The organism is Promicromonospora sp. AC04 (assembly GCF_003058225.1).
In the GTDB taxonomy this organism is placed as follows: domain Bacteria; phylum Actinomycetota; class Actinomycetes; order Actinomycetales; family Cellulomonadaceae; genus Promicromonospora.
In genome coordinates this window covers 513,453-744,138 of sequence record NZ_QBUG01000002.1, presented here as the reverse complement: position 1 = coordinate 744,138, position 230,686 = coordinate 513,453, and the positions used below count along the sequence as shown (strand labels likewise).

201 protein-coding genes, 4 tRNA genes and 1 pseudogene (2 of these 206 only partly in view) are annotated in these 230,686 nt (G+C 70.7%); 156 read left to right on the top strand and 50 right to left on the bottom strand.

Features of this window, described 5'->3' with window-relative positions; genetic code table 11:
- Positions 1–1,146, bottom strand: the 5' portion of a protein-coding gene (locus C8K30_RS08835; RefSeq protein ID WP_233257059.1) for a DUF1996 domain-containing protein. It extends 309 nt beyond the left edge of the window; only the first 1,146 of its 1,455 coding nucleotides appear in the window; it begins with the start codon at positions 1,144–1,146; the stop codon falls past the left edge of the window.
- Positions 1,147–1,190: 44 nt separating this feature from the next.
- Complete coding sequence (locus C8K30_RS08830) at positions 1,191–3,431, bottom strand: discoidin domain-containing protein (RefSeq protein WP_108492479.1); 2,241 nt, start codon at positions 3,429–3,431, stop codon at positions 1,191–1,193.
- 311 nt (positions 3,432–3,742) lie between these two features.
- On the opposite strand from C8K30_RS08830, the gene C8K30_RS08825 reads away from it, so the two are divergent.
- From C8K30_RS08825 to C8K30_RS08810, 4 genes are all read left to right on the top strand, one after another.
- The gene (locus C8K30_RS08825; RefSeq protein ID WP_108492478.1) at positions 3,743–4,789 is read left to right on the top strand and encodes a LacI family DNA-binding transcriptional regulator; all 1,047 of its coding nucleotides are present in this window, start codon (positions 3,743–3,745) and stop codon (positions 4,787–4,789) included.
- A gap of 251 nt (positions 4,790–5,040) precedes the next feature.
- Positions 5,041–5,958: a glycoside hydrolase family 19 protein gene (locus C8K30_RS08820; protein ID WP_108492477.1), complete on the top strand. Its 918-nt coding sequence runs from the start codon at positions 5,041–5,043 to the stop codon at positions 5,956–5,958.
- A 135-nt stretch (positions 5,959–6,093) separates the two neighbouring features.
- Positions 6,094–7,149 carry an aldo/keto reductase gene (locus tag C8K30_RS08815; RefSeq protein WP_108492476.1) on the top strand — a complete coding sequence of 352 codons (1,056 nt, stop codon included), beginning with the start codon at positions 6,094–6,096 and terminating at the stop codon, positions 7,147–7,149.
- A gap of 210 nt (positions 7,150–7,359) precedes the next feature.
- Positions 7,360–8,595, top strand: coding sequence for an FAD-binding oxidoreductase (locus C8K30_RS08810; protein WP_108492475.1), 1,236 nt, complete (start codon positions 7,360–7,362; stop codon positions 8,593–8,595).
- Between the two features lie 7 nt (positions 8,596–8,602).
- Here C8K30_RS08810 and C8K30_RS08805 read toward each other — a convergent pair whose 3' ends face one another.
- A complete protein-coding gene (locus tag C8K30_RS08805; protein ID WP_108492474.1) occupies positions 8,603–9,355 on the bottom strand; it encodes a TetR/AcrR family transcriptional regulator in 753 nt (250 codons plus the stop codon).
- A gap of 104 nt (positions 9,356–9,459) precedes the next feature.
- Here C8K30_RS08805 and C8K30_RS08800 point away from each other — a divergent pair, with 104 nt between their 5' ends.
- The 7 genes from C8K30_RS08800 (at position 9,460) to C8K30_RS08770 (ending at position 13,830) form a co-directional block, all read left to right on the top strand.
- A complete protein-coding gene (locus C8K30_RS08800; RefSeq protein ID WP_108492473.1) occupies positions 9,460–9,945 on the top strand; it encodes a nitroreductase family deazaflavin-dependent oxidoreductase in 486 nt (161 codons plus the stop codon).
- Positions 9,942–10,913 carry an NAD(P)-dependent alcohol dehydrogenase gene (locus C8K30_RS08795; RefSeq protein ID WP_108492472.1) on the top strand — a complete coding sequence of 324 codons (972 nt, stop codon included), beginning with the start codon at positions 9,942–9,944 and terminating at the stop codon, positions 10,911–10,913. The genes C8K30_RS08800 and C8K30_RS08795 overlap by 4 nt, the downstream gene beginning before the upstream one ends.
- Before the next feature lie 85 nt (positions 10,914–10,998).
- A complete protein-coding gene (locus C8K30_RS08790; RefSeq protein WP_108492471.1) occupies positions 10,999–11,277 on the top strand; it encodes a hypothetical protein in 279 nt (92 codons plus the stop codon).
- Positions 11,278–11,282: 5 nt separating this feature from the next.
- Complete coding sequence (locus C8K30_RS08785; protein ID WP_146197395.1) at positions 11,283–11,618, top strand: CopG family transcriptional regulator; 336 nt, start codon at positions 11,283–11,285, stop codon at positions 11,616–11,618.
- Between the two features lie 22 nt (positions 11,619–11,640).
- A complete protein-coding gene (locus C8K30_RS08780; protein ID WP_369939563.1) occupies positions 11,641–12,318 on the top strand; it encodes a ThuA domain-containing protein in 678 nt (225 codons plus the stop codon).
- A gap of 54 nt (positions 12,319–12,372) precedes the next feature.
- Positions 12,373–13,122 (top strand): hypothetical protein, encoded by a 750-nt coding sequence (locus C8K30_RS08775; protein ID WP_108492469.1) that lies wholly within the window; start codon positions 12,373–12,375, stop codon positions 13,120–13,122.
- A 102-nt stretch (positions 13,123–13,224) separates the two neighbouring features.
- Positions 13,225–13,830: a dihydrofolate reductase family protein gene (locus tag C8K30_RS08770; RefSeq protein ID WP_108492468.1), complete on the top strand. Its 606-nt coding sequence runs from the start codon at positions 13,225–13,227 to the stop codon at positions 13,828–13,830.
- Here C8K30_RS08770 and C8K30_RS08765 read toward each other — a convergent pair whose 3' ends face one another.
- Positions 13,831–14,328, bottom strand: a complete 498-nt coding sequence (locus C8K30_RS08765; RefSeq protein ID WP_108492601.1) for a tRNA (cytidine(34)-2'-O)-methyltransferase — start codon at positions 14,326–14,328, stop codon at positions 13,831–13,833.
- A gap of 91 nt (positions 14,329–14,419) precedes the next feature.
- Between C8K30_RS08765 and C8K30_RS08760 the strand changes: the two genes are divergently transcribed.
- Together C8K30_RS08760 and trpS are read left to right on the top strand one after the other, a co-directional pair.
- The gene (locus tag C8K30_RS08760; protein ID WP_108492467.1) at positions 14,420–14,689 is read left to right on the top strand and encodes a hypothetical protein; all 270 of its coding nucleotides are present in this window, start codon (positions 14,420–14,422) and stop codon (positions 14,687–14,689) included.
- Between the two features lie 222 nt (positions 14,690–14,911).
- On the top strand, positions 14,912–16,045 hold the full coding sequence (trpS, locus tag C8K30_RS08755) for a tryptophan--tRNA ligase (protein ID WP_108492466.1): 1,134 nt from the start codon (positions 14,912–14,914) through the stop codon (positions 16,043–16,045).
- A 149-nt stretch (positions 16,046–16,194) separates the two neighbouring features.
- Here the strand turns inward: trpS and C8K30_RS08750 are convergent, their stop codons facing one another.
- A complete protein-coding gene (locus tag C8K30_RS08750; RefSeq protein ID WP_108492600.1) occupies positions 16,195–18,108 on the bottom strand; it encodes a phosphoenolpyruvate carboxykinase (GTP) in 1,914 nt (637 codons plus the stop codon).
- Between the two features lie 214 nt (positions 18,109–18,322).
- Between C8K30_RS08750 and C8K30_RS08745 the strand changes: the two genes are divergently transcribed.
- The 3 genes from C8K30_RS08745 to C8K30_RS08735 all read left to right on the top strand — a co-directional run bounded on the left by C8K30_RS08745 (position 18,323) and on the right by C8K30_RS08735 (position 22,036).
- A complete protein-coding gene (locus C8K30_RS08745) occupies positions 18,323–19,810 on the top strand; it encodes an XRE family transcriptional regulator (protein ID WP_108492599.1) in 1,488 nt (495 codons plus the stop codon).
- A 116-nt stretch (positions 19,811–19,926) separates the two neighbouring features.
- A complete protein-coding gene (locus C8K30_RS08740; RefSeq protein ID WP_108492465.1) occupies positions 19,927–20,586 on the top strand; it encodes a hypothetical protein in 660 nt (219 codons plus the stop codon).
- Between the two features lie 64 nt (positions 20,587–20,650).
- The gene (locus C8K30_RS08735) at positions 20,651–22,036 is read left to right on the top strand and encodes a phospholipase (protein ID WP_108492464.1); all 1,386 of its coding nucleotides are present in this window, start codon (positions 20,651–20,653) and stop codon (positions 22,034–22,036) included.
- Between the two features lie 15 nt (positions 22,037–22,051).
- On the opposite strand, the gene C8K30_RS08730 is transcribed toward C8K30_RS08735, so the two are convergent.
- Positions 22,052–23,350 carry an alpha/beta fold hydrolase gene (locus C8K30_RS08730; protein ID WP_108492463.1) on the bottom strand — a complete coding sequence of 433 codons (1,299 nt, stop codon included), beginning with the start codon at positions 23,348–23,350 and terminating at the stop codon, positions 22,052–22,054.
- A gap of 116 nt (positions 23,351–23,466) precedes the next feature.
- Here C8K30_RS08730 and C8K30_RS08725 point away from each other — a divergent pair, with 116 nt between their 5' ends.
- Entirely contained in the window at positions 23,467–24,048 is a 582-nt protein-coding gene (locus C8K30_RS08725) for an SUKH-4 family immunity protein (RefSeq protein WP_158280966.1), read from the top strand.
- A 93-nt stretch (positions 24,049–24,141) separates the two neighbouring features.
- Here the strand turns inward: C8K30_RS08725 and glpK are convergent, their stop codons facing one another.
- The 3 genes from glpK to C8K30_RS08710 all read right to left on the bottom strand — a co-directional run bounded on the left by glpK (position 24,142) and on the right by C8K30_RS08710 (position 28,301).
- Entirely contained in the window at positions 24,142–25,656 is a 1,515-nt protein-coding gene (gene glpK / locus C8K30_RS08720) for a glycerol kinase GlpK (protein WP_108492461.1), read from the bottom strand.
- 65 nt (positions 25,657–25,721) lie between these two features.
- Positions 25,722–26,453 carry an MIP/aquaporin family protein gene (locus tag C8K30_RS08715; protein WP_108492460.1) on the bottom strand — a complete coding sequence of 244 codons (732 nt, stop codon included), beginning with the start codon at positions 26,451–26,453 and terminating at the stop codon, positions 25,722–25,724.
- A 102-nt stretch (positions 26,454–26,555) separates the two neighbouring features.
- On the bottom strand, positions 26,556–28,301 hold the full coding sequence (locus C8K30_RS08710; RefSeq protein WP_108492459.1) for a glycerol-3-phosphate dehydrogenase/oxidase: 1,746 nt from the start codon (positions 28,299–28,301) through the stop codon (positions 26,556–26,558).
- A 215-nt stretch (positions 28,302–28,516) separates the two neighbouring features.
- Here C8K30_RS08710 and C8K30_RS08705 point away from each other — a divergent pair, with 215 nt between their 5' ends.
- On the top strand, positions 28,517–29,050 hold the full coding sequence (locus C8K30_RS08705; protein ID WP_233257058.1) for an amino-acid N-acetyltransferase: 534 nt from the start codon (positions 28,517–28,519) through the stop codon (positions 29,048–29,050).
- Here the strand turns inward: C8K30_RS08705 and C8K30_RS08700 are convergent, their stop codons facing one another.
- Positions 29,051–29,947, bottom strand: coding sequence for an A/G-specific adenine glycosylase (locus tag C8K30_RS08700; RefSeq protein ID WP_304590805.1), 897 nt, complete (start codon positions 29,945–29,947; stop codon positions 29,051–29,053).
- Positions 29,948–30,326: 379 nt separating this feature from the next.
- Between C8K30_RS08700 and C8K30_RS08695 the strand changes: the two genes are divergently transcribed.
- Positions 30,327–30,992: a hypothetical protein gene (locus tag C8K30_RS08695; protein ID WP_146197394.1), complete on the top strand. Its 666-nt coding sequence runs from the start codon at positions 30,327–30,329 to the stop codon at positions 30,990–30,992.
- A gap of 133 nt (positions 30,993–31,125) precedes the next feature.
- Here the strand turns inward: C8K30_RS08695 and disA are convergent, their stop codons facing one another.
- Both disA and radA read right to left on the bottom strand, forming a co-directional pair.
- Positions 31,126–32,208 (bottom strand): DNA integrity scanning diadenylate cyclase DisA, encoded by a 1,083-nt coding sequence (gene disA, locus C8K30_RS08690; protein WP_108492457.1) that lies wholly within the window; start codon positions 32,206–32,208, stop codon positions 31,126–31,128.
- A 53-nt stretch (positions 32,209–32,261) separates the two neighbouring features.
- Positions 32,262–33,695 carry a DNA repair protein RadA gene (gene radA / locus C8K30_RS08685; protein WP_108492596.1) on the bottom strand — a complete coding sequence of 478 codons (1,434 nt, stop codon included), beginning with the start codon at positions 33,693–33,695 and terminating at the stop codon, positions 32,262–32,264.
- Positions 33,696–33,813: 118 nt separating this feature from the next.
- Between radA and C8K30_RS08680 the strand changes: the two genes are divergently transcribed.
- The 17 genes from C8K30_RS08680 (at position 33,814) to C8K30_RS08595 (ending at position 56,187) form a co-directional block, all read left to right on the top strand.
- A complete protein-coding gene (locus C8K30_RS08680) occupies positions 33,814–34,764 on the top strand; it encodes a phosphatase PAP2 family protein (RefSeq protein ID WP_158280965.1) in 951 nt (316 codons plus the stop codon).
- A gap of 150 nt (positions 34,765–34,914) precedes the next feature.
- Entirely contained in the window at positions 34,915–35,568 is a 654-nt protein-coding gene (locus C8K30_RS08675; protein ID WP_146197393.1) for a hypothetical protein, read from the top strand.
- 91 nt (positions 35,569–35,659) lie between these two features.
- Positions 35,660–36,427, top strand: a complete 768-nt coding sequence (gene proC, locus C8K30_RS08670) for a pyrroline-5-carboxylate reductase (RefSeq protein WP_233257070.1) — start codon at positions 35,660–35,662, stop codon at positions 36,425–36,427.
- Between the two features lie 46 nt (positions 36,428–36,473).
- Entirely contained in the window at positions 36,474–37,475 is a 1,002-nt protein-coding gene (locus C8K30_RS08665; RefSeq protein ID WP_108492453.1) for a LacI family DNA-binding transcriptional regulator, read from the top strand.
- 249 nt (positions 37,476–37,724) lie between these two features.
- Positions 37,725–38,558 (top strand): carbohydrate ABC transporter permease, encoded by an 834-nt coding sequence (locus tag C8K30_RS08660; protein ID WP_369939550.1) that lies wholly within the window; start codon positions 37,725–37,727, stop codon positions 38,556–38,558.
- The gene (locus tag C8K30_RS08655) at positions 38,558–39,421 is read left to right on the top strand and encodes a carbohydrate ABC transporter permease (protein WP_108492451.1); all 864 of its coding nucleotides are present in this window, start codon (positions 38,558–38,560) and stop codon (positions 39,419–39,421) included. Before C8K30_RS08660 ends, C8K30_RS08655 begins: the two co-directional genes overlap by 1 nt.
- 49 nt (positions 39,422–39,470) lie before the next feature.
- Positions 39,471–40,820, top strand: a complete 1,350-nt coding sequence (locus tag C8K30_RS08650) for an ABC transporter substrate-binding protein (protein ID WP_108492595.1) — start codon at positions 39,471–39,473, stop codon at positions 40,818–40,820.
- Between the two features lie 200 nt (positions 40,821–41,020).
- The gene (locus C8K30_RS08645; protein ID WP_199230400.1) at positions 41,021–42,424 is read left to right on the top strand and encodes an RICIN domain-containing protein; all 1,404 of its coding nucleotides are present in this window, start codon (positions 41,021–41,023) and stop codon (positions 42,422–42,424) included.
- 263 nt (positions 42,425–42,687) lie between these two features.
- Positions 42,688–44,355, top strand: a complete 1,668-nt coding sequence (locus C8K30_RS08640; RefSeq protein ID WP_108492449.1) for a xylulokinase — start codon at positions 42,688–42,690, stop codon at positions 44,353–44,355.
- Positions 44,352–45,113 carry an L-ribulose-5-phosphate 4-epimerase gene (locus C8K30_RS08635; RefSeq protein WP_108492448.1) on the top strand — a complete coding sequence of 254 codons (762 nt, stop codon included), beginning with the start codon at positions 44,352–44,354 and terminating at the stop codon, positions 45,111–45,113. Before C8K30_RS08640 ends, C8K30_RS08635 begins: the two co-directional genes overlap by 4 nt.
- Positions 45,110–46,624, top strand: coding sequence for an L-arabinose isomerase (gene araA / locus C8K30_RS08630; protein ID WP_108492447.1), 1,515 nt, complete (start codon positions 45,110–45,112; stop codon positions 46,622–46,624). Before C8K30_RS08635 ends, araA begins: the two co-directional genes overlap by 4 nt.
- A 252-nt stretch (positions 46,625–46,876) precedes the next feature.
- Positions 46,877–47,881: an ABC transporter substrate-binding protein gene (locus tag C8K30_RS08625; RefSeq protein ID WP_199230399.1), complete on the top strand. Its 1,005-nt coding sequence runs from the start codon at positions 46,877–46,879 to the stop codon at positions 47,879–47,881.
- Between the two features lie 109 nt (positions 47,882–47,990).
- The gene (locus C8K30_RS08620) at positions 47,991–49,517 is read left to right on the top strand and encodes a sugar ABC transporter ATP-binding protein (protein WP_108492446.1); all 1,527 of its coding nucleotides are present in this window, start codon (positions 47,991–47,993) and stop codon (positions 49,515–49,517) included.
- Positions 49,514–50,578: an ABC transporter permease gene (locus C8K30_RS08615; RefSeq protein WP_233257057.1), complete on the top strand. Its 1,065-nt coding sequence runs from the start codon at positions 49,514–49,516 to the stop codon at positions 50,576–50,578. The genes C8K30_RS08620 and C8K30_RS08615 overlap by 4 nt, the downstream gene beginning before the upstream one ends.
- Positions 50,575–51,582: a galactofuranose ABC transporter, permease protein YjfF gene (yjfF, locus tag C8K30_RS08610; protein ID WP_108492445.1), complete on the top strand. Its 1,008-nt coding sequence runs from the start codon at positions 50,575–50,577 to the stop codon at positions 51,580–51,582. The genes C8K30_RS08615 and yjfF overlap by 4 nt, the downstream gene beginning before the upstream one ends.
- 138 nt (positions 51,583–51,720) lie before the next feature.
- Positions 51,721–55,362 carry an alpha-L-arabinofuranosidase C-terminal domain-containing protein gene (locus tag C8K30_RS08600; RefSeq protein ID WP_199230398.1) on the top strand — a complete coding sequence of 1,214 codons (3,642 nt, stop codon included), beginning with the start codon at positions 51,721–51,723 and terminating at the stop codon, positions 55,360–55,362.
- A 45-nt stretch (positions 55,363–55,407) separates the two neighbouring features.
- Positions 55,408–56,187 carry a GTP pyrophosphokinase family protein gene (locus C8K30_RS08595; RefSeq protein WP_108492444.1) on the top strand — a complete coding sequence of 260 codons (780 nt, stop codon included), beginning with the start codon at positions 55,408–55,410 and terminating at the stop codon, positions 56,185–56,187.
- Positions 56,188–56,284: 97 nt separating this feature from the next.
- Here the strand turns inward: C8K30_RS08595 and C8K30_RS08590 are convergent, their stop codons facing one another.
- Entirely contained in the window at positions 56,285–57,823 is a 1,539-nt protein-coding gene (locus C8K30_RS08590; protein WP_108492443.1) for an alpha-N-arabinofuranosidase, read from the bottom strand.
- Between the two features lie 117 nt (positions 57,824–57,940).
- On the opposite strand from C8K30_RS08590, the gene C8K30_RS08585 reads away from it, so the two are divergent.
- The 12 genes from C8K30_RS08585 (at position 57,941) to C8K30_RS08530 (ending at position 70,446) form a co-directional block, all read left to right on the top strand.
- Complete coding sequence (locus C8K30_RS08585) at positions 57,941–59,029, top strand: LacI family DNA-binding transcriptional regulator (RefSeq protein ID WP_108492442.1); 1,089 nt, start codon at positions 57,941–57,943, stop codon at positions 59,027–59,029.
- A gap of 132 nt (positions 59,030–59,161) precedes the next feature.
- Positions 59,162–60,514: an ABC transporter substrate-binding protein gene (locus tag C8K30_RS08580; protein ID WP_108492441.1), complete on the top strand. Its 1,353-nt coding sequence runs from the start codon at positions 59,162–59,164 to the stop codon at positions 60,512–60,514.
- Entirely contained in the window at positions 60,511–61,446 is a 936-nt protein-coding gene (locus tag C8K30_RS08575) for a carbohydrate ABC transporter permease (RefSeq protein ID WP_108492440.1), read from the top strand. The genes C8K30_RS08580 and C8K30_RS08575 overlap by 4 nt, the downstream gene beginning before the upstream one ends.
- The gene (locus tag C8K30_RS08570; RefSeq protein WP_108492439.1) at positions 61,446–62,348 is read left to right on the top strand and encodes a carbohydrate ABC transporter permease; all 903 of its coding nucleotides are present in this window, start codon (positions 61,446–61,448) and stop codon (positions 62,346–62,348) included. Before C8K30_RS08575 ends, C8K30_RS08570 begins: the two co-directional genes overlap by 1 nt.
- A gap of 250 nt (positions 62,349–62,598) precedes the next feature.
- The gene (gene chvE / locus C8K30_RS08565; RefSeq protein WP_233257056.1) at positions 62,599–63,756 is read left to right on the top strand and encodes a multiple monosaccharide ABC transporter substrate-binding protein; all 1,158 of its coding nucleotides are present in this window, start codon (positions 62,599–62,601) and stop codon (positions 63,754–63,756) included.
- Positions 63,757–63,915: 159 nt separating this feature from the next.
- Entirely contained in the window at positions 63,916–65,475 is a 1,560-nt protein-coding gene (gene mmsA, locus C8K30_RS08560; RefSeq protein ID WP_108492438.1) for a multiple monosaccharide ABC transporter ATP-binding protein, read from the top strand.
- On the top strand, positions 65,472–66,653 hold the full coding sequence (gene mmsB, locus C8K30_RS08555; protein WP_108492437.1) for a multiple monosaccharide ABC transporter permease: 1,182 nt from the start codon (positions 65,472–65,474) through the stop codon (positions 66,651–66,653). Before mmsA ends, mmsB begins: the two co-directional genes overlap by 4 nt.
- Before the next feature lie 25 nt (positions 66,654–66,678).
- Positions 66,679–67,401 carry a papain-like cysteine protease family protein gene (locus C8K30_RS31780; RefSeq protein WP_108492436.1) on the top strand — a complete coding sequence of 241 codons (723 nt, stop codon included), beginning with the start codon at positions 66,679–66,681 and terminating at the stop codon, positions 67,399–67,401.
- Positions 67,402–67,508: 107 nt separating this feature from the next.
- On the top strand, positions 67,509–68,165 hold the full coding sequence (locus tag C8K30_RS30255) for a hypothetical protein (RefSeq protein ID WP_146197391.1): 657 nt from the start codon (positions 67,509–67,511) through the stop codon (positions 68,163–68,165).
- 81 nt (positions 68,166–68,246) lie between these two features.
- Complete coding sequence (locus C8K30_RS08540; RefSeq protein WP_108492434.1) at positions 68,247–68,891, top strand: TetR/AcrR family transcriptional regulator; 645 nt, start codon at positions 68,247–68,249, stop codon at positions 68,889–68,891.
- An 8-nt stretch (positions 68,892–68,899) separates the two neighbouring features.
- Positions 68,900–69,724: an ABC transporter ATP-binding protein gene (locus tag C8K30_RS08535; RefSeq protein ID WP_108492433.1), complete on the top strand. Its 825-nt coding sequence runs from the start codon at positions 68,900–68,902 to the stop codon at positions 69,722–69,724.
- Positions 69,721–70,446, top strand: coding sequence for an ABC transporter permease (locus tag C8K30_RS08530; RefSeq protein WP_108492432.1), 726 nt, complete (start codon positions 69,721–69,723; stop codon positions 70,444–70,446). The genes C8K30_RS08535 and C8K30_RS08530 overlap by 4 nt, the downstream gene beginning before the upstream one ends.
- Positions 70,447–70,526: 80 nt before the next feature.
- On the opposite strand, the gene C8K30_RS08525 is transcribed toward C8K30_RS08530, so the two are convergent.
- Together C8K30_RS08525 and C8K30_RS08520 are read right to left on the bottom strand one after the other, a co-directional pair.
- Positions 70,527–71,828 carry a phytase gene (locus tag C8K30_RS08525; RefSeq protein WP_108492431.1) on the bottom strand — a complete coding sequence of 434 codons (1,302 nt, stop codon included), beginning with the start codon at positions 71,826–71,828 and terminating at the stop codon, positions 70,527–70,529.
- A 59-nt stretch (positions 71,829–71,887) separates the two neighbouring features.
- Complete coding sequence (locus tag C8K30_RS08520; protein ID WP_108492430.1) at positions 71,888–73,063, bottom strand: acetoin utilization protein AcuC; 1,176 nt, start codon at positions 73,061–73,063, stop codon at positions 71,888–71,890.
- 113 nt (positions 73,064–73,176) lie between these two features.
- Here C8K30_RS08520 and C8K30_RS08515 point away from each other — a divergent pair, with 113 nt between their 5' ends.
- The 3 genes from C8K30_RS08515 to C8K30_RS08505 all read left to right on the top strand — a co-directional run bounded on the left by C8K30_RS08515 (position 73,177) and on the right by C8K30_RS08505 (position 75,585).
- Complete coding sequence (locus C8K30_RS08515) at positions 73,177–74,577, top strand: TrkH family potassium uptake protein (RefSeq protein ID WP_108492429.1); 1,401 nt, start codon at positions 73,177–73,179, stop codon at positions 74,575–74,577.
- A gap of 10 nt (positions 74,578–74,587) precedes the next feature.
- Positions 74,588–75,256: a TrkA family potassium uptake protein gene (locus C8K30_RS08510; protein WP_108492428.1), complete on the top strand. Its 669-nt coding sequence runs from the start codon at positions 74,588–74,590 to the stop codon at positions 75,254–75,256.
- A 230-nt stretch (positions 75,257–75,486) separates the two neighbouring features.
- On the top strand, positions 75,487–75,585 hold the full coding sequence (locus C8K30_RS08505; protein ID WP_003792170.1) for a 30S ribosomal protein bS22: 99 nt from the start codon (positions 75,487–75,489) through the stop codon (positions 75,583–75,585).
- 138 nt (positions 75,586–75,723) lie between these two features.
- Here C8K30_RS08505 and C8K30_RS08500 read toward each other — a convergent pair whose 3' ends face one another.
- Positions 75,724–76,518 (bottom strand): HAD family phosphatase, encoded by a 795-nt coding sequence (locus C8K30_RS08500; RefSeq protein ID WP_108492427.1) that lies wholly within the window; start codon positions 76,516–76,518, stop codon positions 75,724–75,726.
- A gap of 78 nt (positions 76,519–76,596) precedes the next feature.
- On the opposite strand from C8K30_RS08500, the gene C8K30_RS08495 reads away from it, so the two are divergent.
- From C8K30_RS08495 to C8K30_RS08485, 3 genes are read left to right on the top strand one after another with little or no spacing between them, the layout of a single operon-like run.
- A complete protein-coding gene (locus C8K30_RS08495; RefSeq protein ID WP_108492426.1) occupies positions 76,597–77,268 on the top strand; it encodes a Pr6Pr family membrane protein in 672 nt (223 codons plus the stop codon).
- A 14-nt stretch (positions 77,269–77,282) separates the two neighbouring features.
- Entirely contained in the window at positions 77,283–77,531 is a 249-nt protein-coding gene (locus tag C8K30_RS08490; protein ID WP_108492425.1) for a glutaredoxin family protein, read from the top strand.
- Between the two features lie 60 nt (positions 77,532–77,591).
- On the top strand, positions 77,592–78,239 hold the full coding sequence (locus tag C8K30_RS08485; RefSeq protein ID WP_108492424.1) for a redox-sensing transcriptional repressor Rex: 648 nt from the start codon (positions 77,592–77,594) through the stop codon (positions 78,237–78,239).
- Between the two features lie 146 nt (positions 78,240–78,385).
- On the opposite strand, the gene C8K30_RS08480 is transcribed toward C8K30_RS08485, so the two are convergent.
- Complete coding sequence (locus tag C8K30_RS08480; protein WP_108492423.1) at positions 78,386–79,174, bottom strand: aspartate/glutamate racemase family protein; 789 nt, start codon at positions 79,172–79,174, stop codon at positions 78,386–78,388.
- Between the two features lie 3 nt (positions 79,175–79,177).
- The gene (locus C8K30_RS08475; protein ID WP_108492422.1) at positions 79,178–80,797 is read right to left on the bottom strand and encodes an NCS1 family nucleobase:cation symporter-1; all 1,620 of its coding nucleotides are present in this window, start codon (positions 80,795–80,797) and stop codon (positions 79,178–79,180) included.
- A gap of 196 nt (positions 80,798–80,993) precedes the next feature.
- On the opposite strand from C8K30_RS08475, the gene C8K30_RS08470 reads away from it, so the two are divergent.
- Positions 80,994–81,587 (top strand): helix-turn-helix domain-containing protein, encoded by a 594-nt coding sequence (locus C8K30_RS08470; RefSeq protein WP_233257055.1) that lies wholly within the window; start codon positions 80,994–80,996, stop codon positions 81,585–81,587.
- A 214-nt stretch (positions 81,588–81,801) separates the two neighbouring features.
- On the opposite strand, the gene C8K30_RS08465 is transcribed toward C8K30_RS08470, so the two are convergent.
- Complete coding sequence (locus C8K30_RS08465) at positions 81,802–82,353, bottom strand: YceI family protein (protein WP_108492420.1); 552 nt, start codon at positions 82,351–82,353, stop codon at positions 81,802–81,804.
- A 168-nt stretch (positions 82,354–82,521) separates the two neighbouring features.
- Between C8K30_RS08465 and C8K30_RS08460 the strand changes: the two genes are divergently transcribed.
- Positions 82,522–83,034, top strand: a complete 513-nt coding sequence (locus C8K30_RS08460; RefSeq protein WP_108492590.1) for a MarR family winged helix-turn-helix transcriptional regulator — start codon at positions 82,522–82,524, stop codon at positions 83,032–83,034.
- 92 nt (positions 83,035–83,126) lie between these two features.
- On the opposite strand, the gene aqpZ is transcribed toward C8K30_RS08460, so the two are convergent.
- The gene (gene aqpZ, locus C8K30_RS08455) at positions 83,127–83,876 is read right to left on the bottom strand and encodes an aquaporin Z (protein ID WP_233257054.1); all 750 of its coding nucleotides are present in this window, start codon (positions 83,874–83,876) and stop codon (positions 83,127–83,129) included.
- 147 nt (positions 83,877–84,023) lie between these two features.
- On the opposite strand from aqpZ, the gene C8K30_RS08450 reads away from it, so the two are divergent.
- From C8K30_RS08450 to ccsB, 5 genes are read left to right on the top strand one after another with little or no spacing between them, the layout of a single operon-like run.
- The gene (locus C8K30_RS08450; RefSeq protein ID WP_108492418.1) at positions 84,024–84,671 is read left to right on the top strand and encodes a histidine phosphatase family protein; all 648 of its coding nucleotides are present in this window, start codon (positions 84,024–84,026) and stop codon (positions 84,669–84,671) included.
- Complete coding sequence (locus C8K30_RS08445) at positions 84,671–85,267, top strand: TlpA disulfide reductase family protein (protein WP_108492417.1); 597 nt, start codon at positions 84,671–84,673, stop codon at positions 85,265–85,267. Before C8K30_RS08450 ends, C8K30_RS08445 begins: the two co-directional genes overlap by 1 nt.
- Positions 85,267–86,070 carry a cytochrome c biogenesis CcdA family protein gene (locus C8K30_RS08440; protein WP_108492416.1) on the top strand — a complete coding sequence of 268 codons (804 nt, stop codon included), beginning with the start codon at positions 85,267–85,269 and terminating at the stop codon, positions 86,068–86,070. The genes C8K30_RS08445 and C8K30_RS08440 overlap by 1 nt, the downstream gene beginning before the upstream one ends.
- On the top strand, positions 86,070–87,899 hold the full coding sequence (locus C8K30_RS08435) for a cytochrome c biogenesis protein ResB (RefSeq protein ID WP_233257053.1): 1,830 nt from the start codon (positions 86,070–86,072) through the stop codon (positions 87,897–87,899). The genes C8K30_RS08440 and C8K30_RS08435 overlap by 1 nt, the downstream gene beginning before the upstream one ends.
- A gap of 2 nt (positions 87,900–87,901) precedes the next feature.
- Complete coding sequence (gene ccsB / locus C8K30_RS08430; RefSeq protein WP_108492415.1) at positions 87,902–88,897, top strand: c-type cytochrome biogenesis protein CcsB; 996 nt, start codon at positions 87,902–87,904, stop codon at positions 88,895–88,897.
- Positions 88,898–88,990: 93 nt separating this feature from the next.
- Here ccsB and C8K30_RS08425 read toward each other — a convergent pair whose 3' ends face one another.
- Positions 88,991–89,386 (bottom strand): PLDc N-terminal domain-containing protein, encoded by a 396-nt coding sequence (locus C8K30_RS08425; RefSeq protein WP_233257052.1) that lies wholly within the window; start codon positions 89,384–89,386, stop codon positions 88,991–88,993.
- Positions 89,387–89,491: 105 nt separating this feature from the next.
- Here C8K30_RS08425 and C8K30_RS08420 point away from each other — a divergent pair, with 105 nt between their 5' ends.
- On the top strand, positions 89,492–89,797 hold the full coding sequence (locus C8K30_RS08420) for a DUF4229 domain-containing protein (RefSeq protein WP_108492414.1): 306 nt from the start codon (positions 89,492–89,494) through the stop codon (positions 89,795–89,797).
- On the opposite strand, the gene C8K30_RS08415 is transcribed toward C8K30_RS08420, so the two are convergent.
- Positions 89,761–90,630 carry a 1,4-dihydroxy-2-naphthoate polyprenyltransferase gene (locus C8K30_RS08415; RefSeq protein WP_108492413.1) on the bottom strand — a complete coding sequence of 290 codons (870 nt, stop codon included), beginning with the start codon at positions 90,628–90,630 and terminating at the stop codon, positions 89,761–89,763. The genes C8K30_RS08420 and C8K30_RS08415 overlap by 37 nt on opposite strands.
- An 86-nt stretch (positions 90,631–90,716) precedes the next feature.
- Positions 90,717–92,099 carry an AMP-binding protein gene (locus C8K30_RS08410; RefSeq protein ID WP_108492412.1) on the bottom strand — a complete coding sequence of 461 codons (1,383 nt, stop codon included), beginning with the start codon at positions 92,097–92,099 and terminating at the stop codon, positions 90,717–90,719.
- Positions 92,100–92,213: 114 nt separating this feature from the next.
- Here C8K30_RS08410 and C8K30_RS08405 point away from each other — a divergent pair, with 114 nt between their 5' ends.
- Positions 92,214–93,305 carry a DUF3048 domain-containing protein gene (locus tag C8K30_RS08405; protein ID WP_233257051.1) on the top strand — a complete coding sequence of 364 codons (1,092 nt, stop codon included), beginning with the start codon at positions 92,214–92,216 and terminating at the stop codon, positions 93,303–93,305.
- A 268-nt stretch (positions 93,306–93,573) separates the two neighbouring features.
- Here the strand turns inward: C8K30_RS08405 and C8K30_RS08400 are convergent, their stop codons facing one another.
- Together C8K30_RS08400 and C8K30_RS08395 are read right to left on the bottom strand one after the other, a co-directional pair.
- Positions 93,574–94,527 carry a 1,4-dihydroxy-2-naphthoyl-CoA synthase gene (locus C8K30_RS08400; RefSeq protein WP_108492411.1) on the bottom strand — a complete coding sequence of 318 codons (954 nt, stop codon included), beginning with the start codon at positions 94,525–94,527 and terminating at the stop codon, positions 93,574–93,576.
- 84 nt (positions 94,528–94,611) lie between these two features.
- Positions 94,612–95,325, bottom strand: a complete 714-nt coding sequence (locus tag C8K30_RS08395) for a hypothetical protein (RefSeq protein WP_199230397.1) — start codon at positions 95,323–95,325, stop codon at positions 94,612–94,614.
- On the opposite strand from C8K30_RS08395, the gene C8K30_RS08390 reads away from it, so the two are divergent.
- The 5 genes from C8K30_RS08390 to C8K30_RS08370 all read left to right on the top strand — a co-directional run bounded on the left by C8K30_RS08390 (position 95,311) and on the right by C8K30_RS08370 (position 101,191).
- Positions 95,311–95,913 carry a gamma carbonic anhydrase family protein gene (locus C8K30_RS08390; RefSeq protein WP_108492409.1) on the top strand — a complete coding sequence of 201 codons (603 nt, stop codon included), beginning with the start codon at positions 95,311–95,313 and terminating at the stop codon, positions 95,911–95,913. The genes C8K30_RS08395 and C8K30_RS08390 overlap by 15 nt on opposite strands.
- A gap of 25 nt (positions 95,914–95,938) precedes the next feature.
- Positions 95,939–96,919 carry an o-succinylbenzoate synthase gene (locus C8K30_RS08385; protein ID WP_108492408.1) on the top strand — a complete coding sequence of 327 codons (981 nt, stop codon included), beginning with the start codon at positions 95,939–95,941 and terminating at the stop codon, positions 96,917–96,919.
- Positions 96,916–98,763, top strand: coding sequence for a 2-succinyl-5-enolpyruvyl-6-hydroxy-3-cyclohexene-1-carboxylate synthase (menD, locus tag C8K30_RS08380; RefSeq protein ID WP_108492407.1), 1,848 nt, complete (start codon positions 96,916–96,918; stop codon positions 98,761–98,763). The genes C8K30_RS08385 and menD overlap by 4 nt, the downstream gene beginning before the upstream one ends.
- 150 nt (positions 98,764–98,913) lie before the next feature.
- Positions 98,914–100,539: a S1C family serine protease gene (locus C8K30_RS08375; RefSeq protein WP_108492406.1), complete on the top strand. Its 1,626-nt coding sequence runs from the start codon at positions 98,914–98,916 to the stop codon at positions 100,537–100,539.
- Between the two features lie 112 nt (positions 100,540–100,651).
- Positions 100,652–101,191 (top strand): N-acetyltransferase, encoded by a 540-nt coding sequence (locus tag C8K30_RS08370; protein WP_158280964.1) that lies wholly within the window; start codon positions 100,652–100,654, stop codon positions 101,189–101,191.
- Positions 101,192–101,199: 8 nt separating this feature from the next.
- On the opposite strand, the gene C8K30_RS08365 is transcribed toward C8K30_RS08370, so the two are convergent.
- Entirely contained in the window at positions 101,200–101,829 is a 630-nt protein-coding gene (locus tag C8K30_RS08365; RefSeq protein ID WP_108492404.1) for a TetR/AcrR family transcriptional regulator, read from the bottom strand.
- A gap of 129 nt (positions 101,830–101,958) precedes the next feature.
- On the opposite strand from C8K30_RS08365, the gene C8K30_RS08360 reads away from it, so the two are divergent.
- Positions 101,959–102,555 (top strand): DUF6230 family protein, encoded by a 597-nt coding sequence (locus C8K30_RS08360; RefSeq protein ID WP_108492403.1) that lies wholly within the window; start codon positions 101,959–101,961, stop codon positions 102,553–102,555.
- Positions 102,546–104,267, top strand: a complete 1,722-nt coding sequence (locus C8K30_RS08355; protein WP_146197389.1) for a DUF6114 domain-containing protein — start codon at positions 102,546–102,548, stop codon at positions 104,265–104,267. The genes C8K30_RS08360 and C8K30_RS08355 overlap by 10 nt, the downstream gene beginning before the upstream one ends.
- A 76-nt stretch (positions 104,268–104,343) precedes the next feature.
- Here C8K30_RS08355 and C8K30_RS08350 read toward each other — a convergent pair whose 3' ends face one another.
- Complete coding sequence (locus C8K30_RS08350; protein WP_108492401.1) at positions 104,344–105,801, bottom strand: isochorismate synthase MenF; 1,458 nt, start codon at positions 105,799–105,801, stop codon at positions 104,344–104,346.
- Between the two features lie 84 nt (positions 105,802–105,885).
- Positions 105,886–107,091: an ATP-binding protein gene (locus C8K30_RS08345; RefSeq protein ID WP_255415709.1), complete on the bottom strand. Its 1,206-nt coding sequence runs from the start codon at positions 107,089–107,091 to the stop codon at positions 105,886–105,888.
- A gap of 104 nt (positions 107,092–107,195) precedes the next feature.
- Between C8K30_RS08345 and C8K30_RS08340 the strand changes: the two genes are divergently transcribed.
- The 50 genes from C8K30_RS08340 to C8K30_RS08100 all read left to right on the top strand — a co-directional run bounded on the left by C8K30_RS08340 (position 107,196) and on the right by C8K30_RS08100 (position 171,829).
- A complete protein-coding gene (locus C8K30_RS08340; RefSeq protein WP_108492399.1) occupies positions 107,196–107,891 on the top strand; it encodes a demethylmenaquinone methyltransferase in 696 nt (231 codons plus the stop codon).
- 302 nt (positions 107,892–108,193) lie between these two features.
- On the top strand, positions 108,194–109,498 hold the full coding sequence (locus tag C8K30_RS08335) for a geranylgeranyl reductase family protein (RefSeq protein WP_108492587.1): 1,305 nt from the start codon (positions 108,194–108,196) through the stop codon (positions 109,496–109,498).
- Between the two features lie 43 nt (positions 109,499–109,541).
- Positions 109,542–109,901 carry an NADH-quinone oxidoreductase subunit A gene (locus C8K30_RS08330; protein WP_108492398.1) on the top strand — a complete coding sequence of 120 codons (360 nt, stop codon included), beginning with the start codon at positions 109,542–109,544 and terminating at the stop codon, positions 109,899–109,901.
- A gap of 72 nt (positions 109,902–109,973) precedes the next feature.
- Positions 109,974–110,525, top strand: a complete 552-nt coding sequence (locus C8K30_RS08325; RefSeq protein ID WP_108492397.1) for an NADH-quinone oxidoreductase subunit B family protein — start codon at positions 109,974–109,976, stop codon at positions 110,523–110,525.
- A complete protein-coding gene (locus C8K30_RS08320) occupies positions 110,522–111,289 on the top strand; it encodes an NADH-quinone oxidoreductase subunit C (RefSeq protein WP_108492396.1) in 768 nt (255 codons plus the stop codon). The genes C8K30_RS08325 and C8K30_RS08320 overlap by 4 nt, the downstream gene beginning before the upstream one ends.
- Positions 111,286–112,656, top strand: a complete 1,371-nt coding sequence (locus C8K30_RS08315) for an NADH-quinone oxidoreductase subunit D (protein ID WP_369939524.1) — start codon at positions 111,286–111,288, stop codon at positions 112,654–112,656. Before C8K30_RS08320 ends, C8K30_RS08315 begins: the two co-directional genes overlap by 4 nt.
- Positions 112,653–113,474: an NADH-quinone oxidoreductase subunit NuoE gene (gene nuoE / locus C8K30_RS08310; RefSeq protein WP_108492394.1), complete on the top strand. Its 822-nt coding sequence runs from the start codon at positions 112,653–112,655 to the stop codon at positions 113,472–113,474. Before C8K30_RS08315 ends, nuoE begins: the two co-directional genes overlap by 4 nt.
- On the top strand, positions 113,471–114,817 hold the full coding sequence (gene nuoF, locus C8K30_RS08305) for an NADH-quinone oxidoreductase subunit NuoF (RefSeq protein WP_108492393.1): 1,347 nt from the start codon (positions 113,471–113,473) through the stop codon (positions 114,815–114,817). Before nuoE ends, nuoF begins: the two co-directional genes overlap by 4 nt.
- Complete coding sequence (locus C8K30_RS08300; protein WP_108492392.1) at positions 114,817–117,411, top strand: NADH-quinone oxidoreductase subunit G; 2,595 nt, start codon at positions 114,817–114,819, stop codon at positions 117,409–117,411. Before nuoF ends, C8K30_RS08300 begins: the two co-directional genes overlap by 1 nt.
- A complete protein-coding gene (gene nuoH / locus C8K30_RS08295) occupies positions 117,408–118,706 on the top strand; it encodes an NADH-quinone oxidoreductase subunit NuoH (RefSeq protein ID WP_108492391.1) in 1,299 nt (432 codons plus the stop codon). The genes C8K30_RS08300 and nuoH overlap by 4 nt, the downstream gene beginning before the upstream one ends.
- Positions 118,699–119,529: an NADH-quinone oxidoreductase subunit NuoI gene (nuoI, locus tag C8K30_RS08290; RefSeq protein WP_108492390.1), complete on the top strand. Its 831-nt coding sequence runs from the start codon at positions 118,699–118,701 to the stop codon at positions 119,527–119,529. The genes nuoH and nuoI overlap by 8 nt, the downstream gene beginning before the upstream one ends.
- The gene (locus C8K30_RS08285; protein WP_108492389.1) at positions 119,526–120,320 is read left to right on the top strand and encodes an NADH-quinone oxidoreductase subunit J; all 795 of its coding nucleotides are present in this window, start codon (positions 119,526–119,528) and stop codon (positions 120,318–120,320) included. Before nuoI ends, C8K30_RS08285 begins: the two co-directional genes overlap by 4 nt.
- On the top strand, positions 120,320–120,619 hold the full coding sequence (nuoK, locus tag C8K30_RS08280; protein ID WP_108492388.1) for an NADH-quinone oxidoreductase subunit NuoK: 300 nt from the start codon (positions 120,320–120,322) through the stop codon (positions 120,617–120,619). Before C8K30_RS08285 ends, nuoK begins: the two co-directional genes overlap by 1 nt.
- Positions 120,620–120,640: 21 nt before the next feature.
- On the top strand, positions 120,641–122,587 hold the full coding sequence (nuoL, locus tag C8K30_RS08275) for an NADH-quinone oxidoreductase subunit L (RefSeq protein WP_108492586.1): 1,947 nt from the start codon (positions 120,641–120,643) through the stop codon (positions 122,585–122,587).
- Between the two features lie 11 nt (positions 122,588–122,598).
- Complete coding sequence (locus C8K30_RS08270) at positions 122,599–124,182, top strand: NADH-quinone oxidoreductase subunit M (RefSeq protein ID WP_108492387.1); 1,584 nt, start codon at positions 122,599–122,601, stop codon at positions 124,180–124,182.
- Entirely contained in the window at positions 124,179–125,942 is a 1,764-nt protein-coding gene (gene nuoN / locus C8K30_RS08265) for an NADH-quinone oxidoreductase subunit NuoN (protein ID WP_108492386.1), read from the top strand. Before C8K30_RS08270 ends, nuoN begins: the two co-directional genes overlap by 4 nt.
- Positions 125,939–127,027 carry a polyprenyl synthetase family protein gene (locus tag C8K30_RS08260; RefSeq protein ID WP_108492385.1) on the top strand — a complete coding sequence of 363 codons (1,089 nt, stop codon included), beginning with the start codon at positions 125,939–125,941 and terminating at the stop codon, positions 127,025–127,027. The genes nuoN and C8K30_RS08260 overlap by 4 nt, the downstream gene beginning before the upstream one ends.
- A 236-nt stretch (positions 127,028–127,263) precedes the next feature.
- A complete protein-coding gene (locus C8K30_RS08255) occupies positions 127,264–129,894 on the top strand; it encodes a hypothetical protein (RefSeq protein WP_199230396.1) in 2,631 nt (876 codons plus the stop codon).
- A 224-nt stretch (positions 129,895–130,118) separates the two neighbouring features.
- Positions 130,119–130,925, top strand: coding sequence for a hypothetical protein (locus tag C8K30_RS30660; RefSeq protein ID WP_158280963.1), 807 nt, complete (start codon positions 130,119–130,121; stop codon positions 130,923–130,925).
- Complete coding sequence (gene cpaB / locus C8K30_RS08250) at positions 130,922–131,635, top strand: Flp pilus assembly protein CpaB (protein ID WP_158280962.1); 714 nt, start codon at positions 130,922–130,924, stop codon at positions 131,633–131,635. The genes C8K30_RS30660 and cpaB overlap by 4 nt, the downstream gene beginning before the upstream one ends.
- Positions 131,636–131,637: 2 nt before the next feature.
- Positions 131,638–133,281, top strand: coding sequence for a MinD/ParA family protein (locus C8K30_RS08245; RefSeq protein ID WP_108492383.1), 1,644 nt, complete (start codon positions 131,638–131,640; stop codon positions 133,279–133,281).
- A gap of 1 nt (position 133,282) precedes the next feature.
- Positions 133,283–133,660: a TadE family protein gene (locus tag C8K30_RS08240; RefSeq protein ID WP_108492382.1), complete on the top strand. Its 378-nt coding sequence runs from the start codon at positions 133,283–133,285 to the stop codon at positions 133,658–133,660.
- Between the two features lies 1 nt (position 133,661).
- Entirely contained in the window at positions 133,662–134,993 is a 1,332-nt protein-coding gene (locus C8K30_RS08235; RefSeq protein ID WP_108492381.1) for a CpaF family protein, read from the top strand.
- Positions 134,990–135,913, top strand: coding sequence for a type II secretion system F family protein (locus tag C8K30_RS08230; RefSeq protein ID WP_108492380.1), 924 nt, complete (start codon positions 134,990–134,992; stop codon positions 135,911–135,913). The genes C8K30_RS08235 and C8K30_RS08230 overlap by 4 nt, the downstream gene beginning before the upstream one ends.
- Before the next feature lies 1 nt (position 135,914).
- On the top strand, positions 135,915–136,796 hold the full coding sequence (locus C8K30_RS08225; RefSeq protein WP_108492379.1) for a type II secretion system F family protein: 882 nt from the start codon (positions 135,915–135,917) through the stop codon (positions 136,794–136,796).
- On the top strand, positions 136,783–138,096 hold the full coding sequence (locus C8K30_RS08220) for a sensor histidine kinase (protein ID WP_146197388.1): 1,314 nt from the start codon (positions 136,783–136,785) through the stop codon (positions 138,094–138,096). The genes C8K30_RS08225 and C8K30_RS08220 overlap by 14 nt, the downstream gene beginning before the upstream one ends.
- Entirely contained in the window at positions 138,096–138,791 is a 696-nt protein-coding gene (locus tag C8K30_RS08215; protein WP_108492377.1) for a response regulator, read from the top strand. Before C8K30_RS08220 ends, C8K30_RS08215 begins: the two co-directional genes overlap by 1 nt.
- Positions 138,792–138,854: 63 nt before the next feature.
- Positions 138,855–139,091 carry a hypothetical protein gene (locus C8K30_RS08210; protein ID WP_199230395.1) on the top strand — a complete coding sequence of 79 codons (237 nt, stop codon included), beginning with the start codon at positions 138,855–138,857 and terminating at the stop codon, positions 139,089–139,091.
- Between the two features lie 39 nt (positions 139,092–139,130).
- Entirely contained in the window at positions 139,131–140,675 is a 1,545-nt protein-coding gene (locus C8K30_RS08205; protein ID WP_108492376.1) for an OmpA family protein, read from the top strand.
- 53 nt (positions 140,676–140,728) lie between these two features.
- Positions 140,729–141,343, top strand: a complete 615-nt coding sequence (locus C8K30_RS08200) for a pilus assembly protein TadG-related protein (protein ID WP_158280961.1) — start codon at positions 140,729–140,731, stop codon at positions 141,341–141,343.
- A 40-nt stretch (positions 141,344–141,383) separates the two neighbouring features.
- Positions 141,384–141,746 (top strand): DUF192 domain-containing protein, encoded by a 363-nt coding sequence (locus C8K30_RS08195; protein ID WP_108492374.1) that lies wholly within the window; start codon positions 141,384–141,386, stop codon positions 141,744–141,746.
- A gap of 37 nt (positions 141,747–141,783) precedes the next feature.
- A complete protein-coding gene (locus tag C8K30_RS08190; RefSeq protein ID WP_199230394.1) occupies positions 141,784–142,413 on the top strand; it encodes a hypothetical protein in 630 nt (209 codons plus the stop codon).
- Positions 142,414–142,775: 362 nt separating this feature from the next.
- Complete coding sequence (locus C8K30_RS08185; protein ID WP_233257050.1) at positions 142,776–148,832, top strand: Ig-like domain-containing protein; 6,057 nt, start codon at positions 142,776–142,778, stop codon at positions 148,830–148,832.
- A 104-nt stretch (positions 148,833–148,936) separates the two neighbouring features.
- A complete protein-coding gene (locus C8K30_RS08180; RefSeq protein ID WP_108492371.1) occupies positions 148,937–149,911 on the top strand; it encodes a MoxR family ATPase in 975 nt (324 codons plus the stop codon).
- A complete protein-coding gene (locus tag C8K30_RS08175) occupies positions 149,908–151,239 on the top strand; it encodes a DUF58 domain-containing protein (RefSeq protein ID WP_108492370.1) in 1,332 nt (443 codons plus the stop codon). The genes C8K30_RS08180 and C8K30_RS08175 overlap by 4 nt, the downstream gene beginning before the upstream one ends.
- Positions 151,236–153,701 (top strand): transglutaminase family protein, encoded by a 2,466-nt coding sequence (locus C8K30_RS08170; protein WP_108492369.1) that lies wholly within the window; start codon positions 151,236–151,238, stop codon positions 153,699–153,701. The genes C8K30_RS08175 and C8K30_RS08170 overlap by 4 nt, the downstream gene beginning before the upstream one ends.
- Positions 153,698–155,350, top strand: a complete 1,653-nt coding sequence (locus tag C8K30_RS30655) for an RDD family protein (RefSeq protein WP_108492368.1) — start codon at positions 153,698–153,700, stop codon at positions 155,348–155,350. Before C8K30_RS08170 ends, C8K30_RS30655 begins: the two co-directional genes overlap by 4 nt.
- Positions 155,347–156,186 (top strand): PP2C family serine/threonine-protein phosphatase, encoded by an 840-nt coding sequence (locus C8K30_RS08160; protein WP_108492367.1) that lies wholly within the window; start codon positions 155,347–155,349, stop codon positions 156,184–156,186. Before C8K30_RS30655 ends, C8K30_RS08160 begins: the two co-directional genes overlap by 4 nt.
- Before the next feature lies 1 nt (position 156,187).
- On the top strand, positions 156,188–157,849 hold the full coding sequence (locus C8K30_RS08155) for an FHA domain-containing protein (protein WP_108492366.1): 1,662 nt from the start codon (positions 156,188–156,190) through the stop codon (positions 157,847–157,849).
- Between the two features lie 55 nt (positions 157,850–157,904).
- Positions 157,905–159,536 carry a serine/threonine-protein kinase gene (locus C8K30_RS08150; RefSeq protein WP_108492365.1) on the top strand — a complete coding sequence of 544 codons (1,632 nt, stop codon included), beginning with the start codon at positions 157,905–157,907 and terminating at the stop codon, positions 159,534–159,536.
- 46 nt (positions 159,537–159,582) lie between these two features.
- Positions 159,583–160,281: a hypothetical protein gene (locus C8K30_RS08145; protein ID WP_108492364.1), complete on the top strand. Its 699-nt coding sequence runs from the start codon at positions 159,583–159,585 to the stop codon at positions 160,279–160,281.
- A 1-nt stretch (position 160,282) separates the two neighbouring features.
- On the top strand, positions 160,283–164,758 hold the full coding sequence (locus tag C8K30_RS08140) for an FtsK/SpoIIIE domain-containing protein (protein ID WP_108492363.1): 4,476 nt from the start codon (positions 160,283–160,285) through the stop codon (positions 164,756–164,758).
- Positions 164,759–164,874: 116 nt separating this feature from the next.
- On the top strand, positions 164,875–165,159 hold the full coding sequence (locus tag C8K30_RS08135) for a WXG100 family type VII secretion target (protein WP_108492362.1): 285 nt from the start codon (positions 164,875–164,877) through the stop codon (positions 165,157–165,159).
- Positions 165,160–165,319: 160 nt separating this feature from the next.
- Positions 165,320–166,522: a WXG100 family type VII secretion target gene (locus C8K30_RS08130; RefSeq protein ID WP_146197385.1), complete on the top strand. Its 1,203-nt coding sequence runs from the start codon at positions 165,320–165,322 to the stop codon at positions 166,520–166,522.
- 32 nt (positions 166,523–166,554) lie between these two features.
- Positions 166,555–167,031 carry a DcrB-related protein gene (locus C8K30_RS08125; RefSeq protein ID WP_108492360.1) on the top strand — a complete coding sequence of 159 codons (477 nt, stop codon included), beginning with the start codon at positions 166,555–166,557 and terminating at the stop codon, positions 167,029–167,031.
- Entirely contained in the window at positions 167,028–167,804 is a 777-nt protein-coding gene (locus C8K30_RS08120) for a hypothetical protein (RefSeq protein WP_108492359.1), read from the top strand. Before C8K30_RS08125 ends, C8K30_RS08120 begins: the two co-directional genes overlap by 4 nt.
- Positions 167,805–167,882: 78 nt before the next feature.
- A complete protein-coding gene (locus C8K30_RS08115) occupies positions 167,883–168,515 on the top strand; it encodes a hypothetical protein (protein WP_132237403.1) in 633 nt (210 codons plus the stop codon).
- A 240-nt stretch (positions 168,516–168,755) separates the two neighbouring features.
- Positions 168,756–170,156, top strand: a complete 1,401-nt coding sequence (locus C8K30_RS08110; protein WP_108492357.1) for an FAD-dependent oxidoreductase — start codon at positions 168,756–168,758, stop codon at positions 170,154–170,156.
- A 136-nt stretch (positions 170,157–170,292) separates the two neighbouring features.
- On the top strand, positions 170,293–171,216 hold the full coding sequence (htpX, locus tag C8K30_RS08105; RefSeq protein ID WP_108492356.1) for a zinc metalloprotease HtpX: 924 nt from the start codon (positions 170,293–170,295) through the stop codon (positions 171,214–171,216).
- A gap of 118 nt (positions 171,217–171,334) precedes the next feature.
- Positions 171,335–171,829, top strand: a complete 495-nt coding sequence (locus C8K30_RS08100; RefSeq protein ID WP_108492355.1) for a YajQ family cyclic di-GMP-binding protein — start codon at positions 171,335–171,337, stop codon at positions 171,827–171,829.
- 117 nt (positions 171,830–171,946) lie between these two features.
- Here the strand turns inward: C8K30_RS08100 and C8K30_RS08095 are convergent, their stop codons facing one another.
- Positions 171,947–173,080, bottom strand: a complete 1,134-nt coding sequence (locus tag C8K30_RS08095) for a site-specific integrase (protein ID WP_108492354.1) — start codon at positions 173,078–173,080, stop codon at positions 171,947–171,949.
- A 42-nt stretch (positions 173,081–173,122) separates the two neighbouring features.
- Positions 173,123–173,563 (bottom strand): helix-turn-helix domain-containing protein, encoded by a 441-nt coding sequence (locus tag C8K30_RS08090; RefSeq protein WP_108492353.1) that lies wholly within the window; start codon positions 173,561–173,563, stop codon positions 173,123–173,125.
- 142 nt (positions 173,564–173,705) lie between these two features.
- On the opposite strand from C8K30_RS08090, the gene C8K30_RS08085 reads away from it, so the two are divergent.
- The 3 genes from C8K30_RS08085 (at position 173,706) to C8K30_RS08075 (ending at position 179,160) form a co-directional block, all read left to right on the top strand.
- Positions 173,706–173,948: an AlpA family transcriptional regulator gene (locus C8K30_RS08085; protein ID WP_233257049.1), complete on the top strand. Its 243-nt coding sequence runs from the start codon at positions 173,706–173,708 to the stop codon at positions 173,946–173,948.
- Between the two features lie 474 nt (positions 173,949–174,422).
- The gene (gene mobF, locus C8K30_RS08080; RefSeq protein ID WP_146197384.1) at positions 174,423–178,031 is read left to right on the top strand and encodes a MobF family relaxase; all 3,609 of its coding nucleotides are present in this window, start codon (positions 174,423–174,425) and stop codon (positions 178,029–178,031) included.
- A gap of 580 nt (positions 178,032–178,611) precedes the next feature.
- Complete coding sequence (locus C8K30_RS08075) at positions 178,612–179,160, top strand: hypothetical protein (protein ID WP_108492351.1); 549 nt, start codon at positions 178,612–178,614, stop codon at positions 179,158–179,160.
- 105 nt (positions 179,161–179,265) lie between these two features.
- Here the strand turns inward: C8K30_RS08075 and C8K30_RS08070 are convergent, their stop codons facing one another.
- The 3 genes and pseudogenes from C8K30_RS08070 to C8K30_RS08065 all read right to left on the bottom strand — a co-directional run bounded on the left by C8K30_RS08070 (position 179,266) and on the right by C8K30_RS08065 (position 180,695).
- Positions 179,266–180,066, bottom strand: coding sequence for an HAD family hydrolase (locus C8K30_RS08070; protein ID WP_233257069.1), 801 nt, complete (start codon positions 180,064–180,066; stop codon positions 179,266–179,268).
- A 36-nt stretch (positions 180,067–180,102) separates the two neighbouring features.
- Positions 180,103–180,387, bottom strand: a pseudogene (locus C8K30_RS31205) (HAD family hydrolase); the annotation flags it as partial.
- Positions 180,384–180,695 (bottom strand): hypothetical protein, encoded by a 312-nt coding sequence (locus C8K30_RS08065; protein WP_146197383.1) that lies wholly within the window; start codon positions 180,693–180,695, stop codon positions 180,384–180,386. The pseudogene C8K30_RS31205 and the gene C8K30_RS08065, both read right to left, overlap by 4 nt.
- Before the next feature lie 203 nt (positions 180,696–180,898).
- Between C8K30_RS08065 and C8K30_RS08060 the strand changes: the two genes are divergently transcribed.
- The 4 genes from C8K30_RS08060 (at position 180,899) to C8K30_RS08045 (ending at position 184,416) form a co-directional block, all read left to right on the top strand.
- The gene (locus C8K30_RS08060; protein WP_108492348.1) at positions 180,899–181,705 is read left to right on the top strand and encodes an NAD(P)-dependent oxidoreductase; all 807 of its coding nucleotides are present in this window, start codon (positions 180,899–180,901) and stop codon (positions 181,703–181,705) included.
- Between the two features lie 89 nt (positions 181,706–181,794).
- Positions 181,795–183,000, top strand: a complete 1,206-nt coding sequence (locus C8K30_RS08055; protein ID WP_158280960.1) for a helix-turn-helix domain-containing protein — start codon at positions 181,795–181,797, stop codon at positions 182,998–183,000.
- A gap of 319 nt (positions 183,001–183,319) precedes the next feature.
- Complete coding sequence (locus C8K30_RS08050; RefSeq protein ID WP_108492346.1) at positions 183,320–183,649, top strand: nucleoside triphosphate pyrophosphohydrolase family protein; 330 nt, start codon at positions 183,320–183,322, stop codon at positions 183,647–183,649.
- A 23-nt stretch (positions 183,650–183,672) separates the two neighbouring features.
- On the top strand, positions 183,673–184,416 hold the full coding sequence (locus C8K30_RS08045; RefSeq protein WP_108492345.1) for a sulfite exporter TauE/SafE family protein: 744 nt from the start codon (positions 183,673–183,675) through the stop codon (positions 184,414–184,416).
- 25 nt (positions 184,417–184,441) lie between these two features.
- On the opposite strand, the gene C8K30_RS08040 is transcribed toward C8K30_RS08045, so the two are convergent.
- Positions 184,442–185,167 carry a Crp/Fnr family transcriptional regulator gene (locus tag C8K30_RS08040; protein WP_108492344.1) on the bottom strand — a complete coding sequence of 242 codons (726 nt, stop codon included), beginning with the start codon at positions 185,165–185,167 and terminating at the stop codon, positions 184,442–184,444.
- Between the two features lie 23 nt (positions 185,168–185,190).
- Between C8K30_RS08040 and C8K30_RS08035 the strand changes: the two genes are divergently transcribed.
- The gene (locus tag C8K30_RS08035) at positions 185,191–185,523 is read left to right on the top strand and encodes a YciI family protein (RefSeq protein ID WP_108492343.1); all 333 of its coding nucleotides are present in this window, start codon (positions 185,191–185,193) and stop codon (positions 185,521–185,523) included.
- On the opposite strand, the gene C8K30_RS08030 is transcribed toward C8K30_RS08035, so the two are convergent.
- Positions 185,475–186,974 (bottom strand): MFS transporter, encoded by a 1,500-nt coding sequence (locus C8K30_RS08030; protein ID WP_233257048.1) that lies wholly within the window; start codon positions 186,972–186,974, stop codon positions 185,475–185,477. The genes C8K30_RS08035 and C8K30_RS08030 overlap by 49 nt on opposite strands.
- A gap of 99 nt (positions 186,975–187,073) precedes the next feature.
- Between C8K30_RS08030 and C8K30_RS08025 the strand changes: the two genes are divergently transcribed.
- The 3 genes from C8K30_RS08025 to C8K30_RS08015 all read left to right on the top strand — a co-directional run bounded on the left by C8K30_RS08025 (position 187,074) and on the right by C8K30_RS08015 (position 189,811).
- On the top strand, positions 187,074–187,694 hold the full coding sequence (locus C8K30_RS08025) for a TetR/AcrR family transcriptional regulator (RefSeq protein WP_108492341.1): 621 nt from the start codon (positions 187,074–187,076) through the stop codon (positions 187,692–187,694).
- 147 nt (positions 187,695–187,841) lie between these two features.
- Complete coding sequence (locus C8K30_RS08020) at positions 187,842–188,801, top strand: NADP-dependent oxidoreductase (protein ID WP_233257047.1); 960 nt, start codon at positions 187,842–187,844, stop codon at positions 188,799–188,801.
- A 134-nt stretch (positions 188,802–188,935) separates the two neighbouring features.
- Positions 188,936–189,811: an HAD family hydrolase gene (locus C8K30_RS08015; RefSeq protein ID WP_233257046.1), complete on the top strand. Its 876-nt coding sequence runs from the start codon at positions 188,936–188,938 to the stop codon at positions 189,809–189,811.
- Here the strand turns inward: C8K30_RS08015 and C8K30_RS08010 are convergent.
- Positions 189,808–190,665, bottom strand: coding sequence for a carbohydrate kinase family protein (locus C8K30_RS08010; RefSeq protein ID WP_108492338.1), 858 nt, complete (start codon positions 190,663–190,665; stop codon positions 189,808–189,810). The genes C8K30_RS08015 and C8K30_RS08010 overlap by 4 nt on opposite strands.
- 87 nt (positions 190,666–190,752) lie before the next feature.
- On the bottom strand, positions 190,753–191,700 hold the full coding sequence (locus tag C8K30_RS08005) for a sigma-70 family RNA polymerase sigma factor (protein ID WP_108492337.1): 948 nt from the start codon (positions 191,698–191,700) through the stop codon (positions 190,753–190,755).
- A 96-nt stretch (positions 191,701–191,796) separates the two neighbouring features.
- On the opposite strand from C8K30_RS08005, the gene C8K30_RS08000 reads away from it, so the two are divergent.
- Positions 191,797–192,324 carry a carboxymuconolactone decarboxylase family protein gene (locus C8K30_RS08000; protein ID WP_199230393.1) on the top strand — a complete coding sequence of 176 codons (528 nt, stop codon included), beginning with the start codon at positions 191,797–191,799 and terminating at the stop codon, positions 192,322–192,324.
- A gap of 18 nt (positions 192,325–192,342) precedes the next feature.
- On the opposite strand, the gene C8K30_RS07995 is transcribed toward C8K30_RS08000, so the two are convergent.
- Genes C8K30_RS07995 through C8K30_RS07985 form a run of 3 tightly spaced genes read right to left on the bottom strand, consistent with a single transcriptional unit; the run spans position 192,343 to position 195,006 of the window.
- Positions 192,343–192,837, bottom strand: a complete 495-nt coding sequence (locus C8K30_RS07995; RefSeq protein ID WP_108492336.1) for a hypothetical protein — start codon at positions 192,835–192,837, stop codon at positions 192,343–192,345.
- Positions 192,834–194,312, bottom strand: a complete 1,479-nt coding sequence (locus tag C8K30_RS07990; RefSeq protein ID WP_108492335.1) for a HAMP domain-containing sensor histidine kinase — start codon at positions 194,310–194,312, stop codon at positions 192,834–192,836. Before C8K30_RS07990 ends, C8K30_RS07995 begins: the two co-directional genes overlap by 4 nt.
- 13 nt (positions 194,313–194,325) lie before the next feature.
- Entirely contained in the window at positions 194,326–195,006 is a 681-nt protein-coding gene (locus C8K30_RS07985) for a response regulator transcription factor (protein WP_108492334.1), read from the bottom strand.
- Positions 195,007–195,160: 154 nt separating this feature from the next.
- On the opposite strand from C8K30_RS07985, the gene C8K30_RS07980 reads away from it, so the two are divergent.
- The gene (locus C8K30_RS07980; RefSeq protein ID WP_108492582.1) at positions 195,161–197,128 is read left to right on the top strand and encodes an acyltransferase family protein; all 1,968 of its coding nucleotides are present in this window, start codon (positions 195,161–195,163) and stop codon (positions 197,126–197,128) included.
- A gap of 84 nt (positions 197,129–197,212) precedes the next feature.
- Here C8K30_RS07980 and rarD read toward each other — a convergent pair whose 3' ends face one another.
- The gene (rarD, locus tag C8K30_RS07975) at positions 197,213–198,115 is read right to left on the bottom strand and encodes an EamA family transporter RarD (protein ID WP_108492333.1); all 903 of its coding nucleotides are present in this window, start codon (positions 198,113–198,115) and stop codon (positions 197,213–197,215) included.
- A 126-nt stretch (positions 198,116–198,241) separates the two neighbouring features.
- On the opposite strand from rarD, the gene C8K30_RS07970 reads away from it, so the two are divergent.
- The 7 genes from C8K30_RS07970 (at position 198,242) to C8K30_RS07940 (ending at position 202,330) form a co-directional block, all read left to right on the top strand.
- A tRNA-Tyr gene (locus tag C8K30_RS07970) sits at positions 198,242–198,323 on the top strand.
- Positions 198,324–198,501: 178 nt separating this feature from the next.
- Positions 198,502–198,574 (top strand) — tRNA-Thr (locus tag C8K30_RS07965).
- An 86-nt stretch (positions 198,575–198,660) separates the two neighbouring features.
- Positions 198,661–198,737, top strand: a tRNA-Met gene (locus tag C8K30_RS07960).
- An 83-nt stretch (positions 198,738–198,820) separates the two neighbouring features.
- Positions 198,821–198,991 (top strand): 50S ribosomal protein L33, encoded by a 171-nt coding sequence (gene rpmG, locus C8K30_RS07955; protein WP_013837798.1) that lies wholly within the window; start codon positions 198,821–198,823, stop codon positions 198,989–198,991.
- A gap of 22 nt (positions 198,992–199,013) precedes the next feature.
- On the top strand, positions 199,014–199,499 hold the full coding sequence (locus C8K30_RS07950; RefSeq protein ID WP_108492332.1) for a MaoC family dehydratase N-terminal domain-containing protein: 486 nt from the start codon (positions 199,014–199,016) through the stop codon (positions 199,497–199,499).
- Complete coding sequence (locus C8K30_RS07945; RefSeq protein ID WP_108492331.1) at positions 199,496–199,918, top strand: MaoC family dehydratase; 423 nt, start codon at positions 199,496–199,498, stop codon at positions 199,916–199,918. Before C8K30_RS07950 ends, C8K30_RS07945 begins: the two co-directional genes overlap by 4 nt.
- 165 nt (positions 199,919–200,083) lie before the next feature.
- A complete protein-coding gene (locus C8K30_RS07940) occupies positions 200,084–202,330 on the top strand; it encodes an N-acetylmuramoyl-L-alanine amidase (protein WP_158280958.1) in 2,247 nt (748 codons plus the stop codon).
- A gap of 136 nt (positions 202,331–202,466) precedes the next feature.
- Here C8K30_RS07940 and C8K30_RS07935 read toward each other — a convergent pair whose 3' ends face one another.
- A complete protein-coding gene (locus tag C8K30_RS07935) occupies positions 202,467–203,813 on the bottom strand; it encodes a C39 family peptidase (protein WP_233257045.1) in 1,347 nt (448 codons plus the stop codon).
- Between the two features lie 86 nt (positions 203,814–203,899).
- Positions 203,900–205,033 carry a LacI family DNA-binding transcriptional regulator gene (locus C8K30_RS07930; protein WP_108492328.1) on the bottom strand — a complete coding sequence of 378 codons (1,134 nt, stop codon included), beginning with the start codon at positions 205,031–205,033 and terminating at the stop codon, positions 203,900–203,902.
- A gap of 112 nt (positions 205,034–205,145) precedes the next feature.
- Between C8K30_RS07930 and C8K30_RS07925 the strand changes: the two genes are divergently transcribed.
- Complete coding sequence (locus tag C8K30_RS07925; protein ID WP_108492327.1) at positions 205,146–206,390, top strand: MFS transporter; 1,245 nt, start codon at positions 205,146–205,148, stop codon at positions 206,388–206,390.
- A 155-nt stretch (positions 206,391–206,545) separates the two neighbouring features.
- Entirely contained in the window at positions 206,546–207,739 is a 1,194-nt protein-coding gene (locus C8K30_RS07920) for a UDP-N-acetylmuramate dehydrogenase (protein ID WP_108492326.1), read from the top strand.
- On the opposite strand, the gene C8K30_RS07915 is transcribed toward C8K30_RS07920, so the two are convergent.
- Together C8K30_RS07915 and C8K30_RS07910 are read right to left on the bottom strand one after the other, a co-directional pair.
- A complete protein-coding gene (locus tag C8K30_RS07915) occupies positions 207,736–208,686 on the bottom strand; it encodes a L,D-transpeptidase family protein (protein WP_233257044.1) in 951 nt (316 codons plus the stop codon). The two genes, C8K30_RS07920 and C8K30_RS07915, sit on opposite strands and share 4 nt — an antisense overlap.
- Positions 208,687–208,877: 191 nt before the next feature.
- The gene (locus C8K30_RS07910) at positions 208,878–209,951 is read right to left on the bottom strand and encodes an adenosine deaminase (protein ID WP_108492324.1); all 1,074 of its coding nucleotides are present in this window, start codon (positions 209,949–209,951) and stop codon (positions 208,878–208,880) included.
- Positions 209,952–210,134: 183 nt separating this feature from the next.
- Between C8K30_RS07910 and C8K30_RS07905 the strand changes: the two genes are divergently transcribed.
- Complete coding sequence (locus C8K30_RS07905; RefSeq protein ID WP_108492323.1) at positions 210,135–212,042, top strand: serine/threonine-protein kinase; 1,908 nt, start codon at positions 210,135–210,137, stop codon at positions 212,040–212,042.
- 99 nt (positions 212,043–212,141) lie between these two features.
- On the opposite strand, the gene C8K30_RS07900 is transcribed toward C8K30_RS07905, so the two are convergent.
- From C8K30_RS07900 to C8K30_RS07880, 5 genes are all read right to left on the bottom strand, one after another.
- Positions 212,142–212,438, bottom strand: a complete 297-nt coding sequence (locus C8K30_RS07900) for a hypothetical protein (RefSeq protein ID WP_108492322.1) — start codon at positions 212,436–212,438, stop codon at positions 212,142–212,144.
- 44 nt (positions 212,439–212,482) lie between these two features.
- On the bottom strand, positions 212,483–213,109 hold the full coding sequence (locus tag C8K30_RS07895) for a response regulator transcription factor (RefSeq protein ID WP_108492321.1): 627 nt from the start codon (positions 213,107–213,109) through the stop codon (positions 212,483–212,485).
- Entirely contained in the window at positions 213,106–214,428 is a 1,323-nt protein-coding gene (locus tag C8K30_RS07890; protein ID WP_233257043.1) for a sensor histidine kinase, read from the bottom strand. The genes C8K30_RS07895 and C8K30_RS07890 overlap by 4 nt, the downstream gene beginning before the upstream one ends.
- A gap of 82 nt (positions 214,429–214,510) precedes the next feature.
- Positions 214,511–215,374 (bottom strand): ABC transporter permease, encoded by an 864-nt coding sequence (locus C8K30_RS07885; RefSeq protein WP_108492319.1) that lies wholly within the window; start codon positions 215,372–215,374, stop codon positions 214,511–214,513.
- The gene (locus C8K30_RS07880) at positions 215,374–216,291 is read right to left on the bottom strand and encodes an ABC transporter ATP-binding protein (RefSeq protein WP_108492318.1); all 918 of its coding nucleotides are present in this window, start codon (positions 216,289–216,291) and stop codon (positions 215,374–215,376) included. The genes C8K30_RS07885 and C8K30_RS07880 overlap by 1 nt, the downstream gene beginning before the upstream one ends.
- A gap of 239 nt (positions 216,292–216,530) precedes the next feature.
- On the opposite strand from C8K30_RS07880, the gene C8K30_RS07875 reads away from it, so the two are divergent.
- The 13 genes from C8K30_RS07875 to rpoB all read left to right on the top strand — a co-directional run.
- A tRNA-Trp gene (locus tag C8K30_RS07875) sits at positions 216,531–216,606 on the top strand.
- Positions 216,607–216,707: 101 nt separating this feature from the next.
- Positions 216,708–216,953, top strand: a complete 246-nt coding sequence (gene secE / locus C8K30_RS07870; protein WP_108492317.1) for a preprotein translocase subunit SecE — start codon at positions 216,708–216,710, stop codon at positions 216,951–216,953.
- Positions 216,954–217,201: 248 nt separating this feature from the next.
- Complete coding sequence (gene nusG, locus C8K30_RS07865) at positions 217,202–218,032, top strand: transcription termination/antitermination protein NusG (RefSeq protein WP_108492316.1); 831 nt, start codon at positions 217,202–217,204, stop codon at positions 218,030–218,032.
- A 75-nt stretch (positions 218,033–218,107) separates the two neighbouring features.
- Positions 218,108–218,539 (top strand): 50S ribosomal protein L11, encoded by a 432-nt coding sequence (rplK, locus tag C8K30_RS07860; RefSeq protein ID WP_108492315.1) that lies wholly within the window; start codon positions 218,108–218,110, stop codon positions 218,537–218,539.
- Positions 218,540–218,646: 107 nt separating this feature from the next.
- Positions 218,647–219,363 (top strand): 50S ribosomal protein L1, encoded by a 717-nt coding sequence (rplA, locus tag C8K30_RS07855; protein ID WP_108492314.1) that lies wholly within the window; start codon positions 218,647–218,649, stop codon positions 219,361–219,363.
- A gap of 277 nt (positions 219,364–219,640) precedes the next feature.
- Complete coding sequence (locus tag C8K30_RS07850) at positions 219,641–220,273, top strand: RNA polymerase sigma factor (RefSeq protein WP_108492313.1); 633 nt, start codon at positions 219,641–219,643, stop codon at positions 220,271–220,273.
- On the top strand, positions 220,264–220,824 hold the full coding sequence (locus C8K30_RS07845; RefSeq protein ID WP_108492312.1) for a carboxypeptidase regulatory-like domain-containing protein: 561 nt from the start codon (positions 220,264–220,266) through the stop codon (positions 220,822–220,824). Before C8K30_RS07850 ends, C8K30_RS07845 begins: the two co-directional genes overlap by 10 nt.
- A 100-nt stretch (positions 220,825–220,924) precedes the next feature.
- Entirely contained in the window at positions 220,925–222,391 is a 1,467-nt protein-coding gene (locus C8K30_RS07840) for a S8/S53 family peptidase (RefSeq protein ID WP_146197381.1), read from the top strand.
- A gap of 10 nt (positions 222,392–222,401) precedes the next feature.
- Complete coding sequence (locus C8K30_RS07835; RefSeq protein ID WP_233257042.1) at positions 222,402–225,020, top strand: CHAT domain-containing protein; 2,619 nt, start codon at positions 222,402–222,404, stop codon at positions 225,018–225,020.
- Positions 225,021–225,186: 166 nt separating this feature from the next.
- Positions 225,187–227,781, top strand: coding sequence for a CHAT domain-containing protein (locus tag C8K30_RS07830; RefSeq protein ID WP_108492310.1), 2,595 nt, complete (start codon positions 225,187–225,189; stop codon positions 227,779–227,781).
- 284 nt (positions 227,782–228,065) lie between these two features.
- The gene (rplJ, locus tag C8K30_RS07825) at positions 228,066–228,596 is read left to right on the top strand and encodes a 50S ribosomal protein L10 (RefSeq protein WP_108492309.1); all 531 of its coding nucleotides are present in this window, start codon (positions 228,066–228,068) and stop codon (positions 228,594–228,596) included.
- 85 nt (positions 228,597–228,681) lie between these two features.
- Positions 228,682–229,065 (top strand): 50S ribosomal protein L7/L12, encoded by a 384-nt coding sequence (gene rplL, locus C8K30_RS07820; protein ID WP_108492308.1) that lies wholly within the window; start codon positions 228,682–228,684, stop codon positions 229,063–229,065.
- 394 nt (positions 229,066–229,459) lie between these two features.
- On the top strand, positions 229,460–230,686 hold the 5' end (the start) of the coding sequence (rpoB, locus tag C8K30_RS07815) for a DNA-directed RNA polymerase subunit beta (protein WP_108492307.1). The gene runs 2,286 nt beyond the window's last position; only the first 1,227 of its 3,513 coding nucleotides appear in the window; its start codon is at positions 229,460–229,462; its stop codon lies off the right edge, out of view.

Sequence of the window (230,686 nt, the reverse complement as noted above, 5' to 3'; positions counted from 1 at the left end):
CTCGGGGTACGCCATGTGCGAGCCGTGGCCCATGTGGGCGGACTCCTCCGGGGTCAGGTGCATCCCGTCCCAGCAGCTCGGAGCCTGGTACCGGATGTTGAGCTGGGTGCCCTCGGGGCAGTACGCCGGGATCTCCCAGCTCTTGGAGATGTCGCCGCACTCCCAGCCCTCGACGGCACCCGGCGCGGTGCGGAACTCCTCGACCGTGGCCATCATGTCGCCGGTCACGAACTGGAGTCCCTCCGGGAACGGCACCACGTCCTGGTAGTCGTCGATGCCCGACTTGTAGTAGACGGTCATCGGGATGTTCGGCTCGACCGGCACGCCGCCCTTGGTGATGGCGGGGAACCAGTAGGCCGAGTGGTCCTGCGGCACCGTGCAGGTGCTCTCCGGCATCGCGTTCAGGCTCGTCGGCGTGGTGAACGCGTCCGTCGACCGGTTGCCGATGAACGTGTGCAGGTGCGACCGGCCCGGCTGGTTCGGGTACACGATCGAGTCGTCGGGCAGGAAGTGCGAGAACTCGCAGTTCGCCTGGAACTCGTGGTGCGTCACCTCGTCACCGGGGAACGGCGGCGGGTCCTCCGGCCCGCCGGCCTCGCCGTCGCCGAACACCTGGAACTCCAGGAGCGAGTAGCCGTAGCCGGTGCCGCGGGCCGTGCCGACGAGCTGCACGTAGCGGCCGGTCGCGGTGATGTCGTAGACCTCGGTGCCGCCGGTCCCGGCGCCCTCGGTCACGACCGTGGTCCAGGTCTGGGCATCGGCGGAGACCTGGAGCGTGAACGCCGCGCCGTAGGCGGCCTCCCACTCCAGGGCGACGTGGTCCAGCGCGTACGACCGGCCCAGGTCGATCCGGATCCACTCATCGTCCGTCGGGGCGCTGGCCCAGCGGGTGGTGCGGTCGCCGTCGACCGCGAACCGCGGCCCGAGGCCACCGGACTCCGAGCTGGACGCCGCCGTGAGCGCACCCTGCGAGAGGAGCGTGTTCGGCTCGGCGACGGCGGTGGTGGCGCCGATGGCGCCCGCCGCGCTCAGGGTCGAGGCGAGCAGTGCGGTGGCGGCCAGGCCGCCCAGTAGGCGAGGTCTGAGGCCGCCGGGTGTGCGGCCGCGGGACGTGGAGCGGTGTGGCGTGCTGAGTGCTGTGCGCATGGTTCCTCCTTTGGTGGTGGTGTGCCTTGCTGACCCGTCACTGCTCACTGCTGGTAGACGCCGACCTCGTACAGGGAGTAGCCCCACTCCGTGCCGCGCTCGGTGAGGTTGAGCCGCACGTACCGGCCCGTCCCGGCCACGTCCAGGCTGTCGACGCCGCCGTTGCCGCCCGTCACCGTGCGGACCGTGGTCCAGGTGTTGCCGTCGTTCGACGTCTGCACCTGGTAGGACTTGCCGTAGGCCGTCTCCCAGACGAGCTGCACGTGGTCGAACGACTGCACCGAGCCGAGGTCCACCTGGTACCAGGCGGTCGGGCCCCACTCGCTGGCCCAGCGTGTGGTGGCGTCGCCGTCGACGGCGCGGCCGGGCGTCCAGTCGCCGTTCCACGGGTCGAAGCTCGACGCCGTGGCGGTCTTGCCCCGCGCGATGTTCGTCCCGTCCACCGGGGGCGCGACGACGCGGAACGACCGGGTCTCCACGCCCACGTTGCCGTGGCCGTCCTCGGCGAACACGTAGACCTTCCAGACGCCGAGCATCTCGGGTGCCGTGACCCGGAACGTGCCGGGCGCCGTCTGTGTGAACTGCGCCTGCGCGATGCCGCCCGCGTTGTTGACGTACTTGCTGTTCAGCATCACGTTGGCGTCGATCGGATCGCCGTCCGGGTCGGTGACGTCAACGTTGACCGTGAACTGCTCGCCCGCGGCGACCGCTGTCGCCCCGGGGACGGACATGGCGGTGATGCGCGGCGGGGTGTTCATCCCCGAGGTGTCGACGCCCCAGGCCCGCGCGATCGAGTAGTAGCCGAGGCGCTTGTTGTCGCCCGGCAGCACGTTGAACCACACGCCGCCGAAGTCGCCCTCGATGCCGTAGTGGAAGAACGTGGCGCCCAGCGCGACGCCGTCGTGCTCCCGCAGGCAGCGCCAGGAGTCGACGTACGCCTGCTCCTTCTCCAGGTCGGTGGGCTCGTCGGGTACGCCGTTCGCGTCGTCCGGCACCTCCCACTCACCGGCCGCGCCGCCCTCGGTGATGATGTACGGCCGGTCGTAGCCGCCGGCCTCCCAGGCCGCGGGCACGTTGCACAGGTCGCCGTACGCGTTGACCGAGAGCAGGTCCAGGTCCGGGGCGTTGCGCTCGAGGTACGGCCAGGCGCCGACCCACGCGTCGGTGCTGGTGGTCGGGTGGCTCGGGTCGGCCTGGTGCACGGCGACGCTCACCTCGTTGACGAAGGCCGCGTACGCGTTGCGGATCGCCTCCAGCTCGGCACCCGAGTAGCAGTTCTGCAGGCCGAGGAGCGACTCGTTGCCGATGTTCCACATGAGCACGCCGGGGTGGTTCTTGTAGGCCGCGACCTGGTTGAGGATGTCGGCCTTCGTGGTCGCCTTGTAGGTGGCGTCGCTGCGGTAGTCGATGCACCCGCCGGAACCGGGACCGCCGCCGGGCAGGAGCCAGAAGCCCATCACCACCCGGACGTCGTGCGCGGCCGCCGAGTCGAGGAGCTGGCGCGTGTCGGCGCCCGTGCCCCAGGTGCGGATCGTGTTCGCGCCCATGGCGGTAAGGGTCGGCATGTAGTGGTCGGCCGTGCTGAACGCCGGGCCCCACGTGAAGCCGCGGACGGTGTACGGCTGGCCGTCTACCCGCAGGTCCCAGGCACCGTTGCCGCCCACGACCTCGACGTTGCTCGGCCCCGAGTCCCGCACGGGGACGTTCGGGTGGCCCGGATCGACGTAGTTCGGGTCGGGGTCGCCGGGATCAGTGGTGCCGGCCTCGCCGAAGACACGCAGCTCCCACAGCGAGTTGCCGTACCCGCCCGAGCGCGCGGTGGACAGCAGCCGCACGTGGCGGGCGGTCCCGTCGACGTCGAACGTGTCGGTGCCGCCGTCGCCCGAGCTGGTCGAGTACACCGTGGACCAGGAGGATCCGTCGGCGGAGACCTGGAACTGATACGTGGTCGAGTACGCCGACTCCCAGACCAGCTCCACGCGGTCGAGGTCGGCGGACCGGCCCAGGTCGACCCGGATCCACTGCGGGTCGCTGAACTCGCTGGCCCAGCGCGTGCCGAGATCGCCGTCAACTGCGGCGCTCGCGGGCGTGTAGTCGGGGTTCTCCACGGAGGAGGCGGTGGCGGTCCGGCCCTGTGACAGCAGGACCGGTTCGGCCTGCGCCGAGGTGGCGGGCACGACGAGTGCCGTCGCGGCCAGCAGGCCGGTCGCCAGGGCGGCGGCTCCGGCGCGTAGGCGATGCCTTAGCCAGGCTGCGTGCGTGCCGGGTGATCCGGTGGTGGTCATGAGGTCTTCCTCTCCGTCCGCTCGTCGGCCAGGTGCGGCGGCCGGTGGCGCGGTTCGTCGTTGAGCCTGCCTTCGCGTCGCTCCGATGCGCCGCGAGTTGGGAGAGCGCTCTTACGACGCCAATCTTTGACCCGCATTTGGCAGACCGTCAAGGGTTGGAGCCCGGCGCTTCTTCTGCCGATTAACGTCAATGGGTTCTGTTTCGCACTTGAAGACGTCGTTTCACAACGACGCCGAGGCGGCGTGGATCTACGGCATGTCACCCGCACGGGGTCCATGGGAGAGCGCTCTTACTCTGTTACCGTCGGCCTGTGAGCAAGGATCTGCGGCGTGCGGCGCCGACCCTGGAGGACGTGGCGAAGGTCGCCGGCGTCTCCCGCGCGACCGTGTCCCGCGTGATCAACGGCAAGCGCAAGGTGGCTCCCGCTGTGCAGGAGGTCGTTCTCGAGGCGGTGGCCGAGACGGGCTACGTCCCCAACCGGGCCGCGCGGTCCCTGGTCACCCGCCGGACGGGCACGGTGGCCGTCGTCATCTCGGGTGCCGACGCCGACCCCGACAGCGAGCTCGACCTGTCGGGCGTCTTCTCCGACCCGTTCTTCGGCCGGGTGGTCGGATCCCTCGTGCGCACTCTCCGGCCGCACGACGTGCACCCGGTGCTGATGTTCGCCGACAACGACCAGACCAGGAGCCAGGTGGTCTCCTACCTGCGGTTCGGGAACGCGGACGGGGCCTTGCTCGTGTCCACGTATGCCGACGACCCGCTCCCGGAGGAGCTGCTGGGAACCGGCCGTCCGATAGTGCTCTTCGCCAGGCCCGGCCACGCGATCCCGGCCAGCTACGTCGACCTCGCCAACGCCGACGGCGCCCGCCTGGCCGCCAATCACCTGCTCGACCGGGGCTGCGGCAAGCTCGGGGTGATCTCCGGGCCGGTCGACGTCCCGTCCGCACGGGACCGGCTCGACGGCTTCCGCGACGCCGCGGCTCGGCGTGGGCACGCGTTCGTCCCGAGCGTCGAGGGGTCCTTCACCTTCGAGAGCGGGGAGGCCGCGATGACGGAGCTCCTCGCCGCTGCCCCGGACCTCGACGGGGTCTTCGTCTCGAACGACCTCATGGCACAGGGCGCGATCCACGTGCTGCAGACGCAGGGGCGGCGGGTGCCCGAGGACGTCGCGATAGTCGGGTTTGACGACAGCCCCGTGGCCGTGCAGACCCGCCCCCGGCTCACGACGGTACGGCAGCCCGTGGAGAAGATGGCGGAGGAGATGGCGCGGATGCTGCTGGAGCAGATCGACGCCGACGAGCCGGCCGTGCGGTCGGCGATCTTCGAGCCGGCCCTGGTGGTCCGCGACTCGGCGTGAGCGACCCGGCCCCACATGTTCGATGACTTAACACGTCGCGAGAACGTGTTAAAAATCGGGCCGAAACTTAACACGTCGCGAGAACGTGTTAAAAAACGGGCCGAAACTTAACACGTCCCGCTGTGCTCACCCGTACGGGTCGTTCGTGTGGGAATCCCTCACGACCGCGCTACCGGCATCTTGCTAGGTTCCTGAACAAATCGGTCGTCGACGTCCGCGACGGCCTAGGACCCGAAGCGAGGTGGTTCCCCGTGAGATCTCGTCGCGCACCATTCCTGATCGCAGCTCTTGTCGCTGCGCTCCTGACGACAGGAGCTGCCGCCGTCGTCGGCCCGGCAGCCCAAGCCGTGGTGGCGGACTGCAGCGCGCCCGCCTGGAGCAGCAGCTCGGTCTACGTCGGCGGCAACCTGGTCACCCACGGCGGCGCCGCCTGGCGCGCCAAGTGGTGGACCCAGGGTGAGACGCCCGGCACCACGGGCGAGTGGGGTGTCTGGGAGCGGATCGGGACCTGCGACGGCGGGGATCCGCCGACCGATCCCCCTGGCACTGACGCGTTCCCCGTCAGCGAGGCCCAGTTCAACCAGTTCTTCCCCAACCGGAACTCGTTCTACACCTACTCCGGGCTCGTCGCAGCGCTCAGCGCATACCCGGGGTTCGCCAACTCCGGCAGCGAGACCATCCAGCGGCGGGAGGCCGCCGCGTTCCTCGCCAACGTCTCGCACGAGACCGGCGGCCTGGTCTACGTGGTGGAGCAGAACACCGCGAACTACCCGCACTACTGCGACACCTCCCAGCCGTACGGCTGCCCGGCGGGCAACGACCAGTACTACGGTCGCGGTCCCATCCAGCTCAGCTGGAACTTCAACTACAAGGCAGCGGGTGACGCGCTCGGCATCGACCTGCTGAACAACCCGCGCCTCGTGCAGACCGACTCGGCAGTGGCCTGGAAGACCGGGCTCTGGTACTGGAACACCCAGAGCGGGCCGGGCACGATGACGCCGCACGCGGCGATCGTGAACGACCGCGGGTTCGGCGAGACCATCCGCAGCATCAACGGCAGCATCGAGTGCAACGGCGGCAACCCGGCTCAGGTGCAGAGCCGGGTCGACAACTATCTCCGCTTCACCAGCGCGCTGGGCGTGGACCCGGGCGGCAACCTCTACTGCTGACCCGGCCGCCGTCGTCGGGCTGACCCTCGTTGAGCACAGCGCTTGCTGCCAGGAGCACGGCCAAACCGGCAGCAAGTGCTGTGCTCAACGTGAGGAAGGCCCGGGGGCGGGATCGTGGCGTGCCACGATTGTCGTATGCCCCTCGCATCCCGGTACCTCGCAGCCGAGGACCGTTACGAAACCATGCAGTACCGCCGCACCGGCCGCTCCGGGCTCGACCTTCCCGCGCTGTCCCTGGGGCTCTGGCACAACTTCGGCGACACCAGCCCGTTCGACACCCAGCGGGCCATCCTGCGCCGGGCGCTCGACCTCGGCGTGACGCACTTCGACCTCGCGAACAACTACGGCCCGCCGCACGGGTCGGCGGAGGAGAACTTCGGGCGGCACCTCGCGGCCGACCTGAAGCCGTACCGCGACGAGCTGATCCTCTCCACGAAGGCCGGCTACGACATGTGGCCCGGCCCCTACGGGGACCACGGATCGCGCAAGTACCTGCTGGCCAGCCTCGACCAGTCCCTCACCCGGATGGGCGTCGACTACGTCGACGTCTTCTACCACCACCGGCCGGACCCCTCGACGCCGCTCGAGGAGACCATGGGCGCGCTCGCCTCGGCCGTCCAGCAGGGCAAGGCGCTGTACGTGGGCGTCTCCAACTACTCCCCGGAGCGCACGCGCGACGCCGCACGCATCCTCGACGACCTCGGCGTCCGGCTGCTCATCCACCAGCCGTCCTACTCGATGTTCAACCGCCACATCGAGAACCCGGCGCACGAGGACGGCTACGACGGCCCGCAGACCGAGTCGCTGCTCGACGTCGTCGGGGAGCTCGGCGTCGGGACCATCGTCTTCTCCCCGCTGCAGCAGGGCCTGCTGACCAGCAAGTACCTCGCGGGCACGGCACCGGCCGGGTCCCGAGCCGCTCGCACGGACTCGCCGTTCCTCTCCTCCAGCGCGCTCACCGGTCACTACCTCGGCCGCGCCAAGGCCCTCAACGAGATCGCCGCCGGCCGCGGCCAGACTCTCGCGCAGCTCGCGCTCGCCTGGGTGCTGCGGGACGCGCGCGTGACCTCGGCGCTGATCGGCGCGTCGTCGGTGGCGCAGCTCGAGGACAACGTGACGGCGCTCGCGGCAGGCCCCCTGACCGACGACGAGATCGCGGCGATCGAGCCGCTGGCGCAGCCGCTCGGCTGAGCCGGCACAGCCGGGCCGAACCCGACCGCCCGGCGGGGCCTCACCGGCCCGGCCGGGCGGAACCGGAGCACACCAGGAAACCCACACCACCCGTTCCACCGCACTTCACCGGTCCGTTGCGCCGAATCGACCCAGCGGGCGGAAAATGGGGAGGTCAGCCGCTCGACGGGGAGGGGTACTGGGAAGTACCGCACTCGAAGGAGCACGACCGTGGCCGAGACCAAGTCCGCGATCGTCGTAGGGGCCGGCATGGTCGGCCTCGCGACGGCATGGCACCTGCAAGAACGTGGCGTCGAGGTGACGGTCCTCGACCGGCACGGCGTCGCCTCCGGATCCTCCTGGGGCAACGCCGGCTGGCTCACCCCGGGCATGGCGATGCCGCTGGCCGACCCGTCGCTCTGGACCTACGGCCCGAAGGCGATGCTCGACCCCGACGCCGCCCTCAGCGTCCCCTTCCGGTTCGACAGCGCCCTCTGGGGATTCGTCGCCCGCTTCATGGCGCACGCGACACCCGGCGCGTGGCGGCGCGCGATGGCGGCCCTCACCCCGATCGACCGGCTCGCGCTCGAGGCGTACGACGAGCTCGAGGCCGGCGGCGTGCACGCGACGTCGTACGCCAGCCCCTGGGTGATCGGGTTCGAGCGGGAGCGGGAGTCCCGCCCGTTCGTCCACGAGCTGCGCGGTGTGGCCCGGGCGGGCCAGGAGGTCCCGCTGTCCCGGCTGCCCGACGGCGTCCGCGTGCCGCACCTCTCCCCGGCCGTACGGTCGATCTGGACGCTGGAGGGCCAGCGGTTCATCGAGCCGGGCCCGTACGCGGAGGCCCTCGCGACGTCGGTCAGCGCGCGGGGCGCGAAGGTGCTGACGGACGCCCAGGTCACGGGCGTCCGGCGGGTGGCGGGCGGGACCGAGGTCGCCGTAAGTGGCCACGACACGATGACGTCCGACGTCGTGGTGATCGCCACCGGTGCCTGGCTCCCGGACCTGGCGCGGCAGTTCGGCGTGCGGACCCGGGTGCAGGCCGGGCGGGGCTACTCGTTCAGCGCGCCCGTGGCAGGCTCGCCGATCGACCACCCCGTCTACTTCCCGGCGCGGCGCGTGGCCTGCACCCCGTACCAGGGGCGGCTGCGGATCGCCGGGACCATGGAGTTCCGCGGGCCCGACGAGCCCTTCCAGCCCAGGCGGGTCGAGGCCATCGTGAACTCGGTCCGTGGGCTGTTCGAGGGGGTCGACCTGGACTCCCGCGAGGACGAGTGGGTGGGCTCCCGGCCCGTGACGCCGGACGGGCTGCCGCTCGTGGGCCGGACCGCCGCGCCCGGCGTCTACGTGGCCGGTGGTCACGGCATGTGGGGAATGGTGCTGGGCCCGGCGACCGGCCGGGCGCTGGCGACGCTGATCACGACGGGGCAGACGCCGGAGGAGATCCGGCCGTTCGACCCGCTGCGCTGACGTCGGGTCAGCGCGCCTCGCGCTCGGCCAGCCGGTCGAGCCCGTCGAGCAGGAGATCGAGGCCGAACTCGAACTCGGTCTGGTCGTCGCACCAGCCGAGCGTGGAGTCGGGATCCTCGTGAGCCACCTCGGCCAGCATCTCGATCATGTGGGGCACCTGATCGGCCATCTGCGCGAGCATCGCGGTGGCGGCGGCGTCGGCGCCCTCTTCGGCGCCACCGCCCGCCGCCGAGCCGGCCGTGGCGCCGTCGGGCTCGAAGAGCTCCTGCGAGAAGCCGAGCGCACGACTGCCCAGGGTGTGCATCGCGTGGTGGACAAGGTCGTAGGAGAAGCCGCCGCGGCGCATCAGCCCGAGGAGCGAGTCGAAGTACCGGACGATGTGCACGCTGAAGCTGGTCCGGGACTCCAGCACCGTCGTCGCCCAAGGGTGGCGGAGCAGCACTGCGCGTGCCGTGAGGATCTGTCGGCGCATCGCCGGCTTCCATTCGGACTGGGGTGCGTCTTCGGCAATGGGTTCCAGCCGGCCGACGGCGTCCTGGATCTCCGCGGCGATCACGTCGACCACGCCGTCCAGCAGGTCTTCCTTGTTGGCGACGTGGTGATAGAGGGACATCGCCTCGATCCCGAGCTCGCGGGCCAGGCTGCGCATGGTGAGCGCCCCGAGGCCGTCCCGGTCCGCCAGCGCGACCGCCGACCTCAGGACGCGGGCGCGGGTCAGCGCGCTGCGGGGCGCCGTGCGTGTCGTCTCGGGTGAAGTCATGATCTCGCGATCCTACGTCGGCCGATCTCTTGACGGGATCGGCTCACGGTCCTACCTTACAACGTAAGGCTTACGCCGTAAGTCTCTACGGAAGGCGGGATGTCATGTGGGACTGGATCCTCTGGACGGTCGTCGGGCTGGTGGCACTGGGCGTCGTCGCGCTTCTGGCGCTCGTGCTGGCCATGCGCACGAAGAACCAGCGAGGGCTCACCGTCATCCGCAGGTTCTCTCGGTGGGCCAGTCGGCGGGCGGGAGAGCCGGGCGAGGGCGCGACGTATGTCCGGCACGTCGGGCGCAGGTCGGGCAAGCCGTACACGACGCGGATCGACGTGTACCCGATGGACGACGGCTACGTCGCCTTCCTCCCGTACGGCACCGGCGCGGACTGGGTGCGCAACGTCCGCGCGGCCGGTTCCGCGGAGCTGGTGGTCAAGGGGCGCTCGTACGATGTGGTCGCTCCGCAGGTCGTCGAGCCGGCCGCGGCGTGGCCCTATCTGTCCACCGGCGATCGCTGGGTCGCCCGCATCTTCGGTGTCACCGAATTTCTCGTGCTGCAGCGTGCCCCGGTCGCCGCGGGCGGTGGCGCGTGAGGGCCGTCCGCCGGGACGAGTACGGTCCGGTCGACGTCCTGCGGGTCGCCACGGTAGAGCCGCCGGTCCCGGGTCCGGGCGAGGTGGTGGTCCGGGTCCGGGCGGCCTCGCTGAACATGGCCGACCTCGACCACCTGCTGGGCCGGCCGAGAGCCTCCCGGATCGCGACGGGCCTGGCGCACCCGAAGAACCGCGGTGTCGGGGTCGACGTCGCGGGGACCGTCGAGCAGGTCGGGCCGGACGTCGACCGGCCCCGGCCGGGTGACCGGGTCTGGGCCGACCTGTTCGACCTGGGGCACGGTTCGCTCGCGGACCGGGTGTGCGTACCGGCGTCGGCCCTGTCGCCCCTGCCCGACGCCGTGTCGTTCGACGACGCCGCGACCGTGCCGCACTCCGGGTCGCTCGCCCTGCAGAGTCTGCGAGCCCTCGAGCCGATCCGGCCGGGGACGAACGTGCTGATCAACGGTGCGGGCGGCTGTGTGGGGCCATTCGCGGTGCAGATGGCGAAGGCCCGGGGAGCTCAGGTCGCGGCCGTCGACCACGGCGACAAGCTCGACTTCCTCCGCGAGCTCGGGGCGGACGAGGTGATCGACTACACGCGGGAGGACGTCGCGCGCGGCGACCGGCGGTTCGACGTCGTCCTGGACATCGCCGACACCCGGTCCCTGCTGGCGCTCCGCCGCTGCCTCGCCCCGGGCGGCCGGTACGTGCTGATCGCAGCGGGGGTCGGCTCGTTCGCGGGGACGGCGCTGCTGGGCCCGATGGTCGGCAGGGCGACCGGGACCAGGCTGGGCACCTTCTTCTGGCGCCCGAACCAGCGAGCCGACCTGGACGAGCTGGGTGGCCTTCTCGCCTCGGGAGACGTCCGGCCGCGGATCGACAGTCGCTACGGGCTCGACGACGCGGTCGAGGCGTTCCGCCGGCTGGAGTCGGGCGCGGCCCGAGGCAAGGTCCTGGTGGTGCCGTAGGCCGTCCCCTCTGCGGGTGCCGCGACGCCGTGGCGCGACGTGGGTTCCCCGTGCGGCCATCTAGGTTTAGTATGACAATACCTAGGTGGCAGTGACCTGGGCGCCGAGCGCCGACAAGCATGGGATCCCCCACGACGAAGCGCTCTACGCGATGCTTCATGCTGAGGCGGTCTACGAAGACTTCGAACCTCCAAGGGAGGGCTTTCAAACCAGTCCGACGCTCTATATCGGTCCAAGCAGATTTGGGATCTTGAAAGTGATGGTGACGGTGACGCCGCCGAGCGATGTCAGCGTCTTTCATGTGATGCGGCTGCGTGAGAGCACGCGCCTGAGTGTCGGGTTCGACGGGGAGACGGGGAAGTGACGACGATGACTGACAAGCACCAGCAGACCGAAGACTCGCTCGTCGAGTGGGCAGAGAACGCTGAGCTCAAGCCGCGTCGGGCGCGGCAGGGCAAGGACGCGGCTGCTGCCGGTCGTGCGCTGCTCGAGGCCGCTGGCGTTGACGTCGAACAGGTAGAGCGCAACGTCGGTGGCCGCCCGCGGCTCGGTGAGGGGCAAAAGGGGACACGGTCGCCTCGGCTCAACGTCGCGATCAGCGAGAACCTCGACCTGCTTCTGGATGCGCTCGAGAAGGAGCGTGGCGTCAGCCGGAGCTCCCTTGTCCGCGAGGCGCTCGATCACTATCTTCGCGACGCCGGCTGAGGCGGCCGGGCGCCGTGGCAGGATGCGCATCGTGACGACGACGCGCATCCTCATCCTTTCCGGCCGCGGACGCTACGAGGACCCCTGGCACGATCACGCGGCGACGTCGCACGCGGTGGCTGGCATCGTCAGTGACCTGGGCACCATCGAGGTGCGCGGGCTCTTCCGCGACGCGCTGGACGACCTGGACTCCGTGGACCTCCTGGTCGTCAACGGCGGCTCGGGCCGCCGGGACACCGACTTCGACGGGTCTGACGACGACTGGCTCGCCTTCCACGCCCGGCTGGCCGGCTGGGCGCGGGCCGGGGGCGCGGTGCTCGGCCTGCACCAGGCCGCGAACACCTTCTACGACGCACCCGGCTGGGCCGACGTCCTCGGCGGGCGATGGGTTCCCGGCGAGTCGATGCACCCGCCGATCGACACGGCGCGCTTCGAGCTGGCAGAGGGCCACCCGGTCACGGACGGTCTGGGCGCTGTCGAAGCGTTCGACGAGCGGTACTGCCACCTCCGAGTCTCCCCAGGCGCCCGTGTACTGGGCACAACCTTGGACGACGACGGCGCCGCGCACCCGGTCCTGTGGGTCAACGAGGCGCACGGCGGCCGCAGCGTGTACTCGGCACTGGGCCACGACGTCCGCTCGTTCGCCTCGGAGGGCCACCGGGAGCTCCTGCGCCGATCGGCGTCCTGGCTGCTGTCCTGACCCCGCTGACGCGGGCTTGACCTCAACCATGATTGAGGTTGTTGGCTGGGTCACATGGAGATCATCAGCGTCGACACGGTGACCCGCTCGACGGCGGAGACCGCTGCCTACTACGAGACGGTCCTCGGCCTCCCGGTCCAGAAGGAGATCGGGGCGGTGGAGGTCGCCGTCGGACGGTCAGTCATCCGCTTCCGCGAGGACCCGGCCGCCGAAGGGGACCAGCACTACGCGTTCCTCGTCGACGACACGCGGTTCGACGCGGCCCGCGCCTTCCTCGAGGCGGGCCCCGGGCTGCTGAGCGACGGCGACCGTACGGAGTTCGAGGCGCAGGAAGCCTGGAACGCGCGGTCGCTCTACTTCCCCGGACCGGACCGATCGGTCCTGGAAGTCATCGCGCGCCGTGATCTCCCCTCGAACCTGGGTGCCGGGCACGTGCCGGGTGCGAAGGCCTCAAGCCCGCACGTGCCCGGCACCCAGTCAGCCCCGTTCGGGCCGGGCGACCTGCTGTCCGTGAGCGAGGTGGGCATCGCGGTGCCCGACGTCGTCGGCGCCGCCGACCGCCTCACCGACGTCGGCATCGGCCGCTATCCGGACGGCTCGGCGACATTCAGCCCGGCGGGGCACATCGACGGAATGCTCATCCTGGTCAGCCGGGGCCGCACGTGGTTCCCGACGTCGGACCGCGTGGTGGGCGAGCCGCCAGTCACGGTCATGGCCACCGCCCCACGCAAGGGGACGGGCGCCGTCGTGCCGGGAACCTATGAGCTGGCCCCCGGCCGGAAGCTGATCGTCGTGGCCGCCTGAGCTGCCGCGCTCGCGGTCGGGGGCGGCCAGGCCGTCAGGTCCGATGAGTTGCGTCGGCGGCGGTCGTCAGACCCATGACGACCAGCGACGAGGAGACAGCTCATGGGACGCACGGTGATGTCGGCGGTGGTGTCGCTCGACGGGTACATCGCGGACGACGACGACGGCGTCGGCCCGCTGTTCGACTGGTTCGGCAACGGCGACGTCGAGTGGACGCTCGGCGACACTGCCCGGCCGTTCCGCTCGGCGCAGGCCTCGGTCGACTTCATGCGCGAGCTGTCCGGCCGCAGCGCGTGCGAGGTGATCGGGCGCCGCCTGTTCGACCTCACCAATGGTTGGAACGGCGTGCCGGCCGACAGCGAGCACGTCTTCGTCGTCACGCACCAGGCGCCCACCGACTGGGAGTACGCGGACGCGGCGCCGTTCACGTTCGTGACCGACGGCGTCGCGTCGGCGATCGCACAGGCGCGGGAGCTCGCCGGCCCGGACCGGGACGTCTCCGTGATGCCCGGCGAGATCGGCGGGCAGGCGCTGCGGCTCGGCCTGGTGGACCAGGTGGTGATGAACGTGGTGCCCGTCGTGTTCGGGTCCGGCCGTCCGTTCTTCGGCGCCATGGGCCCGGGCGAGAAGGTGCTCCTCGGGGACCCGTCGCGGACCGTCCAGGGCAAGCGGGTCACGCACGTGGTGTACGACGTGCACAAGCCTTGATCACGCCCCCTCGGCGAAACCCGTCTGCCTCCACACCTCGTACACCGCTATCGACGCCGCGTTCGTCAGGTTGAGCGACCGGCGCCCCGGCAGCATCGGGATCCGGAGCTCGTCGGTGACGCGCGGGTGGGACAGGGCCTCTGGCGGCAGACCGGTGGGCTCCGGCCCGAACAGCAGGACGTCGCCCGGCCGGTACGCGACGTCGGTGTAGCGGGTCGTCGCGCGGGTGGTGAACGCGAAGACCCGCGCGTCCGGCAGGGCGTCGAGCGCCACGTCGAGCGACGGGTGCACGTCCATGACGGCGAGGTCGTGGTAGTCGAGGCCCGCGCGCTTCAGCTTGGCCTCCGACAGGTCGAAGCCGAGCGGCTCCACCAGGTGCAGCCGAGCGCCGGTGACGGCCGCGAGCCGGATCGCGGAGCCGGTATTGCCGGGGATCCGTGGCTCGAAGTACACGACGTGGGCGAGCGGTGACTCGGGCAGCGCGGAGGCGTCAGACAGATGCGGCACGGGTCCATTCTCGCTGCCCGACGGCGGGGCGTCGTCCCGCTGTGACAGAGTACGGAGGTCCTGGTGACACGGAGGAGCGCTGATGGTAGGTACGGATTCGACCGAGCCCGCTGGGATCTACCTGTTCCTGGGGCCCCAGTACGACGTTGCCTGGCTCGGCGTCGTGGTCGTGGTGCTCGCGCTGATGGTCACGGCGCTAGCTGTCTGGTTCAGAACCAGGTGGGACAGGTTGTGGGAGGGACTCCTGGTGCTTGTTGTCATCGTCGGAGTCCCTGTCCTCGGGCCGGTGCTCTTTCTGGCGGCGTGGGGCCAGCGCCGAGCGCGGCACCAGGCTCGGGCCGAGCCGAGATAGCGCCAGGCCGAGGTAGAACCAGGGCCGACTGAGTTCTTGCCCGGCGTCGGGCGCCCGCCTACCCTGGGCCCATGACGCACGGGCTGAACTGGTGGCGGCTGCACCCGCAGCCGTGACCTGACGCGCCCACCCGCACAGAAGTCCCGAGCTGCTCGCCGCAGCCCGGGACTTTTCTGTGCCCGACGTCGTGCGCGGGCGGCTCCCTGAACAAGGAGACCCAACATGTCCGTCACCACACCGCCCGAGGCGACCACGCCGCCGTCGGCCACACCGCGTGAGCCGGGCGGCATCACCCGCTCCGCCGCCGCGGCGCGCGAGCGCACCGCCGTCCTGGAGGGCCAGATCGCCCGCAACCCGGGGGAGTACCGCGTCCTGACCGGGGACCGCCCCACGGGCGCCCTGCACCTGGGTCACCTGCTCGGGACCGTCGCGAACCGCGTGCGCCTGCAGGACCTGGGCGTCGAGATGTTCCTCATCGTCGCCGACTACCAGGTCATCACCGACCGGGACGACGCCGGCGACCTGCCCGCGACCGTCCGCGAGGTGCTGCTCGACTATCTCGCGGCGGGGCTCGACCCCGAGCGCAGCACCGTCTTCACGCACTCGGCGGTGCCCGCCCTGAACCAGCTGCTGCTGCCGTTCCTGTCGCTGGTCACGGTCGCCGAGCTGGAGCGCAACCCCACGGTGAAGGCCGAGGCGGAAGCAGCCCTGCTGCGCCAGAAGCGCGGCATCTCCGGCCTGCTCCTCACCTACCCGGTGCACCAGGCCGCCGACATCCTGTTCTGCCACGGCAACCTCGTGCCCGTCGGAGTGGACCAGCTGCCGCACCTCGAGATCACCCGTACCGTGGCCCGCCGGTTCAACCAGCGGTACGCGGCTGCCCGGCCGTACTTCCCGGAGCCCGACGCTCTCATCGCGCCGTCGACCACCGTCCTCGGCGACGACGGCCGCAGGATGTCCAAGTCCCGGGGGAACGCGCTGGAGCTCCGCGCCTCCGACGACGACACCGTCGCGTTCTTCAGACGGGCGAAGACCGACGCCGAGCGCGTGATCACCTTCGAGCCGGAGCGGCGGCCCGAGATCGCGAACCTGCTCCAGATCGGCGCATACTTCACCAAGATGTCGCCGGAGGCGCTGGCCGAGGAGATTGGCTCGGCGGGCGCCGGGCGGCTCAAGGCGGTGGTCACCGAGGCAGTGGTGGAGGGCCTACGACCCCTCCGTACCCGACGCCGGGAGCTCGCCTCCGCCGGACCGCGTCACCTCGACGAGGTGCTCGCCCGGGGCAACGCGCGAGCGAACGAGATAGCGGACCGCACCCTGGACGACGTCCGCGGGCTGATGGGGATGCGGTACTGAAACCTGGGCGAGGCCCTGTCCACAGGGCCCTGTGGACAAGGGAGATCCCCGGCCGGGATGCCTCAATAACCCGGCCGGGGACGCTTGTCCGGACGGCCGACGGCGCGACGGGTAGCCACCCGAGAAGTCGCGCCGTCAGCCGCCCGAGATCATCGGGCCAGACGCTCGCGAAGGGCGTCCAGCTGGGCGTGCAGCGCGGCCGGCGTGTGGTCGCCGAACCGGGCGAAGAACTCCTCGGTCAGGTCGGCCTCGGCCTGCCACGGCTTGGTGGGCACGTCGAAGAGGGCGGCCATGTCGGCGTCGGGCACCTTGATGCCGTCCAGGTTCAGCGTGCCCGGCGCGGGCACGCTGCCCACCGGGGTGGCCACGGAAACGTCCTCGCGCAGGCCGCGGCCTGCCTCGACCTGGCCGACGATCCACTCGATCACGCGCGAGTTCTCGCCGAAGCCCGGCCACAGGAAGCGGCCGTCCTCGCCCTTGCGGAACCAGTTGACCTGGAAGATCTGCGGGCGCTTCGACTCGTCGATGCCCGCGCCGACCTCCAGCCAGTGCGCCCAGTGGTCGGCCATGTTGTAGCCGCAGAACGGGAGCATCGCGAAGGGGTCGCGGCGCAGCTCGCCGAGCGCACCTTCGGCGGCGGCCGTGCGCTCCGAGGAGATGGTGGCGCCCATGAACACGCCGTGCTCCCAGCCGAACGACTGGGCGACCAGCGGCACGTTCGTGGCGCGGCGGCCACCGAACACTATCGCGTCGACCGGCACGCCGGCCGGGTCCTCCCAGGTGTCCGCGATGGTGGGGCACTGGGCGGCGGCCACGGTGAAGCGGGAGTTCGGGTGGGCCGCGGGCTTGTCGGAGGCGGGCGTCCAGTCGTTGCCCTGCCAGTCGATCAGGTGCTCCGGCGCCTCGGGCGTGAGGCCCTCCCACCAGACGTCGCCGTCGTCGGTCAGGGCGACGTTGGTGAAGATGGTGTCGCGGTCGAACGTCGCGACGGCGGTCGGGTTGGTGTCGATGCCGGTACCCGGCGCGACGCCGAAGAAGCCGGCCTCCGGGTTGATGGCGCGCAGCGTGCCGTCGGGACCGGGGCGCATCCAGACGATGTCGTCGCCGAGGGTCTCGACCTTCCAGCCCGGGATGGTGGGCTGCAGCATCGCGAGGTTCGTCTTGCCGCACGCGCTCGGGAAGGCGGCGGCCAGGTGGTACTGGCGCTGCTCGGGCGAGGTGATGCGGATGAGCAGCATGTGCTCGGCGAGCCAGCCATCGGAGCGCGCCATCGCCGAGGCGATCCGCAGCGCGAAGCACTTCTTGCCGAGCAGGGCGTTGCCGCCGTAGCCGGAGCCGTACGACCAGATCTCGCGGGTCTCCGGGAACTGCACGATGTACTTGGTGTCGCTGCACGGCCAGGCCACGTCGGCCGCGCCGTCGGCGAGGGGCGCGCCCACCGAGTGGACGGCGGGCACCCACTGCTGCCCGGCGTCGATGAGGTCCAGGATCGCGGCGGACACGCGCGTCATGACATGCATCGAGACGACGACGTACGGCGAGTCGGTGATCTCGATCCCGACCTGGGAGATGGGACCGCCGACGGGACCCATCGAGAACGGCACCACGTACATGGTGCGGCCCTTCATCGAGCCCTCGAAGACCCCCTTCAGCTCGGTGCGCATCTCGGCCGGGGCCACCCAGTTGTTGGTGGGGCCGGCGTCCTCCTCGGTCTCCGAGCAGATGAACGTGCGCGACTCGACACGGGCGACGTCGGCCGGGTTGGAGCGGGCCAGGTACGAGCCGGGCCGCTTCTCCTGGTTCAGCTCGACGAGCGTGCCCGCGGCCAGCATCTGGTCGATCAGGCGCTGCTTCTCGTCGGCGGAGCCGTCGCACCAGACGATCTCGGCGGGCTGGGTGAGCTCGGCGATGCTTGCCACCCAGTCCCGTACGTCCTGCGTTCCGACGCGCGGCACGGCGTGCGCGGTCGCCTCGGCCGATGTGGTGGAGCCCTGGTCGGTGGTCACGTCGGAGACGAGCTCGGCGACGAGCCGGGTTCGGCGGGGGTTCGCGAGGACGGACATGTGCTCTCCGATCGTCATGCGGCGGGCCACGGTGGCGGGCTTGTTTCCACTCTCACGTGCGGATCGCCCGGAATTCCAGTCCCCAGCCTGTCAAGAATCGCCGATCTTCACGTAGTGTGAAGGAGCGGGTTCCTGTTGGCCTGTCCCGGGTGCATCTCGGGTGACGGGCGTCACACGACTGGACGCGACCGGACACGACTGGACGGAGGGCGACGTGCCGAACCCAAGCGAGGCGACGTCGGGCACGGAGACAGACCTCATCACGCTGGGGCGCCGGATCCGGCACCTGCGCACCGCGCAGGGGCTCACGCTGGACGCGCTCGGCGAGAAGGTGGGCTCGGCCCCGAGCCTGCTGTCGCTCGTGGAGAACGGGCGGCGCGAACCTCGGCTGGGACTCCTCCGGTCGATCGCGGAGGCGCTCGGCGTGCCGATGAGCGAGCTGCTCAGCGCGGAGCCGCCGTCGCGCCGCGCGGCCCTGGAGATCGCGCTCGACCGGGCGCAGCGCGGGCCGCTGTTCACCACGCTCGGCGTGCCCGCCGTCAAGCCCAGCCAGAAGCTGCCGATGCCCGTGCTGGAGCAGCTCGTGGGTCTGCACGACGAGCTGGCCCGGCGCGAGCAGATGGCGATCGCCACACCCGAGGAGGCGCGGCGGGCCAATACCGACCTGCGCCTGGAGCGGGAGGCCCGCAACAACCACTACCCGCAGTTCGAGGCCGTCGCGGAACAGCTGGTCAAGGCCGCCGGATACACCGGCGGTGCGCTGACGCACCGCACGGTGGCGCGGATGGCGGAGCAGATGGGCTTCACGCTGCTGCACGTCGACGACCTGCCGCGGTCCGCGCGGTCCGTGACCGACCTGCGCAACGGACGCATCTACCTGCCTCCGGCGTCGACCCCGGGCGGCCACGGCCTCCGGTCGCTCGCGCTGCAGGCGCTCGCGCACCGGGTGCTGGAGCACGACCGGCCCCGCTCCTACGGCGAGTTCCTGCGCCAGCGCGTGGAGATCACCTACTTCGCCTCTGCGTGCCTCGCGCCGCAGTTCGTGGCCGTGCCGTTCCTGGAGGCGCGCAAGCGGGAGCGCGACCTCGCGGTCGAGGACTTCCGCGACGCCTTCGGCGTCACGCACGAGGCCGCCGCGATGCGGCTCACCAACCTCGCGACGCACCACCTCGGCATCCCGCTGCACTTCCTGCGGGTGGGGCCCGACGGCGCCCTGTTCCGCGGCTACGCGAACGACGGCCTGCCGTTCCCGCAGGACGTCACGGGCGCCATCGAGGGGCAGCTGATCTGCCGGCGGTGGGCGGCACGGGAGGCGTTCGAGCGGCGCGACCGGGCCACCGAGTTCTACCAGTACACCGACACCCCTGCCGGGACGTTCTGGTGCTCCACCCAGACGGGATCGATGTCGCCCGCCGGCGGGCCCGACGGCGGGTCGGGCGCCTTCTCCATCACGGTTGGCGTGCCGTACGCGCACGCCAAGTGGTTCCGTGGGCGGGACACGCAGGTGCGGCGCGTCTCCACCTGCCCGGACCCGGCCTGCTGCCAGCGGCCGGCGCCGGAGCTCACCGAGCGGTGGTCCGGCGAGGCCTGGCCGTCAGGGCGTATGCACCAGCAGATCCTGGCGGCCCTGCCGCGCGGCGCGTTCCCTGGTGTCGACGACGCCGAGGTGTACTCGTTCCTGGACAAGCACTCGCCCGAATGACGGGCATGTAGTTTCTGGCGGGTCCTCCGCGCGCTGCCGGGTTAGCGTAGGCAACCGTGGCATCGAACCTGGCTTGCATCGGACTGGACGTCTGGCGACGTAGCGACTTTCGCGACATGGTGGCCTCTGCTCGCTCCGAGGCAGAGACGATCGCCAAGGACGGCGAGGTCGGTGTGCACATCTGGACCGACGCGTCCGGCGCCCGCCTGATCATCACCACCGAGGGCGACCTCGTGCGGGTGGTCACGCCCACCTTCTACGCGGCGCCCGGCGCCATCATGTCCGAGCCGCAGGCGGTCGACGGCGGGCTCGTGCTCGCCGAGCTCGTGAACCAGCACGACGAGGTCATCACCGAGATCGCCTGCCAGCTCGAGGAGCTAGCCCTGCTCGGTGCCGCGGAGCACCCGATCACGGGCCCGGTATCGATAGTCGTGCTCGGCAACTCCGTCCAGGTGATCGGGCGGGCCGACGGCGCCGTGTCCGGCCTGGTCTTCGAGCCGACCGGCGCGTACGCCGCGTCGACCGACGCCGTCGCGCACCTGACCGGCGTCGTGCTGGCGGTCGAGCAGCGCGCCGTCTCCCGCACCGGCCAGGCCTTCATCGCCGCGCGCGTGCAGACCGACGGCTTCCAGGTAACCCTCTGCTTCCCGGCCGAAGAACCGCCGCTCGCCGCCGGCGACGTCGTCGAGGTGGACGGATACCTGGTCGCGTCGCTCCCGACGCTGCGCGGCGTTGGGGGAATCACTGATGACAGCGGGCGTTCCCGCCTGGTGTGATTCACCCGGTCGGCGTCTGCCCGGCCGGTCTTCGGATCGCAGTCCCGAGGAAGGGTCCCACCCGATGAGAACCTCCCGAGCTCTGCTCGCCGTCGTCGCGGCCCTGGCAGTCACCGCCGTCGTCGCGCCGCCGGCGCAGGTGCTCGTGGCCCCGGCGCAGGCCGCCGAGGCGGCCCCGCCCGGCGGGGTCTACTACCTGCAGAGCGCGACCACCGGGCTCAACGCGTCCGACGCCGCGGGCGCCGTCGAGCAGCACCGGCCGAAGGGCAACGAGGACCGCCAGCAGTGGACCCTCCGGGCCGTCGGGTCCGCCTACGTCCTGGAGAGCGTCGACGCGGCGGGCAGCTGCCTGGGCCGCTCCGGCGGCCAGGCCCGGACCGTCGGTTGCGCGGGGTCGGACGCCGCCTGGGAGGTCGTCGACGTCGGTGGCGACCGGTACGGCCTCAAGGCGCCAGGCGCCGAGAGCTACCTCACCGTCGGTGCCAAGCCGGGCGGCGCGAACTACCCGGCGCAGCTCGTGGTCGGCGGCAGAGGGGCGCTCGCCGAGTGGTACCTCACCCCGGTCGGTCCGGTGACCGACCCGATGCCGCCCGCCGACGAGCGCACCCTCGACCAGATGTCGTTCCTCACCGCGCACAACGCCTACGCGAACGGGGTGGACGGCGGCTTCGCACCGCCGTTCGTCAACCTCGTGCCCAACCAGGTCCGCGGCATCGAGCAGCAGCTCGCCGACGGCGTGCGCGGCTTCCAGCTGGACATCCACCAGACCGGCGACGGCGCGATCCTCTGCCACAACAGCTGCACGCTGGTGAGCAGCCCGGTCGCCCTGTGGGTCGACCTCCAGCGGATGGTCGACTTCCTGGACGCCCACCCCGACCAGTTCGTCACCGTGTTCCTCGAGGACTACGTGGAACCGGGCGTGCTGCGGAGCGAGCTCGACCGCGTCGCGGGGCTGTCGGACGTGCTCTACCGCCCCGACCGGACCGGCGTCCGCGAGAACGGGTGGCCCACGATGGCCCGGCTGATCGCGGACAACGACCGCCTGCTGATCTTCAGCGACCACAGCCGGTCCGACGACGAGGCCGCCGGCCTGACCCGGGAGAGCTTCGGCGTGCTGTACCAGCGTGAGTGGACCGTGGAGAACTACTGGTCCATGGGCTCCGGCGTCGGCGAGTCGGACTGGTCCTGCTACAGCCGTTGGTACGACGCCGGCACGAACATCCCGCTGACGCAGACCGGGAGCGGTTTCCGGCCGCTGTTCGTGATGAACCACTTCCGGGACACCCCGATCGAGGCGACGGCCCGGACCGACAACGAGCGGCTGCTCAACCGCGCCCAGCGGTTCTGCCAGCCGGCCGCCCGCAAGAAGCCGACTTTCGTGGCGGTCGACCGCTACGACATCGGCAACCCTGCCGCGGCGTTGACGACGCTGAACACGTACACGTACTGACCCGCCGTTCACGAGTCAGTCGCGGAGGGGGCCGCCTCGGGCGTCCAGGCGGTCCAGGAGCCTGGGCAGGACGTCGCCGAGGCGCAGGCCGTCGTGCTCGAACTCGTTGGTCACCCACGGCGCGACGTTGCCCACGTGCGCGGCCGTCTCCAAGGAGAGGGACGAGTCGACGAACATGTCGTCGAAGTAGACGGCTGCCTCCACCGGAACCTCGTTGTCCGCGAGACGGTGCAGGTCGTACAGGTCGCCCCAGTCCTGCCGCTCCGCGAGCGTGTTCGCCGCGGCCTCGAACGGCCGCAGCGCGCTGATCTCGGAGAACATCCAGGGGTAGATCATCTCGCCGGTCATCAGCAGGGGTCGGGCCTTCTCGCTGAACGCCGGGTCGGCGTCGCGCACCGACTGGGCCGCCCACGCCGTCGGGCCGGTGTGGGACTGGGCGTAGATCGACTCGTGCAGGAGCGCGTACAGCGGGTTGGTCGCGAACGACGTCTCGGCCGCGACAGTGGCGCGGAACGTGTCGCTGAGGGGACCGCCGTGCGGGGAGTCGAACGCCTCGTCGATGATCCAGTGCACGCGCTCGAAGCCGGGCTTCATGCCGAAGTCGTTGCCGAGCATCTGGAACCGTCGGGTGGTCAGCGTGTCGCCGCCGGGCTCCGTCACGTCGCCCGTCGTGAGGCGGTCGGCGATGCGCCCGAGGGCTTTCGTAACGTGCGGGTAGCGCGCTCGGAACTGCTCGTTCCTGGCCACCACGCGCGGCTGGGTGCGCTCGTAGACCTCCCGGGCCGACGCCGTGAGACCCGGCAGGCCGCCGGTCACGATGCTCGCGTTCAGGCCCTCTGAGGCGAACGACAGGTAGGTCATCGTGATGAAGCCGCCGTAGGACTGCCCCAGCGACGTCCAGCGCCGGCCGTCGAAGAGCGTCTTCCGGACGTGCTCGGCGTCGTGCACGATGTTGTCGGCGCGGAAGTGCGTGAGGTACTCGGCCTGCTGCTCCGGGGTGCCGAGGGCGGTGAGCGTGGCCGCCCGGACGGCGCTGGACCGCCCGGTGCCGCGCTGGTCCAGCAGCACCACGCGGAACCGGCTCAGGGCCGAGCCGACCCAGCCGTCCGGGCCGGTGGGCCGCGGGCCCTTGCCGCCGGGGCCGCCCTGCAGGAACACGAGGAGCGGCAGGTCCTCGGTGCGGCGCGTGGGGTCCACGAGCTCGCGGGCGAACACCGAGATCGTGGGCGAGCCGTCGGGCTGGGACCAGTCGAGCGGGACGTCGATGGAGTGGTCGGTGACGTGGACGCCGGGAAGGGTGTAGCTGATGGGCACGGGGCCACGCTATCGGTCAGGCCCCGCGGCTCGCGCGGGCATTGATCGCTGGTACAAATTGTGGTGGTATGCGCGTCCGGCCCTCCAGGAAACTCCTCGTAAAGGAACCGACCCGCATGCTTACACGCGACGACCTCTCCGACATCTTCGGCGAGGAGAACATCATTGCTCTCGACTTCGACGACGCCGTGGGTCTCGGGTGCTCGGAGCTCGACGCGCTGCTGCTGTCCCACGTCGGGCTGCCCAGTGATGCCGGAGTGGCGTTCACCACGGAGCTCGACGGCGAGCCCGGCCTGTTCAGAGTTCAGATGCTCGACTCCCCGGACGGCAGCACCAGCGCGGCACTATTCCTGGGGGCGCCAGGACAGGATCAGACGATGCGCTACTTCCTCGACGTGAAGAACAGCGTGGTCGTGGTGTGCTCGTTGGACGACGCCGGTCCCGCCATCGAGGTCGTCAACGGCACGTTCAGCGACTTTGTCGACTTCGTTCATCGCATCGGGGCCTTCTGTCACACCGACGGCAGGAGCGCCGACGAACAGGCGCTGGCCGCGGAGGAGCTCTCCCGTCTTCTCCAGGAGCGTGACACGTTCGCGTTTCGCAAGCCCGACACCTGGTGGTCGCGGTTGCTGTCGACCCTCACGGAGCAGTCGGGCGCGGAGCGGGCACGTGCGGAGCAAGAGCAGCAGCTGGCCTGAGCTCGCCCGGTATGCCTGGTTGGAGAAGGCTCGCGCCATGACTCGCCCTGCCAACCTCGTCAGGGTTGGCAGGGCGAGCCACGGAGGTAAGACCTAGGAGACGTCCGAGTCGACCCAGTCGAACGTCTTCGTCACGGCCTTCTTCCAGCTCCGGTACAGCCGGTCCCGCTCGCTCTCCTCCACATCGGGCGTCCACCGCCGGTCCTCGGCCCAGTTGGCGGTGACGTCGGACTCGCCCTTCCAGAAGCCGACGGCGATACCCGCGGCGTACGCCGCGCCGAGCGCCGTGGTCTCCGCGACCACGGGCCGGACGACGGGAACCCCGAGCTGGTCGGCCTGGAACTGCATGAGCAGCTCGTTGGCGACCATGCCGCCGTCGACCTTGAGCTCGGTGAGCTCCACGCCGGAGTCGGCCCGCATGGCGTCCATGACCTCGCGGGTCTGGAACGCCGTAGCCTCCAGCGCGGCCCGCGCTATGTGGTTCCGGTTGACGAACCGGGTCAGGCCCACGAGCGCACCCCGCGCGTCGGGCCGCCAGTACGGCGCGAACAGGCCGGAGAAGGCCGGCACGAAGTACGCGCCGCCGTTGTCCTCGACCTTGCGGGCGAGCCATTCGACGTCGGGCGAGTCGGTGAACATGCCCAGGTTGTCGCGGAGCCATTGGACCAGTGACCCCGTGACGGCGATGGAGCCCTCGAGCGCGTAGATGGCGTCGGCGTCGCCGATCTTGTAGCAGACCGTGGTGAGCAGGCCGTTCTCGGACGGCACCTTCTCCGTGCCGGTGTTGAGCAGCATGAAGTTGCCGGTGCCGTACGTGTTCTTCGCGGTACCCACCTCGAAGCACGCCTGCCCGAACGTCGCCGCCTGCTGGTCGCCGAGGATGCCCGCGATAGGCACGCCGGGCACCATGCCCTTGGTGCGCCCTTCCCCGTACACCTCCGAGGAGGAGCGGATCTCGGGGAGCATCGACAGCGGGATGGTCATGTCCGCGGCGATGTCCTCGCGCCAGGACAGCGTGTCGAGGTCCATGAGCATGGTGCGGGACGCGTTGGTGACGTCGGTGACGTGCACGCCGCCGTCGACCCCGCCGGTCATGTTCCACAGGACCCACGCGTCGGTGTTGCCGAACAGCAGGTCGCCGCGGTCGGCGGCCGCGCGCGCGCCCTCGACGTTGTCGAGGATCCACTTGACCTTGGGGCCGGAGAAGTAGGTGGCGAGCGGCAGACCCACTATCGCCTTGTACTTGTCCGCGCCCTCGGACCCGCCGAGCTCGTCGACTATCGCCTGCGTGCGGGTGTCCTGCCAGACGATCGCGTTGTAGACCGGCTTGCCGGTCGTCTTGTCCCACACCACCGTGGTCTCACGCTGGTTGGTGATGCCGACGGCGGCGAGATCGCTGTAGTTGATGTTCGCCCTGGTCAGCGCGAGGCCCACGACCTCGCGGGTGTTGTCCCAGATCTGTTCCGGCCGGTGCTCGACCCATCCCGCCCTCGGGAAGACCTGGTCGTGCTCGATCTGGCCGGAGGACACGATGGTCCCGGCGTGGTTGAAGACGATCGCCCTGGTGCTCGTAGTGCCCTGGTCGATCGCGAGTACGTAGTCAGCCATCGGTATTGACTCCCTTGTCTGTCACACTGCTTGTTTGTCGCCTGAGCCTGCGGCTCCGCTTCGGGTCAGGCGACGCCCGCGGCGAGCAGGCCGCCGAGCGCGCCACCCACCAGCGGTCCCACCACCGGGACCCACGAGTAAGCCCAGTCGCTGGAGCCCTTGCCCGGGATGGGCAGGACGAAGTGCGCGATGCGCGGGCCGAAGTCACGAGCCGGGTTGATGGCGTATCCCGTAGGACCACCGAGGCTCGCGCCGATACCGGTCACGAGGAGCGCGGCGGCCAGCGGCCCCATGTCGCCCGGCCAGTTCCCGAACGACAGGATGACGAAGACCAGCATGAACGTGCCGATGACCTCGGTGACGAAGTTCCACCAGTACGAGCGGATCGCCGGGCCGGTGGAGAAGACGGCGAGCTTGATCCCCGGTTCGGCTTCCTCGTCGAAGTGCTGCTTGTACGTCAGGTACGCGAGGATGGCGCCCACGAAGGCGCCGATCAGCTGGGCCACCCAGTACACGAGCATGTTGCCGAAGTTGGCGGCGACGCCCGGAGCGAACTCCTCGGCCCCGCTGGCGAGGATGCCGAGCGTCACGGCCGGGTTGATGTGCGCGCCGGACTTCAAGGACACGAACACACCGGCGAAGACCGCCAGACCCCACCCGAAGTTGATCATCAGCCAGCCGCCGTTGAACCCCTTGTTCTTGGGGAGGATAGCGTTGGCCACAACGCCGGCACCGGCCAGGATCAGGATCATCGTGCCGAGGAACTCCGGCACCATGATGTCCGTGAATGCGTTCATCGCTGACTCGCTTTCTGCCGACCACTCTGTCGGCGTACGGAGGTAAACCCGGCGGCTCCTCTGGGGTAGCCCGTCGGCTGTCTAGTAGTTGGTGTCCTTCGTCTAGTTTCGGAGCGGCTGCATAGCCGCTACGTCCTGTGTGGTCAGGCGAGCCCGCTCGGCGGCCTCGTCGTCGGGCGCTTCCTCGGCGTGGCGTTCCGCGTCGATCCGCGACAGCCATGCCCGGACCTCGCGTTCCGCGTCCGACGCGTCCCAGCCGAGCAGCGGGCCGACGACGGCCGCGACCTCCTCGGCAGCTTTCGTGCCGCGGTCGGCGACCTCGTAGACCAGCCGCGTGCGGTGCGCGAGCACGTCCTCCAGGTGGAGGGCGCCCTCATGGCTCACCGCGTAGTGCACCTCGGCGCGCAGATAGGCGGGAGCGTGCTCGAGCGGCTTGGCGAGCGACGGGTCGGCGTCGCACAGCTCGACGATCTCGGCGAGGTTCGCGCCGTACCGGTGCAGCAGGTGGTCCAGCAGCGGGGGCGACCACCCGAACCGCTTGCCCCACGTGCGCGCCTGCCGCTGGACGGCCCGCAGCCCGACGGCGCCCGTGAGCGGGATCTGGTGCGTGATCGACTGGAGAGCCGTGGCGCGCTGGCCGATCGCGAAGTCGACGGCGTCCTTGGCCATGATCCGGTACGTCGTGAACTTGCCGCCCGCGATCACGGTGAGGCCTGGCGTCGGCGAGGCGACGGTGTGCTCGCGGCTGACCTTCGCGCTGCTCGTGCCGGCCTTGGTGCCCGGCTGGAGCAGCGGGCGCAGGCCCGCGTAGGTGCCGATGATGTCTTCCCTGGTCAGCGGGTGCGCCAGGACGGCGTTGGCATGGTCCAGCACGTAGTCGATGTCGGCGCTCGTGGCGACCGGGTGCGTCGGGTCCAGGTTCCACGGCGTGTCCGTGGTGCCGATGATCCAGTACCGGCTCCACGGGATGACGAACAGCACGGACTTCTCCGTCTGCAGGATCAGCCCGGCGTGGCCGCGGATGCGCTCACGCGGCACGACGAGGTGCACGCCCTTGCTGGCGAGGACCCGCAGCCCGCCCTCGGAGCCCGCCAGCGACTCGGTATCCTCGGTCCAGACGCCGGTCGCGTTGATGACCGACCGGGCGCGGACGGTGATCTCCTTGCCGGTCTCCAGGTCCACGACGACGGCGCCGTTCACGGCGCCGGTCGCCCCCTGCGTCAGGTCGACCACCTGGGTGCGGCTCGCGGCGTGCGCGCCGTAGCTCGCGGCGGTGCGGACCAGGGTCGCGACCAGGCGGGCGTCGTCGACCGACGCGTCCCAGTACTGGACGGCGCCGACGGCGGCGTCGTGCGCCAGGTCCGGGAACTTGGCCTCCATCTGGTTCCTGCTCAGGTGGCGGTGGAACGGCATGGGGCGTCGGCCGGGCGTGAGCGTCGCGAGGACGTCGTACATCAGGATGCCCGCACCCACGTAGGCGCGCTCCCAGACGCGGTGCTCCAGCGGATACAGGAACGGGACCGGCCGCACCAGGTGGGGGGCCAGGTCCCGTAGGAGGAGGTCGCGCTCGGTGAGGGCCTCGTGCACCAGCTCGAAGTCGAGCATCTGTAGATAGCGCAGGCCGCCGTGGACCAGCTTGCTGCTCCGGCTGGAGGTGCCCTGCGCCCAGTCCTGTGCCTCGACTACGGCTGTCGACAACCCGCGCGTGACCGCGTCCAGGGCGATACCGGCGCCGGTGACGCCGCCTCCGATCACCAGTACGTCGAGCTCTGCGGAGGGGCTGACACTGGCTTCGAGCGCAGCCAGCGCCTGGGTCCTCGCTTCTGCGGTCAGGCGTGTTGAGGCCATGCGCCAAACTCACCACGCATTCCGTGACTTGGCAAGACCTTTGCCCTCTTCGTGAGGGTGTGTTGGGATGTTCTCTCGCTCACTTTCCGGTTTGCCATTCGATTCGTCTGGTCTGCGGCTCGATTCGCGCGTCGGGTCGGCCCCTGGCCGGCCCAGCCGTTCGCCTGGCGGGCGCGGCGGGCGCGGCGTCGGCGCCCGGCCGTAGGGTGATCGCCGTGACGACACCCGACGCGCCGGCCGCGCCCGTGATCCGACCCGCCCTCCCCGCCGACGTGCGCACGATCCGCGACCTCGTCGAGCCGCTCAGCCAGGAGCGCATCCTCCGGCCGTACGAGATGGTCGGGTACTACGAGGCGGTCCAGGAGTTCCTGGTCGCGACTGATCCCGCCGGAGCGGCCGGGGACCCCGCCATCGGCTGCGGGGCGCTCCATGTGATGTGGGACGACCTCGCCGAGGTACGCACGCTGGCCGTGCACCGCGACTGGCGCGGCCGCAAGGTGGGGCACGCGCTGCTTGCTGCGCTGGTCGAGCGGGCGCGTGCGCTGGGGCTGCGCCGCGTGTTCTGCCTGACCTTCGAGGTCGGCTTCTTCGCGGCGCACGGGTTCCGCGAGATCGACGGCACGCCCGTGACGCCCGAGGTGTACACCGAGCTCCTGCGCTCCTACGACGAGGGCGTGGCCGAGTTTCTCGACCTGGCCCGCGTGAAGCCCAACACCCTGGGCAACTCGCGGATGCTCCTGGAGCTCTGACTACTTCGGCAGGTGGAGGCGGCTTGCTTCGTCCTGCTCGGCCAGGCCGTCCTCGACCAGGCCGGCGATGGCGCGGTCGAGCTGCTGCGGGTCGTGCCACAGGCTCGCGAGCAGGGCCCGGTCCACCGGCTCGGCGGCCTGCCGCAGCTCCGCCATGACGCGCCCGCGCGCCTGCCGGTCGGTACCGGCCCAGGCTTGCGTGCGGCGTCGGGCGGCGTGGGCGTCCGGGGGCGAGCCCGCCCTGCGCCACGCGCACAGCCCGGCGACCGGGCAGGCGCCGCACTTCGGCGCCTTCGCCGTGCAGACCAGCGCGCCCAGCTCCATCGAGGCCGCGGCCCAGCGGGCGGCCTCGGCGTCGCCGTCCGGGGCGAGCGCCGTCGCCAGCGCGCGTTCCGCGGCCGTGTACGACGGCGCGGGCAGCGCGGAACCGCCCACCGCCCGCGCCAGCACCCGGCGCACGTTGGTGTCGACCACGACGGACCGCTTCCCGTAGGCGAACGCCAGCACCGCGGCGGCCGTGTACTCACCGATGCCGGGCAGGTCGCGCAGCTCGGGCTCGGTGCTCGGCACGACGCCGTCGTGCCGTTCGACGACTGCCCGGGCGCATTCCTGCAGCCGCAGCGCGCGGCGCGGGTAGCCGAGGCGGCCCCAGGCGCGCAACACGTCGGCGGTCGGGGCCACCGCCAGGTCGGCGGGGGTGGGCCACTGCTCCAGCCACGCGCGCCAGGCGGGCTCGACCCGCACCACGGGGGTCTGCTGCAGCATGACCTCGCTGACGAGCACGCCCCACGCGGTGCGGTCCGGTGCGCGCCAGGGCAGGTCGCGCGCTGCGCCGTCGAACCACTGCACGACGCCGGAGCGCACCTCGGTGCGTCGCGTCGCCTCCCGTACTGTCACGGGGACTCATCCTGCCGCACCGGCCTGGTTCGGGCTGACCATCTGGCTGCTGGCGGGCCGGGGTTGGTTCCGGCGGCAGATAGATGCAGATGCATGGTCAAGGGATCGCTTGGTGGCCGAGCGGTGGGGTCGTTCGGCGGCTGAGCGGCGGTGAAGTAGGACACGTGACCGACTGGGCGGCGCGGCTGCGGCCGGGCTCGTGCGTTGCGTCGTACTTTGGTGTCGCGGGGTGTCACCGCACGTCAGGCCGTAGGAATTGCGGCAGGTCCAGGCCGCGGATTTCAGTGGAGGGGTCGAGCAGGTGGTCAGTGCGCCGGAGCAGGTCGGGCGGCCTTCGGGTAGGGAAGCGGGGCGGCCGCCCGTCGGCCGGCGTCGTCGGGTGGGACGCGCGATAGCGGTGCTGGTCGTGCTGGCACTGGGCGGCATCGGGGTCGCGGTGACGTGGCCGGAGGCAGACACGCCGATCGTGTCGGACAAGATCGACCCACCCGAGCCGGTGGACCCGAACGCCGCCGCGGCGCCGTGCGCATCCGAGGATCTCGACGTCGGGCTCGCGGCGGACCGCCTGACGATCACACCCGGCGTGCCGGTCCGGTTCACGGTGTCGGTGCGGAACACGAGCCAGGTGCAGTGCCTGGTCGACGGCCCCAGGCACAGCCTCGCCGTGACCGTGTACCAGGGCGAGGTCGGCGAGCCGACGGCGGAGCGGGCCTGGTCGTCCGCGGACTGTGCCGACCCGGACGAGGAGCGGCTGCTGCTCCTCGGGCCCGGCGACGTCGACGTCACGAACGTCAGGTGGTCCGACTCCCGGTCCGCGCCCGGCTGCGAACCGGGCCAGCCCAAGCCTGCCGCCGGCGAGTACACGGCGCACGTCACGCTCGCGGGCGTCGACGGGGTGTCCAGCGACGTCGTGCGGATGACGTACACGGTGCCGGAGCCGACCGGGTCGCCGTCGCCGTCGTCCTCGGGGAGCGCGGCTGCCAGCCCGTCCGGGAGCGCGTCGGCCGACCCGAGCGCGTCGGACGGCGCGAGCGACGAGTCCTGACGCGGGTTCAGCGGCTCAGGTCATCCGAGCTCCGATGTCCTGAGGCTCAACACCCAGGTCACCCGAGTGATCCGAGCGTGTGACCCGGCCGACGGGAGGGTCGGGCTCCGCCGATCGACGTCCGAGCCTGCGGTCAGACGTACCGCTCGAGGATGCTCGACTCCGCCAGCCGGGAGAGACCCTCACGGATCGTCCGGGCCCGCTGTTCACCGACGCCCTCGACCGACATGAGGTCGTCGACGCTCGCGGCGAGAAGCTTCTGCAGGCTGCTGAAGTGCCCCACGAGCAGCTCGATCGTCGTGTTCGGCAGGCGCGGCACCTTGGACAGGAGCCGGTAGCCGTGCGGCGCGACGGCGGCGTCGAGCGCGTCCCCGCCGCCGGGCAGGTCGAGGATCCGGCCGATCTGGCTCATGTCGAGCAGCTGCTGTGACGTGAGCGCGGACAGCTCGGCCTGCACCTCGGGGAGCGTACGTTCCTTGCGGCCCAGCACGTAGTCGCGGATCACGAACTCGCGGTCGGAGCCGACGTCGCCGATCAGCTCGTCGAGCTGGAGCGCCAGCAGGCGGCCGTCGACGCCGAGCTCGATCACGTAGCCCGCGATCTCGTCGGAGATGCGGCCCACCATCTCGAGCCGCTGCACCACCGAGCACACGTCGCGCACCGTGACCAGGTCCTCGATCTCCAGCGCCGACAGCGTGCCGGACACCTCGTCGAGGCGGGCGCGGTAGCGCTCGAGCGTCGCGAGCGCCTGGTTGGCGCGGCCGAGGATCGTGTCCGAGTCCTCCAGCACGTGCCGCTGCCCGCCGACGTAGAGGGCGACGATCCGCATGGACTGGCTCACCGAGATGACGGGGAACCCGGTCTGCTTGGCGACGCGCTCGGCCGTGCGGTGGCGCGTGCCGGACTCGGTGGTCTCTATGGTCGGGTCGGGCAGCAGCTGCACGGCGGCCTTGCGGATGCGGGTGGCGTGCCGGTCGAGCACCACGGCGCCGTCCATCTTTGACAGCTCGCGCAGGCGGGTGGCCGAGAAGTCGACGTCGAGGGAGAAACCGCCGGAGCAGATCTGCTCGACCGTCGGATCGAGGCCGAGCACGATGAGCGCGCCGGTGCGTCCGCGCAGGATGCGTTCGAGTCCGTCGCGGAGTTCGGTCCCAGGCGCGACGGCGGCCAGGGTCTCACGGAGCAGCTCGTCAGTGTGCGAGGAGGTCGTGGCCACGAAGAAATCCTACGCTGTGCGCCGGGTCACAAGCAGTTCGTTTCACGAACCGGTCACCGGCCGTCCATCTCGATGTCAGATCCACGGCCCTGGGACTGTGCCCACTCCACGGCATCGCGGATGTGGGCCGCCTCGACAAGCTGGAGCCCGTCGGGCGCTTTGACCCCGGTCCCGTGCGGCACGACGGCGTGCGCGAACCCCAGGCGGGCGGCCTCGCCCAGGCGGCGATCCAGTCCGGCGACCGGGCGCAGGTCCCCGGCCAGGCCCACCTCGCCGACGGCGACGGTGGCGCCGGGCAGCGGCCTGCCCGTGCGGGCGGACACGAGGGCGAGTGCGGCCGCGAGGTCCGACGCCGGTTCGGTGATCCGGGCGCCGCCCACCGTCGAGGCGTAGACGTCCTGGTCGGCGAGCCGCAGCCCGCCGTGCCGCTGCAGCACGGCGAGGATCATCGCAAGTCGGCTGGAGTCGACGCCGCTCGTCGCGCGGCGCGGGTTGTTCAGCGGGCTCGGCGCCACGAGGCCCTGCACCTCGACGGCAAGCGGGCGCCGTCCCTCCAGAGTGACGGTGATGCACGACCCGGCCACTCCCGATCCGGCGTGCGACAGGAACAGGCCGGACGGGTCGGGCAGCCCGACGATCCCGCTCTCCGACAGGTCGAAGCAGCCCACCTCGTCCGTCGGGCCGTACCGGTTCTTCACCGCGCGGATCATGCGCAGGCGGGAATGCCGGTCGCCCTCGAACTGGCAGACCACGTCCACCAGGTGCTCGAGCGTGCGGGGACCGGCGACCGAGCCGTCCTTGGTCACGTGCCCCACGAGGATCGTGGGGATCTGCCGCTCCTTGGCCACGGCGATCAGCGCCGCGGCGACCTCCCGGACCTGCGAGACACCGCCCGGGGCGCCGTCGACCTGAGCGGACGAGACGGTCTGCACCGAGTCCACGACGAGCATGTCCGGCTGGTTCGCCTCCAGGTGGCCGAGGACCGTCCCCAGGTCGGTCTCCGCGGCGAGCAGCAGCGTCGGAGAGAGCGCCCCGATCCGCTCGGCCCGCAGCCGGACCTGGGCGGCGGACTCCTCGCCGGTCACGTACAGCACGGTGCGGGGCGACTCGAACCCGTCGGGCCCCAGGGCGCCGTCGGCCACGTTGCTCGCCACCGCGAGCAGCAGGGTCGACTTACCCACACCCGGCTCGCCCGCGAGCAGGATCACCGCTCCGGGCACCAGCCCGCCGCCGAGCACCCGGTCGAACTCGCTGACGCCGGTCGGGTTCGCGCGCGCGGACTCCACGTCGATGTCCGCGATGGGCCGGGCGGGCTCGCGCGCGGGGGACACGGTGGCCGTGCGCGGGCCGGACTGGGCAGGCCCGTCCTCGGACACGGTGCCCCAAGCCTGGCACTCCCCGCAGCGGCCGACCCACTTGACGGTGGTCCAGCCGCACTCGGCGCAGCGGTACGCGGGCCGGGCCCGCTTGGAGGTCGATGAGGTCACGAGCGCCACCGTACGTGCCACCACTGACACCGGCCCGGGTGGAGCGCGCTCGATGATCATCCGTGCCGCGCAGCAGAGGTGGCCGCGACAGGCGTCCCAGGGCAGGTACTTTGCCTACATGCTGGCCTCAGACGGGCGCCTGGCGCACCACGAGGGATCGCGCACCGGCCCGGATCCCAAGACACCCGCACGCGCCACGAGCCGTTCCGTGGCGCGTACGGCCGCGCTCGTGGTCGCACTGGCAGCGGCGACCGGGACCTGGCTCGTCTGGTGGGCGATGGTGACCACCTGGCCCGGGCAGCGCGTCGAGGAGCGCGTCTTCGAGACGGCCGACCGGTTCCAGGACGTCGTCAACCGCGTGGTCGAGCCGGTGCTGCTGCTCGGCTCGCCGCCGTGGCTCGTGGTGGGGCTGCTCGTGGTGTGCGGGCTCGGGCTGGTGCGCCGGAGGTGGGGCGCCACCGGCATGGCCGCCGTCGTGATCATCGGCTCGAACCTGACCACGCAGGTGATCAAGGACGGGGTGTTCTTCCGTACGGGCCTCGTCGGGGACTGGAACCGCGACATCAACACGCTGCCGAGCGGCCACGTCACGGTGCTGGCCGCGGCCTGGGCGGCGCTCCTGTTCGTCGCCCCGCGCAGGTGGCGGCCCCCGACCGCGCTCGCGGGAGCTGTCGCGACGTGCGCCATGGGCCTCGCGACGGTGGCCGACCGCTGGCATCGCCCGTCCGACGTCGTCGCGGCCGTCCTCGTCGTCGTGGCCTGGGCGGCGGTGGTGTGCGCCCTGACACCGGCGAGGTGGGCAGACCGGCCCGACGACGACTCGCCCGCCCGCTCCGGCGCCGCGACCGGCATGGTCGCCGCGCTCCTCGGCGTCATCGCGGTGCCGGCGGCCGCGCTGTCCGTACTGGCCGCCGCCGCGACGGAGGGCCGCGCCTGGGCGGGCCTGCCGTGGGACGGCGGCCTCACCGCCTATGCCGGGGGCCTGCTTGCCGCCTGCGCGATCTCGGCGGCGGCGTTCGCGGTGCTGCTGCCCCTGCGCCAGGCGACGGCGCGGCCGGGGGTGGCATAGCGCCCTCGTTCGGGCACGCGCTCCGTTGTGCCCGCCGCGCAACGCGACCCCCGCCGGGCGTGCCTACGCGCCATTGTCAGTGGCGCGACATAGGGTTTCGGCTGAGCCACCGTGATGTATCCGGTGGACGGAGCACGGGGGAGCCAGGACATGACCGACCAGCGCGTGAACTCACCGCGCACCGGCGCAACAGCATCGGTCGCCGCGAGGAAGGCTTCGCCAGCCGTGTACCGCCGTCGTCGGCTCGTGGTGGCGGTGGGGGCGCTCGTCATCGTGCTCGCCCTGATCCTCGTGGGCGGCTTCGTGTGGCCGGGTTTCTGGCGCGCCGAGGCGACGCCGCAGCCCGTCCCCACGGTGACCGTCACGGCCCCGGTGCCGACGCCCACGGTCAAGGCGATGGATCGCAGCGGCGACGAGACCGCCTTCCAGAAGGCGCTGCCGTCGACGGTGCTGCAGTTCGCGCTGGGCTCGCTCGCCGAGGCCAAGGAGCCGAAGGGTCAGGGCGCGCTGGAGGCGTGGAACGCGGAGTACGCCGACGGCGACACCGGTGAGGTGGCGCTCGTGGCCGGCCAGTGGGCGACGTCGGACGAGGCGGCCGAGGCTGCCGCGGCCTGGACCGCGGCCGCGGGCGAAGTGGACCGCGAAGGCGACGTGAAGGTAGGCAAGAAGGTCGTCGGGCAGTACGCGGTAGTGCCGGCCGACGGCGGGAAGGCCGTCGTGGTCTGGCAGAACGGGACCGCCGTGATGCAGGCGACCGGTCCGGCCGACGTCATGGAGGACTTCTACGCGGCGTTCCCCCTGTGACGGGTCCTCGACGGGCTCGATCGGCGGGTGCGGCGACCCGGGGGACAATGGCGCCGTGAACCAGCGACTTGCAGTGCTCGGGGCCGGAAACATGGGCGAGGCGGTGCTCGCCGGCGCGCTCTCCGCGGGGTGGGCGGCGTCGGACGTCGTGGCCACCGTGCGGACCGAGGCCAAGGCCCAGCATCTGCGTGAGACCTACCAGGTGGCCACGACCAGCGACAACGTGGCAGCGGTCCAGGGCGCGGGCCTCGTCCTCGTGGGGGTGAAGCCGAAGGATGTCGGCGCGCTGCTCGACGAGATCGCGCCCGCGGTCGACCCCGCCGCCGTGGTGGTCACCGTCGCGGCCGGCCACCCCACCGCGTACTACGAGGAGCGGCTGCCCGCCGGCACCGCCGTCGTGCGGACCGTGCCCAACACACCCGCCGCGATCGGGGCGGGCATCACGGCGATCGCGCCAGGCGCGGCCGCCACGGAGGCGCACCTCGAGGCGGTCGAGCACCTGCTCGCCGGCACGGGCGCGGTGGTGCGCGCCGCGGAGAAGGACCTCGATGCGGTGAGTGCGATCTCCGGCTCCGGCCCCGCCTACATCTTCTACGTCGCCGACGCACTCGCCGAGGCGGGCGTCCTGCTCGGCCTGACGCGCGACGTCGCGCGCCGCCTCGCGACCCAGACCCTGCTCGGCGCGTCCCGCCTCATGGACGAGTCGGGGGAGCATCCAGTCATCCTGCGCGAGAAGGTCACCTCGCCCGGCGGTACCACGGCGGCCGCCCTGCGGGCGCTGGACGACGGCGGTGTCCGCGCCTCGTTCCTTACCGCCGCGACCGCCGCGCGTGACCGCGCCCGCGCGCTGGGTGGATGATTCCTTCGTGACCATCTCTCGACCCGCAACGGCGCGGCCGCCGGCCATGGCTGACGTCGCCGCTCTCGCCGGCGTGTCCCACCAGACCGTCTCGCGCGTGCTGAACGGTCACCCGAGCGTGCGCCCGGCGACGCGGGAGAAGGTGCTGGAGGCGATCGCCGAGCTCGGCTACCGCCGCAACAGCGCTGCGCGTGCCCTGGTCACGGCCCGGTCGACCACCGTCGGCGTGGTGACCACCGGGTCGCCGCTGTTCGGTCCGTCGAGCACGCTGATCGCCGTCGAGGAGGCGGCGCGCGAGCAGGGCTGGTACGTCAGCGTCGCGACGCTGCGGCAGTACGACGCCGCCACCATGCACAAGGCCCTGGAGCACTTCTTGGACCAGGCCGTCGAGGGCATCGTGGTCATCGCGCCGCACACCGACGTGGCCGACGCCGTGGAGTCGTTCCGGGCCCCCGTTCCCGTGGTCCTCATCGCGGCGCGCGAGCTCCAGCCCGACGTGCCGACCATCCCGCTCGCCGTGGACCAGCGGGCGGGGGCGCGGCTCGCCGTCGAGCACCTGATCGAGCTGGGGCACAGGCGGATCCTGCACGTCGCGGGGCCGCCGGACTGGCTGGACGCCGTCGAGCGCGAGGAGGCCTGGCGCGCGGTGCTCACCGAGCACGGCCTTCCCGTCGCCGAGCCGGTGGTCGCGGGCTGGACCGCCGACGGAGGCTACATGGTGGGTCTCGACCTCGCCCAGCGGGTCAAGGCCGGCGGCGGCCCGACGGCGGTCTTCGCCGCCAACGACCAGCTCGCCCTCGGCCTGCTGCGCGCCTTCTGGGAGTGCGGCGTGTCGGTGCCCGACGACGTGTCAGTGGTCGGCTTCGACGACGTCGACGGTTCCGGCCACTTCATCCCCCCGCTGACCACTGTTCGTCAGCCCTTCGTCGATCTGGGCAGGCGGAGCGTGGCCCTGCTGCTCGCGGCGGTCGACGGCGGCAAACCGGCCGCCGAGCTGATCGCGCCGGAGCTCGTGGTACGCAGGAGTGCGGCGGCGCCGCGTCACTGACCGTCACAGTCGCGTCACCGACCGTCACAGTACGGTCAAGGAGCGTTGACACGTCCGCAATGCAGTGGCAGAGTCACCGCGCAACGAGGATGTTCACGTTCACATTCTGTCGCCGGGCAACGTTGTCCGGCATGTTCCAGGACCTTGACGTCCAGGTGAGTCCGGACGTCGTCGTCCGGGGAAAGGGGTGCGCCAGTGGCTGGTCGCCGCCCACCGAGCCTCCGCGTATCCGCGGCGGGCTGGAGTTTCGTGACGCCCTTCCTGGTGGTGTTCGCGCTGTTCATCGTGACCCCGCTGGTCTATTCCATGTATCTGAGCCTGTTTCGCAACCAGCTCATGGGTGGGACCACGTTCGCCGGGTTCGACAACTACGTGACCGCATTCACCGACCCCAAGCTGTGGGACGGCGCCGGCCGCGTCGGGCTGTTCTTTCTGGTGCAGGTCCCGATCATGCTGGGGCTGTCGCTGATCGCCGCGCTCGCGATCGACAGCGGTCGGCTGCACGGCAAGAGCTTCTTCCGTGTGGCGCTGTTCCTGCCGTACGCCGTCCCCGGCGTCGTGGCGGTGCTCATGTGGGGCTTCATGTACGACGACCGCCTGGGCCTCACCGGGAGCCTCAACGACCTGGTGGGCTTCCCGCTCGTCGATCCGTACACGAAGCAGTGGATCCTCACGGCGATCGGCAATATCGTGACCTGGGAGTTCGTGGGCTACAACATGCTGATCCTGTACTCGGCGCTCAAGACGGTGCCGGTCGAGATCTACGAGGCTGCGTCCATCGACGGCGCCAACCAGTTCCGCATCGTCCGGTCCATCAAGCTGCCCGCCGTCCGAGGGGCCCTGCTGATCGCGACGATCTTCTCGATCCTGGGCAGCTTCCAGCTCTTCAACGAGCCGAACATCCTCAAGCAGATCCAGCCGGCCCTGATCTCGACGTACTACACGCCGAACATCTACGCCTACAACCTGAGCTTCACCGGCAACCAGGTGAGCTACGCCGCCACGGTCGCGATCGTGATGGGTCTCGTGACCGCCGTCATCGCGTACGTGGTGCAGCTTCGTGGGACCCGGAGGGATGTGTGATGGCCGGCTACTCCTACCTCCGGCCGCGCAAGTCGGTCACGCTCACCGTCCTGCTGGGCGCCCTGATCGTCTACTCGGTCCTGCCGCTGGCCTGGATGCTGTTCAGCATCACCAAGACGCAGCCCGAGCTGCTCAGCTCGTTCGGCCTCTGGTTCTCCGGTCCGTTCGCGCTGTTCGACAACCTCCAGCAGGTCGTCACCCACGACGACGGCATCTTCGTGCGCTGGTTCGCCAACACGCTGGTCTATGTGGTGGTGGGCGCCGGCGGTGCAACGCTGCTCGCGACCGCCGCCGGGTACGGGCTGGCCAAGTACCGGTTCCGCGGCCGCAACGCGGTGTTCGCGACGATCCTCGGGGCGATCGCGGTGCCCGGCACCGCGCTGGCCGTTCCCACCTTCCTGCTGTTCAGCCAGGTGGGCCTGACCAACACCATGTGGGCGATCATCCTGCCGTCGCTGGTGTCGCCGTTCGGGCTCTACCTCATGTGGGTGTTCGCGGCGGAGGCGGTGCCCAGCGAGATCTTGGAGGCGGCGCGGGTCGACGGCGCGGGCGAGTGGCGCACGTTCTTCACGATCTCGCTCCGCCTGCTGGCGCCGGGCATCGTGACCGTGGCGCTCTTCGCGATCGTCGCCACGTGGAACAACTACTTCCTCCCCCTGATCATGCTCAACGACCCGAACCTCTACCCCCTGACGCTGGGCCTGTACCAGTGGCTGGCGGACGCGTCCGGCATCGGGGCCCAGCCAGTGTTCAACTTGGTTATCACGGGTTCGTTCCTGACGGTCGTGCCGATCGTCATCGCATTCCTGCTGCTTCAGCGGTATTGGCAGTCCGGCCTGAGCGCCGGTGGCGTGAAGGCATAACGAAGTGCTGCAAGACCTGAACTACGACGACGTGGAAGAAGGAAAGATCATGACCATCACCCGTAACCGACGAGTCGCTGTCGGGGCCGTGGCCACGCTGCTGGCCGTCTCTCTCACCGCCTGCTCTGGCGGCGGGGACGACGACGGCGGTGGTGGCGGAGCCGAGGGCGCGAGCGCCGACGAGATCGAGGCCGCGCTCCAGGAGGGCGGCAGCATCACCTACTGGACGTGGACCCCGCAGGCCCAGACCCAGGTCGACGCGTTCGAGAAGGCGTACCCGAACGTCGACGTCACGCTCGTGGACACCACGGGCGCCGGCGACGCCAACACCAAGCTGCAGAACACGCTCGCCGCCGGCACCGGCGTGCCCGACGTCGTGCAGATCGAGTACCAGTCCGTTCCGCAGTTCCAGCTCCCGGGCCAGCTGGCCGACCTCACCGAGTACGGGTTCGACGAGCTGGAGAGCCTCTACACGCCGTCCACCTGGGGTGCGGTCTCGCAGAACGGTGGCATCTGGGGCCTGCCCCAGGACTCGGGCCCGATGGCGTTCTTCTACAACCAGGAGGCGTTCGACGCCGCGGGCGTCGAGGTGCCGACGACCTGGGACGAGTACGTCGAGGCCGCGCGCACGATCAAGAAGAACGACCCTGACACGTGCCTCGCCAACGACTCGGGCGACCCCGGCTTCACCACCAGCATGATCTGGCAGGCCGGTGGCACCCCGTTCCAGACCGACGGCGACGCGGTCACCATCGACCTGGCCGACGAGGGCGCGACGAAGTGGGCCGAGATGTACCAGCCCCTCATCGACGACGAGCTGCTCTGCCAGCTCCCGGGCTGGAGCGACGAGTGGTACCAGGCCCTCGGTGACGGCACCATCGCGTCCGTCGCGCTCGGCGCGTGGATGCCGGGCGTCCTCGAGGACGGCGTGCCCGACGGCAAGGGCAAGTGGCGCGTCGCCCCGATGCCGACGTACGACGGCACGCCGACGAACGCGGAGAACGGCGGCAGCACGGAGTCCATCCCGGAGGCGTCGGAGAACAAGCTGCTCGCGGCCGGGTTCCTGAAGTGGCTCAACTCGAGCGACGAGTCCATCAAGGCGTTCATGGACACCGGCGGCTTCCCGGCCACCGTCAAGGACCTGGAGTCGGCGGACTTCCTGGGCTACGAGTCCGAGTACTTCGGCGGGCAGAAGATCAACGAGGTGCTCGCAGCGGGCGCCAGCGACGTCAACGAGGGCTGGCAGTACCTGCCGTGGCAGTCGTACGCGAACAGCATCTACGCGGACACGGTGGGCCAGGCGTACCTCGACAAGTCGTCCCTGCTGGACGGCCTCGCCGCCTGGCAGGACGAGAACGTCTCCTACGGCACGGAACAGGGGTTCAACGTGAACGGCTGACGCCGCTCGCCAACCCTTACCGAGCGGGGATCCCGAGCCACGGGGTCCCCGCTCGCCCTGCATCACCTGCACTGCCCCGCATCACCTGCACTGCCCCGCATCACCTGCACCGCCCCGCATCACCTGCACCGCCCCGCATCACCCGTACCTGCACCAAGTCCTGCACTGAGTCCTGCACTGCGATGAAGGAGTGTGGTCCCGTGAGGCGTCTTCATGCTGCCCTCGCTGTCCTTGCCTGCGTCCTGGCGACAGCCGCCGGCGCGGTCTCCGCCCAGGCATCTCCCGAGACGGTGGTGAACGCAACCCAGTTCACCGACACGTCGGGCAACCCGCTGCACGCGCACGGCGGCGGGGTGGTCAAGGTGGGTTCGTACTACTACTGGTTCGGCGAGAACCGGAACGCGGACAACACGTTCCGGTACGTGTCGGCCTACCGGTCCACCGACCTGGTGCACTGGGAGTTCCGCAACCACGTGCTCACCGAGGCGAGCGACCCCGAGCTGGCGACGGCCAACATCGAGCGGCCCAAGGTGATGTACAACGCGTCCACCGGGCAGTTCGTCATGTGGATGCACAAGGAGAACAGCACCGACTACAGCGAGGCGCGCGCCGCGGTAGCCGTGAGCAGCACGGTGGACGGCGACTACGACTATCGCGGGAGCTTCCGGCCGCTCGGGCACATGTCCCGCGACATCGGCGTCTTCGTCGACACCGACGGCGCGGGCTACATGTACTCGGCCGCGAACGAGAACTACGACCTGCACATCTACCGGCTCACCGCCGACTACACGGGCATCCAGTCGCTCGTCGCCAACCCGTGGCCCGGCGGCCACCGCGAGGCGCCCGCGCTGTTCAAGCGGGGCAGCACGTACTTCATGCTGACCTCCGGCGCCACGGGCTGGAGCCCGAACCAGCAGAAGTACGCGACCACCAGCAACCTGGCGTCCGGCTGGTCGGCAATGCAGAACGCCGGCGACGCCACTGCGTACGGCTCGCAGACGACGTTCGTGCTGCCCGTGCAGGGCACCTCGGGCACGTCCTACCTGTACCTGGGCGACCGCTGGGGCAACTCCATCGGGACCAACGTGAACGGCTCGAGGTACGTGTGGGCGCCGATCACGTTCCCCACCTCGACGTCGATGTCGTTCAGCTACTACCCGGAGCTCGTGATCGACGCGGCGGCCGGCACGATCACCGGGCAGGGCGGGCCGTTCGAGACCCTCACCGCGCGGCACTCCGGCAAGTGCGCCGACGTGACCAGCCAGTCCTACGCCGCGGGGGCACAGCTCAAGCAGTACGACTGCAACGGCGGCGGGAACCAGCGGTTCTGGTTCCGGAATGCGGGCAGCGGCTACTACAACCTCATGGCCCGGCACAGCTCGCTCTGCGTGCAGGAGAACTCGACGACCGTGACCCAGGAGAGCTGCGGGACGGGCACGAACCAGCAGTGGTCCGTGGTCGTGGCGTCCGGCAGCTATGTGACCATCCGGTCGCGGGCGACCGGCGAGTGCTTGGACGTCAACGGCGGTTCGACGGCGAACGGTGCCGCCCTGATCACCTACGCCTGCAACGGTGGCACCAACCAGCAGTGGACCCGGGGCTGAGCGGCGGCACCCAGCCCTGACCGCATCCGGCATCCACTGGCTCCCGCCGAGGTAGAACTGTGGCTACTTCGCCACAGTTCTACCTCGGCGCAGGCATCGGTAGACGGCGGATGGCAGGCGCCGGCTCGTTGAGCACGCAAGTTGTCGTAACGTATCGTGTGAGCGCTAACATCGCCGTTGACGGCAAGTCGACGGCCGACGGTCGGACGACGGTTACACGAGCTACGCCTCGCGACGGTGCGGGCAGGACGGAGCGGTCCACGATGGTGGAGCGGCAGGACGAAGGAGTGGGGCGGCTCGCCGGTCTCCGGGAGGCGATCGAGCAGGGTCGGACCGCTCTCGGTATCGAGCTCGGCTCCACCCGGATCAAGGCGTGCCTCGTCGGCCCGGACAACGCGCCGCTGGCGAGCGGCAGCCACGACTGGGAGAACCAGCTCGTCGACGGCATCTGGACCTACTCGCTGGACGCCGTCTGGTCCGGCCTGCAGGACTCGGTGGCCGCTCTGCTGGCCGACGTCGAGGCGCAGTACGGCGTGCGGCCCGCCACCGTCGGCGCGATCGGCGTCTCGGCGATGATGCACGGCTACCTGGCGTTCGACGGGGCGGACGAGCTGCTCGTGCCGTTCCGCACCTGGCGCAACACCACCACCGAGCGGGCCTCCGCCGAGCTGACCGGCCTGTTCGGGCACAACATCCCGCTGCGCTGGTCGGTCGCCCACCTCCACCAGGCGATCCTCGACGACGAGCCGCACGTGGCACGGGTGCGGCACTTCACCACGCTGGCCGGGTACGTGCACTGGCGGCTGACCGGGCAGCAGGTGCTCGGCGTCGGCGACGCCTCCGGCATGTTCCCGATCGACGCGGCGACGAAGGACTACGACCGGCGGATGCTGGCCCAGTTCGACGAGCTCGTGGGCGACCGGGGCCCCGGCCAGGGCATCGCGGACCTGCTGCCGCGCGTCCTGCCGGCCGGCGCGGACGCGGGCGCGCTCACCGAGGAGGGCGCCGCCCTGCTGGACCCGACCGGCACGCTCCGGCCCGGCATCCCGCTGTGCCCGCCCGAGGGCGACGCCGGTACCGGCATGGTCGCGACCAACTCCGTCGCGCCGCGCACCGGCAACGTCAGCGCCGGGACCAGCATCTTCGCGATGGTCGTCCTGGAGCAGCCGCTGGAGCGGGTGCACGAGGAGCTGGACCTCGTCACCACCCCGGCCGGTGATCTCGTGGCGATGGTGCACTGCAACAACGGGGCCAGCGAGCTGGGCGCCTGGGCCGAGGTGTTCGGCCAGTTCGCGGCGGCCCTGGGGCAGCCGGCCGAGCCGGGCGCGGTCTTCGAGGCGTTCCTGCGGTCCGCCCTGGACGGCGACGCCGACGGCGGCGGCCTGCTCGCCTACAACTACCTGTCCGGCGAGCCCATCACCGGCCTGGAGGCCGGGCGCCCGCTGTTCACCCGCACCCCGGACAGCCGGCTCACGCTGGCCAACTTCGCGCGCACCCAGGTCTACAGCGCGTTCGGCACCCTGAGCCTCGGCATGCGCGTGCTGGCCGAGGAGCGGGTCGAGCTGGACGCGATGTTCGCGCACGGCGGTCTGTTCAAGACCGAGGGCGTGGCCCAGCGCCTGCTGGCCGCCGCGCTCGGCGCGCCGGTGGCCGTGGGCCGGACGGCGGGCGAGGGCGGTGCCTGGGGCATTGCGGTGCTCGCCGCCTACCGGGCTTCCGCGCACGGCGCGGCCGCCCCCGAGCAGGACCTGGGCGCCTACCTGGGCGCCGAGGTGTTCGCGGACGCCGCGCTCGACGTCGTCGAGCCCGACGCCGACGACGTGGCGGGCTTCTCCGCCTTTCTGGAGCGCTACAGCGCGGGCCTGGCGATCGAGCGCGCCGCCGTCGCCGCGCTCCGGACCAGAAACACGACGCAGGAGGCAGACGGATGACCGCGAAAGCCCTGACCGACTACTCGCGGGCGGTCCAGGACGAGGTGGCGCGCGTGCGCGCCGTCGTCTCGGACCTGCACGCCGAGCTGCCGCGCTGGGACCTGGTGGTCTGGACCGCGGGCAACGTTTCGCAGCGCGTGCCGAACACCGAGGTGCCGGGCGGCAGTGCCGACCTGTTCGTCATCAAGCCGTCGGGCGTCTCCTACGACGACCTCACCCCGGCCGGCATGGTGGTGTGCGACCTGGACGGCAACCTCGTGGACGGGACCCGCTCGCCGTCGTCGGACACCGCCGCGCACGCCTACGTGTACCGGCACATGCCCGAGGTGGGCGGCGTGGTGCACACGCACTCCACCTACGCGACGGCCTGGGCCGCGCGCGGCGAGGAGGTGCCGTGCGTGCTGACGATGATGGCCGACGAGTTCGGCGGCCCTGTCCCCGTGGGACCGTTCGCGATCATCGGCGACGACTCGATCGGCCGGGGCATCGTCGAGACCCTCAGCGGCCACCGCAGCCCCGCCGTGCTGATGCGCAACCACGGCCCGTTCACCATCGGCAAGGACGCGCGCGCCGCCGTGAAGGCGGCCGTGATGGTCGAGGAGGTCGCGCGCACGGTGCACGTCTCCCGCCAGCTCGGCGAGCCCGTGCCGATCGAGCAGCAGCATATCGACTCGCTCTACGACCGCTATCAGAACGTCTACGGCCAGCCCGCGACGACGTCGGGCACCGCCGCAGAGAACACGGAAGGAAAGGCATGAGCACCAAGCCCTACGCGGACCGCGAGGTCTGGTTCTTCACCGGGAGCCAGGACCTCTACGGCGAGGAGACCCTGGCCCAGGTCGCGGAGCAGTCCCAGGAGGTCGCCCGCGCGCTGGACGCGTCGTCGGACGTGCCCGTCAAGGTCGTGTGGAAGCCCGTCCTCAAGGACTCGGTGGCCATCCGCCGCGCCATGCTCGACGCGAACAGCGACGACAAGGTGCTGGGCGTCGTGACCTGGATGCACACGTTCAGCCCCGCGAAGATGTGGATCGCGGGCCTGGACGTGCTGCGCAAGCCGCTGCTGCACCTGCACACGCAGGCGAATGTCGAGCTCCCGTGGGACGACATCGACATGGACTTCATGAACCTCAACCAGGCCGCGCACGGCGACCGCGAGTACGCGTACATCGCCACGCGGCTCGGCGTCGCGCGGACGACGGTGGTGGGGCACGTCTCCAACCCGGCCGTCACCCGCCGGGTGGGGACCTGGGTGCGCGGCGCGGCCGGCTGGGCCGCGACGCACGAGCTCAAGCTGGTCCGGTTCGGTGACAACATGCGCAACGTCGCGGTCACCGAGGGCGACAAGACCGAGGCCGAGCTGCGGTTCGGCGTCTCGGTGAACACGCACGGCGTGAACGACCTGGTCGCGGCTGTGGACGCCGTCGAGGAGACCGCCATCGACAAGGTGGTCGCGGAGTACGAGGAGAAGTACGACGTCGCCCCGGAGCTCCGGGCGGACGGCGAGCGGCACGACTCCCTGCGCTACGCGGCGCGCCAGGAGCTCGCCCTGCTCGGGTTCCTCGAGGCGGCCGGCGCCAAGGCGTTCACCACCAACTTCGAGGACCTGGGCGCCCTGCGCCAGCTCCCCGGCCTGGCGGTACAGCGCCTCATGGAGAAGGGCTACGGCTTCGGCGCCGAGGGCGACTGGAAGACGGCGGTGCTCGTGCGGGCAGCCAAGGTGATGGGCGAGGGGCTGCCCGGTGGCGCCTCCCTGATGGAGGACTACACCTACGACCTCACCCCGGGCTCCGAGCTCATCCTCGGCGCGCACATGCTGGAGGTCTGCCCGTCGCTGACCACCGCCAAGCCGCGCATCGAGATCCACCCGCTCGGCATCGGCGGCAAGGAGGACCCGGTCCGCATGGTGTTCTCCGCGGACGCCGTCGAGGGCGCCGTCGTGGTGTCGCTCGCCGACATGCGGGACCGGTTCCGGCTGACGGCCAACGTGGTCGACGTCGTCACCCCGCCGCGCGACCTGCCCAAGCTGCCGGTCGCCCGCGCGATGTGGGCGCCGCGGCCGTCGTTCGAGGTCTCGGCCGAGTCCTGGCTGACGGCGGGCGGTGCCCACCACACCGTCATGTCGACCGCCGCGGGCATCGAGGCGTTCGAGGTGTTCGCGAACATCGCGCGCACGGAGCTGCTGGTCATCGACGAGGACACGACGCGTCGCGGCTTCGCCGACCAGGTCCGCTGGAACCAGGTCTACTACCGAGTGGCCCAGGGCCTCTGACCGACCCCGTCCGTCGAGTGCGGGCTGTCCGTTGCCTCAGGCCGTCCGAGGCAACAGACAGCCCGCACTACTGACGCCGGGAACATCAGGATCTATTAGATATATTCCTATTCCATAGGAAACGCGGCAGACTCGTTACTGGAATGTGACGCCACCCACTACCTGCCAGTCCGATGTGAGCGCTAACATTCAACTCGGGCAAATACGCCGCTAACCCCCGCACGCAGTCGTGCGGGATCTCAAGGAGGAGACATGGCACGCACTACCCTGACCCGTACCGTTCTGGCCGCAGTGTCGGCAGCCGCACTGTTCGCGCTCGGCGCGTGCAGCTCGGACGCAGGCACTGAGACCGGGGGCGGAGGCGAGACCGGTGGCGCCGACGACGGCGTCATCACCCTCGGTTTCTCGCAGGTGGGCGCCGAGTCCGGGTGGCGCGCCGCGAACACCAAGTCCATCCAGGACACGCTCACCGCGGAGAACGGCTTCGACCTCAAGTTCTCCGACGCGCAGCAGAAGCAGGAGAACCAGATCCAGGCCATCCGCTCCTACATCACGCAGGGTGTGGACGTCATCGCGTTCTCCCCGGTGGTCGAGACCGGCTGGGACGCCGTCCTCCAGGAGGCCAAGGCGGCAGGCATCCCCGTGATCCTCACGGACCGCGCCGTCGACTCGGACGACGAGTCCCTCTACGAGTCGTTCATCGGCTCGGACTTCGTCAAGGAGGGCGTCACGGCCGGCGAGTGGGCCGTGGAGCAGTACGACGGCGAGGGCTACAAGGCCGTCGAGCTGCAGGGCACCACGGGCGCGGCCCCGGCGATCGACCGCAAGGAGGGCTTCGAGTCCGCCATCGAGGGCTCCGACATCGAGATCATCGACAGCCAGACCGGCAACTTCACGCGCGCCGAGGGCAAGACGGTCATGGAGGGCTTCCTCAACAAGCACGACGACATCGACCTCGTCTTCGCGCACAACGACGACATGGGGCTCGGCGCCATCGAGGCCATCGAGGCCGCGGGCATGACGCCGGGCGAGGACATCAAGATCATCACGATCGACGCCGTCAAGGACGGCATGCAGGCCCTCGCCGACGGCAAGATCAACTACATCGTCGAGTGCAACCCGCTGCTCGGGCCGGACCTGGCGGACATCGCCAAGGCGGTCATCGCCGGCGAAGAGGTCGAGAAGCGCATCGTCGTCAAGGACGAGGCGTTCGACCAGGAAGCGGCCAAGGAAGCGCTGCCCACGCGCGAGTACTGATCCCTACCGCCGTGCCTCTCTTGGCCGTGGGCGTGATCGTTGCGACTACGTGCCCGTCATGGGCGCAACGATCACGCCCACGGCCAAGGACCGAGTAAGAAGGTCGAGGATGACCCACCAGACAGCACCACCCGTCGTCGAGATGACCGGGATCAGCGTCGAGTTCCCGCCGGTTAAGGCCCTCGACGGGGTCGACTTCAGCCTGCGCCCCGGCGAGATCCACGCCCTCATGGGCGAGAACGGCGCGGGCAAGTCCACCCTGATCAAGGCCCTCACCGGGATCCACACGCCGACGGCGGGAACGATCCGGGTCGACGGCGTCGAGCGCCGGTTCACCGGTCCCGCCGACGCCCGGGCGCACGGCGTCAGCACCGTGTACCAGGAGGTCAATCTCTGCGAGAACCTCACGGTCGCGGAGAACATCATGCTCGGCGCGGAGCCGCGGCTGCTGGGCGGCCTGAACTGGCGGGCGATGCGCCGGCAGGCGGCGGTCCACCTCGAGCGGATGGGCCTGCGCATCGACCCGGGGTCGTCCCTGGGGTCGCACTCGCTGGCCGTGCAGCAGCTCGTCGCGATCTGCCGCGCCACGGTGGGCGACTGCAAGGTGCTCATCCTCGACGAGCCCACCTCCAGCCTGGACACCGACGAGGTGGCGCACCTGTTCACCGTCATGCGCGCGCTGCGCGACGACGGCGTCGCGATCCTGTTCGTGAGCCACTTCCTGGACCAGGTGTACGAGGTGTCCGACCGCATGACCGTGCTGCGCAACGGCGCTCTCGTGGGTGAGTTCGTCACCGCGGACCTGCCGGCCGCAAAGCTGGTGCAGCACATGATCGGCCGCTCCATGGAGGTGCTGGAGGCCGCCGAGGAGGTGGCCGAGCAGGCCGAGCGGCCCGCGGGCGCCACCCCGTTGCTGCAGGTGGTGGGCCTGGGCCGCAAGGGCTCGGTGCAGCCGTTCGACCTCGACCTCTACGAGGGCGAGGTGGTGGGCCTGGCCGGCCTGCTCGGCTCGGGCCGCACGGAGCTGGCGCGCCTGCTCACCGGCGCCGACCGGGCCGACGTCGGACAGGCCCGCGTGGCCGGGAAGGCGACCCGCCTGCGGACCCCGCGCGCGGCCATGGGCCACGGCATCGCCTACACGTCCGAGGACCGCAAGGGCGAGGGCGTCGTGGACGGCCTCACCGTGCGGGAGAACATCGTGCTCGCGCTTCAGGCGGAGCGCGGCTGGATGCGGCCGCTGCCCCGTAAGCAGGTGGACGAGCTGGTCGCGAAGTACATCGAGCAGCTCGGCATCCGGCCCGCGAACCCGGAGGCGCTGCTGCGCAACCTGTCCGGCGGCAACCAGCAGAAGGTGGTGCTCGCGCGGTGGCTCGCCACCGCCCCGAAGCTCCTCGTGCTGGACGAGCCCACCCGCGGCATCGACGTCGGCGCCAAGGCGGAGATCCAGAAGCTCGTGGCCGAGCTGGCCGCCGACGGCATGTCCGTCGTCTTCATCTCCGCGGAGCTCGAGGAAGTGCTGCGCATATCGCACCGCATCGCCGTGATGCGGGACCGCCGCAAGGTGGCGGAGATCGACGGAGGAGGAGCCACGATGGACCAGGTGGTCGACCTCATCGCCGGGGGTGGGGCAGCGTGAGGGACGTGCTTCGCCACCACCTGTTCTGGCCGGTGGCCGCCCTGGTCGCCCTGCTGGTCGCCAATACCGTCGCCCGGCCCAGCTTCCTCGCGATCACCGTCCGGGACGGCCACCTGTTCGGCGCCCCGATCGACATCCTGCGGATCACCGGGCCCCTGCTGCTGGTCGCCCTCGGCATGACGCTGGTCATCGCGACGCGCGGCATCGACCTGTCGGTCGGCGCGGTGGTAGCGGTCTCGGGGGCAGTGGCGCTGTCGCACATCGCGTCGTCGCCGGATCCCGAGTCGCCCGTCACCGTGCTCACCGCCATCGGCCTGGCCCTGGCGCTGTGCGTGGTGCTGGGGGTGTGGAACGGGTTCCTGGTGTCCGTGCTGGGCATCCAGCCGATCATCGCCACGCTGATCCTCATGACGGCGGGCCGCGGTGTGGCCATGCTCATCACGGGCGGCATGATCACCACCGTCAACAGCGCGCCGTTCAAGGTGCTGGGCTCCGGGTTCTGGCTCGGCCTGCCCGTGGCGGCGGTCATCGCGTTCGGCGTGTTCGCCGTGGTCGCGTTCGTCGTGCGGCGTACCGCGCTCGGCATGCTGCTGGAGGCGACGGGCATCAACCCCGCCGCGAGCCGGCTCTCCGGCGTGCGGTCCAAGACCCTTACCTGGACCGTGTACACGGCGTCGGGCCTGTTCGCCGGGTTGGCCGGCCTGCTGATCAGCGCCGACACCATGGCCGCCGACGCCAACAACGCCGGCCTGTTCATCGAGCTCGACGCGATCCTCGCGGTGGTAATCGGCGGGACGGCGCTCTCGGGCGGCAAGTTCAACTTGTCCGGCACCCTGGTCGGCGCGCTGGTCATCGCCACCCTGGAGCGGACCGTCACCGTGCTCGGCATCTCGCCGCTGGTCACGCCGCTGTTCATGGCCCTCGTCGTCATCGCCGTGACCCTGCTGCAGTCGCCCAGGATGCGGGAGCGGCTCACGGCCGCGCGCCGCCGCCAGATCGCCGTACCGCCCGAGCCGCAGCCCGCTGCGAGCCCTGACTCGACGGAGGTGAAGGCCCGATGACGACGTCGGCCCCCGCCAGCGCGCCGCGCAAGCGCCGCGCGCTGCAGATCCCCACCCGGCTGGACCGGCGCTACCTGCCGGTGCTGGGTACGTTCGTGGTGCTCGCGCTCATGCTGATCGTGGGCGGCACCCGGTACGAGAACTTCCTGACGCCCGCCGTGATCTCCAACCTGTTCATCAACAACGCGCACCTCATCGTGCTCGCGGTGGGCATGACGTTCGTGATCCTCACCGGCGGCATCGACCTGTCGGTCGGGTCGGTCCTGGCGCTGTCCACGGTGGTCACCGCGGCCCTGCTCCAGGCCGGCTGGCCGGTGGCCGTGGTGATCCCGCTCGCCGTGCTCGCCGGGACGGTGATCGGCCTGGCGCACGGCGTGATGATCCACTACTTCCAGGTGCAGCCATTCGTGGCGACGCTGGCCGGCATGTTCTTCGCGCGCGGGCTGTGCTTCCTCATCGCGCCGGAGTCGATAGCCATCGACAACGCGTCGTTCGTCTCGCTCGCGAGCTGGGTGCAGATCTTCGGCGAGTGGCGCATGACCTCCAGCGTGCTCATCGCGCTGATAGTGGTGGGCCTCGGCTTCCTCGTGCTGCACTTCACGCGGTTCGGCCGCACGGTCTACGCGATCGGCGGCGGCGAGCAGTCCGCCCTGCTCATGGGCCTGCCCGTGGCCCGCACCAAGGTGCTCGCCTACGTGGTGAGCGGCACGTGCGCCGGGCTCGGCGGCCTTTTGTTCGCGATGTTCTCCCGGTCCGGCTACTCGCTGACCGGCGTCGCGATGGAGCTCGACGCCATCGCGGCGGTCGTCATCGGTGGCACGCTGCTGACGGGCGGCACCGGTTTTGTGCTCGGCTCCGTGCTGGGCGTGCTGGTGCTCGGCCTGATCCAGACCATCATCACGTTCGAGGGCACTCTCAGCTCGTGGTGGACCAAGATCGTGATCGGCGTGCTGCTGCTGATCTTCGTGGCCCTCCAGCGGATCCTGACCCTCAGGCGTACCTGACCCCAAGGTCCGCTTCGATCAAGCAGTTCGGCATGGTTCTGGCCCCACATCCATGCCGAACTGCTTGATCGAAGCGGACCTCCACCGAACACCTGGCACAACGACGTGACGAAGGGAATTACAACGATGAAGAGATCGATGACGACCTCGACCAGACGCACGACCGCCCTCGTGGCGGCAGCGCTCACGCTCGGCCTGGCGGTACCGGCGGCCGCGACGCCCAGCGCGGCCGACCGTACCCAGCCAGGGCCGCCCCTGGCGTCAGGCGCAGCCTCGGCGCAGCCCGCCTCGCCGTCGGCCACCGCGGACGGCGAGTACGCCGCCTACTTCTTCCCCTACTTCACCGGCGAGTCCACCGCCGACGGCGAGACCATCTCGTTCGCCGTCTCGAACGGGCCCGACCCGCTGGAGTGGACCACGCTGAACGGCGGCGAGCCCGTGCTCACCTCCGACCTCGGGACCAAGGGCCTGCGCGACCCGTTCCTGATCCGCGGCGGCGACGGCACCTACTACCTGCTCGCCACCGACCTGCAGATCTACGGCGGCGGCAACTTCGGCGACGCCCAGGAGACCGGCAGTCGGTCGATCATGGTCTGGGAGTCCACCGACCTGGTGAGCTGGGGCGCGCAGCGCGAGATCGAGCTGGCACCCGAGAACGCCGGCAACCTGTGGGCGCCCGAGGCCTACTGGGACGAGGCGGCGGGGGAGTTCGTCGTCTACTGGGCCTCCGCCCTGTACCCGGCCGACGTCCCGCCCGCCGAGCGTGACATCCGGGACTCCTACCAGCGCATGCTGTACGCGACGACCACCGACTTCGAGACGTTCTCGGAGCCGCAGCCCTGGATCGACGAGCCGCAGGGCGACGGCCTCGGCATGATCGACTCCACGGTCGCGCAGGAGGACGGCGTCTACTACCGCCTCACCAAGGACGAGTCGTACATGGGGATGCGGCAGGAGTCGTCCACCGACCTGCGCCGTACCCAGGGCGTGACCGAGGGCGACGGCTGGGACCTGATCAAGGAGCGCGTCGGGTTCGGGCAGCCCAACCCGTGGGGCGGCACGTTCACCGGCGGCGAGGGGCCCACGCTGTTCCCGTCGCTCACCGACGACCGCTGGTTCCTGCTCCAGGACCAGCCCAGCTACCACGGCGGCCAGGGCTACATGCTCTTCGAGACCGACGACCTGAGCAGCGGCGAGTGGACGGCCAACCTCGACGCGATCCTGCCGGCCAGCCCCCGGCACGGTACCGTGCTGCCGATCACCGCCGAGGAGCGGGACCGCCTGCTCGCCGCGTACCCGCCCGCGCAGACCCCGGTCCAGGAGCACACGCTGGACGTCGACGCCGATGCGGCGGGCACCGAGATGAGCGACGACCTCTACGGCGTCTTCTACGAGGACATCAACTACGCGGCCGACGGCGGCCTGTACGCCGAGCTGGTCCGCAACCGGTCCTTCGAGTTCGCGGCGACCGACAACCGGAACTTCACCGGCATGACGGGGTGGGACGTGGTGCAGCGCCGCGGGTCCACCGGCACCGCCCAGGTCGAGTCCGAACGGGGGGAGTGGCTCAACGACGCGAACCGGGCCTACCTGACCGTCGAGGCCGACGGCCCGGGTGTGGGCGTGCGCAACGCGAGCTACAACGAGGGCTTCGCGATCGAGCAGGGCGAGAAGTACGACTTCTCCGTGTTCGCGCGCGCCGAGCGCAAGCAGCGCCTCACGGTCAGCCTGGAGTCGCCCGACGGCGCGACGACGTACGCGTCCACCACCGTGGACGTCGACGGCACCGACCGGTGGAAGAAGCACACGGCCAGGCTCACCCCGCGCGGCACCGCCAACGACGCCCGGCTCGTGGTGACCGGCGGCGCGGCCGGCACGCTGCGCCTGGACATGGTCTCGCTCTTCCCGCACGACACGTGGGTCGGCCCGGTCAACGGGCGCTCGGTGCTGCGCGCGGACCTCGCGGAGAAGGTCGCCGAGCTGGAGCCGTCGTTCCTGCGCTTCCCCGGGGGCTGCGTCACCAACGTGGGCACCTTCGACACGTACCTGGAGTCGGACGGCGCCGACCGCCGTCGGACGTACCAGTGGAAGGAGACCATCGGGCCGGTCGAGAAGCGGCCCACGAACTGGAACTTCTGGGGCTACAACCAGACCTACGGCCTGGGCTACCTGGAGTACTTCGAGTTCGCCGAGGACCTCGGGGCCACGCCGCTGCCCGTGCTGTCGGTGGGCGCCAACGGCTGCGGCAGCAACATCCCCGAGATGACTGACGACGTCCGCATCGACCGCTGGGTGCAGGACACCGTTGACCTCATCGAGTTCGCCAACGGGTCCGTGCGCAGCAAGTGGGGCAAGGTGCGCGCCGCGCTGGGGCACCCGAAGCCGTTCAACCTGAAGTACATCGGGCTGGGCAACGAGGAGAACACCGACACCTTCCAGGCCAACTTCCCCCGGTTCCGCGACGCCGTCGAGGCGGCCCACCCGGAGGTCACGGTGATCTCCAACTCCGGCCCGGACGACACCGGCGCCCGGTTCGACGAGCTCTGGGACTTCAACCGCGAGCAGGGCGTCGCGATGGTCGACGAGCACTACTACAACGACCCGTCGTGGTTCCTGTCGAACACCGAGCGGTACGACTCCTACGACCGCGAGGGGCCGCACGTCTTTCTCGGTGAGTACGCCTCGCGGGGCAACGCGTGGTCGAACGCGCTGTCCGAGGCCGCGTACATGACCGGGATCGAGCGCAACTCCGACCTGGTGGAGCTCGCCTCCTACGCACCGATGTTCGCCAACGAGGACTACGTCCAGTGGTCCCCGGACATGATGTGGTTCGACAACGACGAGTCGTGGGGCTCGACGTCGTACTACACGCAGCAGATGTTCATGACGAACACGGGCGACCAGGTAGTCCCGTCCACGCACGACGGCCCCGAGGAGACGCCCGCGGACATCTCGGGCGGCGTCTTCCTGTCGACCTGGAACACGCAGGCCGCGTACGACGACGTGGTGGTCACCGACAACGAGTCCGGCGAGGTGCTCTTCTCCGACTCGTTCGGCGACGGGTCGCAGTGGGACCCCCAGTCCGGTTCGTGGGCCGTGGCCGACGGCGAGTACGTGCAGTCGGCCGGGAACGTCACCGATGCCCGCTCGATCATCACCGACGCCTACAGCAAGGACTGGGACAACTACACCCTGGAGCTCGACGCCCGGAAGCTGGGCGGCAGCGAGGCGTTCCTCGTCGGGTTCGCGGCCGGCGGCCGGGACGACTTCTACTGGTGGAACCTCGGCGGGTGGAACAACACCCGGCAGGCCCTGCAGCGGGCCGACGGCGGTTCGGCGGGCGAGGTCGCGGCGGTGGAGGGCCACTCCATGGAGACCGGCCGGGACTACCACGTGAAGGTGGTGGTCTCCGGGCGGAGCATCAAGCTGTACCTCGACGGCGAGCTGCAGATGACCTACACCGAGCCGACCACCGAGTCGCTGTACCAGGTGGTCACGCGGGACGAGCGGACGGGTGACCTGATGCTCAAGGTCGTCAACCCGTACGAGGCCGTGGCGCGCACGGCGGTCTCGGTCGACGGCTACTCGGTCGCTCGGTATGCCGACGTCATCGAGATGAGCGGGGCGCCGTCGGCCAGGAACACCAAGACCCAGCCCGAACGGGTAGTGCCAGTGGAGGGGGCGACGACGCTCGACGTGTCGTCCTCGGGTGATGGCTCTCAGTTCACGTACGACTTCCCGGCCCACTCGATCACGTTCCTCCGCCTCGAGGAGCGTTAGCCGATTCATGCCCACGGGACCACCGTCAACCCGTACGGTGGTCCCGTGAGCAAGTTGCCCGAGGACGTCCGGGAACACCCCGTACCTGACCCTGCTGAGCTCCGCAAGCTGGTGGTCGAGCTGCGCCGGCTCGTGCTGACCTACAAGTTCGGGATCGACGAGGTCATGACCAAGGTCTCGATCCTGCGGGACGAGTTCCGGCACATGCAGAACTACAACCCCGTGGAGCACGTGGGGTCGCGGCTCAAGTCGTTCGAGTCGATAGTCGCCAAGTGCCGGCGCAAGGGCATCCCACTGACGCCGGAGGGCGTCAGGGGGCAGATGTTCGACATCGCCGGGGTGCGGATCACCTGCAGCTTCGTCAACGACATCTACCTGGTGCGCGACATGATCCTGAAGCAGTCGGACATGACGCTGCTGGAGGAGCGGGACTACATCAAGCACCCGAAGGCGACCGGGTACAAGTCGCTGCACCTCATCGTGCAGATCCCGGTGTTCCTGTCCGACCGGGTCGAGCAGGTGATCGTCGAGATCCAGCTGCGCACCATCGCCATGGACTTCTGGGCGAGCCTCGAGCACAAGATCTACTACAAGTACGACGGCGACGTGCCCCGGCACCTCACCGACTCGCTGAAGCTCGCCTCGGACGTCGCCTGGTCCCTCGACACCTCGATGGAACGCATCCACGACGAGGTCAAGGCGATCTCGGGCGACGAGGAGCCCGTGGCGAGCCGACACAACCTGCACACGCCGGAGGAGATGCTGCGCGACTTCTGGCGCTCGGCGGAGGCGGACGGCGGCTTCGGCTTCGACACGGACAACTGACTGCGCCGAGACAGAACTGCAGCGAGATAGAACGCTGGCGAGATAGAACCCCAGCAAGGCTGGCGTTCTACTTCGCCAGCGTTCTACTGAACCCGCCCTACTTCGGCTGCGTGAGCGTCCCCGATAGCGCTGTCCACGACTCCGGGGCGAGGGTCACCCTCGTCGTCGTGCCGTCGCCTGCAGCAGCGACCCGGCCGGCGACGTCGAACGCGCCCCAGTGCTCCTGCGCCACCTTCTCGGCATGCTCGGGGCCGGCGACGGCGGGCTCGTGGTCGGCGCTCATGGACCAGCCCTCGGTGACGTCGAGCGCCGCGCCCAGGTGCGCCAGCTCGACCTCGACCGGCTCGGCGGAGCGGTTGGTCAGGAACAGTGCGACGGCGTCGTGCGAGAGGGTGGCCGCCGCCGTCACCGACGGCACCTCGCCGTGGGCCTTGGTCGTGATGGTCGGCGTGGACACGCGCAGGTCGAGCGCGTCGCCCTGGGCGAGTCGCGCCGTCGTCGCGAAGGGGTGGAACGTGGGCTGCCGCCACGCCTCGCCGCCCGGCTCGGTCATGATCGGGGCGATCACGTTGACGAGCTGGGCGAGGCACGCGACCGGCACCCGGTCGGCGTGGTTCAGCAGCGTGACCAGGAGGTCGCCCACCACGACGGCGTCGAGCCCGGAGTAGACGTCCTCGATGATGCGCGGCGCGTCCTTCTGGATCGGCAGGTTCTGCTCGCCGTGGAAGCGGGTCGTCAGGTACCAGACGTTCCACTCGTCGAACGAGATGGTGATGCGCTTGTCCGAGCGGCGCTGCGCGCCCACGGCGTCGGCCGATGCCACTACCCGCTCGATGAACCGGTCCATCGCGGTGCCGGACCCGAGGAACGACGCGCGGTCGCCGTCGATCTCCTCGTAGTAGGCGTGCATCGAGATGTGGTCCACGAGGTCGTACGTGTACTCCAGGACCGTGCGCTCCCACTCGCCGAACGTCGCCATCCCCATGCCTGACGAGCCGCACACCACCAGCTCGATCGACGGGTCCACGAGCTTCATGGCGGCGCCGGCGTTGCGCGCCAGCTTGCCGTACTCGTGCGCGTCCTTGTGCCCGATCTGCCACGGGCCGTCCATCTCGTTGCCCAGGCACCAGAGCTTGACCCCGTAGGGCTTCTCGCGGCCGTTGGCGATGCGCAGGTCGGCCCAGCGGGTGCCGGCCTCACCATTGCAGTACTCGAGCAGGGCCACTGCCTCCTCGACTCCGCGGGTGCCGAGGTTGACGGCCATCATCGGCTGGATGCCCTCGCGCTCGGCCCACTGGAGGAACTCGTCGGTCCCCACGAGGTTGGGCTCCACGGTGCGCCACGCCAGGTCGAGGAACGGCTTGCGCTGCTCCACGGGCCCGACGGCGTCCTCCCACCGGTAGTTCGACACGAAGTTGCCGCCCGGGTAGCGGACGGTCGTCACGCCGAGCTCGCGGGTCAGGTCGGCGACGTCGCGGCGGAAGCCGTGGCTGTCCGAGGCCGGGTGGCCGGGTTCGTGGATGCCCGTGTAGACCGCGCGGCCCAGGTGCTCCACGAAGGAGCCGAACAGGCGGCGGTCGACGGTGCCGACGGTGAAGTCTGGGTGCAGCAGCACGCGCGTGCGGGAGGTCGTCATTGTTCCTCGCTGGATCGATCGACGGTTCTACAACGTTGAACAGTAGCGGATCGGCGACGCGAGAGCGACGTCGGTCCTCTACCCTGTGGGAAAACTCGGCGGGGAAAGGCTGGCAGCGTGGCCGTGACCATGCACGACGTGGCGCAGCGCGCCGGCGTGTCCATCAAGACCGTGTCGAACGTGGTGAACGGCTACCCGTACATCCGCGCCGCCACCAAGGAACGCGTCGAGGCCGCGATCGAGGAGCTGGGCTACCGCGTCAACATGTCCGCGCGGAACCTGCGCACGCGGCGCACCGGGCTGATCACGCTCGCGGTCCCGGAGCTGTCGCTCCCGTACTTCGCGGAGCTGGCCGACGCCGTCATCTCGGCCGCCGACGCCGCCGGCTGGACCGTGCTCATCGAGCAGACCAGCGCCAGCCGCGAGCGGGAGACCGAGGTGCTCTCGGGCCGGCGCCGGCACCTTACGGACGGGCTGATCTTCTCCCCGCTGGCGCTCGGGCCGGACGACATCGACCTGTTCACGGTGGACTTCCCGATAGTGATCCTCGGCGAGCGCGTCTTCGACGCCCCGGCCGACCACGTGACGATGAACAACGTAGCGGCGGCCAAGGCGGCGACCCTCCACCTGGCGTCGCTCGGCCGCCGTCGGATCGCGCTGATCGGGGCGCACGAGGGGGAGCGGGTCGGGTCAGCGGCGCTACGGACCGAGGGCTACCGCGCGGGGCTCGCCGAGGCCGGGCTGCCGTTCGACCCGGAGCTGGTCGGCGAGGCGGGCCTGTGGCACCGCTCCACCGGCGCCGAGACGATGAGCCGCATGCTCGACGACGGGGTCGAGCTCGACGCGGTCTTCGCGCTCAACGACGCGCTGGCGCTCGGTGCGCTGCACGCCCTGCACGCGCACCAGATCGACGTCCCGGGGAAGGTGGCCCTCATCGGGTTCGACGACGTCGACGACGCGAAGTACTCCGTTCCCACGCTGTCGTCCGTCGACCCGGGCCGGGACCAGATCGCGCACACCGCGGTGGAGCTGCTGCTGGCGCGCATCGGCGCGACCGGCGACCCGGCGCCGTTCCGCAAGGTGGTGCCGGACTCGCGGATCGTGGGCCGGGAGTCGACGGGCGACGTCGCGCCGGGCGAGCAGGGCCGGGTGGTGGACGTCCAGCAGGGCGGGACGGAAGAGGTCGCGCCGATCATCGTCGGCTGAGCCTCTTGCCATGAAGGCGGGTAGCCGGTAGAACGGTGCCCGGCATTCCTACAACGTTGAAAAGAAACCCGGTGACGATGCCGGGCGCACCTCGGCCCTCCGGCCGTGGGCACCGAATCAAGGAGGACTCGGATGCGTACTTCAGCCCGACGCCGAGGCGTGGCTGCCGCGGCCGCAATGGCCGTATCCGCCGTCGGCCTCGCGGCCTGCTCCGGTGGTGGCGGTGGCGCCGCGGAGGCGACCTGCACCAACGAGATCAAGCAGCCCGACGCAGCCCAGGTGACCGTGTGGGCGTGGTACCCGGCGTTCGACAAGATCGTGGACAACTTCAACGAGACCCACACCGACCTGCAGGTCTGCTGGACCAACGCGGGTCAGGGCGCGGACGAGTACAACAAGTTCCAGACCGCCATCGAGGCGGGCACCGGCGCGCCCGACGTGATCATGCTCGAGGCCGAGGTGCTCCCCACCTTCACGATCCTCGAGTCGCTCGTGGACCTCTCCGAGTACGGCGCCGCCGAGCTGGAGGGCGACTACACCGCGGGCTCCTGGTCCGACGTCTCCAACGGTGACGCGGTCTACGCGATCCCGGTCGACGGCGGCCCCATGGGCCTGCTCTACCGCGCCGACATCTTCGAGGAGTACGGCGTCGACGTGCCGACCACCTGGGACGAGTTCGCGACGGCCGCCCAGGACCTGCGCGACGCCGGCTTCGAGGGGAGCATCACCGACTTCCCGACCAACGGCGCCGCCCTCAACTACGCGCTGTTCGCGCAGAACGGCTGGGAGCCGTTCCAGTACGACGCCGCGAAGCCGACCGAGGTGGGCATCAACGTCGACAGCCCGGAGGCCGAGGAGGTCCTCACCTACTGGAAGGGCCTGATCGACGACGACCTGGTGGCCACCGAGGACGCGTTCACCACCGACTACAACGCGGCGCTCGTGGACGGCACCTACGCCGTCTACCTCGCAGCCGCATGGGGCCCCGGCTACCTGCAGGGCCTCTCGGAGGCGGACGCCGACGCCGAGTGGCGCGCCGCTCCGCTGCCGCAGTGGGACCCGGAGAACCCGGTCCAGGTGAACTGGGGCGGCTCCACCTTCGCCGTGACCACGCAGTCCGAGCAGCCGGAGGCCGCCGCGACCGTCGCCAAGGAGCTGTTCAACACCGACGAGGCGTGGAAGCTCGGCGTCGAGGACGCGGCGCTGTGGCCGCAGTGGAAGCCGATGCTCGAGTCGGACTGGTTCACGGGCCTCGAGGCGCCGTTCTTCGGCGGGCAGAAGATCAACGAGGACGTGTTCCTCGACGCTGCGAAGGGGTACGAGGGCTTCTCGTTCAGCCCGTTCCAGGTCTACGCGTACGACCAGCAGACGCAGGCGCTGTTCGACATGGTCGAGAACGACACCGACGCAGGCACCGCGCTGAGCACCGTCCAGGACGGCCTGGTGCAGTACGCCACCGAGCAGGGCTTCACGGTCACGGAATGAGCGAGAGCAAGAGCGTCGTCGCGCCGAGCAAGAGCCGGCCCACCAGCAAGATCGCCAGCCGGCGGCAGCGCTGGGGATACGTGTACGTGGCGCCGTTCGCCGCGGTGTTCGCCGTGTTCCTGGTGCTTCCGCTCGGCTACGCGCTGTGGATGAGCCTGCACAACAAGGGCATCGCCACGGCCGGGCGCAGCGTGTTCGTGGGCGCCGACAACTACGTCAAGGCGTTCACGGACCCGGTGTTCCTGGAGGGGCTGTGGCGGGTGCTCCGGTTCGTGCTGGTCATGGTGCCGGTGCAGATCGTGGTCGCGCTCGTGGCGGCGCTCCTGCTCGACACGCTCGCGACGCGGCTCAGCAAGGCCACGCGCCTGCTGATCTTCGTGCCGTACGCGATCCCGGCCGTGATCGGCGCCCTGATGTGGGGCTTCCTGTACAGCCCCCGGTTCGGTCCGGCCGGGGACCTGTTCGGCTTGGTGGGCCTGACGGCGCCGAACTTCCTCAGCTCCGCCAACGTCTTCGGGTCGCTGGTCAACATCGTGACCTGGCAGTGGGTGGGCTACTACATGATCATCATCTACGCCGCGCTCCGCTCGATCGACCCCTCGATCTACGAGGCCGCCGTGCTCGACGGCGCCGACGGCCGGCAGATCGCGCTGCGGATCAAGGTGCCGATGATCTCGTCGTCGATGGTGATGATCGTGGTCTTCGCGCTCATCGGCACCCTGCAGTTCTTCACGGAGCCGCAGGTGCTGCGGTCCTCCGCGATGGGCGCCATCCCGACCGACTACACCCCGAACATGTACGCGTTCGCGACGGCGTTCAACTACAGCCAGTTCAACTACGCCTCGACGCTGGCGTTCGCGCTCGGCTTCCTCGTGTTCGTGGGCTCGTACGTGTTCCTGTTCCTGACGCGCAAGCAGAGCGGGCTGAAGTGATGGCGACCTCGACCCTTCTTTCCGGAACCCGCGCGGACCGGGACACCAGTGCCCCGGTGGGCCAGGGCCGCCGCATCGGTTCGCACGTGGTGCTCGTGCTCCTCGCGCTCTACTTCGTCGTGCCGCTGTGGTGGCTCGTGGTGGCGTCCACCAAGACGAACGCGGGCCTGTTCGCCGGGGCAGCGCTCTGGTTCGGCTCCGACTTCTCCCTGTTCGACAACATCGCGGGGCTGTTCAGCCACCAGGGCGGCATCTACTGGGTCTGGTTCCGCAACTCGTTCGTGTACGCGATAGCGGGCGGCGTGGGCGCGACGGTGCTGTCGGTGCTGGCCGGCTACGGCCTTGCCAAGTACCGGTTCCGGGGCCGGAGCGCGTTCTTCGCGCTCCTCCTCGGCTCGGTGATGGTGCCGATGACGGCGCTCGTGATCCCCACCTTCGTGCTGCTGAGCGGGATGGGTCTGCTCAACACGATGTGGGCGGTGATCCTGCCGTCGCTGCTCAGCCCGGTCGGCGTCTACCTGGTGCGGGTCTACGCGCAGGACGCCGTGCCGGAGGAGATCCTCGACGCCGGGCGGGTCGACGGCGCGGGTGAGATCCGGCTCTTCGTCCAGGTGGTGCTGCCGCTCCTGCGCCCGGCCATCGTCACTGTGCTGCTGCTCACAACGGTCGCCACCTGGAACAACTTCTTCCTGCCTCTTGCGGTCCTCCGGGACTCGGACCTGCTGCCGGTGACGGTCGGGCTCTCCAACTGGGAGGCCCTCTCGAACGCCGGCGCAGGGGGTGAGCAGGTCTGGAACCTCATCGTCACCGGGTCGTTCATCTCGGTGGTTCCGCTGGTCGCAGCATTCCTCTCCCTGCAGAAGTACTGGCAGGGCGGGCTGTCGCTCGGGAGCGTCCGGTGAGGCGAGCTCCCCGGACCACGTTCGCTGGATTCAAGAGTTGACTGTATCGATGCCGTAACCATCCAGGAAGATCTCCTTACTACCCCTCGACCACCGCTACGGTGTCTCCGTCACCGATCGGCTGTGGCGAAGTTCAGCCGACCCGGTTTTGACCAACAGACGTGTGAGCGTTCACAATCTGTTGCGTTCACATTTTGAAGTCGGCCGGGTTGCAGAGACGTTGCCCGGGCAAACTCGAAGAGGAGAAGTCATGGCAAGGATGCTGTGGGCCAAGCGCGGTCTGGCTGCGCTGGCGACGGGTGCGATGGCCGTTTCGCTCGCCGCGTGCGGCGGAAGCGGTGCCGGCGGTGGCGGGGGCGACGAGGAGGGCGAGACCCCGATGGTGGGCGTCGCGATGCCCACGCAGACCTCGGAGCGATGGATCGCCGACGGCGACGCCGTCGAGAAGGGTCTCCAGGAGGCCGGGTACGACGTCGACCTGCAGTTCGCGGGCGACGACATCCCGACCCAGCAGCAGCAGATCGACAACATGATCACCGGCGGCGCGGACGCCCTGATCATCGCGGCCATCGACGGCACGGCGCTGGGCACCCAGCTCGACGCCGCCCAGGCGGCCGACATCCCGGTGATCTCGTACGACCGCCTGATCCGGGACTCGGACACGATCGACTTCTACGTGTCGTTCGACAACTTCAAGGTCGGGCAGCAGCAGGCCACCTCGGTCCTCTCGGGCCTTGGGCTGGTCGACGAGGCCGGCGAGGCCGTCGCGGACGCGCCGGAGGGCCCGTTCAACGTCGAGCTGTTCGCCGGCTCGCTGGACGACAACAACGCGCACTTCTTCTGGGACGGCGCGATGGAGGTGCTCCAGCCGTACATCGACGACAAGACGATCGTGGTCCCGTCCGGACAGACGGACATCGAGCAGGCCGCGACACTGCGCTGGCAGCAGGAGACGGCTCAGAAGCGCATGGAGGACCTGCTCACCGAGACGTACAACGAGGGTGAGGTCCTGGACGGCGTGCTGTCCCCGTACGACGGCCTGTCGCGCGGCATCATCACCGCGCTCCAGAACGCCGGCTACGGCGAGGGCGACAAGCCGCTGCCGGTCGTCAGCGGCCAGGACGCCGAGATCGCGTCGGTCAAGATGATCGCCGATGGCGTGCAGTACGCCACGATCTTCAAGGACACGCGCCTGCTGGCCGACCAGGCCGTCATCGCCACCCAGGCGTACCTGGACGGCGAGGAGCCTGAGGCGAACGACACCAAGTCGTACGACAACGGCGAGATCGTCGTCCCGTCGTACCTCCTCGACTCCGTGATCGTCTACAAGGACAACATCAACGCGGAGCTCGTGGAGAGCGGCTACTGGACCGAGGAAGAGGTCGCTTCCGGCCAGGACGAGGGCTGATCCTCCCCGGAACGTCCGGTCCGACGCCAAGCCCGTTCGGGCGCCTCACCAGGCCGCTGGCCGCGGTGGGGCGCCCGCCCGGGACCTACGTTCAGGCGTCGGGCATCATTCAAGCAAGCGCGAACCTCCGTCCGCGACCGATACGCGACAAGGACTGGCATGGCCGAAACGGCGCCGACGAACATCCTCGAGATGCGCGGCATCACCAAGACCTTCCCTGGGGTCAAGGCGCTCCAGGACGTCAACCTCTCCGTCACCCGCGGCGAGATCCATGCGATCTGCGGCGAGAACGGGGCAGGTAAGTCAACTCTCATGAAGGTGCTCTCGGGTGTGTACCCGCACGGCACCTACGAGGGCGACATCGTGCTCGACGGCGAGAACGCCGAGTTCGGTTCCATCAACGACTCCGAAGCGCGGGGCGTGGTGATCATCCACCAGGAGCTCGCTCTGGTCCCGTACCTGTCGATCGCCGAGAACATCTTTCTCGGCAACGAGCGTCGCCGCGCCGGCGGGGCGATCGACTGGAACCGCACCAACCAGGAGGCGGCTCAGCTTCTGGAGCGGGTCGGCCTGAAGGAAGACCCGACCGTACCGGTCTCCGTGCTCGGCGTCGGCAAGCAGCAGCTCATCGAGATCGCCAAGGCGATCTCGAAGGACGTGCGCCTGCTCATCCTCGACGAGCCGACCGCGGCCCTCAACGACAACGACTCCGAGCACCTGCTCGACCTGCTCCGGCAGTTCCAGGGGCAGGGGATCACCTCGATCATGATCTCCCACAAGCTGGCCGAGATCGCCGAGATCGCCGACCGCACCACGATCATCCGTGACGGCCGGTCCATCGAGACGATCGAGATGAACGGACCCGGGGCCCCGGAAGGGAACCTGCAGGACCGGATCATCCGCGGCATGGTCGGCCGCGACCTGGAGCACCGTTACCCCGAGCGGGAGTCGCACCCGGGCGAAGAGGTGCTCCGCGTCGAGGACTGGACGGTGTACCACCCGACCCAACAGGGGCGGGTCATCGTCGACAGGGCGAACCTGAACGTGCGCGCGGGCGAGGTGGTCGGCATCGCCGGCCTCATGGGCGCCGGGCGCACTGAGCTCGCGATGTCCCTGTTCGGGCGCTCCTACGGCCGCGACATCTCCGGCAAGGCGTACGTGCACGGCAAGGAGATCGACCCGAAGACGGTGCCGGACGCGATCCGGTCCGGCATCGCGTACGTCTCCGAGGACCGCAAGCAGTACGGCCTCAACCTCATCGAGGACATCCGCCGCAACATCTCCGCGGCCAGCCTCGACCGGCTGGCCAAGAACGGCTGGGTCAACGAGCACGAGGAGCTCAAGGTCGCGGGCGAGTACCGCGAGTCGATGAACATCCGCACTCCCAGCGTGCTGGTGGAGGTCAACAAGCTGTCCGGCGGCAACCAGCAGAAGGTCGTGCTGTCGAAGTGGCTGAACACCAAGCCCGAGGTGCTCATCCTCGACGAGCCGACCCGCGGCATCGACGTCGGAGCGAAGTACGAGATCTACACCATCATCAACAAGCTAGTGGCCGACGGGAAGGCCGTGCTGGTCATCTCCTCGGAGCTCCCCGAGCTCCTCGGCATCTGTGACCGCATCTACACGCTGGCCTTCGGCCGCATCACTGGCGAGGTCGACGTAGCCTCCGCCACCCAGGAAGGACTCATGGCACTCATGACGCAGGAGAACCAGTCGTGACCGGTATCGCTAACCTCAAGGAACTCCTCACGAGGAACTTGCGCCAGAGCGGCATCTACATTGCCTTCGTCGCAATCGTCGTGCTGTTCACCGCGCTGACAGGCGGGACCCTGCTCGGCCCCACCAACGTCACCAACCTGGTGCTGCAGTACTCGTACATCCTGATCCTCGCCATCGGCATGGTGATCATCATCATCGGCGGGCACATCGACTTGTCGGTGGGGTCAGTGGTCGCCCTGACGGGCGCGGTCGCGGCGGTAGTCGTCATCAGAGAAGGCCTGCCCTGGTGGGTGGGTGTGCTCGCCGCCGTCGGCACGGGCCTGCTGGTCGGCGCCTGGCAGGGCTTCTGGGTGGCCTACGTCGGCATCCCGGCGTTCATCGTGACGCTGGCCGGCATGCTCCTGTTCCGCGGCCTGACGTTGCAGGTGCTGAACAACATCTCGCTGTCACCGTTCCCGTCGGAGTACTCGCAGATCGCGTCGGGCTTCCTCAACGGCCTGCTCGGCGGGTACGGCTATGACACGTTCACGCTGGTCATCTTCGCGATCGGCATCCTCGGCTTCGCCTACAACTCTTGGCGGAACCGTCGCGCGCGCATCGCGTACAACCAGCCTGTCGAGGCCGGTCCGCTGTTCGTGCTCAAGCTCGTGGTGATCGCCGCGGTCGTGATGTGGTTCGCGTGGCAGCTTGCCACCTCGCGCGGCCTGCCGCTGGTGCTCATCATCCTCGGCGTGCTCGTGATGGCGTACACCCTGGTCACCAAGCACAGCGTGTTCGGCAGGCATGTCTACGCCATCGGCGGCAACCTTGCCGCGGCGCAGCTCTCCGGTGTCCGCGTGAAGCGCGTGAACTTCTGGATGTTCGTGAACATGGGCTTCCTCTCCGCGATCGCGGGCATCGTGTTCTCGGCCCGGTCCAGTGCTGCCCAGCCGGCCGCTGGCAACGCTCTCGAGCTCGACGCCATCGCGGCCTGCTTCATCGGCGGCGCGGCAGTGACGGGCGGTATCGGCACCGTGACCGGTGCGATGGTCGGTGGCCTGATCATGGCCGTCATGTCGAACGGCATGTCGCTCATGGGCATCGACCAGTCGGTGCAGCAGATCGTCAAGGGCATCGTGCTGCTGCTGGCCGTCGCGTTCGACGTCTGGAACAAGAAGCGCGCGGCTGCCGCGCGCTGATCCTGGCAGCGTGAACTTGGCTCGTATGGCGGCCGACCCGACCAGGGTCGGCCGCCATCTTGCTGCGGGAGCCGATCCGCTCCTGCGAACTTTCGTTGACGTGACCCGAGTGCGATGGAACAGTTTTGCTATTCGCCGCATCGTGGACGAAAGGCTGCAGATGGTCCAAGCAAATGCAAACCTCGCAGATCGATGGCTCCGAACGACAACTCTGATGGTCGCGCTGGCTCTGATTTTCTCAGGTTTCGGGATCACGGCCGCTTCGGCGGCCTCGCGAATGAATGGCGCCAATATCTACATCCAGGAACATTCGAACTGGTGCTGGGCGGCGGCTTCTAGGACTATTGTTCGGGCCGAGACCGGCGATACATCCCCGCCTTCACAATGCCAGTTGGTGAGGTGGGGAAAGAATAGTTCCACGTGTTCGAACGTCACGGGCACCTTCGGGGCGAACGTCTCACGTGCACTTCTTGAGGCAGACGTTCTGAGCGTTGGGACGGTTACTTCTGGCCCGAGAACCTTCAATGCTGTCCGAAGCGAGATCGACGCCGGACGCCTCGTGATGATCCGATGGGGCTGGACGAGCGGCGGCGGGCACATGCTGGTTCTCCGTGGCTACAACACGAGCGGGAATTTGATCAACTACGTCAACCCGCTCGAGAGTACTTACCAGGTCAAGAGTATTGCGTCGCTGCAGTCAGGGTCTAACTACACTTGGACCCATTCACGGACGGGGATTCACGGATGACGAGAGTCTTGTCAGGCTGGTCGACCCGGTTGGTGGCGTCAGTCGTAGCTGCTGGCACTCTCGCGCTCGCCTGTGCGAATGTGGCATCCGCGGCCTCTGAAGACGGGGTGATTTCCGAGAAGGTTCCGGACGACGTTCTTCAAGCCTTCAGCGAAGAGATTCCTGCTCAGGTTCAAGACAGTGCTTCCGGATTCGCGGAGGGTGACTCAAGTGCCCCGGACTTTACCGGACGGCTCGAAGCCATCATGCCGCGAGCGGTGGATGTCTTCGACCCTACGGCTGAGGATGCCGAACTGGTTGCGAGCGGCGAATGGATCGCTGCGCTCGTGCGTGACGGCGACGTTGTGGGCACGGTCACCGTTTGGCGCCAAAACAGCCAGGTTGTACTGAACGGATACAACGACGATGCCGTGCTCGGGGAGGCATTGGTCAAAAACTCTGCCGCCGCGGTGATCAACGATGCTCCAATCGCCGCTTACTACCTCTATGACGGCGCGGCCGTCACGCCCGCGAATGAGCCGGCTCTGGCGCAGGTGGCAGGTCCGGCTCCGCTCAGCGATGTGCAGCATGTCGTGGCCGAACGAAATGAAGCTGCGGGCGCGGCAAGCGGCGCGGACAGTGTTGGCGGAATGGCGCCGAACCGGGTTATCGGTGAATCGCGTTCGGGGCTAGTCCCCGGTATCCTGGGTGGCATTGCCTGCTCGATCGCCGGATTGGGACTGCTTACTTTCTGGTCCTTGAGGTGGCGTCGTCGTATTCTGTAGGACGTTCTCCTATAACGATCAGAAGCTCCTGAGCATCTATGCTCGGGAGCTTCTGTCGTGAAGGTGGGCGAGAATGGCGGGATGGCTCAACCCGCTCCCACGCCGCGCCGCGGCCGGCGTCCCGCCGGGCAGGACACCCGCGCCGACATCCTTGCCGCAGCTCGCGAGGAGTTCGTCGACCGCGGGTACGAGGCGTCGTCGCTGCGGTCGGTCGCCCGCCGCGCCGGAGTGGACCCCGGCACCGTGCGGCACTGGTTCCCGGACAAGGCGCGGCTGCTGACGGCAACGCTCGGAGTCGCGGGGGTGGAGCCGGACAAGGTGGTGGAGCAGGTGGCCGGTGGTCCGATCGAGACGCTGGGGGAACGCCTCATCGAGGCGGTGATCGGCGTCTGGGACTTCGACGGCGGCGAGACCGTCCGGGTGGTCATACCGGCCGTCATGTCCGACGCCGAGCTGCGCGGCCTGCTCCCGCAGTTCATCGGAGCGGCGATCCTGAACCCGGTGATGCGGGCCCTCGACGTGCCCGACGCCCCGCTCCGCACCGCGCTCGTCGCCTCGCAGATGGCGGGCGTGCTGCTGACCCGGTACCTGATCCCGGTCGAACCGCTGGCCTCGCTGGCCCCGGCCCAAGTGGCTCGGCTGGTGGGCCCCACCCTGCAGCGTTATCTCACCGGCACCCTCCTGGACGCGGAAACTCTTGCGCCGGGCCCCGGCACGAGCGCATAATTCCTCACATGAGGAAAAGCGCGGTCGTCATCCGAGACCTGCGCGTCGTGCGCGGCGGCAGGCCGATCATCGACGGGCTCGATCTCGACGTGCCCGCCGGCTCGGTCGTGGGCCTGCTGGGGCCGTCCGGCTCCGGCAAGACGACGCTCATGCGCGCGATCGTGGGCGTGCAGGACAGGGTGACCGGTTCCGTGGAGGTGCTCGACGGCGCGGCCGGCAGCCCCGAATTGCGCCGCAGGGTCGGCTACATGACGCAGGACGCCAGCGTCTACACGGACCTCACGGTGGTGCAGAACCTCAGGTACTTCGCGGCCCTCGCCGGGGTCCCGTCGCCCGCCAAGGCGGTGGCGACGGCCGTGACCACCGTCGACCTCGGCGGTCACGAGAAGCAGCGCGTCGGCACGCTCTCGGGCGGCGAGCGGTCCCGCGTCTCCCTCGCTGCGGCCCTGGTCGGCGGCCCCGAGCTGCTCGTCCTGGACGAGCCGACCGTCGGCCTCGACCCCGTGCTGCGCCGCGACCTGTGGGCGATGTTCCGGAGGCTGGCGGCCGACGGGCGCACGCTCCTGGTCTCCAGCCACGTCATGGACGAGGCCACGCAGTGCGACCGGCTGCTCCTCATGCGGGCCGGCGGGCTCGTCGCGGACACCACGCCCGACGAGCTGATGGCCACCACGGGGGCGCCCGACGCCGAGCGCGCGTTCCTCGCCCTGATCGACGCCGCCGAGGCCGACGCCGCGCGGGCCGACGTCGCGCAGGCCGATGCGGCTCGGGCGGGTGCCGCTGACGCGGGAGCCGCCGCCGGAACCCAGCCCACCGAGGAGACAGCGCGATGAACCTGACCTTCGCCACCGCGGGCCGTGTGCTGTCCCAGCTGCGCGGCGACCACCGCACGGTCGCCCTCATCATCGGGCTGCCGTGTCTGCTGATCGGCCTCATCGCCTGGATGTTCCACGACCGGCCCGAGGTGCTCGACCAATTCGGCCCCATGCTCGTGGGCCTGTTTCCGCTCACCGTGATGTTCCTGGTCACGAGCGTGGCGACACTGCGCGAGCGGCAGTCGGGCACGCTGGAGCGGCTCATGACCACGCCGATCCGCAGGGGCGACTTCGTGGCGGGCTACGGTCTGGCCTTCGCGACGCTCGCGCTCGTCCAGGCGTTCGTGGTCGTCGGGTTCGCGCTCCTTGTCGGGATGGACGTGGCCGGCCCGCTCTGGCTCGTCATCGTGGTGGCCCTGCTTGACGCGATCCTCGGTTGCACCCTCGGCCTGGCCGCGTCGGCGCTCGCGCGCAGCGAGTTCCAGGCGGTCCAGATGATGCCCGCGATCATCTTTCCGCAGCTCATCACCTGCGGTCTCCTCATGCCGCGCGACCAGATGCCGCAGGTGCTGGAGTGGCTGTCCCGCGCCTTCCCGCTCACCTACGCCATCGAGGCGATGACGTCGCTCGCGGCGGGCGACGAGTGGGTGGACATCCGCGGCGCCGTCGGCGTGATCGGCCTGTTCATAGTGGGCGCGGTGGTCCTGGGCGTCGCCACGCTCCGCCGCCGCACGGCCTGACCGACGGTTGGTTGTGGGCGCGACCGTTGCGACTACGTGCCCGTTCCAGGCGCAACGATCGCGCCCACGACAAAAGGGGGTCAGCGCAGGCGTAGCGCCTCGGCGACGTCGCCCCAGTGCACGTACGAGAAGCCCGTGGCGTCGCGGTCCGGGTCGACGTCGGGGCCGGTCTCGGGCTCGTCGTGCGTGACCAGCAGCCCGGACTCGTACGGGCCGACGGGCGCGTTGGAGACCGCGAGGCCGTCCGAGCCGTTGACGTCGTCCACGCCGTCGCCCGCCACCCTGAAGATGCCGAGCGAGCGGTTGCGACCGGTCAGGGCGTAGACGCCGTAGGTGTCGTCACCCTGGCTGGACACGATCACGTAGCCCTTGCGGCCGGGGCCGTACCAGATGTCGACACCCTCGGCGTCGGCGGTCAGGTTCGTGCCCCCGTACGATGGAGCCTCCGGGTCCACCGGGGCGCACTCCTCGGTCTCGGGGTCGTAGGCGTCGTGCACGCCGAAGTCCTTGACCCGGTCGACCAGGCGCGGCCTGCCGGAGCCCAGCGGCAGCGGCACCCGCCACAGGCCGACGTCCTCCTGCGTCGCGTACAGCGTGCCGGTGCGGCGGTCGACGGCCACGCCCTCCAGCTGCGGGCCCACGCCGGGCTCCTCGCAGGGCACCCAGGTGGTGCCGTCGGGCAGGCGGAACTCGCCCGGCATCTCCAGGCGCTCGACGTCGGTGTAGCCGACGCCGTCCGGGCCGGTGGTGATGCGCGCCGTTGCGATGGTGGTGCTGCCCTCCTGCGTCACCACGGCGTACGTCTCGCCGTCGCGGGGCTGGTAGACGGCGAGGCCGTACGCCGTCTGCTCCGAGTCGACGGTCTCGCGGTCCGGGCTGAACAGGAACCCCAGCTCGGGCGCGGTGATCTCGGTGAGGGGTGCGGCGGCGTCGGCCCCGGCGGGGTCGATCGCGAAGAAGCGGATCTGGTCGTTGTACCGGTCCGAGACGACGGCGACGTCGGTGGCCCGGCCGTCCACGTCCAGGCCGTACGCGATGTCCACGTTGTTGTACCGGCCCGGGACGCCGTCCGCGCGCGGGGCCGGCGTTGCCGCGACCAACTGCAGCTCGGTCGCGGCAACGTCGTAGACCCGCAGGCCCCCTTCCTTGGCCGTCGCGACGACGATCGAGCGCTCCGAGTCGTCGGGGTGCACCCAGATCGCGGGGTCGTCGCCGGACGCGTTGCCGCCGGCCTCGTCGTCGTACAGCGGGGCCGTCTCCACCGAGGTGGTGACGGTGGCCGTGGGGCGCGGCCCGCCGCCGTCCCCGGCGACGGCCGAAGTCGGCGCGAGCATGGACAGGAGCAGCAGGGCGGCCGGCAGGGCGGCGAGGCGACGTCGCATGAGCCCGAGGCTCCCGCAGCGGGGTGAAGCCCGGATGACGCGGGTCAGAACAAACGGAGTCAGTCGTGGAGGGGGTCCAGGCCCCACAGGGGGAAGACGGCGCGGCGGGTCGCCTGGACCGCGCGGTCCAGGCTGTCGGCGGGGTCGTAGCCGTCGCGCCAGCTGCGGTAAGGCACCTCGGCTGAGCCCAGCGTGCGCGCGGCCGCCAGGTCCAGGGCCTCGACCGCGGTACGCCACGTGGCGGGCAGCTCGGCCCCGCGTTCCAGGGGCACGTGCGCGGCCTCCGCGACGAGCGCCGCCCAGGCGAGCGGGACGACGTCGGACACGGCGTAGCCGCCACCGCCCAGGGCGAGCCAGCGGCCGTCGGCGTGCTCGTGCGCGAGCGCGTGCGTCCACTGCTGCGCGGTGCACTGCGCGTCCACCGAGACGTTCAGGTTCGAGAGCGGGTCGCGCCCGTGGGCGTCGCAGCCGTGCTGGGAGACGATCGCCTGCGGGCGGTGCTCCCGGACCAGCGCGGGCACGACGGCGTCGATCGCCCGCAGCCAGGCCGCGCCCGAGGTGCGCGCCGGGACCGGGATGTTGACGGCGGTGCCCTCGGCGGGACCGGGGCTGCCGACGTCGGCCGAGGACCCCGTGCCCGGAAACAGGGTGCGGCCGTCCTCGTGGATCGAGATCGTGAGGACGCGCGGGTCGTCCCAGAAGATGGCCTCGACGCCGTCGCCGTGGTGGGCGTCGAAGTCCAGGTAGGCGACCCGCTCCGCGCCCAGGTCCAGCAGGCGCCGGATGGCGGCTGCCGCGTCGTTGTAGACGCAGAAGCCCGACGCCGCGCCCGGCATCGCGTGGTGCATGCCGCCCGCGACGTTCACGCCGTGCGCGATCTCGCCTGCCCACACGGCCTCGGCCAGCTCCACGGACCCGCCGAGCTGGCGGGCCGCGGCCTCGTGCATCCCCAGGAAGAGGGGGTCGTCGTCGGTGCCCAGGCCGCGCGCCAGGTCCGGCTCCAGCGTGGTCCCGGCATGCCGGACGGCGGCCACGTACTCGGCGTCGTGCACGGTCTCGATGACGGCGTCGGTGGCCGGCTCGGCGTCGGCCACCTCGAGCGTCGGCTGGTCGAGCAGGCCGAGCGCCTCGATGAGCCGCATCGTGAGATCGAGGCGGGCGGGCGACATGGGGTGCCCGGGTCCGAAGTCGTACTCGAGCAGGCGCGGACTCCAGACCAGCCGGGCGAGGTGCACCCGCCCACGGTAACGGACAGGCGCCACCGCAAGAGTTTCTGTCCGGTACCCGCCCGGCGGCGTGGCAGAGTAGGGCGTCGATCGTCGGGATGCAGGGGGAGGGAGCGGGTCGGATGGCGCCGAGCTTGCGGCACCGGCTGTTCGGGATCCGGGAGCTGGTCGACGAGCTCGCCTTCCGGGCCCCGGCGCGACTGGCGGTCACGGTCTTCGCCTGCGTGGTGGGGCTGTTCGCGGCGCTCCTGGCGGTGCCGTTCGCGACCGCCGACGGCGAGGGCGCGACGTTCGTCGACGCACTGTTCACCGCGGTCTCCGCCGTGTGCGTCACGGGGCTCGTGGTGCAGGACACGGCGACCTACTGGTCCCTGTACGGGCAGATCGTCATCCTCACGGGCATCAAGGTGGGCGGCTTCGGGATCATGACCGTCGCCTCGCTCCTGGGCATGATCGTGTCGCGCAAGATCGGGCTGACGCAGAGGCTGCTCACCGCGTCGGAGACCAAGACGAGCCGGCTGGGCGACGTCGGGTCGCTGGTCCGGGTCATCATCGTCACCGCGACCACGCTCGAGCTGTCGATCGCCCTGCTGCTCTTTCCGCGGTTCCTCGTGCTCGAGGGCAACGTGGGCACGGCGGCCTGGCACTCGCTGTTCTACGGGATCTCCGCGTTCAACAACGCGGGTTTCGTGCCCACCACCGAGGGCCTCATGCCGCACGTCGGGGACTGGACGCTCCTGCTGCCCATCGCGCTCGGCGTGTTCGTCGGCGCCCTCGGGTTCCCCGTCATCCTCAACATCCAGCGGGCGCTGCCCCGGCCGGGACAGCGCTGGAGCCGCTGGACCAAGAAGCTCTCGCTGCACAGCAAGCTCACGCTCGTGACCAGTGGCGCGCTGTTCGTGGTGGGTGCGCTGCTGATCCTGATCCTGGAATGGACCAACTCCGAGACGTTCGGACCCATGAGCTTCGGGGAAAAGCTGCTGGCGGCCGCCTTCGCCGGGATCATGCCGCGCTCCGGCGGGTTCAGCACCGTCGACGTCGGGGCCATGACCGAGTCGAGCTGGCTCATCCAGGACGCCCTGATGTTCGTGGGTGGTGGCTCGGCGTCGACCGCCGGCGGCATCAAGGTGACGACGCTCGCCGTCATGCTGCTCGCGATCTTCGCCGAGGCGCGTGGTGACCGGGACATCGAGGCGTTCGGCCGTCGCATCCCGCGGGACGTGCTGCGGCTGTCCATCGCCGTGGTGTTCACGGGGGCGAGCATCGTGCTGGTCTCGTGCGTGGCGCTGCTGGAGGTCACCGGCCTCCCCCTGTCCCAGGTGCTGTTCGAGGTCCTGTCGGCGTTCGCGACCGTCGGACTGTCCACGGGGATCACTCCCGGCCTGCCGGACGCCGGGAAGTACGTGCTCGCCGTCCTGATGTTCGTGGGGCGCACCGGTGCGGTGACCGTCGTGGCGGTGCTGGCGCTGCGCGACCGGCGACGCATCGTACGCTTCCCCGAGGAACGCCCAATCATTGGCTGAGAGGAATGCCGTGCCGGAGAAGAAGCCCGAGCGGGACGCGGGTGTGCTGGTGATCGGCCTGGGCCGGTTCGGGTCGTCGATCGGCGCGACCCTGGACCGGCTGGGCCAGGACGTGCTCGCCGTCGAGCAGGACCCCGTCCTGGTGGCCCAGTGGTCCGGGCGGCTGCCGCTGGTGGAGGCCGACGCGTCCAACCCGGACGCGCTGGAGCAGCTCGGCGCGAAGGACTTCGGCGTCGCGGTCGTCGGCGTCGGCTCGTCGCTCGAAGCGTCCGTGCTGATCACGGGCAACCTGGTGGACCTCAGTACGCCGCAGATCTGGGCCAAGGCGATCTCCGCGGAGCACGGTCGCATCCTGACCCGCATCGGCGCCCACCACGTCGTCTTCCCGGAGGCCGACGCCGGTTCGCGCGTGGCTCACCTCGTGAGCGGCAAGCTGCTCGACTACATCGAGGTCGAGGACGGCTTCACCATCGTGAAGATGCGCCCGCCCAAGGAGGCGCAGGGTTTCACGCTGGCGCAGTCGAACATCCGCAAGCGGTACGGCATCACCGTGATCGGGGTGAAGTCGCCCGGCGTGGACTTCGTCTACGCGACGCCGGAGACGCGGGTCTCCGCCAACGACCTGCTCGTCTGCTCGGGCCACGCCGAGCTGCTCGAACGGTTCGCGGCGCGGCCGTGATCAGCGCGTCCGCGGCGGCGTGACCAGTCCGCCCGGGACCGGTCGGTGCAACCTCACACCCCCGTCGATTACGGGGCGCGCGGCAGAGCAGGTAGCCTAGGGTGCGGACTCCCTTTCGTGTTGGTCGGCCATCGTCACTCTGGCGTCACTGTCCCGGACCAACCGTGGACCATTTCGCTGAGCGGCCCGTCGTCGGGCTGCCGCCGACCGATCGAACATTGCGAGGACCTATGGGCTCCGTCATCAAGAAGCGCCGCAAGCGTATGGCGAAGAAGAAGCACCGCAAGCTGCTTCGTAAGACGCGCCACCAGCGCCGCAACAAGAAGTGACGCGCGCGCCGTCGGGCGCGTGACGAGCAGGCCCGGCCCCGTTGGGGCCGGGCCTTCTTCGTGCGTGGACGGTCGCCTCGGTCGGCTACCGAGGGTTGCTGTCGAGCCTCCGGCAGACGGCGGGAGCGCCGTCCGGAACTATTGCCCGCGCAGCCGACGGCGCGCAGCCCGCAGCACCAGACCGAGCACCCACGCGGCGCCCGCCCATGACGCGGTGCGCACCCCGCGCCCCGCCACGCGCTGCGACCGCCCGCGGAACTCGCGGATGGGCCAGCCCACCTCCTGCGCGTGCCGGCGCAGCCGCAGGTCGGGGTTGATCGGGCAGGGGTGGCCCACCACCCGCATCATCGGCAGGTCGTTCAGCGAGTCGCCGTACGCGTAGCTCTCCTCGAGGTCGATCTCGTTGACGTTCGCGAGCTCGACGATGGCGTCCGCCTTGGCCTGGCCGTGCATGAGGTCGCCCTTGAGCCGGCCGGTGTAGAACCCGTCCTTGTGCTCCGCGATGGTGCCGAGCGCACCCGTTGCGCCCAGCCGCCTTGCGATGAGCTGCGCTATCTCCACCGGCGTGGCGGTGATGAGCCAGACCTGGTGCCCGGCGGCGATGTGCTCGTCGAGCAGCCGGCGCGTGCCGGGGTAGATCCGCAGGGACAGGACGGCGTCCCACACCTCCTCGCCGAGGGTGGCGATCTCGGCCACGCTGCGGCCCGCGATGAGCGACAGGGCACGGTTGCGCACCAGGTCGATCTGCTCCTTGTTCTCGCCCCAGAGCAGGTAGCGCGCCTGGACCATGGCGAACCTGAGGATGTCCCGCGTACCGAAGAACTTGCGCTGGTACGCGGACTTGGCCAGGTGAAAGGCGCTCGCACCGCGGATGATCGTGTTGTCGACGTCGAAGAACGCCGCGGTGGCGGACGAGGGGTGCGTCGACGGCATGGAGGTCACTCTATCCGCGTGCCGCACCGCGCAAGTCCTCGCCGGGCACCCGCGCGGAACGGCTGGTAGAACCGGGGAGTGACGCACGAGATCAGGACACCGGAGCGAGCCCGCCTCGCACGATTTCTCCATCTGCTGGTCGCCGTGCTCGCGCTCGGCGGCTTCGCTATCGAGCTCGTCGTCGCGATCACCGGCGGCCCCGGGCTCGCCCCGACGCACGCCGAACGCATGGTGCGGCTCTTCAGCTTCTTCACCATCCAGTCGAACCTGCTGATCGGCGGGGTGTCGCTGGCGCTCGCGATGGATCCGCGCCGGGACGGGCCGGTCTTCCGCGTGCTGCGCCTGGACGCCCTGCTGTGCATCGCTGTCACCGGGATCGTCTACAACACCATGCTGCGCGGCCTCGTTGAGCTGACCGGGGCCGGGGTGGTGTCGAACTCGATGCTGCACGTCCTGGCGCCGCTGTTCGCCGTCGTGGTCTGGCTGTGGGTGGGGCCGCGGCCGCGCGTGACCGCGCAGACCGTGTGGTGGTCGGTCGTCTACCCGATCGTGTGGCTCGTCTACACGTTCGTCCGCGGCGCCGCCACTGGCTGGTACCCGTACCCGTTCCTCGACGTGAACGCGCTCGGCTACGCCGGTGCGATCACCAACTCGGCGATCGTCGCGGTCGTCTTCCTGGTGCTCGCCTGGGGGGTGCAGTGGGCGGACGGACGGCTTCCGGACACGGGCCGTCCGGCGCCCCGCGTGTGACGTAACCTCGGGGCGTGACAGCTCCTGCCGAAGCCCGCGTCGTCCTGTACACCCGCGAGGCGTGCCACCTGTGCGAGGACGCGCGTGCCGTCGTCGTGCAGGTGTGCGAGAGTGCGGGGGCTCAGTGGCGCGAGGTCGACATCGACAGCGCGCCCGCGCTGCGGGAGAAGTACGGGGAATACGTCCCCGTGCTCGAGGTGGACGGGGTCCAGCAAGGTTTCTGGCGCGTGGACGGTGCGCGCCTGGCCCGCCTGCTGGCATGATCGTCCCGGCAGTGTGTGCGTACGCCCGCAACACAGTGGTTGCGGGGAGGGGAGCAGCACGTGGTCGAACTCAGTGACGGGACAGTCCCGGCGGCAACCGTGGGGAGGCTGCCCTACTATTTGCGCGCCCTGCGCGACCTCGCGGCCGAGGGGGTGGACCTCACCTCCTCGACGGAGCTCGCCGAGCGGTCGGGCGTGAGCTCGGCGCAGCTGCGCAAGGACCTCTCGTACCTGGGTTCGTTCGGCACGCGCGGCGTCGGGTACGACGTCGAGTCGCTCGCCTCGTACATCACGGTCGCCCTCGGGCTCGAGACGGAGCACCGGCTGGCGATTGTCGGCATCGGCAACCTCGGGCACGCCCTCGCGAACTACTCCGGGTACGCGACGCGCGGCTTTCAGGTGGTTGCGCTGCTCGACGCGTCCGCCGACGTCGTGGGGACGCGCGTGGCCGGTGTGACCGTCGAGCACGTCCGCGCGGTGGCCGACGTCATCAGTCGCGACCGCGTGACGATGGTGATCCTCGCGCTGCCGGGCCACGTGGCCCAGGACGTGGCCGACGCCGTGGTCGGCGCGGGCGTCCGCGAGATCCTCAACTTCGCGCCGATCGCGCTCCAGGTGCCCGACGACGTGGTGGTGCGGTCGGTCGACGTCGGCGGCGAGCTGCAGATCCTGGCCTTCCACGCGGCGACGCGGGCTGCGGCGCTCTGACTCTGCGCGACACCTCTCGAAGTCGGCAGTTGGCATCGAGATCGGTCCAGCGCTGAACCGATCTCGATGCGAAGTGCCGACCTCGGCGCGGGAGCCCAGCAAAGTGCCGACGTCGTGGTGTAACGCTCCGGCGTCCGCCTCACGCGTCAGCCGCTCCCCGGGGGGCGGGGCGGTGGGGCGTACTCGTCGTGCTTGCTCGTTCCCGCGCCCATCCGCGCCATGCCCGACACCAGGCCGACGGCGGCCGCGACGCCGTCGATCACCGGTACCCCCGTGCGCTTGGTGAGGTCCGCGCAGAGGTCGGTCATGCCGGCGCAGCCGAGGACCACGGTATCGGCGCCGTCGTCGCGGACCGCGCGCTCGCAGAGCTCGGCGATCCGTTCCCTGGCGGCTGAGCCGGCGTCCTCCAGGTCGAGGACCGGGACGTCCGCGGCGTACATGGCGACGCAGGCGTCCTCGAAGCCGTAGCGCCGTACCAGGTCGTGCGCGCGGCCCAGGGTGCGCGACAGCGTGGTGACCACGGCGAACGTGCGGCCGGACAGGGTGGCGACGTGCATGGCGGCCTCGGCGATCCCGACGACCGGGGCCGTGGTCAGCTCCCGCGCCGCGTCGAGGCCGGGGTCGCCGAAGCACGCGACGACGTAGCCGTCCGCGGGGCTGACGTCGTTCGCTGGGCCGACGTCGGGCGCTGGGCCGACGCCGGGCGCACCGCCGTCGTACGGCGAGGCCGCTGCCTCTGCGGCCGCGACCTGCTGCGCCACCACGAGTGCGGCCCACGCCTCGTCGGTGTGGCTCTCGACGGCGGCGGGCCCCGCTCCCGGCGCCGGGCAGGTGGCGGCGATCGAGACGTCGGGACCCGCCACCTCCCGGGCGGTGACCGCTATCTTGTCGGTCATCGCCCGGGAGGTGTTGGGGTTGATGAGGTGGATCCGCACCGATCAGGCCGTGGTGCCCGCGGCGCCGTCGGCCACACCCGCGGTGACGCCGTCGAAGGACGGGATCTGCGGGCTGAGCCGCTCCAGCCACCAGAAGGCGACGAAGCCGAGGCCGCACCCGATGAACCAGGTGTAGTTGCCGATCCAGGAGATGTCGAAGTACCCGAGGTCGGCGATCAGCTTGGGCGCCACGCCCAGGAGCACCGTGGGCACACCCGCCAGGAAGACCGCGAGCACGCCGTTGCGGTTGTAGCCGTTCGTGTACCAGTAGGCGCCCTCGGGCGACATGGTGAACATGTCGTCGACGAGCACCCGCTGCTTGGCAGCGACGTAGTAGCCGGCGATGAGGATGCCGAACAGCGGCCCGATCAGGGCGCCCAGCACGCCGAGCGTGTAGTGGATCGCGTCGGCGTCGTCGTACCAGTTCCAGGGCAGCAGGAGCACGGAGCCGACGGCGGCGATCATGCCGCCCATGCGCCAGCTGATCTTCTGCGGGGCCACGTTGGAGAAGTCGAACGCGGGGGAGATGAAGTTCGCGACGATGTTGATGCCCACCGTCGCCGTGACGAACGTGAGGCCGCCGAGCAGGATCGCGAACGGGGTGTCGATGCGCTCCACGGTGTGGATGGGGTCGGTGATCAGCTCGCCGAACACCGGCACCGTGGCCGACGCCGTGATCACCGTCAGGAGCGAGAAGAACAGGAAGTTGACCGGCAGTCCCAGCAGGTTGCCGCGCTTGACCGCCTTGAACGAGCGCCCGTACCGAGCGAAGTCGCCGAAGTTGAGCATCGGGCCCGAGAAGTAGGACACGACGATCGCGACCGCCGTGCAGAACACGCCCACCGAGGCCCAGCCGGTCAGCGGCTCACCCTCCGCGAGGCTCAGGCTGATGTTGGACAAGCCGGCCTGCGAGACGAGGTAGACCGCCAGCGCGATCATCACCACGTAGACGGCGGGGCCGGCCCAGTCGATGAACCTGCGGATCGTCTCCATGCCGTTCCAGAACAGCGCGGCCTGCGCGCACCAGAGCACGGCATACGAGATCCAGCCCAGGGCGCTCAGCCCGAGGAAGGTCGGCTCGACGAGCGCCGCGCTGGCGGGGATGAACTTGAGGAACACGATGTTCAGCGACTCGGCGGCGAGAAACGTCTGCACGCCGTACCAGGCCACCGCGATGAGGCCGCGGATGATCGCCGGGATGTTCGCGCCCTTGACGCCGAAGACCGCGCGGTTGATCACCGGGAAGGGCACGCCGGTGCTCTGGCTGGGCTTGGCGACCAGGTTGGTGAACACCTGCACGATGACGATGCCGACCAGCAGGGCCAGGAGCACCTGCCAGCTCGCGATGCCGAGCGCGAAGAGGCTGCCGGCGGTGACGTAGCCGCCGACGCTGTGCACGTCGGACATCCAGAAGGCGAAGATGTTGTACGCCGACCACTTCTGCTCCCGCAGCGGGGCGAGGTCCTCGTTGGCGAGCCGGGGGTCGTAGGACGGCTTGACGTTGCCGGAGCCCACCGGGTGCCCGGCGGCCTCCACCAGGTCCTGCTCGCCGGCGGGGAGCGTGCTGGGCGGGTTGTCGGGCGCGGCGGCCGCGGAGGCCGACACCTCCGTGTTCTCGGTCATGAGCCGTGCCTTCCGGGTGGGGGTCCGTGGTCCCCATGAAGTTATGGGTTAACGGCCGACGCCCGGTTTCCCGCGCGTAACCAGGTGGTAAGGCTCATGTTCAGTAATGACTTCACGCATGTTACGGCGCATGTCGCCGGTGTGTCGCGACGGCCCGGGGGCGCGCGCAGGCCCGGCGCACTCGTACGATGCGGCGGTGTCTTCCGAACCGCCGCTGGGCGCCCGACTGCGCGCTCTCCGTGAAGCGCGAGGTGTCTCCGCGCGCAGCCTCGCCGCGACGCTCGGCATCTCGGCGAGCGCCGTGTCGCAGATCGAGCGCGACGTGATGCGCCCGTCGGTGGTGCGCCTGCTCGCCATCACCGACGCGCTCGGGGTGTCGCTGTCCGACGTCTTCGAGCCGCCGGACGCCACTGCCGGGCCGCGCGGCGGCGCCGCGGAGCTGGAGCACGCGGGCATCGCGGTCACCCGGGCGTGGGAGGCGTCACCCGTGACGCTCGACGGCGGGGTCACCTTCCGGCGGCTCTCGCCGAACCCCACGCTGGGCCTCGACTTCTTCGAGTCCATCTACCCGCCGGGCGCCACGGCCACGCTGGGCGATGCCGCCCTGTTCAAGCACGAGGGCTACGAGATCGGCAACGTCGTCTCGGGCGAGCTCACCGTCGAGCTGGCCGACGACGAGGTCGTGCTGGCGGCCGGCGACTCGATCAGCTACCCGTGCTCGGTGCCGCACCGTATCCGGAACGCGGGTGTGCGGCCGGCTGTAGCTACTTGGTTGATCGTGCACCCGTGAGCTGCTGGGCGGCGCTCGCCGGGTCGGGGCGCAGCAGAGCGCCTGTGTATCTGTGCGCCGCCTCGCTCACGGGCCCCAGGGGCCCTCCGCTACGGTTTTACGGCGGCGCACAGATACACAGGCGCTCTGCTGCTTCGCTCGGTCCTCGCCTCGCGTCGTCGGCCGGGTGGGGCTGAACGACCAGGTGGAGAGGGCTGAGCTGGGTGTGGGCGGATCAGCCCTTGGCGATGGCGCTGACGTCCAGCGTGATCTTGACCTTGTCGCCCACCAGGAAGCCGCCGGTCTCCAGCGTGGCGTTCCACGTGAGGCCGAAGTCCTTGCGGTTGACCTCGAGGTTGGCCTCGAAGCCGGCGCGGTCGTTGCCGAACGGGTCCTTGGCGGTGCCGGTGAACTCGGTCTCGAGCTCGACGCCCTTGGTGATGCCGTTGATCGTGAGGTCGCCCGAGATGACGTAGTCGTCGCCGTCGGTCCGGATGCCGGTGGACGCGAAGGACCAGGTCGGCTTCTCGTCGGCGTGCCAGAAGTCGGCGCTCTTCAGGTGGCCGTCACGACCGGCGTCGCCCGTGCTGACCGAGGCCGCGTCCAGCTCGGCCGTGACGCTCGACGACTCCAGGTCCTCGCCGACCGTGATGGTGCCCGAGGTGACGGAGATGCTGCCGCGCACCTTCGCGATCCCGGCGTGGCGGACGGAGAAGGAAGCTGCGGTGTGGGAGGGGTCGATGTCGTAGGCGCCGGTGGTGAGGCCGGCGGGGAGCGGGGTGGCCATGAGGGGGACTCCTTGTGGGGTGCGGCGATTTGGGCGGATAGTTGAGGGATCAACTAGATCCATTGACGTCCAACATAACGGGTCCCGTAACGTATTCCCAAGGGGTGCCCGAGGCGTTGCGGCGGACGCCCCTGTGGCGGCTCGGCGAGCACGAAGGCGGTGGGCGAAGTGGCAGCGGAGACTATCGAGGAGAACGACCTCTGGCTGACCGAGGAGCAACAGGGCTCCTGGCGGCACTATCTCGAGGGCACGGCGCGGTTCGTGGAGGCGCTCGGCGCCGTGCACGACCGGACGCTCGACCTGTCCCTCGGCGAGTACAGCCTGCTGGTACAGCTCTCGGAGGCGCCCGAGCTCACGATGCGGATGTCGACGCTCGCGGACGGCCTGGTGCTGTCGCGCAGCCGGCTCACGCACACGGTCGCGCGCATGGAAGCGCGCGGGCTGGTGGAGCGGCGCGCGGCGGAGGGCGACCGGCGCGGGGTGAACTGCACAATGACCGAAGCCGGCCGCGCCGTTCTCGTGGCGGCGGCCCCCGGGCACGTCGCGGCAGTGCGCCGGATCATGGTGGACGCGTTGGACCCGGAGGAGTTCGAGCTGCTCGGCCGCATCATGGCCAAGGTCGCCGAGTCCTCGAAGATCTCGGGCGGCACGGAGGAAGGCCTGACGGCCCACTGCGACTAGCGCCCGGCGCACCCACGCAGTCGTGCCGGACGTGCAGGTCACCCGGGTGACCTGCACGTCCGGCACGTCGCGCGGCATGGCTGGAGCGGGTCCTACTCGGTCAGCACGCGGCCGAACATCGGGCGGTACGCGAGCCCGGCGATCAGGGCGCCGAGGATCGGGAACACGATGAACACCCACAGCTGCCCCATCGCCCAGCCGCCGCCGTAGACAGCGGTCGCGAGCGAGCGAGCGGGGTTCACCGAGGTGTTGGTGACGGGGATCGAGATCAGGTGGATCAGCGTGAGCGTCAGGCCGATCGCCAGGGGCGCGAACCCGGGGGAGGCGACCCGCGCCGTCGTGCCGAGGATGACGAAGAGGAACACCGCGGTCAGGACGGTCTCGACGACGATCGCCGAGCCCAGCCCGAACCCGCCCGGCGAGTGCTCGCCGAACCCGTTGGAGGCGAAGCCCGACTCGCGCGCGGCGTCGAAGAAGCCGTCGGGCCCGCCGGACACGACCAGCGCCAGCACGCTCGACGCGACCACACCACCCACGAGCTGCGCCACGATGTAGCCGCCGACGTCGCCCCACGAGAACCGGCCGGCCGCGGCCAGGCCGAGGGTCACGGCCGGGTTGAAGTGGCCGCCCGAGATCGGGCCCAGGGCGAACGCGCCGACCACGACGGTGAGGCCGAAGGCCAGGGCCACGCCGAGGAAGCCCACGCCGAGGGTGTTGACCTCGGCATCGGGGAAGTTGGCGGCCAGGAGGGCGGTGCCACAGCCGCCCAGCACCAGCACGAACGTACCCAGTGCCTCAGCGACAAGGCGTGCATACATGGCAGGTGATGCTGTCTCCGTCATCTTGAGACTCCCTTGCTTCTGTAGGACGGTTTCATGGCGAAACTTCTTGCCGACAGTAGGTCGGCGGCCGGGGATCGGCGCGAGATGACGTAATCCACACCGGCTGGAGGTCACTGGCACCCAGGGTCGGGTGCGAGACTGGGCGCCATGGTTTCCACGACGGTCCACCTGCTGCGTCATGGCGAGGTGCACAACCCCGACGGCGTCCTGTACGGGCGGCTGCCCGGCTACCGGCTGTCCGACCGTGGCCAGGCGATGGCGAAGATCGTCGCCGACCACCTCACCAGCACGGGCCGGGACGTGACCCGCGTGGTGGCCTCCCCGCTGCAGCGCGCGCAGGAGACGGCCGGCCCGGTGGCGCAGGGCTTCGGCCTGGAGCTCGCCACTGACGACCGCATCATCGAGGCAGGCAACCGGTTCGAGGGCCTGGTCGTCGCCGGCGGTGGCGGAGGGGCGCTCAGGAACCCGAGGAACTGGCCGCACATGTGGAACCCGTTCCGCCCGTCGTGGGGCGAGCCGTACACGGAACAGGTCGAGCGCATGCGCGGCGCCGTCGAGGACGCGCGCCGGGCCGCGGAGGGCCACGAGATCGTGCTGGTCAGCCACCAGCTCCCGATCTGGCTCACCCGCAGGTCGTTCGAGGGCGGGACGCTCTGGCACGACCCGCGCAACCGGCAGTGCAACCTCGCGTCCCTCACGTCCCTGCACTTCGAGGACGACCGGTTCGTGGGCCTCCACTACACGGAGCCGGCCGCGGAGCTCTACGACGGCGCCAGCAAGGTTGCCGGCGCGTGATGCGAGGCAAGACCGTCAAGGTCGTCCAGTGGGTGGTCGTCGTCGGTATCGTGCTCGGCCTGGTCTTCTCTCTCGCGGCGTGCGCCCCGGCGGAGTCGGGGGCGGCGGACGTCGTCGGGCAGGGTTACGTCTCCGGTGACGGGTCCGTGCAGACGTACGACGCCGGAGAGCGCAAGGGCCCGGTGTCCATCGCGGGCACCGACTTCGAGGGCAAGGACATCGACACCGCCGACTGGGCGGGCGACGTCGTGGTCGTGAACACCTGGTATGCCTCGTGCGCCCCGTGCCGCGCCGAGGCGCCCGACCTGGTGGCGCTCGCGAACGACAAGGACGGCGTGCGGTTCCTCGGTATCAACACCGAGGACGACGCCGGTGCCGCCCAGGCGTTCCAGCGCACCTTCGAGATCCCGTACCCGAGCATCGAGGACCGCACCGGCGTCGTGATCGCCGGCCTGTCCGGCGTCGTGCCGCTGCAGGCCGTGCCGTCCACAGTGGTCCTGGACCAGGAGGGTTACGTGGCCGCGCGCGTCATCGGCCAGGTGGAGGGGTCCACCCTGGAAGCCCTGGTCGACGAGGTCCTGGCGGAGGCCGCCTGATGCTTCCCGGTACGGTCGCGACCGTCGTCGGCGACGGCCTCGCGAGCACCGCGTTCAGTGGATCCCTGCTGCTGGCGGTGCCCGTGGCGGTGCTGGCAGGCCTCGTGTCGTTCGCCTCGCCGTGCGTGCTGCCGCTCGTGCCCGGGTACGTCGGGTACGTGAGCAGCATGGCCGCGGCGTCCGCGGGGACCACCCCCGGGATCGTGAGCACCCGGACCAAGCCGGCCCGCGGCCGCGTGGTCGGCGGCGTCGCGCTGTTCGTGCTCGGCTTCACCGTCGTGTTCGTCTCCTTCGGCGCCGCGTTCGGCGGCCTGGGCGCCTACCTGGTGCGCTGGGAGGACGTGATCATCCGCGTGCTCGGCGCCGTGGTGATCCTGCTCGGCCTCGGGTTCCTCGGGGCCGTCCCGTTCCTGCAGCGCGAGGCGCGGTTCCACCTGACGCCGCGCGCGGGCCTGTGGGGCGCCCCGCTGCTCGGCGTCGTGTTCGGGCTGGGCTGGACGCCGTGCATCGGCCCGACCCTCGGCGCCGTGCAGGCGCTCGCGATCGACGAGGCCTCCGCGGGCCGCGGCGCGCTGCTCGGTGTGGCGTACTGCATCGGCCTGGGCGTGCCGTTCCTGCTCGTGGCCCTCGGGCTGCAGAGCTCGGAGCGCATGCTGGACTTCCTGCGCAAGCACCGCCTCGCGGCGCTGCGCATCGGCGGCGGGCTGCTGGTCCTGGTCGGGCTGCTGCTGGTCACCGGGCTGTGGACGCAGATCACCGGGGCCATGCAGCTCTGGATCGGCGGATTCGAGACGGTGATCTGATGGCCGGTCGTACCAGCAGCCGGGACAGCAGGGAAGGCACCTACGTCCCCGAGGGCATCGCGGACGAGTTCACGCAGGGCGAGCCGGGCGAGCAGGCGAACGGCGCGCCGTCGTCGTCCGAAGGCAAGCAGAAGCCGGACCGGCCCAACGCGCCTGCGCTGGGCCTCGTGGGGACGCTGCGCTGGATGTGGCGCCAGCTCACCTCGATGCGCGTGGCCCTCATGCTGCTGATGCTGCTCGCCGTCGCGGCCGTGCCCGGGTCGGTGCTGCCGCAGCGCAACCAGGACGCGGCCGGGGTCATCGAGTACCTCGCCGACCACCCGACCGCTGGGGAATGGCTCGACAAGGCCGGGTTCTTCGACGTCTACTCGTCGGTCTGGTTCTCCGCGATCTACATCCTGCTGTTCGTTTCGCTGGTGGGCTGCATCCTGCCGCGGTCGATGGCCCACTACCGGGCGCTGCGCGGCCGCCCGCCGCGCGTCCCGTCCCGGTTCAACCGGTTCCCGGCCAAGGCGTCCGCGACCACCGACGCCTCGCCGGAGGAGGCCGCCGACGCCGTCGCCGCCGGCCTGCGCGGGAAGATCTCCTGGCTGCCGATGTTCCGCGTGGACCGGGGTGAGGAGGCCGCCCGGGGCGCGCGGCCGGCGTCGGCCACCGTGAGCGCCGAGCGCGGCTACCTGCGCGAGACCGGGAACCTCGTGTTCCACCTGGCCCTGGTGGGCCTGCTCGTGTCCGTCGCGACGGGCCAGCTGCTGCACTACCGCGGCCAGGCGATAGTCACCGAGGGCCGCGGCTTCGCGAACGCGGTGGTGGACTACGACACCTTCGAGAAGGGCTCGTGGTTCCGGCCCGAGTCGCTGGTGCCGTTCTCGATGACGCTCGACAACTTCGAGTCGGAGTTCGCGAGTGACACCGTCGCCTTCGCGCAGGCGCGGGACTTCACGGCGCACGTGACGGTGACGGAGCCCTCCGGCGCGCAGCGGCCCGAGACGATCAAGGTGAACCACCCGCTCGTCGTGGACGGCGCCAAGATCTACCTGCAGGGCAACGGCTTCGCGCCCGAGATCACCGTGCACGACGCCGACGGCGAGGTCGCCTTCTCCGGACGCGTGACCTTCATCCCCGAGGACACGATGTACACGTCCCGCGGCGTCGTGAAGGTGCCGGACGTGTCCCCGGGGCTCGACCAGATCGGGCTCGTGGGCTACTTCCTGCCGACCGCGGAGGTCAACGCCGACGGGTCCGCCCGCTCGGCGTTCCCGCAGCCCGTCGACCCGCTGCTCGTGCTCGAGGTGTACACGGGCGACCTGGGGCTCGACGACGGCTCCCCGCAGAACGTGTACGAGCTCGACACGGCGTCGCTCACCCCCGCCGTCGACGAGTCCGGCGAGCGGATCAAGGTGCTGGCGCGGCCCGGCGAGACCGTCGAGCTCCCGGACGGGCTCGGCACCCTGACCCTCGGCGAGGACCTGCCGCGCTACGTGGCCCTCGACCTGCGGCACGACCCGTCCCTCGCCTTCGTCCTCGTCTTCGCGCTGCTCGCGCTCGCGGGGCTCACCGTCTCGCTCTTCACGCCGCGGCGCCGCGTCTGGGCGCGCGCGTACGTCGGCCAGGACGGGGCTACGGTGGTCGAGGTCGCGGGGCTCGCCCGCGGGGACGACGCCGGCCTGCAGGCCGAGGTCGACCGCGCGCTCGCGGCGGTGCCCGGGGGAGTTGTCGCATCCGGCGGGGAGACCCGGCCCGCCGCGGTGGTCGAGGCCGCGGCGGAGGACGAGCCTGTGCAGACATCGGTGGTCGAGCCTGTCGAGACCCGATCGGAAAAGGACTGAACATGGAGCTGGCAAACCTGAGCGTGCTGCTCGTCTGGGGCGCCGCGACGGCTCTCGCCGTCGCACTCATCGCGTTCGCGGTGGACCTGTCGCGCCTGTCGGGTGCGAAAGTCGATGCGCGGGACGCGGCCAGGAGCCGGGAGCGGGTCGCCGTCGGCGCCGACGCTCCGGTGGACGCTCCGGTCTCGCCCTACGGCCCGGACGACGACGCCGGGCCGGGCCCGGTCGCCGGGCCGGTGAGCCGCAAGCTCGCCGGGATCGGGATGTCCGTGACGTGGCTGGCCGCCGCGCTGCTGCTCGTCGCGATCGTGCTGCGCGGTATCGCCGCGGGGCGCACCCCGTGGGCCAACATGTACGAGTTCACGCTGGTCGGCACGTTCGTCGCCGTCGCCGTCTTCGTCGGGGTCAACACCCGGCGCGACGTGCGGTTCCTCGGCGCCTTCGTGACCGGGCTCGGCGTGCTGTTCCTCGTTCTGGCGCAGGAGAAGTTCTTCATCGAGGCCATGGGCGTGCAGCCCGCGCTGCAGAAGTACTGGCTCGTGATCCACGTGGGCGTCGCCATCTGCGCGACGGGCATCTTCACCGTCGCGTTCGTGACGTCGGCTCTGCAGCTCCTGCGGGACGGCCGGGACAACGGCTCGCCGCTGCTGGGCAGCAGGCACTGGGGCTGGCTCGACCACACGCCGGCGCCGGCCGCCCTGGAGTCGCTCTCGTTCCGGCTGAACTCGGTGGCGTTCGTGCTGTGGACCTTCACGCTCATCGGCGGCGCCATCTGGGCCGAGGACGCCTGGGGTCGCTACTGGGGCTGGGACCCCAAGGAGGTCTGGAGCTTCATCGTGTGGGTGGTCTACGCCGCCTACCTGCACGCGCGCACCACGCGTGGCTGGTCCGGCACGCGCGCCGCGTGGTTCGTCGTGGCCGGGTACGCGTGCGTGCTGTTCAACTTCACGGGCGTGAACCTGATCTTCAACGGGAAGCACTCGTACTCGGGTCTGTAGGCCCGTAAGAGGTCCGCTTCGAGAACAACATCGGGCACCGAATCCGGCTCGGATCGGTGCCCGATGTTGTTCTCGAAGCGGACCTCGCGGAAGTCAGTTGTTCTCGGCGTCGTCGTCCTTGGCGTCCTGGCGGCCGCGGGCCTCGCGCTCGCGCTTGCGGCGGTCCTGCTCCAGCAGCCAGAGGAACTCGGGGTCGTCGTCCGGTGCGGCCGGGCCGGAGGGACGACGCGGGCCGGGCCGCGGGGGCACCGTCGGGCGGCTGCCGCCGGTGCCGGGACCCGAGGACGGGCCGGGGCCCGTGCCGGACCGGCGGGCGGTGACCCGGACGACGATCCACGAGATCGGGCCGAGCAGGGGCAGGAGCACGATCAGGAGCACCCACAGCCACCGGGGCAGGCCGCCACGCTCGTCCTCCTCCGAACCCCAGACGTCGACCAGGGCGTACACCATGAGTCCGACGACGACCAAGATGAAGAGTATGCGGGGCATGCGCCCAGCCTACGGCCGGTCGGCGGGGATGCGTCAGGCTTCGGAGTGACGTTCGCCCCCTTGCCGCCGTCCGACTGTGACCCAGGCCCGGCCTACGATGGGTAGGTGCCCCTCGTGATCTACACCCTGCTCCGCCTCGCGCTGTTCGGCGCGGCATTCGGCCTGCTGTACCTGGTCGGCCTGCGGGGCTGGCTGCTCCCGATCGTCGCGGTGGTGGTCGCGCTGGCGGTGTCGTACCTGACCCTGAGCAGGCCGCGCGACGCCGCGACGCGGTGGATGGCCGACCGGGCCGAGCGCCGCGCCGCCGAGCGCGCCGCAGCCCCGAGGGTCGACGCCGACGCGGCCCACGAGGACGCCCAGCTCGACCAGGAGCTTCAGACCGACAGGCCGAACCAGAGCAGCACGCCGTAGCCCAGCTCGTAGAGCCCCGTGCCGGCCAGGACCGGGATCAGCAGCTTGCCCCGCGCCCCGGCGAGTATCGGCAGCGACAGCAGCGTCGCGGGGCCGAGCAGCAGCAGCACCACGAGCGACCACGGCGCCCAGAACGCGCACACCGCGCCGAGCAGCACAGGGACCCAGATCATCGCGATGTACGCCCGCCGCGCCCGGTAGTCACCGAGCCGTACCGCGAGCGTGCGCTTGCCGGCCAGGACGTCGGTGGGGATGTCGCGCAGGTTGTTCACCATGAGCAGCGCGCACGCGATGAGGCCGATGCCGACGGCGCCGAGCACCGCGGGCCACGTGATGCGGTCGGCCTGCGTGTAGGTGGTTCCGAGCACTGCGACCAGGCCGAAGAACACGAACACGGCGATCTCGCCCAGCCCCCGGTAGCCGTACGGCTTCTTGCCGCCGGTGTAGTACCAGGCGGCGGCCACGCACACCGCGCCGACCGCGAGCAGCCACCAGTGACCCGACACGACGCTCAGCAAGAGGCCGAGCACCCCGGCGACGCCGAACGCCGCGAACGCCGCGCGCTTCACCGCGCCGGGGGCGGCGGCGCCGGACGCGGTCAGCCGCATCGGGCCGACCCGGTCCAGGTCCGTACCGCGCACGCCGTCCGAGTAGTCGTTGGCGTAGTTGACGCCGACCTGCAGCGCGAGGGCGACGCCCAGCGCGAGCAGCGCGGGCAGCCACGCGGCGGAGTCCACCTGAGCGGCCGCGCCCGTGCCCACCATGACGGGTGCCGCCGCCGCCGGCAGCGTGCGGGGCCGCGCCCCGGAGATCCACTCGGCGGCAGTCGCCATCAGCGCGTCCTTCGTTCGGGGGTTGTGCCTGAGTTCTCAACAGATCCAGCGCCGGGCTCGCACCCGGTCCTGGCGGAGGAACGAAGTCATGGTCGCACGGGTTCCCGGCCCGCCTCCCGCTCGGCCCGCACGACGGCGTCCCGCACCGCCCGGCGGTCCACCTTGCCCGGGCCCCGGGCCGGCAGGGCGGCGGTGACGTACACCCGGCGCGGCGCGGCCGGCGTCCCCAGCCGCTGCCCGACGGCGGAGCGCAGCCCGGCGAGCAGCTCACCGCCGCCGTCGGCCAGGTTGGTGCCGCGCACGGGCGCGGGGCTGGGCGCCGCGCGCCGGCCGGCGAGAGCTATGACGGCGACGACGGCATGGCCCCACTCGTCGTCGGGCACGCCGACGACGCAGGCCTCGCCCGGGGTGCCCAGCCCGGCGAGGTGCTCGGCGATGGCGTCCTCGACGGCCGCCGGGGCGACGTTGACCCCGCCGGTGAGGATGACGTCGTCGGCCCGGCCGAGGATCGTGAGGCGGCCGTCGTCCAGGCGGCCCAGGTCGGACGTGCGGAACCAGCGGGTGCCGTCGGGGCCGGTGCGGAACGCGGCGGCCGTGGCGTCGGGATCGCCCACGTAGCCCTCGGCGAGCACGGGGCCGGACAGCTCGACGATGCCTGTAACGACGGTGTCGTTATCACCGGCGTCCGTACCGACGGTGTCCGTACTGACGATGCCGGTGCCGACGGCGCCCCTATCGACGGCGTCCTTACCGGCGGCGCCCGAGGTGAGGCCCGGGCCCGCCTCGGCGTCGGCCAGTCGGACGCGCACGCCCGCGAGCGGGACGCCGTCGTACACGCAGCCGCCGCTCGTCTCGGACATGCCGTACGTGGTGACGACCCGGACGCCCGCGGCCCGGGCGCGGGCCAGCAGCGCGGAGGGCGTCGCGGCACCGCCGACGAGCGCCGCGTCGAACCGGGCGAGGGCGTCGAGGCCGGCGGTGTCGCCGTCGTCGGCCGCGGTGACCAGCCGGTGCAGCTGGGTGGGGACCAGCGAGACGTATGCTCGGTCGCCGAGCCCGCTCCGGGCCGACGACGAAGCAGGGGCCGGGGGTCGAAGGAAGCCCGTGGCGAGGGCCGCGAACCCCTCTGGAGTGAAGCGGTCGAGCGCGCCGACGCGCACCTCCGTGCCCGCCACCACCGATCGGTTGATGACCTGGACCCCCGCGACGTGCGTGGGCGGCAGCACGAGCAGCCAGCGGCCGGGGCCACCGAGCCGCTCGTGGGTGGCCTCGGCGGACGCGCGCAGGGCGGCCGCGCTCAGCGCGACCTCGCGCGGGTTTCCCGTGGAACCGGAGGTCCGGAGCACGAGCGCGGTGCCGGGCGGGGCCGCGGCGTCGGACAGGCGGGGCTGCGGGGCGTAGGCGGGACCGCCGTCGAGGGCGCCCCGGACGGCGCGGACCACGTCGATCGGCGGGTCGGTCAAGGTCACCTCACGAGGGTAAGCGTGCCAGGAGCACACCCGGAGTCGGCCGGTCTGTAAGGTGTGCGCCACGCGAACCGTCCCGGGGAACGCTCGGGATCGAACACTCGCGGAGGAGAACGGATGACCACGCGCAGGACGACCGCGGTCCGTGCCACGGGTGCGGCCCTGGTGATCATGCTCGGGCTGGCCGCCTGTGGACTCGTTGGTCCCGAGGTGCCCTCGCCCACGCCCACCGCTACGGTCGACGCCCCCGTCGAGAGCGACCGGACCGGGCCACCGAAGCCCCCGAAGCCGCCGGCGGCGCCCGTCGTGTGGCCGCTCACCGGGGTGCGGACCGACAAGATCGCGAACCGCCCCGCTGTGTCGGTGAAGATCGAGAACTCGTCGGACGCGCGCCCGCAGCGCGGCCTCGTGGAGGCCGACATCGTGTGGGAGGAGGTCGTCGAGGGCGGCATCAGCCGGTTCGTCGCGACCTACCACTCGAACATCCCGGACATCGTGGAGCCGGTGCGCTCCGTGCGGCCGATGGACCCCGCGATCGTGGGGCCGCTGGACGGCATCCTGGTGTTCTCCGGCGGGCAGGGGCCGTTCATCGCCGCGACGGAGCGGGTGGGCACCCAGACGATCATCATGGACAAGGGCGACGCCGGCTTCACGCGCGACTCCAGCCGGTACGCGCCGCACAACGTGATCGGCAGCATGCCGACGTTCCTCGCGCAGGCGGACGGGAGGCGGACGAACCCGCCGCGCGCGCAGTTCAAGTACGCGCCGAAGGTCGGCCAGGGGACCGCACGGAAGGGCGGCACGCCCGCCCACGTCGTCGATGTCAGGCTGTCGCCCGCGCAGCGCACGGTGTGGACCTGGGACCAGGAGAACAAGAGGTACCTGCGCAGCGAGGGCTCGGCCGCGTCCGTCGCGGCCGACGGCCGGCGGCACTCCGCCCGGAACGTGCTCGTGCTGTCCACCCACGTGTTCAACACGAAGTGGGTGGACCCGAGCGGCGCGCCCGTGCCGGAGCACAAGCTCGCCGAGAGCAGCGGGGTCGGCACGCTGGTCTCCACCGGGCGCAGCATCCCGGTGCGCTGGTCCAAGAAGGACCTGCTGTCGCCGATCGTGCTCAAGACTCGCGACGGCCAGGACGTGCGGCTCGACCCGGGCAACACGTGGATCGAGCTGGTCCCGGCCGGCTCGGGGAGCTGGTCGGTGCGCTGAGCGCGTCGCTGAGCCACAAGTTGCGCGTCGACCGGATCCGCTGGTGACGCCGAACCGCAACCTACGTGTCACCGCTGTCGCCGAACCGCAACCTACGTGTCACCGCTGTCGCCGAACCGAAGAGTGCATGTCGATCTGAGGCCCGATCGACGTGCACTCTTCGGTTCGGCGCTGGCGGCGACGGGAGACTTGCGGTTCGGCGTCAACCTGGCGACGCGTCGGTTGCGGTTGGGCGGGAGTGTGCCGTCCGTCGTGGCGGCCGACGCCGTCAGTAGTAGTACGGGAAGGCCGACCAGTCCGGGTCGCGGCGCTCCAGGAACGCCTCCTTGCCCTCGACCGCCTCGTCGGTCATGTACGCCAGCCGGGTCGCCTCGCCGGCGAACACCTGCTGGCCGGCGATGCCGTCGTCGGCGGCGTTGAATGCGAACTTCAGCATCCGGATGGCCTGCGGCGACTTGGTCGCGATGATGCGCGCGTACTCGAGCGCCAGGCCCTCCAGGTCCTCGTGGGCGGCGACCTCGTTGACGGAGCCCCAGCGCTCGGCGTCGTCGGCCGAGTACTCGCGGGCGAGGAAGAACACCTCGCGGGCGCGCTTCTGCCCGAGCTGGCGGGCGAAGTAGGCGGAGCCGTAGCCGGCGTCGAACGAGCCGACGTCGGCGTCGGTCTGCTTGAACTTGCCGTGCTCGCGGCAGGCGACCGTGAGGTCGGCGACGACGTGCAGGGAGTGTCCGCCACCCGCCGCCCAGCCGTCCACGACCGCGACCACCACCTTGGGCATGGTCCGCATGAGGCGCTGCACCTCCAGGATGTGCAGGCGACCGGCCTTGGCCGGGTCGATCGAGTCCGCGTTCTCGCCCTCGGCGTAGCGGTAGCCGTCGCGGCCGCGGATGCGCTGGTCGCCGCCGCTGCAGAAGGCCCAGCCGCCGTCCTTGGGGGAGGGGCCGTTGCCGGTCAGCAGCACCGTGCCGACGTCGGACGACATGCGCGCGTGGTCCATGACCCGGTACAGCTCGTCCACCGTGTGCGGGCGGAAGGCGTTGCGGACCTCCGGCCGGTCGAACGCGATGCGGACCACGGGCAGGTCGCGCGGCTCGTCGCCGCTCCGGTCAACGCCGCGGTGGTACGTGAGGTCGGTCAGGCCCTCGAAGCCGGCGACCGTGCGCCAGCGCTGCGGGTCGAACGTCTCGGAGACTTGCTTGGGCAGTTCGGTGCTCGTGCTCACGCGGCAAGCCTAGTTGGGGCGGTGCGGGGTGAATGGCAGCCCGTGGTCGTCAGTGCCAGGGACCGACGTTCGGAACGAATTTCGTCATGGCGGAGACGATGTCCCGCGAGTCTTCGAGGGCGAGTGTTCGTTCTCGGTGAGCTCGACGATCGGCGAGCTCGTGATTGTCCGCTTGAACGGACCGTCGTCGTCCGCCCATGCGGAGGCGGAGACACGGCGCACGTTGACCTCCCTGTGCAGCGCCTTCTCGGCCTCCTCCACTATGTCGGCGAGCCGATCGCGGTCGGGGTTGCCGATCACCAGCACGTCGATGTCGCCAGGTACCGAACCCGGACGCTCGTGGTACCGGGCCGCCCATGATCCGTAGATGAAGGCATGCTCGATGCCATCGACGTCTGCGAGGAGGCCGCGGAGCACTGCAAGGGGACCAAAGGTCACGGCCAGAAGTTCTGCTAGAGGAGCGTAGACCGGGTTGTCCGTCCGCGCGCGGGCAAGGCGGGTGTTGCCGAAGCGGCGGGTGGAGACGAGGCCAGCATCCTCGAGGCGGTCGATCTCGCGTAGGACAGTCAGGCGAGACGTCCCGACAAGCCGCGCCAGGTCGGTAAGGCTCTGCTCCTTGTCCGGCTCCAGGAGCACGGCGGCAAGGATGTCTCCCTGCGAGCGGGTGCGCAGCAGGGGGAGAAGCAGAGGGGCACCTTGTTTCATAAAATGAACGCTACCGTTCGTTTTATGAACACACCAGATGCAGGCATCTATGGTGGCGGCGAGGAAGGGAGCACCCACATGCTGGTTCGCCATCGCGGTCTCGAACCGTCGATCGATCCGTCGGCGTACGTCGCCCCGTCAGCGGCAGTTGTCGGTGACGTCCGCATCGCCGCTGGAGCGAGGATCCTGCACGGCGCGGTCCTCACCGCGGAGGACGGCGTCGTCGTCATCGGCGAGGACACTGTGGTCATGGAGAACGCGCTCGTCCGCGGGCGCCGCGGGCATCCCGCAGAGATCGGGTCCGCGGTGATGATCGGCCCGCACGCTCACGTGAACGGCAGCACGATCGAGGACGAGGCGTTCATCGCGACCGGTGCGTCGCTGTTCCCGGGCAGCACTATCGGCGCGGGCGCGGAGGTGCGAATCAACGGTGTCGTCCAGGTCAACACCGTCTTGGCCCCGGGAACGGTCGTGCCGATCGGCTGGGTCGCCGTGGGGGATCCGGCGACGATCCTGTCGCCGGACCGGCACGAGGAGATCTGGGCGATCCAGCGAGAGCTCAACTTCGGCGCCACCGTCTACGGGGTGGGCCGAGACGTGCCGATGCGTGAGCTGATGCGCCGTCAGTCGGACTTCTACGGCGCGCACCGCGACGACGAGCCCGTGAACGAGACCAGGTAGCCCCTCGGGTAGTTAGCCTGGCCCTGTGCTGCTGATCGGTGAACCCGTCGTCTGGTCCACGCCGCTACGGACCCGCTTTCGCGGGATCGACGTGCGCGACGGCGTCCTCCTGCGCGGCCCCGCCGGCTGGGGTGAGCTGTCGCCCTTCTGGGACTACGACGACGAGGAGTCCTCGACCTGGCTGCGCGCGGCGCACGAGGCAGCCTTCATCGGCTGGCCCGAGCCGGTCCGGCAGAGCGTGCCGGTCAACGTGACGGTCCCCGCCGTCGGGCCGGAGCGGGCGCGCGAGATCGTCCTGGCGTCCGGCGGGTGCCGGACCGCCAAGGTCAAGGTCGCGCAGCGCGGCCCCGACGGGACGCTCGAACCCGTGGCCGCGGAGGCGGACCGGGTCGCCGCCGTCCGCGACGCCCTGGGGTCCGACGGCGCGATTCGGGTCGACGCCAACGCAGCCTGGACCCCCGACGAAGCCCTGGCGCACCTCGCCGAGATCGACCGAGCCGCCGGTGGGCTCGAGTACGTGGAGCAGCCCTGCGCAAGCGTCGACGAGCTGGCCCTGGTGCGCCGCAAGCAGGACGTCCCCGTCGCCGCCGACGAGTCGATCCGCCGCGCCGCCGACCCGATGCGCGTGGTGCGCGAGGAAGCCGCCGACATCGTGGTCCTCAAGGTGCAGCCGCTGGGCGGCGTCCGCGCGTGCCTCGAACTCGCGGAGCAGGTCGGGCTGCCGGTTGTCGTCTCGTCCGCCCTCGAGAGCTCGGTCGGGCTCGCCGCCGGCGTCGCCCTCGCCGCCGCCCTGCCCGAGCTCCCCTACGCCTGCGGGCTCGCGACGTCCCAGCTCCTGGTGCACGACGTCGTCGCCGAGCCGCTGCTGCCCGTCGACGGCGCGCTCCCCGTCCGCCGCCCCGAGCCCTCGCCCGAGGCGCTCGCCGCCACGTCCCCTGACGGCCCGACGATCGAACGCTGGCTCGCCCGGTACCACCGACTGACCCGGATCCTGGAGGACGCATGACGATCCCGCCCGCCGTCACCACCGCCCGCGCACTGGTCGCCGACCTGGTCACCCGGGGTGTGCAGGACGTGGTGCTCGCCCCCGGCTCGCGCAGCGCCCCCCTCGCGTACGCCTTCGCGGAGGCCGCCGACGCCGGCCGCCTCACGCTGCACGTACGGATCGACGAGCGGGCGGCGGGATTCCTCGCGCTGGGCCTGTCGAAGGGCGCGGAGGGTGCGCCGGTTGCCGTCGTCACGACGTCGGGGACGGCGGTCGCGAACCTGCACCCTGCCGTGCTGGAGGCGAACCACACCGGGCTGCCGCTGATCCTCCTCACCGCCGACCGGCCGCACGAGCTGCGCGGCACGGGTGCGTCGCAGACGACCGACCAGGTCGGGATCTTCGGTTCGGCGGTGCGGTTCGCGGCGGACATCCCGGCTTCGGCGGGGTTCCCGACGCCGTCGAACGCCGCTGCGCCGTCGAACGCCCCTGCGGGATCGGGCGCCTCGCCGTCGGGCGAACCGGGTGGCGAGCCGGGCGCCGAAGCCGCGCCGGAGCTCCGCGACCTGAGGCACATCGCCGGGCGCGCGGTCAGCGCCGCCCTGGGCCTGCGTTCGGGGCACCCCGGGCCGGTGCACCTCAACCTGGCGTTCCGGGACCCGCTGGCGCCGTCGGCCCCGTTGCCGGGCCTGCCCGCGGACACCGCGCAGGAGGACTACCCGCGGCCCGACCCGCCGCTCGTCGTCCCCGCCGCGCTGCAGCACTTCGCCTCTCCGGCGCTGCCGGGCGACCCGGAACGCACGGTCGTCGTCGCAGGCGACGGCGCCGGGCCTGAGGCGCGGCGGCTTGCCGAGGCGCAGGGCTGGCCCCTGTTCGCGGAGCCGTCCTCGGGCGCGACGGGCGGGCCCAACGCGATTGCGGCCTACCGGGTGCTGCTCGGCTCAGACGATCTCGCGGGGAGCGTCGAGCAGGTGGTGGTCTTCGGCCGGCCCACCCTGTCGCGCCCGGTGCAGCGGCTGCTCGGCCGCCCTTCCGTAACGGTCACCGTGGTCGCGCCGGGCGCGGGTCCGTGGCCCGACGCCGCCCGCAACGCCGCCGTCGTGGTGCCGGGCCTGGCCCCCGTCTGCTTCGAGGCGGCCGCGGCCGAGCGGTCGCCGTTCCTGGAGCGCTGGCAGGCCGCGGGGGCGCAGGCCGCCCGCGTCCTGGACGAGGTGACCTGCGACGAAGCGGTCCTCGGCGGACCGACGGCGCTCTCCGTGGCGCGAGCCGTTGCCGCGGTGCTCGGCCCCGAGGACCTGCTGGTGGTCGGCTCGTCCAACCCCGTGCGGGACCTCGAGCTGGTGCTCGGCCTCGACGGTCCCGGACCCGCGGTCCTCGCCAACCGAGGCCTCGCGGGCATCGACGGCACCGTGTCGACGGCGGTCGGCATCGCGCTCTCCGCCGCCCGCCGCGGCCTGCGCACCCGTGCCCTCCTGGGCGACCTCACGTTCCTGCACGACGTCGGCGGCCTGCTCCGCGGCCCCGACGAGCCCCCGGTCGACCTGGAGATAGTGGTGGTGAACGACGAGGGCGGCTCGATCTTCGCGACCCTCGAGCACGGCGCGCTCGCCGCGACCGGTGACGCCGCGAGCGCCACGTTCGAGCGGGTCTTCGGGACGCCGCACGGGTCCAACCTGGCGCAGCTGTGCGCGGGGTACGGCGTGGACCATCAGCTCGTCAAGGACGTGCCGACCCTGCGGCACGCGCTGCAGGCGCCGAGCCACGGCGTTCAGGTCATCGAGGTGCGCGTGCCGCGCGCCGACCGTCTGGCGGAGTCGCGCGACCTGGCGCGTCGCGTCATCGAGGCGGCCACCGCTTCTCGTTGAGTGCGGGCTGTCTGCCGGGTCGGCAGGCTCCGGCCCGACAGATGGCCCGCGCTCAACGAACTGCCAGGACGCGCAGGGAACTCACAGACTTATCCAAGGGTCGGACAAGGAACGGGGTGTCAACTGGTTCTGACTTCAAGGAGGGTCACGATGACCGACCAGAACAGCACCACTCCGCAGCCGGACGAGCAGCCGCCCGTCGCGCAGCCCACCCAGCAGCTGCCGGTCGCCGGCCCGGCACCCGCCCAGAACGCGGACGCTGAGTCTCCGAGCCCTGCGCAGTCCCCGGCGCCCGTACCTGCGCCGCAGCAGCATTCGGCACCCGCCGAGGGCACCCCCGCGCAGGGCGCGCCGGTCCAGAACGTCCAGAGCGCGGCTCCCGCTCAGCACCCGGCCCCCGCGCCGAGCGTGGCTCCCGCTCAGCACTTGGCCCCCGCCCAGAACGCGGCCCCCGCCATCAGCCCCGCGTCCGCCTACGTCAACCCGTACTCCGCCCCCGCCACGGTGGCGGTGGCGGAAGCGCCGAGCGCGAAGAACCGCACCTGGGTTCCGGTGGTCAGCGCCGCCGCGGCCGCCGCGCTGCTGGCCAGCCTCGGTACCGCCGGTGCGATCGCCCTCACGGACAACCCGAACAACGCGGCCTCCCTGGCCGACGTCGGACAGTCGACCAGCCAGAACGTGCCCGTGGCGAGCTCGACCGTGGAGAACCCGAACTGGACAGCGGTCACCTCCGCGGTGCAGGAGTCCGTGGTCGCGATCCAGGTGGAGAGCCAGGCGGGCGGCGCCGAGGGCTCCGGCGTCGTGCTGGACTCCGACGGCCGCGTCCTGACCAACAACCACGTGGTGGCCGACGCGACGACGGTGCAGGTCACGCTGAGCGACGGCCGGGTGTACGACGCCGACATCGTCGGCACGGACCCGACCACCGACCTCGCCGTCGTGCAGATCTCCGACCCGCCGTCGGACCTGAAGCCCGCGACCTTCGCGGACTCGTCCGACGTCGTGGTGGGCGAGCCCGTGATGGCGCTCGGCAACCCGCTGGGCCTGGCGAACACCGCGACGACGGGCATCGTGTCCGCCCTGGACCGGCCGGTCACGGCCAGCGCAGAGGACGGGTCCGAGCAGGTGGTCACGAACGCCATCCAGATCGACGCCGCGGTGAACCCGGGCAACTCGGGTGGGCCGCTGTTCAACGCGTCGGGCGAGGTCATCGGCATCACCTCCTCGATCGCTACCCTGTCGAGCGGCGGGACGGCGTCGAGCAGCTCCGGCTCGATCGGCCTCGGCTTCGCCATCCCGTCCAACCTGGCCACGCAGATCGGTGACCAGCTCAAGAAGGACGGCACCGCCGAGCACGCCTTCCTCGGCGTGTCGCTCTCCGACGCCACCGCGACGGCCGACGGCGTGACCCGCCGCGGCGCCGGTGTCTCGGAGGTCGTCGCCGACTCGCCGGCCGGGGACGCCGGCGTCCAGGAGGGTGACGTGGTCGTCGCGATCGACGGCGACCCGGTCAACGGCGCGGCGTCGCTCACGGCGTTCGTGCGGGAGAAGGAAGCCGGTGACAAGTCGGTGCTGACCGTGGTGCGCGACGGCAAGACGCAGGAGATCACCGTCACGCTCGCGGTCAAGGACGAGACGGCGACCCAGGACTCGGGCTCGCAGGGCCAGCAGCTGCCCGGCCAGGAGGACGGCTCGGACTCGGGCTCCGGCTCGGACCAGAGCCAGCCGAACAACATCCCGGACTGGCTGCAGGACTTCTTCAACAACCAGGGCTGACCCGCCCCGGCCGGACATGTCAGACCCCCAGGTCACCCCGAATGACCTGGGGGTCTGCCGCGTATTCGCGTTCAACGGGTGAAGTTGGTCCAGCGGGATTAGTTTGGTCCGCGTGTCTGGGACGTTCACCGTGGTCAGGACCCTCGGCCGATCGGATGCCGCGCACGACATCCTCGAGGAGCTGCCGGAGTGGTTCGGCATAGACCGGTTCACGTACGAGTACGTCGAGGCGGCGGCCAAGTTCCCCAACTATGTGGCGGTCGCCGCGCCCGAAGCCTCGCCGGGGAGCGCCCCGCCGGGCAGCTCGGGCCCCGGCGTCGGAGCCGACGGCGGCGCGATCTCCACCGAGGACGTGCTCGGTGTGCTGCTCCTCGACCAGCGCTACCCGACGTCCGCGGAGGTGCACCTGCTCGCCGTCCGGCGCAAGCACCACCGCGCGGGCATCGGGCGCACGCTCCTGGAGCGCGTCGAGGACGACCTGCGCGCTCAGGGCGTGCGCCTGCTGAGCGTGAAGACGTTCGGCCCTTCGGCGCCGGACCCGGGATTCGATCAGACCCGTGCCTTCTACAGCGCCGTCGGCTTCCACCCGGTGGAGGAGTTTCCCGACCTCTGGGTCGACAGTCCCTGTCTCCTGATGGTCAAGGCTCTCTGACCGACCGGTCAGATCTTGGCCGGTGCCCCGAACAGCGCCTCGGCGGCGCCCGGCACGACGGCGGCGACGACGCCACCGAGGCTGCGCTCGAGGTAGCCGACCAGCTCCTCGTCGGAGAGGTCGGAGTTGATGCCGCCGTCGACCAGGGCCTGCTCGGCCAGGGCCACCCACGAGCGGACCGCTATGCGCAGGAGCTCGGTCTCGGGCACGCCCAGCTCGAGGAGCACCGCCAGGGCGCGCTCCGTCTGCTGGCGCCGTGCGTCCTCGATCACGGCGCGCACCTCCTCGTCGCCGCTGGCGGCGCCGCGGACGAGCGAGTAGAAGGTCGGCCCGTGCTCCCGGACGTACGTCACGAGCCGGGTCAGCGTGCTCACCAGGCGATCGGACGGCGGGAGCTCGGGCTGGGGCTCTGAGGCGTGCAGCATCGAGTCGCGCGCGCGGCGCACGATCTCGTGGTGCAGGCCGTTCTTGGAGCCGAAGTAGTAATAGACGAGACCCGTCGAGACACCGGCTTCAGCGGCGATCTCCTCGACGGTCACCTCGGCCAGCGGGCGGTCCGCGAGCGTCGCGACTCCCAGTGCCACGAGCTGGTTGCGGCGTTCCTCCGGGCGGAGTCGCGTGCGTCGGGCTGTTGCCATGTACCGAGCATATCCGGCATGCTTTGCGGCGCCGTCGGGGGCTCAATTGACGGTAACTCAGTAATCGCGCTAACGTCGCGACGGGACGACGGTGCAGTCGTCCTCACATTGGCATCGAGGGGAACACCAATGAAGCTCAGCAAGATCACGGGGTCGCGCAAGGGTCGCGTGGCCCTCGCCGTCATTCCGGTCACCATCGCCGCCAGCGTTCTGCTCGGCGGGGTTGCACAGGGCGCAGTGCCCGTCTCGTTCGCCATCTCCGGCAGCCAGTTCAAGATCGGCGCGGACAAGCTCGAGGGTGTCGGCTTCTCGCAGTACGCGGGCGTGGCCACCGCCTCGGACGGTACGCAGCACCCGGCCGCCATCGCGAACATCAAGGACGCGAAGCTCTACAACCTGTGCCAGTCGGTCGTGCAGGACACGCCGCTGGGCAAGGTCGGCCTGCTGATCTCGGCCGGCACCGGCGAGGGGAAGCCCGCGCTGGCCACCGACCTGCAGATCGGCATGAACGACCTGTCGGGTACCGCGGTCTTCAAGAACATCCGCATCGGCGTCGACGCCTCGACCGTGAACACGGCCAAGAAGGGTGACGCCGGCGACTTCGCCATGGACTCCGACACCGTCGACATCAACGGTCTCCAGCAGGTCTCGTGGAGCACGCAGGCCGCCGTCTTCCAGCTGACGGACCTCAGCCTCAAGATCACGGACGGCACCGAGTGCTTCTGAGTCCGGGTGACGGCCAGGCGAACGCCGCCGGCCGCCCCGGACTTCGCGCGAAGCTTGCTGACTGGCGCAGGGACTTCCGCCCCTGGCGCAAGCAGCGGCCGTTCGTCGGGGGTGTGCTGGTAGTCCTCGCGGGCCTGGAGATGCTCCTGTCCGGCCCTATCAAGCTGGACCAGCTCGGCATGAACGTCGTGCTGCAGTTCGGGGTCGAGGGCGCTCAGGCGACGATCCTGCCGATCGCGCTGGTGCTGCTCGGGATCCTGTCGATCGCCCAGCCCGTGCACCGGATCTTCTACGGCGTGATCGCCCTCGCGATCTCCGTCTACTCGATCGCGGGAGTGAACCTCGGCGGCTGGGTCGTCGGGTTCCTGCTGGGCGTGATCGGCGGCATCGTCGTCGTGTCCTGGGCACCCCAGGTGGAGGACGCCGAGGCGGCCGGGCAGCCCGAGGAGAACGACGTCGCACCTGGTTCCCGCAGCGCAGCGGCAGCCGGCGACAACGGCGACCCTGCTGAGGACGACGCTCCGGCGTCGGACACCGGCGCAGAAGGCTCGCCCGCAGGCGAGGCGGGTGACGACCCCGCTCCCGAGGCGGGCGACGACGCACCGGGAGCTGATCGCGAGCCGGCCCCGGACACGGAGGCGATCCCCAAGGTGGAAACGCTCAGCACCGCGCTGCGCGCCCTGTCCCAGAAGTCCGCCGCGGTAGTAGTGGCGAGCGCGATGGCGCTCGGCGGCATGAGCATGCCGGCGTCGACGTCGGGCGCCGAGACCCAGCAGGACGACTCGTTCTGGTGCGTGGTCTTCGGCGCCTGCGACGACGACGGCACGGCGGACCCCTCCGCCTCGCCCTCCCCGTCGCCGAGCACTTCCGAGTCCGCCGGCGACGAGGGCGAGGACCCGGTCGGGGACGCGGTCGACGACGTCACCGACGGGGCGACCGACCCGGCCGACGGCAGCGACGCCGGGGACCCGGCGGGCGACTCCGCCGGCGGCGACGCCGGCACGGGCCCGGACAGCGACAAGTCCGAGTGCCAGGAGCCGACGCAGGACGGCGAGGTGCCCCCGGAGGCCGAGGCAGAGGCGCCGAACGACCCGTGCGGCGAGGTCGACCCGCAGCAGACGATCGAGGACGCGCTCAAGACCGAGCTCGGCACCTGCGTCAAGGTGACCTTCGGCGGCAAGTACGACCTCAACATCGACCTGCCGGGCCAGTGCGGCGCCAAGGAGGACGGCAACGTCTTCTCCCTCCCCGCCGACCTGGAGAGCACGGACCTGACGATCCCGCTCACCGGCATCAACGGCATCGGCCTGGCGAACGTGCCGGTCAAGGGCGGCGGCGAGCGCCGGGACGCCATCAAGATCTCGGCCGACAAGGTGGTCGTCGACGGCTTCTGGCTCAAGTCGTACGCGTACCACGAGGGTACGGTCGCGGGCACGGACACCCGGGCGAACTTCGTGTCGCTCGAGGGCAACGCGCACATGTACGTGTCGTCGATCCACGCGAACCTGCCCGACGGCCAGGACCTCCTGGAGGTGGCCAACCAGGTGCTCGGGGGCGCTTCGCTCATCGAGATCGTGCTGTCCGCCACGGACGCGCGGATGGGCTTCATGGGTGCCACGTCCGACATCCAGGTCTGGGACAACTTCCGCGAGCAGGTCTGGGGAGACAAGACCGACCCGATCGGCAAGGGCCCGAAGGCCGGCGACGCCTGACGCGCCGCGCTGAGTGCGGGGGACTTGTCGGGTCAGCCACGGCGGGCCGACAAGTCCCCCGCACTCGACGCGTTGGTCAGGAGGTGGCGCCCAGGGCGTAGCGCATCGGTTCCAGCTTGGCTTCCGACTCCGCCAGCTCTGCCTGCGGGTCCGACGCCGCGACGATGCCGCAGCCCGCGAACAGCCGGATGTGGCGCGGGTTCCTCGGCGAGATCTCGGCCGACCGCAGGGCGATGCCCCACTCGCCGTCGCCGTCGGCCCCGACCCAGCCCACCGGGCCCGCGTACCTGGCGCGGTCCAGCCCTTCGATCTCGCGGATCAGGCTGCGCGCGGCGGTGGTCGGCGTCCCGCAGACGGCGGCGCTCGGGTGCAGCGCTGCGGCCAGGGAGAGGGACGACGTCGCCCGCCCGCCCGAGACCGGGTTCTGGTCCGTCAGGACGCCGGTCACGTCAGTGGCCAGGTGCATGACGTTCGGCAGGTGCAGCACGAACGGCGCCTCGGGCACGTTCATCGAGGTGCAGAACGGCTCCAGGGCGGCGGCCACGGAGCGCACCGCGAACTCGTGCTCCTCGAGGTCCTTCGAGGACCGGGCGAGCTGCGCCGCGTGCAGCAGATCGGCGTCGGCGGGGGCGTCGGGCGAGCCCGGCCCGTGCTCGCGGCGGATCGTGCCGGCCAGCACGCGCGAGGCGACCAGGCCCTTCTCGCTGCGGACCAGCAGCTCCGGCGTCGCGCCGACCATGCCGTCCACGCTGAACGCCCAGCAGGCGTCGTACGCGGACGCGAGGCGGCCGAGCAGGTGCCGCGTGTCGAGCGGGTGCTCGGCTGTGGCGACGACGTCGCGCGCGAGCACCACCTTCTCCAGCTCGCCGGTCTGGATCCGGGTGATCCCCTCCGCGACCACCGCCGGCCAGTCCGCGGCGCCGACGGCGCCGTCGGCCAGCACCACCCGGCCCGGCTCGGTGACCGGCTGGTGCGGGTAGGCGGACAGGAGGTCCTCGCCCGCGGGTGCCGACCGGTCGCCCACCAGGGAGATGGTGGTCATCCAGGCCCGGTCGCCCCGCCGTCCGACGACGACGCGCGGCACGATCAGCACGCCGCTCGCGCGCGCCGGGTCCTCGGCCTCGTCGCCGGGGGAGACGTCGTCGAAGGCGAAGCTGCCGAACGCGACGAGGCCGCTGCCGGGCAGGCCGACGTCGTCGTGCACGACCGCGCGGTCGAGCACCTGGCGCCAGGCGCCGTCGGCGTCGGCGAAGCGGCCGGGGCCGAACGTCTCGAACCGCAGCGCCTCGCCCCAGCCCACGAGCCCGTCGCCGTGCCGTACCCAGGCGAGGGCGTTGGTGTCGGGGAGCCGGTCGACGAGCGCGGTCGGGGTGTCCGGCAGGTCGTCGATCGCAACGGTGCGGACGATGAGCTGCGGGCCCAGAGGCGCTCCCCGCGGCCGGTCGGGCGTGGCCGGCGCGACGGTGGCCCAGGAGCCGGACACTGTGGTGCCGGTTGATGCACCCGGGGTGCGTCCGGCAGGTGAAGCGATCATCCGCTTCAGGATAGGACGGTGGTCCGGTCGGTCCTGCATCGGGTGGGCCACGTCACACGGGGAAGGGCAGTTTCCGGTAGGGAGTCAGGCCAAGCGTTCCGCGCGTCGCCGAAGGTAGGCGTCGAATCCGGGTGCCGTGTAGTAGTACCGACCCTTGCCCTGCCGGTACAGCACGTTGGCTCGCACGAGCCGACCGAGGAGGACGTTTACGTTGCTCGCCTTCTTGGGCGAGAGATCGGCCAGTTGTCCTGCTAGAAGTGGCGGGTAGACCGCGCCGGCGGCCGTGCTCAGCAGGTCCTGTTCCGCGGGACGGAGCGCATCGACCCGAGGTGAGTAGAAGTCCAGGTCGAGCCGCCGGTAGATCTCGCTGTTCGTCGCGTCGAGGAGAGTGACGGAGAATGTCTCGACGCCGGCGAACGTCGAGGCGTCCCAAAGCTCGGCACCCCAGAGCTGGATGAAGTAGGGGTAACCCTCGACGTCCGTGAGCACACGCTCGACCAGTTCGTCGTCAGCGGCTCGACCGGTCCCATCCAACGGGACGAGGAATGCTTGCCGAGCCTCGGACGTGCCGAGCGATGCCACCTCATCCCCCCGGAACATGCGCTCCGAGTAGGTCCGGGCTTCGAGAAGGTTCACGGTCAGGTTGGGCAGCCCGCACAGGACCAGACACACAGCGATCCCTTGTCGCTGTAGTGCCGATACCGCCGCGAGAAGCATCGACAGAGGGTGGGACCCGTCTCGGGTCTTGTCGTCGACGAGCACCTGGGCCTCGTCGAAGAGCAGGACGACTCCCTCCTTGCCGGATCGCTGCACGATCTCGACGGCGTGTGCCATGGCCTCGGCGACGGCGCGCGTCCGGGTCGCGATCTCGCCGCCCAGGGACCACTCGAAGTCGTCGAAGGTGACCTTGGCGGTCTGCCGCGCCGCCTCGATGGCACCGCCGAGCACCTGGCGGATGCGTCCGCTCGCAGAGTGGCGAGCCACCACTTCGTGGAGCACGCCGTCGAGCAGACGGGTCAGCCTGTCCTCGTCGTTGTGCCTTGGCTCGAGCTCGACGAAGACGGTGGCCCACTCCGCCTCGTTCGCGATGTCGTCGAACCGGCGGAGGAGGACGGTCTTGCCGACACCGCGCAACCCGGTGAGTCTCAGGTTCGCGGGGATCTCAGGGGCGCCGGAGAGCATGGCCTGAAAGCGTCGCATCTGTGGATCGCGACCCGCCAGGTGGGCGGGCGGCAGGCCGACGCCGGGGCGGTACGGATTCTTGGCTACGGTCCTCTTGGCGTGCGGCACATAACAAACATAACAAGAAGCGTGTTAGGTCTGCTAGGCCGGGACGTGGTGGGCGAGGGACGACGGCGGCGCGCGACGTCGTCGGGCCGTGAAACTATTGCCGCATGTCCCGCGCAAGCCTGGAGAAGAAGCCGGCCGAGGTCGCGTCGATGTTCGACGGGATCGCCGCCCGCTACGACCTGACGAACGACCTGATCTCCCTGGGCCAGGACCGGCGCTGGCGCCGCCTCACGGTCGAGGCGGTGGCCGCGATGCCGGGCGAGCGCGTGCTCGACCTCGCCGCGGGCACCGGCACCAGCAGCGAGCCCTTCGCCGCCGACGGCGCCTTCGTGGTCCCGTCCGACTTCTCGATCGGCATGCTGCAGGTCGGCAAGGAACGCCGTCCGGACCTGCCGTTCGTCGCGGGCGACGCGACGCGGCTGCCCTTCGCCGACGAGTCCTTCGACGCCGTGACCATCAGCTTCGGCCTGCGCAACGTCGTGGACACGAGCGCGGCGCTGCGCGAGATGCTGCGTGTGGTCCGGCCGGGCGGGCGCGTGGTGATCTGCGAGTTCTCGACCCCCACCTGGGGCCCGTTCCGGAAGGTCTACCAGGAGTACCTGATGCGCGCGCTGCCCGTGGTGGCCGGCGCCGTGACCCGCGACAAGGGCTCGTACGACTACCTCGCCGAGTCCATCCGGACCTGGCACACCCAGGTCGACCTCGCCCACCTCATGATCGACGCCGGCTGGGAGCACGCGGCCTACCGCAACGTGACCGGCGGGATAGTGGCCCTCCACAGAGCCACCCGCCCGTCCTGAGTCCCCTCTTTGGTGGGCCCAGTGAGGTCGTGATTTCGCATCGAGATCGGCACAGTGCTGTGCCGATCTCGATGCGAAATCACGACCTCGCTGCGTAGTGCCGACCCCGCGCACGGGGCATCCCCCGCAGAGGCCCCTGAAGCCGACCTCCAAGTAAGGGGAACCTTCCTACACAATCCCCCCTAAGTGTGGCTAGGGTGTCGGTGTTGTGACAGGGTTCACAAGGGCTTGTCATCAAGCCCCGACGAACCCCGCCCAACAGGTCAGCAACGACCAGCAGCGGGTTCCCAACGGGGGTGAACGTGCGAAGAGCTACGCGCGACGACGCGGATGTCATCGTGGTGGGCGCCGGGCCGGCCGGCTCGTCCACCGCGCACTGGTGCGCGGCCGCGGGACTCGACGTGCTGCTCCTGGAAAAGGGCGAGTTTCCCCGGGACAAGATCTGCGGCGACGGCCTGACGCCGCGCGCCGTGGCCGAGCTGGTCCGCATGGGTGTGCCGACCCGCGAGGAGGACGGCTGGATCCGCAACCGCGGCCTGCGCGTCCACGGCGGCGGCCGCTCCTACGAGCTGGACTGGCCCAGCCTCACGACCTACCCCGGCTACGGCATGGCCAAGTCCCGCATGACGCTGGACCAGACCCTGGCCCAGCACGCCCAGGCGAGCGGCGCCAAGCTGCTGCAGCGCACCAAGGTCACCGGCCCCCTCCGCGACGACGACGGGCGGGTGGTGGGCGTGACCGCCCAGCCGCTCGACACCCGCGGCCGCGCCGAGGGCCCCGTCAAGGAGTTCCGCGCCCCCGTCGTGGTGGCGGCCGACGGCGTCAGCTCGCGCTTCGCGCTCGCCGTCGGGCGCGAGCGGCGCGACGACCGGCCCATGGGGACCGCCGTGCGCGCCTACTACCGCACCGCGCGCCACGACGACCCGTTCATGGAGTCCCACCTCGAGCTGTGGGACGGCGAGCCGGGCAAGAGCGACCTGCTTCCGGGCTACGGCTGGATCTTCCCGCTCGGCGACGGCACAGTGAACGTCGGCCTCGGGAGCGTGAGCTCCACGCCCGCGCGCCAGTCCAAGGCGGGCATCGACTACCGGCGGCTCATGGAGACCTGGCTGGAGAAGAGCGCCCCCGACGGCTGGGACCTGGTGCACGAGCCGGAGCGCGGCCCGATCCGCGGCGCGGCCCTGCCCATGGGCTACAACCGCGGCCCCCTGTACGCGGACGGTGTGCTCCTGGCCGGCGACTCCGCAGGCATGGTGAGCCCGTTCAACGGCGAGGGCATCGCCTACGGCCTGCAGGCCGGCCGGGTCGCCGCCGACGCGATCAGCCAGGCCCGCCACAAGAGCAGCGACGCGGCCCGCGAGGCCACGCTCGCGACCTACGCGGACCGCATGCGCGACGACCTGGGTGGGTACTACACCCTGGGCCGCTGGTTCGTGCGGCTCATCGAGCACCCCGAGATCATGCGGGTGTGCGTCCGGTACGGGCTGCCGCGCAAGGTCGTCATGCAGTTCACGCTCAAGCTCCTGTCCGACTGCTACGAGCCGCACGGCGGCGACTGGATCGACCGCGTCATCGCCGGCCTCACCCGGGTGGTCCCGAGCTCATGAGCATCACGTCCATGAAGGGCAAGTCGTCCATGAAGGGCACAGCATGAATCCCTACGTACCAATCCTGATCCTCATGGCGATCGGGGCGGTCCTGGCGCTCGGCGGGGTCGGCGCGAGCGCGATCATCGGCCCCAAGCGGTACAACCGCGCCAAGCTCGACTCGTACGAGTGCGGGATCGAGCCGACGCCGCACGCGGTGGGCGGCGGACGGCTGCCGATCAAGTACTACCTGGTGGCGATGACGTTCATCGTCTTCGACATCGAGGTCGTCTTTCTCTACCCGTGGGCCGTGGACTTCACGACGCTCGCGACGTTCGGCCTGGTGGCGATGCTGACGTTCCTGGCGTTGATCACCGTGCCGTTCGTCTACGAGTGGCGCCGCGGCGGCTTCGACTGGGTCTGAGCAACTACTTCATGCGCGGCGCCTGACGGCGCCGGGCAGCGACGCCGGGCGGGGCCCGGCAGAGGAGGGGACATGGGTGTCGAGGAAGCGCCGTCAGGGTTCCTGCTGACGACCATCGAGGACCTCGCGGGGTACCTGCGCAAGGCCTCGGTGTGGCCGGTGACGTTCGGCCTGGCCTGCTGCGCCATCGAGATGATGGCGGCGGGTGCGTCGCGGTTCGACCTGTCGCGGTTCGGCATGGAGGTGTTCCGTGCGTCGCCGCGACAGGCCGACCTGATGATCGTGGCGGGCCGGGTGAGCCAGAAGATGGCCCCGGTGGTGCGCCAGGTGTACGACCAGATGAGCGAGCCCAAGTGGGTGCTCTCGATGGGCGTGTGCGCGTCGTCGGGCGGGATGTTCAACAACTACGCGATCGTGCAGGGCGTGGACCACGTGGTCCCGGTCGACATCTACCTGCCCGGCTGCCCGCCGCGTCCGGAGATGCTGATCAACGCGATCCTCGGGCTGCACGACCACATCCAGAAGGAGCCGCTCGGCGTGAACCGCATCGAGGCGGCGCGGGCCGCCGAGGCGGCCGCGATGGAGGCAACGCCCACCTTCGAGATGAAGGGTCTGCTGCGATGAGCGAGGTCTCGCCGAGCGGCGACCAGGGTTCGGCCGTACAGCCGCCCGAGGGGGCCGCCACGCTCGAGGTCGTCGAGGTGAAGCGCGGCATGTTCGGCGCCGGCGGTTCGGGCGACACGTCCGGCTACGGCGGCCTCGTCACGCCGATCACGATGCCCGCGGCGTCGCTCCGTCCGTACGGGAGCTGGTTCGACCAGGTGGTCGACGTCCTGAGCGAGGTGCTGAACGAGGGCACGGCTACCGGCGGCCCCGGCTTCGACGAGGCGGTCGAGAAGGTGGTCGTGGACCTGCACAGCGCCGACAGCGCGGACGCGCGGCAGGCAGAGCTGACGATCCACGTCGCCCGCGAGCACGTCGCCGCCGTCTGCCAGGCGCTGCGCGACGACCAGGACCTGCGGTTCGAGCTGTCGCTCGGCGTCAGCGGCGTGCACTACCCGCACGACGCCGGCCGGGAGCTGCACGCCGTCTACCACCTGGCCTCGATCACGCACTCGCGCCGGCTGCGGCTCGAGGTCGCAGCGCCCGACGAGTACCCGCACATCCCGTCGACCACTTCCGTGTACCCGTCCAACGACTGGCACGAGCGCGAGACCTACGACTTCTTCGGGATCGTCTTCGACGGCCACCCCGCCCTGACCCGCATCGAGATGCCGGACGACTGGGTGGGCCACCCGCAGCGCAAGGACTACCCGCTCGGCGGCATCCCCGTCGAGTACAAGGGCGCCACGGTGCCCCCGCCGGACACGAGGAGGAGCTACTCATGAGCGCTCCCACTGACCACAGGCCGCCGCCCGCCCCGCACGCGACGCGCCCCGCCGGGAACGAGGACATGTCGTCCACCGTGCGCGCCTTCGAGGCCTACGGCGACGGCGACTGGGACGACATCGCGCGCGAGGCGATCGGCGAGGAGCGGATCGTCGTCAACATGGGTCCCCAGCACCCGTCCACGCACGGCGTGCTGCGCCTCATGCTGGAGATCGACGGCGAGACCGTCACCGAGGCCCGGGCAGGTATCGGCTACCTCCACACGGGCATCGAGAAGAACATGGAGTTCCGCACCTGGACGCAGGGCACCACGTTCTGCACCCGCATGGACTACGTGGCGCCCCTGTTCCAGGAGGCCGCGTACTGCCTCGCGGTCGAGAAGCTCCTCGGCATCACGGACGACATCCCCGAGCGCGCCTCGGTGATCCGGGTGCTGATGATGGAGCTCAACCGGATCGCCTCCCACCTGGTCTGCCTCGGCACCGGTGGCAACGAGATGGGCGCCACCACTGTGATGACCATCGGGTTCACCGCCCGCGAGGAGATCCTGCGCCTCTTCGAGGCCGTGACCGGCCTGCGCATGAACCACGCCTACATCCGCCCCGGCGGGGTCGCGGTGGACACGCCCGAAGGCTTCACCACCCAGGCCCGCGCGGCGCTGAAGAACGTGCGCGGCTACCTCAAGCAGCTCGGCGACCTCATGCTCGCCAACCCGATCTTCAAGGCGCGGCTGACGAACGTCGGCGTGCTGAACCTCTCCGGCTGCATGGCCCTGGCCGTGACCGGGCCGGTGCTGCGCTCCACGGGCCTGCCGTACGACGTCCGCAAGGACAACCCGTACTGCGGCTACGAGACCTACGACTTCGACATCCCCACCTCGAAGGGCGCCGACTGCTACGACCGCGTGGTGCTCCGCATCGAGGAGTGCTACCAGTCCCTCAAGATCATCGAGCAGGCCATGGAGCGGCTCGACCGCACCGAGGGCGAGCCGGTGATGGTCGCCGACAAGAAGATCGCGTGGCCCGCCCAGCTCGCCGTCGGCGGCGACGGCCAGGGCAACTCGCTGGAGCACATCAAGAAGATCATGGGCACCTCCATGGAGGCTCTGATCCACCACTTCAAGCTGGTCACCGAGGGCTTCCGCGTCCCCGTGGGCCAGGCATGGCAGACCGTGGAGCACCCGCGCGGCGAGCTCGGCGTGCACGTCGTGTCCGACGGCGGCACCCGCCCCTACCGCGCGCACTTCCGCGACCCCTCGTTCAACAACCTCCAGGCCACGTCGGTGATGTGCGAGGGCGGCCAGGTGGCCGACGTCGTCGTCGCCGTCGCGTCCCTGGACCCCGTGCTGGGAGGTGTGGACCGATGACCGCAGATCCGCAGGCGGCCACGAAGACCGGCTACGACGCCGAGACCGTCGCGTCCCTGACCGCCGACGCCACGGCGATCATGGCCCGCTACCCGGACCCGAGGTCCGGCCTGCTGCCGATGCTGCACCTCGTGCAGTCGGTCGACGGGTACGTGAGCCGCGACGGCATCCTGTTCTGCGCCGAGACGCTCGGCATCACTGCCGCTGAGGTCTCCGCCGTCGCCACCTTCTACACCCAGTACAAGCGGCACCCCAACGGCACCTACACCGTCGGCGTGTGCACCAACACGCTGTGCGCGGTGATGGGCGGCGACGCGATCTTCGACGAGCTCAGCGACCACCTCGGCGTGGGCCACGACGAGACCACCGACGACGGCGCCATCACCCTGGAACGCATCGAGTGCAACGCCGCCTGCGACTACGCACCCGTCGTGATGGTCAACTGGGAGTTCTTCGACAACCAGACGCCCGAGACGGCGACGGCGCTCGCGGACAAGCTGCGCCTCGGGGACGACGTCGTCCCGACCCGGGGCGCCGCGTCGGTGTGCTCGTTCAAGCAGATGAGCCGCATCCTGGCCGGGTTCCCCGACGGCCGCGCCGACGAGGGCGTCGGCGCGGGCGAGCCGACGCTCGCGGGGCTCAAGATCGCGCGCGAGCGCGGCTGGACGGCGCCGTCGTCCGGGCAGGCCGGAGAGCCGGTCGAGCCGGTCGAGACCGGGCCCGTCGGCAAGCCCGGCTCCTCCGCCGAGCGCCCCGCGGCGACGCCGTCGGACACCGCGGTCGGCAAGGACAAGAAGCCCGGAGAGGACGCGAAGTGACCACGCTGACCCCCGTCCTGACCGACACCTGGGACAAGGACCGTTCCTGGCGCCTGGCCACCTACGAGCGTGCCGGCGGGTACGCCGGCCTCAAGAAGGCCCTGACGATGGACCCGGCCGCCCTGGTGCAGACGGTGAAGGACTCCGGCCTGCGCGGCCGCGGCGGCGCAGGCTTCCCCACGGGCATGAAGTGGGGCTTCCTGCCCCCGCCCGACGGCGGCCCGCGGTACCTGGTCGTCAACGCGGACGAGTCCGAGCCGGGCACCTGCAAGGACATCCCGCTCATGCTCGCCAGCCCCCAGCACCTGATCGAGGGCGTGGCGATCACGAGCTTCGCGATCGGCTGCGACCACGCGTTCATCTACGTGCGCGGCGAGGTGCTGCACGTCTACCGGCGGCTGCTGAACGCCGTCGAGGAGGCGTACAAGGCGGGCTACCTGGGCAAGAACATCCAGGGCTCGGGCTTCGACCTCGACGTCACGGTGCACGCCGGCGCCGGCGCCTACATCTGCGGCGAGGAGACGGCGCTGCTCGACTCGCTGGAGGGCCTGCGCGGCCAGCCCCGGCTCAAGCCGCCGTTCCCCGCCGTCGCCGGCCTGTACGCGCGGCCCACGGTGGTGAACAACGTGGAGTCGATCGCGTCGGTCCCCGCGATCGTCGCCAACGGCGCCGACTGGTTCTCCTCGATGGGCACGGAGAAGTCGCAGGGCCACGGCCTGTTCTCCCTGTCGGGGCACGTCACCAGGCCCGGCCAGTACGAGGCACCGCTCGGCATCACGCTGCGCGAGCTGCTCGACCTGGCGGGCGGCGTCCGCGCGGGGCACGAGCTGAAGTTCTGGACCCCGGGCGGCTCGTCCACGCCGATCTTCACGCAGGAGCACCTGGACGTCCCGCTCGACTACGAGTCTGTCGGCGCCGCCGGGTCGATGCTCGGCACGCGCGCGCTGCAGATCTTCGACGAGACGGTGTGCGTGGTCCGGGCGGCGACCCGGTGGACCGACTTCTACGCGCACGAGTCGTGCGGCAAGTGCACACCCTGCCGCGAGGGCACCTACTGGCTCAAGCAGGTGCTGCACCGCATCGAGGACGGCGCGGGGCAGGACGGCGACCTCGAGCTGCTGGTCGACCTGTGCGACAACATCCTGGGCCGGGCGTTCTGCGCGCTGGGCGACGGCGCCGTCTCGCCGATCACCTCCAGCGTCGAGCTGTTCCGCGACGAGTACCAGGCGCACATCGACAGTCACGGCTGCCCGTTCGACCCGAGCGCGTCGGCGCTCTTCCCGTACACCCCCAAGACACGGACACCGGGCACCCTCGCGGGTGCCGGCGCCGGAGGTCACTGATGACCGTCACCACCAACAACCCCAAGACCGAGGCCGCACCGGTCGAGCTGGTCACCTTCACCATCGACGGCACCGAGGTGAGCGTGCCCAAGGGCACGCTGATCATCCGCGCCGCCGAGCAGGCGGGCATCCAGATCCCGCGGTTCTGCGACCACCCGCTCCTGGCGCCCGCGGGCGCCTGCCGGCAGTGCCTCGTCGAGGTCTCGATGCCGGACCGCGAGGGCAACGTGCGGCCGATGCCGAAGCCGCAGGCGTCCTGCACCATGACCGTCGCGCCCGGCATGATCGTCAAGACGCAGCACACCTCGGCCGTCGCCGACAAGGCGCAGCAGGGGGTCATGGAGCTGCTGCTCATGAACCACCCGCTGGACTGCCCGGTGTGCGACAAGGGCGGCGAGTGCCCCCTGCAGAACCAGGCGATGTCGAACGGCCGGCCCGAGACGCGGTTCGTCGACGTCAAGCGCACCTTCCCCAAGCCCATCGCGCTGTCCACGCAGATCCTGCTGGACCGCGAGCGCTGCGTGCTGTGCCAGCGCTGCACCCGGTTCAGCGAGGAGATCGCGGGCGACGCGTTCATCGCGCTGCAGGACCGCGGCGCGCACCAGCAGATCGGCCGGTTCGACGAGGACGTGCTCGGGTTCGCCGGGGCCGCGTCCAGCACGGGGCCCGTCGACCGCCCGGTCGGAGAGGCCACCACCGACACCTCCGGGCGGCCGTTCTCCTCCTACTACTCCGGCAACACCGTGCAGATCTGCCCGGTGGGCGCGCTCACGGGCGCGGGCTACCGGTTCCGGTCGCGCCCGTTCGACCTGGTCAGCACCGAGAGCATCGCCGAGCACGACTCGTGCGGCTCCGCGATCCGCATCGACCACCGCCGCGGCCAGGTGCTGCGCCGGCTCTCCGGCGAGGACCCGGTGGTGAACGAGGAGTGGATCACCGACAAGGACCGCTTCGCGTTCACGTGGCAGTCCGCGCCGGACCGCATCACGACCCCGCTCGTCCGCGAGGGCGGCGAGCTGCGCCCCGCGTCCTGGGTCGAGGCGCTCGAGATCGCCGCGGCCGGGCTGGCCAAGGCGAAGGAGAACGGCGGCGTCGGCGTGCTGCCGGGCGGCCGCCTCACCGTCGAGGACGCCTTCGCGTGGTCGCGCTTCGCCCGCACGGCGCTCGGCACCAACGACGTCGACCAGCGGGTGCGGGTGCACTCCGCCGAGGAGGCCGCGTTCCTGGGCCACGCCGTGGCCGGTTCGGGCGTCGGCGTGACGTTCGGCGACCTGGAGCAGGCGCCCGCGGTGCTGCTCGTCGGCCTGGAGGCCGAGGAGGAGGCGGGCATCACGTTCCTCAGGCTGCGCAAGGGGGCGCAGGGGAAGGCGAGGACCAAGGTCTTCTCTGTCGCTCCCTACGCCACCCGCGGCCTGCTCCGCATGGACGGCACGCTGCTGCCGGCCGCGCCCGGCACCGAGGCCGAGTGGCTGACCAGCCTGACCACCAGCCTGGCCGGCGGTCTGCTCCCGGCGGACGCGCCGACGTCGGACATCGACGCCAGCGCCCTGGCCCAGCCGGGCGCCGTGATCCTCGTGGGCGAGCGCCTCGCGGGCTCGCCCGGCGCGTACGCCGCGGCCCTCGGGCTCGCGCGCGCGACCGGTGCACGGCTCGCGTGGATCCCGCGCCGTGCGGGCGAGCGCGGCGGCGTCGAGGCGGGCCTGCTGCCCGACCTCCTGCCGGGCGGACGCCCGGTCGCCGACCCCGCCGCACGCGCCCAGGTCGCGCAGGCCTGGGGCGCGGCGATCCCGGGCACTCCGGGCCGCGACACCGCAGGCATCCTCGGCGCGCTCGCGTCGGGTGCGCTGGGCGGGGCGATCGTCGGCGGCGTCGAGCTCGCCGACCTGCCCGACCCCGCCGCCGCACGTGCGGCCCTCGACGCGGCCGGGTTCGTGGTGAGCCTGGAGGTGCGGACCTCGGAGGTGACCGACCGGGCCGACGTCGTGCTGCCCGTCGCGCCGCCCGTCGAGCGTGCCGGCTCGTACTGGAACTGGGAGGGCCGCGTGCGGTCCTTCGGCGCCGCGCTCGAGTCGAGCGCGCTGCCCGACCACCGCGTGCTGCACGTGCTGGCCCAGCAGCTCGGGGTGGACCTGCAGGCGGCCTCGCCGGCCGAGGCCCACCTCTCCATCGCGATGACCCAGCGCAGCGCGTGGGACGGGGAGCGGGTGGCGGTCCAGGAGAGCGCCCCGGCCGGCCCGCCCGCCGTCCTGCCCGGGCAGGCGGTGCTCGCCACCTGGCGCCTCCAGCTCGACGCCGGCCGTGGCCAGGACGGCGAGCAGTTCCTCGCCGGCACGGCCAAGCAGGCAGTGGCCCGCATGTCCGCCGCCACGGCGGCCGGCTTCGGGGTGTCCGACGGCGGCACGGTCACCGTCAGCACGCCGCGCGGCGCCGTCCAGGTGCCCGCGGCGGTGACCGACCAGATGGTCGACGGCGTCGTGTGGCTGCCGCTCGCCTCCGCCGGCTCGCGCGTGCACGACTCGCTCGGCGCGGCCGCGGGTGACCTCGTGACGGTCACCGCTCCCGTCGCCGGACGCCTGGAAAGGGAAGCTCGATGAACCCGCTGATCCTGGCCGAGGCCGCACCCGGCGTCGCCGCCGACTTCTCGCAGGAGACCATCTGGGCCTCCATCGTGAAGGCCGTGCTGATCGTCGTGTTCCTGCTGACCAGCGTGCTCTTCGCGATCTGGTTCGAGCGCAAGGTCGTGGCGCGCATGCAGGTGCGCCCCGGCCCCAACTGGCACGGGCCGTTCGGCCTGCTCCAGTCGCTCGCGGACGCCATGAAGCTCCTGCTCAAGGAGGACCTGACGGTCACGCGGGCCGACCGGTTCGTGTACCTGCTGGCGCCGATGATCTCGGTGTTCTGCTCGCTGCTCGTGTTCGCCGTCATCCCGTTCGGGCCGAGCCTGCCGTTCCCCTGGACGGACTGGACCACCCCGGCGCAGCTCACCGACTTCCCGGTGGCGGTGCTGTACGTGCTGGCCGCCGCCTCGCTCGGGGTGTACGGCATCGTGCTGGGCGGCTGGGCCTCCGGCTCCACCTACCCGCTGCTCGGCTCGGTCCGCTCGACGGCGCAGGTGATCAGCTACGAGCTCGCGATGGGCCTGTCGCTGGTGAGCGTGTTCATCATGGCCGGGTCGATGTCGACGTCGCAGATCGTGTCCAGCCAGACGCAGATCTGGTGGTTCATCCCGCTCGCGCCGGCCTTCGTGATCTACGTGATCTCGATGATCGGCGAGACCAACCGCCTGCCGTTCGACCTCCCCGAGGCCGAGGGCGAGCTGGTCTCCGGCTACATGACCGAGTACTCGTCGATGAAGTTCGCCTGGTTCTTCCTGGCGGAGTACATCAACATGCTCAACGTCTCGGCGGTCTGCGTCACGCTCTTCCTGGGCGGCTGGCGGGCACCGGTGCCCGACGGCTTCCTGGGCGGCGCCCTCAACGAGGGCTGGCTGCCCGTCATCTGGTTCCTCGTGAAGCTCTGGGCCGTCATGTTCGTCTTCGTGTGGGTGCGCGGCACGCTGCTGCGCCTGCGCTACGACCAGTTCATGGTCTTCGGCTGGAAGGTCCTCATCCCCGTCGCACTGGCCTGGGTCGTCGTGCTCGCCGTCGTGCAGTGGCTGCAGCGCGTGCAGGAGGTCTCCTACCAGCAGTTCATCCCGGTGATCATCGGGACCGCCGTCGTCTTCATCGCGGTCATGTGGTTCTGGCCGGAGAAGAAGGAGGCGCCACCGGGCGCCGGCAAGGAGAAGGAGCCCGTCGACGCCTTCGCCGGCGGGTTCCCGGTGCCGCCGCTGCCCGGCGAGAAGCTGCCCCCGTCCAAGCGGTTCGGAAAGGAGGTCCACGGTGAGTGAGCGAAAGTCGGGCGAGTACCAGCCCCTGCGGCCCAAGCCGGGACCCATCGGGGAGCTCTTCGCCCCCGTCGCGGGCTTCGGCGTGACGCTGTCGTCGATGTTCAGGCCCACGGTCACTGAGCAGTACCCGCGCGAGAAGGTGCCGCCCCAGCGCCGGTTCCACGGCCGTCACCAGCTCAACCGGTACGCCGACGGGCTGGAGAAGTGCATCGGCTGCGAGCTGTGCGCCTGGGCGTGCCCGGCGGACGCGATCTACGTGGAGGGCGCGTCCAACGCGGCCCTGCCGGAGAACGCGGGCCTCCAGGTGAACGCGGACGACTCCCAGGGGGCCCACATGAGCCCCGGCGAGCGCTACGGCGTCGTCTACCAGATCAACTATCTGCGCTGCATCTTCTGCGGGCTGTGCATCGAGGCCTGCCCCACGCGGGCGCTGACCATGACGAACGACTTCGAGCTGGCCGGCAAGACCCGCGCGGGCATGATCTACGAGAAGCAGGACCTGCTGGCCCCGCTCTCCGAGGGCATGCTCGCCGCACCCCACCCCATGGTGGAGGGCACGACGGACACCAACTACTACAGCGGTGACGTCCTGGGCCCGACGGCGGCGCAGGTCGACTGGGTCCGCGAGCACCGGCCGGACGACGAGACGCTGGACGCCGCCTCCGCGGTGGCCTCGGGCAGCGCGCCCGCGCCCACCCTGCGGCAGCACCAGCTGCGCCCGGACGAGGGCCCCGGCCCCGCCGAGAAGTCCGCGGGCGCAGCCGCCGTCGGGTCGGTGCGGGTCCCGGCCGGCTCGGGCACCGGGTCGGAGGTGACCGCATGAACCCCGCCGGCCTGGTGATCTCGACCGGCGAGACCGTCCTGTTCTGGGTGATCGCGCCGCTCATGGTCCTCGCCGCGCTGGGCCTGCTGTTCGTGAAGCGGGCGGTGCACGCGGCGATGTGCCTCGTGTTCGTCATGGTCAGCATGGCCGTCCTGTACATCGCGCAGGAGGCGCCGTTCCTCGGCGTCGTCCAGGTGGTGGTGTACACGGGCGCCGTGATGATGCTGTTCCTGTTCGTGCTGATGCTCGTCGGCGTCGACGCGTCCGACTCGCTCACCGAGACCATCCGGGGGCAGCGCTGGATCGGCCTGCTCATCGGGCTCGGCCTCGCCGTGGTCCTCGGCAGCGTCGTGGCGCGTGCGGCGTTCCCGCCCGCCGTCGGCCTGAACGGGGGAGACCCGGGTGGCGTCGCCAACCCGCAGGCCCTGGCCCGCGTGCTGTTCGGCGACTACGTGGTGGCCATGGAGGCCGTTGGTGTACTGCTCGTGACGGCTGCGGTCGGCGCGCTGGTGCTCACGCACCGGCGTCGGCTCACGCCGAAGCAGAACCAGCGGTCGGTGGCCGACGCGCGCATCAAGGCGCTGCCCGACGGCGTCGTGCTCACCCCGCTGCCGTCGCCCGGCGTCTACGCCCGGTCCAACGCGATGGACACGCCCGCGCTGGGGCCGGACGGCGAGCAGGTGCCGCAGTCGGTGTCGCGCGTGCTGCGCATCCGCGGTCAGGAGCGGCCCGCGCCGCACGTCCCGGCGGACGAGCTCGTCCACACCCCCGAGTCGGAGAGGGACGCCTGATGGACATCACCAACTACGTGGTCCTGGCCGCCGCGCTCTTCGCGATCGGGGCCACGACCGTGCTCCTGCGCCGCAACGCGATAGTCGTGTTCATGGGCGTGGAGCTCATGCTGAACGCGACCAATCTCGCCTTCGTCACCTTCGCCAGGCTGCACGGCGACCTGACGGGCCAGGTGCTCGCCTTTTTTGTCATGGTCGTCGCCGCCGCCGAGGTCGTCGTCGGCCTGGCCATCATCGTGACGATCTTCCGTACTCGCCGCTCGGCCTCAGTCGACGACGTCAACCTGCTCAAGGGCTGAAGGGGGAGAGAAGTGAACGACGTGATCGGGCTTGCCCCCTGGCTGATCGGCTTCCCGCTGATCGGCGCAGCGATCCTGCTGCTGGGTGGCAAGGCCACCGACCGCTGGGGCCACTGGCTCGGGGTGCTGGCCTCGGCCGCCTCCGGGGTCGTCGGCTTCATCCTGATGTTCCGCATGATCGGCACGCCGGCCGAGGAGCGCTCCATCGACCACCACCTGTGGACGTGGCTGTCCGCGGGAGGTCTCGACGTGGACCTCGGTATCCGGCTCGACCCGCTGTCCCTGACCTTCGTGATGCTCGTGACCTTCGTGGGCACGCTCATCCACGTGTACTCGGTGGCCTACATGGACCACGACCCGCACCGGCGCCGGTTCTTCGCCTACCTGAACCTGTTCGTCGCGGCCATGCTGACGCTGGTCCTCGCCGACTCCTACCTCCTGCTCTTCGTGGGCTGGGAGGGCGTGGGTCTCGCGTCCTACCTGCTCATCGGGTTCTGGGACACGGGGCGGCCCTCCGCCCGGGAGAACGCGGTGGCGGCCAAGAAGGCGTTCGTCATGAACCGCATCGGCGACATGGGCCTCATCGCGGCGATGGCGCTCATGTTCTCGGCGGTGGGCAGCGTCCGCTTCGCGGACGTGCTGCCCGCCGTAGCCGGGGACGGGACCGGGCCCGCGAGCGCGCTCATCTCCACGGGCACCGCCACCGCCATCGGGTTGTGCCTCCTGCTCGCCGCGTGCGGCAAGTCGGCGCAGTTCCCGCTGCAGGCCTGGCTGGGTGACGCGATGGCCGGCCCGACGCCGGTGTCCGCGCTCATCCACGCCGCAACGATGGTCACCGCGGGCGTCTACCTCATGGTGCGGTCGGGCCCGATCCTCGAGGCGGCGCCGACGGCGCAGCTCGTCGTGGTCATCGTCGGCGCCGTCACCCTGCTGTTCGGTGCCGTGGTGGGTACCGCGAAGGACGACATCAAGAAGGCGCTGGCCGCCTCCACGATGTCGCAGATCGGGTACATGATGCTCGCCGCGGGTCTCGGCCCGGCCGGGTATGCGTTCGCGATCTTCCACCTGCTCACGCACGGCTTCTTCAAGGCGGGGCTGTTCCTCGGCGCCGGCTCGGTGATGCACGCGATGAGCGACCAGACCGACATGCGCCGCTTCGGCGGGCTGTCGCGGTTCCTGCCCATCACGTGGATCACCATGGGCCTGGGCTGGCTGGCGATCCTCGGGATCCCGCCGTTCTCCGGCTTCTGGTCGAAGGACGGGATCATCGAGGCCGCGTTCATCCCGGTCGAGGGGCAGCCGTGGCGGGCCTGGGTGTTCGGCACGGTCGCGGTGCTCGGTGCGGCGATCACCGCGTTCTACATGACCCGCCTGTTCTTCATGACGTTCGGCGGACGCCGTCCGCGCTGGACCGAGGGCCAGCACCCGCACGAGGGCTCGCCGCTGATGTGGTGGCCGCTGGTGTTCCTCGGCGTCGGCTCCGCCGCCCTGGGCGCGGTGCTCGGCATCGGCGGGACGTTCACCACGTGGCTGGAGCCGGTGGTGGGGCAAGCGGAGCACCACGAGCCGGTGCTCCCCGTCCCCGTGATCATCACCGTCACCCTCGTGGTCGTGGTCCTCGGGGCGCTGCTCGCGTTCCGGATGTACGCGGTCCAGCTCGTTCCCGAGGAGGCGCCGCGCGGCTCCGTCCTGACCCGGGCGGCCCGCAGGGACCTGTACCAGGACGCAGCCAACGAGACCCTCGTGGTGCTGCCCGCGCACGGCGTGGCCCGCCTGGTCCAGGTGGGCGACCGGGACGTCGTCGACCGCGGCTGGGGCGTGCTGCCGCAGGCCGTGTCGTGGTTCGGCGCGGTGTTCCGGAAGGCGCAGAGCGGGTACGTCCGCTCGTACGCGGCGGGCATGGCGGGCGGCGTCCTCGTGATCGCCGCCGTCGCTTGGCTCGTGGTCGGCCTCGGTGGTGCCCAGTGATCGGAGGAGAGATGTTTCCCTGGCTGACCGCGCTCATCGCGTGGCCGCTGGTCGGCGCGGCAGTGGTGGGGCTGGGCTCGCTCGGTCGTTCCCGTACCGGCTCCGCGAGCGCCGGGGTGGGCCTCGCCCGCCCGCTGGCGCTCCTGTTCTCGCTGGTCGAGGTGGTGCTGCTCGTCGGCGCGTTCGCCGCCTTCGACACCGGCGCCGCCGCCGAGCACCAGCTCGCGGCGACCTACCCGTGGATCCCGCAGATCGGCGCGTCGTACGCGGTGGGCGTCGACGGCGTCGGCCTGCTGCTCGTGGCGCTGGCCGTGGTGCTGGTGCCGCTGGTGCTGCTGGCCGCGTGGCAGGAGCAGGGCCGGGACGAGGTGCGCCTGCGCCGGTTCGTCGGCCTCGTGCTGCTGCTCGAGGCGTTCATGGTGGCGGTGTTCTGCGCCCGCGACGTCTTCCTGTTCTACGTGCTGTTCGAGGCCATGCTGATCCCGGCCTACTTCCTCATCGGCGGGTTCGGGCAGGGCGCCGGACGGCGTCAGGCCGCCGTGAAGTTCCTGATGTTCAGCCTGGGTGGCGGGCTGATCATGCTCGCCGCGGTGATCGCGCTGTACTTCCTCGCGGTCGGCGCCGGCGTGGACCCGAGCCGGGCATTCCTCGTGGACGAGCTCGTCGGGGTCGACCTGGGCGCCACTGCCGAGCGCCTCATGTTCGTCGGGTTCTTCATCGCCTTCGCGATCAAGGCCCCGATGGTCCCGGTGCACAGCTGGCTGCCCGACGTCGCGGGCAACGCCAGCCCCGGCACGTCCACCCTGCTGATCTGCGTGCTGGACAAGGTAGGCACCTTCGGGATGCTGACCCTGTGCCTGCCGCTGTTCCCGGAGGCGTCCCGCTGGGCGGCGCCGTTCGTGATCGCGCTCGCCGTGATCTCGGTGCTGTACGGGGCGATCATGGCGATCATGCAGACCGACCTGCTGCGGCTGGTCGGCTGGACGTCGGTGAGCCACTTCGGGTTCATCATCCTGGGCATCTTCACGTTCACGCCGCTGGGTACCGCCGGGTCGAGCTTCATGATGCTCAACCACGGCCTCGCCACCGGCGCGCTGTTCCTGGTGGCCGGGTTCCTCGTGTCCCGGCACCCGGAGAAGTCGCAGCGGATCACGGACTACCGCGGCCTGCGGTCGGTCACGCCGGTGCTCGCCGGGACGTTCCTGGTGGCGGGTCTGGCGACGCTGTCGCTGCCGGGCCTGGCCACGTTCGTCAGCGAGATCATGGTGCTGATCGGCGCGTTCGGCGGGGCCCCCGCCGGCTCGGCCGCCTGGACCGTCGCGGCGATCCCGGGCGTGGTGCTCGCCGCGGTCTACGTGCTGCTGACCTACCAGAAGATCTTCACCGGTGCGCCGGCCGAAGGGCTCGAAGACCTGCCCGACCTCAAGGCGCGCGAGCGTTTCGTCGCGGCCCCGCTGGTGGCCGGACTCCTGGTGCTCGGCCTCGTGCCGGGCCTCGCCCTGACCTACGTGGACGCGCCGGCCGAGCAGTCGGCGGCGCTCACGGCGGTCGATGAGCCGGCGGATGCCGCCGCGCAGATGGGGAGCGACAAGTGACCGAGTTCGTGGCACCCGAGATCGACTGGCTCGCCCTCGCACCGCTGATCGTGGTGCTGGGCGCGGGCGTGGTCGGTGTGCTCGTCGAGGCGTTCGTGCCGGCGAAGGCCCGGCGCGTGACCCAGATAGTGCTGACCCTGGCCGCCCTGGCGGGCGGGTTCGCGTTCATCGCGGTGCTGTGGCCGCAGATCGTGGCGCAGCCCGTCCAGGTGGTCGGCGGCAGCGTGACCCTCACGCCGTTCGCGCTCGGCACGCAGGGCATCATCGCGGTGCTCGCCTTCCTGGGCGTGCTCGTGGTGGCCGACCGCACCGCGACCGGGCAGGACGCGTTCGCGCCCGCGGCGTCGGCCGTGCCCGGCACCTCGTACGAGGACCTGGCCCGGCGGTCCGGCCTGGAGCAGACCGAGATCTACCCGCTGCTGCTGTTCGCGGCGGGCGGCATGATGCTCTTCGCCTCCACCGACGACCTCATCGTCATGTTCATCGCCCTGGAGGTGCTGTCGCTCCCGCTGTACGTGCTGTGCGCGACGGCGCGTCGGCGTCGGCTCCTGTCGCAGGAGGCCGCGGCCAAGTACTTCCTGCTGGGCGCGTTCGCCTCGGCGCTGTTCATCTTCGGCGTCGCGCTGATCTACGGGTTCGCCGGCACGGTGCGGCTGCTGGAGATCGCCACGGCGATGCAGCAGGGCGGTCTGCCGCTCGACGGCATGAGCGGGCTGCTCGTGGCCGGTGTGCTGCTGGTGACGGTCGGCCTGCTGTTCAAGGTGGGCGCCGTGCCGTTCCACGCCTGGACGCCGGACGTCTACACCGGCGCGCCCACCCCGATCACCGGGTTCATGGCCGCGTGCACCAAGGCGGCGGCCGTCGCGGCCCTCGTGGAGGTGCTGTACCGCGTCTCGATCGGCGTGCAGGCGGTCGACCCGGAAATCATGCGGCAGCTGCAGGTGGTGATCGTCGTGGTCGCCGTCCTGACGATGGCAGTCGGCACCGTGGTGGGCTCCGTCCAGAGCGACGTGAAGCGCCTGCTGGCGTACTCGTCGATCGCGCACGCCGGGTTCCTGCTGGTAGGCATCGCGGGCTTCAGCTCGCAGGTGCAGTCGTCAACGCTCTTCTACCTGCTCTCCTACGGCATCGCGACGATCGGCGCGTTCGCAGTGGTCACCCTGGTGCGCGAGCGCCGGGTCACCCCGGGGTCGGGCGAGCACAACGGTCCGGTGGAGGACGACGGCGTAGTGCTCGGCGAGGCGACCGAGATCGCGCAGTGGGCCGGCCTGGGGCGCAAGGCCCCGTGGCTCACCGCCGCGTTCGCGCTGTTCCTGCTGTCGATGGCGGGCATCCCGCTCACCGCCGGGTTCATCGCGAAGTTCGGCGCGTTCACCGGGGCGACGTCGGGCGGCCTGTGGTGGCTCGCGGTGCTCGGCGTGCTCGCCTCGGTGGTCGCCGTCGCGTTCTACCTGCGGCTTCTCGTGGTCATGGTGTTCCAGCCCGCGCCGATCACGCCGGGTGTCGAGCCGGCACGGGACGACTCGCCGCGGGTCGAGACGGGTGCGGTCTCGACAGGCTCGACCAGCGCGGGCTCGGCCACCGCCACCATGACCAAGGTGCAGGTCACAGCCGCGCAACGGGTAGAGGTGACGGTGGTGCGGTCCCGCGGTCCGGCCGCGCTCGCCATCGCCGTCTGTGCGATCGCCACAGTGATTCTCGGCGTTTTCCCATCTCTGGTTCTCGATCTGGCGCAAGAGGCAAGTAAGTTCGTGCCGTGACCTCCGTACCGCTGCCGCCCCAGACGACGACGGGTACGTCGGCGTCCGCCTCGCCGGCCGCTCCGACCGACCTGCCCGACCCGACCGCGTTCGGCCTGCCGATCACGGACCCGGAGCTGGCGTCCCGTCTCGCGGAACGGCTGACGGGGGTCGACGAGGCGCTCTCGGAGGCCGTCACCAGCACCGACAAGCTGGCCGACGGCGCCTCCCGGCACCTCGTCGACGCGGGCGGCAAGCGGTTCCGGCCGCTGCTCACCCTGCTGACGGGTGAGCTCGGCGACGGCGCGGCCCCCGGCGTCGTCGACGCCGCGGTGGTGGTCGAGCTGACGCAGGTCGCCTCGCTGTACCACGACGACGTCATGGACTCGGCGCCGATGCGGCGCGGGGCGCCGTCGGCCCACATGGTGTGGGGCAACTCGGTGGCGATCCTCGTGGGCGACATGCTGTTCGCGCGCGCGTCCGCGCGCGTGGCGGAGCTGGGGCCCGAGGCCGTGATCCTGCAGTCCAAGACGTTCGAGCGGATGTGCCTGGGGCAGCTCCACGAGACCATGGGCCCCGACGACGGCGAGGACCGGGTGGCCCACTACCTGCAGGTGCTGTCGGACAAGACGGCGTCCCTGCTGTCGGCGTCGGCCCGCCTGGGCGCGATGCTCGCGGGGGCGCCGAAGGACCAGATCGAGGCCGTCGGCGCGTACGGCGAGAAGGTCGGCGTCGCGTTCCAGCTGGCCGACGACGTGCTCGACGTCGCCTCGTCCGGCGAGGCCTCGGGCAAGACGCCGGGCACGGACCTGCGCGAGCACGTCCCGACCATGCCGGTGCTGCTGCTGCGGCAGCACGTCGCATCGGGCGCCGCTACCGCCGATGACCGCGACCTGCTGGCGACGCTCGACGGCGACCTGTCCTCCGACGAGGCGCTGACGGCCGCGCTGGAGCGGCTGCGCGCCCACTCCGTGCTGGCCGAGACGCGGGACCTGGCCGTGCAGTGGGCGCGCGCGGCCTCGGCCGAGCTGGCGCCGCTGCCGGCGGGCCCGGTCAAGGACTCCCTGGCGCAGTTCGCGCAGGTGTTGGCGGACCGCGCGGTCTGAGCGGGCTGGCCTGGCGACCATGTAGCAGACAGTCGTGTTCATCTTCTGGTCGTGTTCACTTTTTCTGAACACATGGCAGATATGAACGAAGCGAACGAGCTTCCTGCCGCCCAGTCCTCAGCCAGATGGCTTCCGAACCGGTCGACCGGGCCTGGGCCCGGAGACCCAGACGTTTGGGTGCGAGCTTGGGTCGCAGGGCCGTCGTGACCTGCGTCTTCGGTCCTTAGTTTGGCGGGGTGACCCGACGCGACCGCGAGACCTCCTCCCGTGGCTCCCTGGTGTGGTGGCGCGGTCGGCGCGGGGACGACGGCGAGTCCGGGCAGGCGCTGGCGGAGTATGTGGCGGTCGTCGGTCTGCTCCTGCTGGTGATCGCCATCGTGTTCGTCGCGGCGGCGCCGGTCGGAGCTTCCGAGGGCGAGCAGCTGGTCTGCGCGGTCCAGCAGCTCGGCAAGGAGAACGCCCCCGAGGACTGCGTGGACGAGCCCGGCGAGGAGGACGACGGCGACGACGAGCCCGGCGACGACGAGTCCCCCGACGACGAGTACAGCCCGCCGACGGGCGACTGCGAGGACGACGTCACGTTCGACCAGGCCAACCTCGACGAGGAGTACCTGACCCCCGTGGTCCGGATCGACTGCGTCTGGTACACGGTAAGGGCGATCTGCGCCTCCTCCGAGATCCCTGACGGCTGGTTCGATCGTGACGAGGACGATCGGGTCTACCTGGAGGACGAGATCGTCGAGTTCGTCGACTGCGTGACCGATGGCTACGGTGCGCCGAAGGACGATCCGGACGACGAGAGCTGCGTCAACACGCTGCCGACGAGCGGTGAGATCGACGAGGACGCACCGCCGAAGGTGCAGGTGGGGTGCAAGGAGCTCCCGGTGCCCAGGGGGTGCGAGGCGGAGTGGGCGGCCTACAAGGACGCGCCGGCGGGCAAGGAACGCGCCGGGAAGTCCAGGGACCTGGCCAACTGCATGTCGGAGACGTACAGCGAGATCGAGCCGGAGTGCGTCGTGTCGTCCACCTCGCACGTCGACAGCGAGAACGTCTCGTTCCTGTTCGTCCGCTGGGGTGCCAGCAACGGGATGCTGATCGAGAAGCTCGGTGACGGCCGGATCCGGGTCCACATCCTCAAGGGCGTCGAGCAGGGCGGCGGGATCTCTGTCGACTCGACGATCAGCTTCGACGTCGCGGGCATCACCGGATACTCGATGGACAAGACCTACGAGTTCACCGACATGGGCAAGGCCCAGGAGTGGATCGACTGGTACAAGGACTACAACAAGGTGAACGGCCAGCAGGAGGGCTGCACACCGTCCAGCGAGCACTGGGGCGACACCTGCACCGAGACCGACGAGGCCGACGAGCTCGCCGACGAGGAGCCCGAGCACCACGAGCTCGCCGAGGGGGAGGGCGAGTCCAGGAAGGTCTCGTTCACCGGCGGGCTGAGCGGGGCCGGCGGAGTCGGTCCGGCCGAGATCGAGGGCAGCGTCGAGGGCGGCTACGAGGGCGAGGTGTCGGCCGAGGAGACGCTGTACTCGGACGGCTCGACCACGGTGTCCTATACGTCGACGGACATCGGCGGCTTTCTGATCGGGGCGTCGATCGGTGGCAGCAAGCCCTTCACCAACAACAAGAAGTGCAAGAACGAGGACGGCAGCTCGAAGTGCGACGGCAGCGGGTCCGGCTCCGGCCAGGTCGGGATGGAGTGGACGGGCACCACGCAGATCGAGGTGAACCGGCATCCGGACGGGTCGCTGTACAACGTCATCCTCCGCATGGACGACCAGGTCCTGAAGACGCTCGCCAAGGCGGGGGTCGACATCGAGGCGACCCTGCCCAGGGGCTTCTCCGTGGGCGGGGGCTGGGAGAAGTCGAGCCAGTCGGGCTCTGCGTCCGTGCGGGAGATGATCCTCGACTTCAGCCAGTTCCCCGAGCTGGAGGACGAGCTCGGGCCGAAGATCGACGAGCTCTTTCCCCTCGACGAGGACGGCCGGCTCGAGACGGGCGACGTCGACATCAACGCGAGCGAGTACGCCGAGGGCGGTTCCCTCTACGACGCCATCGATGACCACGCCAACGTGCGCGAGCTCGAGTACGACGTGGACCGGACCACCGAGAGCGGGCACCTCGGCGTGGACCTGCAGGACGTGAACCTGTTCGAGGTCGAGTGGACAGAGGTCGACGAGGAGCGTGACCTGAAGGACTCCTCGTACGAAGTGATCGACGTGAACGGTGACAAGCAGGAGGTGTCACCCGCACCGGCGTGCAAGGCCAAGGAGTTCGAGGAGGACGAGGGCTACTACGCCGACGACTTCTCGGACCCGCCGACGGAGCTGCAGAACCCCGAGCACGACCTCGGCGCGGAGTACTTCGACAACGAGTCGCCGAAGTACACCGAGGACGGCCCCTATCCGGGCACCGACTACGACGGTGACGTGCCGGGCGACGACGCCGACCTGACCAAGTCGCTGATGGACGAGTACGCCGAGGCGTTCCCCGACACGAACATCCTCGTGGTGAAGGACTTCGAGAACTTCTCGTTCAGCCACGCCGAGGGCTTCGAGCACCTGGCGACCGTGGACGGGATGGACGTCATCGCCATCGACAAGGGGACGGTCGAGAACAAGGGCGACGGCGAATACAACAACTGGCGCTTCAAAGGAAACTTCGACTACGACGAGGAGGAGAAGACGGTGGAGTTCAGTCCGCGGGAGAGCGGCGGTGAGTGTCTCGTCGACGATCCGGCGGTGAACCTGTTCAACGGTGAGAGTTCGGACGACCCGCCGCTGGTCAACCTGGCGGCCTCGGGTTCGGGTTCGGGCAAGGGTGGGCCGAAGAGCGGGCATTGCGGGGGCCAGTGATCAGGTGACACCGACTCACCAGATCGCTCATCTGAGCGGGCAAAGTAAGGGGAAACCACCCAAAGGATAATAGATTCTAACGACCTTATGTGCCTTTCGTACCGGAATCTATACAGTCTGCGAAACGAGCGTGCCGGTAGCGCGGAGGCGCCCGCGAGGGTAGGGGCCGTGGTGGAGATGCGTCGGGCGGTCGATCTTGTCAGCGTGTTCAACAAGGAGGCGCCTTGCTGGTCGTAGCGATCGGGGCGCCGGAGGGCGTGCATCCCGCGGTTCGCCGGGCGGAACGCACGCTGGAGGCAGTCGTTGCCGCCGTGGCCGACCTGCCCACCGACGACGTCGTCCTCGCCACCCGCGACGAGCGGGCGCGCAAGGTCGCCCGGTCCGCGCGGCTGGTCCTCGGGTCGGAGCGGCTCGGCCTGCTCCACGTCGACACGCCGGTCACGGCGTGGGCGGTGGTGCTCGCGGGCCTCGCGGCCGGTGGTCTGACGGCCTCGGCGGCTCGCGCGGTAACCGACGTGGTCCTCGCCCGCATCACCACGAGAGCGCTCGTGTCCAGCGTCGCTTCCCTGGAGAGCCCCGCCCCCACGTTCCGCCAGCACGCAGGCAGCCTCCTGCCGGGCACGGCGTTCGTCGTCGACCCCGGTCGCGGCACCGTCGGCCGGTTCCACGAGCGGCTGGGCGTCCCGAGCGGCGGCGACATGCTCGTCGTCGCCCGCTCGCCCCGACCCGTGGTGCCCGACGACACCGACCTGCTTCCTCGCCCCGCCGACGCCGAGCTCATCGGCGCGGAACCCGAATGGCACGCGGCGCGCTGGCTCGAGGCGTCGACCATCGACGGGCCGCTCAGCTGGGCCGTCGCGAGCGCGGCCTCCGGATCGCACCGGTGGGCCGCCTGCGAGGTCTGCGGACGAGCCGCCTCCGGAGCATGCATCTTCTGCGGACTGACGGTGTCTTCGGCCCGCGCCGGGCTGCCCGGTCCCGCGGAGCTTCCCGACCAGCACCGTCCCGAACACCAGGGAGTCATCAGTTGAACCCGCGTCAACGCCGAGGGGCGTTCCTCCTCGTCGTCACCTCGGTCCTCGCCGTCGCCGTCTTCGTCGGCGTCCTCTACTACGTGCGCACCGTGAGCTCTCAGGTGGGCCCCATGACCACCGTGCTCCAGCTCAATCGCTCGGTCGAGGCCCTCGAGCCCATCGAGCCGGCCATGCTGGAGGAGGTCGAGATCCCCGAGCGCTGGGCCCCCACGACCGCCGTGCACAGCGTGCGGGAGGTGAACAACCTGGTCGCGGCCACCGACTACGAAGAGGGGTCGGTGGTGCAGTCGGGCATGCTGATCAACCGGCCGGGGGTCCAGCCCGGGTTCCGCGAGGTCGCCATCCTCGTGGACGCCGAGACGGGCGTGGCCGGCAAGGTGGAGCCCGGCGACCACGTGGACATCATCGCGACCATGGAAGGGACCGAGACCGCGAAGCCGGTCTCGCGGGTCTGGGTGTCGAACGCGCTGGTCCTGGAGGTCGGCCTCCCCCGGACGCTCGAGGACCCCGACGACCTCTCCGACTCCACCTCCGGGCTCCCGGTGACGTTCGCGCTGACCACCGACGACGCCCTGACGCTCGCGTACGTCGAGTCCTTCTCCGTGAAGATGCGCCTCGCCCTGCGCGGCGCGGGCGACGAGGAGCAGCTTCCGACGAACGAGCGCGTCTACGACGGCACGGACCCGGCTCCCGCGGCGAAGGGCTGACCATGGTCACCAAGGTGCTGCTGGCGACGGCGTCACGCGAGGTCCGGGACCACCTGGGGCACGTGTTCGCCGAGTCCGACCAGTTCGAGCTGGCCGCGGCGGTGCCCGACGGCGCGGGTGCGCTGACGGCGCTCGACCGGCACCCCGACGTCGGGATCGTGGTGGTCGACGAGGCCGCCGATGACGGCCACGGTCACGCCCTGGCCCGCACCGTCGGTCTTGCCGCGCCGCTCATCGGCATCGTGATGGTCGTGGACGCCCACGGTCCGGCCGAGATGAACGAGGCAATGGCCTCGGCGATGGAGGTCGGTGCCCGTTCGGTGATCGCTCGGAACGCCGGGCTGGAAGAGGTACTGACGCGGTTCGAGGCGGTGGCGTCGTGGTCGACGGTGGCGCGGGCCGCCATCGCCGCGGAACGGAACGGCGGCCGCAGCGGCCAGGTAGTGGTGGTGGCCGGCGCGAAGGGCGGCGTCGGCACGTCCGTGCTGGCCCTGCTGCTCGCGCGGGCAGGCCGTACGGGTGACACCACGCTCGTGGACTTCGACCTGGGTGCGGGCGACCTCGCCGCGTACGCGGGTGTGCGCACGCGGCGTTCGGTGGTCGACCTCGCCGGCGTCGAGGGCGAGGTCACGGCGCGCATGCTCCGCGAGACCACGTACGAGGTCGGCGGTGGCCTGCGGCTGCTGACCGCGCCGAACGACGGCGAGCGCGGCGAGGAGATGACGCCCGCCGCGGCCCGGTCCATCGTGAGCGCCCTCCGGTTCGAGTCGAACCTGGCGGTGCTCGACGTCGGCGCCCACCTGGACGAGCCGCGCGCGACCGCCATCGAGTTCGCGGACCGGGTGCTGCTGGTCACGACGCCGGACCTGCCGGCCCTGCGGGCCGCCCGGCGGGTCATCGCGCAGTGGGACCGGCTGGCGATCCGGCGCCCGACGGCGGTGGAGCTGGTGCTCAACCGGCGCACCTCGCGCGACGAGGTGACGCCCCAGCTCGCGGAGCGCATAGTGGAGCGCCCGGTCGCGTTCACGGTGCCCGACGGCGGCAGCGCGTTCACCGGCGCGGTCAACACCGCGACGCTGCTGGAGACGCCCACGCCCGTGCACGCCGCCGTCGCCGAGGTCGGCATCGCGGCGATCAGTCCCGAGGCCGGCCCCGTGCGGCCCGACGATCCGGCGGAGGTGGCTGCCCTGGTCGCGGGGACGGCGCGCCGGAACGGGCGATCGGGCTCCGACCAGAAGCGCTCGGCCCGCCTGATGTCACGCGAGAAGCGTGCCGATCCGGAGGCCGGCCAGTCCACTGTGGAGCTGCCGGTGGTGATCCTGATGGCGCTGACGGCGCTCCTGCTGTGCGCACAAGCGATCGGGTGGGCCACGGGCCTGCTGACGGCCCGCGCCGTCGCGCAGGAGGGGGCCCGGACCGTTGGCATCGTCGGGTACTACGACAGGTACGGCAACCCTCGCGACGAGGTCATCGAGCGCGTCCGGGACGACGCGCGCGAACAGCTTCCGAGCTGGATGAGCTCGATCGACGACTCGGACATCGACGTACTGGCCGACAGGGTGAGCATCCGGGTCACCGTGTCGACGGTCATTCCCGGCGTCGACCTTTCCGCGTCCTCGTCGGCTCCCGTCTATCGGGGAGGCTGACATGACCCGGCATCGAGAACCGGACGAGCGCGGCCAGGCGGCCGTCGAGCTCGTCGGCGTCGTGTTCCTCACCGTCCTGGTGGCGCTCCTGGCGATCCAGGGCATCACTGTGGCGCAGGCGGCATCGATCACCCAGGAGGCCGCGCGGAACGGAGCCCGTGCCCTGAGCCAGGGCCAGGACTGGCGGGCAGTGGTGCAGCGACAGGTCCCCGACGGGCTCGACCTGAAGGTCGCGCGGGCCGACCTCGACCGGCATACCGCCCACGTGCGGGTGACGGTCTCGGCGCCGCTGGGGCTCGCCGGCCTGGACATCACCGACGTCACCATCACCCGGACCGCCGACTTCCCCGTGGAACAACGACGAAGGGCTGAGGACTGACATGGGCCTGCGCGACCGGCTCGCCGTCGACGAGCAACGGCACGACGACGACAACGACCTCGCCAAGACGTACCGCGAGCGGCTGCTCGAAGAGGTGGACGTCGACGAGCTCGCGCGTCTCTCGCCGTCCCAGCGGCGGGTACGCCTGGAACGGGTGCTGTCCCGCATCCTGTCCGTCGACGGCCCGGTGCTGTCCGCCCGCGAGCGCGGCGCGCTGGTGCAGCGGATCACCGACGACGCGCTCGGGCTGGGCGTGCTGGAGCCGCTGCTGGCGGACGAGTCCGTCACCGAGATCATGGTGAACGGGTCGCAGGACGTGTTCGTGGAGCGCTACGGCAAGGTGGAGCGGGTGCCGACCCGGTTCGCCTCGGTGGAGCAGCTCTACCAGACGATCGACCGCATCGTGTCGCAGGTGAACCGCCGGGTCGACGAGTCGTCGCCGATGGTGGACGCGCGGCTGCCCAGCGGCGAGCGGGTGAACGTGATCATCCCGCCGCTGGCGCTCGACGGCCCGACGCTGACCATCCGCCGGTTCCCCACGCCGTTCCGGATGGGCGAGCTGGTGGACAAGGGGACCCTGGACACGGGCACGGCGAGCCTTCTCGGTGCGTGCGTGCGAGCCCGGCTGAACATCGTGGTGTCCGGCGGCACCGGCTCGGGCAAGACGACGTTCCTGAACGCACTGTCCGGCATGATCCCGGACCACGAGCGCATCGTCACCATCGAGGACGCCGCGGAGCTGTCCCTCCAGCAGAGCCACGTGGTGCGGCTCGAGTCCCGCCCGGCGAACGTGGAGGGCCGCGGTGCGGTGACGGTCCGGGAGCTGGTGCGCAACACGCTGCGCATGCGGCCCGACCGGATCATCGTGGGCGAGGTCCGCGGCGGCGAGACCATGGACATGCTCCAGGCGATGAACACAGGGCACGACGGGTCCGTGGCCACCGTGCACGCGAACACGGCGCGGGATGCGCTGGGCCGGCTGGAGACCCTGGCCTCGATGAGTGAGATCGAGCTCCCGGCCGCGACCCTGCGGGACCAGATCAACTCGGCGATCGACCTGATAGTGCACCTGGAGCGGGCGGAGGACGGCTCCCGCCGGGTAGTCGAGGTGCAGGCCGTGACCTCGCAACGACGTGAGGAGTTCGCGCTGACGCCGCTCGTGCGGTTCGCTCGGGACCCGATCGGGCCGGACCGTACGGTGACGGGCACGTTCGTCCCTTCACCGGCGCCGAAGCAGCTGCTGGAGCGCCTGCATCGCGCCGGCGAGACGGTGCCGGTGGCCGAGCCTCCGGTGGCCGAGCCCGTCGAGACCGCGGGCGGTGGGACCCGATGATCCTTCTGCTCATCGCCGCGGGCCTGTTCGTGACCCTGCTGCTGGCGGCGGCCACGGTGGCGACGCTGGTGGACAACGCGGAGGCCGAGCGGCGGATGGTGGAGTCCGCGGACCTGACCCGGACGGCCAGGGCCGGCCTGTTCGTCCGCCTCGACGAACGGCTGCAGACCGTCCGGTGGGGCCAGCGCCTGGCGGCCCTGCTCGCCGGCTCCGGCCTGCAGACCTGGTCCCCCTCGCTGTTCCTCACCGCGGTGTCCGCCGCGGCGGTGGCCGCGGGCCTGATCGTCCTGCCGCTGTTCGGGTGGGCGACCGCGGGGCTCACGGTGCTCCTCCTGGCGGTGGGCGTGCGCAGCTGGCTGGACCGACGCCGCAAGCAGCGGGTGGACCGGTTCGTGGCGCAGCTGCCGGAGCTCGCACGGCTGCTGGCCAACGGTGCGGCCGCCGGGCTGGGCGTACGCCGGTCGCTGGAGATGGCGGCCAGCGAGATGGCCGAACCCGCGGCGTCCGAGATCTCGCAGGTCAGCGCCGAGATGGCGCTGGGCCGGTCCATGGGCGACGCGCTCGCGGGACTGAACGAGCGGCTGCCGTCCCGGGAGCTGGCCGTGCTGGTCCAGACGCTGACCATCCAGGGCCGGACCGGCGGCGCACTGGTCACCGCTCTCTCCGGTATCGGAGCCACGCTGGAGGAGCGGCGCCGGCTGCGGCGCGAGGTGGTGACCGCCACCACGGGAGCCCAGTTCTCGGGATACACGGTGATCTTCCTCGGGTTCGGTGCGGTGGCGCTGATGAACGTGCTCAGCCCGGGTGTGGTGGACGAGATGCTCACCAACCTGGTGGGTCAGGTGGTCCTCGTCGTCGCGACGGGGCTGTTCGTGTTCGGGTACCTGCTGGTGCGTCGTCTCGCGAAGGTGGAGGTGTGACGTGCTGGAGCTGCTGATCGCTACGGCCGCCGCCGGGCTCGTGGTGCTGGGGATGGCCGGGTACCGGCTGGTGACCAGCACCGGCCTGGAGCGCATCGAGGCCGAGTACACGCCGGACGAGGGGCCCGGACCACGCGGTTTTGTCGCCGTGCTGGACCGGATCGGGGCGCTGGTCCTCCCCGCGGCGGTGCGCCTGCACGGACGAGCACGGTTGCACCGGCTGGACATCGCGATCCGCCGGGCGGGTCGTCCGGAGGGCGTGACGCTCACGGCGTTCGTGCGTCGCGAGGCGGCCCTGGTAGCGCTCGGGCTCCTGGTGGGTCTCGTGTTCACGCTCCAGGACCAGTGGCTGCTGGGCGTGGCGCTGCTGGTGCTGCTGAGCACCTGGATGCGCCTGTGGCTCTACCTGGAGGCGACCAAGCGCCAGCAGCAGGTCGACACCGAGCTGCCCGACTTTCTCGATGTGCTGAGCGTGACGGTGACCGCCGGCCTGGGCTTTCGGCAGGCACTGGACCGGGTGTGCGAGTTCCACGGCGGCGCGCTGGCCGCGGAGATGCGCACGGCGCTGCAGGAGATGGAGCTGGGCACGTCCCGGCGTCAGACGCTCGTGGCGCTGCGCGAGCGCAACCGGTCCGCCGCCGTCGGCACCTTCGTGACGGCGCTGCTGCAGGCCGAGGAGCTGGGGGTGCCGCTGGCGGACGCGCTCACCGCCATCGCGTCGGACGTGCGTCGCGGGCACGCCGAGAACGTCCGGCAGAAGGCGGCGCGAGCCGCGCCCCTGGTATCGCTGGCGGTGACCATGACGATCCTGCCCGGAGCCCTGCTCCTGATCGTGTCGGCGGTCCTGATCGCGAACGCGGGGGTGCTCGGTGAATTTCTCTGAACGGCTGAGCCCCGGACCGGGGACTGACCCGCTGACGGAGCAGGCGATCGGGGGCACCGTGCGGCTGCTCTGCCAGGTGCGGATCGCGATCCTGGCATTCGCCCTGATGCTGGCGCTGCTCGACGGCATGGGCTGGCTCGGCGTGTTTCTCGTGGTCCTCGCGGCGCCGTTCTCCTTCGTTCCCGCTCTGAGCTGGGAGACCCGCGGCCGCTACTACGCCCGCAACGGGATCATGCTGGCCGGGGACATCGTGGTGGCCGTCTCGGTGATGCTGCCGCTGACCGGGTCCCCGCTCATGCCTGTGTACGCCGCGGCGACCGCGGCGCTGTGGGGCCTCTTCGCCGGCCTGCGACTCGCGCTGCTCATGGCAGCGCCCCTGTGCCTGTACCAGCTCACGGCATACGACGACGGCTGGCGGGGACTGGTCACCGGTATCGCCGGCGCGGGCCTCACCGTTGTGATGACCTGGACCGGGACCCACCTGGGCCGGAGCCTGCGGCGGCAGGCCCGCACCTCGGCGGACCTGGCCTCGGCGCGCGCGGACCAGGCTGCCCTGGCGGAACGGCTGCGCCTGGCCCGCGACCTCCACGACACGGTGGCGGGCGACCTCGCCGGGCTCGCGCTGACGACGCGCGGGCTCGCCGACCGGCTGGGCCGGGAAGGGGTGGCGCGGAGCACCGTCGCGCTGGCACACCAGCTCGGCGACGCCGTCCGCAGCGCGCACCAGCACACGCGCGCCGCCCTGGGCGAGCTGCGCGACGAACCCGACGGCGTGGCCGGCCCCGTGACCGACCTCGCCCGCAGGTGGACGGAGCGAACGAGGACCCCTGCGCAGGTGAGCATCGCGCCGGGCGTGGACGACGTCGTCGGTGCGGGCCGCGCACGGCACGTCCGGGCCATCGTGACCGAGCTGCTGGAGAACGTGCGGAAGCACGCGCATGCGTCCGGCGTCGAGATCTCCGTGACCGCGGCGGACGGCAGGATCGAGCTGCTGGTGTCGGACGACGGGAGCGGGCTGCCCGCTGCCGCCCCCGAGGCCCAGGGTTCCCGCGGGGCTCAGCCGCGCGGCGAGAGCCCCAGGGCCCCCGGGGCCGGTTACGGACTGCGCGGCCTTCGCGAGCGAGCGGCCCTGTGCGGCGGTCACGCCACCTGGACACGAGGACCGGACGGCGGGACTGTCGTGCGAGTGCTGCTGCCCGTCGAACCGGCGGCAGAACCGAGAGGCTCCACCGAGCTCGCTCCGAACCCCGCGGCGCAGCCGCCCGCCCTGCGCCGTGCGTGGACCGCGGAGGTGGCGTGATGCGAATCCTTGCCGTGGACGACAACCCGATCATCCGGATGGGGCTGCGGGCGCTGCTGGAGGGGACCGACGGCGTGACGTCGGTGACCGAGACCGGCGACCCCGACGAGGCGATGGCCCACGTGGACTCCGGCACCGTCGACGTGGTGCTGCTGGACGTGCGGATGCCACGGATGAGCGGGCTGGAGCTGCTGCCACGGCTCTCCGGCGGCGCGACGGTGGTCATGCTGACGCACGACGACGACCCGACGACACTGTCCGAGGCCATCAGCGCCGGGGCGTCGGGCTACCTGGTGCACGGCGCGCTGGAGCCCCGGGCCATGGTGGACGCGATCCGGTTGTGCCGGAACGGGAGCCAGGTGGTCTCCGGCGTCGTTGCCGGCGCGCGGGAGACCAAGGACGGCGAGCCGGCCGCGGCCGTACGGGGCCTGTTGTCCCCGCGGGAGGCCGAGGTGATGGACCTGGTCGCCGACGGCCTGTCGAACCGCGAGGTGGCCGCACGCCTCTTCCTCTCGGAGAAGACCGTGAAGAACCACGTCAACAGCCTGTTCGCCAAGCTCGCCGTCACCACACGAAGCCAGGCCATCGTGCGCTGGATCCAGCGGGACCCCAGCCCGGATAGGGCCCTGGACCCAGGAAGAAGGGGCCCCCACGTGGGACCGGGAGCCCTGGGTGCGGGCTCCGTCCGTCCGTAGTTTTGCGGTCATGGCCACGGCGGACCCGTAGCCGAGACCGGACAACGAGGCATGGAGGACGTCATGAACAAGCTGGCCGAGAAGGCACTCATCGCGCAGATCGCGGTGCAGGCCTACGTCGTGCGTCAGGTGGAGCGCGCCCGATCCGACGAGCGCGGGCAGGGCACGGTGGAGTACGTCGGCGCCATCCTGCTGGTCGTGGCGATCGTCGTCGTCGTGATCGCCGCGGGGGACGACGTCGGAAAGGCGATCGTGGAGAAGCTCAAGGCGGCCGTCAAGAAGATCGGCAGCGGCGACTAGGGCTGGTCCAGCCCTGGCCGAACTACAACGGAGGTACTGATGCGTCAGACCAGGCTCGCGACGCTCGCCGTCGGCCTTGTCGCCCTGTCGGCCGGTTGCGGGTTCATCGGCCCCGACTCGGCCGGCCCGGTGACCGAGCCCCCGCCCGACGCATCGGCACCCCCCACCTCGCCCGGAGGCGCACCGCCTCCGGGCGAGGTCGTCGGTGTCGACCGGGAGTGGCACGAGGCGAAGGTGCACTTCGATGTGTCACCCGTCGAGGTCGACGGCGACCTGGCGGTCCTGCGGTACGACTTCACCGCGACACCGGCCGACCCGTCCCAGGATCCGTGGTTCTCGACGCTCGCGCTGAGCCTCGGTGAGCTCGGCCACCCGGGCACGGAGGGCAGGGGCGTGCGTCTCTTCGACACCGACGCCGGCCTGGTGCATGCCGTGGCGCACACGTCGGACGGTGCGCCCGCGGCATTGATCGACCAGGTGGAGAGCGAGTCCGGCGACGAGCCCCTGCACGGTGCCGCCATCGCCGTCTTCGCGGCCCCCGAGAGCGATTCGGTGGACGTGCTGCTCCCCGGGTACGGCGCCGTGACGGTGCCCGTCGTCGCGGCCGGCGACGACTTCCAGGACGCCGTCGATCAGGTCGGCGGTGTCGGCGAGGCCGAGACCACGAAGCTGCGCGCCTTCACCCGGAGCTACGAGGCCGGGTCCGCGACGTCCGCCGAGGACGACGACGTGACGGTCACGCTGGCGTCCGACGTCCTCTTCGCCTCCGACGAGCACACGCTGTCGAAGAAGGCACGCGGCGTGGTGGACCGCGCCGCGGCGTCGATCAAGAGGCAGGCGGACGCCGGAGACGTGCAGGTGGTGGGGCACACCGACGACGTCGACACCGACTCGTACAACCAGATGCTGTCCGAGCGCCGCGCCAAGGCCGTCGCCGACCGCCTGCGCGCCGGCCTCGGCAACGACTTCACGGTGACCGAGGAAGGACGAGGCGAGTCGGAGCCGATCGTCCAGGACACGACGGAGGAGGCGCGTGCCGCGAACCGCCGCGTCGAAATCCAGTTCCGGGGCCACCTGGTCGTCGAGGCGGACCCGGAGAGCGACGTCCCCGAGACCGACGCCCCGACGGCCGAGAACGACGCCGTCACCATCACCACGGACGACAGCAGGTACACGGTCGAGGTGGAGTCGATGGTGCGCCGGCCGGGCGCGATAGTGGGCACCCTCGTCGCGGAACGGACGAAGGGCACCTCGACCGACCCTGCCTGGTTCCTCCCGGCGTACCTGGACCAGATCGGCGGCCGTGAGTTCGGCGCCCTGGCCGACGTGGCCGGCGCCCACAACCTCTCGCTGCTCGGCGCGGAGGAGCGGGTGCTGCCGTTCGACTACGTGGCGGAGAAGTCCGACGGCTTCGTCCTGCGCCGGCTGCTCGGCGACGAGGAGGTCAAGCCACTGGACCGGGGCATGTCCACGCTGATCACCGTCGTCTGGCCTGACACCGGCCAGGACACGGTGACCGTCGACGCGCCGGACCGGTTCCGGATCACCGATGTGCCGGTGACCGACGCGCCGACGGGAGACTGAGCGTGGGACGCAGACCGGCTCCCGACGACAGCGAGCGCGGGTCGATGCACGTCATGACGATCCCTATCGTCGTCGGCCTGCTTTCTGCCGCCGTGCTGGTGATCACGATGGTGGGCTCGGCGACGAACGACCGACGCGAGGCAGGCACGGCGGCCGACGCCGCGGCGCTCGCCGCCGCCCAGGAATGGGACGAGCACCTGGGTGTGCTGCACGGGCTGCACCTCGTGCCCGGCGGCAGCTCGGACTTCTGGGGGATCGTCGAGGAAGTCCTGCTCACCGCCTACGTCCGGGACGAGATGTACGAGGCGGCCGAGGCGTACGCGGAGCGCAACGGTGCCGAGCTGGTCGACCTCGACCTCGATACCGACAGCCTTCGGGTGACCGTCGAGGTGCGGCACGAGGACGAGATACCGGTCGCGGAGATCCACTCGGGGGCAGAGGCCACCGCGCAGATCAGGCTCGACGGCGGTCTGTGCCAGGACGGCGGCGGCCTCGGCTGGCTGATCGACGGCGAGTGCGTCACCAGACCCGAACCGCCGAACGACCCGGGCGAGGACCAGGTCGACGAGGAAGCGCCGGCTGACGACGAGGACGAGCAGGACGAGGAGGAGCCGTGGACCCCGCCAGAAGTCGGGAGCTACAGCAGTCGCATCGTGCTGGTGGGCTGACCGGGAAGCACGTCGTCGAGAGCGCCAGGGGAACAGCATCGTGACGCAGGTCCAGCTCGTGGTGGACGACCGGCCCGTCGCCGAGGTCGTCGTCGCCAACAACGTCCTGACCAGAACGCGGGGAATGCTGTTCCGCCGCGTGCCGCCGGAGGCGCTCCTGCTGCGGCCGTGCTCGTCGGTGCACGGCGCGTGGATGCGGCTGCCGCTCGACGTCGCCCTGCTCTCCCGGGACCTGCGGGTGCTGCACGTGCAGGTGCTGCGGCCCTGGGGGATGACGTTGCCGCGTCGCGGTGTCACGCAGGTGCTGGAGGCGCCGACCGGAAGCTTCGAGCGCTGGGGTCTCGAGGTGAACAGCAGGTTGGAGCTGGTTGCAGAGCTTGTGGGCCGCGCGCGCGATGCGTGACGAACGCGGCCAGGCCACGGCCGAGTACCTCGGTGTCATGGTCGTGGTCGTCCTGATCGTGGCCGCGGTGGTCTCGATGGCAACCCCCGTGGGCAGCGCAGTCAGGGACAGCCTGATGTGTGCGTATCAGACCATCGTGTCCACCCAACATGGTGACGCGTCCTGCGAGTCCGGGGAGGTCGATGCGTCAGACGACGACACGGGTGACGACGAGGTCGACGAGGACGACGACGCTGGTGACGACGAGGGTGACGACAAGGACGACCTTCCCCCCTACGACCCCGACGACTGCACCTCTGACGACAGCTGCGAAGACGTGTGGGAAGGCAGCCTGGAGCCCCATGAGCCCGAGGGGGACATCGAGGAGGTCGGGTTCTTGGAGTGCAATGTCAACGTCCTCGGCTGGTACCCGAACGGATACGTCAGGTTCTCCTGGGAGGTTCGCTCCCTCGGCGGTTCGGGCGGGGCCTCGCCCAGCGTGTGTGTCGACGGGTCCGGCACGGTGAACATCGACCAGGAGGGGGTCGAGCGGTTCGACGCCGGGGAGAACAGTGGATGGTTCGTCTACAAGGGCGCGGACGGATATGAGTACAAGCACTACTTCGAGAAGGGCGAGACCTCGTACTTCGACCCGTCGAGCACCATCTACGAGGTCCACATCGACTGAGAGCGACGTTCGACGTTCGACGCTCGGGGGATGTGAGGCTGGCTCGCGACCACCCCGGGCGCATGAATCTACTCTAACAATTTTGGAGTAGATTCCTGTTAGATAATCTCGTTTGCTCTCGGAAGATGAGCGTCCGACGTCGATGTCGGACCATGCCGTATTGCCGAGGTTGCTTGCACGTAGCCGCAATAGTCCTGACACGTAGCAGACAGACTCGTACAATCTGGACCGACAGCATGGGTAGTCCTGCCCACCGTAATTCCACGACTATTCACCCACCCTCCCGGTAGGGTGCTGCCGTTGCGCCTGTGTGTGCTGCCCGGGCGACGAAACTTCGGTGGAGTGATGAAAGAGGAGGACGCATGAGCTTTGTCTCACGCGTGTACGAGAACCGCAGATCAGCGGCATCGGTCGGTGTGGTCACCCTCTTCGGTGCGGGGCTCCTGGGCTTCGCGCTTCTGTATGACGGCGAGGCGACAGCGGACGTCGAGGTGAACGACTCGGGCGTCTGGGTCACCTCGACCGCGTCGGGCGAGCTCGGGCGGTTCAACTACGAGGCCAAGGCCCTGGACGGCGTCCTGCTGGCGAACTCGTCGAGCTTCGACGTGGAGCAGGACCAGCAGCGTGTCCTCCTGAACAGCACGGGCGACTCGTCGGCGAGCCCCGTGAACCCGGCGCAGCTTGCGCTGGACGGCACCATGAAGTTCCCCGCCGGCGCGCACGTCGCCTCGGGTGGCGCGACGATCGCGATCTACGACGACGAGACGGGCAAGGCCTGGGTCCTCCCGTTCGACTCTGCCTCGTTCGACGAGAAGGAGCTCGAGCCGACGGTCGAGGCCGGCAAGGGCGGCGAGCTCGTGGTCAGCAAGAACGGCACGGTGTTCCTCGCCGTCCCGGCCGACGGCAAGCTGTACACGATCCCGACCAGCTCGCAGGGCGTCGCCGAGGACGCCGAGGAGTCGTCCCTCCCGCTGTCGACCGACGCCGAGGTGCAGGTCTCCGCCGTCGGCGACAAGCCGGTGGTGCTGGACCAGACGACCGGGAACCTGGTGCTCCCCGGCGGCGAGACCGTCGAGGTGGAGGACGGCGCGCAGGGCATGCTGCAGCAGCCGTCCGCCGAGGCCGACAACGTGGTGCTGGCCACCACGAAGGGCCTGGTCTCCCAGCCGCTCGGCGGGGGTGACGCGACGACCCGCGCCGCCGCGGGGACGCCGTCGGCGCCGGTGCAGCTGGGTGGGTGCACGTTCGGCGCCTGGTCCGAGTCCGGGCAGGTCGTCCGCGACTGCGAGGGCCAGGACAACGACGTCGACCAGGTGCTGGAGGGCGTGGACGCGTCCACGGGCCTGGAGTACCGGGTCAACCGCGACGTCATCGTGCTGAACGATGTGGCGAACGGTCAGCTGTGGATGGCAGCGGACAAGTTCGAGATGGTCGACGACTGGGACCTCAAGATGCCCGAGGACGCCGAGGGCGAGAAGACCGAGTCGGAACAGACCACGCCGCAGCAGGTCGACCAGTTCGTGGCCGAGCGGAACAAGGCCAACCGCGCGCCCGAGGCCAAGGACGACTCGTTCGGCGTGCGGCCCGGCCGCACCACGATCCTGAACATCCTGGGCAACGACGTGGACCCGGACGGCGATGTCATGGTCGTCGACGTGAAGGAAGCCCCGACGACCGGCGTCGGCGCGGACCGCGTGCTCGACGGCGGTGCCCTGCAGGCTGACGTTCCGGCCGACGCCAGCGGGACGACCACCTTCACCTACGAGGTGAACGACGGGCGGGGTGGCGTGGACCAGGCCTCCGTGAACGTCAAGGTGGTGCCGCTCGAGGAGAACAACGCGCCCACGCAGACGGGTGAGCCCGTGCTGCGGGTGGGTCAGGACGGGCTGGCGACCATCAAGGTGCTGCCTTACTTCAAGGACCCGGACGGCGACGACATGTTCCTGTCCAACGCGAGCACCGCGGACCCGCTGGACGAGGTGCGGTTCCGCCCGGACGGCACTGTCGAGTTCCGTGACGGCGGCGCGACGACGGGCCGCAAGGTCGTGGACATCACGGTGTCCGACGCGATGGGTATGCCCGTGGAGGGCAAGCTGCTCGTGGACGTCGTGGCCAGCAACGTGCCGCCCGTGGCGGTGCAGGACCACGTGACCGTGCTCGCCGGTGAGCCCCTCACGGTGAACGCGCTGAAGAACGACTACGACCCCAACGACGACGAGCTGCGCCTGACGTCGGTCGCGGAGAAGGACGGGGCGGAGATCGTCCCGAACAACCACGCGGGAAACTTCCGGTTCCAGAGCGACCGGGCCGGCTCGTACGACGTGACCTACCAGATCAGTGACGGCCCCAACGCGACGATCGGGCTGGTGCGGGTCGACGTCCTGACGCCGCCGGACGAAGCGGGCTCGCCCGTCGCCGTCTCGGACCAGGTGCTGCTGCCGACCGGTGGTTCCGCCCTGGTGGACGTGCTCGCCAACGACACCGACCCCGCGGGCGGCGTGCTCGTGGTGCAGGGCGTGAACGTGCCCTCCGACGCGCCGGTGAAGGTCGCGGTGCTGAACCACCAGATCCTCAAGGTCTCGGAGGTCAAGCGCCTCGACGAGCCCGTGACCGTCGACTACAAGGTCGCGAACGGGACCGGGACGGTCACCGGCCAGGTGCGCGTGGTGCCGATCCCGGCTCCCTCGCAGCTGCGGCCGCCGGAGGCGGGGCCGGACGAGGCGACCGTGCACACGGGCGACGTGGTGACCATCCCGGTGCTGAAGAACGACACGCACCCCGACGGCCTGGAGCTCACCCTGACGGACGAGCTGCAGGAGTCGCCGCCGGCGTCGGCGGGCGAGGCGTTCGTCTCCGAGGACAAGGTCCGCTTCCGCGCGGGCAACGAGGCCGGGACGTTCCACGCGGTGTACGAGGTCGTGGACTCGAACGGGCAGAAGGACTCCGCGCAGGTCACGATCGTCGTGGATGACGAGAAGTCGAACACCGCCCCGCAGCTGCCCGACATCGAGGCGCGGGTGCTTGCCGACGGCACCGTTCGTATCCCGCTGCCGCTGGACGGGACCGACCCCGACGGCGACTTCGTGACGCTGAGCTCCATCTCGGCAGCGCCGACGCAGGGCACCGCCACCATCGTGGACGGGTTCATCGACTACAAGGCCGCGGTGGACGCCACCGGCCTGGACTCCTTCACCTACCAGGTGACCGATACCCGTGGTGCGGTGGGCGAGGGTCTGGTCCGCGTGGGCATCGCGGCTGCCCCGGCCACCAACCAGCCGCCGCAGGCCACCGACGACGAGACGACGGTCCGGCCGGGCCGCACCGTGGCGGTCTCGGCGCTGGACAACGACACCGACCCGGACGGCGACCAGATCGGCCTGTACGAGAAGGGCTTCGAAGGCACCGAGGACCTGGAGCCCAAGGCCGTGGAGGACGACGTGGTCGTCACCGCGCCCGGCGACGAGGGTGCGTACTCCTTCTACTACGGCATCCAGGACAGCTACAAGGCGCGGGCCAGTGGTGCCATCACGGTGAACGTGGACAAGAACGCGCCGCTGCTGCGCCCCATCGCCAGGGACGACGTGGTGACCGTCGACGACATCGAGGGCTCGGCCAGCGTCACGGTTGACGTGCTGGCCAACGACACCGACCCGGACGGCGTGGCCGCCGACCTCGAGATCTCGGTGGACCAGTCCCTGGAGAACGTCCAGATCACCGAAGAGGGCGAGGTCCAGGTGCAGCTCTCCGAGAGCGCCCAGGTCGTCACCTACACCGTGACCGACATGGACGGCCTGGAGGCCAAGGCGTTCGTCCGGGTGCCGGGCGACCAGTCGCGCCCGCACATCAAGCCCGGTCTGGATCCGCTGAAGGCGACGAGCGGTGAGCCGCTCACGATCGACCTCGCGGACTACGTGGTGGTGCGGGAGGACCGCAAGCCGCGCATCACCGTGGAGGACACTGTCAAGGCGGTGGAGGGCAAGGCCTCGGCCGAGGACGAAGACACCATCGTCTACACCTCCGCGGAGGACTACGCAGGCGCGGCGTCGGTCAGCTTCGAGGTGACCGACGGCTCCGGACCCGACGACGAGGAGGGCCTGACCTCGGTGCTGACCCTGCCGATCGACGTGACCCCCTCCACGAACCAGCCGCCGAAGATCACGGGCACGCCCGTGCTGGAGGTCGCGGCCGGCGAGGAGGCGCCCGTCGACCTGTCGCGGTACGTCAAGGACCCGGACAAGGACCCCCTGACCTTCGAGGTCGAGGGCAAGGAGGGCATCACGACGACGGTCTCCGGCGCCACGGTGACCGGCCAGGTCGACCCGTCGGTCTCCAAGGGCACGTTCGTGCAGCTGCCCATGACCGTGTCCGACCGCAAGAACGACCCCGTGAAGGCCGAGCTGACCGTCGAGGTGGTGGCCTCCACCCGGCCGCTCGTGCAGACCGCGCCCGACCAGGTGCTCGACGCGCACCAGGGTGAGGCGACCACGGTCCCGGTGCTGGACAACGACACCAACCCGTTCCCCGAGGACGAGCTGACGCTGTCGGGTGTGCCGACGGTCGAGACCGGCGTGGGCACCGCGGAATACAGCGGCAACCAGCTCGTGGTGACGCCTGCGGACGACTTCACCGGCACGATGCAGGTGCGTTACACGGTGCAGGACGCGACTGGGGACCCGGACCGCGAGGTCGACGGCATCGCGAAGCTGACCGTGCTGGGCAGGCCGGAACCGCCCCGCGCGCCGCGGGTCGAGGAGGTGCGTTCCGAGACGGTGGTGCTGAGCTGGGAGCAGCCCAACAACAACGGGGCTGACATCACCGGCTACACGCTGCGCACCAACACCGGTCAGGAGCACGCGTGCGCCACGACCACCTGCACGTTCGACGGCCTCAAGAACAACGTGACGTACACGTTCACCGTCACCGCCACCAACGAGGTGGGTGACTCGGAGCCGTCGCCGGAGTCCCGCGATGCGCGCCCGGACGAGAAGCCGGACCAGCCGGAGCCGCCGAGCCTGGAGTTCGGCGACCAGAAGCTGACCGTGTCCTGGACCAACCGGTCCTACACCGACCGCTCGCCGATCGAGTGCGTCAACCTGGAGATCAGCCCGGCCCCGGCCGACGGCGTGATCCAGAAGACGTGCCAGAGCAACAGCCCGATCACCTGGGAAGGGCTGGACAACGGCACCGCCTACACGGTGCGGGTCCAGGCCAAGAACCAGGCTCCGGACCCGTCGGAGTGGAGCGAGCCGTCCGCGCCGGAGACCCCGGCCGCGCCGCCTGCCCAGCCGGCAGCGCCGACGGCGAGCCGTGTGGACACCGCCGTCGGCGGTCAGATCAACGTGAGCTGGACGGCCCCGGCCAACAACGGTGACGCGATCAAGCGGTACTACCTGGTCGTGTACCAGGACGGGAACCAGACCGACACGCTGACGGTGACCGGCACGTCGCAGACCGTCCAGAACCTGAACCCGGAGTCGTCCTACACGTTCACGGTCCAGGCCGAGAACAAGGCGGGCAAGTCCGAGGTCAGTCCGCAGTCCGCCGCGGAGCCCGCCTATGGCACGCCGGACACGCCGGGTGGCGTGAGCGCGAGCAACCCCGGCGACGGGCGCGCGACCGTGAGCTGGAACGCGATCTCGAGCTCGGGCTTCCGCGGCCCGGCCCACCGGTACGAGGTCTCGGCCAACGGCGGGGGTGCCCAGAACGCGGGGACCGCGACGTCGTACAACTTCACCGGCCTGAGCAACGGGACGTCCTACACGTTCCAGGTCCGGGCCTGCAACCAGTACGTGTGCGGTGCCTGGTCCGGGGCATCCAACGCCGTCGTCCCCTATGGCAAGCCGCCGACACCGTCGATCAGCGCCGCAGGCGGGGACCAGAAGGTCACCTTCACGTGGGACGGCCGGGCCACCAACGGCCGGCCCATCCAGTCGGTCCAGGTCACGGGCGCGATCAACAGCTCAGCCACGAGCGGCAGCCAGTCCGCGAGTACGGGTTACAGCCAGACGCTGCAGGCGTGCGTCGAGGTGACCGACACCGAGGGGCAGACCGCGAGCGACTGTGCCTCAGGCACGTCCAACGCGCGGCCCAATCCGACAGCGACCGTCTCGCGTGGCAGTGGCACCGGCTCCGTCAGCGGTTGCAGCTCCGGCACCTGCAACTACTACAAGGTGACCACCACCGACTTCGAGGCGGGCAACCACCAGGTCGCCTGCTGGGCCGGTGACACGTCGGCCTCCGGCGGCCCCAGCGAGTGGCACGACATCATCAACCACGCCACGACCTGGGCGGGCAGCTCGAAGAAGACGTACAACATCCCGGCGAACGGCTCGATCCAGCTCACCTGCTTCTTCGGCCACTCCGGGGTACCCGTGCGCGTCTGGATCGACGGCGTGGCCTACGGAATCTCCACCTGGTAAAACCAGCCCTGACCGGCCGCCGCGCCGTCGGCGGCCGGTCACGCCATGATCGACATAAATTTCACCCGACGAACGAGCAGTAACGAGCAGTAGGGAACTACGAGATGACCACGATGACCCCCGAGCAGGCGGCCTGGTTCGCCCAGACCTTCGACCGGCTCGTCGGCAACGTCGGCCTGTCCGTCCTGGGCAAGGCGCCGGTGATACGTCTGGCACTGACGTGCATGCTCGCCGAGGGCCACCTGTTGCTGGAGGACGCCCCGGGCACGGGCAAGACCATGCTCGCCCGCTCCATCGCGGCGTCGGTGCAGGGTTCGCACAACCGCATCCAGTTCACGCCGGACCTGCTGCCGTCGGACGTCACCGGTGTGACGATCTACGACCAGAACACCCACAAGTTCGACTTCCACCCGGGCCCGATCTTCGCGTCGATCGTGCTGGCGGACGAGATCAACCGCGCCTCGCCGAAGACGCAGTCCGCGCTGCTCGAGGTCATGGAGGAGGGCCGCGTCACCGTCGACGGCGTCGCGCACGAGACGGGCCGCCCGTTCATGGTCCTCGCCACCCAGAACCCGATCGAGCAGGCCGGTACCTACCGCCTGCCCGAGGCCCAGCTCGACCGGTTCCTGATGAAGACGTCGGTGGGCTACCCGGACCACGCCTCCACGGTGGAGATCCTCTCGGGCTCCGCGGTCAAGGACCGCAGCCTGGCGCTGCAGCCGATCATCACCACCAAGGCCGTCACGGACATGGCCGACCTCGCCACGACCGTGCACACCGACACCGCGGTGCTCGAGTACGTGTCCCGCCTCTCCGAGGAGACGCGTAACGCGCACGAGGTGCGCGTCGGCGTCTCGGTCCGTGGTGCGCTGGCCCTGGTGCGCTGCGCCAAGGTGTGGGCCGCCGCCCACGGCCGGAACTACGTGCTGCCCGACGACATCAAGGAGCTGGCCCAGCCGGTCTGGGGCCACCGCTTCGTGCTGGACCCGGAGGCCGAGTTCGCGGGCTCCCGCCCCGACGTCATCCTGTCCCGGATCCTGGCAGACGTCGCGGCGCCGCAGGAGCGGGCCTCGGCATGACGACCACGGGCATGGCGACCGGTCCCGCGTACGGGAAGCGCCAGGAGAAGCCGACCGGCCTCGGCGGGGTCGTCGCGTCCGGGCGCACGCAGGTGCAGCGCGGCCGCCGTGGCTGGGTGACCTTCGCCGCTGCCGTCCGTTCGCAGGCGGCGGCGGTCGGCCGCGTGCTCGCGCCGATCCGCCGGACGTTCAGCACGTTCGGCATCGCGGTGACGCTCACGGCCGCCGCCGCGTGGGTGGCCGGGCTCATGCTCGGCTGGCTCGAGGTGCTGGTGGCCGCGATCGTCCTCACCGTGACGCTCGTGTGTGCGATCGTGTTCGTGCTCGGCCGGTTCAAGTACGAGGTGGTGCTCGACCTCGCGCAGGCCCGCGTGACGGTCGGTGACCGCGCCGTCGGGCGCCTCGACGTGCGCAACGGGTCGGGCCGCGCGCTCCTGCCCTCGGTGATGGAGCTCCCGGTCGGCACCGGCACGGCGGCGTTCCCGGTGCCGCGCCTGCGGGCCGGCGCCTCGCACGAGGAGATCTTCACGATCCCGACCCGGCGCCGCAGCGTGATCACGGTCGGACCGGTCAAGTCGGTCCGCGCCGACCCGCTGGGCCTGCTGCGTCGCGAGATGACGTGGACAGGAGAGCAGGAGGTCTTCGTGCACCCGCGCGTGAAGAACCTCACGGGCTCCTCGACCGGCTTCCTCAAGGACCTCGAGGGCCGCGTCACGAACGACATCACGAGCTCGGACGTGAACTTCCACGCCCTGCGTGACTACGTGGCCGGCGACGACCGGCGGCACATCCACTGGAAGACGACGGCGCGCACCGGCCAGCTCATGGTGCGCGTGTTCGAGGAGACCCGGCGTTCGCACCTCGCGGTGCTGCTCTCCACGCGCGCCGAGGACTACGCGAACGAGGAAGAGTTCGAGCTCGCCGTCAGCGTGTGCGGCTCCCTGGGCCTGCAGGCCATCAAGGAGGACCGCGGCGTGACGGTGCTCGTCAACGAGGCCACGCTGCACGGTGACCACCGCACCCGCCTGATGGACGACCTGTCCCGCATCGAGATGGAGTCCCGCAAGACGAAGCTGGTGGACCTGGCCCGCGCTGCAGGCATGGCCGCCACCGACTTCTCCGTGATCGCGTTCATCGTCGGCAGCATGGTGACGCCGACCGAGCTGCGCGCGGCGTCGGCGCGTGTCCCCGCGGGGGTGCAGGTCATGGCCATCCAGTGCGTGCCGGGCGCTTCGCTCGGCCGGCACGCCATCGCCGAGCTGGGGGTGCTCACCCTGGGCCGCCTCGCTGACCTGCCCCTTGCCCTGAAGAAGATGAGCGACGCATGAGTGACGAGAACACCCGCGGGAATCTCCCGGTGGGCGGGTCCGGCCAGGGCAGCCAGCCGCCGTACGGCACCGGCCCCGGATACCGGACCGGGACGGGGCGGGGCACCACGCGCCGCAAGGAAGCGGAGCGTCAGCGTGCCCTGACCACGTTCGCCCTGGTCGACGTCGCGGCGCTGGTCGTGATGCTCGGCGCCGTGGCCGTCGGCTTCGGGCCGGTCTGGGGCTCGCTCGGCTACCTGCTGCCGACGGTCGGCGGCGCCGTCGTCGGGCTGGGGGTGGCCTGGGTGGGCGCCTGGCGGCGTTTCCCCGCCGTCGTGGTGACCGCGCTCGCCGTGCTCGCCTACATCCTGTTCGGCGGTGCGCTGGCACTGCCGCACACCACCATCGCCGGGGTCGTGCCGACCCTGGACACGCTGCGCGAGCTGCTGCTCGGCGCCGTGCAGGGCTGGAAGCAGTTCATCACCACCGAGGCGCCGATGCGGTCGTTCCCCGACCTCGGCGTGGTCCCGTTCCTGCTCATGTTCGTCGTGGCGCTGATCGCGGGCACCATCTCCTGGCGCGCGAAGCACGCGGTCTGGGCGTTGGTACCGGTCATCGTCGGCCTGGTCGGCGTGATCCTGCTGGGCACGCTCGACGCCGCGCTGCCGATCGTGCAGGGCCTCGTGATCTCCATCGTGGCTCTCCTCTGGGGCGCGGTCCGCGTCATGGAGGCCCGCGTCGGCACGCACTCGATCAGCACGGAGGCCAGCCGCGAGGCCACGCGCCGGCTGCGCTGGTACCGCGTCCGCACGGGCGCCACGATCCTGACCGCCGCAGCGCTTGCCGCCGGTTTCACCGCGCCGATCCTCATGCCGGACCAGGACCGCATGGTGCTCCGCGAGACGGTCGTCCCGCCGTTCGACGTCCACCAGTTCAAGAGCCCGCTCGTGGCCTTCCGGCACTACGTGAAGGACGCCCGCGAGGAGGAGCTCTTCACCGTCAGCGACCTGCCCGAGGGCGGCCGCGTCCGGCTCGCGACGCTCGACCGGTACGACGGCGTGGTCTTCGACGCGGACGGCAACGGTGGTGACACCGGCGTCTACACGCGCGTCGGCGAGGAGATCGCGACGTCCTCCGATGACACTCCGACGGCGATCGACGTCACGATCGAGGGGTACAGCGGCGTCTGGGTCCCCGAGATCGGCAACCTCACCGGCGTGCGGTGGAGCGGCGCGAACGCCCAGGCCCAGACGGACGGCACGTACTACAACTCGACCACCAGCACCGCGATCACCACCGCGGGGCTCAACCGGGGCGACACGTACACGTTCAACACCCTGGTGCCGGAGGCGCCGGACGAGGACACCCTGAAGAAGACCAGGATCCTCCCCGCCGACCTGCCGGAGACCGACGCGGCCGCCATGCCGCCTGGCCTGCCCGCCAAGGCGATGCAGTTCACGGGCGACGAGACCGACCCCGCCACCAAGCTGTTCCAGATCCGTGACTCCCTGCAGGCGAACGGGGTCCTGTCGAGCGGGCTCGAGAACCAGGCGCCGTCCCGTCCGGGCCACTCCGCGGAGCGCATCGACACGCTCGTCCAGCAGGAGGACCCGATCGGCGACGACGAGCAGTTCGCCGTCGCGCTCGCCCTCATGGCACGTCAGGCCGGCATCCCTGCCCGCGTGGTCATGGGCTTCTACCCCGACAAGGACAACACCACCTACAAGGAGGGTGAGCCCTGGACGGTGCTCGGCAGCGACGTGCACGCCTGGATCGAGGTGCCGTTCCAGGGCTACGGCTGGGTCGCGGTCGACGCCATCCCGGAGAAGAAGCCGCAGGTGCAGCCGGAGCCCAAGACCGAAGAGGTGCCGAAGCCCCCGGTGCTGCAGGACCCGGAGCCGCCGGAGGAGCCGGACAAGGCGAAGGCCGGCAGCGTCGAGGACGACGAGAAGGACGAGACCGAGAACGACCCCTTCGACTGGGGCCTGCTCGGCCTGATCCTGCTCGCGGTCGGTATCCCGCTCCTGGTCATCGCCGGCCCGATCATCGCGATCCTCGCCTACAAGGCGCGACGGCGGGCGGCGCGACGCAGCGCTGAGCAGCTGGCCGACCGGGTCAGCGGCGGCTGGCACGAGGTCGTCGACGTCGTGACCGACCTCGGCACGTCAGTGCCGTCCGGCGCGACCCGGCGCGAGAGCGCCGGCGTGATCGCCGGAGCGCACGGAGTGCCGTCGACCCTCACGCTCGCGCACCGCGCCGACGCCACGGTCTTCGGGCGGGGTGAGCCCACACCGGCCGACGTCGAGTCGTTCTGGACAGAGGTCGACGAGCTCGTGGGCGGGCTACGCTCCAACCTGAGCACGCGACAGAAGGTCGGTGCGGCGTTGTCGCTACGATCCGTCTGGGCACGATTGGGTGGCCGCCGCGGAGTGCTCGCGGCACTCGGGGAACTCGGGTCCCGCCGGACGAAGGAGAGTCGATGACGGACGTGGTCTGCGCTGGATGCGGGTCGACCCAGCGGGCGGGCGCGCCCTTCTGCGCTGCGTGCGGGCGGGAGTTCCCCCGCACCGGCCGACCCGTCGTGGAGCCGGCCCTGCCCCCGCGGGGGCAGGTACAGCAAACCGCGGCCGCTGCCGCGCGGGGCGGCTCCGGTTCCGTACCCATGGTGGAGAGCCGTCCGCCCATCACCACCGAGGTCGAGGTGTACACGGCCACGCAGATCCCTTCGGCCGGCATGATGCCGAAGCAGATGGGTGAGCCTTACGCGGGCGTCGGCAAGCGGTTCCTGGCGTACCTGGTCGACGGCGTGATCGCCGGCGCGCTCGCCGGCGTCGTCGTGGCGATCGGCCTCGCGTTCGTCGACATTCCGTCAGGCCTGGTGGTCCTGTCCGCGGAGCAGCAGGCCGAGCTCGCGGCGTCGATGCTCCGCGTGTACCTGATCGCGGGCGCGGTGTCCTTCGCGTTCATGCTGTCCATGTGGATCTGGGAGTCGCGGACCGGCCGCACGGTCGGCAACTCCATGCTGGGCCTGCGGACGGTCTCCGCCGACGACCGCGGGCCGCTCGGGTTCGGCCGTGAGCTGGTACGGGTGCTCATGTTCGCCGCCGTCTCACTGATCCCGGCGGCCGGCTCGATCATCGTGCACTTGACCCCCAAGTGGGACAAGGGCGACAAGGTCCAGGGCTGGCACGACAAGGCCGCACGGTCAGTGGTGCTCGACATCCGTGCCCCGCAGATCGTGGTGTCGAGCGGGTTGGCCCCGGTGGCCCCCGGTCCCCGGGCGCCGGGCAAGCCCGCGCTGCGCACGGCTGCGCCGTCTGCTCCCACGCCGTCTGCTCCCGCGCCGGGTCAGTACGCTCCGGCGCAGCTGCCGCCGCTCTCACCCGCGGCGCCGCAGGCGCCTGCCCAGCCGCCCATGGCGGCCCAGGACCCGTGGTCGTTCCCGCAGGGTCCGGCGGCGGGCGCCCCGGCCCCGGCCGGCAACGGCCTGATCACGGGGATACCGGGGAGCGCGCCCGCCGCTCAGCCGCCCGCCCAGCCTGCTCAGCCGCCGATGCCGGCGCAGCAGCAGCCCGAGGCCTGGCCGGCCAAGACCTGGCCGGTTCAGGAGCCCGCGGCCCCGCCCATGCAGCGGCCGGAGCTCCCGCCCCAGCAGCACCCGGAGTCGCGGCCTACTCGGCGCACCACCCTCCCGCAGGACGGTGCCGCGCGCCCTGCGGCGGGCCTGCCGCCGCACGGCGACGACCTCTCGGACCGCACGCGGATGCAGCCGGTGCTCGAGCCCGCGGGAGTGGTGACCGTAACCATCGAGCTCGAGTCCGGTGCGCGCCACGTCATCGACGGGCCCGCGCTGGTGGGCCGCAACCCCCAGGCCGGGGCGGGCTCGGCAGCCATCCTCGTGCGGGTGGAGGACCCGACCCGGTCGGTGTCGAAGAACCACGCCGAGCTGGGCGTCGACTCCGCCGGGCTGTGGCTCACCGACCGTGGCTCGACCAACGGGACCGTGGTCTCCGCGCCAGGCCGCTCGCCGCAGGTCGCGGAGCCGGGCGCGCGGGTGCGTGTGCCCGTCGGTTCGACGATCCACGTCGGTGACCGACGCATCCTCGTGCACCCCAACGAGCCACGGGCATGAGCGAACAGGAACAGGGGCTGACGACGATCTGGGGTGCGGCTTCGCACCAGGGTCGACGTCGGTCGCTGAACGAGGACGGATACCTGGCCACCGGCCGGGTGTTCTTCGTTGCCGATGGCATGGGCGGCCACGAGGCCGGTGAGGTGGCGAGCGCCGAGGCGTTGTCGGCGCTCAGCGGGCTCGCCGACGTCGACCGGGTGGAGCCGGCGCTGGTCGAGGCCTTTCTCGAGATCGCGCAGCAGCGGATCCGCGCGATCGAGACGGACTCGGGCAACGCGCCCGGGACCACCCTCACCGGTGTCCTGGTCGACGAGCGCGAGGACGTGCCGTACTGGTTGTTCGTGAACGTCGGGGACTCCCGTACGTACATGATGACCAATGGCGTGCTCGCGCAGGTGAGCGTGGACCACTCCGAGGTCCAGGAGCTCGTGGACGCGGGCACGATCACCATGGACGAGGCCCGCAGGCATCCGCGGCGGAACGTGATCACACGCGCGCTCGGAGCGCAGGACGGCGTCCGCGCGGACTTCCGGTACATCCCGGTCGCGCTGCACGACCGCGTCCTGATCTGCTCCGACGGGCTGACCGGCGAGCTGACCGACGAGCAGATCACGACGATCCTGCTGGAGCAGCCTGATCCGGAGCGGGCCGCGGGGATCCTGGTGGACGCCGCGATCCAGGCGGGTGGCAGGGACAACATCACCGTGATCATCGTCGACGTGACGGGCGTGGACCACGAGACCCTGGGCTCGGCGACGGCACCGCGGCCGGGTGAAGAGCCGGACGAGGACACCCGGCCGCGGGAAGAGCACGACGCAAGGAGCCAGGGGGTCTGAGATGACGGTGCACTACAGCGAGGGTTCTGCGCGGGCGGTGGTCCGGAACGGCACGGTGGTCGTGCTGCCCGGCCAGGCGCCCGCGGGCGTCGTCGACGCGCTCTGGACCGCGCTCGACCGGCTCGACGGCGGGGTCGCCGCGACCCTCGGCGTGCTGGCAGCCGGCGGCCTGGCGGAGACGCCGCCCTTCGCCGTCGTCTCGCTCTCGGGCGGTGAGCCTGCGACAGCCGCGCACGTCGCCGTGCGCGGGACCGGGGTCAAGGTGGTGGTCAGCGCCGAGGGGGCGGGCGGCCCCGTCGAGGTGACCGGAGCCGGCGTCGTCACGTGGTCGGAGCGGGTGGTGGACGGCCCCACGTCGTTCGCGATCACCACGGAGGAGGTCCCCGCCGACGAGGAGTTCCCGGTGCAGGCCGCGGTGGTGCGGGCAAGCTCCCTGCGCCGCACGCTGGTGGACGTCCCGGAGACCCCCGACGTGCCGTCCCTCATCGACGTACCGGCACTCCTCGACGGCGTCCCGGCCATGCCTGCCGCTGGGGCCGACGAGTTTCCGGACTTTCCTACCCTCGCCGGCATCTCGACGGTCCTGCCCGGCGGGCGGGCGCCCAGCGAGACGATCGTGCCGGGCGCGCCGGACGTGCCGGAGGCCGGCGGAGAGTCCCCTGCCGAGCCCCCGTCCGCGCCGGAACCCGCGCCGCTGCTCGGGCTCGGCACCGTACCGGGCCCGGGGTCCGGCACGGAGGTCGACGAGTCCACGCAGTTCGGCACCGACGACGATGACTACGGCCACCTCTTCGGGGACACGGTGATGCGCCGGGTCGAGGACGCCGCGGTGCGGCAGGGCGAGGACGACGAGGAGGTTGAGGAGGAGGCCGCGGAACCCGCGCCGGCCTCGGCGCCCCCGATGCCGCCCCCGCCCGTGCCGGACCCGCCACAGTCCTCGGAGCCCGCGGATGCGCTGATCTCCGGTGTGCCGGGCGGCTGGACTCCACCGTCAACGGCGCCGGAGCCGCTCCCGGGCGGCGCGCAGCGAGCCGCCTCGGTGGGGGACTCCCCGGCCGAGGCCGCACCCGTGGACGGCATGGACCACGATGGCGAGACCATGATGTCCTCCGACCTCGCCGCGCTGCGCAAGGCCGCTGGGGCGAGCGGGCCCAAGTTCTCCGTGGGCATCCTGCCGGGCGCCCCGCAGATCCTCGGCCTGCCGTGCCCGCAGGGACACCCCAACCCGCCGACGAGCGATCGGTGCCGCACCTGCGGCGAGAACCTCGAGGGCGACGCGGAGCTGGTCTCCCGTCCTTCGCTCGGGCAGATGCTCGTCACGGGTGGTGTGCAGCCGGGCATCGGCGGGCCGCAGGTGGTGGAGCTGGACCGGCCGGTGGTCGTCGGACGGCGCCCGCGCACCAACAACGCGTCCGCCGACCGCACGCCGCGGCTGGTGACGGTGGCGAGCCCCGACCAGGACATCTCGCGCTCGCACGTCGAGATCACCCTCGAGGAGTGGCACGTGCTGGTCGCGGACCTCGCGACGACCAACGGGACGACGCTCCTGCGGCCGGGGCAGCCGCCTCGGCGCCTGCATCCGAACGAGAAGGTGATCGTGGTCGAGGGTGACGTGGTCGACCTCGGTGACGGGGCGACCCTGACCTTCGAGGGCATCTGGTGAGAGCCCTGACAGGCTCGACCATCGACTACCGCTCGACCATCAACAGAGGAGAAGTGTGAGTAGCAAGCGCGCGCCGTCGGCGCCGCCCCAGATCGCCGGGTTCGAGTACAAGAAGGTGATCGGCTCGGGCGGCTTCTCTGACGTGTTCCTGTACGAGCAGCAGCGACCGAAGCGGTTGGTCGCCGTCAAGGTGCTGCTCAAGGAGCACGCGAGCGACGCCCAGCGGGTGGCGTTCGACTCCGAGGCCGACCTGATGGCGATCCTGGGCAACCACCCCTCGATCGTGACGATGTACGAGGCGAGCGTCGCTGCCGACGGCCGCCCGTACCTGGCCATGGAGTACTGCTCGCGCCCGAACCTGGGCGCGCGGTACCGGTCGGAACGCTTCTCGCTGGCCGAGGCGCTGCGCACCACCATCCAGATCGCGGGTGCCGTGGAGACGGCGCACCGGCTGGGGATCCTGCACCGCGACCTGAAGCCGGCCAACATCCTGGTGACGCAGTTCGGGCACCCGGTGCTGACGGACTTCGGCATCTCCTCGACGGTCGACGACGCCTCGGCCGCCGAGGGCATGTCTATCCCGTGGTCGCCGCCGGAGTCGTTCGGCGACCCGCCGATCGCGGCCAAGACGACGGACGTGTGGGCGCTGGCCGCCACCTGCTACACGCTGCTGGCCGGCCGCACGCCGTTCGAGGTGCCGGGCGGGTCCAACACGTCGGCTGACCTGGTGGCGCGCGTCGAGCAGTCGCCGCTGCCGCCGATCGGGCGCAACGACGTGCCGCCGTCGCTGGAGCAGGTGCTGCGCATCGCGATGGCGAAGCATCCCTCCTCGCGGTACCCGTCGGTGCTGGCGTTCGCCCGGGCGCTGCAGCAGGTCCAGGTGGGCCTGGCGCGCGACATGACGCCGATTGACCTCCTGGACGAGACCGGTGCGGTCGCCGAGGAGGAAGAGGACGACGACGGCACGCGGCTGAAGAGCGTCACGGCGATCGACCCGGGGCAGCAGCCCGCTCCTGGGACGTCGTCCGGCGGTGGCGTGTCGATGTCGTCGGGCACCTTCGCGCCGGCGGCCCCCCGGGACACGTCCGGCTGGGGTCCGCAGGCGAGCACCGGTACCGGTGCGCGGACGACCGTCCCGGCCCTCGACCTGCCGGTGGCAGCGGTCGGCTGGGAAGCCCCGCCCGTGGAAGAGACGGTGCACCGCACGCGGGCACCCGAGACGCAGGAGCCCCTGCCCCAGGAGATCGAGCCGGAGAAGTCGTCGCCGTGGGGGACGGTGGTGCTCGTGGGTGGCGCGGTGATCCTGGTCGCGGTGCTCGTCGTGGGCTGGTTCGCTCTGCGCAACGGCGGGGAGGAGCCGGATCCGGACGACACCTCGACGGTCTCGGCAGAGTCGCCGCCCGCACCGGGATTCGGCTACGTGCCGCCGGTCCGGGACCTGACGGGCAAGGCTAACGGCGACGAGGTGGTCTTCACCTGGAAGCCGCCGAGAACCACTGAAGAGGGCGACGGGTACGGGTGGCGGCGGCTGTCGCTCACCGAGGGGCAGGGCCAGTACACGCCCACCACGGCCACCACCGTGACCGTGCCACGGTCCGACGGCGAGCCGACGTGCATCGAGGTCGTCGTGACCCGGTCCGGGAAGGCATCCGAAGAGCCGCAGGACTTTTGCGTCAAAGCAGACTGACCGACCCCGGCCGATCGGCCGGCTGACCCAGGGGGGAGAGGATGACGTGGGCGATCTCGCGCTCGAGTTCTGCGGCGAGTGGTTCGACCCTGCGCAGGCAGCGGACGGGTTCGACGTCGGCCGTGAGGGCGACCTCGCGATCGACGACAACCCCTACCTGCACCGGCGCTTCCTGCGGGTGACGCAGGAGGACGGGATCTGGTGGCTCTCCAACGTGGGGTCGCTGATCTCGGCCACCGTGTGCGACGCGGGCGGCGGCGTGCAGTCGTGGCTCCCGCCGGGACACCGACTGCCCCTGGTCTTCCCCACCACGTCGATCGTCTTCACCGCGGGCCCCACCACCTACGAGGTGACGGCCCAGCTCACGGACGCTCCGTACCACGAGGTCCGCTCGGAGGACCCCGACTCCGGCGCCACCACCATCGGCGCCATCAGCTTCACCACCAGCCAGAAGCAGCTCATCGTGGTGCTCGCGGAGCCCATGCTGCGGCGCGAGGGCACCGGCCTGAGCGAGATCCCGTCCAGCACGGACGCGGCTCGCCGCCTGGGCTGGGCCACCACCCGCTTCAACCGCAAGCTCGACAACGTCTGCGAGAAGCTCGACCGGATCGGCGTGAAGGGGCTGCGCGGCGGCCCCGGAGCGCTTGCCACCAACCGCCGTGCGCGGCTCGTCGAGTACGCGGTCGCCTCGCGGCTGGTGACCCCCGCAGACCTACCACTCCTCGATCTGAAGGACGACGCCTGAAGTGCGCATCAAGCTAACGCTGAACCGGCCCGACGAGTCCGGCGTGAACGTCGCGGTCACCGCCGACGCCACCGCCACGGTGCGCGACGTCGCCGAGGCCCTCTTCTCGGGCGACCCGACCCGCAACGGCGCCGCCGCGCCCGAGAACCTGACGCTGCAGATCGTCGGCGACGGCTCGACGAGCTTCGCGGGCGGCCGGGTCCTGACCCCCACCAGCGACCTGGTCCAGGCGGGCCTGCGCTCCGGGTCCGTGGTCTCGATAGTGCGGGTCTCCGAGCAGTTCGTGAACCCTGGGCAGGACCGCGGCACCGCCGTCGCGCAGCTGCGCGTCATCGAGGGACCCGACGCCGGGCGCGAGTTCCCGCTGCCGGTCGGCACCTCCTACATCGGTCGCGACCGGGGCATGGACATTCGCCTCCAGGACGGGCAGGTCTCCAAGCGGCACGCCCGTGTGGTCGTCGGCGAGTCCATCGAGATGCACGACCTCGCCTCCGCGAACGGCCTCGTCATGGGTGGCAAACGGATGACGCGGGCCACGCTGACGTCGTCGGACAGCGTGACCCTCGGCGAGACGACGCTGTCCGTGGTGGCCCTGCACCGCTCCACGAGCCTTGCCCCGACCAGCCCGGTCGTCGAGTTCAACCGATCCCCGCGCGTGGTCACCCGCTTCGGCGAGATCAAGATCAAGGCCCCCAAGCCGCCCCGGCCGCCGCAGCCCCAGCGACTGCCGTGGATGATGATGCTCGCGCCGATGGCGATGGGTGCGGCGATGTACTCGGTCACCCGCAACCCGCTCTCCCTCATGTTCATGTTCATGAGCCCGGTCATGATGATCGGGATGTACTTCGACCGGAAGCTCTACGGGAAGAGGCAGTTCAAGGAGGCGTCCGAGCAGTTCGAGAAGGCCGCCGAGTTCACGGCCGAGCGCATCGACCGCACGCACGCCGTCGAGCGGGCCGTCCGGCTCGCGGAGGCGCCGTCGCTTGCGGAGTCGCTCGACGCCGTCCGCCGCCTCGGCGGGCTCATGTGGACGCACCGCCCCGAGCACCGCGGCTTCCTGTCCGTGCGGTTCGGGCTCGGGTCGGCACCCGCCCGCACCGAGTTCGACGAGCCGCGCGAGAACGACGCGGTGCCGGAGCACTGGCAGCGGATCCTGGAGCTGCAGGCGCGGTGCGTCACCATCCACGATGTCCCCATGGGCGCCGGGCTCCGCTACGGCGGCAACATCGGCATCGCCGGACCCAGCGGTGTGGTCGAGCCTGTCGGTCGGTCGGTCCTCCTGCAGCTCGCCGCTCTCCACTCGCCCGCCGACGTGGTCATCACCGCGCTGACGTCCGCCCGTTCGCGCGCGGACTGGGAGTGGCTGGAGTGGCTGCCCCACACCGGCTCGCCGCACAGCCCCCTCGGAGCGTCGGACCACCTTGCCGACGACCCCGGTTCCGGTGTCTCCCTGCTGACCCGGCTCGAGGAGCTGGTCGAGGCACGTGGCGTCAGCCTCGACGTCCACGCGCCCTTCGAGGGCGAGCGGGCCTCGGAGAAGGACCGCACGGACGCGCCGGTCCCGCCGGTGCTGCCGTCCGTCGTCGTCCTCGTGGAGGACGACGCCCCCGTCGACAGGGCCCGCATCGTGCGGCTCCTGGAGCACGGCCCCGCGGCCGGGGTCCACGTCGTGTGGATCGCGCCCACCGTCGAGCAGCTCCCCGCGGCCTGCCGCACCTTCGTGCTGCTGGACCCCAACGCCGCGGACAACGGCGCGATGACCGGCCAGGTGCACTATGGGCAGCTCGCCTACCCGGTGCGCTGCGACGCAGCCGACCTCAACACCGCGCGTGAGGTCGCCCGGATCCTGGCGCCGGTGATCGATGTCGGCGCGCCGACCGACGACGAGTCCGACCTGCCGCGCGCCGTCTCCTACCTGGCGCTCGCGGGTACCGAGGTCGGCAAGGAGCCGAACAGCGTGATCGAGCGGTGGAAGGAGAACCTCTCCCTCACCCCGCGGGACGGGTCGCCGCCGGTGCGCCGCAAGACGCCGACCAACCTGCGCGCCCTCATCGGGCACAACGGTGTGGAGCCGTTCCACCTGGACCTGCGTACGCAGGGCCCACACGCCCTCGTGGGCGGCACCACCGGTGCGGGAAAGTCGGAGTTCCTGCAGTCCTGGGTGCTCGGTATGGCGGCGGCGCACAGCCCAGACCGCGTGACCTTCCTGTTCGTCGACTACAAGGGTGGCGCCGCGTTCGCCGACTGCGTCAACCTGCCGCACACGGTTGGCCTGGTCACCGACCTGTCCCCGCACCTCGTGCGGCGCGCGCTCTCCTCGCTGCGCGCGGAGCTGCACTATCGCGAGCACCTGCTGAACCGGAAGAAGGCCAAGGATCTCGCCTCGCTGGAGCGCACGGGCGACCCCGAGGCGCCGCCGAGCCTCATCATCGTGGTCGACGAGTTCGCGGCCCTGGTCGGCGAGGTGCCGGAGTTCGTGGACGGCGTGGTCGACGTCGCCCAGCGTGGCCGGTCGCTCGGCCTGCACCTGATCCTCGCGACGCAGCGCCCCGCGGGTGTCATCAAGGACAACCTGCGTGCGAACACGAACCTCCGCATCGCACTGCGCATGGCCGACGAGCACGACTCCAAGGACGTGCTCGGGGACGAGATGGCGGCGCACTTCTCGCCGTCGATCCCCGGCCGCGGCGCAGCGAAGACCGGCCCAGGCCGGCTCACCACGTTCCAGACCGGCTACGCCGGCGGGTGGACCAAGGACGAGCCGGAGCGGTCGTCGCTCGACGTCGAGGAGATGGACTTCGGTACGGGCCGGCGCTGGGAGCTGCCGGCGCCCGAGGTGATCGAGGAACAGGACCCGGGCCCCAACGACATCGCCCGGATGGTCACGACGATTCGGCGCGCGGCGAGCGAGGCCGGCGTGCCGGCGCCCCGCAAGCCATGGCTCGAGGAGCTGGCAGCCACCTACGACCTGGCCCTGCTGCCCAACCGGCGCACCGACTCGCAGCTCGTCCTCGGCGTGCTGGACAACCCGCCGCAGCAGGCGCAGCCGACCGTGCACTACGAGCCTGACACCGACGGCAACCTTGCGATCTATGGCACGGGCGGCACCGGCAAGAGCACGACGATGCGCACCATCGCGGTCTCGGCGGGCCTGACGCACCGGGGCGGCCCGGTGCAGGTCTACGGCATCGACTGCGGCTCGGGTGGTCTGTCGATGCTGGAGAACCTGCCGCACGTGGGCGCGATCATCTCCGGCGACGACGAGGAGCGCGTGACCCGCCTGCTCCGCCGGCTGCGCGAGACGCTGGACCAGCGGTCCGACCGGTACGCCGCCGTGCGGGCGGCGACGATCGACGAGTACCGGCGGCTGGCGAACAAGCCCGACGAGCCGCGCATCATCGTGCTCCTCGACGGCATCGGCGCGTTCCGCGATGCTTACGAGACGATCGCGGCGCGCGGCTTCTCGGTCTTCGGGGCGTTCACGCAGCTCGCGACCGACGGCCGGCCAGTCGGGATCCACCTCGTGATGTCCGGCGACCGTGCGGTGTCCGTGCCGCCCTCCCTGGCTTCCACGGTGCAGAAGCGCATCGTGCACCGGATGGCGCGGGAGGACGACTACACGATGCTGAACGTGCCGAAGGACGTCCTGACCCCGGCGTCGGCGCCGGGCCGGGCGATCATGTATGGCCAGGAGGCGCAGATCGCCGTGCTGGGTGGCGACTCCAACGCGGCGGTGCAGTCGCGTGAGCTGGCCCGCCTGGAGCAGACGATGCGGTCGGTGGGCGGTGTGCCGCAGGCACCTGGCGTCGAGCGGCTGCCGGACACGTTCACGCTCGACCAGCTTCCGCAGCGTACGGGGGAGATGGCCACGATCGGCCTGCGGGACCTCGACATCGCGCCGGTCGGACTGCCGCTGCGCGGCCCGCTCATGCTGGCCGGCCCGCCCGGGGCCGGCCGTACGACGGGGTTCGTGACGCTGGCAACCGCACTGCGCCGGAACGGGGGCATGCGGCTGGTGTACCTGTCGTCGCGGCGGTCGAGCTTGTCGGCGCTGGACCTCTGGGACATGACGGCCTCGTCCCCGGAGGACATCGTGGAGACGCTCAAGGAGCTCACTACCGTCCTCGAGAGCGACCGAGCAGCTCCAGGCACTCTCACGGTGATGATCGAGAACTACACCGAGCTCACGGGCACACCGGCGGAGAAGCCGATGGAGGCGTTCGTCAAGCTCGCTTCCCGCAAGGAGCAGCTCGTCATCGGGGAGTCGGAGTCGTCCACCTGGAGCAAGGCGTTCACGCTCGCCGGGCCCTTCAAGTCCGGCCGCAACGGCCTGATCCTCACGCCCGGGGACAGCGACGGCGAGACGCTCATGAACACGCCGTTGGGCCGGATCCGCCGCAAGGACTTCCCGCCCGGCCGTGGCTTCCTCGTCACGGCGGGCCGGCCCACCAAGATCCACGTCGCCCTGCCGGGGTGACGGGTACGGGATGGGGAGTCCTCCCCATTCCACCGCGTCACGGGCCATGGAATAGTTCGTGACGTCGCAGAAACGGAGGCTGTCCGGAGGGGCAGCCACAGACAAAGGAGCAGGACATGGTCGCAGAGCAGGGCAATGTTTTCGGTCTTGACGTCGAGGCAGTCCGGAGCCTCGCCAACACGCTCCGGACCCAGGCGGAGGGTGTCCGGCAGGTCGTCACGTCGATCACGGCCCAGATGGCCCAGACCCAGTGGAGCGGTTCGGACGCCGTGCAGTTCCAGGAGGAGTGGGACGGTACCCACGCCACCAAGCTGAACGAGATCGCCGCGGCGCTCGAGACCTACGGCACGACCGCCGACAACAACGCCCAGATGCAGGAGGAGACCTCGAGCTCGTACTGATCGAGCCCGAGCTCTTCCAGCTCTGCAGGACGGGCTCCCGCACACGGGGGGCCACCACGAGGGATGCGGGACCATAGCCGGTCCCGCATCCCTCGATCAGCAAGGGGACTGATGATGTGGCCATCCGAACCTGTCGGTGGCAGGACATGAGGAGGATCATGTGAGCGGGGGTTTGGTAGGCGCCGATATCGAGGCGCTGCGTCTCCTTGCCGACAAGTTCGACGAGGGCAGCGAGACGCTTGACGCTGTCGTTTCATCCGTCGAGGCCGCGCTTCCCCAGGCGGAAGCCTGGAGCGGGCCGGACGGTGCAGGGTTCCGCGAGGAGTGGACCGGGAACCATCTGACAAAGCTTAAGGAAACGGCCACTGCGCTGACCGATGTCGCTGTCAAGGTGCGCGCCAACGCTGACGCGCAGCAGACGACGTCGGACGACTATGCGGGTGGCGGCGTCGGCGTCGGTGTCGGCGGCAGCGCCGGTTCAGGCGGCGGTGGCGGCGGCGGCGGCTCGGACTCGGGTGGCGGCGAAGAGGGCGGCGGTCCGAGCGGCTCCTACTCGCATCAGGGTCCCGAGGGCGAGTTCGAGCGGAACAACACCGAGTACACGTCCGAGCGTCACGGCACCTACGACGAGAACGGCAACTTCACGCCGAGCGGGACGGACGCCGACGGCAACCCGATCGACGCTGCCCGCGGGGCGGGCGACCCGAGCGTGAACGTCAACCTTGCCGAGGGCGAGGTCGAAGGGTTCGTCGGTGCCGAGGCCGGTGTCGAGGGCGAGTTCGGTTCCGAGGACGGCGCGCACGGTTCCGGTGAGGCCGAGGCGCACGCCGGCCTCGGGGCCAACGCGAGCGGGTCGGTCGGCCTGAACGAGAACGGGCTCACGGCCGAGGGCTCGGCCGGCGTCGAGGCGGGTGTCGGTGCGAGCGCGAGCGGCCAGGTCGGCTACGGCGAGCACATCGGTGCCGAGGGCGGCGCCGAGGCCTTCGTCGGCGGGCGAGCCGACGTCAACGCAGGCGCGACGCTGGGCCCGGAGGGCCTCGGCGTCAGTGCGGGCGGTGAGGCGTTCATCGGCGGTGAGGCTTCGGCCAATGGATCGGTCACGGTGGCGGGCGTAACGGCCGGCGCCGAGGGTGAGGTCTACGCCGGGCTCGGCGTCAAGGCGAACGCGGACCTCGACGTGGGCTGGGACAACGTCGGCGTCGACCTCGAGCTCGGAGCAGCTCTTGGTATCGGTGCCGGATTCTCGGTCTCGTTCGACGTCTCGCCTGCTGACACCGTGGACGCCATCGCGGATGCCGGTGGTGCAGTCATCGACGGCGCGGGTGACGCGCTCGAGGGTGTCGGTGACTTCTTCGGCTTCTAGTGACCCATCACAGAACCTGATTGGATAGCAGCATGAGCACAGTCACCTACCCGAGCGAGACCTTTCCCGGTTTCCCAGAGGTCGTCATGGACTGCCCGGAAGGCTGGGTCCCGCGTTCCGTGCCCGAGGCGCAGATCGCGATCATCCAGGAGCGCCCCGAGGGGGAGTTCCGGCCGAATGTGCTGGTCGTCATCCAGCGGATGAGGCCGGGGCAGACCTTCGACGAGGTGGTGCAGCGGGCGCTCGCCAAGTTCGAGGCGACGCCCGGCTACCAGGAGGTCGGTCGGGTCAAGACCACCATCTCCGGTCTGCCCGCTATCCGTATCGAGGGCGCCTGGACGAGCGAGACGACGGGCACCATGGCGCAGGCGCTGCGCATGGCCATCGTCGAGCACGACGGGGTCCGCGACGTCGTCGAGATCACCGGCACCTGCGCGGGAGCCCAGGCCAAGGAGATGTGGACGACCGTCCGGGCCATCCAGGACAGCGTCGAGCTGGCCGACCGATGAGCGACGCGCAGGGTCCCTCGACGGACCAGCAGTTCGCGGTGGTCAGCCGCCGCATCGTCTTCGTCGTGGGATCCATCTTCTTCGTCGGTGGCGTCCTCTCGATTCTCAACGACCAGCTGCTGCTCGGCATCGTTCTCATCCTCGTTGCCGCCGCCGGTGTGGTCTGGCGAGGAATGTGGACGTACAGGCGCGGACAGCGCGCGCTCGCCGACCGGGAACGCGCAGAGGTGCCCGACGGCCCGGTCCGGGCCGTCGGGGCAGCCGCACCGGTGGAGGACGTCGTGGCGCAGCTCGTCGGGATGAACAGCGACGGGCTGCCCTACCAGATCGACGCCACGCGGAGCCCGGACGGCGTACGCGTCACGGTCCAGTGGAAGCACGAGGAGATGCGCTGGCAGACCCTGTTCGTGCGCGGGTCGCAGGCTTACGCATGGCGCATGGAGGTCGACCTCGACCCGACCAAGGCGCAGTACAGGTTCGTCGAGCACTCCGGCAAGGCGTCCGTGCGCGCGGCCGCCGGGCCGCTGGGTGCGACGGCCTACGGCAACTGGACCTGGCAGAAGGGCAAGACGTCGGGTGGCACGTCCGCCTCGTTCGTCGAGGGCGCCGACGGCCAGGTCCACGTGGTCGGCCAGACGGGAACCCGCACCTCGTGGGAGGGTGCAGTCGTGATCAAGCCGGCCGACGCCAAGGTGCCGGTGTTCACCGTCCTGCGGAACAACGGCTGGCGGCCGCCCCGCGACTGGTCCGGAGCACGGCTGTTCGAGAAGTAGGCCCGGCCCACGCGGCCGGCGCCACGTCGTAACGCACCCTCGTGGCGCCCATCGGTGGCGCCACCACCAAGGAAGTGAGTGATTCACATGCAGTCCCGCCGTTCCATCCTGGCCGCAGTCACGGCCCTGATCGTCGCGCCCGCGCTCGCCGCCTGCTCGTTCTCGGCCGGCCAGCTCGAGCCGGTCGGGGGTGACTCCGAGGCCTCGGAGTCGGCGCCCGCGGAGTCCGCTCCGGCGGATGCCGGCGCCGAGGTGCAGACGGTCACGGCCGAGCACCTGACGGCCCAGATCCCTGCCGACTGGCAGTCGGTGGGAGACTCCGACGGCTGGTCCTACGTCTACGTGCTCCAGCAGGACGACGCCGACGGTGGTGTGGACGGCCGCATCGGGTTCATGCCCGGCGGCCAGGCGATGTCCGCGCAGGAGTCCATCGACTGGTTCATCGGCCAGGTCGAGGGCACGGGCGCGACCGACGAGAACTTCGCACCGGTCACCACGCTGCGCACCGGCGAGGACCGCGCCAACACCTCGTACACCTACCAGTCCGACGGCCAGCAGTACACCGGCGTGGTCTGGTCGATCATCGACGGCAACGGGATCCCCTCCCTGATCCAGCTCTCCGGTTCCGCGGACGTGATGACGCCGGAGTTCGTCGCGCAGGTCGACCAGAGCCTGGACGTCACGGGCAACTGGGAAGGCTCTGCTTCCTGACCTGCCGCACTGTTATCGGCGGGGGTGGCGGGGACGCCGAGCCAGGCGTCCGCGCCACCCCCGCCGTCGTCATGACGGGATGCCCAGCGCGAGCAGGGGCGCTGGACCCGGCCGACGGCCGATCCTCACAGGAACGCCACGTCCACCCCCTGAGCGGGGATGAGGCACGCCTTACCCGGTCGGTAGAATCGTGAGTGGCCTTCGCTTCCCTCCTGACCTCGACCGGAAGGCGCCCCTTTCGTGAGCACCACCCGACCCCTGCGCGTCGCCGTCGTCGGCGCCGGCCCTGCCGGCATCTACGCGAGCGACATCCTGTCCAAGACCGACCTCGACGTCAGCATCGACCTGTTCGAGCGCCTTCCCGCGCCGTTCGGTCTGGTGCGGTACGGCGTGGCCCCGGACCACCCGCGCATCAAGCAGATCATCGTCGCGCTCCACAAGGTGCTGGGCCGCGGAGACATCCGCCTGCTCGCCAACGTGGACTACGGCGTGGACGTGAAGCTCGAAGACCTGCGCCAGTTCTACGACGCCGTCATCTTCTCCACCGGTTCCATCAAGGACGCCGAGCTGGACATCCCCGGCATCGACCTCGACGGCTCCTACGGTGCCGCGGACTTCGTGTCCTGGTACGACGGTCACCCCGACGTGCCGCGCACCTGGCCGCTGGAGGCGGAGCAGGTGGCAGTGATCGGCGCCGGCAACGTCGCCCTCGACGTGGCCCGCATCCTCGCGAAGCACGCAGACGACCTGCTGCCCACCGAGATCCCGGCCAACGTGCACGAGATCCTGAAGTCCTCCCCGGTCACGGACGTGCACGTGTTCGCGCGCCGCGGCCCGGCGCAGGTCAAGTTCTCGCCGCTGGAGCTGCGCGAGCTGGGCCACGTGCCCGACGTCGACATCGTCGTGTACCCGGAGGACTTCGACTTCGACGAGGGCTCCGAGGCCGCCATCAACTCGTCGAACCAGACCAAGCAGGTCGTCAAGACCCTGGTGGACTGGACGCTGAAGGACCCGGCGCAGAACACGGCGTCGCGCCGTCTGCACCTGCACTTCCTGAACGCGCCCGCCGAGGTGCTCGGCGAGGACGGCAAGGTGGTCGGCTTCCGCACGGAGCGCACCGCTCTGCAGGGCGACGGCACCGCCAAGGGCACCGGCGAGTTCACCGACTGGCCGGTCCAGGCCGTCTACCGCGCCGTGGGCTACTTCGGCTCGGCCCTGCCGGAGATCCCGTACGACGACGTCAAGGGCGTCATCACCAACCGCGAGGGCCGGGTCGTCGACATCGACGGCAACCAGGTCCCCGGCGTGTACGCCACGGGCTGGATCAAGCGTGGCCCGGTGGGCCTGATCGGCCACACCAAGTCCGACGCGTCGGAGACGGTGCGCCACCTCGTCGAGGACGTCACCGGCGTGGCCGACGGCGAGGCGCCGGGCGACCTGGACGGCGGACGTACCGCGCCGCAGGGTACGCCGGAGGCGATCACCGAGTTCCTCGCCGGCAAGGGCGTCGACTACATCGAGTGGTCCGGCTGGGAGCTCCTGGACGCGCACGAGCGCTCGCTGGGCGAGGCCGAGGGCCGCGAGCGGGTCAAGGTCGTGCCGCGCCACGAGATGATCTCGATCAGCAGGTCGCAGGCCTGACGACGCGGTCGTGCGGTGACGGCGTGGGTCCCGCCCGGGGCTCACGCCGTTCTCGTCCCCGCAACGTGCGTGCGCGATCATGGTCCCGGGAACCGCCGCCTGGCGCGGCGCGTTCGGCTTGGTGGAAAGGAGTGCGATGCACAGGCACTACAACGGGCTGAAGACCGCCGCGCTGTTCGGCGGTATGTGGGTCGTGATCTTCGGCATCTGGGCGCTCTTCGGACGTAGCCCCGGCATGCTTTGGATCTTCGTGCTCATCGGCCTGGGGACCACGGCCTACGGCTACTGGAACTCCGACAAGCTCGCGATCAGGGCGATGCACGCGTACCCGGTCACGGAGCTGCAGGCCCCGGAGATGCACCGGATCGTGCGTGAGCTGTCCACGTCCGCGCGGCAGCCGATGCCCCGGTTGTACATCTCGCCCACCAAGGCGCCCAACGCGTTCGCCACGGGGCGCAACCCGCAGAACGCCGCGGTGTGCTGCACGGAGGGGATCCTGCAGCTCCTGAACGAGCGCGAGCTGCGGGGCGTGCTCGGCCACGAGCTCATGCACGTCTACAACCGCGACATCCTCACGTCGTCCGTGGCCTCCGCGATGGCCGGCCTCATCACGGCGCTGGCGCAGTTCCTGCTGTTCTTCGGCGGCGGCGACCGCCGCGAGGGTGGCAACCCGCTCGCCGCGCTCGCCATGGCGTTCCTCGCCCCGGTCGCGGCGATGCTGATCCAGATGGCGATCTCCCGCACCCGCGAGTACGACGCCGACGAGGACGGGGCCCGCCTGACGGGCGACCCCCTTGCCCTGGCCTCGGCGCTGCGGAAGCTGGAGCAGGGCACGCAGCGCGCGCCGCTGCCGCAGGACCGCGACCTCACCAACGTGTCGCACCTGATGATCGCCAACCCGTTCCGCGGCGCCGGCATCGGGCGCCTGTTCGCCACGCACCCGCCGATGCCGGACCGCATCCGCCGCCTCGAGGCGATGGCGGGCGGTCCGTCCGGTGGTTACAACCCCGGCGGCCCGACGTCGGGCCCGGACTGGGGCACCCCGCCGGGAATGCTCTGAATCCACCTCCTCGCCGCGTACGAAAGCGTTCGTCGCGGCCCGCGGGGGCGGATACGGTGGACCCAGATCCCGACCGGACGTGCAGGGGCGTCCGGGTGTTACGCAGAAGGAGCACCACATGGCCGACTCGTCGTTCGACATCGTCAGCAAGGTCGACCGCCAGGAGGTCGACAACGCGCTGAACCAGGCGGGGAAAGAGATCTCGCAGCGGTACGACTTCAAGAACGTCGGCGCCTCGATCGCCTGGAGCGGCGAGAGCATAGTGATCGTCGCCAACTCGTCGGAGCGCGTGCTCGCCGCCCTCGACGTCTTCGAGATCAAGCTGATCAAGCGCGGTATCTCGCTCAAGGCGCTCGATGTCGGTGAGCGCGAGCCCAAGCCGTCGGGCAAGGAGTACCGCCTCGCTGCCACCCTCAAGGAGGGCCTGGCGGGCGAGTCCGCGAAGAAGGTCACCAAGATCATCCGCGAAGAGGGCCCGAAGGGCGTGAAGACCCAGATCACGGGCGACGAGGTGCGCGTCACCAGCAAGTCGCGCGACCAGCTCCAGGAGGTCATGGCCATCCTGAAGGGCTCGGACCTGGACTTCGCGCTCCAGTTCACGAACTACCGCTGAACATGGAGGTCAGCAGCGCGTTTTGGGCTGCCAGTCCGCACACGGTCCGCAAGAGCGGACGATGAGCACGGGCTAACGGGTGGTTGCCGGGATACCGGTGGCCGCCCGTTCGGTCTGTCAGGAGGACTTCGCGGCCTCAGCGATGGGCTGTGCGGACAGTACGGTTCGCATGAGCGACGTTGCCGCCGCCCGAGTCTTGTCCTCTGCGCTCGGCCAGAGATGCGCGTACGTGCCGAGCGTGATGGTCGGGCTGGAGTGACCCAGAGCCCGTTGGACGGTGACGACGTCGCAGTTGTCGGCGATCAGGCCCGACGCGTAGAAGTGCCGCAGGTCGTGGAGCGTGTAGGCCTCCAGCCCCACCTGACGGCGCGTCGTTCGCCACGCCTGGGACGCGCTGTTGCGGTTCCAGAGTCCGCGCTTATCTCCGTTGGGGTTCCAGAAGATCCACTGCTCGTCACCACGCGGGGCGAACTTCTCGATGTGGCTGGAGATCATCGTCAGCAGCTCGCGCGGCACGTGGATGGTCCGCTCCGATCCGTACTTCGGCGGCTCGATTGTCGTCGTCTCGGCGGTGGAACCCTGAATCTGCCGGTTGACCGTGATCGTGCGGCGCAGAAAGTCGATGTCGCTGACTTGGAGCGCTGCCGCCTCACCGAGCCGGAGCCCAGCGAAGGCGCAAACAGCGATGAACCCCGAGAAGTGCTTCGGGGCGGCTTCCAGTGCCTTCCGCACGCCGAGCGGTTCGGGAATCGTCATCGCCGCCTCGGCGCGCCTGCGGCGAGGAAGCTTGATGTTCGTCGCCGGGTCGATCCCGATTACGCGATCTCGAACGGCAGCCGCAAAGGCTGCTCGGACGTAGTTGAACCGCGTTGTGATCGTGGACGGCTCAAGGCCCTTCTTCCGGGTCTTGGTGGGCTGCGACATCGCCTTGACCCACTTCTCCAGGTGCGAGGGTCTGACATCCCGCATCCGAACTGATCCGAACGTGACCGACTCGAACGCTGTGGTTGCTGCCTCGGTAGTGCCGGTCGCCCAGACCTGGCGCTCGGACCAGACAGCCCACCACTGGTCGAACGTGAGCGACCCGCGCTTGGGATCGGCGTACGTACCTGTCACCACCGTAGCAGTGACTTCGTCGAGCCAGTCCTGAGCGTCGGTCTTGCGATCGAAGTGGCGTGAGTGTTCTTTCTTGGCTTCGTCGCGGTAGCGGGCTCGCCACTTACCGTTTGGTCTCTTCTTGATGGATGCCATTACCTCTCCCTTTTGGAACTGTCATCTCCTGCTGGGGCGGTCTCAGGGGGTGCTCTTCTTGCGTCCGGGGCCCGCCTTGTTGAGGGCGTTCTCGATCCAGCGCCGGCTGGCGGGGTTCAGGTCTGATGCGTCGCGGAGGAATTCCTCGGCCTCTTCGCAGATGTCGTTGAGGCCGTCCCAGGCGGCCTCGTAGGCCTCGATCGCATAGGTGATGTTGCGTGCGAGCTTGGCGGCGTCACGGTCGACGTCAGCTTCGGGGTCGAGGTCGTAGAGAGCTTCGGGCTTGACGTCCAGGACGCGTGCGGCGACGAGCCCTTCGAAGAAGCGCAGTGGTCGTTGGCCGCGTTCGATCTTCTGGATGGTCTGCGGGTACATGCCTTCGACGCCGTTGCTCATGAGTGCCATGGCGAACTTCGCCTGGGTGATGCCTCGGTCCGTTCGGTACCGGCGCAGGTTGGCGCCAATGACTTCGTCTTCGTCCATGCCTCCAGGGTAACCGTTGTGGTGCGCACTGTCTCGGGACGTCAAAGTGGTGTGTGATAAATTGGTGTGCTACGGAGACGGCGCGCAACCGTGATGACACCGGGTCATCCCGTGCCGACATCGTCGAAAGAGGGTGGTGCTGGTGGCTGTCACGACGGACGCCGGAACGGACACGGCTGCGCAGAAGGACGATCCGATGCTGCGCACCCGGGAGGTCTCTGACTTCCTGGGCGTGCCGGAGAACACGCTGCGGTGGTGGCGGTACATCGGGAAAGGGCCGGACTCGTTCCGGCTCGGCCCGCGCCGGGTGGTCTACCGGCGTTCGAAGGTGATGGCCTGGTTGGCTGCGCAGGAGGCGGCTGGTGCCAAGCACACAGCGGCCTGACTCTTCTCGGGGCGGGCGGATGAACGGGGCTCGGACACTTCGGTGTCTGGGCCCCGTTGTCGTTGGCGGCAACGCCACCAGCCCGCACCAGCAGACCCCGGCGATGCAGATCGCGCGGTCCGTCGTCGGCCCCGGACGGGCCGACGACGGCGCGTTGGTGCAGGGGTTCCACCCTGTCGACTCCTCCTGCCTGGTTCACGTGACTAAGCGGCGGCACGTTGCAGCGAGCTGGACACGTGCAGCGTGTGCACCGAGCGACGGCAGCGGTACGGACTACGGCACGCGGCTGGCTGATTGCAGGCGGGCGACGACGTACGCGGGGTTGGTCACCTGGCAACGCAGCACACCTCAGGCAGTTGAGGAGCGCCGGCACCGTTGGCGTTGGTGCGTTTCGGCACCGTTGGCCGACGGCCCGCACACCTCGCCCGCACACACCAACGGTGGTGATCGGTCGTGGCGGTGAGCATCGTTCCGATGAGTGTCGGCAACGGCACTGAGTACCTGACCGGTTCCGTGGCCAGCGGTGACTGCGACGTCCCGAACCTCGGCGACGGCCTCGGCCTGGACCCGGTGACCGCGTACTACACGGCCGTGGGCACCCCGCCCGGGTACTGGCTGGGAAGCGGCGTCGCGGACCTCGGCGGCGGTGTGCTCGTCGCCGGGGCCCCGGTCACGACCACCCAGCTCCAGCGCCTTCTGGAGGCGGGCAGGGACCCGGTCACGACTGAGCCGTTGGGGCGGGCCTACCCGAAGATCGTTCCGTTGCGTGAGCGGATCGAGAACCGTGCCGCTGCCCTGGACCCGAACCTGAGCCCCGAGGACCGGCAGGCCGCCGTTGACGGCATCGTGCGGGACGAGACTCTGGCCGGGAAGCGGACAGCGGTCGCCGGGTTCGATCTGACGTTCTCGCCCACGAAGTCGGTCTCGGTCCTATGGGCCCTGTCGGACCGGAACACGCAAGCGATCATCCTGGGCGCGCACCGGGCCGCGATGGCCGAGACGGTCAAGTTCATCGAGGAGCACATCGCCGCCACGAGGATGGGAACCGATGCCGGGAACGGGTCGATCATGCAAGCGGACGTTTTCGGAGTGGTCGCCACGGCGTATGACCACTGGGACTCTCGCGCGCACGACCCGCAGTTGCACACGCACCTGGTGATCGCGAACAAGGTCCGGACTCTGGTCGACGGCAAGTGGCGCACTCTGGACTCGAGGGCGTTGTTCAACGCGAACGTCGCGTTCAGCGAGCACTACAACGCCGTCCTGGCCGACCGGCTGACCGGCGCGCTCGGTGTGAAGTGGGAGAGGTGCGTCCGGGGCAAGGACCGTAGCCCGAGGATGGAGATCGCCGGAGTCAGTGACGAGCTGATCGAGGAGTTCTCCAACCGGTCGGCGGAGATCGAGCACTGCGCGGACCGGCTCATCGACGAGTACCGGGAGAAGCACGGGCGGTCCCCGTCGCCGGGCACGATCAATCGGCTGCGGGAGCAGGCCACCTTGGAGACCCGCCCGCCCAAGACCATCGAGTCCTTGGCCGATCTCTCGGAGCAGTGGCGGGAGCGGGCCGGGCGCATTCTGGGCCAGGACCCGACCGAGTGGGCGCAGGGACTGTTGTCTGCTGCTCTGGCCGAACCGGGCCGAGTGTTCACGGCCGGTGACGTCCCCCAGGACGTGGTGGACATGGCCGCCTCGGTGGTGCTGAGCGTGGTCGGGGACAAGCGGGCCACGTGGAAGCACTGGAACCTGTGGGCTGAAGCCGAGCGCCAGACCATGCACTGGCGCATGGCCACCCACGAAGACCGCGTCCAGGTCGTAGCCCGGATCGTCGCCCAAGCCGAGGGCGGCTCCGTCGTCCTGACCCCACCCGAGCTGGCACCCACACCCCTGGCGATGCAGCGCGCGGACGGGTCCAGCACGCTACGGCCCAAGCACTCCGTCGTGTTCACCTCCCAGGCCGTCTTGGACGCCGAGAAACGCCTCCTCGGACTCATGGACGACCGGAACGCACCGGCCGTCGAGACCAAACGCCTCCGGGCGGCTCTGGACCAGAGCGTGCGGCAAGGCGTGCTCGACGCGTCCCAGGCCAACGCCGTCCTTGCCGTGGCCAACTCAGGGCGGCGCCTGGACCTATTGGTGGGCCCCGCCGGGACCGGGAAGACCACTACCCTGCGTGCGCTGCGCACCCTGTGGGAAGGGCAGCGCGGCCCCGGCACCGTCGTCGGTCTGGCGCCCTCCGCAGCCGCTGCTGACGTGCTGGCGACGGAACTCGGGATCGAGTGTGAGAACACGGCGATGTGGCTCACGCGTCACCAGCACGACCGTGCCCGGTTCGAGCCGGGGCAACTGGTCATCGTGGACGAGGCATCCCTAGCCGGCACGCACACCCTGGATCAGATCACGCGCGCGGCGGTCGAGGCCGGCGCGAAGGTGCTCCTGGTCGGCGACCCCGCCCAGCTCCCCGCCGTGGAGACCGGCGGCGCCCTGACCCTCCTGACGAACGAGCGCGCCCGCATGACCGGTGATGTCCCGACGTTGATCGAGGTACACCGCTTCCACGCCGACTGGGAGAAGCGCGCCACACTCCGATTGCGCGACGGTGACCCGGGCATCTTGGCCGCCTACCAGGAGCATGGGTGCATCCAGGCGGGCACCACCGAGGACATGACCGACGCCGCGTATGCCGCCTGGAAGGCCGACACCGAGGCCGGACTGTCGTCGGTGCTGGTCGTCCCGGACACCGCGACGATGAACGACCTCAACCGCCGAGCCCGCGCCGAACGCGTCCTGACCGGACAGGTCTCCGACGGCAGCACAGTCCGCCTGGCCGGGCACACCCGCGCCTCGGCCGGAGACACCATCCTCACCCGGCGCAACGACCGCACGCTGCGCCACGGACACGCCGGATGGGTTCGTAACGGCGACCGCTGGCAGATCACCACTGTCCACGACGACGGGTCGGTCACTGCTCAGCGCATCGATCCGGACGCGCACACCGATGCCCGGAACGCAGACCGCCAGCAGCTCAGTGGCCAGATGGTCCGGCTGCCCGCCACGTACGTGGCCGAGCACGTTGACCTCGGCTATGCGATCACCGCACACCGCGCCCAAGGCCTCACCGTCGACACGGCGTACACAGTCGCGAGCCCGAGCATGAGCCGGGAGAACCTGTACGTCGCCCTCACCCGAGGCCGCGCGACGAACATCGTGTTCGTGCCCGTCGACCAGCCCGACCGGAACCACAACCACGAACACGCCATCGGCGCGCACATCGACCCCGACCTGCCCGACCTCGACGCGGCCCGCACCGTCCTGGCAGGCATCCTGCACCGTGTCGGCGCCGAACCCTCCGCACACCAGACCCGGCACAACGAGGAACACCGCTGGGGTTCCATCGCACAGCTCGCCGCGGAGTACGACACCATCGCCACCCATGCGCAGCGACCCCGCTGGACCCAACTGGTCGCGCACACCCTGGCCGGGGAAGGCTTCACCCGACCCGCCATCGCCCAGGTCGTGGAGTCCGATGCGTTCGGGCCACTGTGTGCCGAACTACGCCGGGCTGAAGCAGACGGCCACGACGTCTACCGCCTCCTGCCCCGGATCGTTGCCAGCAGGAGCCTGTACGACGCCGACGACATCGCCGCAGTCCTGCACGACCGCCTCAGCCGGGCAGCCACCAGCACCGCCAAGGGACGTAACAGGGTCGCTGGGCTGGTTCCACAAGCCCAGGGGCAGTTCCCACCGGATGTTCGTGAAGCCCTCGACCGGCGCGCCGAACTCATCGAACACCGCGCCCGCGCCTTGGCCCAACGAGCGCTGCGCGACCGCGAGCCCTGGGCCCGGCATCTGCCGCCACGCCCCTACGGCGCGGGTGAAGATGCCTGGCGGGCCGCCGTCATCGCCGTGGCCGCGTATCGCGACCGCTATGGCATCACCGGAGACGGCTTGTTCGGTGAGCTGCCTACTACGTTGGTCCAACGCGACGACGCGCGCTGCGTCCGTGCCCTGATGCAGGAGCTAGCGGCCGACTCTCGTGGACTCGCCATGGGCGCAGCGCCAGAGCGCTGGCTGCCAGGACCTTAAGGAAGCGAACTCGACCATACGTTGTGTCAGACGCTTTCTGGGCGTGCGCCCCGGGTCTGGCTCGTCGCACAGATCATTCTGTACGCCAAGTCCCGCCGTCCGCGCCCGGCCCACCGGTTCTATGGAATCGCGATGAGCCTCGGCAGAATTATCCACGAAGTCATCGTCCGTGTGTCAAGAACGGCATCGCGTGACAAGGATGAGAATGCCTAGCGTTCAATAGCTCGGACGAGTGTGAGCGCTCGCGAGTACGTCTGAACCCGGACTACCTGACGAACACGGCCAACCGGCAGAAGACCGCGTGTCACGAGGTCGGGCACTCCGGAGGGCTCAGCCACAGTGCGACTTCGAGCGACTGCATGCGAAACGGTGCAATTACCTCGGGGTACCAGACATATAACAGTCACCACGTAGCCCACCTGAACAACAGGAGTTGATCATGAACAGACGTGCCCCGGCCCGGCTCGGAACTGCTTGCGCTGCGATCGCCATGATCACCGTAGTCGGATGTACTGCTGCGCCACCCGACGCGTCTGACCCGAGCACGACCACTAGCACTAGCACTGAAGAGTTCGTCGACATGTTCGCTGGCTACTCGCAGGACTACGAGCCCGTGGCCACGCCAGCCGAGCTTGCGTCCCAATCGACCCTCGTCGTCGAGGGTGAGATCTCGACCGTCACGGACGGCCGGACTTGGGGATCCGCGACAGACGATCCGGGAGCGAACCAGTCAGTGGTACTAAACGTCGCGATCAGCGAGATCCACGTTGGCTCGGCACCGGAGGGCTCCGGCGACACTGTCTATGTCGAGGTCCCGTCACCGGGCAACGTTGCGTTCGACGCCTACGCGAGTGCGCTGCCGGATGGCTTGACCGGCGTGTTCTACCTGATCCCAGCAGCGATGGACACCACAGACATACTTGATCCCGACGCGGGACGGCCTGCCGGACAACCCTTGTTCCAAATGGCCTCACCACAAGGTCTCGTACTTGGATCATCGGATGGGGTCCTCCAGCTCATCGAAGGCGACGAGTACCCTGAGGCAGACCTGCGGGACTTCATTCCCGAGTCGGAGCGGTTCCCGGTCGATCCCGACACAACTCCAGAACCCGACGTTCCTGCGAACTGATCGGCCCGGCCGGGGGTCTCACAAGAGTGGGAACCCCGGCCATGGTCCCGTCGCAGCATAGGGTGGTGCGCGCGGCTGCAAGTTCAGGTGGTGCTGAGCTGACTGCTAGAGGCTGCTGAGAGGCAGTTCGAACCCGGCCGGTCCGTGTCCGGCGACGCTGCGCCACTGTGCGCGGCGGCGTCCTTCGTCCCCGCGCGGGTAGGGCAGGCCGGCTTCCAGTGCGGCGGCCTCGATGGCGCGCATGGTGGTGCCGACGCCGGACGGGATCGGCGCGTGCCTGACCCAGCGGCCGTTTTGGAGGGTCCATGCCTCGCACCGGGACAGGTCCGGGCCAGTGCCGTGCCATACACGCAGGACCACGGGGCCCGGTGCGCTGGCCTCGGCGGTGGCGATCTGCCCGGCCAACGGGGAGAGCGAACGGTCGACGTCCGGGACCAGGGAGCGCAGTACTGCCAGGGCCCCGGCCTGTTCGATGGTGCCGGTGGTCTCGTCGGCGGCGCTGCGCACAGTCGCGGGTGCGTGCCCCATCGCGACAGAGCGTCCGGCCCAGGCCAGCATGCCCAGATCGTTGATCCCGTCCCCGACAGCCACGGTGCGCTCGACCGGGATGTCCAGGCGTCGGCGAACATCGTCGAGCGCGACCGCCTTGTTCACGTCCCGCGCCGCGATGTCCAGCCAGTCCGGGCCCATCGGCGTGACCGTGACGCCGGTGGCGTGCAGCGCGTCGGTGAACTGGCGGATACCCGGTCCGACGAGCACGACCCGGGTAACGGGATGAGTGATTAGATCGCTCAGGGCGACGAGCTTCTGTTGCCCGTTGAGTTCTCCCGGTTCGAACGAGGCGTTGGTCCGCCAGCCCCAGCCGACCTCTTCCACCGCGACCCGCGCTCCCGGAATCATCTCCATGGCACGGCGGATCACTGGTTCCGGGTCGAAGGTCCGAGTGTCAACGATCTCGTATCCCGACGGTGCAGACGGGTCCAGGCGCACGGTCATGGCGCCGTTGGAGCACACACCCCAACCATCGGTTAGCCCCAGCCGGGTCGCGATCGGCACCAGCCCGATCAATGAGCGACCGGTGGCGAGCACGACCTTGTGCCCGCCAGCACGGACAAGGTCTAGTTTTTCGACCGTTCCGGACGGGACCCTGTTCCCTTCTCCTACGAGTGTCCCATCGATATCGAGCGCCACGAGGGTCCGAGTGCACGTCGTGGTAGTGGCACTCATCGGACCACCATCTGACGCAGCACCGACCGGACCTGAACCTCCAGGCCGTGGCGTTCACCGGTCCACAGCGTGTGGCCCGGGACGAACATCCTGTGATCCAACGGTGCGTCCAGCCCTAGTGCGCGGGCGATGTGCTCGCCCTGGTTCAAGTCGGTCGGCTGTAGACAGATCCGGCCACGAGTCAGCGTGACGATCTCAATGAGCTCCGGCCCCACAACGTTGACGGCATCGTCAGCGATGCCCATCGCGAACGAGAGGAGGTCTGGGATACCCGACGCCTCGTCTCGATGGTGCAGATGAAGTCCCATCACAGCCCCCTCTAACCGCTCGCAGTCAGTCGTCTCGATGGCAAGCCCGCATGGCCACAGGCCGGTCAGGATCAACTTTCGGTCTGGGGCGGGATGCCGGGTGACACATTCATGTGTCACCCGGCCGAGCGGCACCCGCGGGTTCGCGCACCACCGGTAGCGTGTTGATGGTCCGTTGAGTCGCACTGGGTGAGGAGACGTGCATGTTCGTCGTCGGTGGGAACGGGTACGTGGGCTCGGCCCTGGTGGGCTTGGCTCCGGATGGCGCGGTCGTCGTATCCCGTGCCGGTATCGAACCCGGAGCGATTGCGTGGAGCGACCTCCCGAGGGCTCTCGACGAGACGATCGCACCTGTGATCGTGTGGTTGTTGGACGGCGCCAAGCACGACGAACCCGCTCGCCTCGCCGAACTGATCGAGGCCGTGCCACCGGGTGCGCACGTGGCCTACGTATCGACCTGCACTGTCTACGGCTATCAGCCCGGTGATCCTTGTGCCGAGGACACACCGCTGGAGTTGCTCGCACCTCATGCCCGGGTCAAGGCCGCCGGTGAACAGGCGTTGGCCGACGCCCAGATCAGCACGACGGTCCTTCGCCTGGGCGCGCTGTATGGGCCGGACCCGCGAGGGATTCGACGAGACCGGGTCGAGCAGTGGCTCACCGAGGCCCGCGACCACGGCACGGTCACCGTTCCGGACCCCGCTCACTGGCGCGGATGGCTGCACCGCGATCAAGCCGCCCGCGCGCTGCTGGCTGCAGCCCGGATGCGCGTGGCCGGTGTGTTCAACGTCAGTTCTGCCGATGCGACCTTCGCCGGTGCCGCGCGGCCGGCGGCAGACTGGTTTGCCGCTCAGGTCGTCGGCGCGGACGCCGCGGACCCACTCAACTACCGGATCGACTCGACCCGCGCTCGTGAGGCGGGCATCCTCTCCGTGCTGCCGGACGAAGACCTCCCGGCCTGCATCACGGCATTTGCCAAGGCCCACTGGCCCGGCGCCAACAACGGTTGACCCAAGATCAAGTCGCCAGGCTCTCCCACCGCCTGTACACGGAGGCGTAGGCTCCAGGTTGGCCTGAACTCACATCAGGGATGCGAAGCATGAACGACGACGAATCGATCGGCCGCCGGATCGCGCACTACCGCAAGACGCGCGGGATAACGCAGGTCGCCCTGGCGCAACATGCCTCGATCAGCCTGTCCCTGCTGCGCAAGGTGGAACAGGGCACGCGCGATGCGACCCCTGTCCTGATCGCGGCTGTCTCCAAGCCGCTCGATGTCGAGGTCACGGTCCTCACCGGTCAGCCCTACGGCTTCGACGGGCGTCGGCCCGACCGAATCCACGCCCTCATGCCAGGCCTTCGCCGTGCGTTGGCGTACTGGGACCTGCCACCGGAGACGCACACCTCGCCACGGACTCGGGCCGAGATCACGGCTGACGCCCGGGAGATCTCTAGGCTTCGGCAGGGCGATCGGCACGTGCAGATCGCCGAACGACTCCCCGCGCTCCTGCTGGAGACGGCGACCGCCGTCCACCGCGAGGAAGGGACCGAGCGCGAGCGCTACTTCGAGATCATGGCCGTGCTGCTGTTCGCTGCTCACTCTGTCACGTACAAGACCGGCTACCAGGACCTGTCGACGGTCATCGAAGAGCGTCTGCAATGGTCGGCCATCCAGTCAACCGACCCGCTCATGGGTGCACTGGCCGCGTGGAGCCGCACCACATCCCTGCTACGCACCGGTGCGTACGACGTCGGCCTTCGCCTGCTCGACCGAGTCCAGAGCCAGATCGCTACCGCAGACGACCTGGCCACGATCTCCATGCGAGGACCGCTGCACCTGCGCTCCGCCATCCTCGCCGCCCGCGCCGGGAACACAGGGACCGTTGACATCCACCTGGACGAAGCCCGACAGATCAGCGCTCGCCTCGGGGCCGACACCGACGGCGGATGGCATCAGCTCTCCTTCGGACCCAGCAACGTCGCGATCCACGACGTGGCCGCCGCTATCGAGCTTGGCGACGGACCGCGCGCGCTCGGACGTGCTGAGAACGTTCGCCTGTCCAACGCGGTGCCTGCCATCCGCGCCGGGCATCACTACATGGACCTTGCCCGCGCGTACCTCTGGCAGAACCGCAACGAACAAGCACTGGCCAGCCTGCAACAGGCGCGGAAGGTCGCACCGCAGCAGACACGTCACCACCCCACGACCCGCGAGGTGCTGCGCATGCTGACACGCGCCCACCGACACGCGAACGAACCCCTAGTCCGGTTCAACGCCTGGGTCGGTACAGACGCGAACGGCTGAGTTACCGCGACCCGCTACGACCGTCCGCGCTCAGTCCGCGGATAGTCCGCAAGAGGTCCGCGCGAGCCCATCCGGCCCCAACGTGACCAACGGCCGGGAGCGTTGGAATTCCAACGCTCCCGGTCGTTGTCACCCCTGCCAACCCATGCCATATGTCCGGACTGCCATCCACGAACTACCGCTGACGGTGCCGGTCAGCGGCCCCTCTTCAGCCGCTGGCCCGCATGGTCTGCAAGAGCGGGCACTGAGGTTGGCTGACGGGCGGTTGCCGGGACTCCGGTGGCCGCCCGTTCGGTCTGCGAGGCCATACTGGTCGGCCATGGACCTGGACGAGTATCAGCGCGGCGCCCTCCATACCGCCGCTCCACGCGACAAGAAGAACGAGCTGCTCCACCTGGTGCTCGGGCTGGTCGGTGAGTCGGGCGAGATCGCAGAGAAGTTCAAGAAGTGGGTCCGGGACCTCGACAGCGACGAGTCGCGGATCGACCGGGCCGACGTCGCGAAGGAGCTTGGTGACGTGCTCTGGTACGTGGCCGTGCTCGCGGACTACCTCGATCTGTCGCTGGACGACATCGCGGCGACCAACCTCGCCAAGCTGGCCAGCCGGCAGAGCCGCGGTGTGCTGGGTGGCAGCGGCGACAACCGCTGAGGTGAGGGGAAGGGGCCAACTACGTGCATCTTGACGGCGCCGTCCTCTTCAGTGCCCTCTTCAGCCTGATCTTCGTGAGCGCGGTTCTGCAGTCCCTCTCCGGCTTCGGCTTCGCGCTGTTGAGCGCCCCGCTGCTTGCCGCGACCATCGGCGGCGCGGAGGCGGTGTCGACGATCATCATCACCGGCACCGTCTGCGACGTCGCGATCCTGGCGATGCGGCGCAGCGTGCCGCGGCCGGTCGGCCGTGAGGTGTGGGCCCTGGCCGGCTGGTCCGTGCCCGGGATGCTGGTCGGCGCCTGGCTGCTGGCCTCGTTGTCGGGGGCCGGCCTGCAGATCTTCGTCGCCTGCGTGGTCATCGGTGCGGTGGTCCTGAGGATGCGCTCGCGCGAACGCGGCGTCGTCGTGCGGCCGGCCTGGGCCGTGCCGGCCGGGTTCCTCTCGGGTGCGCTGAGCACCTCGACGTCGCTCGGCGGTCCGCCGAGCGTCTACTACCTGGTCCACCGGGGCCTGACGCCGCATGCCATGCGCGACACGCTCGTCACCGTCTCGCTCGTACGCCTGCCGCTGAGCGTCGCGACACTGGTGATCGCGGGGACGTGGGAGACGTACGAGCTGTGGTTTCCCCTCGTCGGGGCGGCGCTGCTGGGGCAGCTGGTGGGGGCTCGGGCGTTCCACGTGTTCGGCAGCTCCCGGTACGAGCGCGTGGTGCTCTACCTGCTCGTCGCGTCGGCGCTGGTGTCGGTGGCGGCCCTGCTGATCGGCTGACCCCGTTCGCCGGCGTCTCCACCGCTCAACCAGCCGCCCCGCCCACCGTCGGCCTGAGCGCGCTTGCGCGCAATGCCAGGAGCTCCGGTGCGAGCACCTCGACCGAGTGGCCGGTGATCTCGACCAGGCCGTCGCGGCGCATCCGGGAGAGTGTGCGGTTTATCGTCACCCGGGTCGTTCCCAGCAGGTCGGCAAGGTCCTGCTGGGTTCCCGGCAGCTCGATGTGCGCTCGGGAAGATCCTTCGGCCTGCTCCAACAGCCAGGTGGCGAGTCTGGCCTCGACGGGCAGCGTGGCAGCGTCGGCGAACCGCTCCTGCTGGTGCCGGGCCTGGCCGGCGAGGAGGCGCAGCACGTGCCTGCGTACCGCGGGCACGTCGTCGACCAGTTCTTCGAACCGGGCGCGCGGAAGGCTGCGAACGGAGCAGGGAGTGATCGCCGTGAGGGAGGCCGTGTGCCCGCGGCCGTCGATCACGGCGACCTTGTCCAGCGCGCAGGGCCCGGTCCATTCGCCGAGGCGGACGACGCGACCGGTGGCAGTGGTGACCGTGGCGGACACCCGGCCATGCAGCACCAGCAGCAGGTGCTCGGCCCGATCGCCGACGCGGCGCAGCATCTCTCCCTGGCCGTAGTGGCGTGGCAACGAGGCGGACCAGAGCTGACGAAGCCGGTCATCGGGCAGCCCGGTCAGCAGAGGCACGGCGGCCAGCTTCTGCCAGTCGGCAGATGTATCGGCTGATACTGAGCGCCTCATCCTCCGACCGTACCGTCGGCCACATGCTGATTCTCGAGCTGACCTTCACCGACTCCCCGGAACGCCTCGCCGCACGTCCGGCGCACCGCTCGTTCCTCGCCGCGCTCCACGAAGAGGGCCGCCTGATCGCGGCAGGCCCGTGGGCGGACGACTCGGGCGCGTTGCTCGTGTTCGACGTCGAGCGCGCGGAGCTGGGACGCATCCTCGAGACAGATCCGTACTACCGCACGCCGGGTGTGCGGGTGGCCGGCATCCGGGAGTGGGTGCCCGTGGTCGGTCCGCGGCCCGGCGACCACGGGCACGCGGCTCAGCCCACGGCCACCGGCTCCGCGACGGGCTCGGCAGGGGCCGGCTGAGCGTGGGTGAGCGAGAGCCCCTGGCCACGTCGGCGGAACAGCAGTGCCGACAGGACGGCTCCCACGGCGAAGAAGCCCGCGCCCCACCAGTACGCGGTCGAGTAGCTGGCGATCGCCGCCTGCGCGCCGATCGCCTCGGTCACGGGCGCATGCGCCGCGAGGTAGTCGGCCGCGGCGGTGGCGGCCAGGGTGTTGAGCAGGGCGGTGCCGATCGAGCCGCCGACCTGCTGGCTCGTGTTCACCATCGCCGACGCGACGCCGGCGAACTGCCGGTCGACGCCGAGCGTGGCGGTCTGCATCGACGCGGGCATGATCGTCCCCATCGCGAAGCCGATGACCATCAGCGCCGGAAGGATGTGCCCGGCGTACGTGCTCGAGCCGTCGAGGAACGTGAGGTAGACCATGCCGACCGCGCCCAGCGTCATGCCCACCGGAACCATGATCTTGGGGCCGAACCGCGGCACGAACAGGTTGGTGCCGAGCTGCGCGGCGAGCACCAGCATCGCGATCATGGGCAGGAACGCGAGGCCCGTCTGGATCGGCGAGTACCCCAGCGTGAGCTGCAGGTAGTAGGTCACGAACAGGAAGATGCCGAACATCCCGGCGCCGGCGATCAGCACCGAGAGGTAGGCAGCGCCGCGGTTTCGGTCGAGGACTATCGACAGCGGCAGGAGCGGGTGCGTTGCTCGCGTCTGCCAGGCGACGAAGCCGGTCAGCAGGACGACGGCGCCGGCCAGCATGCCCCAGGTCAGGGGCGCGTCCCAGCCTCCGGTCTCGGCGTTCGAGAAGCCGTAGACAAGACCGAAGAGCGCGCCGGACACGAGCAGGGTGCCGGGGACGTCCAGCTTGGGCCGCGGGCCGCTGCGTGCGATGAGCGGGATGAAGACGAGGGCCCCGACGAGGGCGATCGCGGCGATGAAGACGTTGATGTAGAGGTTCCAGCGCCAGTCGAGGGACTCCGTCAGGACGCCGCCGAGCAGCAGCCCGACCGCACCACCGGCGCCGGCGATCGCGCCGAAGACCCCGAAGGCGCGTGCACGCTCCTTCGGGATGGTGAACGTGGTGGTGAGCACGGCGAGCGCCGTGGGGGCGAGCAGGGCGCCGAACACGCCCTGGAGGGCACGGGCGGCGACGAGCAGCTCGAACGAGCCGGCGGCTCCGCCGAGCGCCGAGGCGATGGCGAAGCCGATGAGGCCGACGATGAAGGTGCGCTTGCGACCGATGAGGTCGGAGAGGCGCCCGCCGAGCAGGAGGAGGCTCGCGAAGGCGAGGGAGTAGGCCGTGATGACCCACTGGCGCTCGCCGTCGGAGAAGCCGAGATCGGCCTGGGCCGAGGGGAGAGCGATGTTCACGACTGTCGCGTCGAGGACGACCATGAGCTGTGCGAGCCCGACCACGACGAGCGTGATCCAGCGACGGCCGTCGGTCGCGGGGGCTGAGGTTTCGGACATGCCAGCCACCATATACGGAACTGACGAGTTCCGGATATGGCTGGTTCAATAATTAACCTGACGGTAAGGTCGAGGCGGACAGAGAGGAGGGTGACTGCGATGACGCAGACCGAGGGAGTCGAGGCGAAACCCCGGCTCGGACGCAAGAGGGACCACACCCGCGATCCCAAGATCCTGGACGCCGCGCTCGACGTGCTGTCCGAGACCGGTTATGACGGGATGACCATCGACATGGTCGCGGCGCGCGCCAAGGCCGGCAAGGCCACTCTCTACCGCAGGTGGCCGTCCAAGTCCGAGCTCGTGCTCGACGCCGTCGTGTGCATGAAGTCGAGGGACATCGACCTCGACGCCCTGCCGGACACGGGGACGCTGCGCGGGGACCTCGTCGCGATGATCAGGCCGCCGAGCATCCACGACAGTGAGCGCAAGCTCAAGGTGATGGCCGGGATCGCCTCCATGATCGCCCGCAGTCCCGAGCTTGCCGCCGCTGCGCAGGAGGCCCTCGTCGAGCCGCGCGCATCCGCCAACCGCATCTTCTTCCGGCGTGCGATCGATCGCGGCGAGATCCCGGCGGACTCCGCGGTCGAGAGACTCTGCATGATCGGCCCGGCGATGGTCGCGTACCGCGTGCTCATGCTGGGCAAGCCTGTCGATCGCGAGTTCCTGATCTGGACCATCGACGGGGTCATCCTGCCCGCCGCAGGACTACGCACCAGCTGAGCCTCGTGCACCTGACGGCGCCGTCCTCTTCAGTGCTCTTCAACCTGACCTTCGTGAGCGCGGTCCTGCAGTCGCTCTCCGGCAACGAAAGCAGGCAACTCTCCCATGCGGGCATACGTGCTGAACCGGTACGGGGACGCGAGTGCGATGAGATCTCAGGACGTCCCCGAGCCCGTGCCGGGCGACGGTGACGTACTCATCCGCGTTCGGGCCGCCGGCCTGAACCCACTCGACTACAAGGTCCGCGAAGGCAGGATGCGCCTGCTGAACCGCCTCGACCTGCCCATGGTCGCGGGGAGCGAGCTGTCCGGTGTGATCGAGGAGACCGGCGCCGGAGTCACGCGGTTCGCGGTCGGGGACCGGGTCTTTGCCCGGGTGGACAAGAGGAGGCTGGGCGCGTTCGCCCCCTTCGTCGTCGTCGACGAGACCCTCGTGGCGAAGATGCCGACGTCGCTGGACTTCGCCGATGCGGCCGGGCTCCCGCTGGCCGGGTTGACCGCGCTGCAGGCGCTGAGGGACGAGCTGACCGTGACTGCGGGCGACCGCGTCTTCATCTCCGGCGGAGCCGGGGGCGTCGGCACCCTGGCCATCCAGCTGGCCGTCTGGATGGGCGCGAGGGTGGCCACCACCGCATCCCCCTGTGGCGAGGAACTGGTGCGGTCTCTCGGAGCCGAGACGGTCGTCGACTATCGGACGCAGAGGTTCAAGGACCTCCTCCGTGACTATGACGGCGCCATCGACCTGACCGGCGGCCAGGACCTGATGGACAGCTTCGCCATCCTCAAGCGCGGTGCCAGGACGGTCTCCGTCGCAGGAGTCCCCGACGCGACAACCGCTCGCCTGGACCTGGACGTCGGCCCGCTGGTCACCGCCGCACTGTGGGCGGCCACCACCAGGGTCCGCCGCGAAGCCCGGCGCAATGGCGTCGGCTACCGGTACATGTTCATGCACCCGAGCGGTGCGGACCTCGACCTGCTTGCCGACCTGGTCGATCAGGGCAAGCTCAGGACAGTGACAGACCAGGTCTTCCCGTTCGAGCAGATCACCGAGGCATTCACCTACCTGGAACGCGGCCGGGCCAAGGGGAAGGTCGTCGTCCAGATGTAGAACAACTGACCACCGGCGGGCTTGCTGCCCGCGCATGTGATGCTCCCTTTCGCCGCCGGCAGCTGCGCCGGGACTGGCTCGATCGCGGCGTACCGTAGGCACGTGCCTACACCGGAGGTCCCGTTCGTGAGCCCATGGGACGAGCTTTGACCCGCCTGCCCCGGGTCGTCGCGACCGACCTCGACGGCACGCTGCTGCGCAGCGACGGCCAGGTCTCCGACCGCACCCGGCAGGTCCTCGCCGACCTGGACGCGGCCGGCGTCGAGGTGGTCTTCGTGACCGCCCGCCCACCGCGCTGGCTCACCCACCTCGCCGACACCGTCGGCGGGCACGGCCGCGTCATCTGCATCGGCGGCGCCTGCGTGCTCGACCTCGCCTCCGGCGAGACCCTCGACACCTGCGGGTTCGACGACGACGCGGTGCGCGCTGCTGTGGCCGGCATCCGGGCCGCGCTGCCCCACGCCGCGCTCGCCTTCGAGCGGCCCGACGGCGTCGCGTTCGACCCGATGTACCCGAACCGGGAGCCGGCGCTGGACCCCGACCTGTGGTCGGTGCCCGTCGAGGACACGCTCGGCGCTCGCGGCCCGGTGTCCAAGATCCTCGCGCTCGACCCCGCGCACATCCCGCCGCCGGGCATCCTCCTGGACCCGCCGGAGGAGATCCGGCTCGCGCAGGAGCAGTTCTTCACCGCGGTGCGCGCCGCGGTGGGGGAGCACGCGCAGCTGGCGTACTCGGGCGCCGTCGGCCTGGCCGAGCTCATGCCGCCCGGCGTCGACAAGGCCGCCGCCCTGGCCCGCTGGTGTGCGCGGCTCGGCGTCGACGCCGCCGACGTCTGGGCCTTCGGCGACATGCCCAACGACCTGCCGATGCTCACCTGGGCCGGTCGCGGGATCGCCGTGGCCAACGCCCACGAGGACGTGCTGGCCTGCGCGGACGCCGTCGTCGGCCATCATGATGCCGACGGCGTGGCGGAGGAGCTGGCGACCGCGCTGGCCCGGACCTTGGTCTAGCCCACCGGGTCCAGCAGCGGGCTCAGGTGTCGGCTGCCCAGGGCGCGGGTCGCCTGGCGCGCACCCGCGCGCAGGCACTCCGCGGTGCCCGCGCCGCCGAGGTGCGCCGCGAAGAACCCGGCGAAGAACGCGTCTCCGGCGCCGTTGGTGTCGACCACCTCCGTGGGCTCCGCCGGGCACTCGAACCAGCCCTCCGCGGTGCGCGCCACGGCCCCGCGGGCGCCGAGCGTGCACACCACCGTGCTCGCGCCTCGCTCCAGCAGCGACGTCATGAGGGCGCGGTGGTCGTCGGTGCCGTCGTCGTTGAGGAAGATGTACCCGCACGCGTCCGCGAACGGCTGGTGGAACTCGGCGACGCCGTCGTAGTCGTGCAGGTCGGTCCAGAGCGTTGCACCGCTCGCGACGGCGGCCGGCAGCAGGCTCTGCCCGACGGCGCTCAGGTCCAGCACCACGTGCTCGGCCCTGGCCAGCCGCGCGACCGCCGCGGCGTCGGGCCCGGGCGACGAGACGGGGACCGCGAGGTAGATCGAGATGCGCTCGCCTGCGTCGGTCATGAGGTTCAGGTGCTGCTCCGACGGCCCGACGACACGGCGCGCCAGCACCTCGGCACCCCGCGCGCGCTCGAGCGCCGCGAGGATCAGGTTCCCCTCCGGGTCGGTCCCGACGTCGGCGACGAGCGTGGCCGCCACCCCGAGGTCGGCGAGGTGCAGGACCTTGCCGGCGCTCGTGCCGCCCAGCGTGCGCACGGACCCGCGCGCGAACACGGTGTGCGGCCTGGGCTCGGGGAGGTGGTCGAGCCGGACCATCGTGTTCCACGTCGCGGGCCCGGCCACCACGGTGCGAGGAGTATCCATATGCATAACCCTGCCACTGGGCGGAGGTCCGGTTCGACAACGGCCTCGGGCGCCGGACCGAGCCGGCTCCGGCACCCGAGACCGCTCTCAGGAAGCGCCGAGCAGCACCACGTGCATGCCGGCGACAGCGGCCGGCTCGGCGGTCAGATCGATCGCGGCGACCCGGCCCTCGTGCACGACCACCGTGAACACGAAGCGCGGGATGCCGCCCGGCGCCCCGGCGAACCCGACCGAGCCGTCGATCAGCGCGGGCACCGCCGCCTTCGCCCGGCCACGGAACGACTCCGCCACCGCTGCGGCACCACGGACCTCGCGGGCCAGCCGGGGCGCACCCCGGTCGGCGTTGGCGGCGGCTGCCTCGACGGCCGCCTGGTCGGCGTGCAGCACCACGTCCGGCGCGAGCAGGGCCAGCAGGCCCGCGAGGTCGCCCGTCCGGGAGGCCAGGAGGAACGCCTCGACCACCTGCCGGTCGGTGCGGGCACCGCCGTCGGCCCGGTCGTCGACGCCGGCCCGCGCGGCGGCCTCCGCCGTCGACCCGGACTGCACCCGACGCCGCCCGCGGCTCGCGAGCTGGCGCGCCGCCGCGACGGACCGGCCCAGCACGGGCGCGATCTGCTCGTACGGGACGGCGAACAGGTCGTGCAGCACGAAGGCCAGTCGCTCGGCCGGGTCGAGGCTCTCCAGCACGATCTGCATCGCCACGCCGACGACGTCGGCCAGCTCGGCCTCCCGGGCCGGATCCGGGCCGTCCTCGTCCAGGATCTCGGGCGCGGCGTCGTCGGGCCGGCCGGACGGCAGCGGGTCCTCGCGGCGCGTCGACCGGGAGCGGAGCATGTCGAGGCAGATCCGGCCGGTGACCGTGGTCAGCCAGGCGGCGAGGTTGTCGATGCCCGCATCGCCGGTGCGGTTCAGGCGCAGCCAGGTCTCCTGGAGCGCGTCGTCGGCGTCGTCGGGATTGCCGAGCATGCGGTAGGCCACCGCCCGCAGGCGAGGCCGGTGCTGCTCGAAGGCGGAGGCAAGTTCGTCGGGGCTCATCTGTCACATCCTGGCTCTCGGTGTCGTCAAGGGGATGACGGCGCGCAGGACGCCGATGTGACCGGCCGGACCCCCGGCCACGACGAGAGGACCGTGATGACCACCGAGACCACCACCCACCAGGCCCAGGGCTTTGCACCCGAAGCGTCCACCACACCGCACCTGCGGACCGTGACACCCAGGATGAAGAACCCGGCGACGGTCGTCCCCGGCGCGGTCAAGGTCCTCGCCGGGCTCGGGCAGATGGTCCACGGGCAGGGCGTGCCCGCGGCCACGCTCGAGCTGGTGCACCTCCGTGCCAGCCAGATCAACGGCTGCGGCTGGTGCATCGACTACGGGATGCGGCAGGCACGCAAGGCCGGCGAGTCGGAGGACCGCCTCGCGTCGGTGGCGGCCTGGCGCGAGTCGCCCTACCTCACCGAGGCCGAGTGCGCGGCGCTCGCGCTCGCGGAGGCGATCACCCGCCTCGCCGACAGCTCCGACCCGGTGCCCGACGACGTCTGGGCCGCCGCTGCCGAGCACTTCGACGAGCAGGCGCTCGGTGCGCTGGTGCTGCACGTCGGGGTCACCAACCTCTACAACCGCCTCAACGTGACGGTCCGCCAGGTGCCCGGTACCTGGTGAGCCGCTGTCGCCCGGTCGTCAGCCGACGACCGGGCACGGCCGGGTGACCACGTCGCCATGGGTGGGCCGGACCGCGATCGCGACGTCGGCGACGCCCCGCCCCGAGGCGGCGACCACGGCGGCGGCCGTACAGATGATCTGGTCCATGCCGACGGGGCTGATCTCGGCGCTGCGCAGCGGCAGGTAGATCGTCACGTAGTCCCCGGCGTCCTCCACCACCGTCCTGGTGGTCGTCGGTGGTATCTCGCTGTGCAGGCCGGCCTCCGTGGGGTCGACGTCGGCCATCAGCAGCTGGATCGCCCCGAGCACCGTCCCCAGGCGGCCGGTGTCCCGCGTGTCGGGCCGCAGCCGTCCGCCGTCGTCGACGAAGTAGAGGGTGGGGCCGCCCGCCAGCCCGGTGGGCGCCTCGCCGCCGTCCTCGACGCCGCTCGGCCCGACGCCGCAGCCGCTGGTCAGTGCGCCGGCCGCCAAGGCAAGGGCGACCGCGGTGGCGCGCACCCAACGCGCGCTCATCGCCCGGCCTCGTCGTCGTCGATGCCGGCGTCCTCGTCGATATCGGCCTCGTCGTCGAGCCGGCGAGGCAGCCGGAGCACGAACCGGGCTCCGGCGTCATCGCTGTCGCGCGCGGAGACGTCCCCGCCGTGCAGCCGGGCGTTCACCAGCGTGATCGCGAGGCCGAGCCCACTGCCGTCCGAGCGCGTCCGGGACGGATCGCCCTTGTAGAAGCGTCCGAAGAGCCGGTCGGGGGCGACGCCCTCGGGCAGCCCGGGACCGTGGTCCGTGACGACGACGAGCACGTCGTCCGCCTCTGCCCGTACCTCGACCGCGACGGGCGGGCTGCCGTGCCGCAGCGCGTTGCCCACGAGGTTGGCCACGGAGATGTCCAGCCTGCGCACGTCGACGCGGGCGGGTACCGGCTCCGCGGGAACCAGGACGACGCCGTCGGTCCAGCCCCGGGTGCGGACGGTGTCGGCCACCACGTGGACCACGTCGACCAGCTCCGGCCGGAGCTCGACGGCACCGGCGTCGAGCCGGGACAGCTCGAGCAGGTCCTCGGCCAGGCGGGCCAGCTTCCGGGTCCGGTCGACGGCCATCGTCGTCATCTCCCGCTCCTCCGGGGACCGGTCGCGCGCGTCGGCGTCCAGCATCTCCATGATCGAGGTGAGCGCCATGAGTGGCGTCCGCAGCTCGTGGGAGACGTCGGCGACGAAGCGCCTGGCGTCCGCCTCCCGGTCGCGCAGCTTGCCGACCGACCGTTCCAGCGCGGCCGCCGTGTCGTTGAACGTGGACGCGAGGTCGGCCAGCTCGTCCCGGCCGGACGGCGTGAGCCGGGTGCCGAGATTCCCCTCCGCGAGCTGGTTCGCGCTGTGCGCGAGCCGCTGGACAGGACGCAGCACGCTGCGCGAGACCAGGAGGGCGAGGAGCACGGCCAGCGGCAGGGCGCCCACGATGGTCAGCACCACGACGCGCGTCCACTGGTCGAGCTGGGCCTGGGTCGGGGTCAGGCCCTGCACCACGTAGACCTCGATGCCGGAGGCGCGCTGACCGCCGTCCACGCTCGTGAGCAGGATCGGGGCGGCCATCACGAGGTGCGGGCCCGACTCGTCGACGACCCGCTGCACGGAGAACCGGTCGCCGTCCGCGACGGCGGCGCGCAGCTCGTCGCTGATCAGCCCCAGCGCACCGCCCGACGCCGCGGTCAGGCCCTCGTAGGTGACCATCGAGTCCTCGCCGAGCGAGATGCGCAGCCGGTCCAGGGACTGCTGGTCGGGCGGGTACTCGACCTCCGGAGCGAGGCGGGAGATCTGGTCCCGGACGGCGTCGACGGCGCGCCGCTGGGTCTCCTCCACGAGCGACGCCCGGGCCGCGATGTACCCTGCGGCCGACGCCGCGGTGGCGGCGACCATCGCGACCGCCACGAACGCCAGGATCACCCGCGCCCGCAGGCTCCTGGGCCACCAGCGCCGGGCCGTGCTCTCGACTCGCATGCCGTCCGTACGCCTACACCGGGCCGAACCGGTAGCCGAAGCCCCGCACGGTCTGGATGAACACCGGAGCGGCGGGATCGGCCTCGATCTTGGCGCGCAGCCGCTGCACCCCGTTGTCCACCAGCCGGGAGTCGCCGAGGTAGCTGTGCTCCCACACGGACTCCAGGAGCTGCTGCCGGCTCAGCACCTGGCCCGGCGAGCCCGAGAGCTCCAGCAGCAGCCGCAGCTCCGTGGGCGTCATCGCAACCGCGTCCCCGTCGCGGGTCACGGTCATGGAGGCGCGGTCGATGACCAGATCGCCGTACGCCGCCCTGCTCCGGCCTGCCCGGTCCGGGGCACCACGGCGGAGCACCGCCCTGATCCGCGCGTCGATGACGCGGGGCTCGACGGGCTTGACGACGTAGTCGTCGGCGCCCGACTCCAGCCCGCTCACGACGTCGATGTCGTCGCCCCGGGCCGTCAGCATCACGATCGGGACGGTCCCCGCAGCACGGATCCTGCGGCACACCTCGAAGCCGTCCATCCCCGGCAGCATCAGGTCGAGGACGACGAGCTCCGCGGCGTGCTCCCGGTACAGCCGGAGACCCTCCTCGCCGCTCGGTGCGGAGGCGACGTCGTGCCCGTACCTGCCCAGTGCCTTGGCGAGGCTGATCCGGACCGAGTGGTCGTCCTCGATCAACAGGATGCGGGACATGGCACAAGTATCGAGGAGACCTTCGGGCCCAGCCATGCCGCCGGGAGGTCTGCGACACGGTTGCGACATTCCGGCGACGGGGCCGTGACGCGCCCGCCCGAGCGTGGGGCGCATGAACAGAACTCAGCTTCGACGTCGTCCCGGGGTGCTGACCATGAACGAGCATGTGGGGCTGAACGAGCGTGCGGGGATCAACCAGCGGGTGGGGCTGAACCAGCGCGACGGGCGGCTGCCGGCGCTGGACGGACTGCGCGGGGTGGCGATCCTCGGGGTGCTGCTGTTCCACGCGGGCCACCTTGGCGGCGGGTTCCTCGGCGTCGACCTCTTCTTCGCACTGTCCGGCTACCTGATCACCGACCTGCTGCTGCGTGAGGTCCGGGTCAGCGGCACGGTGTCGCTGGTCGCGTTCTGGGGCCGCCGGGCCCGCCGGCTGCTGCCCGCGCTGGCGACCATGCTGGTCGTCGTCACCCTGCTGACCTGGGCGCTCGGCGACTCCGACCTGTGGCGATCCGCACTGTCGGACGGTCCGTGGGTGCAGGCGAACCTGGTCAACTGGCACCTGCTCGGCGAGTCGGCCGGCTACTGGGAGGGGTTCGGCGTGGGCCGGGTGTTCGGTCACCTGTGGAGCATCGCGGTCGAGGAACAGTTCTACCTGGTCTGGCCGGTGGTCGTGCTGCTCGTCGCCCGGTGGGCGCGGCGGGTGCGGCGGGCCGGACTGGCGGGACAGGCGGGGCCGGTCGGTCAGGAAGCGCTGGTGGCCTGGATCGCGGCCGTCGTGTCCATTGCGTCGCTCGCGCTCATGATCCTGCTGCTCGACCCGGCCGACACGACCCGCGTCTACACGGGCACCGACACCCGGGCTTTCTCGCTGATGCTCGGCGCGCTGGTGGCCACGACCCCGGTGCGGAGGGCGCTGCAGCGACACGTCGGCAGGCGGGCCGGCTCGGTCCTGGCAGTGCTGGTGGCCGCCCTGGTCACACTCTGGTGGGTGGCCGACGGCGAAGCGTCCCCGTGGCTCTACCAGGGTGGACTGTTCGCGCACTCGCTGATCGCCGCGCTGGTGGTCGTGCTCTGCGTCCAGGCGCCGGGCAGCCTGCTCGCCCGGATGCTCGGCGTGCGGCCCCTGCGTGCGCTCGGCCTCGTCTCCTACAGCCTGTATCTGTGGCACTGGCCGGTCTTCCTGATCCTGTCCGAGCAGCGGCTCGGCCTCACGGGATGGTCCCGCACCGCGGTCATCTGCGCGGTGTCGGTGGCGCTCGCGGCCCTGTCCACGGTCCTCGTGGAGAACCCGGTGCGGTTCCGGGCGGGCTGGGCACGAGCACGGTCGGGACTGACGGCCCTGGTGGCGGTGACGATCGCGCTCGCGCTGTTCTGGGTGGTCGTGCCCCGGCCGCCCGTGGCCGAGGTGGACGCGGGCGCGGTGGGCTCGGGTGATGCACTGCCGGGGTCTGGTGCCGGGTCGGGCTCCGGCTCGCGGCCGGAGCTGTCCACGGTCCTGTTCATGGGCGACTCGATCGCGGCGGGGGAGGCGCTGCCGCTGGATGCCGCCATGACGGCCAGCGGCCTCACGTTGGAGTCCGTCGCGTCGGACGGCGGCGGGGGAGTGGTCGGCCCGCTCGCCGAGTCGACCTGGGCGGAGCTGCCCGCCGTCATCAACTCCGTCGAGCCGGACGTGATCGTCTACCAGATCACGACCTACGACTGGGGTACCGAGCAGGAGCAGCGCGCCGGCTACGAGCGGCTGGTTCGCGTCGCCGCGGACGCCGGGGCCGAGCTCGTCGTCGTCCCCTTCCCGCCGATCCGGCCGGACGACTTCTACACACCGCACATGGACGACCTGGACCGCACGGACGACGTCGCCCGAGACGTGGCCGCGAGCTCGGGCGGACGGGCCGTCGTGCTCGACAGCGCCGTCGTGTGGGGCGACACCTTCCAGCGAGAACGCGACGGTACGCCGGACCGTAGCTCCGACGGCATCCACACCTGCCAGCAGGGCGCCGCCCGGTTCGCGGGCTGGCTGCTGGAGGAGCTGGCGCAGCGGTACTCGGGGTTCGTCCCTGCCGACCCGCAGGAATGGGTGGACGCCGGCTGGGCGGCGGACGCGCGCTTCAAGGGCTGCTGAGGGGACACACGGTCGAACAACCCCGCCCCGCCGTTGGTCGAGCCTTTCGAGACCCGGGCCTCGACAAGCTCGACCAACGGCAGGTCAGGTCAGGCCCGGCCGTGGCGTCTTGCGAGCCTGGCGGATCCCGTCGACCGTGAGCAGCACGAGCGCCACCCACACCAGGACGAACCCCGCCCAGCGGGCGGGCGGCATCTGCTCCCCGAAGACGAACAGCCCCACCAGGAACTGCAGGGCCGGGCCGAGGTACTGCAGCATGCCGACCACCGACAGCGGCAGGCGGCGCGCGGCGGCGCCGAACAGGAGCAGCGGCAGGGCCGTCACGATGCCGGAGGACATGAGCAGCAGCGAGTGCCCGACGCCGTAATCGGTGAACGTCCCCGCGCTGCCGAGCCACACCAGGTAGGCGATGGCGAACGGGGTGGCGACGACGGTCTCGACCGCGAGACCGGGAAGCGCCGGTACGGTCCGGCCCACGCGGTTCTTCACGAGCCCGTAGAAGCCGAAGGTGAGCGCGAGGCACAGCGAGATCCACGGCAGGCCGCCGAGCCCGGTGGACAGCACGACTACCGACGCGGCGCCGCAGCCGACCGCCACCCACTGCGCCGGGCGCAGGCGCTCGCGGAGGATCAGCACGCCGAGCAGGACCGTGAGGACCGGGTTGATGAAGTAGCCGAGGGCGGCGTCGAGCACGCGGCCGGTGTTGACCGCGTACACGTAGACGGACCAGTTCGCGACGATCAGGACGGACGCCACTGCGAGCGTGCCCAGGGTGCGGGGCGAGCGCAGGGCGTCGCGGAAGTCGCCGAGCTGCCGCAGCACCGCGAGTGCGATCAGGCAGAAGACGAGGCTCCACACGATGCGGTTGGCCACGATCTCCAGGGCGCCCGCCGGCTGGAGCAGCGGGAAGAACAGGGGCATCCCACCCCAGATCGCGAAAGCGCCGATCCCGAGCGGCAGTCCCCAGCGATCGCGGTGTTGTGTCACGGCGTCACGATAGGTCCCGGGCGAGGGCCCGGACCGCGACGTGCCGTGTGGGCCTCGTCACCAGGCCGGGGCATCATTTCGATTTCTCGCGAGGACCCGTTGGGGGCTATGGTTGGGTCCGTTCGCGGCGGGTTACCCGAGCGGCCAAAGGGGGCTGACTGTAAATCAGCTGGCACAGCCTACGGGGGTTCGAATCCCTCACCCGCCACCGGCGAACAGGGCGTCATCCACACGGATGGCGCCCTGTTCTCGTTCTCGGCCGAGTCGAAAACCGGATCCCGCCGGGACTGCGCCGGGTCGTTGCCGGGGTCCGTGAGCGAGGCGGCGCACCTCACACCCGATTCGATTTCACGCCAGGCCGGAGGGCATGTAGAGTCTTCCACGCCGCCCCGATAGCTCAGTCGGCAGAGCGTCTCCATGGTAAGGAGAAGGTCAAGGGTTCGATTCCCTTTCGGGGCTCTGTGATCGACGCGAGGTCGTCCGTCTCTCTCACCGATTTACCGGTGAGGGAACAACGGCGAACGGCCTCGCGTTCAGTCACGCGCGGCGGGGTAGCTCAGCTGGTCAGAGCGCACGACTCATAATCGTGAGGTCGCGGGTTCGAGCCCCGCCCTCGCTACCAAGCAAGTACATCCGTTCGGCGTCCACTGCCGGACGACGAGAAGACACATGGCGCCTCTCCCTCGAGGCGCGGAGGTGAGAGCCATGGCAAGCAAGAGTGCGGACGTCCGCCCGAAGATCACGCTGGCATGCGTGGACTGCAAGGAGCGGAACTACATCACGAAGAAGAACCGCCGGAACGACCCTGACCGCCTGGAGCTGGCGAAGTTCTGCCCGCGCTGCGGCAAGCACACGTCGCACCGCGAGACTCGCTGAGTCTCGGTAGTCACCAACCGACGTGGCGAACGCTGACTTCGAGGGCCGGGTCTACCCGGCCAACGCTCCCTACTCCGTAGGCCGCGAGAAGATCCGCGAGTTCGCCAGTGCCGTCGGTGCCACACACCCCGCGCACCACGATCTCGTGGCGGCGCGGGGTTCTGGCTATCCGGACCTGGTCGCCCCGCCCACGTTCGCAGTGGTCGTGGCGCAGCGGGCCGAGTCGCAGTACATCAGCGACCCCGAGGCCGACATCGACTTCTCGCGCGTGGTCCACGCGGACGAGCGCTTCACGCACCACCGCCCGATCGTCGCCGGTGACGAGCTGACGACGGTGCTGCACGTGGACCGGATCGTCTCCCGTGGCCCCATCAGCATGGTGACCACGCGCTGCGAGATCTTCGCGCTCCCGGCCGGCGCCGAGTCGCCCGACCCCGAGGCCGAGGCCCCGGGCGAGCCCGTCGCCTCTGTGACGTCCACGCTCGCGATCCGGGGTGAGGACGCATGAGCCGCCCCGACATCGCGACGCTCGCGGTCGGCGACGTGATCGGCAAGCGCACCGTCACCTTCGATCGCGCGGCCCTCGTCCGGTACGCGGGCGCCAGCGGCGACCTCAACCCGATCCACTGGAACGACAGGTTCGCGGAGTCCGCCGGCCTGCCCGGCGTCATCGCGCACGGCATGCTGACGATGGGCACTGTCGTGGGCCTGGTCACGGACTGGGTAGGCGACCCGGGCGCCGTCGTCGACTACCAGGCGCGGTTCACCAAGCCCGTCGAGGTGCCCAACCCGGGCACCGCGTCGATCGAGGTCACCGGCACGGTCGGCGTGATCGACGCCGATGCGGGCACGGTCCGTGTGGACCTCGCCGTCACGGTCGACGGGGCCAAGGTCCTGGGCCGGACCCAGGTGCTCGTCCGCCTCTGACGCTTTCGGCGTCCCTGACGTTCCTTCAGGTCAAGAGGTCGCGACGGGAGCGTCTGCCCGGGCAACCTCTTTCCGATTTTTCGCCCGCAAGCCTTCTCATGCGCACTCGGATCGGGTGTGATGCTCTCGTCCCTGTTTGTACAGAGTCGACGAGAGGAACTCTGCGTGACGTCCCGACGACGCATCACCGCCTTGGCCGCAGCGGCCGGGGTGTTCTTTCCGCTCATACCCCTCTCGGCAGCCTCCGCCGCGCCCACGGTGACGGCGCCCGGCGACGAAATGGTCGCCTGCGCACCCGTGCTGGCCGCCCGCTCGCTCGACGAGGCGTTCGCGGCCGCGGCCGAGGTCACGGGGGTTCCGGAGGACCTGCTCAAGGCCGTGTCGTACATGGAGTCGCGCTGGGACCAGCACGCCGGCCAGGTCAGCGCCGACGGCGGCTACGGCGTGTTCAACCTCGCGGGCGGCCACGGGCCGGGCCACGCGCACGGCGATGGCCTGCCGCTGTCGGCCGTCAACGACAAGGACGGACCGGCGCGCGAGGGCACTCCCGAGCTCGCCCGGGCGGCGACGCTCACCGGCCTCGACGAGGCCGCCCTGAAGTCGGACGCGCAGGCCAACGTGTGCGGCGGTGCGGCCCTGCTCGCGTCCTACCAGGCCCAGGCGGTGCGCGACGGCGCGGTCGACGCCGGTGCGACGACGAGCGGCGTGACGGTCTGGGAGGACGCAGTGTCCCGCATGAGCGACATCGAGGGCTTCGCTACCGGCGTGTACCGGACGCTCCGGCAGGGCGCCGGGACCACCACCCCTGCCGACGGCGCGGTGATCCTCACGGGCAACCGGGACGTCGTCGTACCCGAGGCCGCGAGCACGAGCGATGCGGCGGCGGACTGCCCCGAAGACCTCGGCTGCGAATGGCTCCCCGCCCCGTACGAGAAGGACTCCCCGGACGCCCCGGACAGCACCACCGCCTACGGCAACCACGACCAGGCCGACCGCACCGGCGAGGGCGGCCCGTCGATCGACTACATCCTGATCCACGACACCGAGACGGCCTACCAGCCGACGGTCAACCTGGTGCAGGACCCGACCTACCTGGCGTGGAACTACACGCTGCGGTCCTCGGACGGGCACGTGGCGAACCACCTCGACCCGGCCGACGTCGGCTGGCACGCGGGCAACTGGTTCATGAACATGCACTCGATCGGCCTGGAGCACGAGGGCTGGGCCGGCACGGGCTCCTGGTACACGGAGGCGATGTACCAGTCGTCGGCGGCGCTCGTGCGTTACCTCGCGGCGGAGCAAGGCATCCCGCTCGACCGGGCGCACATCATCGGCCACGACCAGGTGCCGGGCATCCTGCCCGGCTACACGAAGAACGTGCACTGGGACCCGGGCCCGTACTGGGACTGGGACCACTACTTCGAGCTGCTGGGCGCGCCCATCGGCGGTGACCTGGAGGCGACGACGAACGTCGAGCCGGGCGACGTCGTCGAGGTGCGCACCGGGTACGCCGACAACCCGAACCCGGTGACGGGCTGCCAGGAGGCGTCGCCCGGGTCGGGCGCATGTGTCGAGGGCGCGGGCACGAACTTCCGGTACCTGTACCAGGCGCCGTCGGAGGATGCGCCGCTGGCGAAGGACCCGGGCTGGAAGCCGGACGGGTCGAACGGCACCACCTACGCGAGCGACGTGAGCGCGCGCGTGCAGTCCGGGCACAAGCTCGTCGTGGACCAGGTCGAGGGTGACTGGCTGGGCGTGTGGTGGGCCGGCTCCCTGGTGTGGCTGCACAACCCGGCTGACCGGCCGGTGGTGGTGCCGACGACGGCGCAGACCGTCACCGTCGCGGGCGACGCCCCGGCGCCGGTGTTCGGCCGGGCCTACCCGGAGGCGGCCGCCTACGCGGAGTACCCGGGCGTCCCGGTGCAGGCGGTCACGCCCATCGAGTACACGATCGGCGTCGACCAGACGTACGCCGTGGCCGACGACCAGGTGGCGTCCGACTACTACCGGGCCACCACGTTCGACGGCTCGGTGCCGGGCGACCGCACGGTCGTGCGTGGCGACGACGTGTACTACCAGGTGTGGCTGGCGCACCGGCACCTGTTCGTCAACGCCGCCGACGTCGAGCTCCACGACCCGGTGGTGGCGGACGTGTCCGGCCCGTCGATCCAGGGCAAGGCCAAGGTGGGGCGGGTCCTGACCGCCGACGCCGGCTCGTACCTGCCGGACGACGTCGACGTCGCCTACCAGTGGCTGCGCGACGGCGAGCCGGTGCGCTGGGCGATCGGCCCGAGGTACCTGGTGACGGGCCGCGACCGGGGCGCCGAGCTCACGGTCCAGGTGACGGTCTCCGCGGAGGGCTACACGACGGCGTCGTACACCTCTGACCCGCGTCGCGTGGCGGGCGGCTAGCCGGGCGCCGGGTCGGCCGGCTCGCCGCGGGGTGACAGCACGCACCCGGGGTGTGTTGCGCGGAGTAGACGTTGTCTACTCCGCGCAACACACCCCGGGTGCGTGCTGCTTTCCCGCTCTGCGGCGGCGGGCCGGGTCACCAGTTCGGGGTGACTCCCGGGAGGTTGCGGGGGAGCTTCACGTCGTGCGGGTGGTAGACGTACGTGATGCCGTCGGTCGAGGTCTGCCACACGCGCTCGAAGTTCTCCCGCGTGTACACGGAGCGCACCGCCTCGTTGCTCGCCTTGTTCGGGTCGTTGATGATCGGGTCGCCGTCGGCGGTGAACCCGATCAGCGTGACGAGGTGCCCGTTGGTGCCGTACCCGGCCTCGGGCATCTCCTCCTCCTCGAAGTTGATCGAGAGGACGAGCGGGATGCCGGCCTTGATGAACTTCTCGGCCTCCGCGAGGGACCGGAGCCGCGTCACGAAGGACTCCAGGCCGAACGTGCTCGCGTAGGCCGCGTTGAACGGCCAGTTGCCGGCACCCTCGTACGCGTAGTCCCAGGTGTGCATGGCGGCGTAGTCGACCTGCGGGTCGCCGTTCGGCGCCTCGATGCCCTCGAGCTCCGCGGGCGGCACCTCGCGCCCGTAGGAGTAGATGACCATCGTGGACGACGTCGGCGAGCACCACACCTGACCGCCGCCCCCGAACTCGGGGTACTCGCCGGTGTGGATGTTCTGGCTGAACCGCGGTACGTCGAGCTCGACCTCGCGCCCGAGCGTGAAGTCGCTGGTGCCCGTGTAGTGCGAGTCGGGCAGGTACTCGTTGGTCATGGTGCTGACCGACTCCAGCCGCGGGGACACCGCGGTGCCCTCGGGCCGGTACAGCGTGGCCCGGGTCTGGAACGCGTCCGGCTCGTGGCCCGACTTCGCGACGTACGTGTCGGTGAACAGGTAGGCGTCGGCGTCGGTCTGGCCGTTCACGGAGGTGCGGTGGATGTCGCCGACACTGCCGTTGGCGGGCGCGAACTCGTCGCCCGACGCCCAGCGGCCCATCACGAACCACTTCGTCCACGTCCCGTCGGCCTTGCGGCCGCGGAACTCGATCTCGACCCAGGTCCCCGTGGGCGTGCGCGCGTTCCACGAGCTCACCGACTCGTCGATCGAGTACCCGGTCTCCACGACCGGCGAGGTCCACCGGCCCGTCTCGTACGTGACGGGTGTGCCGTCGCCGAACGGGTCGGTGTACTCCACGGTGTCGCCCGCGCCACGCAGCACGAGCCCGCCCCGGGCGCTCGGCCGCAGGTTCGAGGACTTGCCCGCGAGCAGCTCGCCGTACCCGTCCCACGCGGTCAGCGTGATCTGGTTGTCCGATGCCGCCGGGCCCGCCTCGAGCGCGCTCGCCGCCGGCACCGCACTCGCCACGACCCCTGCTTGCACCACGAGCGCTCCTGTCGCCGCCAGCGCGAACGCCCTCGTCCGCAGGTCTCTTCGAATCGACACGTCTGCCTCCATGTCTCCGGGCCCCCTACCGGGTGAGAAAGCCATGGGGCCCTCTCTATCAGAGCGGGAAGGCTGACGCGACGAAATCAGGGCAGCGCGCTCAGGTCGGGCACCGGGCCCGTCGTCGTACCCTCCACGAGGCTCACGGGCAGGATCACCGAATCGGGCTCCTCACCGGCGAGGAGCGCGATGACGGCCAGGCCGAGCGCCCGACCCTTCTCGACGAGCGGCTGGTGCACGCTGGTGAGCACGTCGGGGGAGAGCCACGGCAGGTCGAGCCCGTCGAACCCGGCGACGGACACGTCCTCGGGCACGCGCAGGCCGAGCTCGCGTGCCGCGATGACGGCACCGGCCGCGAGCAGGTCGGAGTGGGCGATGATCGCCGTCGGACGGTCCCGCGCCGGTGCCCACTCGGACAGGATCTCGGTCGCGGCGTCGCGCCCGTGCTCCACGAGCGAGGCGGGCGTCTCCCACGACATGACCGGCTCGATGACGTCCCGCACGCCGGCCAGGCGGTTGCGGGTGGGCGTGCGCTCCGCGGTGGCGAGCCGGGCGGCGTCGACCAGCCCGGACCGCTCGTCCCGCCCGAACGGCAGCGTGATCTCCGCGATCCGCGTGTGCCCCAGCTCGACGAGGTGGCGCACCGCCTCGGCGGCGCCTCGGCGGTCGTCGACGCCCACCACGGGCACGCCGGGCACGTCCTGCCCCTCGCCGATCACGACGGGCACGCCGCGCCGCTGGAGCGCCGCGAGGTTCGGGTCGTCCTTCAAGGTGCCCCACACGAGCACCGCGACGTCCATCGCGGCGGCCTCGACCAGCGGGTCGACGGCGGGGGGCAGCCCCGCCTCGGCGGCGAGCCCGACGGACTGCGCAGTGGTGCCCTGCGGCATCCCGGGGACGAGCAGGACGCCCAGCCCCTGCTCGCCGATCGCTGAGACCAGGCCGTGCAGCACCTGCGTGGAGACGGGGTCCCGGAACGACCGGCCCAGCTGGTCGCCAATCACCACGCCCACGATCCCCGAGCGCCCCGAGCGGAGCTGCCGGCCCAGCGGGTTGGGCCCGGAGTAGTCGAGCTCGCGGGCCGCGGCCAGCACCTTCTCCCGGGTCTCTGGGGTGATCGGCCCAGCGCCCGAGAACGCGAGCGACGCGGTGGAGACGGAGACCTTTGCCAGCTCGGCGACCTTCGCGAGGGTCGGTCGGCCTACGGTCTGGCGGTTCATCGCGGTTCCTTCTCTCGCCTCGGGCACCAGCGGTGCAATAGCTGTGGAATCTGCTGGGCTGATCCCAGGTTGTGGCCTACGGTCGGGAGATTCAATCGCACCAAGGAGTTCAGTGCCTACTGCACACGCCGCCGCCCGCGCGGTCTTCGTCGTCTTCGCTGCCAGCGGGTTCGCTTTTGCGAGCTGGGCATCGCGTCTCCCGGCAGTCCGGGACGGCCTGTCCTTCTCCGAGCAGGAGATGGGTCTGCTGCTGCTGACGGGCTCGATCGGCTCCGTCGCCGCGATCCCGCTGTCTGGGCTGGTCGCCGAGCGGTTCGGTACCGCGCGGACCGTCCTGGCCTTCGCGGGCGTCCTCGTGGCCGGGCTCGTCGTCGCCGGGTACGGCGTCGCCCAGGGGGAGCACCTCGCCGTGCGGCTCGGCCTGGTCCTGTTCGGCGTGGGCGCCGGGGTCTGGGACGCCGCGATGAACCTCGAGGGTGCCGCCGTGGAGCAGCACCTCGGCCGCGCGGTCATGCCGATCTTCCACGCGGGTTTCTCGTTCGGCACCGTGGTCGGCGCCGGAATCGGCGCTCTGGTGGCCACCCTGGGAGTCCCGGTCGTCTGGCACCTCGTGGTGGCGGCGGCAGTGGCCCTCCTGTCGGTGGTGATAGCGGTCCGCTACTTCACGCCGGGTGTCGTGGCGGCGGCCCTGCCGGACGGCGCCGACACCGCCGGGGCGAACAGCGCGGACGGTGCCGATCCGGGAGAGGTGACGCCTCCGCCGTCGGGCATCGCGGGGTTGTTCGCCGCCTGGCGCGAGCCGCGCACCCTGGCGATCGGGCTCGTGGTGCTCGCCGCGGCCCTCACGGAGGGCGTGGCCAACGACTGGGTGGGCCTCGCGGTCGTGGACGGGTTCGGCACGTCCGACGGGATGGGCGCGGTAGGGCTCGCCGTCTTCCTCACCGCCATGACGACGGCCCGGCTCGCCGGGACGCGCGCCATCGACCGGTTCGGGCGGGTGCCGGTGCTCGTGCTCTCGGCGGGGCTGGCCTTCGTGGGCGTGCTGACGTTCTCGCTGGTCCCGGTCCTGTGGCTGGCTCTGGTCGGGGTCGGCCTGTGGGGCCTCGGCGCCGCGATGGGCTTCCCGATGGGGATGAGCGCGGCGTCCGACGAGCCGCGGCGGGCCGCGATGCGGGTGGCCGCGGTCTCGACCATCGCGTACACCGCGTTCTTCGTGGGGCCGCCGCTGATCGGCTTCGTCGCGCACACGACGGGCTACCGCCTGGCGGTGCTCGTGCTCCTGGTCCCGATGGCGCTCGGCCTGATCGTGGCGCGCTCCGTCCGGCCGCTGCCGACGGCCGCGGGTGTGAAGAGGTAGCGCAGGCCACGACGAGCCCCCGCCCAGGCCAGGGCGCCGAAGTCGAGCACTGAACACGTCTGCGGACACCAAAAGGTTCCAGAATTGGCAGACATCACCCACGCCATGTCGAAGATGTGCACAAATCCAACTCGTCGGGTAGATAGGCTTGCACGGTGAGCCCATACCCGGCAGACACCGTCCAGGCACAAGCGGTGGTCCCCAGCCTCGCCGACCTCACCACTCTCCGAGTGGGTGGACCGGCTGCCTCGTTCGTGGAGGCCGAGGAAGAGGCCGCTCTGATCGAGGCGGTGAGTACCGCCGACGACGACGGGGTGCCGCTGCTCGTCGTGGGAGGCGGCTCGAACCTGCTGGTGGCTGACGAGGGTTTCGGCGGCGTAGTCGTCCGGGATGCCCGCACCGGGATCACCGTCGAGTCGGACGACACCTGCGGCGGTGCCGTGGTGAGCGCGCCCGCCGGCCAGAACTGGGACGAGCTCGTGGAGCGCGCCGTCGGCGAGGGCTGGGTCGGCGTGGAGTCGCTGTCGGGCATCCCGGGGACGGTCGGCGCCGCCCCCGTGCAGAACATCGGCGCGTACGGCCAGGAGCTGTCCGGTGTGGTCTCGCTGGTCCGCACCTGGGACCGCGGGGAGCGCCGGGTACGCACCTTCGCCGTCGGGGAGCTGGGCTTCGGGTACCGCACGTCGCTGCTCAAGCGTTCCATGCACAGCGAGGGCCGCGAGGACGACCCGCGCGCCCCCTGGTACCCGTCGCCGCGCTACGTGGTGCTGAACGTCCAGTTCCAGTTCCGGCTCGGCACGCTGTCCGCGCCCGTGGGCTACGGGGAGCTGGCGCGTCGCCTCGGCGTCGAGGTGGGGCAGCGCGCCCCGATGAAGGACGTCCGCGAGACCGTGCTGGGCCTGCGCGGCGGCAAGGGCATGCTGCTCGACCGCCCGCTCTTCGGCGAGCAGCCCGACCACGACCGCTGGAACTCGGGGTCGTTCTTCACCAACCCCGTGATCCCGGTGGAGCACCTGGAGCACCTGCCGGAGGACGCACCCCGGTACCCGGTCCGCTCCGCGACGCCGGAGACGAGCACCGGCCCGAGCCTCGGCGCCATCGACCCGACGCTCGTGAAGACCAGCGCGGCCTGGCTCATCGAGCGGGCGGGCTTCGGCAAGGGCTTCGGCCTGGCGGGGGAGCACAGCCCGGCGCGCCTGTCGACCAAGCACACGCTCGCGATGACCAACCGCGGCGGTGCCAGGGCCGATGACGTCATCGCCCTCGCCCGGGCGGTGCGCGACGGCGTCCGCGACCGCTTCGGCGTGACCCTGGTCCCGGAGACCGTCCTCGTAGGCGTCTCGCTCTAGTACACGACGACCGGGGTGCCAGACGGCGCGCCCCAGGTGTCCCAGATCCAGTCCATCGCGCTGTTCGAGACGCGCACGCACCCGTGCGACGCCGGGAACGCGGGCACCGAAGCCGAGCCGTGCACCGCGATGCCGCCGGTGAAGAACTTGGGCCGCCACATGTCGCCCAGCTCGAGCCGCGACGCGTACATCCGGTTCTCCTCGCGGTACACCGCGAACGACCCGCGCGGCGTGTACGCCGTATAGGTGTTGCCCTTGGCCTCGTACGTCTCCCCATTGCCGGACGACGCGTTGATGGTCTTCACGACCTGACCGTCCTCGACGGCGAGCACGAGCTGCCGGTCGATGTCGATCTCGAGCACCTTGCCCGACGACGTCTCCGCCTGCGGAACCACGCCGTCGTCCGCCGCGGCCTGCGTGGCGTCGCCGACGACACCGTCGCGGTACAGCCCGCCGGCCTTCTGCAGGGCGAACACCGCCTGCTGCGTCTCCCCGCCGTACGCGTTGTCGACGGACGTCACGAAGTAGCCGAGGTCCTGCAGGCGCTGCTGGAGAGCACCCACGCGGTCGCTGACCTCGCCGTACTCGATGTAGTCGGGCTTCTCCGGCTCCTCGTCCTTCGAGTCCTTGCCGTTGCCCTTGCCCTCGGACTTGTCGTCGCCCTGCGCCTTGCCGTTGCCCTCATCGGTCTTGCCGTCGTCGCTCCCGCCCTCGCTCGCGTCGTCGGCGGGCTCGTCGGCGCCGTCCCCCTCGTCAGCGCTGCCGGACGGCGACGCGCTCGCCTCGGGCTCCTCGGACGGCTCGCTCGCGCTGGGCTCCGGGCCGGCGGTGCTCTCCTCGGGCGCGGGCGAGCTCGTCGTCGCGTCCGCCTCCGCCGGAGGCTCCTGTTCCTCGCCGCAGCCGGACAGCAGGGTCGCCGCCAGCGCGACCGCGCCCAGCGTGCCCATGACCCTCTTGCCGACCCTGCCCACATCGTGGGTCGACCTACCGTACAAAACCCGCATCGTGACTCCTCCTCGGCCGCGCCCTCTGGGGGTGGCGTGGCGCCGCGCCCTCGCGAGACGACGTCGTCCCCTCGCGAGTGTCCTGTATCTCTAACCGACGCTCGGGGACCCGGGATGGTTGGTCTGGCTGATCGTCACCCAATCGTGACAGTTCCACCCGCGGGAAGGGCGTCCAGGGTATCGGCGGGGTCGGGTGCGAGCAGCCACGCGTCGACGTCGGCCAGGAGGCGGGCCTTCGTGCCCGACGACGCCCGGCTCGCCCGGATCGACGACGCCGCCAGCTTCGCGAGCTCGGCGTCGGTGAACCCGTGGGCGCTGCGTGCGATCTCGTACTGGTCCACGAGCCGTGACCCGAACAGGAGCGGGTCGTCGGCGCCGAGCGCGACCAGGGCGCCGGCGTCGACCAGGGTGCGCAGCGGCACCTCGCTCGCCTCGCCGTACACGCCCAGGCCGATGTTCGAGCCGGGGTTCACCTCGAGGGCGACGCCGCGGTCCACGATGTCCGCGAGGACGCGCTCGTCCTCGGCGGCGCGCACGCCGTGCCCGATCCGGTCGGGGACCAGCTCGCGCATGACCTCGCTGATGTGGTCGGGCCCGAGCAGCTCGCCGCCGTGCGGCACGGCCGCGAGGCCGGCGCGGCGCGCGATGTCGAACGCCGGCCCGAACTGGGACGTGTCCCCGCGCCGCTCGTCGTTCGACAGCCCGAAGCCCACCACCTCGCCGACGCCGTCGCCCGCGTACCGGGCGGCGAGCCGGGCGAGCGTGCGCGCGTCGAGGGGATGCTTCATGCGCGATGCCGCGATGATCACCCCCACCTCGATCCCGTGCGCGGCGCTCGCGTACCGGGCGGCGTCGATGACGATCTCGACGGCGGGGGTGATCCCGCCGACGAACGGCGCGTAGGAGGTGGGGTCCACCTGGATCTCGAGCCGGCCGGAGCCCTCGGCGGCGTCGTCGGCCGCCGCCTCGTGGACCAGGCGGCGCATGTCGGCCTCGGAGCGCACGCACGCGCGGGCGGCGTCGTACAGGCGCTGGAAGCGGAACCAGCCACGCTCGGTGGCCGGCAGGCGGAGGGGGTCGTTGTCGATGAGCGCCTCAGGCAGCCGGACGCCATACGCGGCTGCCATGTCGACGAGGGTCGGCACCCGCATGGATCCGGTGAAGTGCAGGTGGAGGTGCGCCTTGGGGAGAAGTGCGAGGTCTCGCATCTGCGTAGTCTGGCAAAGCGGCGGTCCGGCGGCAGCCGTGACCGTGATACTCCGCACTACTCACACATCCCGCCGTTCATCTTTGGTGTGCGCGCGCTCCGCTAAGTATCCTGAGAAGAACATGCCCCAGATAGCCGAAATGACTGATTTGCTCGATGCGCAACCACGGACACCGGTGAACCAGTGAACGAACAGAACACGGGTGAGGACAACGCCGCGGATCTTCCGGTGCACGCAGTCCTCGGCGGTAGGTACGAGCTGGTCGACGTCGTCGGCACTGGGGCAACCTTCACCGTCTACGAGGCGCAGCGGGTAGCGGTTCCGGCAGCTCCGGAGCCCACACCGGGCGATGACGACGACGCGGACGGTGCCGAGGCGGGCACGGACGACGCGAGCAAGGACGCGGCCGACGCGGCTGAGCCGGGCGAGGCGCCCGGCGACGGCGACGCGACGGCCGATGCGGCGGGCTCTGACGGTGACGCTGACGCAGACGCCGATGCGGCAGGCTCCGATGCGGACGACGCCGATGCGGCAGACGCCGACGTCGAGCCCGCGGCCGACGCCGACGCGACGGCCGAGATCGCCGAGCCCACGGAACCCGCCGCGCCCGAGATCGACCCGGACCAGCCCCTCGTCGTCAAGGTGCTGCACCCGCACCTGGTCGACGATCAGAACGCCCGCGCCTCACTGCAGCGCGAGGTCGAGGCGTCCGCGCTGGTGACCCACCCGGGCGTGGTGAAGGTCCTGGACTCCGGCGAGGAGGACGTCGCGGGCGCGAGCGTCCCCTGGACCGTCATGAACCGGATGTCGGGCGTCTCCCTGTCCGACCTCGCCGGGGACACCGGTCTGCCCTGGCGCGACGCGCTCGCGATCATCGACGGCCTGCTGGACGGGCTCGGCGCCGTGCACGCGGCGGGCCTGGTGCACCGGGACGTCGCGCCGCGCAACGTGATGGTCGACAAGCGGCCGGACGGCACGTTCGTCGTCGGGCTGCTGGACCTCGGCCTCACCCGGCCCGCGGGCGGGGACGGCGACGGCGCCACCGTGTCCGGGTCGGTCATCGGCATGTCGCCGGAGCAGGCCCGCGGCAAGCCCCTCGACGCGCGCAGCGACATCTACGCCGTCGGCGCGCTCGCGTACTACACGCTGACGGGACACGCGCCGTACGAGCGCGCGCAGGCGGAGGACGTCCTGCGGGCGCACGTGAACGCGCCGGTGCCGGCGGCGTCTGCGCGGCGCGCGGCGGTCCCCGCATCGGTGGACCGCCTGGTGTCCCGGGCGATGGCCAAGGACCCGAACCGCCGGTTCCCCACGGCCGAGGCGATGCGCGGGACGGTGACGATCCTGCTCGGCGGCCCCGCCGGCCGCATGGGCACCAGCGGCGAGACCATGCAACTTGGCGTCGGAGCCGGCGGCACCGAGGTGATCGACCCGGTCGCCGGCTCCGGCACGATGAAGCTGGGCCAGGTCACCGAGGGTGCCGACCGCACCATGATGGTCGGCGCCGTCGGCGCGGCTGGTGCTGCGGGCGTTGCCGCAGGAGTCGCCGGCGCCGAGCCCGCGGCGGCGTCCGTGCCACCCCCAGGGGAGCCGGCCGCGGAGAAGCGGTCGTTGTGGCAGCGCATGACGACCGGTCGTGGCCGCGTGGCCACGGTCATCGTGTTCGCGCTGCTCGTGTTCGGCGGTGCGGGCCTGTGGATCGCGAACATCCTCGGCGACAACGGGACGCCGGGGGTCACGCCGAGCGTCAGCCCGTCGTCGTCGCAGGAGCCGTCGCGGACTCCGTCGGCGTCGCCCACCCCGAGTGAGACCGACACCGAGAACGAGTGGACCCCGTCGCCCACGCCGACTCCGTCGCCCACGCCTACGCCGACTCCCACCCCGACGCCTACGCCGACCCCGACGCCCACCCCGACCCCCACGCCCACCCCGACGCCGACCCCTACCCCGACGCCCACGCCGAGCGAGGAGCCGACGCCGAGCGAGGAACCCTCCGAGGAGCCGAGCACCCCGGTCGATCCGTCGACCGATCCGACCGACGGCGGTGACGCGAGCGGGGAGACGGGCACCGACCCCGCTGGGAGCCGTTAGCTGGGAGCCGTTAGCCGGGTTCTGCTGGCCGTGGGCCGTGGGCCGTGGGCCGTGGGCCGCTAGGGGCGACCAGCACGCGGCCGGACGGGACGTCCCGGGTCACAGCTCCTGGAGGCGCTCCTTCAGGGCCATCGCGGCGCGTGCCCGGAGCATCGGGGCCTCCGCCTCGTCGTCCGACGCCGCCGCCGCGACCGTCGCCATGTGGGCCGCGAACCGGGCGTCGGTCGCGGCGAGGGTGGCTTCCGGCTCGGCGCGGTACGCCTCGGCGACGTCGTCCAGCGCACCGTCGTGGAAGGTCACGCCCATGTCGTCGATCGGCAGCACGACGTCGTAGATCGCTGACGCGACCGCCGCCTCGACGCGTGCCGTGATGTCGATTTCGCCCGAGTTGTTCATGCGCGCAAACCTACCGGCAGAGTCCGGGCGGCGTCCCGGAAAGGTCACGCGATCCAGCCGCGGTCCCGGGCCACGGTCACGGCCGCCGTCCGGTCGGCGACGCCGAGCTTGGCGAACGCCCGGATGAGGTGCGTCTTGACAGTGGCCTCCGTGATCGACAGCTCGCGCCCGACCTCCGAGTTCGAGCGGCCGAGCGCCACGAGCGTGAGCACCTCGGCCTCCCGCGCCGAGGGCCGCTCTGCGGCCGTGCGGACCGAGCTGACCAGGCGCGTCGCCACGCTCGGGGCCAGCACCGTCTCGCCCCGGGCCGCGGCCCGGATGCCCGCGACGAGCACTGCGCGGGGCGTGTCCTTCAGCAGGTACCCGGTCGCCCCGGCCTCGACGGCGCGCAGGATGTCGGCGTCGGTGTCGTAGGTCGTCAGCACCACCACACGCGGCCCGGCGCCGGACACTCCCGCGCCGACGATCCCGGCGGTCGCCGCGACGCCGTCGAGCACCGGCATGCGTAGGTCCATGAGCACGACGTCGGGCCCGAGCGCAGCCGCCAGCTCCACCGCCTCCTGCCCGTCGGCGGCCTCACCCACCACCTCGAGGTCCTCCTCGACGCTGAGCATGCCCGCCAGCCCGGACCGCACCACCGGATGGTCGTCCACCACCAGCACCCGGATCATCGCGCCACCCCCTGCGTACCGTCGTGTGTCCGAGGCTCGGCCCCGGCTGTCCTGCTCGAATCTGCCCCTGTGCTCGATCCGGCATCGGGCCGGGCACTGGCTTCGGGCCGGGCGCCGGCAGCGCTCCCGTCCTCGACCGGTATTCGGGCCCGCAGGACCGTGCCGCTGCCGTCCCCCGACACGACCGCCAGTGTGCCGCCCACCGATCGCACCCGGTCGCGCATCCCGGACAGCCCGAACCCGTCGGCGACGTCGGGGCCGAGACCCCGCCCGTCGTCGCCCACCGTGAGGATCACCTCCCCCTCGTCCTGGGCCAGGCGCACGACGACGGTCTGCGCCGCCGCGTGCCGTCGCACGTTCGTCAGCGCTTCCTGGGCGGCCCGCAGCAGCACCACCTCGATCGTCGGCGGGAGCGGCCCGACGCCGTCGGCCCGGAAGCCCACCAACAGGTCGGACTCCAGGGCGAACCGCTCCGTGAGCCGACGCAGCGCCTGGGGGAGCGAAGCGTCCTGCAGCGCCACGGGCGCGAACGCCGCCACCAGGGCGCGCGCCTCGGCGAGGTTGTCTCGGGCGGTGTCCTCGACGACGTGCAGCCGCTCGCGCACGGCGCCGTCGTCCCCGATGTCGAGGGCCGCCGTGGCGGCCTGCGCCTGCATGACCACGCTCGTGAACCCCTGGGCGAGCGTGTCGTGGATCTCCCGGGCGAGGCGCTCCCGCTCGGCCACGACACCGGCCTCGTGGTTGGTCCGCGCGAGCTCCGCCTGCGCGGCCCGCAGCTCGTCGAGCAGGCGTGCGTGCTCCTCCGCGCGCCGCATCGCCACGTGGAACCAGAGCCCCAGCCCGATGGCGAACACGAACGTCACCAGCATCTGCGGCACCACGCTGGCCGCGACGCGGGGATCGAAGCCGTACGCCGCCGAGATGCCGACCGTCACCGCCACCACGAGGACGGCGCAGCCGATCACACCCTCGCGGATCGACTCGAGCAGCATCCACACCTGGGCGAACGCGATGAACATCAGGAACGTCGCGACGCCGGCCTGCGACACGGCCACGCCCGTGCCCAGGACCAGCACCACCAGATACGCCACTGCAGGCCGCCGCTCCCGGTTGCGGGCTGCCTTCGCGCCCCACAGCACGTAGGCGACCACTATCGCGCCCATCGCCGCATATGCGATCGCGAGCTGCGTACCCCTCGTGCCCTCCATCGGCAGGGCGACGGCGGTGAGGGCGACGATCACCCCGAACGCCGCGTCCCACCACCGCACCTGCTGCTCCCACCCGGCGTACAGGCCCTCGATGGCGCGCTCGCTGCTCAAAGCGGGCTCTCCGCGCGACGCACCCTCGTCTCCCGAAGTGCCCTCGCGTTTCGACGCGCCCTCTCCTCCCGACGCGCCCACGTCAGCCGTCATCGTGCCGCCGCCACCGGAACGTCCGGGTGCCGACCACGAGTGCCACCACCAGCCATGCCGCCAGTACAGCAGCAGTGGCACCGTGCTGCCAGGTCCCGGCCGGCTCCGCTGCCGCGAACGCGTCCGGCAGGAACACCGACCGCATGCCCTGCGCGATCCATTTCAGCGGGAACAGGGAAGACAGGTCGAGCATCCAGCCCGGGATCTGGCTGACCGGGAAGAACACCCCGGACGTGAACTGCAGCACCAGGATCGGCGTGACCACCACGGCGCTCGCGGACCGGCCGGAGCGAGGCACCGACGAGTACGCGACGCCGCACACGGCCCCGGTCGCCGTCCCGAGCAGGAACACCCAGGCGAACGTCACCCAGTGCTCGGCGTCGTCGGGCAGGGGGACGTCGAAGGCGAGCGCGGCGACCGCGAGCAGCAGGGCGGTCTGCACGAGCACGGTGACCAGCGACAGGAACACCTTGCCCAGGAAGTACGACGTGGCGGGCAGCGGCGTGGCACGGAGGCGCTTGAGCGTCCCGTCGTCGCGCTCGACGGCGATCGACATGGCGAGCGTCTGGTAGGTGGAGAGCATGACGCCGGTCGCCACCATGCCGGGCAGGAAGTACTGCGCGAAGCCGACGGTGACGCCGCCCGCGACGATCGGGTCGTCGTCGCCGAAGACCGTGGCGAAGATCGCGAGCATGACTATCGGGTAGGCGAAGCCGAAGATCATCGAGTCGCGCTCGCGCACGAACTGCAGCAGCTCCACGCCGCCGCGCACCAGCCCGAGCCAGAGCGTGCCGGGCAGCTTCCGGGCGGTGCTCGACGTCGTGCCGGTCGTCGAGGTCGTAGCCGTGCTCATCACGCCGCCTCCTTGTTGTCGTCGGCCGGCTTTCCGTAGTCGGCAGGGGTCTCGCCGATCAGGGACAGGTACACGTCCTCGAGCGTCGGGCGGGACACGGAGAGGCCGGGTACCTCGCCGTCGGGCCCGGCCGCGGCAATCAGTCGCGCGACGGCGGCGGTGGGCCGGTCTGTCCGCTCGGTGCGGCGCACACCGCCGTCGTCCCACGCGACCACGGGGGTGCGGGCCCCGGGCCCGCCCAGGGTGTCGGGCGGGCCCTCGGCGACCACCACGCCGTCGCGCACGACGACGACGCGGTCGGCCAGCTGGGCGGCCTCGTCCAGGTAGTGGGTGGTCAGCAGGATGGTGGTGCCGTCGTCACGCAGCCCGGTCACGAGGTCCCAGAAGGAGCGCCGTGCCTGTGGGTCGAACCCGGTGGTGGGCTCGTCCAGGAACAGCAGCTCGGGCCGGCCGACGATCCCGAGCGCCACGTCCAGCCGCCGCCGCTGCCCGCCGGACAGCCCGCGCGTCCGCGCCTTGACCTTCTCCGCGAGCCCGACGGCGGCGATCACCTCCGCCGGGTCGCGCGGGTCCGGATAGGACGCCGCGGTGGCCCGCACCTTCTCCACGACCGTGAGCTCGCTGAGGTCCCGGGAGTCCTGCATGACGACGCCGATCCGCGCCCGCCACGCGCGCCCGGCCTCACGCGGGTCCTCGCCGAGGACGACCACGTCGCCGTCGTCCCGGTCGCGGAAGCCCTCGAGGATCTCGATGGTGGTGGTCTTGCCCGCGCCGTTGGGGCCAAGGACCGCCACGATCTCACCGCGGCCGACGTCGAGGTCCAGGCCGGCGACGGCGTCCTTGAACCCGGTGCGGGTGTTGCCGTACCGCTTGCGGAGGCCGCGTACCCGCACGGCCGGGGAGTCGGATGTCTGCATGCCTCGAGCATGCTCCGTGCGGCACCCGCTGCGGGACGCCCGTTCGGCTACATCTGCTGTCCACCGTTCAGTGGACACGCGCCGTCCGTGGCCTGCGCCGGGCTCGTGCGGGGCCACCCGGAACGGGTTCGACCTACGGCCGTGGGTACCGTACAGTTGTGCCTCGGTGATCGATGCTCACCTTTTGTGGCGTGCCCCTCCGGGGCTCGTGCAAGCACTTGACGGGCATCGAAACACAAAGGGTAGTGGCGCAATTGGTAGCGCAGCGGTCTCCAAAACCGCAGGTTGCAGGTTCGAGTCCTGTCTACCCTGCCAGCGTGAACCCCAGCGGGGCCGCGCGCAGCGGGCCCACGTGAGTGGACCTGGAATGCCAGTCCGCGCCGCCCGGCGCGCCGGGCCACAGGAGTGGGGTAGCAGTGAGCGACACCGAGGTGATCCAGAGCGCCGCGGAGCGTCCGAGCAAGGGCGGCGGCAACATCTTCGCCCGAATCGCGCTCTTCGTGCGCCAGGTGGTGGCCGAGCTCAAGAAGGTCGTCGCGCCCACGCGCTCCGAGCTCATCACGTACACGACCGTGGTGCTGGTCTTCCTGATCGTGGTCATGATCTTCGTGACGGCTCTCGACTACGCGTTCGGCTGGCTCATGATCTGGGTGTTCGGCTGATCGGTGCTCTCGGAGGCGGCAGCTGACGCAGCCGTCGACGGGCCCCGATCGCGGGCCCGGGCCGGTCCGGGTGCGCCGGACGAGCACATGGGGCACGCTGCGCAGTACTTCGCTGTGATCGTTCTCGCCTGTCGCTGATTGTCCCTTGGCGGCAGTTTCGCGCGACAATGGGCGGACACAGCTCGTAGAAGTACGCACACCCGTGCCGGGCGTAGCCCCGGCGCACGAAGAGAAAGCAGGTTCGTTTCGTGTCCCAGGACTCTCTGGACCAGACGGAGAACGTCTCGACGCCCGAAGGCGACGACGCGGCCGTCGACGCGCCCCTGGACGCCGAGAACGCTGACGTGCCTGCGGACGCCGAGACTCCGGCCGAGACCGACGCCGAGACCACGGACGAGGACGAGGTCGAGGGCGACGCCACCGACGAGCGCCCCGTCGACGCCGACGGCGACGTCATCGTGGACGAGGTCGAGGAGTTCAAGCGAACCCTCCGTAGCCAGTTCGGCGACTGGTACGTCATCCACTCGTACGCGGGCTACGAGAAGCGCGTGAAGACCAATCTCGAGAACCGCATCCAGAGCCTGAACATGGAGGACTACATCTTCCAGGTCGAGGTTCCGATGGAGGAAGTCGCCGAGATCAAGAACGCGCAGAAGAAGATCGTGAGCCGCGTCCGTATCCCGGGCTACGTCCTCGTGCGCATGGACCTGACCGACGAGTCGTGGGGCGCCGTGCGGCACACGCCGGGCGTCACCGGCTTCGTCGGGCACACGCACCAGCCGGTGCCGCTGAGCTTCGACGAGATCTACTCGATGCTCGCGCCGTCGATGCTGCCCCAGCCGGCGCAGGCCGGCCAGGCCGCCGCCGGTGGTGGCGCGGCGTCGACCGGTGGCAAGGCCCCGATCCACGTCGACTTCGAGGTCGGCGAGTCGGTGACCGTGACGGACGGGCCGTTCGACACGCTGCCCGCCTCGATCTCCGAGATCAACGTCGAGGCCCAGAAGCTCAAGGTCCTCGTTTCCATCTTCGGCCGGGAGACCCCGGTCGAGCTGGGGTTCAACCAGGTCGCCAAGATCTGATCGGTTCGTCCCTCAGCATTGCAACCGGGTCATCGCCCACGGCGTCGGCCCAATCGAACAGAAGGTAGAAAAAGCATGCCCCCGAAGAAGAAGGTCTCCGGCCTCATCAAGCTGCAGATCCAGGCCGGCGCCGCGACGCCGGCTCCGCCGATCGGCCCCGCACTGGGTCAGCACGGCGTGAACATCATGGAGTTCTGCAAGGCGTACAACGCCGCGACCGAGTCGCAGCGCGGCAACGTCGTCCCGGTCGAGATCACGGTGTACGAGGACCGCTCGTTCACCTTCATCACCAAGACCCCGCCGGCCGCCGAGCTGATCAAGAAGGCCGCCGGCGTGCCCAAGGGCTCGCCGACGCCGCACACGGTCAAGGTCGCCTCGATCACGAAGGCTCAGGTCCGCGAGATCGCCACGACCAAGCTGCCGGACCTCAACGCGAACGACCTCGACGCCGCGTCGCTGATCATCGCGGGCACCGCCCGCTCCATGGGCATCACCGTTTCCGAGTGATTTCCCCCCGGGGCTGACTGTCCCGGACCGCACGAGGTGACCGGCGAACGCCGTCGGACACCACAGTGGCAGGGCCACAGGCCCGCTACGACCACAAGGAGAGAAATATGGCAAAGCGCAGCAAGGCGTACCTCGCCGCCGCGGAGAAGATCGACAGCGACGCGCTGTACGCGCCGCTGGACGCCATCCGTTTGGCCAAGGAGACCGCCACCGTCAAGTACGACGCGACCGTCGAGGTCGCGTTCCGGCTGAGCGTGGACCCGCGCAAGGCGGACCAGATGGTCCGCGGCACGGTCAACCTGCCGAACGGCACGGGCAAGACCGCCAAGGTCATCGTGTTCGCCAACGCCGCCAAGGCGGAGGAAGCCCGCGCGGCCGGCGCCGACGAGGTCGGCGGCGACGACCTGATCGAGAAGGTGGCCGCCGGCTACACCGACTTCGACGCGGCAGTCGCCACGCCGGACCTCATGGGCAAGGTCGGTCGCCTCGGTAAGGTGCTGGGCCCCCGCGGCCTCATGCCGAACCCGAAGACCGGCACCGTGACCATGGACGTGACCAAGGCCGTGTCCGACATCAAGGGCGGCAAGATCGAGTTCCGTGTCGACAAGCACGCGAACCTGCACTTCATCATCGGCAAGGCCTCCTTCTCGGAGACCCAGCTGCTGGAGAACTACGCCGCCGCGCTCGACGAGGTCCTGCGCCTCAAGCCGTCGTCCTCGAAGGGTCGCTACATCAGCAAGGCGACCATGACCACGACGATGGGCCCCGGCATCCCGCTGGACCAGAGCAAGACCACCAAGCTGCTGGAAGACGCCTCGGCCTGATCCGAGCGCTCCTGAGCGCAAGAAGGCCCGCACCCCGTAACGGGGTGCGGGCCTTCTTGATTTCTCATCCGCGACCATGTATCGAAACCGGGTGTTCGCCCCTCTTGTCTGATGAGCGGCATTCTGCCGACGTGCGCCGAGGAGAGAGGAGTGCCTGATGGGCACAGCCTTCTACCTCCCCGGATCCGCGCGCTCGGCCGTAGACTCGGCTGGTCCAAGTGCTCCACGTCCCCTACCGGGAGTGGAAACAACCGCCAGCAGAGAATCCCGTGGTGCAATGACAGGATCAAGGGAGGCCCTGCCCGACGTCGACGGGTCCGGTCTCACGCTCGGCGATCGCGCCGCGATCGCGCTGACCGAGTACCGCGCGGGCAACCACCAGGCACTCGGTGAGCTGGTCCGCGAGGCAACGCCGCTGCTCTGGCACACGGTCCGCGCACAGGGGGTCGACCGTGACGCCGCAGAGGACGTCGTGCAGAGCACCTGGGTGGCGCTCGTACGGCACGCGGAGACGATCGCGGAGCCGAAGGCCGTCCTGAAGTGGCTCCTGGTGACGGCGAAGCGCGCCGCCTGGGAGGCGGTGCGCAAGCACCGTGACGACGAGAAGCGCCGCACGGAGCTCCCGGACGACAGCCCGGAGCATCCGATGGCGCTCCCGGCAAAGGATCCGCTGCCCGACGCCGAGGTGCTGCGCGACGAACGCGATCGCATCCTGTGGATGTCGCTCCAGGAACTTCCCAGACGCTGCCAGGAACTGCTGCGTCTGGTTTCGCTCGCCGATCGGCCGGACTACCGGCACATCTCGGCGGCGATCGGAATGCCGATGGGCTCCATCGGCTCGACTCGTGGCCGCTGCTTGGCGAAGCTGCGCACCATCCTCGACGAGCAGGGGGACTTCTCGTGGATCTGACGCCGGAACCCAACAAGGACGACGAGGCCGTGGGGGACCTCTCGTTCGACCCGAAGGGCGTGCTGGACGCCGGGGACGGCGCTGTGCTGACCCGCCTCGCCCACGTGGTGGAGGCGGTGGACCCCGTCCCGGACGAGCTCGTGGAGCGGTCGCTGTTCGCGATCACGCTGGCCGGCCTCGAGGCCGACCTGATGGAGGCCGTCTATCTCGACACACCGCTCGCAGGCGTCCGGGGGGCCGCCGCAGCCGCACGCGCCGACGACGCTTCGCCCGCCGAGGCGAAGACCATCACCTTCACGCACGACTCGCTGACCGTCATGATCAGCCTGTCTCCGTCTCCCGGGGGCCGGGTTCGGATCGACGGCTGGGCCGCCCCGGCGGCGGGCCTCTCCGTTGAGCTGCATCGACCAGGGGTCGACGTCGTCACCGTCGCCTCCGACGAGGACGGCCGGTTCTCCTTCGACTCCGTCGAGCGCGGTCGCGCGAGCCTGGTGGTCCGCCGGACCGACGGCGGTGGCGGAGCCGTGAGCACGCCGGTTATCGAGCTATGAACTCTTGAGTTCTTGAATATCTGACCTTCAGACCTTCAGACCGGCCGAGGGGCGCGGTGGGGGGTCTACCAGGTACGCCTATCGATCGAGAGGTACTGCTGTGAGTGAGCCCATGCCCGAAGGACTGCGTGTACGGGACCACGCCGGAGGATGGCGTCCGGTCCGGGAGCTCGATCCGGCTGAGGCGCCCTGTCGGCGTGACATCCGGCTGGCACCCACGCGGTACGTCGCGGACCGGCTGATCGTGCGCGGCACACCCGGGGAGGACGACGGACTGCTGGCGCTGCTCCGCGAGCGGGCGGCCGACCGCGGCCTCTTGCTGGAGGAGGAGGAGCTTCCCTCGGCGCCCATGAGGTCGGAGGTGCCGCGGACGGGCGTGGCGCTGCACGTGGCCGCAGGGGGTAGCGAGGACGCGGACGTGTGGGACCTCCTTGACGACGTTACGTCCTTGGCCGGCGAGGAGGACCGGAAGCGGATTGGGTTGGACCATGTGTTGCAGGGACACCAGAACAGGCCTGGCGTTGCGCAGCCAGGGGACCGGGAGCCGTCTCTTCATGTCGGCACCGTCCCGCGAAGGGTCCTCGGAACCGGGCCTACGCCGTGGCTCTCCGACGACGGAGTGCAACGTCCGGTCGTCGCCCTGGTCGACACCGGGATCGGCGCGCACCCATGGTTCGACCGCTCGCACGTCGTTATCCGGGATGCCGAGATCGACGGACGGCCGATCGGCACCTTCACCGACGACGAGCCGGCGACGGGCCACGAGCCGTCGACGGAGCTGGCGCCGTACGTGGGGCACGGGACATTCATCGCGGGTGTGGTGCACCAGGTGTGCCCGGACGCCGCGATCCTTCCCGTTCGGGTGATGTACACGGATGGGGAGGTCCGCGAGTGGGACCTGGTGCGCTCGCTCGAGAGGCTGCTGGAGTACCACCTGCGGGGCGTTTCCGGTATCGATGGCTACACCCCGGTCGACGTCGTAGTGCTGGCTCTCGGCTTCCAGCCCGAGGTTCTCGAGGACGACGACTATGAGGGCATGCTCCGCGGTGTGTTGCGCGACCTTCGCCGGGCGGGTGTCCTTGTCGTCGCGTCGGCCGGCAACGACGGCGGGGATCGGCCCGTGTTCCCTGCGGCCTGGGCGCCCCACGTGCGGCGTGTGGACGGCCGAGCAGAGCCGCTGGACATCCGTGACCTGCGGGCGGACTACACTCCACTGCTCGTGGTCACGGCGTCCAACCCAAACGGCACGCTCGCGGAATTTGCCAACGACGGACCATGGGTGACGAGTGTGCGCCCGGGTACCAACGTGCACAGCACGATGCCGGCTACTGCCGACGGAGCCCTGCTGCCGCAGCGGCTGTCCGAAGGGGGCCGGGAGTCAGTCGATCCGGACGACTTCACGGGCGGGTTCGCCACGTGGAGCGGGACCTCGTTCTCCTCGCCGGTACTTGCCGGAGAGCTGGCCCAGCACTTGCTGAACGGCCGGATCGCGGAGGGCACGGCTGATCGGGTTGCAGCGGCGTGGGAGGCTGCACACCAGGCGACGGGACTGCCGATCCCGAACTGAAGACGATGGGGTGAACGTGGAGGCGACCACACGTAGTGGCCCGTGGGTGCGGCTGTTCGAGCGACTGGAAGTCGCTCGCGACCTGCATGCGCGAGCGAAGTGGTCGTCCGCGGAATCCGACTTCCGCGCGCTCCTGACCGACCTGGCCGGGTTGGATCCCGACCAGCTCGACCCGACGGGCAGAGCGCAGTGGGCCGAGCTGATGGTGCGGAGCTATCTGGGTCTGTCGAATCCGGTTCATGCACTGACTGGGTCGCTTGTCGACGCTCTCGCGCTGTGCGACCGGGCAGCGGAGATCGAGAGCGGGGCTCTCGATCCGTCGATGTCGAGCCTGATCTTCGTCCAGCGTGGTGTGCTCCACTCCAGGTCGGGGAACCTGCGCCAAGCCCTGGGGCACCTCACCGAAGCGGTGCGGACACCGGGCCTCACTGACCACCGTGACTTGGCGATCGCCTACCTGAACCGGGGCGCAGTGTTCGGCATGCTCGGGGAGTTCACCGAGGCCCTTCGTGACTACGAGGAGGCGAGAGCGCACGCCGTAGCCCTGGGCAACCCGCAGTTCGTTTCGTTCGCTCTGCACAATTTCGGCTATGCGCAGTACACGCTTGGCGACCTGCCTGGCGCTCTGCTGTCGATGGAGAAGGCGCGCCTCGCGGCTCCGGACCAGGACGACGGCATCCCGGAGCTGGGTCGCGCTGAGGTGCTCTTCGAGAGCGGATTGCTTGCTGATGCCGAGCAGTTGCTGTCGACGGCCACCGAGCGACTGGCGCGTGCAGCGCTTCGCAGCGACCACGCAGTGGCTGAATGGTTCCGAGCGCGAGCCCTGATGGGCCTTCATCGCTTCGAGGAGGCGCGCGCGCAGGCGGCCCAGGCGCGTCGGCGATTCGAGCGCGGTGGGCAACCGTCGATGGCGGCGCTGGCCAGGGTCCTTGAGCTCGAGTCGTTGCTGTCGGAGGCTCTCCGCTCTTCGAACGGTTTTTCGCCGGTAGTCGCTCGTCGTCGGGCGCGGCAAGCGATAACGGTTGCCGAGGTCGGCGACGAGGCCGGTCCCACTTTTGGCTATCACCCGGGGCACACCGCGCGGCTGGTTGCCGCGCGCTGGTTCGTCCTTGCGGGTGACTTCGATGCCGCCCGCGCCGTCCGTGCCCAGCTGCCCCGCACTCTGACGAGCGCTCCACTGACCGTGCGGGTCCAGCACTACACAGTCCAGGCAGAGCTCGCGTTCGCCGAGGGCGACCGTGCGAGGGGGCTGCGCGCGGTCCGTGCCGGCCTGAGCCTTCTCACCGATCACCGCAGCCGGCTCGGCTCGGTCGAGTCCGTCACGGCTGCGGCAGCGCACGGCGTCGACCTGACTTTCGTCGACGTCGATGCCGCCGAGCGCACAGGCCGTCCCGCCGCCCTGTTCGACGCGTTGGAGCGAGGCCGCGCCACGTTCGCCGGCACGGGTCGCGTCACTCCGCCAGACGATCCGCAGGCTGCCGCGCTCCTCACCGAGGCACGCGGCCTGTTGGCGAGGGCCCGCGAGCTCGGCGCGGCCGAGGCCAGGGAGCGTGAACGGCTGACCCACCGCGCCCGCCGTATCCAGGACGAGGTGCGGGAACGCTCGTGGCGGCACGCCGGGAACGCGGGCGCGGTACAGCGCCCCGCAACGGCCCGCGAGCTGCAGCGCGTCCTCGCCGAGCGCGGCGACGGCACCGCGGTGGTGGCCAACTTCGTCGTTCTCGGAGGGGTGCTGCGCTGTGTCCGGGTCGATGCCGTGGGCGTGACGACGGTCGACGTCGGACCGGCACAGGACGTGACCGAGCGGGTCCGCCGCATAGCGGCGGACTTCGCCATGGCGGCCAACGACCTGATCCCGGCGCCCCTGCGCGCCGCCGCCAGCTCGTCGCTGGAGCGCAACCTCAAGATCCTCGACGACATCCTGCTCGCCCCGCTGCAGGCCGATGGCGACCTCTATGTCGTGGCTCGCGAACCGCTGCTCAGAGTCCCGTGGACGGTCCTCCCGTCCCGCAGCGGCCTGCGTACCGCCGTGAACTCCTACGTCGCCCGCGGCCGCACCCACGCGCGCCCCTCGGGCAAGCGCCGCCTGCTCGCGGCCGCAGGACCCGGAGTGACGCACGGTGCCGCCGAGGCTCATGCCGTCGGGCGGCAGTGGGCCGGCGTAACCGTGCTGACCGGGGATGACGCCGTCACCGAGCACGTCCGCACGGCCCTCGCCACGCACGACGTCGTGCACCTCGCGACCCACGGCCAGCACGACGCCGACAACCCGCTGTTCGCCTCGATCGACCTAGCGGACGGTCCGCTGTTCGCCCACGAGCTCGACGGGACGCCGCTGCCGGGGTCGGTGGTGATCCTGTCGTCGTGCGAGGTCGGCGGTTCCACCCAGGTGCTCGGCGGTGAGCTGCTGGGCCTTACGTCGGTCCTCCTGCGCCTGGGAGCCCGAGCGGTCATCGCGTCGGTCGCCAAGCTCTCCGACGAGCTCGCCGCCCGCGTCATGCCCCGCCTGCACGCCCACCTCCGCGAGACCGACGACCCGGAGGCGGCGCTCGCCGCGGCCCTCACGGACGTGGCCGAGCCGGTGCCGCTCGTCTGCTTCAGCTCGGTCGAAGGGCTGGCAGTCGCCTGATCCGCCGTCGAGGTTGTCCGTCGAGGGACGTCGCCGAGGCAGCCCGCAGTCGCCGAGCTCAAGCCCCTGACCTGCGCCGTCGCACCGGACAGTGACATAACCCACTATGCCCCGCTATTGTGTCCCGCCCGATGCCCACCAGGGCATGGAGAAACAAGGGGCAACCATGTGGCCGGAACTCGAGGCGGAGCTGCTGGCCGCCCGGGATCTGAGCTCCCGGTCGCGGCCCGGCGACGCCCTGCCCCGGTTCCGCGAGGTGCTCGACCGGCTCCGAGCCGTCGACCCCGCCGGTCTCACTCCAGCGGACCACGAGCGCTGGGCCGAGGGCATCGTGCGCTCCCTGATGGGGGAGGCAGTGGCGGTCCAGGCGGTCGAGGACACGCTGGACAAGCCGCTCGCCCTGCTCGACGACGCCGAGGGCCGTGCAGCTACCGCGCCGTCACAGGCCCGGGCGCGCCTGGCGGCCATCGTCGCCGGGGCGCGCGGCCTGCTCCTGCAGCGAGCCGGCCGGCTCACCGACGCCATGGCGGCCTTCGACCAGGTCTTCGCGGAACAGGTCGTGCTCCCCAAGCGGGACCTGGCGACGGCCCTGCTCAACCGCGGCGCGACCGCCATCGAGCTCGGCCGGCTCGACGCGGCGCTGCGTGACTTCGACGCCTGCCACGAGGAGGCGGGGCGCGCAGGCCTGTCGAGCGTCGCGTCCCTCGCCCTGCACAACACGGGTTTCGTGCGGTACGCGCTCGGGGACCTGCCGGGTGCGCTGCAGGCCATGGCCGCCGCCCGCGCCGTCGACCCGGAGCGCGCCGACGGCGTGCTCGACATCGGCCGCGGCGCCGTCCTCTACGAGGCGGGTCTGCTCGAGGACGCGGAGCAGGTCCTCACCCAGGCGATCTCCCGCATGGTGGTCCCGGGACGCGCACAGCACCGGGCGGAGGCCGAGTACTTCCGCGCCCGCTGCCTCATGGCGCTGCACCGTTGGGACGAGGCTCGTGCCAGCGCGGCCTTCGCCCGGCGGTACTACGCCGGCGTCGGCCACCCGCAGCGGGCCGCTGTCGCACGCGTCGCGGAGCTCGAGGCGATCCTCCTGCCGATCCGGCGCGGCGAGGCGCCCGTGCCGAGCGACGCGCGCCTCCGCGCCGAGCAGGCGCTCGAAGCAGCCGAGGCAGGCGACGAGGTGGACCCGCTGCTCGGGCAGCACCCCGGCCTGTCCGCGCGGTTCGTAGCCGCGCACTGGTACCTCCTGGCCGACGACGTCGGCGCCGCCCGGGCCGTCCTCGCCGACCTCCCGGACGGCATGGCCGATGCCCCGCTGACCGCTCGGGTCCAGCAGCAGACCGTGCTCGCGCAGATCGCGTTCGCGTCGGGGGACCGGACGGCGGGCGTGGCCGCAGTGCGCGTCGGCCTCGGGCTCCTGGCCGACCACCGCATGGGCCTCGGCTCGGTGGAGTCCGTGACCGCCGCCGCGGCGCACGGCGCCGACCTGCAACGGACCGACGTCGAAGCCGCCCTGCGCACCGGTCATCCTGCCGCGCTGTTCGAGGCGGTCGAACGGGGTCGCGCCACGTTCGCCGGGGCAGGGTGGGCCGCCGCGCCGGACGATCCGGCGGTCGGGGCGCTCCTTACGGAGGCCCGCGGTCTCGTCGTCCGGGCGCGTACGCTCACTGACCGGGAGAGCGCGGCAGAGCGCAAGCACCTGTTCGACCGCTCCCACAGGCTCCTGGCGACGGCCCGCGAACGCGCCTGGCACCGCCCCGGCGACCAAGCAGTCACCGAGGAGCGTCCCGCCACCGTGGCAGAGGTGCGCGACCTGCTCACCGCCCGCGACGACGGCGCCGTCGTCGCGAACTTCCTGGTGATCGACGGCGTCCTGCGGTGCGTCCGGCTGGACGCGCACGGCGCCCGCACCGTGGCCCTCGGGCCACGGGCCGACGTCGCCGAGCGGGTGCTGCGTGCGCGCGCCGACCTCGGGGTGTGCGCCAACGACCGCGTGCCCACCGCGTTGCGCGACGCCGCCCGTCGCTCCCTGACGCGCAACCTCGACGCGCTCGACAGGCTCCTGGTCCTGCCCCTCGAAGTGGACGGCCCGCTGTACGTCGTGGGCCGGGACCCGCTGGTCGGCGTGCCGTGGACCGCGCTCCCGTCCCGACGGGGCAGGCGGACGACCATGCGTTCGTACGTGGCGCGGGGACGGGCCCACCCCCGGCCGGGGGACGGGCACCGGCTCCTCGCCGCGCACGGCCCGAGCGTGACGCTCGGCGCGAGCGAGGTGCGTGCGGTGGGCGAGGTGTGGTCCGGCGCCACCGTCCTCACCGGCGCGGCCGCGACCACCGCGGCCGTACGCGAGGCGCTCGCGACCCACGATGTGGTGCACCTGGCGACCCACGGCCGGCACGACGCCGACAACCCGCTCTTCGCCTCGGTCGACCTCGCCGACGGACCGCTGTTCGCGCACGAGCTCGACGGCACGCGGCTGCCCGAGTCGGTGATCATCCTGTCGGCGTGCGAGGTCGGCGGCTCGTCCCAGGTGGTCGGCGGCGAGGTGCTCGGCCTGACGGCGGTGCTGCTGCGGCTCGGCGCCCGCGCCGTGGTGGCGTCCGTCGGCCCGCTGTCCGACGCCGTCGCCGCCCGCGTGATGCCACGGTTCCACGCCCACCTGCGCGCGACGGACGACCCCGAGGCCGCGCTGGCCGCGGCGCTCGCGGACGAGCCCGAGCCGGTGCCGCTGGTGTGCTTCGGCTCCCTGGAGGGCCTGGACCGCTGACGTGTGGTGAGGGCCACCGCCTGCCGGTGCGGCACCACCCCGGGGATCGTGTAATCTACTCGGGTAACCCAAGACCGCCGGTTGTCCGACGCTGCTCTCTCGTAGAGCGGACGAAGACCGAAGTCCCGCTGAGAGCGGGGGCCTGCGCAGGTGACGAACTCGAGCGCGGCCCTGCCGCGCAAACCGAGCCCCGTGCATCTGCGCCGGGGCTCTTTTTCTCGTTCCGGGGCGTGCCCGGGGCTCATGCCCCAGGGGACGGCGGTACCACCACCGGAAGGATTGCCATGGCGAGGCCGGAGAAGGCAGCCGCTGTCGCAGAGCTCGCGGACAAGTTCCGCGGCTCGAGCGCAGCAGTGCTGACCGAGTACCGCGGGCTCACCGTCGCGCAGCTCAAGGAGCTGCGTCGGTCGCTCAGCGGCAACGCAACCTACGCCGTGGTGAAGAACACGCTGACGGGGATCGCGGCCAAGGAGGCCGGTGTCGAGGGTCTCGACGCCGACCTGAAGGGCCCGTCCGCCATCGCATTCGTGACCGGGGACCCGGTCGAGGCTGCGAAGGGACTGCGTGACTTCGCCAAGGCGAACCCTGCTCTGGTCATCAAGGGTGGCGTGCTCGACGGCCGCCCGATGTCCACCGCAGAGATCACGAAGCTCGCGGACCTCGAGTCCCGCGAGGTTCTGCTGGCCAAGGTGGCCGGCGGTCTGAAGGCCACGCTGACGCGTGCCGCTTACGCCTTCAGCGCCAAGCCCGCCCAGGTCGCCCGCGTTATCGATGCCCTGCGTCAGAAGCAGGAATCGGAGGGCGCTGCCGCCTGATCGGGCGGTCGCGTCAGAACAAGAACCCCCTGCTTCTCGTGGGCCGGCATCGGCCCGCGAAGCGCCTACTGAAAGGAACGCCATCATGGCGAAGCTCAGCACCGACGAGCTCCTGTCCGCCTTCGAGGAGCTCACCCTCATCGAGCTCTCCGACTTCGTGAAGGCTTTCGAGGACAAGTTCGACGTCACCGCCGCGGCCCCGGCCGCCGTTGCCGTGGCCGGCCCGGCCGCTGCCGCCGCCGAGGCTGTCGAGGAGAAGACGGAGTTCGACGTCATCCTTGAGGCCGCTGGTGACAAGAAGATCCAGGTCATCAAGGAGGTGCGCGCGCTCACGTCCCTCGGTCTCAAGGAGGCCAAGGACCTGGTCGACGGCGCACCGAAGCCGGTTCTCGAGGCTGCCGACAAGGAAGCCGCCGAGAAGGCCAAGGCTGCCCTCGAGGGCGCCGGCGCCACCGTCACCCTCAAGTGACCTCAGGCACCACCGCCTTCGGGCTGGTGTGACGGCGGCCCGGGCTCGTCCCGGGCGCCGTCCGCCGAACGCAGAGGCCCGCACCCCTCGGGGTGCGGGCCTCTCGTGTTCCTCCGGATCAGCCGCCGCGCCGCGGCAGTGCGGATACGCAACGATTCGACGAGTATTGCGGTCTCGACGTGCGGGTACTAGGGCGACTGGACATACTAGAACCAGATAGGTATGCTAGCGCTTTGCGCCCGCGTGTGCCCTCGACGCCTCCCCCTGCTTCCCGTAAGTCCTGGTTGCATCCCCGCTTGTGGGATGCCCTCCGGCGACCGGTGAAGTCCGGCAGAGCTTCCTGCAGCACCGCAGAGCGTACAGCGTTCACCCGAACTGCAGGGAAGGACCCCTCTTGGCTGCCTCGCGCACCCCTTCAGCTCCGTCCGCCGAAGCCATTGCGAACCGTACCGCTTCCCGTCGCGTTTCCTTCGCAAAGATCTATGAGCCACTCGAGGTCCCCGACCTGCTTGGCCTGCAGACCGAAAGCTTCGACTGGCTTCTTGGTAACCCAGCCTGGCAGGGCAGGGTAGAAACTGCCAAGGCGGCTGGCCGTAATGATGTCCCGGAAACTTCCGGCCTCGAGGAGATCTTCGAGGAGATCTCCCCGATCGAGGACTTCGGGTCCTCGATGTCCCTCTCCTTCTCGAACCACCGCTTCGAGCCGCCGAAGTACACGGCGGACGAGTGCAAGGAGAAGGACTTCACCTACGCGGCCCCGCTGTTCGTCACCGCGGAGTTCGTCAACTACACCACCGGTGAGATCAAGAGCCAGACGGTCTTCATGGGCGACTTCCCGCTCATGACTGCACGCGGCACCTTCATCATCAACGGCACCGAGCGCGTCGTCGTCTCCCAGCTGGTGCGTTCGCCGGGCGTCTACTTCGAGCGTACGCCGGACAAGACCAGCGACAAGGACGTCTTCTCCGCGAAGATCATCCCGTCGCGTGGCGCCTGGCTCGAGTTCGAGATCGACAAGCGCGACGCCGTCGGCGTGCGCGTCGACCGCAAGCGCAAGCAGTCCGTCACGGTGCTGCTCAAGGCCCTCGGCATGAGCGAGGCGGAGATCCGCGAGGAGTTCGCCGAGTTCCCGTCCGTGCTCGACACGCTCGAGAAGGACCACGTCCACACCGAGGACGAGGCTCTTGTGGACCTGTACCGCAAGATCCGCCCGGGTGAGCCGCCGACGGTTGAGGCCGGCCGCGCGCTGCTCGAGAACTTCTACTTCAACCCGAAGCGCTACGACCTCGCGAAGGTCGGCCGCTACAAGGCGAACAAGAAGCTCGGTGTCGACGCGGAGCTGGCCGAGTCCACGCTGTCGCTGACCGACGTGGTCGCCACGATCAAGTACCTCGCCGCCCTGCACGCGGACAAGGCGATCCTGTCCGGCGTCCGCAACGGCCAGCCCGTCGAGGTGCGCGTCGAGGTCGACGACATCGACCACTTCGGCAACCGCCGTATCCGCGCCGTGGGTGAGCTCATCCAGAACCAGGTGCGCACGGGTCTGTCCCGCATGGAGCGCGTCGTTCGCGAGCGCATGACCACGCAGGACGTCGAGGCCATCACGCCGCAGACGCTGATC

What these genes read in the sequence shown, in the direction of transcription:
- C8K30_RS08315 (WP_369939524.1), top strand. Translation starts at nt 111,286, where the DNA reads ATGAGCGCTCCCACTGACCACAGGCCGCCGCCCGCCCCGCACGCGACG.
- C8K30_RS08710 (WP_108492459.1), bottom strand. Translation starts at nt 28,301, where the DNA reads ATGGCCTCAACACGCCTGACCGCAGAAGCGAGGACCCAGGCGCTGGCT.
- C8K30_RS08530 (WP_108492432.1), top strand. Translation starts at nt 69,721, where the DNA reads ATGAACCTGACCTTCGCCACCGCGGGCCGTGTGCTGTCCCAGCTGCGC.
- C8K30_RS08655 (WP_108492451.1), top strand. Translation starts at nt 38,558, where the DNA reads ATGGCCGGCTACTCCTACCTCCGGCCGCGCAAGTCGGTCACGCTCACC.
- C8K30_RS07900 (WP_108492322.1), bottom strand. Translation starts at nt 212,438, where the DNA reads ATGAACAACTCGGGCGAAATCGACATCACGGCACGCGTCGAGGCGGCG.
- C8K30_RS07885 (WP_108492319.1), bottom strand. Translation starts at nt 215,374, where the DNA reads ATGAGCACGGCTACGACCTCGACGACCGGCACGACGTCGAGCACCGCC.
- C8K30_RS08245 (WP_108492383.1), top strand. Translation starts at nt 131,638, where the DNA reads ATGGTCACCAAGGTGCTGCTGGCGACGGCGTCACGCGAGGTCCGGGAC.
- C8K30_RS07980 (WP_108492582.1), top strand. Translation starts at nt 195,161, where the DNA reads ATGAACGAGCATGTGGGGCTGAACGAGCGTGCGGGGATCAACCAGCGG.
- C8K30_RS08100 (WP_108492355.1), top strand. Translation starts at nt 171,335, where the DNA reads ATGGCCGACTCGTCGTTCGACATCGTCAGCAAGGTCGACCGCCAGGAG.
- C8K30_RS08580 (WP_108492441.1), top strand. Translation starts at nt 59,162, where the DNA reads ATGCGTACTTCAGCCCGACGCCGAGGCGTGGCTGCCGCGGCCGCAATG.
- C8K30_RS08170 (WP_108492369.1), top strand. Translation starts at nt 151,236, where the DNA reads ATGAGTGACGAGAACACCCGCGGGAATCTCCCGGTGGGCGGGTCCGGC.
- C8K30_RS08240 (WP_108492382.1), top strand. Translation starts at nt 133,283, where the DNA reads ATGACCCGGCATCGAGAACCGGACGAGCGCGGCCAGGCGGCCGTCGAG.
- araA (WP_108492447.1), top strand. Translation starts at nt 45,110, where the DNA reads ATGAGCACCAAGCCCTACGCGGACCGCGAGGTCTGGTTCTTCACCGGG.
- C8K30_RS08445 (WP_108492417.1), top strand. Translation starts at nt 84,671, where the DNA reads ATGCGAGGCAAGACCGTCAAGGTCGTCCAGTGGGTGGTCGTCGTCGGT.
- rpmG (WP_013837798.1), top strand. Translation starts at nt 198,821, where the DNA reads ATGGCAAGCAAGAGTGCGGACGTCCGCCCGAAGATCACGCTGGCATGC.
- C8K30_RS08190 (WP_199230394.1), top strand. Translation starts at nt 141,784, where the DNA reads ATGGTCGTGGTCGTCCTGATCGTGGCCGCGGTGGTCTCGATGGCAACC.
- C8K30_RS08715 (WP_108492460.1), bottom strand. Translation starts at nt 26,453, where the DNA reads ATGAACGCATTCACGGACATCATGGTGCCGGAGTTCCTCGGCACGATG.
- C8K30_RS08005 (WP_108492337.1), bottom strand. Translation starts at nt 191,700, where the DNA reads ATGAGCCCCGACGAACTTGCCTCCGCCTTCGAGCAGCACCGGCCTCGC.
- C8K30_RS08300 (WP_108492392.1), top strand. Translation starts at nt 114,817, where the DNA reads ATGACCGTCACCACCAACAACCCCAAGACCGAGGCCGCACCGGTCGAG.
- C8K30_RS08680 (WP_158280965.1), top strand. Translation starts at nt 33,814, where the DNA reads ATGCTGGCCTCAGACGGGCGCCTGGCGCACCACGAGGGATCGCGCACC.
- C8K30_RS08000 (WP_199230393.1), top strand. Translation starts at nt 191,797, where the DNA reads ATGACCACCGAGACCACCACCCACCAGGCCCAGGGCTTTGCACCCGAA.
- C8K30_RS08775 (WP_108492469.1), top strand. Translation starts at nt 12,373, where the DNA reads ATGGAGATCATCAGCGTCGACACGGTGACCCGCTCGACGGCGGAGACC.
- mmsA (WP_108492438.1), top strand. Translation starts at nt 63,916, where the DNA reads ATGGCCGAAACGGCGCCGACGAACATCCTCGAGATGCGCGGCATCACC.
- C8K30_RS08725 (WP_158280966.1), top strand. Translation starts at nt 23,467, where the DNA reads ATGCTTACACGCGACGACCTCTCCGACATCTTCGGCGAGGAGAACATC.
- C8K30_RS07910 (WP_108492324.1), bottom strand. Translation starts at nt 209,951, where the DNA reads ATGCGAGACCTCGCACTTCTCCCCAAGGCGCACCTCCACCTGCACTTC.
- ccsB (WP_108492415.1), top strand. Translation starts at nt 87,902, where the DNA reads ATGGAGCTGGCAAACCTGAGCGTGCTGCTCGTCTGGGGCGCCGCGACG.
- C8K30_RS08235 (WP_108492381.1), top strand. Translation starts at nt 133,662, where the DNA reads ATGGGCCTGCGCGACCGGCTCGCCGTCGACGAGCAACGGCACGACGAC.
- C8K30_RS07945 (WP_108492331.1), top strand. Translation starts at nt 199,496, where the DNA reads ATGAGCCGCCCCGACATCGCGACGCTCGCGGTCGGCGACGTGATCGGC.
- C8K30_RS08675 (WP_146197393.1), top strand. Translation starts at nt 34,915, where the DNA reads ATGACCGACCAGCGCGTGAACTCACCGCGCACCGGCGCAACAGCATCG.
- C8K30_RS08415 (WP_108492413.1), bottom strand. Translation starts at nt 90,630, where the DNA reads ATGGCGACTGCCGCCGAGTGGATCTCCGGGGCGCGGCCCCGCACGCTG.
- C8K30_RS08780 (WP_369939563.1), top strand. Translation starts at nt 11,641, where the DNA reads ATGCGCATCGTGACGACGACGCGCATCCTCATCCTTTCCGGCCGCGGA.
- mobF (WP_146197384.1), top strand. Translation starts at nt 174,423, where the DNA reads ATGAGTGTCGGCAACGGCACTGAGTACCTGACCGGTTCCGTGGCCAGC.
- C8K30_RS08465 (WP_108492420.1), bottom strand. Translation starts at nt 82,353, where the DNA reads ATGGCCACCCCGCTCCCCGCCGGCCTCACCACCGGCGCCTACGACATC.
- C8K30_RS08570 (WP_108492439.1), top strand. Translation starts at nt 61,446, where the DNA reads ATGGCGACCTCGACCCTTCTTTCCGGAACCCGCGCGGACCGGGACACC.
- C8K30_RS08535 (WP_108492433.1), top strand. Translation starts at nt 68,900, where the DNA reads ATGAGGAAAAGCGCGGTCGTCATCCGAGACCTGCGCGTCGTGCGCGGC.
- C8K30_RS08525 (WP_108492431.1), bottom strand. Translation starts at nt 71,828, where the DNA reads ATGCGACGTCGCCTCGCCGCCCTGCCGGCCGCCCTGCTGCTCCTGTCC.
- chvE (WP_233257056.1), top strand. Translation starts at nt 62,599, where the DNA reads ATGGCAAGGATGCTGTGGGCCAAGCGCGGTCTGGCTGCGCTGGCGACG.
- C8K30_RS08575 (WP_108492440.1), top strand. Translation starts at nt 60,511, where the DNA reads ATGAGCGAGAGCAAGAGCGTCGTCGCGCCGAGCAAGAGCCGGCCCACC.
- C8K30_RS08830 (WP_108492479.1), bottom strand. Translation starts at nt 3,431, where the DNA reads ATGACCACCACCGGATCACCCGGCACGCACGCAGCCTGGCTAAGGCAT.
- C8K30_RS08340 (WP_108492399.1), top strand. Translation starts at nt 107,196, where the DNA reads ATGTCCCGCGCAAGCCTGGAGAAGAAGCCGGCCGAGGTCGCGTCGATG.
- C8K30_RS08360 (WP_108492403.1), top strand. Translation starts at nt 101,959, where the DNA reads ATGAAGCTCAGCAAGATCACGGGGTCGCGCAAGGGTCGCGTGGCCCTC.
- C8K30_RS08760 (WP_108492467.1), top strand. Translation starts at nt 14,420, where the DNA reads ATGGTAGGTACGGATTCGACCGAGCCCGCTGGGATCTACCTGTTCCTG.
- C8K30_RS08175 (WP_108492370.1), top strand. Translation starts at nt 149,908, where the DNA reads ATGACGACCACGGGCATGGCGACCGGTCCCGCGTACGGGAAGCGCCAG.
- glpK (WP_108492461.1), bottom strand. Translation starts at nt 25,656, where the DNA reads ATGGCTGACTACGTACTCGCGATCGACCAGGGCACTACGAGCACCAGG.
- C8K30_RS08050 (WP_108492346.1), top strand. Translation starts at nt 183,320, where the DNA reads ATGGACCTGGACGAGTATCAGCGCGGCGCCCTCCATACCGCCGCTCCA.
- rplJ (WP_108492309.1), top strand. Translation starts at nt 228,066, where the DNA reads ATGGCGAGGCCGGAGAAGGCAGCCGCTGTCGCAGAGCTCGCGGACAAG.
- C8K30_RS08200 (WP_158280961.1), top strand. Translation starts at nt 140,729, where the DNA reads ATGACGATCCCTATCGTCGTCGGCCTGCTTTCTGCCGCCGTGCTGGTG.
- C8K30_RS08015 (WP_233257046.1), top strand. Translation starts at nt 188,936, where the DNA reads ATGGGACGAGCTTTGACCCGCCTGCCCCGGGTCGTCGCGACCGACCTC.
- C8K30_RS08185 (WP_233257050.1), top strand. Translation starts at nt 142,776, where the DNA reads ATGAGCTTTGTCTCACGCGTGTACGAGAACCGCAGATCAGCGGCATCG.
- C8K30_RS08620 (WP_108492446.1), top strand. Translation starts at nt 47,991, where the DNA reads ATGACCCACCAGACAGCACCACCCGTCGTCGAGATGACCGGGATCAGC.
- C8K30_RS08095 (WP_108492354.1), bottom strand. Translation starts at nt 173,080, where the DNA reads ATGGCATCCATCAAGAAGAGACCAAACGGTAAGTGGCGAGCCCGCTAC.
- C8K30_RS08500 (WP_108492427.1), bottom strand. Translation starts at nt 76,518, where the DNA reads ATGCCGTCGACGCACCCCTCGTCCGCCACCGCGGCGTTCTTCGACGTC.
- C8K30_RS08365 (WP_108492404.1), bottom strand. Translation starts at nt 101,829, where the DNA reads ATGGCAACAGCCCGACGCACGCGACTCCGCCCGGAGGAACGCCGCAAC.
- nuoK (WP_108492388.1), top strand. Translation starts at nt 120,320, where the DNA reads ATGGACATCACCAACTACGTGGTCCTGGCCGCCGCGCTCTTCGCGATC.
- C8K30_RS08205 (WP_108492376.1), top strand. Translation starts at nt 139,131, where the DNA reads ATGCGTCAGACCAGGCTCGCGACGCTCGCCGTCGGCCTTGTCGCCCTG.
- C8K30_RS08390 (WP_108492409.1), top strand. Translation starts at nt 95,311, where the DNA reads ATGCTGGTTCGCCATCGCGGTCTCGAACCGTCGATCGATCCGTCGGCG.
- C8K30_RS08155 (WP_108492366.1), top strand. Translation starts at nt 156,188, where the DNA reads ATGACGGTGCACTACAGCGAGGGTTCTGCGCGGGCGGTGGTCCGGAAC.
- C8K30_RS08635 (WP_108492448.1), top strand. Translation starts at nt 44,352, where the DNA reads ATGACCGCGAAAGCCCTGACCGACTACTCGCGGGCGGTCCAGGACGAG.
- trpS (WP_108492466.1), top strand. Translation starts at nt 14,912, where the DNA reads ATGTCCGTCACCACACCGCCCGAGGCGACCACGCCGCCGTCGGCCACA.
- htpX (WP_108492356.1), top strand. Translation starts at nt 170,293, where the DNA reads ATGCACAGGCACTACAACGGGCTGAAGACCGCCGCGCTGTTCGGCGGT.
- C8K30_RS08800 (WP_108492473.1), top strand. Translation starts at nt 9,460, where the DNA reads ATGTGGGACTGGATCCTCTGGACGGTCGTCGGGCTGGTGGCACTGGGC.
- C8K30_RS08010 (WP_108492338.1), bottom strand. Translation starts at nt 190,665, where the DNA reads ATGGATACTCCTCGCACCGTGGTGGCCGGGCCCGCGACGTGGAACACG.
- C8K30_RS08055 (WP_158280960.1), top strand. Translation starts at nt 181,795, where the DNA reads ATGAACGACGACGAATCGATCGGCCGCCGGATCGCGCACTACCGCAAG.
- C8K30_RS08815 (WP_108492476.1), top strand. Translation starts at nt 6,094, where the DNA reads ATGCCCCTCGCATCCCGGTACCTCGCAGCCGAGGACCGTTACGAAACC.
- C8K30_RS08770 (WP_108492468.1), top strand. Translation starts at nt 13,225, where the DNA reads ATGGGACGCACGGTGATGTCGGCGGTGGTGTCGCTCGACGGGTACATC.
- C8K30_RS08475 (WP_108492422.1), bottom strand. Translation starts at nt 80,797, where the DNA reads ATGACCGAGAACACGGAGGTGTCGGCCTCCGCGGCCGCCGCGCCCGAC.
- C8K30_RS08035 (WP_108492343.1), top strand. Translation starts at nt 185,191, where the DNA reads ATGCTGATTCTCGAGCTGACCTTCACCGACTCCCCGGAACGCCTCGCC.
- nuoH (WP_108492391.1), top strand. Translation starts at nt 117,408, where the DNA reads ATGAACCCGCTGATCCTGGCCGAGGCCGCACCCGGCGTCGCCGCCGAC.
- C8K30_RS08215 (WP_108492377.1), top strand. Translation starts at nt 138,096, where the DNA reads ATGCGAATCCTTGCCGTGGACGACAACCCGATCATCCGGATGGGGCTG.
- C8K30_RS07850 (WP_108492313.1), top strand. Translation starts at nt 219,641, where the DNA reads ATGACAGGATCAAGGGAGGCCCTGCCCGACGTCGACGGGTCCGGTCTC.
- C8K30_RS08515 (WP_108492429.1), top strand. Translation starts at nt 73,177, where the DNA reads ATGGCGCCGAGCTTGCGGCACCGGCTGTTCGGGATCCGGGAGCTGGTC.
- C8K30_RS08625 (WP_199230399.1), top strand. Translation starts at nt 46,877, where the DNA reads ATGGCACGCACTACCCTGACCCGTACCGTTCTGGCCGCAGTGTCGGCA.
- C8K30_RS08040 (WP_108492344.1), bottom strand. Translation starts at nt 185,167, where the DNA reads ATGAGGCGCTCAGTATCAGCCGATACATCTGCCGACTGGCAGAAGCTG.
- C8K30_RS08120 (WP_108492359.1), top strand. Translation starts at nt 167,028, where the DNA reads ATGAGCGACGCGCAGGGTCCCTCGACGGACCAGCAGTTCGCGGTGGTC.
- C8K30_RS07995 (WP_108492336.1), bottom strand. Translation starts at nt 192,837, where the DNA reads ATGAGCGCGCGTTGGGTGCGCGCCACCGCGGTCGCCCTTGCCTTGGCG.
- C8K30_RS08070 (WP_233257069.1), bottom strand. Translation starts at nt 180,066, where the DNA reads ATGGAGATGATTCCGGGAGCGCGGGTCGCGGTGGAAGAGGTCGGCTGG.
- C8K30_RS08210 (WP_199230395.1), top strand. Translation starts at nt 138,855, where the DNA reads ATGAACAAGCTGGCCGAGAAGGCACTCATCGCGCAGATCGCGGTGCAG.
- rplL (WP_108492308.1), top strand. Translation starts at nt 228,682, where the DNA reads ATGGCGAAGCTCAGCACCGACGAGCTCCTGTCCGCCTTCGAGGAGCTC.
- C8K30_RS08395 (WP_199230397.1), bottom strand. Translation starts at nt 95,325, where the DNA reads ATGGCGAACCAGCATGTGGGTGCTCCCTTCCTCGCCGCCACCATAGAT.
- C8K30_RS08030 (WP_233257048.1), bottom strand. Translation starts at nt 186,974, where the DNA reads ATGTCCGAAACCTCAGCCCCCGCGACCGACGGCCGTCGCTGGATCACG.
- C8K30_RS30655 (WP_108492368.1), top strand. Translation starts at nt 153,698, where the DNA reads ATGACGGACGTGGTCTGCGCTGGATGCGGGTCGACCCAGCGGGCGGGC.
- C8K30_RS08440 (WP_108492416.1), top strand. Translation starts at nt 85,267, where the DNA reads ATGCTTCCCGGTACGGTCGCGACCGTCGTCGGCGACGGCCTCGCGAGC.
- C8K30_RS08425 (WP_233257052.1), bottom strand. Translation starts at nt 89,386, where the DNA reads ATGCCCCGCATACTCTTCATCTTGGTCGTCGTCGGACTCATGGTGTAC.
- C8K30_RS08270 (WP_108492387.1), top strand. Translation starts at nt 122,599, where the DNA reads ATGTTTCCCTGGCTGACCGCGCTCATCGCGTGGCCGCTGGTCGGCGCG.
- C8K30_RS08590 (WP_108492443.1), bottom strand. Translation starts at nt 57,823, where the DNA reads ATGACGACCTCCCGCACGCGCGTGCTGCTGCACCCAGACTTCACCGTC.
- C8K30_RS08230 (WP_108492380.1), top strand. Translation starts at nt 134,990, where the DNA reads ATGATCCTTCTGCTCATCGCCGCGGGCCTGTTCGTGACCCTGCTGCTG.
- C8K30_RS08665 (WP_108492453.1), top strand. Translation starts at nt 36,474, where the DNA reads ATGGCTGACGTCGCCGCTCTCGCCGGCGTGTCCCACCAGACCGTCTCG.
- C8K30_RS08650 (WP_108492595.1), top strand. Translation starts at nt 39,471, where the DNA reads ATGACCATCACCCGTAACCGACGAGTCGCTGTCGGGGCCGTGGCCACG.
- C8K30_RS08505 (WP_003792170.1), top strand. Translation starts at nt 75,487, where the DNA reads ATGGGCTCCGTCATCAAGAAGCGCCGCAAGCGTATGGCGAAGAAGAAG.
- C8K30_RS08375 (WP_108492406.1), top strand. Translation starts at nt 98,914, where the DNA reads ATGACCGACCAGAACAGCACCACTCCGCAGCCGGACGAGCAGCCGCCC.
- C8K30_RS08135 (WP_108492362.1), top strand. Translation starts at nt 164,875, where the DNA reads ATGGTCGCAGAGCAGGGCAATGTTTTCGGTCTTGACGTCGAGGCAGTC.
- proC (WP_233257070.1), top strand. Translation starts at nt 35,660, where the DNA reads ATGGGCGAGGCGGTGCTCGCCGGCGCGCTCTCCGCGGGGTGGGCGGCG.
- C8K30_RS07880 (WP_108492318.1), bottom strand. Translation starts at nt 216,291, where the DNA reads ATGCAGACATCCGACTCCCCGGCCGTGCGGGTACGCGGCCTCCGCAAG.
- C8K30_RS08125 (WP_108492360.1), top strand. Translation starts at nt 166,555, where the DNA reads ATGAGCACAGTCACCTACCCGAGCGAGACCTTTCCCGGTTTCCCAGAG.
- C8K30_RS08330 (WP_108492398.1), top strand. Translation starts at nt 109,542, where the DNA reads ATGAATCCCTACGTACCAATCCTGATCCTCATGGCGATCGGGGCGGTC.
- C8K30_RS08285 (WP_108492389.1), top strand. Translation starts at nt 119,526, where the DNA reads ATGAACCCCGCCGGCCTGGTGATCTCGACCGGCGAGACCGTCCTGTTC.
- C8K30_RS31780 (WP_108492436.1), top strand. Translation starts at nt 66,679, where the DNA reads ATGGCGGCCGACCCGACCAGGGTCGGCCGCCATCTTGCTGCGGGAGCC.
- C8K30_RS08600 (WP_199230398.1), top strand. Translation starts at nt 51,721, where the DNA reads ATGACGACCTCGACCAGACGCACGACCGCCCTCGTGGCGGCAGCGCTC.
- C8K30_RS08405 (WP_233257051.1), top strand. Translation starts at nt 92,214, where the DNA reads ATGACCACGCGCAGGACGACCGCGGTCCGTGCCACGGGTGCGGCCCTG.
- C8K30_RS07895 (WP_108492321.1), bottom strand. Translation starts at nt 213,109, where the DNA reads ATGATCCGGGTGCTGGTGGTGGACGACCATCCGGTGGTGCGGTCCGGG.
- C8K30_RS08325 (WP_108492397.1), top strand. Translation starts at nt 109,974, where the DNA reads ATGGGTGTCGAGGAAGCGCCGTCAGGGTTCCTGCTGACGACCATCGAG.
- C8K30_RS08180 (WP_108492371.1), top strand. Translation starts at nt 148,937, where the DNA reads ATGACCACGATGACCCCCGAGCAGGCGGCCTGGTTCGCCCAGACCTTC.
- C8K30_RS08450 (WP_108492418.1), top strand. Translation starts at nt 84,024, where the DNA reads ATGGTTTCCACGACGGTCCACCTGCTGCGTCATGGCGAGGTGCACAAC.
- C8K30_RS08020 (WP_233257047.1), top strand. Translation starts at nt 187,842, where the DNA reads ATGAGATCTCAGGACGTCCCCGAGCCCGTGCCGGGCGACGGTGACGTA.
- C8K30_RS07915 (WP_233257044.1), bottom strand. Translation starts at nt 208,686, where the DNA reads ATGGGCACGCTGGGCGCGGTCGCGCTGGCGGCGACCCTGCTGTCCGGC.
- C8K30_RS08785 (WP_146197395.1), top strand. Translation starts at nt 11,283, where the DNA reads ATGACTGACAAGCACCAGCAGACCGAAGACTCGCTCGTCGAGTGGGCA.
- nuoE (WP_108492394.1), top strand. Translation starts at nt 112,653, where the DNA reads ATGACCGCAGATCCGCAGGCGGCCACGAAGACCGGCTACGACGCCGAG.
- C8K30_RS08735 (WP_108492464.1), top strand. Translation starts at nt 20,651, where the DNA reads ATGAGAACCTCCCGAGCTCTGCTCGCCGTCGTCGCGGCCCTGGCAGTC.
- menD (WP_108492407.1), top strand. Translation starts at nt 96,916, where the DNA reads ATGACGATCCCGCCCGCCGTCACCACCGCCCGCGCACTGGTCGCCGAC.
- C8K30_RS08025 (WP_108492341.1), top strand. Translation starts at nt 187,074, where the DNA reads ATGACGCAGACCGAGGGAGTCGAGGCGAAACCCCGGCTCGGACGCAAG.
- C8K30_RS08740 (WP_108492465.1), top strand. Translation starts at nt 19,927, where the DNA reads ATGGTGGCCTCTGCTCGCTCCGAGGCAGAGACGATCGCCAAGGACGGC.
- C8K30_RS08060 (WP_108492348.1), top strand. Translation starts at nt 180,899, where the DNA reads ATGTTCGTCGTCGGTGGGAACGGGTACGTGGGCTCGGCCCTGGTGGGC.
- C8K30_RS08065 (WP_146197383.1), bottom strand. Translation starts at nt 180,695, where the DNA reads ATGGGACTTCATCTGCACCATCGAGACGAGGCGTCGGGTATCCCAGAC.
- C8K30_RS07990 (WP_108492335.1), bottom strand. Translation starts at nt 194,312, where the DNA reads ATGCGAGTCGAGAGCACGGCCCGGCGCTGGTGGCCCAGGAGCCTGCGG.
- C8K30_RS08075 (WP_108492351.1), top strand. Translation starts at nt 178,612, where the DNA reads ATGTTCGCTGGCTACTCGCAGGACTACGAGCCCGTGGCCACGCCAGCC.
- C8K30_RS08160 (WP_108492367.1), top strand. Translation starts at nt 155,347, where the DNA reads ATGAGCGAACAGGAACAGGGGCTGACGACGATCTGGGGTGCGGCTTCG.
- rplA (WP_108492314.1), top strand. Translation starts at nt 218,647, where the DNA reads ATGGCAAAGCGCAGCAAGGCGTACCTCGCCGCCGCGGAGAAGATCGAC.
- C8K30_RS08805 (WP_108492474.1), bottom strand. Translation starts at nt 9,355, where the DNA reads ATGACTTCACCCGAGACGACACGCACGGCGCCCCGCAGCGCGCTGACC.
- C8K30_RS08090 (WP_108492353.1), bottom strand. Translation starts at nt 173,563, where the DNA reads ATGGACGAAGACGAAGTCATTGGCGCCAACCTGCGCCGGTACCGAACG.
- yjfF (WP_108492445.1), top strand. Translation starts at nt 50,575, where the DNA reads ATGACGACGTCGGCCCCCGCCAGCGCGCCGCGCAAGCGCCGCGCGCTG.
- C8K30_RS07830 (WP_108492310.1), top strand. Translation starts at nt 225,187, where the DNA reads ATGTGGCCGGAACTCGAGGCGGAGCTGCTGGCCGCCCGGGATCTGAGC.
- C8K30_RS07930 (WP_108492328.1), bottom strand. Translation starts at nt 205,033, where the DNA reads ATGAACCGCCAGACCGTAGGCCGACCGACCCTCGCGAAGGTCGCCGAG.
- C8K30_RS08750 (WP_108492600.1), bottom strand. Translation starts at nt 18,108, where the DNA reads ATGTCCGTCCTCGCGAACCCCCGCCGAACCCGGCTCGTCGCCGAGCTC.
- C8K30_RS08350 (WP_108492401.1), bottom strand. Translation starts at nt 105,801, where the DNA reads ATGATCGCTTCACCTGCCGGACGCACCCCGGGTGCATCAACCGGCACC.
- C8K30_RS08435 (WP_233257053.1), top strand. Translation starts at nt 86,070, where the DNA reads ATGGCCGGTCGTACCAGCAGCCGGGACAGCAGGGAAGGCACCTACGTC.
- C8K30_RS08320 (WP_108492396.1), top strand. Translation starts at nt 110,522, where the DNA reads ATGAGCGAGGTCTCGCCGAGCGGCGACCAGGGTTCGGCCGTACAGCCG.
- aqpZ (WP_233257054.1), bottom strand. Translation starts at nt 83,876, where the DNA reads ATGACGGAGACAGCATCACCTGCCATGTATGCACGCCTTGTCGCTGAG.
- C8K30_RS08540 (WP_108492434.1), top strand. Translation starts at nt 68,247, where the DNA reads ATGGCTCAACCCGCTCCCACGCCGCGCCGCGGCCGGCGTCCCGCCGGG.
- C8K30_RS07985 (WP_108492334.1), bottom strand. Translation starts at nt 195,006, where the DNA reads ATGTCCCGCATCCTGTTGATCGAGGACGACCACTCGGTCCGGATCAGC.
- C8K30_RS08640 (WP_108492449.1), top strand. Translation starts at nt 42,688, where the DNA reads ATGGTGGAGCGGCAGGACGAAGGAGTGGGGCGGCTCGCCGGTCTCCGG.
- rplK (WP_108492315.1), top strand. Translation starts at nt 218,108, where the DNA reads ATGCCCCCGAAGAAGAAGGTCTCCGGCCTCATCAAGCTGCAGATCCAG.